The organism is Saccharothrix mutabilis subsp. mutabilis, from assembly GCF_039521145.1.
In the GTDB taxonomy this organism is placed as follows: Bacteria; Actinomycetota; Actinomycetes; order Mycobacteriales; family Pseudonocardiaceae; genus Actinosynnema; species Actinosynnema mutabilis.
In genome coordinates this window covers 1-229,614 of sequence record NZ_BAAABU010000003.1, presented here as the reverse complement: position 1 = coordinate 229,614, position 229,614 = coordinate 1, and the positions used below count along the sequence as shown (strand labels likewise).

Annotated in this window: 208 protein-coding genes, 1 tRNA gene and 1 pseudogene (1 of these 210 only partly in view); 80 read left to right on the top strand and 130 right to left on the bottom strand. The window is 72.8% G+C overall.

All coding sequences use genetic code 11. The features are described 5' to 3' along the window. Window positions 1-530: the 5' end (the start) of a GAF domain-containing sensor histidine kinase gene (locus tag ABD126_RS08770; protein WP_343933196.1), read on the bottom strand. The gene continues 1,036 nt to the left of window position 1, outside the view; only the first 530 of its 1,566 coding nucleotides appear in the window; its start codon is at window positions 528-530; the stop codon falls past the left edge of the window. A 50-nt stretch (window positions 531-580) separates the two neighbouring features. Further along, window positions 581-979 carry a pyridoxamine 5'-phosphate oxidase family protein gene (locus ABD126_RS08765; protein WP_343933195.1) on the bottom strand — a complete coding sequence of 133 codons (399 nt, stop codon included), beginning with the start codon at window positions 977-979 and terminating at the stop codon, window positions 581-583. A gap of 112 nt (window positions 980-1,091) precedes the next feature. Between ABD126_RS08765 and ABD126_RS08760 the strand changes: the two genes are divergently transcribed. Further along, complete coding sequence (locus ABD126_RS08760) at window positions 1,092-1,925, top strand: arylamine N-acetyltransferase family protein (RefSeq protein WP_343933194.1); 834 nt, start codon at window positions 1,092-1,094, stop codon at window positions 1,923-1,925. A 50-nt stretch (window positions 1,926-1,975) separates the two neighbouring features. On the opposite strand, the gene meaB is transcribed toward ABD126_RS08760, so the two are convergent. Then, the gene (gene meaB, locus ABD126_RS08755; protein WP_343933193.1) at window positions 1,976-2,941 is read right to left on the bottom strand and encodes a methylmalonyl Co-A mutase-associated GTPase MeaB; all 966 of its coding nucleotides are present in this window, start codon (window positions 2,939-2,941) and stop codon (window positions 1,976-1,978) included. Window positions 2,942-2,945: 4 nt separating this feature from the next. Beyond that, window positions 2,946-4,133, bottom strand: a complete 1,188-nt coding sequence (locus tag ABD126_RS08750) for an acetyl-CoA C-acetyltransferase (RefSeq protein ID WP_343933192.1) — start codon at window positions 4,131-4,133, stop codon at window positions 2,946-2,948. Between the two features lie 125 nt (window positions 4,134-4,258). On the opposite strand from ABD126_RS08750, the gene mce reads away from it, so the two are divergent. Then, window positions 4,259-4,705 (top strand): methylmalonyl-CoA epimerase, encoded by a 447-nt coding sequence (gene mce / locus ABD126_RS08745; RefSeq protein ID WP_343933191.1) that lies wholly within the window; start codon window positions 4,259-4,261, stop codon window positions 4,703-4,705. On the opposite strand, the gene ABD126_RS08740 is transcribed toward mce, so the two are convergent. After that, complete coding sequence (locus ABD126_RS08740; RefSeq protein ID WP_343933190.1) at window positions 4,699-5,250, bottom strand: TetR/AcrR family transcriptional regulator; 552 nt, start codon at window positions 5,248-5,250, stop codon at window positions 4,699-4,701. The two genes, mce and ABD126_RS08740, sit on opposite strands and share 7 nt — an antisense overlap. Before the next feature lie 67 nt (window positions 5,251-5,317). After that, on the bottom strand, window positions 5,318-5,677 hold the full coding sequence (locus tag ABD126_RS08735; protein ID WP_343933189.1) for an SPW repeat domain-containing protein: 360 nt from the start codon (window positions 5,675-5,677) through the stop codon (window positions 5,318-5,320). A 209-nt stretch (window positions 5,678-5,886) separates the two neighbouring features. Here ABD126_RS08735 and ccrA point away from each other — a divergent pair, with 209 nt between their 5' ends. Further along, window positions 5,887-7,218 (top strand): crotonyl-CoA carboxylase/reductase, encoded by a 1,332-nt coding sequence (ccrA, locus tag ABD126_RS08730; RefSeq protein WP_343933188.1) that lies wholly within the window; start codon window positions 5,887-5,889, stop codon window positions 7,216-7,218. Window positions 7,219-7,286: 68 nt separating this feature from the next. Continuing rightward, window positions 7,287-8,621, top strand: a complete 1,335-nt coding sequence (locus ABD126_RS08725; RefSeq protein WP_343933187.1) for a chromosome segregation protein — start codon at window positions 7,287-7,289, stop codon at window positions 8,619-8,621. Window positions 8,622-8,634: 13 nt separating this feature from the next. On the opposite strand, the gene ABD126_RS08720 is transcribed toward ABD126_RS08725, so the two are convergent. After that, complete coding sequence (locus ABD126_RS08720; RefSeq protein WP_343933186.1) at window positions 8,635-9,345, bottom strand: alpha/beta fold hydrolase; 711 nt, start codon at window positions 9,343-9,345, stop codon at window positions 8,635-8,637. A gap of 37 nt (window positions 9,346-9,382) precedes the next feature. On the opposite strand from ABD126_RS08720, the gene ABD126_RS08715 reads away from it, so the two are divergent. Then, window positions 9,383-9,916 carry a GNAT family N-acetyltransferase gene (locus ABD126_RS08715; RefSeq protein WP_343933185.1) on the top strand — a complete coding sequence of 178 codons (534 nt, stop codon included), beginning with the start codon at window positions 9,383-9,385 and terminating at the stop codon, window positions 9,914-9,916. Here ABD126_RS08715 and ABD126_RS08710 read toward each other — a convergent pair. Continuing rightward, complete coding sequence (locus ABD126_RS08710) at window positions 9,889-10,644, bottom strand: alpha/beta hydrolase (RefSeq protein WP_343933184.1); 756 nt, start codon at window positions 10,642-10,644, stop codon at window positions 9,889-9,891. The two genes, ABD126_RS08715 and ABD126_RS08710, sit on opposite strands and share 28 nt — an antisense overlap. A gap of 363 nt (window positions 10,645-11,007) precedes the next feature. Then, the gene (locus ABD126_RS08705) at window positions 11,008-11,301 is read right to left on the bottom strand and encodes a hypothetical protein (protein ID WP_343933183.1); all 294 of its coding nucleotides are present in this window, start codon (window positions 11,299-11,301) and stop codon (window positions 11,008-11,010) included. Window positions 11,302-11,352: 51 nt separating this feature from the next. Between ABD126_RS08705 and ABD126_RS08700 the strand changes: the two genes are divergently transcribed. Together ABD126_RS08700 and ABD126_RS08695 are read left to right on the top strand one after the other, a co-directional pair. Next, window positions 11,353-11,718 carry a hypothetical protein gene (locus ABD126_RS08700; RefSeq protein WP_343933182.1) on the top strand — a complete coding sequence of 122 codons (366 nt, stop codon included), beginning with the start codon at window positions 11,353-11,355 and terminating at the stop codon, window positions 11,716-11,718. A gap of 4 nt (window positions 11,719-11,722) precedes the next feature. Next, on the top strand, window positions 11,723-11,926 hold the full coding sequence (locus ABD126_RS08695; protein ID WP_343933181.1) for an FmdB family zinc ribbon protein: 204 nt from the start codon (window positions 11,723-11,725) through the stop codon (window positions 11,924-11,926). Between the two features lie 328 nt (window positions 11,927-12,254). Here ABD126_RS08695 and ABD126_RS08690 read toward each other — a convergent pair whose 3' ends face one another. The 7 genes from ABD126_RS08690 to ABD126_RS08660 form a co-directional block, all read right to left on the bottom strand. Beyond that, window positions 12,255-12,836 carry a DUF3558 family protein gene (locus tag ABD126_RS08690; protein WP_343933180.1) on the bottom strand — a complete coding sequence of 194 codons (582 nt, stop codon included), beginning with the start codon at window positions 12,834-12,836 and terminating at the stop codon, window positions 12,255-12,257. 38 nt (window positions 12,837-12,874) lie between these two features. Beyond that, window positions 12,875-14,650 carry a 3-hydroxyacyl-CoA dehydrogenase family protein gene (locus ABD126_RS08685; RefSeq protein WP_343933179.1) on the bottom strand — a complete coding sequence of 592 codons (1,776 nt, stop codon included), beginning with the start codon at window positions 14,648-14,650 and terminating at the stop codon, window positions 12,875-12,877. A gap of 136 nt (window positions 14,651-14,786) precedes the next feature. Next, window positions 14,787-15,491, bottom strand: a complete 705-nt coding sequence (gene dhaM / locus ABD126_RS08680) for a dihydroxyacetone kinase phosphoryl donor subunit DhaM (RefSeq protein WP_343933178.1) — start codon at window positions 15,489-15,491, stop codon at window positions 14,787-14,789. Next, the gene (gene dhaL / locus ABD126_RS08675) at window positions 15,488-16,120 is read right to left on the bottom strand and encodes a dihydroxyacetone kinase subunit DhaL (protein ID WP_343933177.1); all 633 of its coding nucleotides are present in this window, start codon (window positions 16,118-16,120) and stop codon (window positions 15,488-15,490) included. The genes dhaM and dhaL overlap by 4 nt, the downstream gene beginning before the upstream one ends. After that, complete coding sequence (gene dhaK / locus ABD126_RS08670) at window positions 16,120-17,121, bottom strand: dihydroxyacetone kinase subunit DhaK (protein WP_343933176.1); 1,002 nt, start codon at window positions 17,119-17,121, stop codon at window positions 16,120-16,122. Before dhaK ends, dhaL begins: the two co-directional genes overlap by 1 nt. Window positions 17,122-17,190: 69 nt before the next feature. Next, entirely contained in the window at window positions 17,191-18,696 is a 1,506-nt protein-coding gene (locus tag ABD126_RS08665) for an aldehyde dehydrogenase family protein (protein WP_343933175.1), read from the bottom strand. Window positions 18,697-18,781: 85 nt separating this feature from the next. Then, entirely contained in the window at window positions 18,782-19,774 is a 993-nt protein-coding gene (locus tag ABD126_RS08660; RefSeq protein ID WP_343933174.1) for a DUF3558 domain-containing protein, read from the bottom strand. A 132-nt stretch (window positions 19,775-19,906) separates the two neighbouring features. Here ABD126_RS08660 and ABD126_RS08655 point away from each other — a divergent pair, with 132 nt between their 5' ends. Then, complete coding sequence (locus ABD126_RS08655) at window positions 19,907-20,050, top strand: hypothetical protein (RefSeq protein WP_343933173.1); 144 nt, start codon at window positions 19,907-19,909, stop codon at window positions 20,048-20,050. On the opposite strand, the gene ABD126_RS08650 is transcribed toward ABD126_RS08655, so the two are convergent. Then, window positions 20,051-20,311 carry a hypothetical protein gene (locus ABD126_RS08650; protein WP_343933172.1) on the bottom strand — a complete coding sequence of 87 codons (261 nt, stop codon included), beginning with the start codon at window positions 20,309-20,311 and terminating at the stop codon, window positions 20,051-20,053. Window positions 20,312-20,332: 21 nt separating this feature from the next. Further along, entirely contained in the window at window positions 20,333-22,018 is a 1,686-nt protein-coding gene (locus ABD126_RS08645) for a sodium:solute symporter family protein (protein ID WP_343933170.1), read from the bottom strand. A 133-nt stretch (window positions 22,019-22,151) separates the two neighbouring features. Between ABD126_RS08645 and ABD126_RS08640 the strand changes: the two genes are divergently transcribed. After that, the gene (locus ABD126_RS08640) at window positions 22,152-22,796 is read left to right on the top strand and encodes a hypothetical protein (protein WP_343933169.1); all 645 of its coding nucleotides are present in this window, start codon (window positions 22,152-22,154) and stop codon (window positions 22,794-22,796) included. Here ABD126_RS08640 and ABD126_RS08635 read toward each other — a convergent pair. The 3 genes from ABD126_RS08635 to nucS form a co-directional block, all read right to left on the bottom strand. Continuing rightward, window positions 22,763-23,128, bottom strand: a complete 366-nt coding sequence (locus tag ABD126_RS08635; protein ID WP_343933168.1) for a hypothetical protein — start codon at window positions 23,126-23,128, stop codon at window positions 22,763-22,765. The two genes, ABD126_RS08640 and ABD126_RS08635, sit on opposite strands and share 34 nt — an antisense overlap. Before the next feature lie 168 nt (window positions 23,129-23,296). Continuing rightward, window positions 23,297-26,761, bottom strand: coding sequence for an NB-ARC domain-containing protein (locus ABD126_RS08630; RefSeq protein WP_343933167.1), 3,465 nt, complete (start codon window positions 26,759-26,761; stop codon window positions 23,297-23,299). Window positions 26,762-26,799: 38 nt separating this feature from the next. Next, window positions 26,800-27,459: an endonuclease NucS gene (gene nucS, locus ABD126_RS08625; protein ID WP_343933166.1), complete on the bottom strand. Its 660-nt coding sequence runs from the start codon at window positions 27,457-27,459 to the stop codon at window positions 26,800-26,802. A 117-nt stretch (window positions 27,460-27,576) separates the two neighbouring features. Between nucS and ABD126_RS08620 the strand changes: the two genes are divergently transcribed. The 3 genes from ABD126_RS08620 to ABD126_RS08610 are packed head-to-tail and all read left to right on the top strand — an operon-like array spanning window position 27,577 to window position 29,926. Further along, window positions 27,577-28,875: an amino acid permease gene (locus ABD126_RS08620; protein WP_343933617.1), complete on the top strand. Its 1,299-nt coding sequence runs from the start codon at window positions 27,577-27,579 to the stop codon at window positions 28,873-28,875. A gap of 2 nt (window positions 28,876-28,877) precedes the next feature. Next, complete coding sequence (locus tag ABD126_RS08615) at window positions 28,878-29,414, top strand: NUDIX domain-containing protein (protein WP_343933165.1); 537 nt, start codon at window positions 28,878-28,880, stop codon at window positions 29,412-29,414. Next, window positions 29,411-29,926, top strand: coding sequence for a GNAT family N-acetyltransferase (locus ABD126_RS08610; RefSeq protein WP_343933164.1), 516 nt, complete (start codon window positions 29,411-29,413; stop codon window positions 29,924-29,926). Before ABD126_RS08615 ends, ABD126_RS08610 begins: the two co-directional genes overlap by 4 nt. Before the next feature lie 6 nt (window positions 29,927-29,932). Here the strand turns inward: ABD126_RS08610 and ABD126_RS08605 are convergent, their stop codons facing one another. Further along, window positions 29,933-30,706 carry an enoyl-CoA hydratase-related protein gene (locus ABD126_RS08605; protein WP_343933163.1) on the bottom strand — a complete coding sequence of 258 codons (774 nt, stop codon included), beginning with the start codon at window positions 30,704-30,706 and terminating at the stop codon, window positions 29,933-29,935. A gap of 56 nt (window positions 30,707-30,762) precedes the next feature. Between ABD126_RS08605 and ABD126_RS08600 the strand changes: the two genes are divergently transcribed. After that, window positions 30,763-31,569, top strand: a complete 807-nt coding sequence (locus tag ABD126_RS08600) for a hypothetical protein (RefSeq protein WP_343933162.1) — start codon at window positions 30,763-30,765, stop codon at window positions 31,567-31,569. Here ABD126_RS08600 and ABD126_RS08595 read toward each other — a convergent pair. Beyond that, complete coding sequence (locus tag ABD126_RS08595; protein ID WP_343933161.1) at window positions 31,556-32,506, bottom strand: GlxA family transcriptional regulator; 951 nt, start codon at window positions 32,504-32,506, stop codon at window positions 31,556-31,558. The genes ABD126_RS08600 and ABD126_RS08595 overlap by 14 nt on opposite strands. Before the next feature lie 72 nt (window positions 32,507-32,578). Here ABD126_RS08595 and ABD126_RS08590 point away from each other — a divergent pair, with 72 nt between their 5' ends. Next, window positions 32,579-33,106, top strand: a complete 528-nt coding sequence (locus ABD126_RS08590; protein ID WP_343933160.1) for a cysteine hydrolase family protein — start codon at window positions 32,579-32,581, stop codon at window positions 33,104-33,106. 52 nt (window positions 33,107-33,158) lie between these two features. On the opposite strand, the gene ABD126_RS08585 is transcribed toward ABD126_RS08590, so the two are convergent. Continuing rightward, window positions 33,159-35,150: a protein meaA gene (locus ABD126_RS08585; protein WP_343933159.1), complete on the bottom strand. Its 1,992-nt coding sequence runs from the start codon at window positions 35,148-35,150 to the stop codon at window positions 33,159-33,161. A gap of 91 nt (window positions 35,151-35,241) precedes the next feature. On the opposite strand from ABD126_RS08585, the gene ABD126_RS08580 reads away from it, so the two are divergent. After that, on the top strand, window positions 35,242-35,541 hold the full coding sequence (locus ABD126_RS08580) for a hypothetical protein (protein WP_343933158.1): 300 nt from the start codon (window positions 35,242-35,244) through the stop codon (window positions 35,539-35,541). Here ABD126_RS08580 and murA read toward each other — a convergent pair. After that, window positions 35,531-36,790: a UDP-N-acetylglucosamine 1-carboxyvinyltransferase gene (murA, locus tag ABD126_RS08575; protein ID WP_343933157.1), complete on the bottom strand. Its 1,260-nt coding sequence runs from the start codon at window positions 36,788-36,790 to the stop codon at window positions 35,531-35,533. The genes ABD126_RS08580 and murA overlap by 11 nt on opposite strands. 91 nt (window positions 36,791-36,881) lie before the next feature. Here murA and ABD126_RS08570 point away from each other — a divergent pair, with 91 nt between their 5' ends. After that, complete coding sequence (locus tag ABD126_RS08570) at window positions 36,882-37,454, top strand: cob(I)yrinic acid a,c-diamide adenosyltransferase (protein ID WP_343933156.1); 573 nt, start codon at window positions 36,882-36,884, stop codon at window positions 37,452-37,454. A 270-nt stretch (window positions 37,455-37,724) separates the two neighbouring features. Here ABD126_RS08570 and ABD126_RS08565 read toward each other — a convergent pair whose 3' ends face one another. Both ABD126_RS08565 and ABD126_RS08560 read right to left on the bottom strand, forming a co-directional pair. After that, a complete protein-coding gene (locus ABD126_RS08565; protein WP_343933155.1) occupies window positions 37,725-38,159 on the bottom strand; it encodes a DUF2550 domain-containing protein in 435 nt (144 codons plus the stop codon). Between the two features lie 22 nt (window positions 38,160-38,181). Beyond that, a complete protein-coding gene (locus tag ABD126_RS08560) occupies window positions 38,182-38,547 on the bottom strand; it encodes a F0F1 ATP synthase subunit epsilon (RefSeq protein ID WP_343933154.1) in 366 nt (121 codons plus the stop codon). Between the two features lie 383 nt (window positions 38,548-38,930). Between ABD126_RS08560 and ABD126_RS08555 the strand changes: the two genes are divergently transcribed. Continuing rightward, on the top strand, window positions 38,931-39,662 hold the full coding sequence (locus tag ABD126_RS08555) for an IclR family transcriptional regulator (RefSeq protein WP_343933153.1): 732 nt from the start codon (window positions 38,931-38,933) through the stop codon (window positions 39,660-39,662). Window positions 39,663-39,730: 68 nt separating this feature from the next. Here ABD126_RS08555 and ABD126_RS08550 read toward each other — a convergent pair whose 3' ends face one another. The 16 genes from ABD126_RS08550 to rpmE form a co-directional block, all read right to left on the bottom strand. After that, the gene (locus ABD126_RS08550) at window positions 39,731-40,216 is read right to left on the bottom strand and encodes a YcxB family protein (RefSeq protein WP_343933152.1); all 486 of its coding nucleotides are present in this window, start codon (window positions 40,214-40,216) and stop codon (window positions 39,731-39,733) included. 278 nt (window positions 40,217-40,494) lie between these two features. Further along, the gene (atpD, locus tag ABD126_RS08545) at window positions 40,495-41,931 is read right to left on the bottom strand and encodes a F0F1 ATP synthase subunit beta (protein WP_343933151.1); all 1,437 of its coding nucleotides are present in this window, start codon (window positions 41,929-41,931) and stop codon (window positions 40,495-40,497) included. Next, a complete protein-coding gene (locus ABD126_RS08540) occupies window positions 41,924-42,832 on the bottom strand; it encodes a F0F1 ATP synthase subunit gamma (RefSeq protein WP_343933150.1) in 909 nt (302 codons plus the stop codon). Before ABD126_RS08540 ends, atpD begins: the two co-directional genes overlap by 8 nt. 7 nt (window positions 42,833-42,839) lie before the next feature. After that, window positions 42,840-44,486 (bottom strand): F0F1 ATP synthase subunit alpha, encoded by a 1,647-nt coding sequence (atpA, locus tag ABD126_RS08535; protein WP_343933149.1) that lies wholly within the window; start codon window positions 44,484-44,486, stop codon window positions 42,840-42,842. Between the two features lie 62 nt (window positions 44,487-44,548). Then, on the bottom strand, window positions 44,549-45,376 hold the full coding sequence (locus tag ABD126_RS08530; RefSeq protein WP_343933148.1) for a F0F1 ATP synthase subunit delta: 828 nt from the start codon (window positions 45,374-45,376) through the stop codon (window positions 44,549-44,551). A gap of 10 nt (window positions 45,377-45,386) precedes the next feature. Beyond that, window positions 45,387-45,938, bottom strand: coding sequence for a F0F1 ATP synthase subunit B (locus ABD126_RS08525; RefSeq protein ID WP_343933147.1), 552 nt, complete (start codon window positions 45,936-45,938; stop codon window positions 45,387-45,389). Window positions 45,939-45,969: 31 nt separating this feature from the next. Continuing rightward, window positions 45,970-46,215 carry an ATP synthase subunit c family protein gene (locus ABD126_RS08520; protein WP_121231937.1) on the bottom strand — a complete coding sequence of 82 codons (246 nt, stop codon included), beginning with the start codon at window positions 46,213-46,215 and terminating at the stop codon, window positions 45,970-45,972. Between the two features lie 76 nt (window positions 46,216-46,291). Next, on the bottom strand, window positions 46,292-47,071 hold the full coding sequence (gene atpB / locus ABD126_RS08515) for a F0F1 ATP synthase subunit A (RefSeq protein WP_343933146.1): 780 nt from the start codon (window positions 47,069-47,071) through the stop codon (window positions 46,292-46,294). A 151-nt stretch (window positions 47,072-47,222) separates the two neighbouring features. Continuing rightward, window positions 47,223-47,672 carry a Cg1360 family ATP-synthase-associated protein gene (locus tag ABD126_RS08510; RefSeq protein ID WP_343933144.1) on the bottom strand — a complete coding sequence of 150 codons (450 nt, stop codon included), beginning with the start codon at window positions 47,670-47,672 and terminating at the stop codon, window positions 47,223-47,225. 392 nt (window positions 47,673-48,064) lie between these two features. Beyond that, the gene (locus ABD126_RS08505) at window positions 48,065-49,219 is read right to left on the bottom strand and encodes a glycosyltransferase family 4 protein (protein WP_343933143.1); all 1,155 of its coding nucleotides are present in this window, start codon (window positions 49,217-49,219) and stop codon (window positions 48,065-48,067) included. Window positions 49,220-49,290: 71 nt separating this feature from the next. Next, window positions 49,291-49,941 carry an L-threonylcarbamoyladenylate synthase gene (locus tag ABD126_RS08500; RefSeq protein ID WP_343933142.1) on the bottom strand — a complete coding sequence of 217 codons (651 nt, stop codon included), beginning with the start codon at window positions 49,939-49,941 and terminating at the stop codon, window positions 49,291-49,293. 203 nt (window positions 49,942-50,144) lie between these two features. Beyond that, the gene (gene prmC, locus ABD126_RS08495; protein WP_343933141.1) at window positions 50,145-51,002 is read right to left on the bottom strand and encodes a peptide chain release factor N(5)-glutamine methyltransferase; all 858 of its coding nucleotides are present in this window, start codon (window positions 51,000-51,002) and stop codon (window positions 50,145-50,147) included. A gap of 17 nt (window positions 51,003-51,019) precedes the next feature. Further along, window positions 51,020-52,405: a dihydrolipoyl dehydrogenase gene (gene lpdA / locus ABD126_RS08490; protein ID WP_343933140.1), complete on the bottom strand. Its 1,386-nt coding sequence runs from the start codon at window positions 52,403-52,405 to the stop codon at window positions 51,020-51,022. A 10-nt stretch (window positions 52,406-52,415) separates the two neighbouring features. Continuing rightward, complete coding sequence (locus ABD126_RS08485; protein ID WP_343933139.1) at window positions 52,416-53,615, bottom strand: acyl-CoA thioester hydrolase/BAAT C-terminal domain-containing protein; 1,200 nt, start codon at window positions 53,613-53,615, stop codon at window positions 52,416-52,418. A gap of 18 nt (window positions 53,616-53,633) precedes the next feature. Then, window positions 53,634-54,689, bottom strand: a complete 1,056-nt coding sequence (gene prfA / locus ABD126_RS08480) for a peptide chain release factor 1 (RefSeq protein ID WP_343933138.1) — start codon at window positions 54,687-54,689, stop codon at window positions 53,634-53,636. A 73-nt stretch (window positions 54,690-54,762) separates the two neighbouring features. Continuing rightward, window positions 54,763-54,975: a 50S ribosomal protein L31 gene (gene rpmE / locus ABD126_RS08475; protein ID WP_121225998.1), complete on the bottom strand. Its 213-nt coding sequence runs from the start codon at window positions 54,973-54,975 to the stop codon at window positions 54,763-54,765. A 247-nt stretch (window positions 54,976-55,222) separates the two neighbouring features. Between rpmE and ABD126_RS08470 the strand changes: the two genes are divergently transcribed. After that, window positions 55,223-55,636, top strand: a complete 414-nt coding sequence (locus tag ABD126_RS08470) for a hypothetical protein (RefSeq protein ID WP_343933137.1) — start codon at window positions 55,223-55,225, stop codon at window positions 55,634-55,636. Window positions 55,637-55,741: 105 nt separating this feature from the next. Here the strand turns inward: ABD126_RS08470 and ABD126_RS08465 are convergent, their stop codons facing one another. From ABD126_RS08465 to argS, 7 genes are all read right to left on the bottom strand, one after another. After that, window positions 55,742-58,072, bottom strand: coding sequence for an ATP-binding protein (locus ABD126_RS08465; protein ID WP_343933136.1), 2,331 nt, complete (start codon window positions 58,070-58,072; stop codon window positions 55,742-55,744). Between the two features lie 355 nt (window positions 58,073-58,427). Next, a complete protein-coding gene (gene rho / locus ABD126_RS08460; RefSeq protein WP_343933135.1) occupies window positions 58,428-60,500 on the bottom strand; it encodes a transcription termination factor Rho in 2,073 nt (690 codons plus the stop codon). Window positions 60,501-60,835: 335 nt separating this feature from the next. After that, window positions 60,836-61,711 (bottom strand): homoserine kinase, encoded by an 876-nt coding sequence (gene thrB / locus ABD126_RS08455; protein WP_343933134.1) that lies wholly within the window; start codon window positions 61,709-61,711, stop codon window positions 60,836-60,838. Further along, window positions 61,708-62,811 carry a threonine synthase gene (thrC, locus tag ABD126_RS08450; protein WP_343933133.1) on the bottom strand — a complete coding sequence of 368 codons (1,104 nt, stop codon included), beginning with the start codon at window positions 62,809-62,811 and terminating at the stop codon, window positions 61,708-61,710. The genes thrB and thrC overlap by 4 nt, the downstream gene beginning before the upstream one ends. Then, complete coding sequence (locus ABD126_RS08445; RefSeq protein ID WP_343933132.1) at window positions 62,808-64,133, bottom strand: homoserine dehydrogenase; 1,326 nt, start codon at window positions 64,131-64,133, stop codon at window positions 62,808-62,810. Before ABD126_RS08445 ends, thrC begins: the two co-directional genes overlap by 4 nt. Window position 64,134: 1 nt before the next feature. Further along, complete coding sequence (gene lysA, locus ABD126_RS08440; RefSeq protein ID WP_343933130.1) at window positions 64,135-65,559, bottom strand: diaminopimelate decarboxylase; 1,425 nt, start codon at window positions 65,557-65,559, stop codon at window positions 64,135-64,137. Next, complete coding sequence (gene argS / locus ABD126_RS08435; protein WP_343933128.1) at window positions 65,559-67,202, bottom strand: arginine--tRNA ligase; 1,644 nt, start codon at window positions 67,200-67,202, stop codon at window positions 65,559-65,561. Before argS ends, lysA begins: the two co-directional genes overlap by 1 nt. A 184-nt stretch (window positions 67,203-67,386) precedes the next feature. Between argS and ABD126_RS08430 the strand changes: the two genes are divergently transcribed. The 4 genes from ABD126_RS08430 (at window position 67,387) to ABD126_RS08415 (ending at window position 72,778) form a co-directional block, all read left to right on the top strand. Further along, window positions 67,387-68,187 carry a thioredoxin-like domain-containing protein gene (locus tag ABD126_RS08430; protein WP_343933127.1) on the top strand — a complete coding sequence of 267 codons (801 nt, stop codon included), beginning with the start codon at window positions 67,387-67,389 and terminating at the stop codon, window positions 68,185-68,187. A 2-nt stretch (window positions 68,188-68,189) separates the two neighbouring features. Next, window positions 68,190-68,867 (top strand): DUF305 domain-containing protein, encoded by a 678-nt coding sequence (locus ABD126_RS08425; RefSeq protein ID WP_343933126.1) that lies wholly within the window; start codon window positions 68,190-68,192, stop codon window positions 68,865-68,867. Window positions 68,868-69,175: 308 nt separating this feature from the next. Next, window positions 69,176-71,284 carry a putative bifunctional diguanylate cyclase/phosphodiesterase gene (locus ABD126_RS08420; protein ID WP_343933125.1) on the top strand — a complete coding sequence of 703 codons (2,109 nt, stop codon included), beginning with the start codon at window positions 69,176-69,178 and terminating at the stop codon, window positions 71,282-71,284. A gap of 282 nt (window positions 71,285-71,566) precedes the next feature. Beyond that, window positions 71,567-72,778, top strand: a complete 1,212-nt coding sequence (locus ABD126_RS08415) for a hypothetical protein (RefSeq protein ID WP_343933124.1) — start codon at window positions 71,567-71,569, stop codon at window positions 72,776-72,778. Here the strand turns inward: ABD126_RS08415 and ABD126_RS08410 are convergent. Then, the gene (locus tag ABD126_RS08410; RefSeq protein ID WP_343933122.1) at window positions 72,756-72,959 is read right to left on the bottom strand and encodes a hypothetical protein; all 204 of its coding nucleotides are present in this window, start codon (window positions 72,957-72,959) and stop codon (window positions 72,756-72,758) included. The genes ABD126_RS08415 and ABD126_RS08410 overlap by 23 nt on opposite strands. A gap of 79 nt (window positions 72,960-73,038) precedes the next feature. Here ABD126_RS08410 and ABD126_RS08405 point away from each other — a divergent pair, with 79 nt between their 5' ends. After that, the gene (locus ABD126_RS08405; RefSeq protein ID WP_343933121.1) at window positions 73,039-73,518 is read left to right on the top strand and encodes a GAF domain-containing protein; all 480 of its coding nucleotides are present in this window, start codon (window positions 73,039-73,041) and stop codon (window positions 73,516-73,518) included. Between the two features lie 213 nt (window positions 73,519-73,731). On the opposite strand, the gene ABD126_RS08400 is transcribed toward ABD126_RS08405, so the two are convergent. After that, a complete protein-coding gene (locus ABD126_RS08400; protein WP_343933120.1) occupies window positions 73,732-76,656 on the bottom strand; it encodes an AfsR/SARP family transcriptional regulator in 2,925 nt (974 codons plus the stop codon). A gap of 169 nt (window positions 76,657-76,825) precedes the next feature. Between ABD126_RS08400 and ABD126_RS08395 the strand changes: the two genes are divergently transcribed. Both ABD126_RS08395 and ABD126_RS08390 read left to right on the top strand, forming a co-directional pair. Continuing rightward, complete coding sequence (locus ABD126_RS08395; protein ID WP_343933119.1) at window positions 76,826-77,266, top strand: hypothetical protein; 441 nt, start codon at window positions 76,826-76,828, stop codon at window positions 77,264-77,266. 38 nt (window positions 77,267-77,304) lie between these two features. Further along, a complete protein-coding gene (locus tag ABD126_RS08390; RefSeq protein ID WP_343933118.1) occupies window positions 77,305-77,799 on the top strand; it encodes a hypothetical protein in 495 nt (164 codons plus the stop codon). On the opposite strand, the gene ABD126_RS08385 is transcribed toward ABD126_RS08390, so the two are convergent. Together ABD126_RS08385 and ABD126_RS08380 are read right to left on the bottom strand one after the other, a co-directional pair. Then, window positions 77,774-78,175: a DUF1304 domain-containing protein gene (locus ABD126_RS08385; RefSeq protein WP_343933117.1), complete on the bottom strand. Its 402-nt coding sequence runs from the start codon at window positions 78,173-78,175 to the stop codon at window positions 77,774-77,776. The genes ABD126_RS08390 and ABD126_RS08385 overlap by 26 nt on opposite strands. After that, window positions 78,172-78,621: a cupin domain-containing protein gene (locus tag ABD126_RS08380; protein ID WP_343933116.1), complete on the bottom strand. Its 450-nt coding sequence runs from the start codon at window positions 78,619-78,621 to the stop codon at window positions 78,172-78,174. Before ABD126_RS08380 ends, ABD126_RS08385 begins: the two co-directional genes overlap by 4 nt. Window positions 78,622-78,709: 88 nt before the next feature. Here ABD126_RS08380 and ABD126_RS08375 point away from each other — a divergent pair, with 88 nt between their 5' ends. From ABD126_RS08375 to ABD126_RS08355, 5 genes are all read left to right on the top strand, one after another. Further along, the gene (locus ABD126_RS08375) at window positions 78,710-79,747 is read left to right on the top strand and encodes a helix-turn-helix transcriptional regulator (RefSeq protein ID WP_343933115.1); all 1,038 of its coding nucleotides are present in this window, start codon (window positions 78,710-78,712) and stop codon (window positions 79,745-79,747) included. Between the two features lie 91 nt (window positions 79,748-79,838). After that, a complete protein-coding gene (locus ABD126_RS08370; RefSeq protein WP_343933114.1) occupies window positions 79,839-80,798 on the top strand; it encodes a zinc metalloprotease in 960 nt (319 codons plus the stop codon). A gap of 680 nt (window positions 80,799-81,478) precedes the next feature. Then, on the top strand, window positions 81,479-84,664 hold the full coding sequence (locus ABD126_RS08365; protein ID WP_343933113.1) for an AfsR/SARP family transcriptional regulator: 3,186 nt from the start codon (window positions 81,479-81,481) through the stop codon (window positions 84,662-84,664). A gap of 38 nt (window positions 84,665-84,702) precedes the next feature. Next, entirely contained in the window at window positions 84,703-85,932 is a 1,230-nt protein-coding gene (locus ABD126_RS08360; RefSeq protein WP_343933112.1) for a cytochrome P450 family protein, read from the top strand. Next, window positions 85,929-86,552 (top strand): LUD domain-containing protein, encoded by a 624-nt coding sequence (locus tag ABD126_RS08355; RefSeq protein WP_343933111.1) that lies wholly within the window; start codon window positions 85,929-85,931, stop codon window positions 86,550-86,552. The genes ABD126_RS08360 and ABD126_RS08355 overlap by 4 nt, the downstream gene beginning before the upstream one ends. 339 nt (window positions 86,553-86,891) lie before the next feature. Here the strand turns inward: ABD126_RS08355 and ABD126_RS08350 are convergent, their stop codons facing one another. The 17 genes from ABD126_RS08350 to ABD126_RS08270 all read right to left on the bottom strand — a co-directional run bounded on the left by ABD126_RS08350 (window position 86,892) and on the right by ABD126_RS08270 (window position 103,244). Beyond that, the gene (locus ABD126_RS08350) at window positions 86,892-87,866 is read right to left on the bottom strand and encodes a glutathione S-transferase family protein (RefSeq protein ID WP_343933110.1); all 975 of its coding nucleotides are present in this window, start codon (window positions 87,864-87,866) and stop codon (window positions 86,892-86,894) included. Beyond that, window positions 87,863-89,452, bottom strand: a complete 1,590-nt coding sequence (locus ABD126_RS08345; protein WP_343933109.1) for a dipeptide ABC transporter ATP-binding protein — start codon at window positions 89,450-89,452, stop codon at window positions 87,863-87,865. Before ABD126_RS08345 ends, ABD126_RS08350 begins: the two co-directional genes overlap by 4 nt. Beyond that, window positions 89,449-90,234, bottom strand: a complete 786-nt coding sequence (locus ABD126_RS08340) for an ABC transporter permease (protein ID WP_343933108.1) — start codon at window positions 90,232-90,234, stop codon at window positions 89,449-89,451. Before ABD126_RS08340 ends, ABD126_RS08345 begins: the two co-directional genes overlap by 4 nt. A gap of 2 nt (window positions 90,235-90,236) precedes the next feature. Next, a complete protein-coding gene (locus ABD126_RS08335; RefSeq protein WP_343933107.1) occupies window positions 90,237-91,181 on the bottom strand; it encodes an ABC transporter permease in 945 nt (314 codons plus the stop codon). A 2-nt stretch (window positions 91,182-91,183) separates the two neighbouring features. Further along, window positions 91,184-92,779, bottom strand: a complete 1,596-nt coding sequence (locus ABD126_RS08330; protein ID WP_343933106.1) for an ABC transporter substrate-binding protein — start codon at window positions 92,777-92,779, stop codon at window positions 91,184-91,186. A gap of 99 nt (window positions 92,780-92,878) precedes the next feature. Continuing rightward, entirely contained in the window at window positions 92,879-94,231 is a 1,353-nt protein-coding gene (locus ABD126_RS08325; RefSeq protein ID WP_343933105.1) for an FAD-dependent oxidoreductase, read from the bottom strand. Beyond that, on the bottom strand, window positions 94,216-94,887 hold the full coding sequence (locus tag ABD126_RS08320) for a transmembrane-type terpene cyclase (RefSeq protein WP_343933104.1): 672 nt from the start codon (window positions 94,885-94,887) through the stop codon (window positions 94,216-94,218). The genes ABD126_RS08325 and ABD126_RS08320 overlap by 16 nt, the downstream gene beginning before the upstream one ends. Continuing rightward, window positions 94,884-95,921 (bottom strand): prenyltransferase, encoded by a 1,038-nt coding sequence (locus ABD126_RS08315; protein ID WP_343933103.1) that lies wholly within the window; start codon window positions 95,919-95,921, stop codon window positions 94,884-94,886. The genes ABD126_RS08320 and ABD126_RS08315 overlap by 4 nt, the downstream gene beginning before the upstream one ends. Before the next feature lie 6 nt (window positions 95,922-95,927). Next, a complete protein-coding gene (locus ABD126_RS08310) occupies window positions 95,928-96,464 on the bottom strand; it encodes a VOC family protein (RefSeq protein ID WP_343933102.1) in 537 nt (178 codons plus the stop codon). Continuing rightward, window positions 96,464-97,246 (bottom strand): SDR family oxidoreductase, encoded by a 783-nt coding sequence (locus ABD126_RS08305; RefSeq protein ID WP_343933101.1) that lies wholly within the window; start codon window positions 97,244-97,246, stop codon window positions 96,464-96,466. The genes ABD126_RS08310 and ABD126_RS08305 overlap by 1 nt, the downstream gene beginning before the upstream one ends. Next, on the bottom strand, window positions 97,246-97,989 hold the full coding sequence (locus ABD126_RS08300) for a cupin domain-containing protein (protein WP_343933100.1): 744 nt from the start codon (window positions 97,987-97,989) through the stop codon (window positions 97,246-97,248). The genes ABD126_RS08305 and ABD126_RS08300 overlap by 1 nt, the downstream gene beginning before the upstream one ends. Further along, the gene (locus ABD126_RS08295) at window positions 97,986-99,035 is read right to left on the bottom strand and encodes a zinc-dependent alcohol dehydrogenase (protein ID WP_343933099.1); all 1,050 of its coding nucleotides are present in this window, start codon (window positions 99,033-99,035) and stop codon (window positions 97,986-97,988) included. Before ABD126_RS08295 ends, ABD126_RS08300 begins: the two co-directional genes overlap by 4 nt. Further along, window positions 99,032-99,439, bottom strand: a complete 408-nt coding sequence (locus tag ABD126_RS08290) for a hypothetical protein (protein ID WP_343933098.1) — start codon at window positions 99,437-99,439, stop codon at window positions 99,032-99,034. The genes ABD126_RS08295 and ABD126_RS08290 overlap by 4 nt, the downstream gene beginning before the upstream one ends. Next, a complete protein-coding gene (locus tag ABD126_RS08285; protein WP_343933097.1) occupies window positions 99,436-99,753 on the bottom strand; it encodes a cupin domain-containing protein in 318 nt (105 codons plus the stop codon). The genes ABD126_RS08290 and ABD126_RS08285 overlap by 4 nt, the downstream gene beginning before the upstream one ends. Continuing rightward, window positions 99,750-100,142, bottom strand: coding sequence for a cupin domain-containing protein (locus tag ABD126_RS08280; protein WP_343933096.1), 393 nt, complete (start codon window positions 100,140-100,142; stop codon window positions 99,750-99,752). Before ABD126_RS08280 ends, ABD126_RS08285 begins: the two co-directional genes overlap by 4 nt. Next, on the bottom strand, window positions 100,139-101,215 hold the full coding sequence (locus ABD126_RS08275; RefSeq protein ID WP_343933095.1) for a sedoheptulose 7-phosphate cyclase: 1,077 nt from the start codon (window positions 101,213-101,215) through the stop codon (window positions 100,139-100,141). The genes ABD126_RS08280 and ABD126_RS08275 overlap by 4 nt, the downstream gene beginning before the upstream one ends. 718 nt (window positions 101,216-101,933) lie before the next feature. Beyond that, window positions 101,934-103,244: a CoA transferase gene (locus ABD126_RS08270; protein WP_425542766.1), complete on the bottom strand. Its 1,311-nt coding sequence runs from the start codon at window positions 103,242-103,244 to the stop codon at window positions 101,934-101,936. Window positions 103,245-103,319: 75 nt separating this feature from the next. On the opposite strand from ABD126_RS08270, the gene ABD126_RS08265 reads away from it, so the two are divergent. Beyond that, window positions 103,320-103,487, top strand: coding sequence for a hypothetical protein (locus ABD126_RS08265; protein WP_343933094.1), 168 nt, complete (start codon window positions 103,320-103,322; stop codon window positions 103,485-103,487). On the opposite strand, the gene ABD126_RS08260 is transcribed toward ABD126_RS08265, so the two are convergent. Next, on the bottom strand, window positions 103,484-106,717 hold the full coding sequence (locus ABD126_RS08260; RefSeq protein WP_343933093.1) for a BTAD domain-containing putative transcriptional regulator: 3,234 nt from the start codon (window positions 106,715-106,717) through the stop codon (window positions 103,484-103,486). The two genes, ABD126_RS08265 and ABD126_RS08260, sit on opposite strands and share 4 nt — an antisense overlap. Before the next feature lie 95 nt (window positions 106,718-106,812). Here ABD126_RS08260 and ABD126_RS08255 point away from each other — a divergent pair, with 95 nt between their 5' ends. After that, window positions 106,813-107,268: an NAD(P)H-dependent oxidoreductase gene (locus ABD126_RS08255; protein WP_343933092.1), complete on the top strand. Its 456-nt coding sequence runs from the start codon at window positions 106,813-106,815 to the stop codon at window positions 107,266-107,268. A gap of 8 nt (window positions 107,269-107,276) precedes the next feature. Continuing rightward, the gene (locus ABD126_RS08250; protein WP_343933091.1) at window positions 107,277-108,773 is read left to right on the top strand and encodes an MFS transporter; all 1,497 of its coding nucleotides are present in this window, start codon (window positions 107,277-107,279) and stop codon (window positions 108,771-108,773) included. 66 nt (window positions 108,774-108,839) lie between these two features. On the opposite strand, the gene ABD126_RS08245 is transcribed toward ABD126_RS08250, so the two are convergent. The 4 genes from ABD126_RS08245 to ABD126_RS08230 all read right to left on the bottom strand — a co-directional run bounded on the left by ABD126_RS08245 (window position 108,840) and on the right by ABD126_RS08230 (window position 114,511). Next, entirely contained in the window at window positions 108,840-111,734 is a 2,895-nt protein-coding gene (locus ABD126_RS08245) for an AfsR/SARP family transcriptional regulator (RefSeq protein ID WP_343933090.1), read from the bottom strand. Window positions 111,735-111,917: 183 nt separating this feature from the next. After that, entirely contained in the window at window positions 111,918-112,517 is a 600-nt protein-coding gene (locus ABD126_RS08240; RefSeq protein WP_343933089.1) for an NlpC/P60 family protein, read from the bottom strand. 191 nt (window positions 112,518-112,708) lie between these two features. Then, window positions 112,709-113,590, bottom strand: a complete 882-nt coding sequence (locus ABD126_RS08235) for a Vgb family protein (RefSeq protein ID WP_343933088.1) — start codon at window positions 113,588-113,590, stop codon at window positions 112,709-112,711. A 36-nt stretch (window positions 113,591-113,626) separates the two neighbouring features. Beyond that, window positions 113,627-114,511: a sigma-70 family RNA polymerase sigma factor gene (locus tag ABD126_RS08230; protein WP_343933087.1), complete on the bottom strand. Its 885-nt coding sequence runs from the start codon at window positions 114,509-114,511 to the stop codon at window positions 113,627-113,629. 100 nt (window positions 114,512-114,611) lie between these two features. On the opposite strand from ABD126_RS08230, the gene ABD126_RS08225 reads away from it, so the two are divergent. Then, the gene (locus ABD126_RS08225; protein ID WP_343933086.1) at window positions 114,612-115,250 is read left to right on the top strand and encodes a TetR/AcrR family transcriptional regulator; all 639 of its coding nucleotides are present in this window, start codon (window positions 114,612-114,614) and stop codon (window positions 115,248-115,250) included. Window positions 115,251-115,259: 9 nt separating this feature from the next. Here ABD126_RS08225 and ABD126_RS08220 read toward each other — a convergent pair whose 3' ends face one another. Beyond that, the gene (locus ABD126_RS08220; RefSeq protein ID WP_343933085.1) at window positions 115,260-115,742 is read right to left on the bottom strand and encodes a MarR family winged helix-turn-helix transcriptional regulator; all 483 of its coding nucleotides are present in this window, start codon (window positions 115,740-115,742) and stop codon (window positions 115,260-115,262) included. A gap of 59 nt (window positions 115,743-115,801) precedes the next feature. On the opposite strand from ABD126_RS08220, the gene ABD126_RS08215 reads away from it, so the two are divergent. Together ABD126_RS08215 and ABD126_RS08210 are read left to right on the top strand one after the other, a co-directional pair. Continuing rightward, window positions 115,802-116,371, top strand: coding sequence for an NADPH-dependent FMN reductase (locus tag ABD126_RS08215; protein WP_343933084.1), 570 nt, complete (start codon window positions 115,802-115,804; stop codon window positions 116,369-116,371). Between the two features lie 350 nt (window positions 116,372-116,721). Then, window positions 116,722-117,402: a GntR family transcriptional regulator gene (locus tag ABD126_RS08210; protein ID WP_343933083.1), complete on the top strand. Its 681-nt coding sequence runs from the start codon at window positions 116,722-116,724 to the stop codon at window positions 117,400-117,402. On the opposite strand, the gene ABD126_RS08205 is transcribed toward ABD126_RS08210, so the two are convergent. Genes ABD126_RS08205 through ABD126_RS08190 form a run of 4 tightly spaced genes read right to left on the bottom strand, consistent with a single transcriptional unit; the run spans window position 117,386 to window position 120,496 of the window. Next, window positions 117,386-118,033, bottom strand: coding sequence for a response regulator (locus ABD126_RS08205; protein WP_343933082.1), 648 nt, complete (start codon window positions 118,031-118,033; stop codon window positions 117,386-117,388). The two genes, ABD126_RS08210 and ABD126_RS08205, sit on opposite strands and share 17 nt — an antisense overlap. Next, window positions 118,030-119,082, bottom strand: coding sequence for a sensor histidine kinase (locus tag ABD126_RS08200; protein ID WP_343933081.1), 1,053 nt, complete (start codon window positions 119,080-119,082; stop codon window positions 118,030-118,032). The genes ABD126_RS08205 and ABD126_RS08200 overlap by 4 nt, the downstream gene beginning before the upstream one ends. Before the next feature lie 11 nt (window positions 119,083-119,093). Next, window positions 119,094-119,645, bottom strand: a complete 552-nt coding sequence (locus ABD126_RS08195) for a hypothetical protein (RefSeq protein WP_343933080.1) — start codon at window positions 119,643-119,645, stop codon at window positions 119,094-119,096. A gap of 35 nt (window positions 119,646-119,680) precedes the next feature. Continuing rightward, complete coding sequence (locus ABD126_RS08190) at window positions 119,681-120,496, bottom strand: helix-turn-helix transcriptional regulator (RefSeq protein WP_343933079.1); 816 nt, start codon at window positions 120,494-120,496, stop codon at window positions 119,681-119,683. Between the two features lie 82 nt (window positions 120,497-120,578). Between ABD126_RS08190 and ABD126_RS08185 the strand changes: the two genes are divergently transcribed. After that, window positions 120,579-121,547, top strand: a complete 969-nt coding sequence (locus ABD126_RS08185; RefSeq protein WP_343933078.1) for an aldo/keto reductase — start codon at window positions 120,579-120,581, stop codon at window positions 121,545-121,547. Here ABD126_RS08185 and ABD126_RS08180 read toward each other — a convergent pair. Next, window positions 121,544-123,040, bottom strand: coding sequence for a substrate-binding and VWA domain-containing protein (locus tag ABD126_RS08180; RefSeq protein WP_343933077.1), 1,497 nt, complete (start codon window positions 123,038-123,040; stop codon window positions 121,544-121,546). The two genes, ABD126_RS08185 and ABD126_RS08180, sit on opposite strands and share 4 nt — an antisense overlap. 148 nt (window positions 123,041-123,188) lie before the next feature. On the opposite strand from ABD126_RS08180, the gene ABD126_RS08175 reads away from it, so the two are divergent. Together ABD126_RS08175 and ABD126_RS08170 are read left to right on the top strand one after the other, a co-directional pair. After that, complete coding sequence (locus ABD126_RS08175; protein ID WP_343933076.1) at window positions 123,189-123,935, top strand: class I SAM-dependent methyltransferase; 747 nt, start codon at window positions 123,189-123,191, stop codon at window positions 123,933-123,935. Window positions 123,936-123,960: 25 nt separating this feature from the next. Continuing rightward, the gene (locus ABD126_RS08170; RefSeq protein ID WP_343933075.1) at window positions 123,961-127,929 is read left to right on the top strand and encodes an alpha-(1->3)-arabinofuranosyltransferase domain-containing protein; all 3,969 of its coding nucleotides are present in this window, start codon (window positions 123,961-123,963) and stop codon (window positions 127,927-127,929) included. Here ABD126_RS08170 and ABD126_RS08165 read toward each other — a convergent pair. Continuing rightward, window positions 127,904-129,112 (bottom strand): polysaccharide biosynthesis protein, encoded by a 1,209-nt coding sequence (locus tag ABD126_RS08165; RefSeq protein WP_343933074.1) that lies wholly within the window; start codon window positions 129,110-129,112, stop codon window positions 127,904-127,906. The genes ABD126_RS08170 and ABD126_RS08165 overlap by 26 nt on opposite strands. 71 nt (window positions 129,113-129,183) lie before the next feature. Here ABD126_RS08165 and ABD126_RS38940 point away from each other — a divergent pair, with 71 nt between their 5' ends. The 3 genes from ABD126_RS38940 to ABD126_RS08150 are packed head-to-tail and all read left to right on the top strand — an operon-like array spanning window position 129,184 to window position 131,718. Beyond that, a complete protein-coding gene (locus ABD126_RS38940) occupies window positions 129,184-130,815 on the top strand; it encodes an MmpA family trehalose lipid delivery protein (RefSeq protein WP_486374851.1) in 1,632 nt (543 codons plus the stop codon). Between the two features lie 3 nt (window positions 130,816-130,818). Continuing rightward, window positions 130,819-130,992, top strand: a complete 174-nt coding sequence (locus ABD126_RS08155; protein ID WP_343933072.1) for a hypothetical protein — start codon at window positions 130,819-130,821, stop codon at window positions 130,990-130,992. Window positions 130,993-130,995: 3 nt separating this feature from the next. Next, window positions 130,996-131,718 (top strand): class I SAM-dependent methyltransferase, encoded by a 723-nt coding sequence (locus ABD126_RS08150; protein ID WP_343933071.1) that lies wholly within the window; start codon window positions 130,996-130,998, stop codon window positions 131,716-131,718. A 683-nt stretch (window positions 131,719-132,401) separates the two neighbouring features. On the opposite strand, the gene pgfA is transcribed toward ABD126_RS08150, so the two are convergent. The 6 genes from pgfA to ABD126_RS08120 form a co-directional block, all read right to left on the bottom strand. Continuing rightward, complete coding sequence (pgfA, locus tag ABD126_RS08145; RefSeq protein ID WP_343933070.1) at window positions 132,402-133,427, bottom strand: cell envelope lipid trafficking protein PgfA; 1,026 nt, start codon at window positions 133,425-133,427, stop codon at window positions 132,402-132,404. A 26-nt stretch (window positions 133,428-133,453) separates the two neighbouring features. After that, window positions 133,454-134,869: a glycosyltransferase family 4 protein gene (locus ABD126_RS08140; protein ID WP_343933068.1), complete on the bottom strand. Its 1,416-nt coding sequence runs from the start codon at window positions 134,867-134,869 to the stop codon at window positions 133,454-133,456. Then, a complete protein-coding gene (locus ABD126_RS08135; protein ID WP_343933066.1) occupies window positions 134,870-135,625 on the bottom strand; it encodes a dolichyl-phosphate beta-glucosyltransferase in 756 nt (251 codons plus the stop codon). It lies immediately after the preceding gene. A 243-nt stretch (window positions 135,626-135,868) separates the two neighbouring features. Next, window positions 135,869-137,056, bottom strand: coding sequence for a PucR family transcriptional regulator (locus ABD126_RS08130; protein WP_343933064.1), 1,188 nt, complete (start codon window positions 137,054-137,056; stop codon window positions 135,869-135,871). A gap of 127 nt (window positions 137,057-137,183) precedes the next feature. Then, window positions 137,184-138,917: a hypothetical protein gene (locus ABD126_RS08125; protein WP_343933063.1), complete on the bottom strand. Its 1,734-nt coding sequence runs from the start codon at window positions 138,915-138,917 to the stop codon at window positions 137,184-137,186. A gap of 84 nt (window positions 138,918-139,001) precedes the next feature. After that, window positions 139,002-139,817, bottom strand: coding sequence for a S8 family peptidase (locus tag ABD126_RS08120; RefSeq protein WP_343933061.1), 816 nt, complete (start codon window positions 139,815-139,817; stop codon window positions 139,002-139,004). A gap of 176 nt (window positions 139,818-139,993) precedes the next feature. Here ABD126_RS08120 and ABD126_RS08115 point away from each other — a divergent pair, with 176 nt between their 5' ends. Then, window positions 139,994-140,608 (top strand): TetR/AcrR family transcriptional regulator, encoded by a 615-nt coding sequence (locus ABD126_RS08115; protein WP_343933059.1) that lies wholly within the window; start codon window positions 139,994-139,996, stop codon window positions 140,606-140,608. A gap of 1 nt (window position 140,609) precedes the next feature. On the opposite strand, the gene eccB is transcribed toward ABD126_RS08115, so the two are convergent. Both eccB and eccD read right to left on the bottom strand, forming a co-directional pair. Beyond that, entirely contained in the window at window positions 140,610-142,025 is a 1,416-nt protein-coding gene (gene eccB, locus ABD126_RS08110) for a type VII secretion protein EccB (RefSeq protein WP_343933057.1), read from the bottom strand. Window positions 142,026-142,028: 3 nt separating this feature from the next. Then, a complete protein-coding gene (gene eccD / locus ABD126_RS08105; protein WP_343933055.1) occupies window positions 142,029-143,393 on the bottom strand; it encodes a type VII secretion integral membrane protein EccD in 1,365 nt (454 codons plus the stop codon). 123 nt (window positions 143,394-143,516) lie between these two features. On the opposite strand from eccD, the gene ABD126_RS08100 reads away from it, so the two are divergent. Next, window positions 143,517-144,974, top strand: coding sequence for a serine/threonine protein kinase (locus ABD126_RS08100; protein ID WP_343933053.1), 1,458 nt, complete (start codon window positions 143,517-143,519; stop codon window positions 144,972-144,974). Here ABD126_RS08100 and ABD126_RS08095 read toward each other — a convergent pair. The 4 genes from ABD126_RS08095 to ABD126_RS08080 form a co-directional block, all read right to left on the bottom strand. After that, window positions 144,926-147,046, bottom strand: a complete 2,121-nt coding sequence (locus ABD126_RS08095; protein WP_343933051.1) for a transglutaminase TgpA family protein — start codon at window positions 147,044-147,046, stop codon at window positions 144,926-144,928. The two genes, ABD126_RS08100 and ABD126_RS08095, sit on opposite strands and share 49 nt — an antisense overlap. A 23-nt stretch (window positions 147,047-147,069) precedes the next feature. After that, a complete protein-coding gene (locus tag ABD126_RS08090) occupies window positions 147,070-148,176 on the bottom strand; it encodes a DUF58 domain-containing protein (RefSeq protein ID WP_343933049.1) in 1,107 nt (368 codons plus the stop codon). A gap of 4 nt (window positions 148,177-148,180) precedes the next feature. Then, window positions 148,181-149,134, bottom strand: coding sequence for an AAA family ATPase (locus tag ABD126_RS08085; protein ID WP_343933047.1), 954 nt, complete (start codon window positions 149,132-149,134; stop codon window positions 148,181-148,183). A 224-nt stretch (window positions 149,135-149,358) separates the two neighbouring features. Next, complete coding sequence (locus ABD126_RS08080; RefSeq protein ID WP_343933045.1) at window positions 149,359-151,473, bottom strand: fibronectin type III domain-containing protein; 2,115 nt, start codon at window positions 151,471-151,473, stop codon at window positions 149,359-149,361. A gap of 329 nt (window positions 151,474-151,802) precedes the next feature. On the opposite strand from ABD126_RS08080, the gene ABD126_RS08075 reads away from it, so the two are divergent. Further along, window positions 151,803-152,867, top strand: coding sequence for a type VII secretion protein EccE (locus ABD126_RS08075; protein WP_343933043.1), 1,065 nt, complete (start codon window positions 151,803-151,805; stop codon window positions 152,865-152,867). On the opposite strand, the gene ABD126_RS08070 is transcribed toward ABD126_RS08075, so the two are convergent. Both ABD126_RS08070 and ABD126_RS08065 read right to left on the bottom strand, forming a co-directional pair. Next, window positions 152,857-153,519, bottom strand: coding sequence for a winged helix-turn-helix domain-containing protein (locus ABD126_RS08070; protein WP_343933041.1), 663 nt, complete (start codon window positions 153,517-153,519; stop codon window positions 152,857-152,859). The genes ABD126_RS08075 and ABD126_RS08070 overlap by 11 nt on opposite strands. Before the next feature lie 68 nt (window positions 153,520-153,587). Continuing rightward, the gene (locus tag ABD126_RS08065; protein WP_343933039.1) at window positions 153,588-154,214 is read right to left on the bottom strand and encodes a helix-turn-helix transcriptional regulator; all 627 of its coding nucleotides are present in this window, start codon (window positions 154,212-154,214) and stop codon (window positions 153,588-153,590) included. 189 nt (window positions 154,215-154,403) lie between these two features. On the opposite strand from ABD126_RS08065, the gene ABD126_RS08060 reads away from it, so the two are divergent. Further along, window positions 154,404-155,066 (top strand): response regulator transcription factor, encoded by a 663-nt coding sequence (locus ABD126_RS08060; RefSeq protein ID WP_343933037.1) that lies wholly within the window; start codon window positions 154,404-154,406, stop codon window positions 155,064-155,066. Then, the gene (locus tag ABD126_RS08055; protein WP_343933035.1) at window positions 155,063-156,313 is read left to right on the top strand and encodes a sensor histidine kinase; all 1,251 of its coding nucleotides are present in this window, start codon (window positions 155,063-155,065) and stop codon (window positions 156,311-156,313) included. The genes ABD126_RS08060 and ABD126_RS08055 overlap by 4 nt, the downstream gene beginning before the upstream one ends. On the opposite strand, the gene ABD126_RS08050 is transcribed toward ABD126_RS08055, so the two are convergent. After that, complete coding sequence (locus ABD126_RS08050; protein ID WP_343933033.1) at window positions 156,300-156,728, bottom strand: hypothetical protein; 429 nt, start codon at window positions 156,726-156,728, stop codon at window positions 156,300-156,302. The two genes, ABD126_RS08055 and ABD126_RS08050, sit on opposite strands and share 14 nt — an antisense overlap. 74 nt (window positions 156,729-156,802) lie before the next feature. Here ABD126_RS08050 and mycP point away from each other — a divergent pair, with 74 nt between their 5' ends. After that, window positions 156,803-158,080 carry a type VII secretion-associated serine protease mycosin gene (gene mycP / locus ABD126_RS08045; protein ID WP_343933031.1) on the top strand — a complete coding sequence of 426 codons (1,278 nt, stop codon included), beginning with the start codon at window positions 156,803-156,805 and terminating at the stop codon, window positions 158,078-158,080. Here mycP and ABD126_RS08040 read toward each other — a convergent pair. From ABD126_RS08040 to ABD126_RS08030, 3 genes are all read right to left on the bottom strand, one after another. After that, window positions 158,063-158,605 carry a DUF1062 domain-containing protein gene (locus ABD126_RS08040; RefSeq protein ID WP_343933029.1) on the bottom strand — a complete coding sequence of 181 codons (543 nt, stop codon included), beginning with the start codon at window positions 158,603-158,605 and terminating at the stop codon, window positions 158,063-158,065. The two genes, mycP and ABD126_RS08040, sit on opposite strands and share 18 nt — an antisense overlap. Before the next feature lie 880 nt (window positions 158,606-159,485). Further along, window positions 159,486-159,779: a hypothetical protein gene (locus ABD126_RS08035; protein WP_343933027.1), complete on the bottom strand. Its 294-nt coding sequence runs from the start codon at window positions 159,777-159,779 to the stop codon at window positions 159,486-159,488. A gap of 17 nt (window positions 159,780-159,796) precedes the next feature. Beyond that, complete coding sequence (locus ABD126_RS08030; protein ID WP_343933026.1) at window positions 159,797-160,129, bottom strand: WXG100 family type VII secretion target; 333 nt, start codon at window positions 160,127-160,129, stop codon at window positions 159,797-159,799. Between the two features lie 145 nt (window positions 160,130-160,274). Here ABD126_RS08030 and eccCa point away from each other — a divergent pair, with 145 nt between their 5' ends. The 3 genes from eccCa (at window position 160,275) to ABD126_RS08015 (ending at window position 165,968) form a co-directional block, all read left to right on the top strand. After that, window positions 160,275-164,225, top strand: coding sequence for a type VII secretion protein EccCa (gene eccCa, locus ABD126_RS08025; protein WP_343933025.1), 3,951 nt, complete (start codon window positions 160,275-160,277; stop codon window positions 164,223-164,225). A 104-nt stretch (window positions 164,226-164,329) separates the two neighbouring features. Next, window positions 164,330-164,854, top strand: a complete 525-nt coding sequence (locus tag ABD126_RS08020) for a hypothetical protein (protein ID WP_343933024.1) — start codon at window positions 164,330-164,332, stop codon at window positions 164,852-164,854. Window positions 164,855-164,864: 10 nt separating this feature from the next. After that, window positions 164,865-165,968, top strand: coding sequence for a hypothetical protein (locus tag ABD126_RS08015; RefSeq protein ID WP_343933023.1), 1,104 nt, complete (start codon window positions 164,865-164,867; stop codon window positions 165,966-165,968). A 34-nt stretch (window positions 165,969-166,002) separates the two neighbouring features. On the opposite strand, the gene ABD126_RS08010 is transcribed toward ABD126_RS08015, so the two are convergent. After that, window positions 166,003-166,086, bottom strand: a complete 84-nt coding sequence (locus ABD126_RS08010; RefSeq protein ID WP_343933615.1) for a hypothetical protein — start codon at window positions 166,084-166,086, stop codon at window positions 166,003-166,005. On the opposite strand from ABD126_RS08010, the gene ABD126_RS08005 reads away from it, so the two are divergent. Then, window positions 166,060-166,233 (top strand): hypothetical protein, encoded by a 174-nt coding sequence (locus tag ABD126_RS08005; RefSeq protein WP_343933638.1) that lies wholly within the window; start codon window positions 166,060-166,062, stop codon window positions 166,231-166,233. The genes ABD126_RS08010 and ABD126_RS08005 overlap by 27 nt on opposite strands. 95 nt (window positions 166,234-166,328) lie before the next feature. On the opposite strand, the gene ABD126_RS08000 is transcribed toward ABD126_RS08005, so the two are convergent. Beyond that, window positions 166,329-166,562, bottom strand: coding sequence for a hypothetical protein (locus tag ABD126_RS08000; protein ID WP_343933022.1), 234 nt, complete (start codon window positions 166,560-166,562; stop codon window positions 166,329-166,331). 116 nt (window positions 166,563-166,678) lie between these two features. On the opposite strand from ABD126_RS08000, the gene ABD126_RS07995 reads away from it, so the two are divergent. Both ABD126_RS07995 and ABD126_RS07990 read left to right on the top strand, forming a co-directional pair. Beyond that, a complete protein-coding gene (locus ABD126_RS07995) occupies window positions 166,679-166,975 on the top strand; it encodes a hypothetical protein (RefSeq protein WP_343933021.1) in 297 nt (98 codons plus the stop codon). Between the two features lie 210 nt (window positions 166,976-167,185). Further along, window positions 167,186-170,413 (top strand): DEAD/DEAH box helicase, encoded by a 3,228-nt coding sequence (locus ABD126_RS07990; protein WP_343933020.1) that lies wholly within the window; start codon window positions 167,186-167,188, stop codon window positions 170,411-170,413. Between the two features lie 415 nt (window positions 170,414-170,828). Here ABD126_RS07990 and ABD126_RS07985 read toward each other — a convergent pair. Next, window positions 170,829-170,903 (bottom strand) — tRNA-Arg (locus ABD126_RS07985). A gap of 64 nt (window positions 170,904-170,967) precedes the next feature. Here ABD126_RS07985 and ABD126_RS07980 point away from each other — a divergent pair. Next, complete coding sequence (locus ABD126_RS07980; protein ID WP_343933019.1) at window positions 170,968-172,542, top strand: SDR family oxidoreductase; 1,575 nt, start codon at window positions 170,968-170,970, stop codon at window positions 172,540-172,542. A gap of 42 nt (window positions 172,543-172,584) precedes the next feature. Continuing rightward, the gene (locus tag ABD126_RS07975; protein WP_343933018.1) at window positions 172,585-173,487 is read left to right on the top strand and encodes a cation diffusion facilitator family transporter; all 903 of its coding nucleotides are present in this window, start codon (window positions 172,585-172,587) and stop codon (window positions 173,485-173,487) included. Between the two features lie 10 nt (window positions 173,488-173,497). Here the strand turns inward: ABD126_RS07975 and ABD126_RS07970 are convergent, their stop codons facing one another. Next, entirely contained in the window at window positions 173,498-177,760 is a 4,263-nt protein-coding gene (locus ABD126_RS07970) for a GH92 family glycosyl hydrolase (protein ID WP_343933017.1), read from the bottom strand. Window positions 177,761-177,909: 149 nt separating this feature from the next. Between ABD126_RS07970 and ABD126_RS07965 the strand changes: the two genes are divergently transcribed. Beyond that, the gene (locus ABD126_RS07965; RefSeq protein WP_343933016.1) at window positions 177,910-179,088 is read left to right on the top strand and encodes an ROK family transcriptional regulator; all 1,179 of its coding nucleotides are present in this window, start codon (window positions 177,910-177,912) and stop codon (window positions 179,086-179,088) included. Window positions 179,089-179,471: 383 nt separating this feature from the next. Here the strand turns inward: ABD126_RS07965 and ABD126_RS07960 are convergent, their stop codons facing one another. The 3 genes from ABD126_RS07960 to ABD126_RS38780 all read right to left on the bottom strand — a co-directional run bounded on the left by ABD126_RS07960 (window position 179,472) and on the right by ABD126_RS38780 (window position 183,836). Further along, complete coding sequence (locus ABD126_RS07960; RefSeq protein ID WP_343933015.1) at window positions 179,472-181,364, bottom strand: acyl-CoA dehydrogenase family protein; 1,893 nt, start codon at window positions 181,362-181,364, stop codon at window positions 179,472-179,474. A gap of 87 nt (window positions 181,365-181,451) precedes the next feature. Further along, complete coding sequence (locus ABD126_RS07955; protein WP_343933014.1) at window positions 181,452-182,567, bottom strand: serine hydrolase domain-containing protein; 1,116 nt, start codon at window positions 182,565-182,567, stop codon at window positions 181,452-181,454. Between the two features lie 102 nt (window positions 182,568-182,669). Further along, window positions 182,670-183,836 carry an endonuclease gene (locus ABD126_RS38780; protein ID WP_425542764.1) on the bottom strand — a complete coding sequence of 389 codons (1,167 nt, stop codon included), beginning with the start codon at window positions 183,834-183,836 and terminating at the stop codon, window positions 182,670-182,672. Window positions 183,837-184,036: 200 nt separating this feature from the next. On the opposite strand from ABD126_RS38780, the gene ABD126_RS07940 reads away from it, so the two are divergent. Genes ABD126_RS07940 through ABD126_RS07930 form a run of 3 tightly spaced genes read left to right on the top strand, consistent with a single transcriptional unit; the run spans window position 184,037 to window position 185,285 of the window. Then, window positions 184,037-184,489, top strand: coding sequence for a hypothetical protein (locus ABD126_RS07940; RefSeq protein ID WP_343933013.1), 453 nt, complete (start codon window positions 184,037-184,039; stop codon window positions 184,487-184,489). Between the two features lie 27 nt (window positions 184,490-184,516). Further along, complete coding sequence (locus ABD126_RS07935) at window positions 184,517-184,897, top strand: hypothetical protein (protein ID WP_343933012.1); 381 nt, start codon at window positions 184,517-184,519, stop codon at window positions 184,895-184,897. Then, a complete protein-coding gene (locus ABD126_RS07930; protein ID WP_343933011.1) occupies window positions 184,890-185,285 on the top strand; it encodes a hypothetical protein in 396 nt (131 codons plus the stop codon). The genes ABD126_RS07935 and ABD126_RS07930 overlap by 8 nt, the downstream gene beginning before the upstream one ends. Window positions 185,286-185,297: 12 nt before the next feature. On the opposite strand, the gene ABD126_RS07925 is transcribed toward ABD126_RS07930, so the two are convergent. Further along, window positions 185,298-185,783, bottom strand: a complete 486-nt coding sequence (locus tag ABD126_RS07925; protein WP_343933010.1) for a MarR family winged helix-turn-helix transcriptional regulator — start codon at window positions 185,781-185,783, stop codon at window positions 185,298-185,300. A 65-nt stretch (window positions 185,784-185,848) separates the two neighbouring features. Here ABD126_RS07925 and ABD126_RS07920 point away from each other — a divergent pair, with 65 nt between their 5' ends. Together ABD126_RS07920 and ABD126_RS07915 are read left to right on the top strand one after the other, a co-directional pair. Beyond that, complete coding sequence (locus tag ABD126_RS07920; RefSeq protein ID WP_343933009.1) at window positions 185,849-186,769, top strand: EamA family transporter; 921 nt, start codon at window positions 185,849-185,851, stop codon at window positions 186,767-186,769. Next, window positions 186,741-187,301, top strand: coding sequence for an NAD(P)-dependent oxidoreductase (locus tag ABD126_RS07915; RefSeq protein ID WP_343933008.1), 561 nt, complete (start codon window positions 186,741-186,743; stop codon window positions 187,299-187,301). Before ABD126_RS07920 ends, ABD126_RS07915 begins: the two co-directional genes overlap by 29 nt. Here ABD126_RS07915 and ABD126_RS07910 read toward each other — a convergent pair. From ABD126_RS07910 to ABD126_RS07900, 3 genes are all read right to left on the bottom strand, one after another. Next, window positions 187,298-189,835 (bottom strand): alpha-N-acetylglucosaminidase, encoded by a 2,538-nt coding sequence (locus ABD126_RS07910; protein WP_343933007.1) that lies wholly within the window; start codon window positions 189,833-189,835, stop codon window positions 187,298-187,300. The two genes, ABD126_RS07915 and ABD126_RS07910, sit on opposite strands and share 4 nt — an antisense overlap. 162 nt (window positions 189,836-189,997) lie before the next feature. Then, complete coding sequence (locus ABD126_RS07905; protein WP_343933006.1) at window positions 189,998-192,616, bottom strand: glycoside hydrolase family 3 N-terminal domain-containing protein; 2,619 nt, start codon at window positions 192,614-192,616, stop codon at window positions 189,998-190,000. Window positions 192,617-192,809: 193 nt separating this feature from the next. Continuing rightward, window positions 192,810-193,388, bottom strand: a complete 579-nt coding sequence (locus ABD126_RS07900; RefSeq protein ID WP_343933005.1) for a DUF6891 domain-containing protein — start codon at window positions 193,386-193,388, stop codon at window positions 192,810-192,812. 72 nt (window positions 193,389-193,460) lie between these two features. Here ABD126_RS07900 and ABD126_RS07895 point away from each other — a divergent pair, with 72 nt between their 5' ends. Beyond that, the gene (locus ABD126_RS07895; protein WP_343933004.1) at window positions 193,461-194,060 is read left to right on the top strand and encodes an RNA polymerase sigma factor; all 600 of its coding nucleotides are present in this window, start codon (window positions 193,461-193,463) and stop codon (window positions 194,058-194,060) included. Beyond that, on the top strand, window positions 194,057-194,932 hold the full coding sequence (locus ABD126_RS07890; protein WP_343933003.1) for a hypothetical protein: 876 nt from the start codon (window positions 194,057-194,059) through the stop codon (window positions 194,930-194,932). Before ABD126_RS07895 ends, ABD126_RS07890 begins: the two co-directional genes overlap by 4 nt. 13 nt (window positions 194,933-194,945) lie before the next feature. Here ABD126_RS07890 and ABD126_RS07885 read toward each other — a convergent pair whose 3' ends face one another. Then, entirely contained in the window at window positions 194,946-195,395 is a 450-nt protein-coding gene (locus ABD126_RS07885; RefSeq protein ID WP_343933002.1) for an Lrp/AsnC family transcriptional regulator, read from the bottom strand. Window positions 195,396-195,488: 93 nt separating this feature from the next. Here ABD126_RS07885 and ABD126_RS07880 point away from each other — a divergent pair, with 93 nt between their 5' ends. From ABD126_RS07880 to ABD126_RS07870, 3 genes are all read left to right on the top strand, one after another. Continuing rightward, window positions 195,489-196,286, top strand: a complete 798-nt coding sequence (locus ABD126_RS07880) for an LLM class flavin-dependent oxidoreductase (protein ID WP_343933001.1) — start codon at window positions 195,489-195,491, stop codon at window positions 196,284-196,286. Continuing rightward, window positions 196,283-196,699 carry a nucleoside deaminase gene (locus ABD126_RS07875; protein WP_343933000.1) on the top strand — a complete coding sequence of 139 codons (417 nt, stop codon included), beginning with the start codon at window positions 196,283-196,285 and terminating at the stop codon, window positions 196,697-196,699. The genes ABD126_RS07880 and ABD126_RS07875 overlap by 4 nt, the downstream gene beginning before the upstream one ends. A gap of 749 nt (window positions 196,700-197,448) precedes the next feature. After that, window positions 197,449-198,114: a lytic polysaccharide monooxygenase auxiliary activity family 9 protein gene (locus ABD126_RS07870; RefSeq protein ID WP_343932999.1), complete on the top strand. Its 666-nt coding sequence runs from the start codon at window positions 197,449-197,451 to the stop codon at window positions 198,112-198,114. Window positions 198,115-198,215: 101 nt separating this feature from the next. Here ABD126_RS07870 and manA read toward each other — a convergent pair whose 3' ends face one another. The 5 genes from manA to ABD126_RS07845 all read right to left on the bottom strand — a co-directional run bounded on the left by manA (window position 198,216) and on the right by ABD126_RS07845 (window position 204,555). Beyond that, window positions 198,216-199,274 (bottom strand): mannose-6-phosphate isomerase, class I, encoded by a 1,059-nt coding sequence (gene manA, locus ABD126_RS07865; protein WP_343932998.1) that lies wholly within the window; start codon window positions 199,272-199,274, stop codon window positions 198,216-198,218. Window position 199,275: 1 nt separating this feature from the next. After that, window positions 199,276-200,211 carry an ROK family protein gene (locus ABD126_RS07860; protein WP_343932997.1) on the bottom strand — a complete coding sequence of 312 codons (936 nt, stop codon included), beginning with the start codon at window positions 200,209-200,211 and terminating at the stop codon, window positions 199,276-199,278. 74 nt (window positions 200,212-200,285) lie between these two features. Continuing rightward, window positions 200,286-201,272: an L-glyceraldehyde 3-phosphate reductase gene (gene mgrA / locus ABD126_RS07855; RefSeq protein WP_343932996.1), complete on the bottom strand. Its 987-nt coding sequence runs from the start codon at window positions 201,270-201,272 to the stop codon at window positions 200,286-200,288. Window positions 201,273-201,280: 8 nt separating this feature from the next. Then, window positions 201,281-202,117, bottom strand: coding sequence for a LacI family DNA-binding transcriptional regulator (locus ABD126_RS07850; protein WP_343932995.1), 837 nt, complete (start codon window positions 202,115-202,117; stop codon window positions 201,281-201,283). Beyond that, window positions 202,114-204,555, bottom strand: coding sequence for a glycoside hydrolase family 2 protein (locus ABD126_RS07845; protein WP_343932994.1), 2,442 nt, complete (start codon window positions 204,553-204,555; stop codon window positions 202,114-202,116). Before ABD126_RS07845 ends, ABD126_RS07850 begins: the two co-directional genes overlap by 4 nt. A 65-nt stretch (window positions 204,556-204,620) precedes the next feature. Here ABD126_RS07845 and ABD126_RS07840 point away from each other — a divergent pair, with 65 nt between their 5' ends. After that, on the top strand, window positions 204,621-206,783 hold the full coding sequence (locus tag ABD126_RS07840) for an alpha-galactosidase (RefSeq protein WP_343932993.1): 2,163 nt from the start codon (window positions 204,621-204,623) through the stop codon (window positions 206,781-206,783). On the opposite strand, the gene ABD126_RS07835 is transcribed toward ABD126_RS07840, so the two are convergent. From ABD126_RS07835 to ABD126_RS07820, 4 genes are read right to left on the bottom strand one after another with little or no spacing between them, the layout of a single operon-like run. Beyond that, window positions 206,773-207,621 carry an ABC transporter ATP-binding protein gene (locus ABD126_RS07835; protein ID WP_343932992.1) on the bottom strand — a complete coding sequence of 283 codons (849 nt, stop codon included), beginning with the start codon at window positions 207,619-207,621 and terminating at the stop codon, window positions 206,773-206,775. The genes ABD126_RS07840 and ABD126_RS07835 overlap by 11 nt on opposite strands. Next, window positions 207,618-209,390, bottom strand: a complete 1,773-nt coding sequence (locus ABD126_RS07830; RefSeq protein WP_343932991.1) for a dipeptide/oligopeptide/nickel ABC transporter permease/ATP-binding protein — start codon at window positions 209,388-209,390, stop codon at window positions 207,618-207,620. Before ABD126_RS07830 ends, ABD126_RS07835 begins: the two co-directional genes overlap by 4 nt. A gap of 15 nt (window positions 209,391-209,405) precedes the next feature. Continuing rightward, entirely contained in the window at window positions 209,406-210,395 is a 990-nt protein-coding gene (locus tag ABD126_RS07825; RefSeq protein ID WP_343932989.1) for an ABC transporter permease, read from the bottom strand. A gap of 1 nt (window position 210,396) precedes the next feature. Then, window positions 210,397-212,070: an ABC transporter substrate-binding protein gene (locus ABD126_RS07820; RefSeq protein ID WP_343932987.1), complete on the bottom strand. Its 1,674-nt coding sequence runs from the start codon at window positions 212,068-212,070 to the stop codon at window positions 210,397-210,399. A 155-nt stretch (window positions 212,071-212,225) separates the two neighbouring features. Here ABD126_RS07820 and ABD126_RS07815 point away from each other — a divergent pair, with 155 nt between their 5' ends. Continuing rightward, window positions 212,226-213,479, top strand: coding sequence for an ROK family transcriptional regulator (locus ABD126_RS07815; protein ID WP_343932986.1), 1,254 nt, complete (start codon window positions 212,226-212,228; stop codon window positions 213,477-213,479). Here the strand turns inward: ABD126_RS07815 and ABD126_RS07810 are convergent. Continuing rightward, the gene (locus ABD126_RS07810; RefSeq protein WP_343932985.1) at window positions 213,476-214,111 is read right to left on the bottom strand and encodes a ThuA domain-containing protein; all 636 of its coding nucleotides are present in this window, start codon (window positions 214,109-214,111) and stop codon (window positions 213,476-213,478) included. The two genes, ABD126_RS07815 and ABD126_RS07810, sit on opposite strands and share 4 nt — an antisense overlap. Before the next feature lie 119 nt (window positions 214,112-214,230). On the opposite strand from ABD126_RS07810, the gene ABD126_RS07805 reads away from it, so the two are divergent. From ABD126_RS07805 to ABD126_RS07785, 5 genes are all read left to right on the top strand, one after another. Next, window positions 214,231-214,671, top strand: coding sequence for a DoxX family protein (locus tag ABD126_RS07805; protein ID WP_343932984.1), 441 nt, complete (start codon window positions 214,231-214,233; stop codon window positions 214,669-214,671). A gap of 112 nt (window positions 214,672-214,783) precedes the next feature. Further along, entirely contained in the window at window positions 214,784-215,212 is a 429-nt protein-coding gene (locus ABD126_RS07800; protein WP_343932983.1) for a YciI family protein, read from the top strand. Window positions 215,213-215,262: 50 nt separating this feature from the next. Next, a complete protein-coding gene (locus ABD126_RS07795) occupies window positions 215,263-216,495 on the top strand; it encodes an RNA polymerase sigma factor (RefSeq protein WP_343932982.1) in 1,233 nt (410 codons plus the stop codon). Window positions 216,496-216,531: 36 nt separating this feature from the next. Beyond that, window positions 216,532-217,110 (top strand): DinB family protein, encoded by a 579-nt coding sequence (locus ABD126_RS07790; RefSeq protein WP_425542763.1) that lies wholly within the window; start codon window positions 216,532-216,534, stop codon window positions 217,108-217,110. Beyond that, window positions 217,107-217,619 carry a GNAT family N-acetyltransferase gene (locus ABD126_RS07785; RefSeq protein ID WP_343932981.1) on the top strand — a complete coding sequence of 171 codons (513 nt, stop codon included), beginning with the start codon at window positions 217,107-217,109 and terminating at the stop codon, window positions 217,617-217,619. The genes ABD126_RS07790 and ABD126_RS07785 overlap by 4 nt, the downstream gene beginning before the upstream one ends. On the opposite strand, the gene ABD126_RS07780 is transcribed toward ABD126_RS07785, so the two are convergent. Next, the gene (locus ABD126_RS07780) at window positions 217,598-218,272 is read right to left on the bottom strand and encodes a helix-turn-helix domain-containing protein (protein ID WP_343932980.1); all 675 of its coding nucleotides are present in this window, start codon (window positions 218,270-218,272) and stop codon (window positions 217,598-217,600) included. The two genes, ABD126_RS07785 and ABD126_RS07780, sit on opposite strands and share 22 nt — an antisense overlap. Window positions 218,273-218,356: 84 nt before the next feature. Here ABD126_RS07780 and ABD126_RS07775 point away from each other — a divergent pair, with 84 nt between their 5' ends. After that, window positions 218,357-218,893, top strand: coding sequence for a DUF6328 family protein (locus tag ABD126_RS07775; RefSeq protein ID WP_343932979.1), 537 nt, complete (start codon window positions 218,357-218,359; stop codon window positions 218,891-218,893). Here ABD126_RS07775 and ABD126_RS38775 read toward each other — a convergent pair. Together ABD126_RS38775 and ABD126_RS07765 are read right to left on the bottom strand one after the other, a co-directional pair. Continuing rightward, complete coding sequence (locus ABD126_RS38775; protein ID WP_425542781.1) at window positions 218,810-219,199, bottom strand: helix-turn-helix transcriptional regulator; 390 nt, start codon at window positions 219,197-219,199, stop codon at window positions 218,810-218,812. The two genes, ABD126_RS07775 and ABD126_RS38775, sit on opposite strands and share 84 nt — an antisense overlap. A gap of 24 nt (window positions 219,200-219,223) precedes the next feature. Further along, window positions 219,224-219,406 (bottom strand): annotated as a pseudogene (locus ABD126_RS07765) (FAD-dependent monooxygenase); the annotation flags it as partial. A gap of 202 nt (window positions 219,407-219,608) precedes the next feature. Between ABD126_RS07765 and ABD126_RS07760 the strand changes: the two are divergent. After that, window positions 219,609-220,757 (top strand): MFS transporter, encoded by a 1,149-nt coding sequence (locus ABD126_RS07760; protein ID WP_343932978.1) that lies wholly within the window; start codon window positions 219,609-219,611, stop codon window positions 220,755-220,757. A 48-nt stretch (window positions 220,758-220,805) separates the two neighbouring features. Here ABD126_RS07760 and ABD126_RS07755 read toward each other — a convergent pair whose 3' ends face one another. Then, window positions 220,806-222,110, bottom strand: a complete 1,305-nt coding sequence (locus tag ABD126_RS07755) for an isocitrate lyase/PEP mutase family protein (protein WP_343932977.1) — start codon at window positions 222,108-222,110, stop codon at window positions 220,806-220,808. Window positions 222,111-222,175: 65 nt separating this feature from the next. On the opposite strand from ABD126_RS07755, the gene ABD126_RS07750 reads away from it, so the two are divergent. Then, on the top strand, window positions 222,176-222,850 hold the full coding sequence (locus ABD126_RS07750) for an ArsR/SmtB family transcription factor (RefSeq protein ID WP_343932976.1): 675 nt from the start codon (window positions 222,176-222,178) through the stop codon (window positions 222,848-222,850). On the opposite strand, the gene ABD126_RS07745 is transcribed toward ABD126_RS07750, so the two are convergent. Together ABD126_RS07745 and ABD126_RS07740 are read right to left on the bottom strand one after the other, a co-directional pair. Continuing rightward, window positions 222,830-223,588 (bottom strand): PP2C family protein-serine/threonine phosphatase, encoded by a 759-nt coding sequence (locus ABD126_RS07745; RefSeq protein ID WP_343932975.1) that lies wholly within the window; start codon window positions 223,586-223,588, stop codon window positions 222,830-222,832. The genes ABD126_RS07750 and ABD126_RS07745 overlap by 21 nt on opposite strands. 75 nt (window positions 223,589-223,663) lie before the next feature. Continuing rightward, window positions 223,664-224,704: an ROK family protein gene (locus tag ABD126_RS07740; RefSeq protein WP_343932974.1), complete on the bottom strand. Its 1,041-nt coding sequence runs from the start codon at window positions 224,702-224,704 to the stop codon at window positions 223,664-223,666. A gap of 55 nt (window positions 224,705-224,759) precedes the next feature. Here ABD126_RS07740 and ABD126_RS07735 point away from each other — a divergent pair, with 55 nt between their 5' ends. Continuing rightward, window positions 224,760-225,773 (top strand): Gfo/Idh/MocA family protein, encoded by a 1,014-nt coding sequence (locus ABD126_RS07735; protein WP_343932973.1) that lies wholly within the window; start codon window positions 224,760-224,762, stop codon window positions 225,771-225,773. Beyond that, window positions 225,770-226,231: a heme-degrading domain-containing protein gene (locus tag ABD126_RS07730; protein WP_343932972.1), complete on the top strand. Its 462-nt coding sequence runs from the start codon at window positions 225,770-225,772 to the stop codon at window positions 226,229-226,231. Before ABD126_RS07735 ends, ABD126_RS07730 begins: the two co-directional genes overlap by 4 nt. 95 nt (window positions 226,232-226,326) lie before the next feature. Here ABD126_RS07730 and ABD126_RS07725 read toward each other — a convergent pair whose 3' ends face one another. Next, window positions 226,327-227,427, bottom strand: a complete 1,101-nt coding sequence (locus ABD126_RS07725; RefSeq protein ID WP_343932971.1) for a serine hydrolase domain-containing protein — start codon at window positions 227,425-227,427, stop codon at window positions 226,327-226,329. A gap of 265 nt (window positions 227,428-227,692) precedes the next feature. On the opposite strand from ABD126_RS07725, the gene ABD126_RS07720 reads away from it, so the two are divergent. After that, window positions 227,693-229,333, top strand: coding sequence for a glycosyl hydrolase family 18 protein (locus ABD126_RS07720; protein WP_343932970.1), 1,641 nt, complete (start codon window positions 227,693-227,695; stop codon window positions 229,331-229,333). Window positions 229,334-229,614 lie beyond the last annotated feature (281 nt).

Genomic DNA, 229,614 nt, shown 5'->3' with positions numbered 1-229,614 from the left:
AGGGCGTTGGTGACCTCGTTGGACGCGCGCAGCCACACCTCGCGCTGCTTGGACCGCTCGTAGAGGCGGGCGTTCTCGATGGCGATGCCGGCCGCCGCGGCGATCGCCTCCACCACCTCGTGGTCGCCGCGGGTGAAGTCCGCGCCGCCGACCTTGTCGGTGAGGTAGAGGTTGCCGAACACCTCGCCGCGCACGTGCACGGGCACGCCCAGGAACCGGGCCGAGGCCGGGTCGAACGCGGTGCCGTCGAACTCGGCGTGGTGCGGCTCGTCGCCGTGGGTGAACTCCAGCAGCTGCCGGTTCGGCCCGACCACGGCCAGCGCGCCGTAGCGGGCGTCGACCAGGCTGCACGACGACTCCACGATGCGGCGCAGCACGTCGGGCAGCGACAGGTCGCTCGCGAGCGACACCACCGCGTCCAGCAGCCGGTGCATGCGCTCCTGGGAGACGAGCACCTCGGCCGTCCGGTCGGTGAGCTGGCGCAGCAGGCCGTCCAGTCGCGCCGCGTTCGCGTCCGGGGATCCAGGCAAGGGAGAACCCACCCCTCAAGCAGGGAGGATTCCGAGGTTAGCGCCTCCGCTCAGGGGATGCGACGGCCCGACACGACCTCCAGTTCGACGGCCAGGTAGTGGTCGTGCGCCCCGTGCCCGCGGGAGGCCAGCGGCAGCCGGCGGACCCGGTCCAGGCGCTGCTCGTCCACGACCTCGCTGATGTGGCCGACCGCCATCACGGTCCAGCCCTTCGACAGGTCCGGCTCCACCTCGTCGATCTCGAAGGCCACGATGGTGTCGCGGGCGGCCAGCGTCGCGCTGCCCTCGGGCACGCGCAGCACCACGGCGTCGCCGTCGAGCGCGTAGACCACCGGGTGGACGACCGGGAGCGCCCGGTCGGTGTAGACCAGCCTCCCGATCGACGCGGTGCTCAACAACCGCAGGCACTCCTCGCGAGGGAGCACCTGGAGCCCAGCGGAGTCGTACATCGCACCTCTTCATTCCCCCAGTTGCCGGAGTAAATCGTTCTTCCTCGTGATCGTCGTTGCCTAGAGTCGGAAGTCCCGGCTTCGACGTCCGACCCGGATGGGGGATTTTTCCATGCGCACGCTCGACGTACCCGCCCTGCTCCGCCGCATCGGCGCCGAGGCCGAGCCGCCGAGCCCGGCCGCGCTGACGCGGTTGCACCAGGCCTTCGTGGAGCGCGTGCCCTACGAGGCCGTAGAGGTCCAACTCGGACGGGTGACGTCGTTGGACCCCGTGGACTCGCTGGACCGGGTCCTGGCCGGCCGGGGCGGCTACTGCTTTCACCTGAACGGGGTGTTCGGCGCGGCCCTGGAGGCGCTCGGTTACCGGGTGACCAGGCACCGGGCGGGCGTGCAGATGCGGCCCGAGGACGAGCCGGTGATCAACCGCAACCACGTGGGCCTGTTCGTGCACGACCTGGACGACTGCCCGTGGCTGGTCGACGTGGGCCTGGGCGACGGCCTGCACGCGCCCCTGCCGCTGCGCGCCGGCGCCTACGCGCAGGGCCCGTTCACCATCGGGCTGCGGCCCTCGGAACTCGCGCCCGGCGGCTGGCGGCTGGACCACGACCCGCGGGGCAGCCTGCACGGGGTGGACTTCGACCCGCAGCCGGTGGAGCTGTCGACGTTCGCCGACCGGCACCTGCACCTGTCCACGTCGCCGGAGTCGGGGTTCGTGCGGACGTTCTGCGCCCAGCGCACCGACGGCTCCGGCTGGGACTCGATGCGCGCGCTGACCCTGTCCCGGGTCGAGGAGACGACGAAGAAGACCGTGCTGGAGACGCCCGGCGACTGGTTCGCGGCGCTGGCCGACGTGTTCGGGCTGGTGTTCACCGCGCGGGAGCGGGACGTGCTGTGGACCAAGGCGCTGGCGCAGCACGAGGCGCACGTCAGCTCAAGCCGACCGTGAACCACGGCACCCGCCGGGGGTGGCGGGCGGCGATGTCGATGACGACCGAATCACCCGCCCACCCCCTCGACCAGGCGGTCGGCCGCGGCGTAGGGGTCCAGCTCACCCGCCACGACCCGCTTGGCCAACGTGGTCAGGGCGCTGCCGCCGTGCAGGTCGCCGATGCGCGAGCGCAGGTCGTCCAGGGCGATGGCCTCGATCTCGGCCTCGGCCCGCCGGGCGCGCCGCCGGTCCAGCTCGCCCTTCTCGTGCAGCCAGGCGCGGTGGGAGTCGATGGCGTCCACGACGTCCTGCACGCCCTCGCCGCGCGCGGCCACCGTCTTGACCACCGGGGGCCGCCACAGGGCCTCGGCGCGTTCGCGGCGGCCGAGCGAGATCATGTGCTTGAGGTCGCGGGCGGTCTGGTCGGCGCCGTCGCGGTCGGCCTTGTTGACCACGAACACGTCCGCGATCTCCAGGATGCCCGCCTTGGCGGCCTGGATGCCGTCGCCCATGCCGGGCGCGAGCAGCACGACCGTGGTGTCGGCCAGCGACACCACCTCGACCTCGGACTGGCCCACGCCGACCGTCTCGACCAGCACGACGTCGCAGCCGGCGGCGTCCAGGACGCGCAGCGCCTGCGGGGTCGCCCAGGACAGCCCGCCCAGGTGGCCGCGCGTGGCCATCGAGCGGATGAAGACACCCGGGTCGGTGGCGTGTTCACCCATCCGGACCCGGTCGCCGAGCAGCGCGCCGCCGGAGAACGGGGACGACGGGTCCACCGCCAGCACACCGACCCGCTTACCGCGCTCGCGGTAGGCCCGCACCAGCGCGGAGGTGGACGTGGACTTGCCCACGCCCGGAGCACCGGTCAGGCCGATGACCTGGGCGTTGCCGGTGAACGGGGACAGCGCGGCGGCGACCTCGCGCAGGTGCGGACTGGCGTCCTCGACCAGCGAGATCAGCCTGGCGACCGCGCGCGGTTGGCCCTCACGCGCGCGGTCGACCAGCTCTGCCACGTCGACGGTGCGGGTCACACCTTCAGACCTTGGGCACGCGCACGATCAGGGCGTCGCCCTGACCGCCGCCGCCGCACAGGGCCGCCGCGCCCACGCCGCCGCCGCGGCGCTTGAGCTCCAGCGCGAGGTGCAGCGCGATCCGGGCGCCCGACATGCCGATCGGGTGGCCCAGCGCGATGGCGCCGCCGTTGACGTTGACCTTGTCCTCGGAGATCCCGAGCTGCCGGGTGGAGACCAGGCCGACCGCGGCGAAGGCCTCGTTGATCTCGACCAGGTCCAGGTCGGCCGGGTCGATGCCCTCCTTGGCGCACGCGGCCTTGATGGCGTTCGCGGGCTGCTCGTGCAGGCTCGCGTCCGGGCCCGCGACGACGCCGTGCGCGCCGATCTCGGCCAGCCAGGTCAGGCCCAGCTCCTCGGCCTTGGCCTTGCTCATCACGACCACGGCCGCCGCGCCGTCGGAGATCTGCGACGCCGAGCCCGCGGTGATGGTGCCGTCGGAGGCGAACGCCGGGCGCAACTTGGCCAGCGTCTCCGCGGTGGTGTCGCCGCGCACGCCCTCGTCGGTGCTGAACAGGACCGGGTCGCCCTTGCGCTGCGGGATGGAGACCGGGGCGATCTCCTCGGCGAAGGTGCCGTCGGCGATGGCCTTGGCGGCGAGCTGGTGCGAGCGCGCGGAGAACGCGTCCTGCTCCTCGCGGGTCAGGCCGTAGCGGGAGTTGTACTTCTCGGTCGAGGCGCCCATCGCGACCTGGTCGAACGCGCAGAACAGGCCGTCGTGGGCCATGTGGTCCTGGACGGTGACGTCGCCGAACTTGAAGCCGCCGCGGGACTTGGGCAGCAGGTGCGGGGCCTGGGTCATGGACTCCTGGCCGCCCGCGACCACGATGTCGAACTCGCCGGCGCGGATGAGCTGGTCGGCCAGCGCGATGGCGTCGATGCCGGACAGGCACACCTTGTTGATGGTGAGCGCGGGCACCGACATCGGGATGCCGGCCTCGACCGCGGCCTGGCGGGCGGGGATCTGGCCGGCGCCCGCGGTGAGCACCTGGCCCATGATCACGTACTGGACCTGCTCGGGCGCGACGCCGGCCCGCTCCAGCGCCGCCTTGATCGCGACGCCGCCGAGCTGGGCGCCGGAGAAGTCCTTCAACGATCCGAGCAGTCGCCCCATCGGGGTACGGGCCCCGGCGACGATGACGGAACCGGACACATCGGCCTCCACGAGCATGTGTAAGCGGTTGTTAACTCGTCACGATACCCAGGGTTACCCGAGGGTAAGTCTGTGAGACGAGGCACAGCCCACCCTGCACCGATTCCGGTCCTACCCTCGTTGCCATGCAAGAACAACTCCGCGGTTTCGTCACCGCCATCGACCACGTCGGGATCGCCGTGCCGGACCTCGACGCCGCGATCGCGTTCCACCGCGAGAACCTCGGCCTGGAGGTGGCGCACGAGGAGGTCAACGAGGAGCAGGGCGTGCGCGAGGCCATGCTCCGCGCGCCGGGCGACACCGGCTCGGGGACGGCCGTCCAGCTCCTGGCCCCGCTCACGCCGGAATCCACGATCGCCAAGTTCATCGACCGCTCGGGCCCGGGCCTACAGCAGCTGGCCTACCGGGTGTCCGATGTGGACGCCGCCGCGGCGGCCCTGCGCGCGAAGGGCCTGCGGTTGCTGTACGAGACGGCCAAGCGCGGCACGTCCAACTCCCGGGTGAACTTCATCCACCCGAAGGACGCGGGCGGCGTGCTGGTCGAACTGGTCGAACCGGCGGAATCTCACTGAAGGGCGGTGGCCACGAAGGCGAGTTCCTGGTCCATCCGGTCGTCCTCCGGCGTGTGCCGGGCGACCGAGTGCCGGTAGCTGACGGCGAGCGCGACCAGCGCGGACGCGCTGTCCACGTCCTTCTTGGCCACCGCCGCCCCACCGGCGGCGAGGATCACCTGCCGGATCTGCGCGGCGACCAGCTGGTACCGGGCGTGCAGGGCGTCCCGCACGTCCTGGTGCGTGTCCGCCTCGCGCCACAACAGGTGGCTGAGCAGCGGAGACGCGTTCAACCGGGCGTCCAGCGCGGCGACGAGCCGCCGGAGGCTCTCCGCGATGTCGCCCACGACCACGACCCGCCGTTGGTCCACGGCGCCGTCGGGCAGTCGCTGCACGAGCGCGGCCAGCAGGTCTTTCTTGCGGCGGAAGTAGTAGTGCACGAGGCCCTTGGGGACCCCGGCGCGTTCGGCGATGCGGGAGGTCGGCGTGGCGTCGAAGCCCGACTCGGCGAACAACTCCTCGGCCGCGTCCAAGATCCTCTCCCTGGCCGACGAGTCCTCTGCCAACGCGTGCCGCCTTTCACGGATCGAGCGTGCGAGGCCGCCCGGGCGGACGACCTCGCTCGTTGCCAACCTAGTGCGAACCCGCCAGGCCCGAGTGGGCCGCGTTCGCCGCCGGCACCGCCATCGCACCCATCGCGACGGTCAGCACACCACCGACCCAGGACACCCACGACGCCGCCATCAGGTCGCTGTAGCCCATCACCCACGGGGAGATGAACAGCAGCGCACCGAGCAGCATCTGGAACCACTCGCCGTACACCATGGCGGGCATCGCGAGCGACGCGAGGCCGTCGATGGCGATGAGCGCGCCGAGCACGATCATCGTCCACATGGCCGCCGTGGACGTCTCCACCACGAGCGGCGACAGCAGCACCAGCGCGCCGATTGCGACTTCGGCCCAGTCCTGCCACCTGGTCCACGCCTTGGTCATGACCTGCACCTCCGTCCTGTGAAGCGGACACCACCGATGCTCCGCTTGGTTGGCCGCCCGGTCAAGGTGGACCGATCGGGTGCAACACCAGTGCAATGCCTCACAGGTCCGGTTCTGAATCGGTTACCGGTGGGTAACCTCCGGCAACCTGCGTGGACCTGCGTCCAACGCCACAATCCCGGAGCATCACCCATTGGGAGGCACACGCCGTGCAGAAGATCCTCGACGCGATCCTCGCCGACGAACTGGACGCGGTCGGATCGCTTGACGTACCGGAGACCTACCGCGGCGTCACCGTGCACGCCGACGAGGTCGAGATGTTCCAGGGCCTGGCGACCAAGGACAAGGACCCCCGCAAGTCGCTGCACGTCGACGAGGTCCCCGTCCCGGAGCTGGGCCCGGGCGAGGCCCTGGTCGCCGTCATGGCGTCCGCGATCAACTACAACACCGTGTGGACCTCGATCTTCGAGCCGCTGTCCACGTTCGGGTTCCTCAAGCGCTACGGCAAGAGCTCGCCCGAGGCCGCCAAGCACGACCTGCCCTACCACGTGGTGGGCTCCGACCTGGCGGGCGTCGTGCTGCGCACCGGCCCCGGCGTCAACGCGTGGAAGGCCGGCGACCGGGTCGTCGCGCACTGCCTGGACGTCCAGCTGGAGCACCCGGACGGCCACAGCGACACCATGCTCGACCCCGAGCAGCGCATCTGGGGCTTCGAGACCAACTTCGGCGGCCTCGCCGAGATCGCCCTGGTCAAGGCCAACCAGCTGATGCCGATGCCCGACCACCTGTCCTGGGAGGAGGCCGCCTCCCCGGGCCTGGTCAACTCCACCGCCTACCGCCAGCTCGTGTCGGTCAACGGCGCGAACATGAAGCAGGGCGACACGGTCCTGATCTGGGGCGCGTCGGGCGGCCTGGGCTCCTACGCCACCCAGTTCGCGCTCAACGGCGGCGCCACCCCGATCTGCGTGGTGTCCTCGCCGGAGAAGGCCGAGATCTGCCGCAAGATGGGCGCGGAGCTGATCATCGACCGGTCCGCCGAGGGCTACCGGTTCTGGAAGGACGAGCACGAGCAGGACCCGAAGGAGTGGAAGCGCCTCGGGGCCAAGATCCGCGAGCTGACCGGCGGCGAGGACCCGGACATCGTGTTCGAGCACCCCGGCCGCGAGACGTTCGGCGCGTCGGTGTTCGTGACCAAGAAGGGCGGCACGATCGTCACCTGCGCGTCCACCAGCGGGTACATGCACCAGTACGACAACCGCTACCTGTGGATGAGCCTGAAGCGGATCATCGGCTCGCACTTCGCGAACTACCGCGAGGCGTGGGAGGCCAACCGCTTGATCGCCAAGGGGAAGATCCACCCGACACTGTCCAAGGTGTACTCGTTGGACCAGGTCGGCCAGGCGGCCTACGACGTCCACCGCAACGCCCACCAGGGCAAGGTCGGCGTCCTGACGCTGGCGCCCGAGGAGGGCCTGGGTGTGCGCAACCACGAGAAGCGCGCGCAGCACCTCGACGCGATCAACCGTTTCCGGGGCGTCTAAAGGGAAAAGTCCGGCCGTGCGGGTGGCGGGGTGCCACTCGCGCGGCTGGAACGGGTAGCGTGCACGTCATGGGCCTCGCCGACGACCGTGACCTCGTCCCCCTGGGATCCGGCTTCGACATCGTCAAACGCGGCTACGACCGCGCGCAGGTCGAGGACCACCTGGAGCGCCTCGACGCGGACCTGCGGCTGCTCGCGGCCGACCGGGACGCGGCGGTGTCGCAGACCAACGACCTGTCCCGCCAGCTCGAAGCGGCCCGCTCGGAGATCGCCGAGCTGCGCGGGCAGGTCGAACGCCTGTCCCTGCCGCCCACCACGCTGGAGGGCCTGAGCGAGCGGCTGCAGCGCATGCTGCGCCTCGCGCAGGACGAGGCCAACGAGATCAAGGCGCGCGCCGAGGCCGAGGGCGGGCACATCCGCGCCAAGGCCGAGGCCGACGCGGCCGTGCTGCGCACGAGGTACGAGAAGCTGATCGCCGAGCTGGACCAGCGGCGCACCGAGATGGAGGCCGAGCACCGGGGAGTGCTGGAGAAGGCGCGCGCCGAGGCCGACCGGATCGTGGGCGAGGCGCGCGACGCCGCCGCCAAGCTCGACGAGGAGTCCCTGCAGCGGCGGACCACCGTCGAGGAGGACTTCGAGATCGCGATGGCCGCCCGGCGCGTCGAGTCGATGAAGCTGCTCGCCGAGCAGGAGGCGGCGTCGAAGGGCGAGGCGGACCGGCGGGTGCGCGAGGCGGCCGAGGAGGCCGCGCGGGTGCGCGCCCAGATCGCCCAGGAGCAGGCGGCGTCCAACGCCGAGGCCCAGCGCCTGGTCCGCGAGGCCACCGAAGAGGCGAACCGCCGCCGGCACGACTCGATCAGCGAGGCGACCGCGCGCGTGCAGGAGGCCACCGACGAGGCCAACCGCCGGGTGCGGGAGGCGACGGAGGAGTCCAACCGCCGGGTCACGCAGGCGACGCAGAAGGTCGAGGCCCTGCGCCAGCTGCGCAACCGCCTGTCCCAGCAGCTCCACTCGGTCCGCACGGCCCTGCACGAGGTCGTCCCCCTGCTGGACCCGCTGGAGGAGGAGAAGCCCCAGCCGGCCCAGGTCACCCAGCCGGTGGCTTCCGAGGCCCCCACGCAACCCGAGGACGCCCCACCGGCCGCCGCTGCCGCTCAGCCGACCGCCGGCCAGCCCGCCGCCCAGCCGGCCGCCGCTCCAGCCCCCGCGGGTCAGCCCGCCGCCCAGCCGCCGGCAGCCCAGCCCGCGCAGGCAGCTCAGCCCAAGCCCCAGTCGCAGCCCCAGTCCCAGCCCCAGTCCCAGTCGCAGTCCCAGTCGCAGCCCCAGTCGCCGCAGAGCCCGGACGGTCCGACCCAGAAGATCGCCCGCCCGACCCCGCCCAAGGCCCGCTCCGGCAAGCGCTAGGAAGCGGCCCCGCCTACACCCCGACCCGCCGCCGCCAGTCGTCCACCGCACGCGCAAACGCTTGCGGCACCTCGACCGGCGTCAAGTGCCCCGCGTCGGCTAGCTCCACGTAGGTCGACGCGGGCAGCACGTCGGCCAACTCCCGCGCGGCGGTCGGCGGCGTCAGCGTGTCCTGGGCCCCCACCAGCACCAACGCCGGCATGTCCACCCCCGCCAGCACGTCCCGGGAGTCCGGCCGCGCCGCCATGGCCCGCTGCGCCCACGCCACCTCCGCCGGTTCCCGCGCCAGGATCAGCTCCCGCACCCGCTCGACCACGCCGTCCGCCGGCGCGGCCCCGACCAGCCCGCCGAGCACGGTGTCCGGCACCCACTCGACGCCCTCCTCCTCGACCCGCCGCGCCATCGTCAACCGGTTGGCCCGCGCCTCCTCGCCGTCCGCCGTGAACCGCGTGTCCGCGAGCACCAGCCCGGCCACCCGCGACGGGTCGCGCCGCAGCAGCGCCATCGCGACGTACCCGCCCATCGAGCACCCACCCAGCACCACCCGCTCCAGCCCGCGGGCGTCCAACTCCCCCAGCACGTCGTCCGCGAGGACCCCCAGATCGGCCTCCCGGCCGCGCCCGCGCAGCTCCGGGGTGATCGGGTGGAGCACCTCGCGCACCCCGTCCCACATGCGCGGATCCAGCGGGAACGCGTGCAGCAGCACCAGCGGCAAGTGATCCATGCCCGAAATTGTCGGTCCCCCTCGCTACCTTCGTCACATGACCTCGAACCCGGAAGAGATCCGCACCGAACGCCTGGTCCTCAGGCGCGTCGGGCCGGGTGACCTGCGTGCCGCGATCGCCGTCCTGTCCGACCCGGAGACCAGCCACCACGACCAGTCCGGTAAGCCGTCCGCCGCGGAGACGGCCGACCTGCTGGCGCGGTGGCGGGCGCACTGGGTGCACGAGGGCGTCGGGTACTGGGCGGTGGTGCTGCCGGAGACCGGGGAGGTCATCGGCTTCGGCGGGCTGCACCACCACGAGCTGGACGGTGAGCGGACGCTCAACCTGTCCTACCGCCTGCGGCCCCGCCACCGGGGCCGGGGCTACGCGCCCGAGATGGCCCGCGCGGCCGTCGAGTGGGCGCGGCGCGAGCGTCCGCACCGTCCGGTGGTGATCATCACCGACCCCGGTGACAAGCCCTCCCAGCGCGTCGCGGAGAAGCTGGGCTTCGCGCACGTGGGCGCCGGTGTCACGGCCGAGGGGCCGGTGTTGGTCCACCGGCGTCAGGGGGTGGTGGCGATGACAGCCTGACGCTTCTCGCAGGGGCCGGACCAGGTGCGCGGCAGCGGTGTGGGCACCTCGGGCAGGGCCGTGGACACGATCGCGTCGAGCACTTCGTCGGACTGCCCGACGAAGAGGTGCTTGGCGCCGGGGAAGTCGATCACGTCCGCGGTCGGCAGGTCCACACCGAACCGCCGCCTGGCCTCGGTCGGGGGCAGGTAGTCGTCGTGCTCCGGCACGAGGCACACCACCCGCTTGTCCACCCAACGCACCAGGTGTTCCGGCGTGCTCCAACGCAATGGAGGTGAGATCAGGATCGCTCCCACAACCCGCGGGTCACACCCGTGCATCAAAGCGAGATCCGTGCCGAAGGACCACCCGACCAGCCAGACGTCGGGCAGTCCGCGGTCGGCGACGAACGCCAGCGCGGCGGCGACATCCAGTCGCTCGCCCCTGGCGTTGTCGAAGCTGCCCTCACTACGGCCGGCCTCGCTGGCAGTGCCACGCGTGTTGAACCGCAACACCGCCGCCCCCGCCAACGCGGGCAACCGCCATGCCGCCTTGCGCAGCAGGTGGGAATCCATCATGCCCCCGTGCGTGGGCAACGGGTGCAGCATCACCAGGGTGGCCCGCGGCGCACGGTCCGCCGGCATGGCCAACTCCCCGACCAGCCGCAACCCGTCCGAGGTGACCAACGTGACACCCTCCCGCCGAGCAGGGAGGACGGTGTTCCCGGTGATCCGCACACCCTCACTCACAGCAACAACCCCAATCACCCCATCGTGCGACATACAGGATCCGCGACCAAACCCCACCTCGCGCGTCCCGTAAACAAGGAGCGCGGGCAACGGCAGACCTGAACCCCGCCCACCGGCCAAGCCACCGCTCACCCCGGCCCGCCGCCAACCCAAGCCCACCACCGGCCCGCCCGCCTGCCGCCAGCCCGCCCACCACCGGCCCGCCTGCGCGCTGGCCCGCCTGCCGCCAGCCCGCCCGTGCGCTGGCCCGCCTGCCGCCGGCCCGCCCACCACCGGCCCGGCCACCGCCGGCTCGCCTGCCGCCGCAGCCCGCGCGGTCACCCGGCACCCACCACCCGCGGCCCTCTGCGTGCTGCGCGCGGGTCACCATCGCCGCGACGTGGGCCCGCGCCTCCCCCGCGACGCCCAACAGCCCTGGTGCCAGTGCCGCCGGTCCTCGATCGACCCGTAGTCGCCCGCCGGCCACGCCACCACGTGCGGCGTGCCCGGTCGGATCTCGTGGTCGCACCCCGGGCACCGGTAGGTCTTCGTGGTCGCCGCGCCGGACACGTTGCGCACCAGCCACTCGCCGTCCGCCGCGCTCTCCGCACGCGCCCAAGCGCCGCCTCCGGGCGGGCTCGGCTCTGCGGGGCGGTGGGGGCGGTTGCGGCGCGGCACGAGGTCCCAGGGTAATCAAGGTGTTGACTGTGATCCCTTACGGTCCATGGCGTGAACAAGTGGCAGCAGGGTGTCGTGACCACCGTCCTCCTCGCCGAGATGGCGGTGTTGGCGATGCCCGCCATCCGCGCCGGCGGCGGTTCGGGTTCGGGCGCGGGGCAGGGGCTGGCGCTCGGCGGACGCCCCGGCATCCTGATGGCCGCCAGCACGATCCTGCTCGTCACCGCCGGCGCGGCGCTGGTCACGGCGTGGCTCCGCCCGCAGGCCCGCACCTGGCTGGCCACCTTCTCCGGCGCGCACGCCGCCGCGGCCGGCATCGGCTGGGCCCACGGCCTGCCGCTGCTCACCCTCGTCTCGGGCCTGGCGGCGGCCCTGGTACCCGCAGTGGTGCTGCTGCCCGCGAAGCGGTCACAATAGGGCCGTGCCGACCTACGAGTTCCGTTGCAAGGCGTGTGGAGCCACGTTCGACGTCAAGCGCTCGATGAGCGAGGCGTCCGACCCCGCCCCGTGCCCGCAGGGGCACGAAGACACCGTCAAGCTCCTGTCCATGGTTGGGCTGGCGGGCAAAGCCTCCCAACCGGCTCCCCAGGGCGGAGGGTGCTGCGGCGGCGGTTGCTGCGGCTGACCTGGCCGGCGAACGACCAGCGGGCCGGCGAACGTGACCAACGGGCCGGCGAGCGCGACCAACGGGCCGGCGAACGACCAGCGGGCTGGCGAAGGCGGCCAGCGGGTGAGCGAATGACCTGCGGGCTGGCTAGCGGACGGGCCGGCTAGCGGATCGCTGCCGGGGCGGAACGGGCGAATCGCCCGAACCGGGCGCGACGCGAGCAGCCAAGCGGGCGAGCAGCCAAGCGAGCCAGCAGCCAAGCGAGCCAGGAGCAAGCGGGCGGATGGCCCGCAGCCTGCCGGTTGCGGCGGGTGCGGGCCGTCCGGTCGCAGTCGCGTGGCGGTGGTCAGCCCTTGGGTTCCTTCGCCAGCAGGACTTCGGCGACCTTCTTGCCCTGGTCGCAGATCGCGCCGAACCTCGCCGAGCCGTCGATCACGATGATGCCGATGCCGCCGCCCGCGTAGTCCATCACCAGCACGCACGACGGCTGCACCGACGTGTCCGTCGTCCGGTCGAAGTAGGTCAGCTTCCGGCCGCCCACGTCGAACGAGCCGTTGCTGGTGTCCAGGGAGATGGGACGCCCGCCGCGGAAGCGCAGGGTCACGCCGACGTCCAGCTTGTCGACGCTGGTCTGCCACTTGCACGACTGGTCGAACGACGGGTCGTAGCCGGTTTCCGTTGGGGGCGCCGCCTTGTCCCGGACGTCGTACGGCAGGTCGCGCCAGGTCAACAGCTTGCAGATGTCGCCGACGTTCCGGTCCGGCTTCGGGTTCGACGCCGACGTCGGGTTCGACGTCGGCGTCGGCGGAGCGGACGAGAAGGGCGGGTCGACGTCCAGCACGCCGGCCACCGGCGTGCCGTTCACCTTGTAGGCGCAGCCGGACACGCCGAGCGCCGCAACCAGGAGCGAGAGAACCAGACGCCGCATGGGCACCACGATGCCAAACGCGCGCAACCGCCCGGAACTCAGGTGTAGTCCCGGAACCCCTTGCCCGTCTTGCGACCCAGTCGCCCGGCCGTCACCAGGTGCTCCAGCAGCGGCGCGGGGGCGAAGCCGGCCTCGCGGAACTCCAGGTACAGGGTGCGTTCGATCGCCAGCGACACGTCCAGGCCCACGACGTCCAGCAGTTCGAACGGGCCCATCGGCAGGGAGCAGCCGACCTTCATCGCGTTGTCGATGTCGTCGGCGTCCGCGTAGTGCGCCTCCAGCATCTTCACCGCGTCGTTGAGGTACGGGAACAGCAGCGCGTTGACGATGAAGCCGGCCCGGTCGCCGCAGTGCACCGGGACCTTGCCCAGGTCCAGGCAGACGCGGCGGGCGGTGGCGACGACGTCGGCGGAGGTGGCGATGGTCTCCACGATCTCCACCAGCTTCATCACCTGCGCCGGGTTGAAGAAGTGCAGGCCCACCACGTCGCCGGGGCGCGAGGTCGCCGCCGCGCACTCGATCACCGGCAGCGAGGACGTCGTGGTCGCGAGCACCGCACCGGGCTTGCAGACCTCGTCCAGCGCCTGGAAGACCGCCTTCTTGATCTCCAACTCCTCCGCCACGGCCTCGACCACCAGGTCGCAGTCGGCGAGGTCGGCGAACTCGACGGCGGGGGTGATGCGGGCCAGCGTGGCGTCGCGGTCGGCCTCGGACAGCTTGCCGCGCGACACGGCCTTGTCCAGCGACTTGCGCACCTTGCCGACCGCGCCCTCGGCCTTGTCCTGCGACCGGGCGCGCAGCACGACGTCGTGGCCGCGCTTGGCGAACACCTCGACGATGCCGGTGGCCATGGTGCCGGTGCCGATGACGCCCACCCGCTGCACCTCGCGCGTCGGAACGTCCGAGGACGCGGCGGCGGGGGTGAGCGCGTCGGGCACGACGTTGGGCGAGTCGGGGCCGTCGTAGGTGTAGAAGCCGCGCCCGCTCTTGCGGCCCAGCAGACCTGCGGTGATCATCTGCTTGAGCAGCGGCGCCGGGGCGTGCAGGCGGTTGCGGGACTGGTGGTACATCGTGTCGAGGATCTCGTACGCGGTGTCCAGGCCGATCAGGTCGAGCAGCGCCAGCGGGCCCATCGGGTAGCCGCAGCCGTAGCGCATCGCCGCGTCGAGGTCTTCCCTTGTGGCGTAACGGGATTCGTACATGCGCACGGCGTGGTTGAGGTAGCCGAACAGCAGCGCGTTGGCGATGAACCCGGCGCGGTCGCCGATGACGACCGGGGACTTGCCCAGGCTCTCGGCGAACGCGACGACGTCGGTCACCACGTCCGGCTCGGTGACGACCGTGCGCACCACCTCGACCAGCTTGAGCACCGGCGCCGGGTTGAAGAAGTGCATGCCGACGACCTTGCCGGGCCGCCCGGTGTGGACGCCGATCTCGGTGATCGACAGCGACGACGTGTTGGACGCGAACACCACCTCGGGGCGGCAGATGCGGTCCAACTCGGCGAACACCCGCGCCTTGAGGTCCATGCGCTCGGGGACGGCTTCGATGACCAGGTCCACGTCGGCGAGCGCGTCGAGGGACGTGGCGTAGCTGATGCGGCCGAGGAGTCCGGTGCGGGCGGCCTCGTCGAGCTTGCCCTTGGCCACCGCGCGGCTGGTCGAGTGGTCGAGGTGACCGCGACCGCGGGTCAGGCCCTCCTCGTCCACGTCCACCGCGACGACAGTGAGGCCGGTCCGGGCGAGTACTTCGGCGATGCCGGCGCCCATCGTGCCGAGGCCGACGACTCCCACCGTGCTGAACTGGCGCGTCACTGCGATACCTCCCACTCTGCGGAGTGGCTACCGGACGGTAACTTGCGCCCGACTATCCCACGGCGGTCACGCTTCGTTCGCGTGAGCTTCACCATCGGTATCGAGCAAGAAACCGGTCAAGACCCGTCTCAACAGCTCATTCGTCGAAGCCGCGAGCGGCGAGGTCCTCCACTCTCCGCACCGCTTCGGCGGCGTCGGCGCCGGACGCGACGACCTCGACGGACGCCCCGCCGGGCGCGCTGAGACCCATGAGGGCGAGCACGCTGGCGGCATCGGCTTCCGCGTCGCCGAACCGCACCACGACCCGCGCGTCCAGCCCTGTCAGGGACCGCGCGACGAGTGCGGCGGGCCGCGCGTGCAGGCCGACCTCGTTGGTCAACACGACCCGCGCCCGAACCTCGCCGGTCCCGCCGGTTCCGGAGCCGGTTCCGGATTCGGAGCCGGTTCCGGAGCCGTTGGCGGAGCTGGTCCAGCCCGCTTCCGCGGCGGCACGCGTGGCGGCCGTGGCCACCGCGTCCAGGGTCGCGTTCCCTTGGGCCGCAACGGCTGCCGCCACCGCCCCCTCCACCAGCGGGGCGTCCACCACGCGGACCTCGGTCCCGGCCTCCTCCGCCGCCATGTCGGCGACCATGCGGGCGCTGCCCAGGTCGTACAGGACCACCACGCCCGCCGCGCCGGCCCGCGCGACGGCCTCCGACACGGCCAGGAAGTCCGTGCCCAACCCGCCGGCGCCGTCACCGCCCGCCGGCACGATCGTCACGTCCGGGGCCATCTGACCGGCCAACTCCGCCACGCCCTCGGCCAACCGCCGGCTGTGCGACACGACCACCAGGCCGATCACCGCGCGCTCCCCGCGAACGTCCTCAGCAACAACGCCGTCGAGCGCGCGCCGGGGTCCAGGTGGCCGGCGCTGCGTTCGCCCAGGTAGGACGCGCGGCCCTTCCGCGCCACCAGCGGCACGGTCGACTCCGCGCCCTGTTCGGCCGCTTCCGCCGCCGCCGACAGGACGGCGGCCACGTCACCACCCGTCACGGCCACCGACTCCGCCGCCGCCACGGCCGGGGTCAACGCGTCGACCATGGTCTTGTCGCCCACGACCGCCTTGCCGCGCGCGACCACGCCCTCCAACGCCGCCTGCAAAGCCGCTGCCGCCAAAGGAGGATCGAGTTCGGCAGCGTCACCCACGGCGGCAGCCGCGCGGAGGAAAGCCGTGCCGTACAACGGTCCCGCCGCGCCGCCCACCGTGGAGATGAGCGTCGAGGCGACCAACTTCAATACAGCGCCCGGGGACGCCGCCTCGACAGTGTCCAGTTTGGACACCAGAGCGGTGAAGCCGCGGGTCATGTTCTCGCCGTGGTCGCCGTCGCCGATCTCGCGGTCCAGCCGGTTCAGCTCGTCGCGGTGTTCGGCGATGACGCGCGCGGCGGCGCGCAGGGCGGTGGCCACGCCCTCTGCGGTGCACGTCGCCATCACAGCCCCCAGCGCAGGGCGGGCGTGTGGACGGGGGCGTCCCACAGGTCGATCAGCTCGTCGTCCAGCCTCAGCAGCGTGAGGCTCATGCCCTGCATCTCCAGGCTGGTGATGTACGGGCCGACCAGCCGCCGCTCCACGACGATCCCGCGCTCGGCCAGCAGCCGTTCCGCGATGCCGTGCGCCAGGTACAGCTCGATCAGCGGCGTGCCGCCCATGCCGTTGGTGAACAGCAGCACCCGGTCGCCCTCGGCGAACGGCAGGTCCTCCAGGATCGGGTCCAGCAGCGCGGGCACCAGCTCCGACGCCGGCCCCACGGGCACCCGCTGCCGGCCCGGCTCGCCGTGGATGCCGATGCCCAGCTCCATCTCGTCGTCGGCCAGCGTGAAGCTCGGCTCGCCCGCGTGCGGCACGGTGCACGCCGACAGCGCCAGGCCCATCGACCGCACCTGGCCGATCACCTTGCGCGCCAACGCCTCGCAGCCGTCGAGGTCCACGCCGCGCTCGGCCGCCGCGCCGACGAGCTTCTCCAGCAGGACGGTCCCGCCGACGCCACGCCGACCCGCCGTGTAGAGGGAGTCCTTCACGGCCACGTCGTCGTCGATCACCACCGACCGGACCTCGACGCCGTCCAGCGCGGCCAGTTCGGCGGCGGTCTCGAAGTTCAGCACGTCACCGGTGTAGTTCTTGACGATCAGCAGCGCCCCCGCGCCGCCGTCCGTGCGCGCGATGGCCGCCTGCACCTGGTCCGGTGTGGGTGAGGTGAACACCGCGCCGGGGCAGGCGGCGTCGAGCATGCCGCGGCCGACGAACCCGCCGTGCAGCGGCTCGTGGCCCGACCCGCCGCCGGAGATGATCGCGACCTTGCGCGGCACCGGCGCGTCCGCCCGCACGACGACGGCGGGGTCGTACTGGACGTCCAGCAGGTCCGGGTGCGCGGCGGCCATGCCGCGCAGCGCGTCCGCCACCACGGTCGCCGGATCGTTGATGATCTTCTTCATGGTGACCTCCCTCGCCGATGGTCACCCCATTCCTACCCCACCCGAGGGGGAACGGCCCGGCCGGAACCCTCAGCGCCCGTAGAGGAGCCGCACCAACCGCAGCACGTGGCGCATGGTGCGCGAGCCGCGGTCGTAGGTCATCGGGTTGAGCAGCCCGCCGAACTTCTTGCGGGTCACCGAGTGCGCGTAGGTGAACTCGCGCAGCCCGTCCTCGCCGTGGATGCGCCCGAACCCGGACTCCCCCACCCCGCCGAAGGGCAGCCCCGGCACGGACGCGTACGCGAGCACCGAGTTGATCGACACCATGCCGCAGCGCAGCTTCGCCGCGATCTCCTCGCCCCGGTTGCGCGAGAACACCGTCGCGCCCAGCCCGTAGGCCAGGGAGTTCGCCTTGCGCACGGCCTCGTCGGCGTCGGCCACGCGGGTCACCACCAGCGTCGGCCCGAACGTCTCGTCGGTGACGGCGGTCGAGTCGTCCGGCACGTCCACCAGCACCACGGGCTCGACGTACGGCGGCCGGATCGACTCCAGCCCGCCGACGACCGCCTTGCCGCCCTTGTCCAGCGCGTCGGCGACGTGCGACTGGATGACGTCCACCTGCTTGGGCATGGTGATCGGCCCGAAGTGCGCGTCGGGCTCGCCGCCGGGCCGCAGCTTCTTCGCCTTCTCCACCACCAGCTTGACGAACTCGTCGTACACCGCGCCGGCCACGTAGACCCGCTCGACGCCGGCGCACGTCTGCCCGGAGTTGAAGATCCCGCCCCACACCGCGCCGTCGGCGGCGGCCACCACGTCCGCGTCCTCGGCGACGATCAGCGGGTCCTTGCCGCCGCACTCGACCAGCACCGGCGTCAACGTCGCCGCGCACGCCGCCATGACCTTCTTGCCGGTGGGCGTGGACCCGGTGAACGCGAGCTTGTCCACGCCGGACCCGCACAGCGCCGCGCCGGTCGCGCCGAACCCGGTCACCACCTGCAGCACCGGGTACTCCGGGACCACCTCGGCGAACGTGTCCTCCAGGAACACCCCGACCCCGGGGGTGAACTCGCTGGGCTTGAACACCACCGCGTTGCCCGCCGCGAGCGCGTAGGCGATCGACCCCATGGGCGTGAACGCCGGGTAGTTCCACGGCCCGATCACGCCGACCACGCCCAGCGGCCGGTACTCCAGCGACGCCGAGTGGTTGTACATCAGCATGCCCGGCGACACGCGCCGCTTGCCCAGCACCTTGGGCGCCTGTTTCGCCGCCCAGTGCAGGTGGTCGATCACCAGGGCCAGCTCGGTCCGCGCGTCGTCGGCGGACTTGCCGGTCTCCGCGCAGATCAGCCCCTGGAACTCGTCCAGCCGCTTGACCAGCACCTTCCGCCACGCGTCCAGCCGCGCCTTGCGCCCGTCGAAGCCCAGCTCGGCCCAGAACGACGCCGCCGTCCGCGCGCGCTCCACCGCCGCCCGCACCTCCTGCTCGCCGTGCACGGGGTGGTGGGCGATCACCTCCCCGGTGCGCGGGTCGAGCGAGGCGAACCGCTTCTGCTCGTCCTCGGCCCGCAGCGGCGTGGTGGGAGCGGTCTGCGTCATGGGGAGCCCTCCAAGGTGCGCGAAGGTGTTACTGGAGAGTAACGGGTAATCGGCGATCCCGTCAGCCCCCGTTCAGACTCCCCGATCAGGCCTTGGGCAGCTTGGGCAGGACGCCCTTGGCGAACGCGACGGCCGCCGCGCACCGGTCGAACTCCGACTTCTTCGGGCCCGCCGACTTGACCTCCACGACCTCGCCGTCGTCGCCCGAGTCCAGCCGGTGCACCCACTTGACCGTGCACGACGGGAAGGCGCCGGTGTTGTCGAGCTGGTAGCCCTTGACCCCGCCGAGGTCCACGTCGGTCTGCTTGTCGTCGAACTTCCGGTCGTCGGGCACGTAGGTCGAGCGCAGGTCGAAGGTCAGCTCGCGGTCGTCGCCCACCCACGAGCAGCTGTGCAGGCCGTACGGGTACTGCCGGTGGGACGCGGTCGCCGCCGCGTCGACCACCGCCTTGTCGGGCAGCGTGCACGGATCCAGCGTCACCAGCGAGTCCTTGGCCGGGTTCCGGACCGCGCCGCGCTCGCGGATGGTCTTCAGGGCGCCTTCCATGACCTTGCGGCCAGGGGCGCACGCGTCGCCGTCCTTGTAGCCGATCTGGACGGTGATGCCCAGCGCCGGCTTCTCCTGGGTGATGACCGAGACGAAGCAGGCGTCGTTGTCGAGGGTCTGCTCGTAGCTCTTGAGCCCGGCCAGCGTCTTGTCGGCGTTCTTGGCCTCGCTGGTCATCGTCTGGCCGACCTCGATGGTCACGGCCAGGTCCTTGCCCGCCTGGTCCTCCATGAAGTTGGAGCAACGGCTGAACCCGGTCGCCGACACCTGCCCCGGCTTGCCGACCTGCTCCAGCAGCTCGCGGTCCAGCAGCTCGCACGGGTTGACCAGGCGCAGCTTGTCCGGGGCGAACGCCGCGTCCACCGGCTTGCCGTCGGCGGGGGTGGTCGGCTGGGTGCCCGACTCGGACACCGCCTCCGCGTTCGCCTTCACGGTCGAGCGCGGGTACGGCTTGTGCTTGGCGAGGTCGCCGCCGGCGGCGCAGCCGGCGACGACGAGGAGCGCGCACAGGACGGCGACGAGTCGATGCACGAAGTGCACGGTAGCGATCGGCTGCGCCATCCGTGGCGGGAACCCTGTGTTCGACCTCACCACGGCCTTCGGAAACGATCCAGATGATCGACTCGCTGTAACAGGTGGAAGCCACAGAGAGAGGAGCACCGAGTGCGCGAGCGCATCCGACGCGCGGTCCGCCGGTTCGACGCCTGGACGGTCGAGGCCTTCAACCCCGTCGCCTTCAACCCCGTCGCCTTCAACCCCGTCGCCTTCAACCCCGTCGCCCACGCCCCGGCCCGCCGCCGGCGGTGACTACACCCGGTCGCCCGGTTCGGGGTCAGCGTCGACCTCGTCGGGGACGACCACCGGCCGCAGGAACCCCCACAGGGCGAACGCCGCGGCCAGCGCCACCATCCCGATCCCGGTCCACAGGTTGATGTTCAGCCCGTCCGCGCGGGCCAGGTCGGCGTCGTCGGTGAAGCCCACCCCGACCACCGCCAGGACCACCCCGTAGACCGCGAACAGCGTCGCGATCACCAGCCGCAGGTCGAACAGACCGGCTTTGCGCACCATGACGAACCCTCCCGGTCGACGTCAGCCGAAGACGATGTTGAGCACGACGGTCAGCACCAGCACCCCGACGCCCAGCAGCGCCGGCGAGCGGTACCAGCCGGCGTCCTCGCCGGTCGCGGAGTGCCGGCGGTCCTCCTTGGGCGTCATGCTCCAGACCAGCCCGACCAGCCGTTCCCGCGGCACCGGCCGCGTGAACAGGGTGACCGCGACGCTGACCACGATGTCCACCACGAACGCCGCGCCCGCGCCGACGAAGCTCGCGCCCTGGCCCGGCAGGTCCACCACGCCGGTCTCGGCGAGCACGAACACCACGACGGCGGCCAGCGTGCCCGCGACCAGGCCGGCCCAGCCCGCCGCCGCGGACATCCGCTTCCAGAACATGCCCAGGATGAACGTGGCGAACAGCGGCGCGTTGAAGAACGAGAACAGCGCCTGGATGTAGTCCATGATGTTGCCGTAGCCGGCGGCCAGGAACGCGGTGCCGATGGCGACCAGCGTGCCGCCGATGGTGGCCAGCCGGCCGATCCGCAGGTAGTACTCGTCGGGCCGGTCCTTGCGGACGTAGTCCTGCCACAGGTCGTAGGTGAAGACCGTGTTGAACGAGGACACGTTGGCCGCGACGCCGGCCATGAACGACGCCAGCAGGCCGGTGATGGCGATGCCGAGCATGCCGTTGGGCAGCAGTTCGCCGATCAGCGCGGGCAGGGCGTTGTTGTAGACGATGCCGGAGCTGCCGTCGCCGGCCTTGAGCGCCGCGAGTTCGGGCACCACGACGGCGGCGATGATGCCCGGGATGATGATCACGAACGGGATCAGCGCCTTGGGGTAGGCGCCGATGATCGGCGTGCGCCGGGCGGCGGACATGCTCTTGGCCGACAGCGCGCGCTGCACCTCGGCGAAGTTGGTCGTCCAGTAGCCGAACGAGAGCACGAAGCCCAGGCCGAACACGATGCCGATGACGCTGAGCACCGGGTTCTGGATGCCGGTCAGCTCGGTCGCGGGCCACGCCGAGAGCTGCTCGGACCCGCCCGGCCCGGCGGTCACCTTGTCCACCAGGCCCTGCCAGCCGCCGACCTTGTGCAGGCCGACGATCGTCAGCGGCAGCAGCGCGGCGACGATGACGAAGAACTGGAGCACCTCGTTGTAGATCGCCGCGGACAGGCCGCCGAGGGTGGTGTAGGTGAGCACGATCGCCGCCGCGATGACCACCGACAGCGGGATCGGCCAGCCGAGCATGAGGTTGAGCAGGAACGCCAGCGCGTACAGGTTGACGCCCGCGATCAGCACCTGGGCGGCGGCGAAGCTCAGCGCGTTGACCAGGTGCGCGCCCTTGCCGAAGCGGCGGCGCAGGAACTCGGGGACGCTGCGGACCTTCGAGCCGTAGTAGAACGGCATCATCACCAGGCCGAGGAACACCATGGCCGGGATCGCGCCGATCCAGTAGTAGTGCACGGTCGCCATGCCGTACTGCGCGCCGTTGGCCGCCATGCCGAGCAGCTCGATCGCGCCGAGGTTGGCGGAGATGAAGGCCAGGCCGGTGACCCACGCGGGCAGCGAGCGGCCGGACAGCAGGAAGTCCAGGCTGGAGGACACCGAGCGGCGGGCCAGGAAGCCGATGCCCAGCACGAACGCGAAGTAGATCGCGAGCAGCGCGTAGTCCAGCGGCCCGGCGTCGAGCCGGAGGTCTGCCTGAGCGAGCACGGGCACCGTCGCCCACCTCCCCAATCAACAAGGTCGAACAACACCGGACACTACCGCACACCCGATCAGCCGACCGTAGTGCACCGCAGTGGATCTCGCCGATCTGAACTACCCACGCCCAAACCCCGTAGTCCCGGGCGTGACCCCAACAGGTGAAGCGACGGCGTACGGCGTCGACTACACGGCCCGAGAGCTGATGCCGTGGGAGCTGTCCGAGTACACCCGGACCGGCGGCTACGACCTGCGGTTCCTGTTCAGACCCATCGGCTACCCGACCAACCCGGGCTGCGTCAGCCACCAGCCGGGCGCGCTCGCGCGGCACCGCGCCGCCGGGCGGTTGGTGCTGCTCTACCACCGACTGGGTGATGCCGACGGGCGCGGCGGGAAGGACGCGGGGTACGGGCACGCGCTGGCCGCCGTGACCGACGCGGCGACCGAGGGCTACCCCGACCACCTGCCGCTGGTGTTCGTGCTGGCGGCGGTGCCGGGCGTGCCCTGGTCACTGGCCGCGCAATACCTGGAGGGGGCGGCGGCGGTGGCCGGGTTCGAGCGCACGTGGTGCGCGGGGCCGCCGGACCTGGTGCACGCGTTGCAGGCGCGGTCGGCGGCGGCGGGGTACGTGCTGCACGGCCCGGCCGGCGCCATGCGCGAGGGCATCGCGTTCCGCCGGTGGACCGACCGCCGGGTGTACCCGGGCCGCATCGACGCGGGACTGGTCACCGCGCACGTGGACCTGGCCGGGTTCGAGCGCTACCGGGTGAGCACGAACGGCGTCTCGGCGTAGAACGGGCCGGCGGTGGCGCCGATGAAGAATTGGGCGCCGGGCGGGGAACCGCCGAACGACTCGGGCACCTTCACCGCGATGTCGACGAACCGGCCGGCGGCGTCGGTGGTGGCGTCACCGACCCGTTCCCCGTGGAACGTGAACACCACTCGGGTGTGCGCGGGATACCCCTCACCACTGAGCCGCACCTCGCCACCGGCCTTGCCGGCCAACGGCTGCGCCGCGAGGTGGGCGGGCGCGACGGCCGCGGAACTGGACCTCTGCGCGAGCGGCGGGAGCGGGTCCTCGGCGGCACAGCCGGACGCGAGGAGGACTCCGGGAAAGATCAACACGACCCAACCGGATCTTCGTCTTCGTCTTCGCACGGCGGACGCTCCAGGGGGATTTCACCGGGGGATGTGCAGCGTATATCGCACGATTCCCCGTGCCACGCGCCCGAACGGCCGATGTGCGCGCGAGCGACGAGCCGGTGTCGCAAAGATGCGGACACCGCGCGACCGTCAGGACGCCGGCGACCCGGCCGAGTAGGCGAACCAGTACACCCCGCGCCCGCCGACGACGACCAGCCGGTCCGGACCCACCCACCGGACGGCCTTCAACTCCCCGTCGAGCCGGAACTCGGCGACCACGCGCCCGTCCCGGCTGTCGTGGACCCGCAGCACCCGGTCCTCCGACGAGGTCGCCAGCATCGTGCCGTCCGGCGACCAGGCCAGGTCCTCCGACGACCACGGCCACTCAAGCCCGCCGAACCCCCGGTCCACCTTCCAGGTGGCCGTGTCCACCATGTGAAGGGTTGGTCCCGACCTGACCAGCAACCGGCCGCCGTCGGGCGACACGAGCACCCCCTGCACCTCGCCGGGCAGGCGGCAGGACGCGATCGGCGCCCAGGTCCGCGGGTCCGCGACGCGCAGCCGGTCACCGCGGCTGAGCGCGACCCACGAACCGTCGGGCGCCAACTCCCCGTAGATGCTCGTCCGCGACCGTTTCCCGCGCTTGCGGGCGAGGGCCCTGCGCAGCTTGCCCGGTTCGGCGGGCGGCCCCGCCACCGGCCGCAACTCCTCGCCGACCTCGACGAAGGTGGGCGGCGCCCAGGTCGAGACGTCCCACAGGCCGGCGGTGTCCGTGGTCGAGTCGGTGGCCAGCACCAGGTTGGCCCGCGACGCGGCGGCGTCGAGCGACCACGTCGAGGGCAGCGCCAGCGAGCGCGACGCCTGCCAGTTGTCCGAGCGGCAGACGATCATCCCCGACAACTTGTCGATCACCAGCGTGTCCGACCCCAGCGCGGTCATCGCCCACACCACACCGGTGTAGCGCAGCTCCGCCACGACGGCCGCCGTGGCGGGGTCGTAGACCACCACCGACACGTCGTCGGACACCGCGAGCCACGACCCGTCCGCCGCCGCGGCGCACAGGTCCGGCTGGGCCGTGCCGCGGGTGGGCGCGTCGCCACCGCCGGCGTGGTCGGGGTTCCACAGCCGCACCGTCGCGTCACCGCCGAGGGAGACCAGCACCCCGTTCGGGGTCACGGCGAGATCCTGGACCGAGCCCGCGTGCGCGGCGATCCAGGCCGTCGGCTGCCAGCCGGCCGTGTCCCACAACACGATCAGGCCGGTCTCGTCACCCGTGGCCAGCGTGCGCCCGTCGGGGAGGAACACGGCCGCGGACAGGTTCGGGTGGTAGTGCAGGACCACCGGGGGTCGGGCGGGCTCCGCCAGGTCCCACACCAGGAGCCCGTCACCGGTCGGGACGGCGACGCACCGGCCGTCCAGCCCCACCACCGGCGTCCCCGTGGCCCGCTGCGGGTCGCAGCGGGCCACGGGGACGCCGGCGTCGAGGTTCCAGACCTTCAGGCCCTCGTCGTCGGCCGTGAGCACCTGCCCGTCGTCGAGGCTGACGCAGTGCTCGGTCCCGGGAGGCGTCTTGAAGGTCCGGACCGCCCGGCCCGTCCCGACGTCCCACACGACCAGCTTGTCGTCGCCGATCGTGACGAGCGTCTTGTTGTCCGCCGTGAAGCAGCGCAGGTCCGGCCCGTGGGCGCCGTGGCGGAGCACGGTGGTCGAGGGTTCCCACGTCGTGGTGTCCAGCAGGAGCGTCGTGTTGGCGCGGCCGTCGACGGCCAACGTCCGCCCGTCCCGCGACAGGGCGCAGGTGTCCCCGGAGAACGGGCTCACGGTGCGCGGCACGACCCGCAGGAGCCGACCGGTCCCGGGGTGCCAGACCCGGACGCCGTCACCGCCCGCGGTCGCAAGCCACGTCCCGTCGGGGGCGCAGAAGACGCGTTCGGTGTAGTCGTCGTGGCCGACCAGGACCCGGTTGAGCGCCGGGTCGGGGAGGTCGGGCAGCGGGCGCCACGGGGTGAGGCGGGGGTGGCCGGCCACCTCGGCGAGGGCCGCCGCGCGCAGCTCGTGGAAGGCAGGCAGGTCGGGCAAGCGGTGGGCCAGGGCGTTGACCACCGCGTGGTCCAGGTCGCCGGGGACCAGGAGGTGGCCGATCCGGTCCAGGACGCGGGCCAGTTCGCCGGCCAGGGGTGTGGCGACCAGGGCCAGGTCCTCCGCGACGGCGACCGGGCCCAGTCGCCGGAGCTTCCCGGTCACCCAGCCCGGTGTCGTGGCCAGCTCCGCCAGTTCGGTGCCCCGGCCGGCGCCGTTGAGGTGGTAGCCCAGCCACCGCCACAGGTACTCCGCCGACGTGGGCAGCGCCCACCACGAGCCGGGATCGGGCAGGGCCGCGGCGGCGCGGTCCAGCAGGTCGCGGTGCAGCGCGGTCAGGCGGTCGGGGCCGCACTCGTGGCGCAGGTAGGTCCGGATCACGTCGTGCAGGCGGATCCTGGTGCCGCCGCGCTCGACCAGGGACAGCTCCACCAGTTCCTGGCACAGCCGTTCGCTGTCGTCGGCGGACAGGCCGGCGGTGGAGTGCCACAGCAGCGCCACGACGTCGGGCGGGACCTCGGTGTCCTCGGGGAAGATCGCCAGCTCGATGGCCCGGTCGCGCCGGTCGCCCAGCACGCCCAGCGAGGACTCCAGCGTGGCGGCGACCGTGCGCTCCCGGCCCGCCGGATCGGCGACGTCCAGCGCGGTGGGTCCGACGTCGCCGAGGCGGCGCACCAGGCGTTCGGCCGCCTGCGCGATGTCACCGCCGTCGCGGGCGGTCCGGCGCAGCGCGGAGTTGGCCAGCCGCAGCGCGAGCGGCCAGCGGCCGGTGCGGTCCAGCAGCCGCTCCCGCAGGTCGTCGGGCAGCTCCCCGAGCCCGCCGACCAACAGGTCGCGGGCCTGCGCCGGGTTCATCTGGTCGACCCTGATCGTCTGCGCCTCGGCGGCGGCGAGCAGGTCGGGCACGCGGGTGGTCACCAGCAGCGTGCAGGTGCGGGCGGCGTCCAGGAACGGCCGGAGCTGCTCGCTGGTCCACACGTCGTCCACGACCAGCAGCGGCGGCGGCTTGCGCGCGGCGAGCGCGCCGCCCAGGTGCAGACCGGCCTGCTCGGGGCTGGTGAAACCCGGCCGGCGGCCGGTCACCTGCCCGATGACGTCGTTGACCGCGTCGGCGAGCGCGGCACCCCGCATCTCCTGGCCCACGGTCACCCAGTACTGGTCGGGGAACAGCTCCCGCACCTCGGGCAGCCGCAACACCCACGCGGCGAGGGTCGTCTTGCCGAACCCGCCCGCCCCGGCCAGCGTCGTGGTGATGCCCACCCGTCCCCGGCCGCCGGAGGACAACGCCCGCACGATCTGGTCGGTCAGCTCGGGCCGGGGCACGAACCCGTCCACCCGGGCGGGCACGACCGCGCCGCCGGGCCGCTCCCGCCGCGGCGAACTGCGCCAGACCTCCAGGGCCACCCAGACCGCGGCGAGCACCGCGAGGACGGCGAACACCACCCAGCTCCACCCGGACGTCAGCAGGTTGACCGTGACCGCCACGCCGATGCTGACCACGGTCACCGCGCCGGCCGCCCACGTCTGCCGCTGCACGCGCCCTCCCCTCCCCGAGCCGGCCGCCCGAGGCGGGGTCAGAACAAGCGGAACTCGTCGGGTTCGATGCCGCGCAGCGCGTCGTAGTCCAGGACGACGCAGCGGATGCCCCGGTCCTCCGCCAGCGTGCGCGCCTGGGGCTTGATCTGCTGCGCCGCGAAGACGCCGCGGACCGGGGCCAGGAGCGGGTCGCGGTTGAGCAGGTCCAGGTAGCGGGTCAGTTGTTCGACGCCGTCGATCTCGCCCCGGCGCTTGATCTCCACCGCCACCGACGCGCCGGTCTCGTCGCGGCACATCAGGTCGACCGGGCCGATCGGGGTGGGGAACTCGCGGCGGACCAGGGTCCAGCCCTCGCCGAGGGTGGTCACGTGTTCGGCCAGGAGTTTTTGCAGGTCGGCTTCCACGCCGTCCTTCACCAGGCCGGGCTCGGGGCCCAGTTCGTGCTTGGAGTCGTGGTGGACCTCGGCGAGGGTGATGATCAGCTTCTCGCCCGCCTTGTTCTGCACGACCCACATGTCCGGGTCCTCGATGAGCCAGCACGGCGGGCTCATCCAGTTCAGCGGCTTGAACGCCCGGTCGTCGGAGTGGATCGACACCGAGCCGTCGGCCTTGATCAGCAGCAGGCGCTGGGCCATCGGCAGATGGGCCGTGAGGCGTCCGACGTAGTCGACCTGGCAGCGAGCGATGACTAGGCGCACGGTCGGACAGGCTACGGGGTGCGAGGGGCGCAGCACCGGCAGGTACCGTCGGGCGTCGTGTCGCTGCTTCGCACCAAACCCGTCGAACTCACCCGCGAGACCGGTCTGCGCCGCACCATGGGGCTGGTCCCGCTGGTCGCGCTGTCGGTCGGCGCGACGCTGGGCACCGGCATCTTCGTGGTGCTCGGGCAGGCCGCGCCGGTCGCCGGGCCGGCGGTCGCCGTGTCGTTCGTCGTGGCCGCGTTGGCCGCCCTGTTCTCCGCCCTGTCCTACGCCGAGCTGGCCGGCGCGGTCCCGTTGTCCGGGTCGGCGTACTCGTACGCCTACGCGACGCTGGGCGAGCTGGTGGCGTGGGTGTGCGGCTGGTGCCTGCTGCTGGAGTACGGCGTGTCGGTGGCGGCGGTCGCGGTGGGGTGGAGCGGGTACCTCAACGCTTTCCTCCAAGCCACGGTCGGGTTCGAGCTGCCGGCCGCGGTGTCCGGGGACGTGGTGAACCTGCCGGCCGCTGTCGTGGTGTTGCTGGCCACGGCCGTGCTGCTCGGCGGGGCGAGGGAAAGCGCGCTGGTCACGACGGTGACGACCGTGTTGAAGGTCGCCGTGCTGCTGTTCTTCGTGGCCGTGGCGGTGTTCGGGTTCCACCAGGAGAACCTCACGCCGTTCGCGCCCGCCGGCGTCGCGGGTGTCACCGGGGCCGCCTCGCTGGTGTTCTTCTCCTTCATCGGGTTCGACGCCGCCTCCACCGCCGGTGAGGAGGCCCGCGACCCGCAACGCGACCTGCCCCGGGCCATCGTGATCTCGCTGGCGGTCGTGACCCTGGTCTACGTGCTGGTCGCGCTGACCGCCGTCGGCGCGGTGGGGGTCGGCGTGCTGGAGGGGTCGGACGCGTCGCTGGCGACCGTGCTGGAGCGCGTGACCGGGGCGTCGTGGCCGTCGGTGGTGCTCTCGGCCGGCGCGGTGGTGGCGATCGCGTCCGTCGTGCTGACCGTCCTGTATGGACAGACCCGGGTGCTGGTGGCGATGTCCCGCGACGGCCTGGTGCCGCCGGTGTTCGCCCGCGTCGGGCCGCGCCGGGTGCCCACGGCGAACACGCTCATCGTCGGCTGCGTGGTCGCGGTGCTGGCCGCGCTGGTGCCGCTCGGGCAGCTCGCCGAGGCCACCAGCATCGGCACGCTCGTCGCGTTCGCCCTGGTCAACGTGGGTGTCATCGTGCTGCGGCGGACCCGGCCGGACCTGCCGCGCGGCTTCCGCACGCCGTGGGTGCCGGTGGTGCCGCTGCTGGGCGTGGCGCTGTGCGTGCTGCTGGTCGCGGGGCTCGCGCCGGTGACCTGGTTGGCGTTCGGGATCTGGTCCGTGGTGGGGTTGGTGGTGTACTTCGCCTACGGGCGCAGGCGCTCGCAGCTGGCACAGGGAGAGTGATCGTGGAGACCCTCGGATCGCGTGAGGTGTACGCGAACCCGTGGATGACGGTCCGGGAGGACCCGATCCGGCGGGCCGACGGCACGACCGGGATCTACGGCGTGGTGGACAAGCCGGACTACGCGCTGGTCATCCCGCTGGACGGGGAACGGCTGCGGCTGGTCGAGCAGTACCGCTACCCGCTGGGGATGCGGCGCTGGGAGTTCCCCCAGGGCACCGCGCCGGAGGGCGCCGACCCCACCCCGCGCGCGCTGGCCGAGCGCGAGCTGCGCGAGGAGACCGGGCTGCGCGCCGGGAAGCTGGTGGAGCTGGGCCTGCTCGACGTCGCGCCGGGCATGTCCAGCCAGCGCGGCCGGGTGTTCCTGGCCACCGACCTGATCGAGGGCTTCCACGAGCGCGAGCACGAGGAGCAGGACATGCGCTCGGCGTGGTTCCCGCGCGCGGAGTTCGAGGCGATGGTGGCGCGCGGCGAGATCACCGACGCCCAGTCGATCGCCGCCTACACCCTGCTCCTGCTGCACGAGCACGCCCAGCCGTGACCGGGGTCGAGGAGTTGCTGTCCGCCGACGTCCTGGCGTTCGCCGACGATCTGGCGGACGTGCTGTGCGACGCCGTGGACGGGGGCGCGTCCGTGGGCTTCCTGGCGCCGCTGCCGCACGCGCGGGCCGCCGCGTGGTGGAAGTCGCGGGCGGCGGCCGTGGCGAACGGGGTCCTGTCGGTGTGGGTCGCGCGGGTCGGGGACCGGATCGCCGGCACCGTGCAGGTCGCGGCGACCACGACCCCCAACGGCACGCACCGCGCCGAGGTGCTGAAACTGCTGGTGCACCGGGACTTCCGGGGCCGGGGCCTGGGCCGCGCCCTGCTGGCGGAGGCGGAGAAGGGCGCGGCGGCGCGAGGGGCGTCCCTGCTGGTGCTGGACACCCAGACCGGCTCGGCCGCCGAACGGCTGTACCGGGCGGCGGGGTGGACGGAGGCGGGCGTGATCCCGGACTTCGCCGCCGACCCCGGTGGCGTGCTGCGGCCGACGACGTTGTTCTACAAGAAGGTCTGACCGGGGTCAGTCCGTCCAGTCCGGCTTGCGCTTCTCCAGGAACGACGACATGCCCTCCTTGGCCGCCGGGGTCTGCGACGCCGCCGCCATCACCTCCACCGCGATGGCGTAGGCGTCGGCCTCCGGCCGGTCGAGCTGGGCGTAGACGGTCTGCTTGCCCAGGGCTTTGCTCGCCCGGCTGCCGCGCGTGGCCCGGCGCATCAGCTCGTCCACGGCCTCGTCCAGCTCGGCCAGCGGCACGACGCGGTTGACCAGGCCCCACTGCTCGGCGGTGCGGGCGTCCACCACGTCACCGGTCAGCGCCATCTCCATCAGGCGCTTGCGGCCGATCGCGCGGGCCACCGGCACGGCGGGCGTGTGGCAGAACCAGCCGCCCTTGCCGCCGGGCAGCGCGAACCCGGCCTCCTCGGCGGCCACCGCCAGGTCGCAGGACGCCACCAGCTGGCACCCCGCCGCCGTCGCCAGGGCGTGCACCCGGGCGATCACCACCTGCGGGACGGACTCGATGGTGCGCATCAGGTCCGTGCACAGGGTCAGCAGCTCGCGCACGCCCTCAAGGTCGCGGGACGCCACGTCGGCGAAGTCATGGCCCGCCGAGAACACCGGCCCCTCACCGGCCAGCACGACCCCCACGGCGTCGGTGCCGGCCACCGCGCGAAACGCCGCCAGCAGCTCGGCGAGGTGGTCGTGGGACAGCGAGTTGCGCCTGCTCGCCCGGTCCATCGTGATCCGGACGACGTGGTCCGCCTCTTCGACGCGAATGTGCTGGTATCCGGCCATGTCCCGACCGTAGTCGGCCGTGCAACCGCCCGCGCGCGGCACTCCGTCCTCCAGGCATGAGACGACTGCTCGTGCTCGCGGTGACCGCCGTCCTGGCCGGGTGCGGCGCCACCCACGACGCCGCCTCCCCCGCCCCGCTGGTCACCGGCCCCGCGCCGGTCGACTTCCCGGTCACGGCCAAGCCCCGGCCGATCGTGCTGCTCGGGTCGCGGGTGGAGGTCGTGGACGGGTACCGGTCCGGGGAGGAGAAGCTGGGCGCGTCCGAGAGCGGTTTCGAGTTCGTCGGCACGCCGCCCGCCACGCCGGAGCCCGCCACCGTGACGCTGCCCGACGGCCCGGCGCAACTGGCGTTCGTCCCGGCGGCCGACGCGTTGCAGGCGGTCGGCGCGCCACCGCGCGGCAAGGGGCAGCAGAACGCGCCGGTGCGGCTGGTGAGCGCCGAGTTCGGCACGGCGGAGTTCACCACGGACCGGGGCCGGTGGCCGCTGCCGGCGTGGCGGTTCACCACCGAGGCGGGCAGCGTCGTGGCCACGCCCGCGCTGTCGCCGGACCTGTTCTGGCGGTTGGGCGAGGTGCAGCCGGCCGTGACCGCGAACGCCACCGGCGACGGAACCGACCTCACCGTGTCGATGCCCGCGCCACCCGAGCCGTGCCCCGGCGACGAACCCGCGCGCAACGAGCCCGTGGTGAGCGAGTCGGAGACGTCGGTGACGGTGACCGTGCGGACCATCGGGAAGGTCGGCGACTGCCCGCGCACGCTGGCGCTGAAGCTCGACCCCTACCCGGTGAGACTGGCCAAGCCGCTGGGCAACCGGTTGCTGGTGGACGCGCAGGGCGGGGTCGTGGCGGTCACGACGCGGTAGGGACGCGGAACGTGCGGCGGTAGGCGTCCGGCGCGACCCCGAGTTCGGCGCGCAGCCGCCGCCGCAGGTTCGCGGCCGTGCCCAGCCCGGACCGCTCGGCGACGCGGTCCACGGGCAGGTCCGTGGTCTCCAGGAGCCGTTGGGCGAGCAGCACCCGCTGCCGCTGGAGCCACCGGCCCGGGGTGCTGCCGGTGGCGGCGAGGAACACGCGGTGGAACGTGCGTTCGCTCAGGCCCGCGTGCTCGGCGAGGTCGCCGACGCCGACGGGGTCGGCGAGCCGGTCCACCGCCCAGTCCACCGTGGACGCGATGCCGTCGCGGTCCGGCCTGGGCGGCAGGGGCGGGTCGACGTACTGGCGTTGACCACCCTCCCGGGTCGGCGGCATGACCAGGCGGCGGGCCAGCGCGGCGGCGACCTCCGCGCCGTGCGCCCGGCGGACCAGGTGCAGGCACAGGTCCAGCCCGCCGACGACCCCCGCGGAGGTCAGCACGCGGCCTTCGTCGGTGAACAGGACGTCCCGCAGGACGGTGGCGCTGGGCGCGGCGCGTTCGAGGGTGTCCAGGAGCCGCCAGTGCGTGGTCGCCCCACGGCCGTCCAACAGCCCCGCGGCGGCCAGCGTGAACGCTCCCGAGCACAGCGCGGCCACCGTGCCGTCGAACGCCCTCAGCGCCCGGACGACCGACCGCGGCACCTCCGCCAGCGGGTCCACCCGCCCCGGCACCACCACCAGGTCGCAGCCCGCGAGCCCGGACAGCCCGTGCGTGGCCTGGAGGTGCCCGACCGGGTGCAGCGGCGTGGCGCGGCGGCCCGGCGCGCACAGGCGCAGCTCGAACGGCCCGATCCCGGCGTCGGACCGGTCCACGCCCCACACCTCGCCGACCACGGAGACGTCGAACGTCCGGCTGCCGGGCAGCACCAGCACCCCCACCACGCGCATGGCAGGAAAGTACCGGATCGCGCCGCTCCTGCCACTCGTCCGCCTCGGGCCGGCGCGCGCAGACTGGCCGCCATGACGAACACCGCGCTCATCATCGTGGACGTGCAGCAGGGCTTCGACGACCCGGTGTGGGGCCGCCGCAACAACCCCGACGCCGAGGCCAACATCGCCGCCCTGCTGGACTCCTGGGACGGCCCGCTGGTCCTGGTGCGGCACGACTCGACCAAGCCCGGCTCGACCCTGCACCCCGACTCGCCCGGCAACCGCTTCAAGCCCGAACTCGACCGCGCCGACCCGGACCTGGTGTTCGGCAAGAAGGTCAACTCCGCGTTCCACGGCGAGGTGGACCTGCACGCGTGGCTGACCAACCGCGGCATCACCGACATCGTGCTGGCCGGCATCCAGACCAACATGTGCGTCGAGACCACCGCCCGGGTCGGCGGCAACCTCGGCTACCGGGTCAAGCTGGTCCTCGACGCCACCTTCACGTTCGACCTCGAAGACCTGACCGCGGAACAGCTCTACGCGGCGACGGCGACCAACCTGCGCGGCGGCGGGTTCGCCGAGATCGTGTCCACCAAGGACGTCACCGGCCGTTGACCCGCGCGGACGCCCACCCGGCCCGACGCGGTGGGCGTCCGAAACCCGCCGACTACAGGCCGCGGGCCTGCCGGACCACGGAGACGATCTCGTCCATGATCTGGGTCAGCTCGTAGTCCTTGGGCGTGAAGACCCGCGCGATGCCGCGGTCCACGAGCTTGGCCGCGTCGTCGGGCGGCACGATCCCGCCCACGATCACCGGCACGTCGCCCGCCCCAGCCGCGCGCAGGCCGTCGACCACCGCGGGCACGACCTCCAGGTGCGAGCCGGACAGGATGGACAGGCCCACCACGTGCACGTCCTCCTGCACGGCGGCCGCCACGATCTGCGCCGGGGTCAGGCGGATGCCCTGGTAGACCACCTCGAAGCCGACGTCGCGCGCCCGCACCGCCACCTGCTCGGCGCCGTTGGAGTGCCCGTCCAAGCCGGGCTTGCCGACCAGGATGCGCAGCCGCTCCCCGAGTTCCTCACCGGTCGCCCGCACCCGTTCGCGCACGCGGGCGATCTCCGCACCGGCCTCACCGGACGCCGACGCGGCGGAAACCCCGGTGGGAGCGCGGTACTCGCCGAACGTCTCGCGCAGCGCGGACGCCCACTCGCCCGTCGTCACGCCGGCCTTGGCGCACGCGATGGTCGCCTCGACCAGGTTCTGGTCGGTCTTCGCCGCCGCGCGCAGGGCGTCCAAAGTGGACGACACGAGGCCGTTGTCCCGCGCCGAACGCCAAGCCCGGATCGCCTCGACCGCGTGCTGCTCCACGATCGGGTCGATGGTCTCGATCGCGTTCGCGCCCTCGGCCTGCAACGGCGACGGCTCGGTGGTGGCGAACTTGTTGACGCCGACCACGACGTCCTCACCGGCCTCGATCCGCCGCCGGCGCTCGGCCAGCGACGACACGAGCTGCGACTTCATGTACCCGGACTCGACGGCCGCCACCGCGCCGCCCATCGCCTGCACGCGGTCGATCTCCTCGCGCGCGCCGGCCACGATCTCGGCGACCTTGGCCTCGATGACGTGCGACCCGGCGAAGATGTCCTCGTACTCCAACAGGTCCGTCTCGTAGGCCAGCACCTGCTGCATGCGCAGCGCCCACTGCTGGTCCCACGGCCGCGGCAGGCCCAGGGCCTCGTTCCACGCGGGCAGCTGGATCGCGCGGGCGCGGGCGTCGCGGGACAGCGTCACCGCGAGCATCTCCAGCACGATCCGCTGGACGTTGTTCTCCGGCTGCGCCTCGGTCAGCCCCAGCGAGTTGACCTGCACGCCGTAGCGGAACCGGCGGTGCTTGGGGTTCTCGATGCCGTACCGGTCGCGGGTGATCTCGTCCCACAGCTGGACGAACGCCCGCATCTTGGCCATCTCCTCGACGAACCGCACACCGGCGTTCACGAAGAACGAGATGCGCGCGACGACCTCGCCGCGCCGCTCCTCGGGCACCTGGCCGGAGTCGAACACCGAGTCCAGCACGGCGATCGCGGTGGACATCGAGTACGCGATCTCCTGCGCCGGCGTCGCGCCGACCTCTTGCAGGTGGTACGAGCAGATGTTGATCGGGTTCCACTTCGGCACGTTCGCGACGGTCCACGCCACCATGTCGGTGATCAGCCGCAGGCTCGGGCCGGGCGGGAACACGTACGTGCCGCGGGACAGGTACTCCTTGATGATGTCGTTCTGCGTCGTGCCGGCCAGGGCCGCGCGGTCCGCGCCCTGCTCCTCGGCGACGCTGACGTACAGCGCGAGCAGCCACATGGCGGTCGCGTTGATGGTCATCGAGGTGTTCGCCTCGCCCAGCGGGATCTGGTCGAACAGCGCCCGCATGTCCCCGATGTGGCTGATCGGCACGCCGACCTTGCCGACCTCGCCCTTGGCGAGCTCGTCGTCGGGGTCGTACCCGGTCTGCGTGGGCAGGTCGAAGGCCACGGACAGGCCCGTCTGACCCTTGGCCAGGTTGCGGCGGTAGAGCGCGTTGGACGCGGTCGCGCTGGAGTGCCCCGCGTAAGTCCGCATCACCCACGGGCGGTCGCGCTCACGGTCGGCCGGATACGGCACGGCAACCTCCTACGACGTTGTTCCCCGTAGCGTACTGACGAGTAACTCACGCCGCGCGTGGCGTTGCCCACTGAATCGAGCACGGAGGAGCATGGGGGCCGTGACCGCGCTCACCCAGACGTTGCTGCTGCTCGTGGTCCTCGCCGCGCTCGCCCTCGTGCTGCGGTGGGCGTTCGGGAACGACCGGCACGGCGTGCCCGACCACACCGGCGAGGACTTCGGGCTGCTGGTCGAGGTGGCCGTGCTGCCGACCGCGGAGGCGGCCGAGGTGCTGGCCAAGCGGTTGCGGGACGCGGGCATCAGGGTGACCGTGGCGCGCCGCGGCGCCGGGCACCGCCTGCTGGTCTTCCCCGCGGACGTGCCCGACGCCAAGCTCCTGCTCAGGCCGTGACCCGCTCCACGGTCGCGCCGAGCTTGCGCAGGTTCTCCACGAACCCGGGGTAGCCGCGCTCGATGTGGAAGATCTCGTACACCTCGGTCACGCCGTCCGCGCACAGCCCGGCCAGCACCAGCCCCGCGCCCGCGCGGATGTCGGAGGCCCACACCGGCGCGCTGGACAGCCTCTCCACACCGCGCACGACCGCGTGGTGGCCGTCGGTGCGCGCGTCGGCCCCGAGCCGCACCATCTCCTCGATGAACCGGAACCGCGCCTCGAACAGGTTCTCGGTGATCATCGACGTGCCCTCGGACACGCTGGACAGCGCGATCGCGAAGGGCTGGAGGTCGGTCGCGAACCCCGGGTAGGGCAGCGTCACGAAGTCCACCGACTGCGGCCGGCCCTGCTGCACCACGCGGAACCCGTCGGAGTCGAACGTCGTGACCTCCGCGCCCGCCATCCGCAGCTTCTCCAGCACCAGGTCGAGGTGGTGCGGGTTCACGCCGCGCACGGTGATGTCACCCCGCGTCATCGCCGCCGCGAACGCCCAGGTCGCGCCGACGATCCGGTCACCGATGACCCGGTGCTCGGTCGGCCGCAGCGACTCGACGCCGTGCACGGTCAGCGTCGAGGTGCCCGCGCCCTCGATCTTCGCGCCCATCTGCTGGAGCATCACGCAGATGTCGACGATCTCCGGCTCGCGGGCCGCGTTGTCGATGACCGTCGTGCCGTTCGCCAGCACCGCCGCCATCAGGATGTTCTCGGTCGCGCCGACGCTGGGGAAGTCCAACCAGATCTGCGCCCCGTGCAGCCCCTCGGCCTCGGCGACCACGCACCCGTGCTCGATCTCGCTGTGCGCCCCGAGCTTGCGCAGCCCGCTCTGGTGCATGTCCAACGGCCGCGACCCGATCGCGTCCCCACCGGGCAACGCGACCACCGCGCGCCTGCACCGCCCCACCAGCGGCCCGAGCACGCACACGGAGGCGCGGAGCTTGCCCATCGCCTCGGAGTCGGCCCGGTGGTTGAGCTCCTTGGGCGTGGTGATGGTGGCGACGTCACCGGACAGCGTCACCTCACAACCGAGGCTGCGCAGGACGTCGGCCATCAGCGGCACGTCCAGGATCTCGGGGCAGTTGGTGATGGTGGTCGTGCCCTCGGCCAGCAGGGCCGCCGCCATCAGCTTCAACACGCTGTTCTTGGCGCCGACGACGTCGACCTCGCCGACCAGCCGCGCACCGCCCTGGACCCGGAAGTGTTCGCTCACCAAGGAAACTCCTCATCCGGTTGTGGTTGCGCCGCAATCGTACGGATCCACTGAATCAAGCCAGTGCCCGGAGCCCCTTACAGTGCAGGGCATGGCGGTTCACCTCACCAAGATCTACACCCGCGTGGGCGACGACGGCACCACGGGCCTGGGCGACTTCACCCGGGTCCCCAAGACCTCGCCCCGCATCACGGCCTACGCGGACTGCGACGAGACCAACGCGGCCCTGGGCGTGGCACTGGCCCTGGGCGCGCTGGACGAGGACGTCGCAGGCGTGGTGCGAAAGGTCCAGAACGACCTGTTCGACGTGGGCGCGGACCTGTGCACCCCCATCGTCGAAGACCCGGAATACCCACCACTGCGCATCACCCAGCCCTACGTGGACCGCCTGGAGGCGTGGTGTGACGAGTACAACAGCCGAGTGGGCAAACTGGAGTCGTTCATCCTCAACGGCGGCACGCCAGGCGCGGCCCTGCTCCACCAGGCCCGCACGATCGCGCGCCGAGCAGAACGGTCCACCTGGGCACTGGTCGAAGCCGAACCGGACACGACGAACGCACTGGCCGCGAAGTACCTCAACCGCCTGAGCGACCTGCTCTTCATCCTCGCCCGAGTAGCCAACCCGGACGGCGACGTCCTCTGGCAGCCGGGCGGCAACGCCTGACAAGCCCGAAGCGCCACGGGCTGCCAAGCCACAGGAAGGGCCTCGGTTCGTTCCCCGTACGGCCTGGGCGAAGCCCAACCGCGCTTCAGCCTTCTCCGCAACCACGCTTCACCGGTTGCGGAGAAGGCTGAAGGGTGGTTGCCTCCGGCAGGTCGTGCGGGGAACGAACCGACGCCCTTCCACCCCCGGGGGCCTGCCGCGCGGCGAGCGCCGCTTTTCGCTTTTGGCTTTGAGCGCGTCGGACTCTTCTTTGGCTTTGAGCGCTCGGACTCAAGAAGCCCAAGGAATAGAACGCCCGGGAGGAGCGGACTCCAACCAGGACAGGAACCCGGTGAGGGCATCAGGCCCCATGGCGATCTCCACCGCCTCCCCCTTGGCCCCGCTGCAACGCAACACGACCGCGCCCTGAGGCATGGCGTACGCCTCGGACGCGGTCGGTTCACGTCGGTCGTCGATCTCGAACCCGTCCCGGTAGATGACCCGGTCCGGCCCGGTGCGCAGGCTCAGCGCGCGGGACCACACGAACTCGTCACCCCGGTAGTGCCCCACGCCCAGGTGCCAGCCCCGGCCACCGCCGTCCAGGCGGGTCCTCAGGGCCACGTGCACGCCACCGGCGCGCAGCAGGCGGATGCGGCGCCACGCGAGGTACGCGAGGACCACCACCGCGACGAACAGGACCACCCCGACGACTTCGGCGATCCCCACGGCGCTTGTCCGCTCGTCCGCGTCAGGCCGAGTGACCCGCGGCGCGCAGCCGCGCGAGTGCCCTGGCCCGCTCCACGTCGTCCGCGTTCCCCAGCGCCGACCGGGCCTCGTCCACGTCGATCTCGTGGGCGAGCTCCGCGGCCTCGGCGAGGATGCTCACGCCGTCACCGGTCACGGACAGGAAGCCGCCGTGCACGGCCGCGGTGACCAGCTCGTTCTCGACGGTCCGGATGCGCACCACGCCGCCCTCGACCAACTGGCCCAGGACGGGCTCGTGACCGGGCAGGATGCCGATCTCGCCCTCGGTCGTCTGCGCGACCACCGAGGTGGCCGTCCCGGACCACAGGCGGCGTTCCACGGCGACCAACTGGACGGTCATCTCGGCCACGGGCATCTCCCTTGTCTGGCACTGGAGTCGTGTGCAGTCTAAACGGTCGCCAGAAGAGCCTGCCGCCCCAGCCACCCTCAGCGCTGCTCCACGTGTGGTACCACCCGGCCGGAGGTCACTCCGACTGCGGTCACCGCTATTGCGCCCAGGGCCGCGACCAAGGCGAACACGGGTGGGCGACACCCGCAGTGAGCACCCGCGCCACCACCAGTGGCCCGCACACGAACCCCGCCGGCCACAGCGTGAGGTCCGTCACCGGAGCCGAAACGCCCCAGCCCCCTTCCGGTGAGTGGAAGACTGGACCCGTGTCGGTCCCAGCCCAGGGCCCAACCCAGGACCCAGCCCCCGCCCCTGCCCCCGGCCCAGCCACCCCCCAGCCACCCGTGTCGCTGCTGGGCCGGGCGTTCGCGCTGCTCGCCGTGTTCACCGCCGACCGGCCCTCGGCGACGCTGTCCGAGCTGAGCCGCCACTCCGGCCTGCCGCTGAGCACCACGCACCGCCTGGTCCGCGAACTCCTGGCGCACCGGGCGCTGGAACGCGACCCCGACGGTCGCTTCTGGATCGGCCTGCGGCTCTACGAGCTGGGTGCCCTGTCCCCCGGCGCGCTGGACCTGCGGGAGCGGGCGCTGCCGTACCTGGAGGACCTGGTCGAGGTCACGCGGCACAACGTGCAACTGGCCGTGCGGGACGGCCTGGAGGTCGTCTACGTGGAACGGCTGTCCGCTGTGGACGCCGTGAGCATCCTGACCCGCATGGGCTCACGCATGCCCCTGCACGCCACGGGCGTCGGCCTGGTCCTGCTCGCGCACTCCCCGCACGACGTCCAGGAGGACGCCCTGGCGGCACCGCTGAAGCGCTTCACCACCCACACCATCAGCACGCCGAAGGCCCTGCGCTCGGCGCTCGCGGCCGTCCGCCGCGACGGCTACGCCATCTCCGACCGGCAGATCGAGCCCATCACGCACTCGGTCGCGGCCCCGGTCCGGAACGCCTCGGGCGACGTCGTGGCGGCCGTGTCCGTCGTCGTGCCGGTCAAGACGCGCACCGACACCGTCCTCCCGGCCGTACGGGCTTGTGGCCGCGCCATCTCCCGCACGATGGGCTGGCGCTCCTAAACCGCCACCGGCCTGCGCTCCTGAACCGCCACCGGCCTGCGCTCCTAAGCTGCCACCGACGGGCGCTCCTAAGCCGCCACGGGCGGGCGACGACGCGCCAACAGGGCGGTGAACTCGGCCAACTGCTCGGGGTTCATCGCGCTCTTGGCCACAGTCATCACCTGGATCTTGCCGAGCACCAGCATCCACGCGTCGGGCGTCTCCACGACCTTCTCCATCGCCTCCCACCGGATGCGCGACTGGAACGCCGGGTAGGAGAACGACACCCACTCCTCGTCCGCGTCCAACCGGAAGTCGGCCTTGATGCCGGACCACTGCTGCTTGACGGTTGAACCGATCATCATCGGCTTGACCACGAACGCGCAGAAGACGCCCGCCACCACCATGGGTGCCCACAGGACGTACCGCGAGACGTCGAGCGCCGCCATCAGCACGCCCAGCACCAGCAACGCGATCCCCAAGGGCCGGAACCGCTTCACGTGCGGCTGGAGGATGTACTCGATGGTCCGCCGCAGGAGGGTCTCGTCGTAGGGCACGAGGACGTGCGAGTTCATGCCCGAAGCCTAGCGACGCGCGCGCACCCGTTGGGCGAACTCGACAAACCCCGAGCACCAGGACGCCAAGTCCCTCCCGGACACAACGCCGCACCCCCAACCCGACAAGGCCCGCTGGCACAACGGCAAGGCCCGCCGGCACAACGGAAAGGCCCGCCGGCACAACGGAAAGGCCCGCCGGCACAACGGCAAGGCCCGCCGGCACAACGGAAAGGCCCGCCCCCACCAGGGGACGGGCCTCACCGCAGACGGGCCTCACCGGCGAACAGCCGGGGAACTTACTTGCCGGCCAGCTTCTTCGCGTTCTCCTCGACGTCGTTCAGACCACCGCAGGAGAAGAAGGCCTGCTCCGGGTAGTGGTCGAACTCGCCCTTGCAGACGCGGTCGAAGGCCTCGACGGTCTCCTTGATCGGCACGAAGGAGCCCGGCTGGGAGGTGAACTTCTCCGCGACGAAGAAGTTCTGGCCCAGGAAGCGCTCCAGGCGACGGGCGCGGCCGACGAGGACCTTGTCCTCCTCGGACAGCTCGTCCATGCCGAGGATCGCGATGATGTCCTGCAGCTCCTTGTACTTCTGCAGGATCCGCTTGACCTCCTGCGCGACCCGGTAGTGCTCCTCGCCGACGATCGACGGCTCCAGGATCCGGGACGAGGACGACAGCGGGTCCACCGCCGGGTAGATGCCCTTCTGGGAGATCGGACGGGAAAGCTCCGTCGTCGCGTCCAGGTGGGCGAAGGTGGTCGCCGGGGCGGGGTCGGTGTAGTCGTCCGCGGGCACGTAGATGGCCTGCAGCGAGGTGATCGACTTGCCGCGCGTCGAGGTGATGCGCTCCTGGAGCTCACCCATCTCGTCGGCCAGCGTCGGCTGGTAACCCACGGCCGAAGGCATGCGGCCCAGCAGGGTCGAGACCTCGGAACCGGCCTGGGTGAACCGGAAGATGTTGTCGATGAACAGCAGCACGTCCTGGTTCTGGACGTCGCGGAAGTACTCGGCCATGGTCAGCGCCGACAGGGCCACGCGCATACGCGTGCCCGGCGGCTCGTCCATCTGACCGAACACCAGCGCGGTGTCCCCGAGGACCTCCATCTCCTCCATCTCCAGGAGGAGGTCGGTGCCCTCACGGGTGCGCTCGCCGACGCCGGCGAACACCGACGTGCCGGAGAACTCGCGGGCGATCCGGGTGATCATCTCCTGGATGAGCACCGTCTTGCCCACGCCCGCGCCGCCGAACAGGCCGATCTTGCCGCCCTTGACGTACGGGGTCAGCAGGTCGATGACCTTGATGCCCGTCTCCAGGATCTCGGTCTTGCCTTCGAGCTGGTCGAACGACGGGGCCTTGCGGTGGATCTCCCACTGCTCGCCGTCGCGGCCGAGGCCCGGCGAGTCGAGGCAGTCGCCCAGCGCGTTGAACACGTGGCCCTTGACGACGTCGCCGACGGGCACCTTGATGGCGCTGCCGGTGTCGGACACGGTCGCGCCGCGGACCAGGCCGTCGGTCGGCTGCATCGAGATGGTGCGGACCAGGTTGTCACCCAGGTGCTGGGCGACCTCCAGGGTCAGCGTCTTGGCGACGGCCTCGTACGTGATCTCCACGTGGAGGGCGTTGAACAGCTCGGGAACCGCGCCGCGCGGGAACTCCACGTCGACGACGGCGCCAATCACCCGGACCACACGGCCGGTGCGGGTGGTGGTGGCAGTAGCACTCATGTCACTCATCACTTCCTGCGCCACCGGTAAGCGCGGAGGCGCCACCGACGATCTCGCTGATCTCCTGGGTGATCTGGGCCTGGCGGGCCGCGTTGGCCTGGCGGCTCAGGGTGCGCACCAGCTCGGTGGCGTTGTCCGTCGCCGCCTTCATCGCGGTCCGCCGGGCCGCCGACTCGGACGCCGCCGCGTCGAGCAGTGCCGAGAACAGCCGGGTCTTCACGTACTTGGGGAGCAGCGCGCCGAGCAGCGTCTCCGCGTTCGGCTCGAACGAGTACACCGACTGCAGCTTGGCCGGGGTCGGGTCGTACTCGACCTCCATCGGCGCGATGCGCTTGGCGACCGGCTGCTGGCTGAGCATCGACTTGAACTCGGTGTAGACGACGTGCAGCTCGTCCAGGCCACCGGGCTCGTCACCGCCCGCGACGAAGGCCTTCACCAGCTCGTCGCCCGCCTCGGAGGCGTTGACGTAGTGCGGGAGCTGGGAGAACCCGGTCCACTCGTCGACGATCTCGCGGCGGCGGAACCGGTAGTAGCCCACGCCCTTGCGGCCGATGACGTAGAGCACCGGCTCCTTGCCCTCGCTGCGCAGCAGCGAGAACAGCTCCTCGGCCGCCTTCAGCACGTTGGCGTTGTAGCCGCCGCACATGCCCTTGTCGCTGGTCACGACCAGGACGCCGGCCTTCTTCGGGGCCTTGCGCTCGGTCAACAGCGGGTGGTCGAGGTTCGCCGACGCGGTGGCCAGCGCGGACAGCACGCCGGTGATCTCCTCCGCGTACGGCCTCGACGCCGCCACCCGCGCCTGGGCCTTGGCCAGGCGCGAGGTGGCGATCAGCTCGTACGCCTTGGTGATCTTCTTGGTCGAGTTGACCGTGCGGATCCGCTGGCGCAGCTCTCGAATCTGGGCCGCCATGCCTACGTCACTTCTCGGCCGGGGCGGGTCGGTTCACCTTGACCGACTCGTGCCCGACCTTGTCGGCGTCCATCGCCTCAGCCGGGGCCTCGTTGACCACCGGGGCGCCGTTCGAGGCGGTGAACTGCTGCTTGAACGCGTTGACAGCGTCCACGATGCCCTTTTCGGTGTCCTCGGACAACGTCTTGGACTCACGGATGCTGGAGAGGACCACGTCGTGGTTGCGGCGGACGTGCTCCAGGAACTCGGCCTCGAAGCGGCGGACGTCGCCCACCGGGACGGAGTCGAGGTGGCCCTTGGTGCCCAGGTAGATGGACACGACCTGCTCCTCGACCGGCACCGGCGAGTACTGGCCCTGCTTGAGCAGCTCGACCAGGCGCGCGCCGCGCTCCAGCTGGGCGCGGGAGGCCGCGTCCAGGTCGGAGGCGAAGGCGGAGAACGCCTCCAGCTCGCGGAACTGCGACAGGTCGAGGCGCAGCGAGCCGGAGACCGTCTTCATGGCCTTGATCTGCGCGGCGCCACCGACGCGGGAGACCGAGATACCCACGTTGACGGCCGGGCGGACACCGGCGTTGAACAGGTCCGACTCCAGGAAGCACTGGCCGTCGGTGATCGAGATGACGTTGGTCGGGATGTACGCCGACACGTCGTTGGCCTTGGTCTCGATGATCGGCAGACCGGTCATCGAGCCGCCGCCCATGTCGTCGGACAGCTTCGCGCAGCGCTCCAGCAGGCGCGAGTGCAAGTAGAAGACGTCACCCGGGTACGCCTCGCGGCCCGGCGGGCGGCGCAGCAGCAGCGAGATGGCGCGGTACGCCTCGGCCTGCTTGGTCAGGTCGTCGAAGATGATCAGGACGTGCTTGCCCTGGTACATCCAGTGCTGGCCGATGGCCGAGCCGGTGTAGGGGGCGAGCCACTTGAAGCCGGCCGAGTCGGACGCCGGGGCCGCCACGATCGTGGTGTACTCCAGCGCGCCGGCCTCCTCCAGCGCGGCCTTGACGCCCGCGATGGTGGAGCCCTTCTGGCCGATGGCGACGTAGACGCAGCGGACCTGCTGCTTCGGGTCGCCCGACTCCCAGGCCTTCTTCTGGTTGATGATCGTGTCGATGCAGACCGCGGTCTTGCCGGTCTTGCGGTCGCCGATGATCAGCTGGCGCTGGCCGCGGCCGATCGGGGTCATCGAGTCGATGGCCTTGATGCCGGTCTGCATCGGCTCGCCGACGGGCTGGCGCTGCAGCACCGTCGCGGCCTGCAGCTCCAGGGCGCGGGTGTCGTCGGCGACGATGTCGCCGAGGCCGTCGATCGGCTGGCCGAGGGGGTTGACCACGCGGCCGAGGAAGCCGTCGCCGACCGGCACGGAGAGCACCTGGCCGGTCCGCTTGACCTCCTGGCCCTCTTCGATCTTGTCGAAGTCACCCAGGATGACGGCGCCGATCTCGCGCACGTCCAGGTTCAGGGCGACACCGAGCACGCCGCCGGGGAACTCCAGCAGCTCGTTGGTCATGGTGCCGGGCAGACCCTCGACGATGGCGATGCCGTCGTAGGTCTCCGCGACGACGCCGACCTCTTCCCGGCTGACTTCCGGGGAGTAGGTCGAGACGTACTTCTCGATCGCACTGCGGATCTCGTCCGACGAGATCGTCAGCTCCGCCATGTCGTTCCTGCTCTCACTTCGTTAAAGGAAAGGGGCTTGTGGGCCGCGGTTCCGGTGTTCGGTCAGCTCGCGAGGTCGCGGCGCAGAGCCGCGAGCCGACCCGCCACGCTTCCGTCGATGATCTCGTCGCCGATCTTGATCAGCAGTCCGCCGCGCAGCGAGGGGTCGACCTCCACGTGCAGCGCGATGGGCCGCGAGTAGATCCGGGTCAGCGTGGCTTCCAGGCGGTCCTGCTGCGCCGCGTCCAGCTCGACCGCGGAACGGACGTGGGCGACGGACCGTTCCCGGCGCTTGGCCGCGAGGGCCGCCAGGTCCGACAGACCGTTGACGATGCCGAGTCCGCGGGGCTCGCGGACCAGCTGGTCGACCAGGGTCTTGGTGGTCTCGTCCACCTTGCCCGCCACGAGGCTGTCCACCAGCGCGACCTTGCCCGCGGAGTCGCCCGCCGGGTCGGACAGCGCCAGCTCCAGGTCGTGGTTGCCCGCGATGATGCGGCCGAGGCGGAACAGCTCGTCCTCGACGGTGTCGAGCCGGCCGTCCCGCTCGGCCCGCACCAGCAGCGTGGTGCGGGCCAGCGACTCGACGCCGTCGACCAGCTCACGCGGGTTGGACCAGCGCACCGTGACGACCGTGGCCAGCACCTGGAGCGCCTCGTCGGAGACCTTGCCCGCGAGCAGGCCGCGGAGCAGGCCCTCGCGGCCGGTGGGCTCGGTCGAGGCGTCGGCCAGCGCCCGGCGCAGCGAGGGCTGCCCGGACAGCAGGCCGACGACCGCGAACAGCTCCTCGCCCAGCTTGCCGAGGGCCGCGCTGTCCTTGGCGCCGTCGACGATCTCCAGCAACCGCAGTTCAGCGGCGGCCAGCGCGTCGCGGCTGGCGGCGTGCAGCGTCATCGGCGTTCCCTCACTTGACGGCCGGAGCCGAGGTGTTGTCCAGCTCGTCGAGGAACCGGTCGACGGTGCCCCGGCGGCGCACCTCGTCCTCCAGCGACTCGCCCACGACCCGGTCGGCCAGGTCGACGGCCAGGCGGCCCAGCTCGCCGCGCAGCTCCGCGACGATCTGCGCGCGCTGGGTCTCCAGCTGGGTCTGGCCCGCCGCGACGATCCGGGCGGACTCTTCCTGCGCCTTGGCGCGCAGCTCGCTGATGATCTGCTCGCCCTCGATGCGGGCGTCGTCCCGGATGCGAGCGGCTTCCGCCCGCGCCTCGGCGAGCTGCGCCTTGTACTGCTCAAGCGTGCGCTGGGCCTCGGCCTGCGCCTGCTCGGCCTTCTCGATCCCGCCCTCGATCTTGGCGGCACGTTCCGCGTAGACCGCCTCGAACTTCGGCGAGACGAACTTCTTGATGACGAAGAAGAGCAGCAGGAACGCGATCAGGCCGATGATGATCTCGGAGGTGTGCGGGAGAACCGGGTTGATCGGCTCCCCCTCCGCCGCCGCCACGATGAGGGTTTTCATCACAAACCTTTCTTATGCGATGAACGGGTGCTCAGGCTGCCGACGCGAGGAAGTACACGACGAAGCCGAGCAGCGCGAGGACCTCGACGATGGCGAAGGTCGTCCAGGCGAGGCTCAGCAGCACGCCGCGGGCCTCGGGCTGGCGGGCGGTGCCGCTGATGACCGAGGAGAAGATCAGACCCACGCCGATGCCCGGGCCGATGGCCGCGAGGCCGTAGCCGATCGCGGCAAGACCCGCGTTGGTCACACCGGAGGCGGCTTCCTGAGCAAGAACGATGGATGCGCTCACTTGTGCTGTTCCCTTTCCAACTCGGTCCGCGAAAGGCTTCGCGGATCGGAGGCTTGAGTGTTTTTCAGTGCTCTTCCGCCAGCGCGGCGCCGATGTAGTTGGCGCTCAGCAGGGCGAAGATGTAGGCCTGAAGGACCATGATCAGCGCTTCCAGGAACGTCAGCGCGATGGCGAAGATGAAGGCGATCGGGGCCACCACGACCGTGATGCCGCCGTTGAGCAGCAGGAACTCACCCGCGAGGGTGAAGACCAGCAGCAGGAGGTGACCCGCGAACATCGCCGCGAAGACTCGGATGGCGAGCGTGAGCGGGTTCAGGACGAACTTCTGGAAGAACTCGATCGGGATCAGCAGGATGAGCACGAACCAGGGCGCGCCGGGCGGCATGGTGGCGTGCTTCAGGTAGCCCACGAAACCGTGGCGCTTGAAGCCCACGAAGTGGTAGACCGGGTAGATGACCAGGACCGAGACCGCGAGCGGGAAGCCGATGTGCGCCATCGTGGGGAACTGGATGAACGGGATGAGCCCGAACAGGTTGTTCACCAGGATGAACGTGAAGACGGTGAGGATCAGCGGAACGAAGGGCTTGAAGTCCTTGCCGCCGATCTGCTCGCGGGCGATCGAGTTGCGACCGATGTCGTAGGCCGACTCGGCGAGGAACTGGAACTTGCCCGGGACGAGCTTCATGTTGCGGGTCGCCGCGATGAAGAACGCCCCGATGATGAGGACCGACAGGACCAACAGCACCATCGGCTTGTCGACCGAGCCGAAGATCGCCGGGGGGAAGAAGTCCTTCACACCGGGTGCGACGAACTCGTCACCCGAGGCCAGCACCAACGTGGTCACTGTGTTCCTTCCGGTTCTCCCGGCCGGCGTTCACTCCGCCGGGGGAATCGTCACGATCGGGACAAACGTACCGTATGCACCGCACGCGCCCTTGAGGGGCACCCCTACCAGCCAGGGCGTCCCGTCTGCGCGCACCGTACCAGCCGGTAGCTCAGGGGTTGCCGGGGGTGGGGATGATCACCTGACTGCGACTGCGCTTGGAAGCGCGGACCTCCATGAAGGTCGCCACGACGATGGTCGCGGCCATGGTCAGCGCGAGGGCGTTCTGGTGGACGCTGTCGGCGATGGCGGGCACCTTGCGCAACAGCACCATCACCACGACCAGCAGGATCAGCTTGCCGAGGAAGCCGCCGAACGCGGCGATCATGATGAACTGCACGGGCAGGTTGGCGGTGCGGTGCATCAGCCACAGCGTGATCAGTGAGCACGCGATGGCGAGCGCGCCGCCGACGAGCGCCGAGACCAGGCCGGGGACACCGGCCACGACGGTCCAGACGACCGCACCGATCGCGACGGTGGCGAGAGCGGCCCAGATCGCGCCGCGGAACATCTCCCCGGCCAGCTTCTGGACGACCTTCTCGTGAGTCCACTCCTGGCTCATGTGTCACCCCTTCCCACTGGTCGGGACCGAGTGTATGTGGGGTCCTCGCACCACTCGGACGGCGGGGGTCGAGAACCCCTGGCTCCGGTGTGTCACGGAGGTTCGCGGGCTGGGGCGGTGGCTCGGCGGGGTTGGCCGGGCGGGCTCGGTTGGGCGGGCTTCGCGGTCTCGGTGGGTTGAGCGGGCTCGACGGGCTGCGCGGGCTCGACGGGCTGCGCGGGCTCGACGGGCTGCGCGGGCTCGGCGGGCTCGGCGGGCTGGGCGGGCTCGGCGGGCTGCGCGGCCGGGAGCGGGTCGGTTGGGGCGGGTCGGTGAGGGCGGGTGTTGGTCTTGGCCTCCGGCCCCCGGTCACCATTTTGCCGGCGGGGTACGACAGTGCCGGGCGTGTGGCGTCAGGAGCGCTTGACTTCGCGGAGCCTCGGGATGGCCGAGATCAGCAGGGCCACGAGCAGGCCGATGGCCAGGCACCACGCCACCACCGCCACGTCGAACAGGGTCAGCGCCACCGCGCCGAACGCCAGCACGCCCGCCCACAGGTAGATCAGCAGCACGGCCCGCCGCTGCGAGTGCCCGATCTCCAGCAACCGGTGGTGCAGGTGCATCTTGTCCGCCGAGAACGGGCTCTCGCCCCTCCTCGTCCGCCGCACCACGGCCATGAGCAGGTCCAGCAGCGGCACGAAGAGCACCGCCGCCACGACCACCAGCGGCGACAGCAGGCCGAGCAGGTCCTTCGTCACGACCGTGGACGAGTAGTTCAGCTTGCCGGACGCGCTGGTCGTCGCCGCCGCGAGCATCAGGCCGATGAGCATGGAGCCCGAGTCGCCCATGAAGATGCGGGCCGGGTTGAAGTTGTGCGGCAGGAAGCCCAGGCACGCGCCGGCCAGGGTGGCGGCGATCAGGGCGGGCGGGTACGAGCCCACGTCGCCGCCGTTGCGGGCCAGGACGCCGATGCTGAAAGTGCAGGTCGCGGCGGCGGCGATGAGGCCGATGCCCGCCGCCAGGCCGTCCAGGCCGTCGACGAAGTTCATCGCGTTGACCATGGTGACCGCCAGCAGCACCGTCAGCAGCGCGCCCTGGTTCTGGTCCAGCACCAGCAGCGAACCGGTGCCCGCGCCGTCGTCGCCCCACGGCACCCAGAACAGCAGCCACTGCAGGCCGAACAGCACCAGGATGCCCGCGGAGGTGACCTGGCCCGCGAGTTTCGTCAGCGAGTCCAGTTCGAAGCGGTCGTCCAGCACGCCCACCAGGACGATCACGCCGCCGCCGACGATCACCGCCCACGGGTCGTCGGAGAAGTCGAACGCGGCGCGCAGCACCGGCAGCTGGTGGGCCAGCAGCATGCCGCCGAGGACGCCGCCGTACATGGCGAGGCCGCCCATGCGCGGCATGGGCTTGGTGTGCACGTCGCGCTGCCGCGGGTACGCGACGGCGCCGATGCGGAAGGCGAGCTTGCGGACCAGGCCGACGAGCAGGAAGGTCACGACGGCGGAGGTCAGCGCGACGAGCAGGTACTCCCGCGCGGGGAGGACGTTCGAGGCTTCGGGCACGTGGTGCTAGCCCCTCGGGGATGCGGACACGGTGGGGAGGGTGCCCACGCTACTCCGATCGGGAAGATCCACTAGCGGGCGACCTCGACTTCGACACCCAGCACCTCGCGCACCTCGCGGACCGGAACCGCGCCCTCGCGCAGCACGACCGGGTCCGGCCCGGTCAGGTCCACGATGGTGGAGGCGGTGCTCTCCTCCGACGGCCCGCCGTCGAGGTACACGCCGACGTCCTCGCCGAGCTGGTCCCACGCCTCCTGCGCGGTCGCGGCGGGCGGGAAGCCGGACTTGTTGGCGCTGGACACGGCCATCGGGCCGACGTCGCGCAGCAGTTCGAGGGCGACCGGGTGCAGCGGCATCCGCAGCATGACCGTGCCGCGCGTCCTGCCGAGGTCCCAGGCCAGCGACGGCGCGTGCTGGAGGACCAGGCTGAGGCCACCGGGCCAGAACGCCTCGATGAGCGCGCGCGCCTGCCGCGGGACGGACAGCACGAGCCCGTCGACGGTCGTCCAGGAGCCGACGAGCACGGGCACCGGCATGTCCGGCCCGCGCCCCTTGGCCTCCAGGAGGTACCGGACGGCCTTCGCGTCGAAGGCGTCGCAGCCGATCCCGTAGAGGGTGTCGGTGGGCAGCACGACCAGCCGCCCGGAGCGCACCGCGCCCGCGGCGGCGGCGAGGCCGGCGGCGCGGTCGGACTGGACGCTGCAGTCGTAGAGCGTGCTCACGGTGTGATCCTGGCACAACGCCTTCGGGGGTCACGCACTGTCCCCGGTCGTGCACGCGGACGGCGGACGACCACGCCCCGGAGTGGGCCGCTGAGGCGCGAAGGGCGGACGCGGGCACGTGGGCGGACACGGGCGGGTCTGAGGACGCCAGCGGGTGCGAAGGTGAGGCGCGGCCGGCGGGCGCGGGCGCGAGCGGGTGGTGGTCAGGCGCGGCGGGCGGTGGCGAAGCGGGGGCGGCCGGTCAGGTCCTTGTGGTCTTCCACGTCGGTCAGCACGCGGCGGGCCGAGAGCAGGGCCGGGACCGCCTCGCCGTGCGTGTCGTCGTGTTCGATGGCCACGTGGCCGCCCGGCTTGAGCAGGCGCGCCGCCAGGGCCACCACCGGGCGGATCACGTCCAGGCCGTCGTCACCGCCGAAGACGGCCGCGTGCGGGTCGTGGTCGGCGACCTCCGGCTGGACCGGGGTGCCCTCGGGGACGTAGGGCGGGTTGCAGACCACCAGGTCCACCGTCCCGTCCAGATCGGACAGCACGTCCGGCGCCGTCACGTCGCCCGCGTGCAGCACGATCGGGGTGTCGCCGGCCTCGTGGCGCGCGTCGGCGTTGCGGCGGGCCCAGGCCAGCGCGGCCGGGTCGCGTTCGACCGCGTGCACGGTCGCGCCCGGCAGGTGGTGCGCCAACGCCAGGGCCAGCGCGCCCGAACCGGTGCAGAGGTCGACCACCAGCGGCGTCTTGTCCACTTTGGACAGGCACCAGACCAGCACCAGCTCGGTCTCCGGGCGCGGGATGAACACGCCGGGACCGACGTCCAGGTCCAGGCCGCCCAGGTGCGCCCACCCGGTCAGGTGCTGCAACGGGATGCGCTTCACCCGCTTGCGCACCAACTGGTGCAGCGCCTCGACCACCGGCGGGTCCACCAGCGGGATCAGCGGCAGCCGGGAGCGGTCCACGCCCAGGACGTGGGCCGCCAGGAGTTCCGCGTCCACGCGCGGGCTGTCGACCCCCGCCGCGGCCAGCATTCGTTCTGCTTCCAGCACGGCCAGCCGCAGCGGGTGTCGGGTCATGGGACCAGAGCCTAGAACTAGAAGTTGATCATGTGACCGGCCAGGCCGTGGATCGCCTCCTTGACGGCCTCGCCCAGCGTCGGGTGCGCGTGGACGTTGCGGGCCACCTCGTGCACGGTCAGGTCCCACTGCTGGGCCAACGTCAGCTCCGGCAGCAGCTCCGTCACGTCCGGCCCGATCAGGTGACCACCGAGCAGCTCGCCGTACTTGGCGTCGCTGATCAGCTTCACGAACCCGGCCGAGTCGCCGATGCCGTGCGCCTTGCCGTTCGCGGTGAACGGGAACTTCGCCACCTGCACGTCGAAGCCCTTCTCGCGGGCCTGCGCCTCGGTGTAGCCGAAGCTCGCGATCTGCGGCTGGCAGTAGGTCGCGCGCGGGATCATCACGAAGTCCAGCTCCTGGGTCTCCGCGCCGGCGATGGTCTCCGCCGCGATGACGCCCATGGACTCGGCCGCGTGCGCCAGCATCAGCTTCGCGGTGACGTCGCCGATGGCGTAGATGTGCGGCACGTTCGTCCTACCGCGACCGTCCACGGCGATCGCGCCGCGCTCGGTGAGCCGCACACCCGTGTTCTCCAGGCCGTAGCCCTCGACCCGCGGCTGGAAGCCGATGGCCTGCATGACCTTGTCGGCCTCCAGGACCTCGCTGGAGCCGGCCTTCGACACGGTGACGCGGACCTTGTCGCCGGAGTCGTCGATGCCCTCGACCTTGGTGCCGACGCGGACGTCGATGCCCAGCCGCTTGTACCGCTTGGCCAGCTCCGTGGACACCTCCACGTCCTCCAGCGGCACCATGCGGTCGAGGAACTCGACGATCGTGACCTTGACGCCGTAGTTGTGCAGCACGTACGCGAACTCGACGCCGATGGCGCCCGCGCCCGCGATGATGATGCTCCCCGGCAGGTCCGACGACATGATCTGCTCTTCGTAGGTCACGACGCGCTCGGACAGCCTGGTGCCCGGCAGCAACCGGGTCTGCGCGCCGGCGGCGATGATCGCGTGGCTGAAGGTGACGGTCTCGTCACCCACCTTGATGGTGTTGGCGTCCACGAACGTGCCACGGCCGTTGTACTCCGTGATGCCGTTCTTCTTCATGAGGAAGTGCACGCCCTTGACGCGCCCGTCCGCGACCTTGCGCGAGCGGTCGAACGCCGCGCCGTAGTCGAACTTCACGGTGCCGTCGACCTGGATGCCGTAGGTCTTCTGCTCGTGGGTGAACAGGTGCGCCAGCTCGGCGTTGCGCAGCAGCGCCTTCGACGGGATGCAGCCCACGTTCAGGCAGACCCCGCCCCAGTAACGCTCCTCGATGACCGCGGTCTTCAACCCGAGCTGGGCCGCGCGGATCGCGGCGACGTACCCGCCTGGCCCAGCACCGAGGACCACGACGTCAAAGTGTGCGCTCATGAGCGACACATTAGGTGCCCAGTTGGCCCGACAAGAACTCGATGGCGCGACGCCACGCGTCGGCGCGGGCGGCGGCCGTGGCGCCCGGTGAGCCGCCCATCTCGAACAGCACGCCGGGCCCCGGGACCAGCAGGTCGGTGGTCGGCCGGTGCGGCGGGCCCGCGATCAGGTGTCCTGCCTCGGGGTACACCACGTGCTCGTACGGGAACGGGTGGTCGTGCTCGGCGAGGCGGCGTTCGGCGACGGCGCTCAGCTCCACGCACGGCCAGCTCTGGTCGCGCCCGGATGAGAGGAGCAACACACCCCCGTTGACGCGCTCGACGGGGATCTCGGCGTCCTCGGGGATGCCGTCGGTCAGGTCGAAGGCGAGCTTGAGCGGCACCGGGTCGCCGTCCACGATCCGGCGGCGCAGCGCGTCCGGGATCGTGTACGGCAGGTACGGCAGCGGGCGACCCTCGCGCGTCCAGGACGCGGCTTCGAAGCCCAGCTTCTCCAACAGCCTGGTCCCGGGTCCGATGCCCTGCGTCACCACCCCGCTGCCCACGACGCTGACCACCGCGTTGACCTGCGGGAAGGTGGCGCCGACGAGCAGCGCCAGCTCACCGCCGCGCGACCCGCCGACAACACCGATCCGGCGGTCGCCCAGGTAGGTGATGGCCGTGCCGAAGTACTCCAGCGGGATGTCGACCAGGTCGTCCGGCACGCCGTCGACGCCGAAGTAGGCCAGCGCGAGGGCCGCGAAGCCGTAGCGGGCCAGCAGCGCCGCGTCGTCCTCGTGCAGCCCGCCCTCGGAGCCGCCCAGGACGATGACGCCGGGGTGCACCTCGCCGTCGTCGGGCTCGAACAGGACGCCGACCAGGCCGTTCTCGGTGACCTCGGTGCGCCGCAGCCCCCGGGGCACGCGCAGGCGCTCCACCTCGACCTTCCCGACGCCGTCGACCTCGACCAGCGCGGGACCGGGCTCGTCACCCGTCGGGGTCATGGACCAGAACAACCCCATCGGGTCAACGCCGTCGTAGTCGCCCTCGACGGGCGCGTGCCGGGTCAGGTCCACCACGCCGCGCTCGTCCGCGCGGAACACCGCCTCCGAGGCCCGGTCGCCGGTGGTGGCGCGCACGGTCGTCACGGCGTCGGGTTCCAGCCCGACGACCTTGATCTCCAGCGAGGTGTCGAGGGGGGCGCTCTGCGGGGTCACCAGGATTTCCGCCATCGTGCGCCTCCCGTCGCGTCACCCGCCGGCGAGCCGTTCCGCCCGATCGGCCGCCGCCAGCGCGTCCAGCACCGCGTCGAGGTCGCCGTCGAGCACTTGATCCAGGTTATGCGCTTTGTACCCGACGCGGTGGTCGGAGATGCGGGATTCGGGGAAGTTGTAGGTCCGGACCCGTTCGGAGCGGTCCACCGTGCGGATCTGGGCGCGGCGCGAGTCCGACGCCTCCTGCTGCGCCTTCTCCTCGGCCAGCGCCTGGAGGCGGGCCTGGAGGACCTGCATCGCGCGGGCCTTGTTCTGCAGCTGGCTGCGCTCGTTCTGGCAGGACACGACGATGCCGGTCGGGAGGTGCGTGATCCGCACCGCCGAGTCGGTCGTGTTGACGCTCTGCCCGCCCTTGCCCGACGAGCGGAACACGTCCACGCGCAGGTCGTTCTCGTCGATCTCGATCTCGACGTCCTCGGTCTCCGGGAAGACCAGGACGCCTGCGGCGCTGGTGTGGATGCGGCCCTGGCTCTCGGTGACCGGCACGCGCTGCACGCGGTGCACGCCGCCCTCGTACTTCAGCCGCGACCACACGCCGTCCGGCGAGTCGCCGCGGGACTTGATGGCGACCGTGACGTCCTTGAAACCGCCCAGGTCGGAGTCGGTGCCGTCGAGCACCTCGGCCTTCCAGCCGTGGCGCTCGGCGTAGCGCAGGTACATGCGCAGCAGGTCGCCCGCGAACAGCGCGGACTCCTCGCCGCCCTCGCCGGACTTGATCTCCATGACCACGTCGGCGGAGTCGTGCGGGTCGCGCGGGAGCAGCAGCTCGGTGAGGCGCTCCTCCAGCTGGGGGACGCGCGCGGCCAGCTCGTCCACCTCGTCGGCGAACGCCGGGTCCTCGGCGGCCAGCTCCCTGGCGGCCTCCAGGTCGCTGCGGACCTGCTCCAGCTCGCGGGCGGTGCGCACGACGGGGGTCAGCTCGGCGTAGCGCTTGCCGAGCTTGCGGGCGCCGGCCTGGTCGGCGTGCACCGAGGGGTCGGCGAGCTTCGCCTCCAGCTCGGCGTGCTCGGCGAGCAGGGCTTCCAGGGTCACGACGCGTCCTTAGAGGTGGTGTGGATACGACAACGGCGCCCACCCGCGGCACGGGTGGACGCCGTTGTGGTTGCTACTTGGCGCGCTTGCCGTAGCGGGCCTCGAAGCGCGCGACCCGGCCACCGGTGTCGAGGATCTTCTGCTTGCCGGTGTAGAACGGGTGGCAGTTCGAGCAGACCTCGACGTGGATGGCACCGGAGGTCTTGGTGCTGCGGGTGGTGAACGTGTTGCCACAGCCGCAGGTGACCTCGGTCGTCACGTACTCGGGGTGGATGCCGGTCTTCAACGTCTTGTCCCTCTCTTCGGTGGCCGCCGGGTCCTCGCTGGTCTTGAGTGAGGTGAACCGGAGCCGGACTCGACCTGACAGTCTGCCAGATGCCGTCTGCGGTCGTTGCAACGCGTTCCGGACCCGGGATGTTCCCGTGTCCGACGTCACTACCGCTTGCCGACCGTGGTCGACCATTCGGCGCAGGGGGTAACCGTTTGACCACTCGGGTGGCACCTGGCCGTGTTGCGCGCTCCACACTGTGCGCGTGTTCTGCGCAACCGGACGCCCGTTGGGTGTGGCCACCTGGATGGCCATGCCGTTCCTCTTCGTCAGCGCCGTCCTGGGGCTGACAGGCGTGGCCGGTCTCGTCTCGGGAGCGACCCCGGACGTCGGGCTGTCCGTGGCGCTCTTCGGCGCCGCGGTGGCGGTCCTGGTGGCCGGTGGCGGGCTGGTCGCGTGGCGCAGCCGCCGGCAGCGGCTCGTGCTGCGCTGGGGCTACCCGGCCGCCGTGCTGGCCGTGGGGATCGGTGTGGACGGGGTCCGGGTGCCTGTGGTGGCGGTGGTCGCCGTGGGCGTGCCGGTGCTGTTGCTCCTGGTCGGGCGGTACGTGGTGGAGCGCCGCCGCACCGCAGCCGCCGCCGACGAGTCGTTCGCCTCCTCCGGCTACGGGTGCCGCTGACACCGGTCACGGATGCCGCCGGCCGGCGGTCACGGGTGCGGATGGCTGGCGGTCACGGGCAGCGGCCGGCGGTCACGGTGCGGCCGACTCGGCAGCGGCCGGCGGTCACGGGTGCGGCCGGTCGGCGTCGGGCAGCCACTGGCGGCCGTAGCGGGCCAGGTCGTAGCGGTCGGTGATGCCGGTCTTGCGGCGGACCTCCTGCAGGTAGGTCTCGAAGGTCCGCTTCCCGCACGCCATCCGGGCGGCCATCGCCTCGTTCGTGGCCGGGAAGTCGGCCGCCAGCCGCAGCAGCGCCTCGAACTCGCGGCGGGTCAGGCCCGCGGGGAACTCCCGCCGGTGCACCGCGCCGCCCCGCTCGGGCAGCGCGAGGGCCAGTTCCACCAGGTCGTCCAGGGGTGACTTCCCGCCCGCCGCGGTCCGCTGCTCCCAGGCGTCCCGGCCCAGGCCGGAGACGCAGAGGTCCACCACGCCCTGTTGCAGCCGCAGGTTCGGGGTCAGGCCGGTCACGAAGGTCGAGATCGCCCGCTGGTGCGCCCACGCGCCGCCGAGCAGGTGGGCGGCGGTCGCGTGCTCGCCGCGGGTGCCGGCGGCCAGGGCCATCAGCCACAGCGTCCACGGCGGCCCCCACCGGTCGCCCATGTCGTGCTGCGCCCGCAGCGTGGTCTTGAGCAGGACCAGCGCGCCGTCGGGGTCGTCGTCGCAGGCGAAGGTGACCAGGGCCAGCAGCCAGCGGGCCCAGGACGCCGCCCACGGCGCGCCGGCGGCCAGGGTGTCCGCCAGGTGGTCCTGCGCCAGCCGGCGGGCGTCGGGGTGGCGGTAGTAGGCGGCGGCGAACCCGGCGAACAGGTTGCGCATGTGGCGGCGGCCCGGGTGCGGTTCGGCGGCGGCCAGGCGGCGCAGCAGGTCGATCGAGCCGGCGGCCACGGCCGGGTCCGGCTCGGCGATCCACAGGGCGGTCGCCTCGGCCCAGTCCACGGCCTGCGCGGCGCGGGCCGTGCCCCCGTCCCCCGGCGGCAGCCGGCGCAGCAGCTCGTGGCACCGGTCCAGGACCGGGCGGGCGGTGGCGAGGCCGTCGCCCTGGATGAGCGCGGCGAACGCGCCGCCCGCCATGCACTCGACCACGCCGGGCAGCAGCTGGTCGCCCAGCGCGTCCAGGCACATCGTCATCAGCCGGCGCAGCTCGCCCAACGTGCCCATGAGCGTGTTCGCGCGGCTGTCGGACAGGTCCACCAGCAGCCGCAGCGCCCGCTCCCCCTGCCCGCCGGCGACCAGGGTCGTCACGGCGGTGCGGATGTTCGGCATCGCGGCGTCCACGGCGCGCAGCAGCGGGACCTCGTCGGGCCCGTAGCAGCGGTCCGCGACCCGGGCCACCAGCGCGGCGTGGTGGTCGGCGTGCGCGACCCGCGCCCGCGCGGCCAGCTCCGGGTCCGCGTGCAGGCCGAACGCCCGGACGGTGGGCAGCATCCGCCACCGGCTGCGCCCGTCCAGCTCGGTGTGGATGAGCACCGAGTGGTCCACCAGCGTCTCCAGCACGGCCTCCACCCCGTGGGGGTCGCCGACCAGCTCGGCCATGTGCCGCACGGCGTCCAGGTCGGCCGCGCCGGTGAACACGCTCAGCACCACCCACAGCCGCCGGGCCGGCTGGTCGAGCAGCTGGTGGGTGAGCTGCATGGACGCCCGGAGCGTGCGGTGGTGCCACTGGTCGACCTCCGGCAGCCGGCCCTGCGCCAGCAGCGCCAGGTCCGCCCGCAGGCCGTGCAGCAGCTCCGCCCACGTCTTGTGCCGGCGCAGCGCCGCCACCATCTCGATCGCGTGCGGCACGCCCTCCAGCAGCGCGCACACCTCCCGCGCGGACGGCTCCTGCTCGGGCAGCAGCGGCTTGCCCTTGGCGGCCAGGCGGTCGCGCAGCAGGACCAGGGCGTCGGGCTCCTCGCCGCCGACGGACACGTGCGGCAGCGGCTCCAGGTCCACCACCTGCTCGCCGCCGACGCCCAGCGGCAACCGGCTCGTGGCCAGCACCCGCACGCCCTCCGCCGCCCGCAGCAGCAGGCGGACCAGCTGCGGCAGCGGGCCGGGCCGCTCCGGGTCCTCGTGCTCCACCAGGTGCTCGCAGTTGTCGAGCACCAGGAGCAGGCGCTTGTCCCGCAGGTGGTCGGTGAGCAGGGTCGTGACGGGGCTGCCGCCGTTGTCCACCAGGTCCAGCGCGCGGGCCAGCTCCCCGGCCACCCCGGCGCCGCGCACGTCGACCAGGGGCACCGGGACGGCACCGTCGGCGAAGTCGCCCTCCACCACGCCGGCGACGTGCTCGGCGAACCGGGTCTTGCCGATGCCGGCCGCGCCCTTGACGGTGACCAGCCGGCGCGTCCGGAGCAGGTCGCGCACCGCGGCCGTCTCGACCCCGCGGCCGACGAAGGTGCTGAGCCCGGCGGTTGACACGCTCGCCTCCACGTCAGGGTCACGATCCGAGCACGGACAGTACAAGGCGGGGACCGGCCGACCACGGGAGGGATCACGGAGCCGCGCGTTGGGCCGAACCGAGCAATCCTCCGTAGCGCTACGGAGTCGCCGCACGGTCGGGCGTGCCGAACGGCGCGGTGCAACGGTGCTGCGGGCGGTCACCGGCCGGCTACGGTCGAACGCGGGGGGCAACCGGCCATGCGGGGGGCAGGCCGAGTCGCGGCGGGAGGCCCGGACCCCCAGTGCGGGCCTCCCGTCGCGGCACCTCAGCCGCCAGAACGCCGAACGGCCCGCCCCTCGCGCGAGGGGCGGGCCGTTCGGGTTCGGGCTCGGGTCAGTCGTTGTCCGCGCCCGGGGTGGTCTTGGCGACCTGCATCAGGAACTCGATGTTCGTCCGGCTCTTGCGCAGCCGGTCGAGCAGGAGGTCGATCGCCTGCTGGCCGTCGAGGGCGTGCAGCACCCGGCGGAGCTTGTGCATGACCGCCATCTCGTCCGGCGAGAGCAGCAGCTCCTCCTTGCGGGTGCCGGAGGCGTCCACGTCCACGGCCGGGAAGGTCCGCTTGTCGGCGATCTTCCGGTCCAGCTTCAGCTCGGCGTTGCCGGTGCCCTTGAACTCCTCGAAGATCACGCTGTCACCGGCCGAACCGGTCTCCACCAGCGCGGTCGCGATGACGGTCAGCGAGCCGCCGCCCTCGATGTTGCGGGCCGCGCCGAGGAACCGCTTCGGCGGGTACAGCGCCGTCGAGTCGACACCACCGGACAGGATCCGGCCGGACGCCGGGGCCGCCAGGTTGTAGGCGCGACCCAGGCGGGTGATCGAGTCGAGCAGCACGACCACGTCGTGGCCCATCTCGACCAGGCGCTTGGCCCGCTCGATGGCCAGCTCCGAGATCGTCGTGTGGTCCGACGGCGGGCGGTCGAAGGTCGAGGCGATGACCTCGCCCTTCACCGACCGCTGCATGTCGGTGACCTCTTCCGGGCGCTCGTCCACGAGGACCACCATCAGGTGGCACTCGGGGTTGTTCTTCGTGATCGCGTTGGCGATCGACTGGAGCACCGAGGTCTTGCCGGCCTTCGGCGGGGACACGATGAGCGCGCGCTGGCCCTTGCCGATCGGCATCACCAGGTCGATGACGCGGGTCGTCAGGATGTGCGGCTCGGTCTCCAGCCGCAGGCGCTCGTTCGGGTACAGCGGCGTGAGCTTGGTGAAGTCGGGGCGGTTGCGCGACTCCTCCGGGTCCAAGCCGTTGATCTTGTCCACGCGCACCAGCGGGTTGAACTTCTGCCGCTGCTGCTCGCCGTCGCGCGGCTGGCGGACGGCGCCGATGATCGCGTCACCGCGGCGCAGGCCGTACTTGCGCACCAGCGACAGCGACACGTAGACGTCGTTCGGCCCGGCCAGGTAGCCCGACGTGCGGACGAACGCGTAGTTCTCCAGCACGTCGAGGATGCCCGCGACGGGGAGCAGGACGTCGTCCTCGCGCACCTCGGTGTCGGTGCCGCCGCCCGCGCCGTCACCGCGGCCACCGCGCCGGCGGCGGTCGCGGAAGCGCCGGCCGCGCCGACCGCCTTCCTCGTCACCGTCGTCCTCGACGGCGTTGCCGCCGCCCTGCCGGTTGCGGTCCCGGTCGCGGTTGTCGCCCCGGTCCCGGTCACGGTCCCGGTCGCGGTCCCGGCGGTTGCCGCGGTCACCACGCTCACCGCGGTCACCACGCTCACCGCGCTCACCGCGGTCGCCGCGCTCGGACCGGTCGCCGCGCTCGGACCGGTCGCCGCGCTCGCCGCGGTCGCCACGCTCCTGGCGCTGCTCACGGGGCTGCTCGGCGCGGTCGGCCTGGGGGCGCTGTTCCTGCTGCGGGCGCTCCTGGGTCTGCGCCGGGGCCTCCGCGGCGGGAGCGGCGGCGGGCTGCTGCTGCGCCTCCGGGCTGCCCGCCGGGCGGTTGGCGGACCGGCGGCGGCGGTTGCCGCGGCGGTTGCCCTCCTCCTCGGCCGGGCGGTCGGCGACGTCGAGCTGCTGCTGCGTCGGCCGGTCGACCGGCTGCTCGGCGGCGGGCTTCTCGGCGGCGGGCTTCTCGGGCGCGGGAGCGGAAGCCGCGGCCTTCGGGGCCGAAGCCTTCTTCTCGGCCTTCGGCGGCGTCGCGGCACTGCCCCGACCGGAGGTGCCGCCCTGACGCTCCTTGATGGCCGCGATGAGGTCGCCCTTGCGGAGACCGGCCGTGCCGGTGATGCCGAGCTGACCGGCGAGCTCACGCAGCTCGGCGAGCACCATGCCGGACAGGCCCGCCCGCTTGCGCGGCGGGGCGCTGCCGTTCGAAGGGGTGGTCAGAGCGTTCTCCTCGGCTCCGGAACTGGCAGCGGCGTTGGGAGCAGCAGGAGCTTCGCTGCTCAGCACATCAGTGTTGCTCACACATGTCCTTCCTGACCGGACCGCGCCTCCTACGCGGCCCAGCGGACCTGCCGTCCGACGGAATGCGGATCGACAGTAACGCCTGCGTGCAGGCGGACCTCGGAGCGCACGAATGCGGAGTCCACCGGTACGAGGCGTTCTCGGTCACACGGCGAGCGGGTGCCTTCCAGCGCCAACCCCGCCCGTACGGCACAGGGCCAAGTCACTGGAGGAATGCGATCCGGAGCGAATGTCCGGGCACCACACCGGCGCCCGTGCGCGCGGTGACTGATGGCCCCGAGGGTAGACGCCGGTCCGGCCAGGTGCAACAACCGGGGCGCGGCGCGTCGCATCACTCAACCGAGTGGCGCAACGCGGACTCCCCCGGCGTCGACCGGGACGTGCAGCGGGGTGAAGCCCGCGAGGTCGATCGGGTCGGGCAGCTTGCCGCCCTCGGGCAGGGCCAGCACGGTCGGCCCGGCCCCGGACACCGCCGCCGGCACTCCGGCTTCCCGAAGCGCCCTGACCAGCGCGAACGTGGCCGGCCAGGCCGGTTCGCGGTACGGCTCGTGCAGCCGGTCGTCCAGGGCGTCCAGCAGCAGGGAGGGGTCGGTGGTGAGGGCGTGGACGGCCAGCGCGGACCGCCCGGCGGCGAACGCGGCGTCGGCGTGCGGCACCGTCGCGGGCAGCAGGCCGCGGGTCGTCTTGGTGGACGACTCGACCGCCGGCACCAGCACCACGGGCCGCAGCGCGGGGTGCGCTTCGAGACGCACCGCGCGGAACCGGTCACCGTGCGTCCACGCCACGGCGACGCCGCCGAACATCGCCGCCGCCGCGTTGTCGGCGTGGCCCTCGAACTCGGCGGCGAGTTGCAACGCGGTTGTGTCCAACTCGTGCCCGGCCAGCGCGTATCCGGCCGCGATGCCCGCGACGACGGCCGCCGACGACGAGCCGAGGCCGCGCGCGTGCGGGATGGCGTTCCGGCACCGCAGCACCAGCCCCGGAACGTTCACCGACCGCAGTGAACAGGCGGCGCGGAAGGCCTGGACCACCAGGTGCGACTCGTCACGGGGGACGCTGCCCGCGCCCTCGCCGGTCACCTCGACCGCCAGCCCGGCCGGCACGACCTCGAACTCCACCTCGTCGTGGAGGCCGAGGGCCATGCCGAGCGCGTCGAACCCCGACCCGAGGTTCGCCGTGGACGCGGGGACGGTGACGCGGACGCCGGTCACGACAGTTCCAGCGCGGTGGCGACCGCGCCGGGGTCCACCGGGACCGGCTCGACCTCGGCCATGCCGAGCAGCGCCGTGTCCGGGTCCTTCAGGCCGTGGCCGGTGACCGTGCACACCACCAGCGAGCCCCGGGGCAGGCGGCCGTCGGCGGCGGTGGCCAGCAGGCCCGCCACGCTGGTCGCCGACGCCGGCTCCACGAAGATGCCGTCGCGGGAGGCCAGCAGCCGGTAGGCCTCCAGGATCTTCTCGTCGGTCACGGCCTCGAACAGGCCGCCGGACTGATCCTTGGCGGTGACCGCGCCGGTCCAGGACGCGGGGCTGCCCACGCGGATGGCCGTGGCGATGGTCTCCGGGTCGGCGACCGGCCGCCCCAGCACCAGCGGGGCCGCGCCGGCGGCCTGGAAGCCGAACATGCGCGGGGTCGAGCCCACCACGCCGTCGGCCGCGTAGTCGGAGTAGCCGCGCCAGTACGCGGTGATGTTGCCGGCGTTGCCGACCGGCAGGCAGTGCACGTCCGGGGCGCGGCCCAGGACGTCGCAGATCTCCCAGGCGGCGGTCTTCTGGCCGATCAGCCGGACCGGGTTGACCGAGTTGACCAGGGTGATCGGGTACTCGGCGGAGGTCTTCGCGGCCAGTTCGAGGCAGTCGTCGAAGTTGCCGTCGATCTGGAGGATGCGCGCGCCGTGCGCGACCGCCTGGGCGAGCTTGCCCAGCGCGATCTTGCCGCGCGGCACCAGGACCGCCGCGGTGAGCCCGGCCTTGGCGGCGTAGGCGGCGGCGCTGGCGGAGGTGTTGCCGGTCGAGGCGCAGATCACGGCCTTGGTGCCGCTCGCGAGGGCGTGCGTCATGGCCACGGTCATGCCGCGGTCCTTGAACGAGCCGGTCGGGTTCGCGCCCTCGACCTTGATGTGGACCTCGCAGCCGGTCACGTCCGACAGGTGCTCCGAGTGCACCAGCGGCGTGCCGCCTTCGTGGAGGGTGACGACCTTGGCGCCCTCCGGGAGCTGGATCCGGTCCGCGTAGGCGTGGATGATGCCCGGCCACCCGGGCCGCGCCGCTGTCCGATTGTCGGCTCCGCCGACGGTCGCCTGGGCTGTCACGATTCTTCGCCTTCCACCCGCATCACGCTCACAACATCCCGAACCACGGGCAGTCCGCCGATTTTGTCCACGGTCGACCGCAGTGCCGCGTCGGTCGCGGCGTGGGTCACGATCACCAGGCTGGCGTCGTCGACCCGCCCCTCCTGCCGCACCGCCGCGATGCTCACGTCGTGCTCCGCGAACACCGCCGCCACCTGCGACAACACACCTGGCCGGTCGGCCACGTCGAGGCTGATGTGGTACCTGGTGGGCGTCTGGCCCATCGGCCGCACGGGCAGCGCCGCGTAGGCCGACTCGCGCGGGCCGCGCCCGCTGACCACGCGGTTGCGGGCCACCGCGACCAGGTCGCCGAGCACCGCGCTGGCCGTGGGCGCGCCGCCCGCGCCCTTGCCGTAGAACATCATCTCGCCCGCCGCGTCGGCCTCCACGAAGACCGCGTTGAACGCGCCGTTCACGCCGGCGAGCGGGTGGGTCCTCGGGATCATGGCCGGGTGGACGCGCACGGAGATGAATTCGGAAGCGTTCGCGGTGTCGTTCCGGTCGGCCCCGCCTCCGGAAACGCGCTCGCAGATCGCGAGCAGCTTCACCGTCCGGCCCAGGCCCTTGGCGGCGGCGATGTCGGCCGCGCTGACCTGCGCGATGCCCTCGCGGTGCACGTCGGCGGCGGTGACCCGGGTGTGGAAGGCCAGCGACGCGAGGATCGCGGCCTTGGACGCGGCGTCGAAGCCGTCCACGTCGGCGGTCGGGTCGGCCTCCGCGTAACCCAGCCGGGTGGCCTCCTCCAGCGTCTCGCCGTAGCTCGCCCCGGTGGAGTCCATGCCCGACAGGATGAAGTTCGTGGTGCCGTTGACGATGCCCATCACGCGCGTGATGCGGTCGCCGGCCAGCGACTCGCGCAGCGGCCGGATCAGCGGGATCGCGCCCGCGACGGCCGCCTCGAAGTACAGGTCCGCGCCGGTCGAGTCGGCGGCCTCGAACAGCTCGCCGGAGTGCTCGGCGAGCAGCGCCTTGTTGGCGGTGACCACGGACTTGCCCGACCGCAGCGCCTGGAGCAGCAGGGTCCGCGTCGGCTCGATGCCGCCGATGACCTCGACCACGACGTCCACGTCGGACTCGACCAGCGCCTGCGCGTCGGTGGTCAGCAGCTCGGCGGGCACCTCGCGGTGCTTGTTGGGCCGGCGCACCGCGATGCCCGCGAGTTCGACCGGCGCGCCGACCCGCGCGGTCAGGTCCGCCGCGTGGTCGGTCAGGAGCCGGACCACCTCGGTGCCGACCGTGCCGCAGCCCAACAGCGCGACTTTGATCGGTTTCTGGCCAGGCACGTCATACCTCCAGGCGGAACAGGTCTTCCTCGGTCTCCCGGCGCAGCAGCAGCCGCGAGGCGCCGTCGGCCACCGCGACGAGCGCGGGCCGGGGCAGGCGGTTGTAGCCGCTGGCCATCGAGTAGCAGTAGGCCCCGGTCGCCGCGACCGCGATGAGGTCGCCGGGCGCCAGGTCGTCGGGCAGCCAGCAGTCGCGCACCACGACGTCGCCGGACTCGCAGTGCTTGCCCACCACGCGGCACAGCACGGCCTTCGCGTCGGGCTCGGCCTTGCGCGACACCAGCTTGCAGTCGTACACGGCGTCGTACAGGGCGGTGCGGATGTTGTCGCTCATGCCGCCGTCGACGCTGACGTACCGGCGGATCGCGCCGGCGTCGAGCTGGACGTCCTTGATGGTGCCGACCTCGTACACGGTGACCGTGCCGGGGCCGACGATCGCGCGGCCGGGTTCGACGGCGATCTTGGGCGCGGGCAGGCCGGCGTGCGCGCACTCCTTGCCCACGATGTCCTGCAGCTGGCGGGCCAGCTCGGCGGGCGGCGGCGGGTCGTCGTCCGCCGTGTAGGCGATGCCCAGGCCGCCACCGAGGTCCACGGTGGACACCCGGTCGAGGATGCCGTCGCCGTGCTCGTCGCGCAGCTCCGCGAGCAGGCCGATCACGCGGCGGGCCGCGACCTCGAAGCCGCTGGCGTCGAAGATCTGCGAGCCGATGTGGCTGTGCAGGCCGACCAGCCGGAGGCCCTCGGCCTTGAACACGCGCCGCGCGGCCTCGGCGGCGTCGCCGGAGGACAGCGAGAAGCCGAACTTCTGGTCCTCGTGGGCGGTCGCGATGAACTCGTGGGTGTGCGCCTCGACGCCGACCGTCACGCGGATCATCACCGGCTGCACGACGCCGCGCTCGCGCGCGACCTGGTCGAGCCGGGCGATCTCGTGGTAGGAGTCGAGCACCACCGCGCCGACGCCCGCCTCGACCGCGGCGGTCAGCTCGGCGACGGACTTGTTGTTGCCGTGCAACGCGATCCGCTCGGCCGGGAAGTCGGCGCGCAGCGCGATGGCCAGTTCGCCGCCGCTGCACACGTCGATGCTCAGGCCCTCCTCGGCGACCCACCGGGCCACCGCGACGGACAGGAACGCCTTGGACGCGTAGTGCACCTGCGTCGGGTCGCCGAACGCCTCGGCGTGGTCGCGGCAGCGGGACCGGAAGTCCCGCTCGTCCATCACGAACAGCGGCGTGCCGTGCTCCTGCGCCAGGGCGCGCACGTCCACGCCGCCGAACCGGACCGCGCCGTCCTCGCCGCGTTCGGCGTTGCGCGGCCACACGTGCGGGTGGAGCAGGTCGAGCTCCTCCGGGGTCGCCGGCCGGTTGCCGGCGGTGTTGGACGGGACCAGGACGTCGGCGTGCCGGGGACCGGCGGGGTGCGCCCTCATCACATCTGCTCCGGGGCGCTCACGCCCAGCAGGCCGAGGCCGTTGCGGAACACCTGGCGGGTGGCCGCGCACAGCGACAGCCGCGCCCGGTGCAGGTCGGTGGTCTCCTCGTCGCCGCGCGGCAGCACCCGGCAGTGCTCGTAGAACCGGTGGTAGGTGCCCGCGAGCTCCTCCAGGTAGCGCGCGACCCGGTGCGGCTCGCGCAGCTCGCCGGCCGTGGCCACGACCCGCGGGAACTCGCCGATCGTGCGGATCAGGTCGCCCTCGCGGTCGTGCTGGAGCAGCTCGTACTGGTCGCTCTGCGTGACACCGAGGTCGGCGGCGTTGCGCAGCAGCGAGGACAGGCGCGCGTGCGCGTACTGGACGTAGAACACGGGGTTCTCGTTCGTCCGCTTGCGCAGCAGGTCGAGGTCGATGTCCAGGGACGAGTCCACCGAGGACCGGGACATGGCGTAGCGGGCGGCGTCCACGCCCACCGCGTCCACCAGGTCCTGCATGGTGATGACGGTGCCCGCGCGCTTGCTCATCCGCACCGGCTTGCCGTCGCTGACCAGGTTCACCATCTGGCCGATGAGGACCTCGACGGTCTTCGGGTCGTCGCCCAGCGCCGCCGCGGCGGCCTTCAGGCGGCCGATGTAGCCGTGGTGGTCCGCGCCGAGCATGTAGATGCACAGGTCGAAGCCGCGCGACCGCTTGTCCAGGAAGTACGCGATGTCGCCGGCGATGTAGGCCGGGTCGCCGTCGCGCTTGATGACCACGCGGTCCTTGTCGTCGCCGTACTCGGTGGACCGCAGCCACCAGGCGCCGTCCTCGAAGTACAGGCCGCCGGAGGTCTTGAGCTGCTCGATCGCCTTGGCGACCGCGCCCGACTCGTGCAGCGAGTTCTCGTGGAAGAACACGTCGAAGTCGGTGCCGAAGTCGTGCAGGTCGCGCTTGATCTCGTCGAACATCAGGTTCACGCCGACGCGCCGGAAGACCTCGTGCGAGTCCTCGGCGGTGAGCGCGGTGGGCTCCCGCTTGAGCACCTCGGCGGCGATGTCGGAGATGTACCCGCCCGCGTACCCGTCCTCGGGGGCCGGCTCGCCCTTGGCGGCGGCGATCAGGGACCGCACGAACCGGTCGATCTGCGCGCCGGCGTCGTTGAAGTAGTACTCGCGGGTCACGTCGCCGCCGTTGGCCGCGAGGATGCGGCCCAGCGCGTCGCCGACCGCCGCCCACCGGGTCCCGCCCAGGTGGATCGGGCCGGTCGGGTTCGCGGACACGAACTCCAGGTTGATCTTGACCCCGGCCAGCCGGTCGCCCCGGCCGTAGGCGTCACCGGCCGTGAGCACGTCGCGCACGATGCCGCCCTGGGCGTCGGCGGCGAGGCGGAGGTTGAGGAAGCCGGGGCCGGCGACCTCCGCCGACGCGACGGCGTCGGTGCCCGCGAGCGCCTCGGCGAGCCATCCGGCCAGGTCACGGGGCTGCACCCCGGCCTTCTTGCCGATCACCAGGGCGAGGTTGGTGGCGTAGTCGCCGTGCTCGGGGTTGCGGGGTCGCTCGATGGTCACCGCGGCGGGGAGGACGGCGGGGTCGAGGCCGCGGGTGGACAGCACGTCCACGGCCGTCGCACGGACCAGGTCAGCGAGCGCAGCGGGAGTCACCCGTCAAGTCTAGGGAAACGTTCGCGCAGGTCTCGACCGGGATACGCGTCCCGAGGAATGGGAGTGACGCAGGTCCCGCAAGTGTTAACGAACACCCCTGGTGACCGGCAGTTGACGGTGATCCGACACGGTGTCCCTACACTGGCCCGCGGCATGGGCGTAAGACGACGGACCTGAGGCGGACATGACCAGCGGCAAGAAGACTAAGGCCGCGCGCTCCAGCGTGGCGGCGGCGCGGTCCTCGGTGGTGGCGAAGAAGCCGAAGCCGTGGGGCACCATCATCGCGGTGATCGCCGTGCTGGCGCTGGCGGGCACCGTGTTCGGGTATGCCTATTCGCAGATCTCCGAGAAGAACCGGCAGGAAGCCGCGCTGGCCAAGTGGCAGCCCTCGGAGGAGAACAAGGACCCGTCCGACCAGATCCAGGGCGTGGTCAAGAAGGAGTACCCGGCCGGCAAGCACGTGCAGCCGACGCAGCGGGTCGCCTACGACCAGTCCCCGCCCTTCGGCGGGCCGCACGACGGCGCGTGGGCGAACTGCACCGGTGTCGTCTACGCCAAGCCGGTGCGCACGGAGAACATGGTCCACTCGCTGGAGCACGGCGCCGTGTGGATCGCCTACAACCCGGACCAGGTCTCCGGTGAGGCGCTGGACAAGCTGAAGGTCAAGGCCGACGGCCAGCAGTACACGATGCTGTCGCCGTACCCGGGCCTGGACAAGCCGGTGTCGCTGCAGTCGTGGGGCCACCAGCTCAAGGTCGAGAGCGTGGACGACGAGCGCATCGACCAGTTCATCAAGTCCCTGCGCCGCAACCAGTACGCCTACCCGGAGATCGGCGCGGCGTGCGACTCGCCGACCTTCGACATCGACAACCCGCCGCCGTTCGTGGCGGAGAAGCCGGGCGCGGACGCGGTCCCGATGGACGGCGGCACCACCGACCCGACCGAGAACCCGACCGCCGCGCCCACGACCCAGCCGAGCAGCTGACGTTGACCGCGGCCGAGCAGTCCCGTCCCGGCACCGCCACCAGGGCCCTCGTGGCCGCGGTGGCGGTGCTGGCGGTGCTCCTGCTGGGGGCGGCGGTGGGCCTGCTCATCCGGTTGCCGGGGTCGGACAACGCGTCGGTCCCGGCGAAGGACTCGGTGGACGTGGGCTTCTCGCAGGACATGGCCGTGCACCACGTCCAGGGCATCACCATGGCCAACACGGCCCGGGACAAGACCACCAACCAGGCGATCCGCCAGCTGGCGTTCGACATCGAGTCGACCCAGCTGGAGCAGGTCGGGCGGATGAAGGGCTGGCTGACCCTGTGGGGGATGCCGGAGCAGAGCCCCGACGGGACGCACATGAAGTGGATGGCCACGGCGTCCCACCACTCCGCCGGTACGACGTCGTCGGCCGGCAAGGCGGGGCTCATGCCCGGCATGGCTTCGTCGGAGGAGCTGGCCAGGCTGCGGTCGCTGTCGGGGACCGAGTTCGACGTGTACTTCCTGCAGCTCATGCTGCGCCACCACCAGGGTGGGGCGCCCATGGCCGAATACGCGGCCACCCACGCCGGGCAGAACGTCGTGCGGACTCTCGCGGACAACATGCTGAAGTCGCAGTCCAGTGAGAGCGAGTACATGAAGCAGCTGCTGACCGAGCGGGGCGCTGCTCCTTTGCAGTAGTGCGGCGGCGCGAGGCTCGCCGTGGCTGGGTCGGCACGCGGCCCGGTCGGCACGCGGCCCGGTCGGCACGCGGCCCGGTCGGCGCGCGCTTGGCTTGTGCGGCTGTCGTGTCCCCTCACCCCCACCACCCAGGTCCGGTCCGCCACAGCCCGGGCAATGGTGAGGATTCCGCATATTGTCACGTTGCGTGACCGCAACAATCGTAAAAAATCCATCGAACGACATTCCTTCACCCCACTGGTCGAGCGATTGCGCGCCCGAAGTGGGTAAACTGCCGCGCAACCTGGAATCAAAGCTGGGCAACGGGAATGCCGCTACCGGACCGCAGACCCCACCACGACGCCGCGCCGCACCCCTCGACGCCGGATCCCACCCCCGATCCGTCGCGCGCACGGGACCTGCTGGCGCGCAAGTGGGCGTACCTGCTCAGCACCGCGGTCGTCGTGCAGCACACCAAGTCCGAGCTGGACACCGAGCTGGCGGGCCGCCTCGACGCCATCTGCTCCGGCCTGCTCGCCGAACCGTTCGACCCGGCCCCGCTGGAGGCGCTCGGCGAGGAGTTCGTCTCGCTCGGGCACATGACCGAGGACGGGTTGCGGTGCACCACCGACGTCCTCGGGCACGGGCTGCTCAAACTCCCCGACTTCCAGCCCCTCGACCGCTACGCCGACCGGGTGGCGGTCGGTCTCGGGGCATTCGCCACCGGATTCCTCGCGGCCAGTCGGCGGGCCGTGTTCGACCAGCAGGAAGCATTGCGGCTTTCCCTGCTCAAAGCCGTTCGGGACGCCAAGTGGCGACTCCAGGAAAGCGAAGCGCGATTCGACGAGGTCGTCACGTCGTCCTCCAGCGGCGTGCTCATCGTCGGCCTCGACGGCACCCTGCTGCGCGCCAACGCGGCGGTCGGCGAGATCCTCGGCTACACGCCCGCCGAACTGGCCGACCTGACGCTGTTCGACCTGGTCGACGCCGACTCCGCGGACGCCCTGCGGGAGACCATGGACGAGCTGCTGCTGGGCGGTCCGGACCGGATCCGGCAGTCCCACCGGCTGCTGCGCAAGGACGGCGACGTCGCCCGGATCACCCTCACCACGTCCCTGCTGCCCGGCGCGGAACCCGGTGGCGGCCACTTCGTGACCGTGGTCGAGGACGGCACCGAGCTGATGCTCCTGCAGGGCGAGCTGAACCGGCAGGCGCTGCACGACGTCCTGACCGGGCTCCCCAACCGCCAGTACTTCACCACCCACCTCGAAGCGGCGCTGCGGCGCGCCGACCCCGTGCACGGCGTCACGCTGCTGCACCTGGACCTCGACGCGTTCGGCATGATCTGCAACAGCCTCGGCGGACGCACCGGCGAACGGCTGCTCGTGCACGTCGCCCAGCGGCTCAAGAGCGTGCTCGCGCGGGAGAAGGTGATGATCGCGCGGTTCGAGGGTGACGAGTTCGGCATCCTCGTCGAGAACACCGCGAGCACGCCCGAGGTGGCGCGGATCGTCGCCGACATCAACGCCGAGCTGGCCGAGCCGCTGTTCGTGGACGGGCACGGCATCGCGGTGTCCGCCAGCACCGGCGTGGTGTTCCGGCCGCCGCACGACACCGAGGCCGCGGAGCTGCTGCGGTCCGCCGACCAGGCGCTGCGGCGGGCCAAGGCGGGTCGGCGCGGGCAGTGGGAGCTGTTCCACCCGGCGCGCGACCTCGCCGACCGGCGGGCGCAGGCGCTGGCCGCGGGCATGCCGGGCGCGTGGGAGCAGGGCGAGGTGTCCGTGCGGTACCGGCCGGTGGTGGCGCTGTCCGGCGGGGTCGTCGGGCTGGACGCCGTGCTGCGCTGGGACCGCGAGCAGCCGCTGGAGCACGACGCGTGCGTGGAGCTGGCCGAGCAGACCGGCCTGGTGCTGCCGCTGGGCGAGTGGCTGCTGCGCACGGCCGCCGACCAGGCCCGGTGGTGGCGGGACGCGTCGCTGACCGTGGGCCTGAGCGCCGTGCAGTCCGGGGACGCGGAGCTGGAGGCGCGGGTCGTGCGGGTGCTGGAGGGCACCGGGCTGCGGCCGGACCGGCTGGTGGTCGGGATGCCGGTGGGCGTGCTGTCGGTGTCGGACGCGGCGGAGAACCTCACCGTGCTCGCGGACATGGGCGTCGGCACGGCGCTGTACGACTTCGGCCTCGGGCCGGACGACCTCGCGGCGGCGGAGGCGTTGCGGGTGCGGCGGGTCCGGGTGGCGCGGCGGCTGGTGGACCGGCGGGTGCCGTACGTGGCGGCGCTGGTCGCGGCGGCGCGGGAGACCGGCGCGGCCGTGGAGGTGGACGGCGTGCGCACGGCCGAGCAGGCGCGGTGGTGGCGGGAGGCGGGCGCGTTCGCGGCGTGCGGCCCGCACTTCGGTGACGCCGTGCCGGCGGCGGACGCGGTGTCGTACTTCCGGTGATCGCGGTCGCCGCGGCGGGTGCGGCGGCGCGCTTGCGGTGATGCGGTTGCGGCGGCGCACTTCCGGTGAATGCGGTTGCGGTGGCTTGGTAGCGTGGCGGCGTGAACTTCTTCTTCCGAGGCTGACCCGACCGTCGACGGGTCGAGGGCACTTCCCCCTCGTCGACGATGCGGGGCGGCAACGACACCGCCCCGGGTCGTGACGCGGAAGATGATCTGTGGTGATCTCTCCTTTTCCGGCTTCGGCCGGTGCTGACGCGCGTCCTGGCACCTCTTCGCCGACGTGAGGGCCGTGCGCCTGCTGGCGCGCACGGTGCGGGGTCTGGAAGCGGTTGCCGCGCGGGAAGTCGCGGGGGTCGGGGTCGTGGAGTCGTCGGGGCACCGCGAGGTGTGGTTCTCGGCGGTGCCCGGTCCTGCGGTGCTGGGGCTGCGGTGCGTGGACGACGTGTTCCTGGTGGCGGCCGTCGTGGACGGGGTCGGGCGGGCGCGGGCCGATCTGCGGTTGCTGGCCGAGGCGATGGCTTCGGTGGACGTGTGGGAGGTGGTGCGCACGTTGGCCGACTTCGGCGCGGAACGCGTCTGGTCCACTGTGGACGCTTCGGGTTCCTTCCTGGGGCGGCGGAACTTCACGCGGTACGACGTGGAGGACGCCGTCGGGGAGCCGGTGGCGGCGGCGCTCGGGGTGCCGTACCGCGGGCGACGTGGTGGGCGGGTGCCGCCGGCGGGTGGGTTGTCGTGGCGGGTGGCGGTGGCCGGGGACCGGGCGGTGGTCGGGTTGCGGATCGCCGCGCAGCCCTTGCACCGCAGGGGTTATCGGCAGGTGTCGCGGCCGGGGGCGCTGCACCCGCCGGTGGCGGCGGCGATGCTGCGCCTGGCGGGCCTTCCCGCGCCGGCCGGTGCGGGTTGGCGGGTGGTGGACCCGTTCTGCGGGACGGGCACCATCGCGATCGAGGCCGCCCACCTGCACGCCGCCGCGCTCGGGGTGGACATCGACCCAGCCGCCATCGCCGCCGCCACCACCAACACGCCAGCCGCCACACCACCCGCCGCCGCGCCGCCAGCCGTCACACCACCGGCCGCCACACCAGGGGTCGCCGCGCCGCCCACCGCACCGCCGGCCGCCGCGCCGCCCACCGCCGCACTTCCCACCGCGCCACCAGCCGCCACACCACCCACCACCCCACCACCCGCTGCCACGTCGGCGGCCGGCCGGTTCGCTCGGGTCGGGTGGGTCGTCGGGGATGCCGGGCGGTTGCCGGTGGCCAGCGGGTCGGTCGACCTGGTCGTCGGCAACCCGCCCTGGGGGCGGCAGGTGGCGGTGCGGGGGGCGGCTGATCGGTTCTGGCGGGAGGTTCAGCGGGTGCTCGTGCCCGGTGGGCGGGCCGTGCTGCTCGTGCACGACGCCGACCTGCGCGGGGTGCCCGTCGTGGACCGGCGGCCGGTGAGCCTGTTCGGGGCCTGGCCGGAGATCGTCACCATCGCAGCACGAGGGTGACCGCCACGACCGCCGCCGACACCGCGACCAGCCAGGGCGTCCACCGCAGCGCCCGGGCACGGCGCCGGGTGTCGGCGGCGGTCCGCGGCTCGGCCGCCGACACCGCGCAGGCGAGCACGTAGACGAGTTGCCCCACGACCACCACCACGGCCAGCACGGCCGGCACCCATCCCGCGTCCACCCGGTCCATCCTGCCAATCACTTGCAACAAAGCCACGGAGGTGGTGGTCACAACGCCCGCGCGGGGCTACCGTTGCCCCATGACGGACCCTGCGCTGGACCTGCAGCGCGCCGAAACGCTGGAGGACGTGCACCGGGTCCTCCGCACCGCGGCGCGAAGACTCACCCGCGCGGACGGCGCGACCTTCGTCCTCCTCGACGGCGACCGCTGCTACTACGCCGACGAGGACTCCATGAGCCCCCTGTGGAAGGGCCAGCGGTTCCCGGCGGCCACGTGCATCAGCGGGTGGGCGATGCACCACCGGGAGACCGTGGCCATCCGCGACATCACCCTCGACCCGCGCGTGCCGCAGGAGGCGTACCGGCCGACGTTCGTGCGCAGCCTCCTGGTCACCCCGATCCTGGACCCGGAACCGATCGGCGCGCTCGGCGCTTACTGGGCCACCCTGCACTCGGCCACCGAGACCGAGGTGGCCGCCCTCCAGGCCCTCGCCACCGCCGCCGCCCCGGCCCTGGCCCGCTTCCCGGACGGCATCCCGTCCCGCGACTTCACCGCCTGACCCACCGCCCGCTGTCGGTCCCCCGTGCGACGATGGAACCGGGGGCCGGAGGCCGGCCCACCCCACGCTGAGCGCACCGGGGCCGGAGGCCGGCCCACACAGCGCTGAGCGCGCCGGGGACCGGCTCACCCCGCGCTGAGCGCGTTGGGGGCCGGCTCACCCCGCGCTGAGCGCGGCCAGCACGGCGTGGGCGCGCCGGGGCCGGAGGCCGGCTCACACAGCGCTGAGCGCGGCCAGCCCGGCGTGGGCGCGACGCCGCTCGTGCCGCTCGCCGATCTCGGTGGCCACGTGCAGGGCGAGCGTGAAGTGGCGGACCGCGCCGTCCCGGTCGCCCGTCGCCGACCACGCCTCACCCAGCCCGTTGTGCGCCTGCGCCACCAACCGCCGGTCCCCGGCCAGTTCGGCCCGCTCACACGCCTTGCGGTGGAACAGGAACGCGTCCTCCACCCGGCCCATCCGCAGGCTCACCACCCCCTGGTGGTAGCGGACCTCGGCGGTGACCATCGGGCTCCGCGACGACCGCGCCAACGCCAACGCCCGCTCCAACTCCACCAACGCCGCCGCCTGCCGCCCGAGGTCGCTGAGCAGGGCGGCCCGGTGGCAGGCGATGAACGACTCCGCGACCCCGTCACCCGACTCCCGCGCCGACCGCAGCGCCTCCTCCAGCACCTCCTCCGCCCGCGCGAGGTCCCCCACCCGCCGGCACGCCTCACCCAGGTTGGCCAGCACGTGGTGCGACCGCGTCCGGCTCGCCGACTGCTCCAGCAGGTCCACCGCCTCGGCGAACCGGCCGCTGTAGGAGTGCAGCAGCGCGAGGTTGTTCAGCACGGACGGCAGGGCCGGGTGGTCGGGCGGGCACAGCGCGCGGGCGCGGGTCAGGTGGTCCAGGGCGGATTCGTTGCGCCACAGGCGGAACAGGGCCGTGCCGACCCGGTTCAGCACCTCGACGCCCTCACCGGCGGCCAGGGCGCGCTGGTGCAGGGCGAGGGCGTCCTCGCGGTGGCCGCCGTCGTCCAGGTACCGCCACAGGACTCCCGCGACCGGCACCGCGTACGCCGGGTCGTCCACGGTGGCGGCGAGGATGCCGGCGCGTTCGGCGTCCAGCCACGCGTGCGCGGCGGCCCGGTCGGGGAAGTCGACCACCGGGCCGGGCGCGGCGGGCACCTCGGGCCGCCGGGCCTTCTCGAACGGCGCCAGCACGTCCACGGCGCGGGCGGCCGTGTGCAGGTACCAGGCGCGCAGGGGTGCCAGGGGCGCGGGTTCGGCCAGTTCGGCGGCGTAGGCGCGGAGCAGGTCGTGCAGCCGGTAGCGGCCGGTGGCGGTGTCCTCCACCAGGTGCGCGCGGACCAGGACGTCCAGCAGCCGCCGGGTCTCCCGCTCCGGCAGCCCGCCCAGCGCCGCCACGGCCCGCGCGTCCACGTCGGGCCCCGGCGGCCGGCCGACCAGCCGGAACACCCGGGCCGCCGCCGCGGGCAACCGCCGGTAGGACCACGAGAACACCGCCCGCACGGACGTCACCGGGTCGCCGCCCGCGTCCAACGCGTCCAGGCCCGAGGCCCGCCCCGGATCCGCGACCGACGCGTCCGAGCCGGAGGCCGGCCCCAGGCCCGCGGCCCGCGCGTCCAGCCCGACGACCGATCCCAGGCCCGCGGCCCGCGCGTCCAGCCCGACGACCGATCCCAGGCCCGCGGCCCGCGCGTCCAGCCCGGCGACCGATCCCAGGTTCGCGGCCGGCGCGTCCCGGCCCCGGGCCGGCCCCAGGTCCGCGACCAGCCCGGCCACCGTCCCGCCCCGGCGCGCCCGGACCGACTCGGCGGCCACCCGCAGCGCCAGCGGCAGCCGGGCGCACCGCTCCACCAGGGCGGCGGTGGCGGCGGGGTCCGCGTCCACCCGGTCGCCGAGGGTCGCGCGCAGCAGCCCGACCGCGTCGGCCGGGGGCAGGCGGTCCACGTCCACGCGGTGCGCGCCCTCCCGCGCCACCAGGCCGGCCAGCGAGTCCCGGCTGGTCACCAGCACGCGGCAGGTCGGCGACCCCGGCAGCAACGGCCGGACGTGGGCCGCGTCGCGGGCGTTGTCCAGCACGAACAGCACCCGCCGGCCGTCCACGACGCTGCGCAGCCGCGCCGCGCGGGCCACCGGGTCCAGCGGGACGCCGTCGGACCGCACCCCGAACGCCCGCAGCAGCACGGCCAACGCCTCCTGCGCCGGCAGCGGCGGCTCGGGACCGAACCCGCGCAGGTCGAGGTAGAGCCGCCCGTCGGGGAACCGGTCGCGGGCCGCGTGCGCCCACCGCACGGCCAACGCCGTCTTCCCCACGCCCGCCGTGCCGACGATCGCGGTCACCGGTGCCGGACCGTCCAGTTCGGACAGTTCGGCCACCCGGCCGGTGAACCCCCGCACGTCCAACGGCAGCTGGGACGGCACCTCCGCGGGTTCCGCGGCGAGCACCCGTTGTTCCAGCCGGCGCAGCTCCGCCCCCGGTTCCAGGCCCAGCTCGGCCACCAGCACCCGCCGCGCGGCGCGGTAGGCCGACAGGGCTTCCGCCCGCCGCCCGGCCCGGTGCAGAGCGGTCATCAGCAGCACGTGCAGCCGTTCGCGCAACGGGTGTTCGGCCACGACGTCGGCCAGTTCGGCGACCACCGCCGCGTTCCGGCCGCGGGCCAGTTCCGCCTCGCACAGCACTTCCACGGCGGTGAGCCGGCGGTCGTGCAGCCGGCGCGCCTCGGCGGCGGGCGTGTCCAGCCCGTCGTAGGGCTCGCCGCGCCACAGGTCCAGCGCCTTGCGCGCCAGGTCGGCGGCCCGCTCCGGGTCGCCCGCCGCCTCCTGCGCCCGCGCGACCAGCGCCTCGAACCGCTCGGCGTCCAGCTCGCCGGGCCGCACGACCAGCCGGTAGCCCGTGCCGCCGAACACCAGCCGGTCCGGTTCGCCCAGCGCCCGCCGCAGCTTGTGGACGTGCAGGTGGAGCTTCTGCGGCGCGCGCGGGTCGCGGCGGCCGGCCCACAGCGCATCGGCCAGCGCGTCCGCGGACACCTCGTGGTTGGCCCGCGCGAGCAGCACCGCGAGCAGGACCCGTTGCAGCCGCCCCGCGGGCGCGCCACCGGGACGCACCTCCAGCGGGCCGAGGACCGCGAACTCCACCCGACCACCCCCCGCCGGCCAGTCTGGCCGTGCCGCGCCCGGCGGACGGCGGAAACCGGTGCGGAAGCGTCCGGATGGCGGACACATCGCGGGGAAAGCGGCAGGAAAGCGGCGTTCCCGAGCATTGCGGCACGCCGGGGGAACCGCCCCGGGATCGTGAGGAGGAACCATGACGAAGCTCCGGCAGCGCCTGCTGCTCCCGCTGCTCGCGGCACTGAGCGGCCTGCTGCTGACGGCCGCGCCCCAAGCGGCCCAGGCCGCTACCGCGGCGGCCGGGTTCGGCGTGCTCGGCGTCGTCGACTACCCGCCGACGTGCTGGAACAAGGTCTGGTCACCCGACGGCGGCGCGATGACCTGCTTCAACCCGACCGGCGAGCACATGTACGTCTGCGACATCAAGGCCGACGGCCACCACGCCGCCGCCTGGTACAAGGGCAGCTACGACACCTACGGCGGCTACCGGCACAACTACGAGGGCAACGGCACCTGCCTCGACGTGAACTTCGACATGCCGGAGAACACGTCCATCAAGTACGACTCCCGCAACATGGAGGGCGACATCCTGCTCAGCGTGAGCGCCCCCACCGGTTGGATCAGCGCCAACGGCTGAGCCGGGTTGGATCCGTCCGCACCGGGTAGTTCCCCGGTGTGGACGGATTCCTCGGCATCTACCTCAGGGACCAGCTCGCGCTCGGCGTCGGGTGGCGGGAGCTGGCCCGCCGGGCGCGGCGCAACAACCGGGGCACCCCGCTGGGCGAGGCGCTGGCGGAGGTCGCGGAGCAGATCGCGCAGGACGTCGAGGTGTTCCGGTCGATCATGGGGCGGCTGGGCGTGCGCACCGACCCGGTGCGGACCGCGCTCGCGACCGCCGGCGAGCGGCTCGGGCGGTTCAAGCGCAACGGCCGGCTGGTGGGCTACTCGCCGCTGAGCCGGTTCGTGGAGCTGGAGGCCCTGACCATGGGCATCGACCGCAAGAAGCAGCTCTGGCACACCCTGGGCGACCTCGCCGACCTGCGCACCCGCCTGCCGGACGTGGACTTCGACGAGCTGGCCGCCCGCGCGGAACGGCAGCGGCGGCGCCTGGAGCCGTTCCGGCGGCGGGTCGGGTCGGAGGTGTTCACAGGAGGGCCGCCACGAGCGTGACCGCCGGCGGCAGGAACTGGCCCACCGCACCGGTCAAACCGGTGCCGCGCGGCCGGCCCAGGGCGAGGGCGTCGGACACCGCCAGCACGATGCCGGCCAACGCCATGAACCCGCACGTGTAGAGCACGAGGGTGCGGCCGGCGGTCTCGGCCCCGGTGTTGAGCAGGACCAGGCCGAGGACCGTGCCGCCGCCCAGGAACAGGTTGTAGAAGCCGACGTTGAACGACCACAGCCGGATCGCCGGCAGGTCCTTCGCGGCGAGCTTGAACACGCCCCGGTGGACCGCGGGCCGGTCCATCAGGAACGACTCGAACACCCACACCACCACGTGGATCAGCGCGGCCACGCCGGCCGCGACCTGCGCGACGGCGTTCACGACGGCCAGTCCCCGACCGTGACGCCGTGCCGGGCGGCGATCTCGCCGAGCGCGCCCGCGGCCTCGGCGACCGGGGTGCCCGGTGGGACGGCGGCGTCCACGTCGACGAAGAAGCGGCGCATCCGGTCGGTGGGGCTGATGGCGAGCAGCTGCACGGTCGGGGTGTGGACGGTGAGGGTGTGGTGGGCGCCCGGCGGGATGGTGAGGGTGCTGCCCGGGCCGAGGTCGTGGACCTCGCCGTCGACCAGGACGGCCGTGCGGCCGTGCAGGACGTAGAAGGTCACGCCCCACGGGGTGGCGTGCGGCGGCACGGTGGGTCCGCGCGGGATGTCCACCTCGAACAGGTCGAAGCCGCCGGTCTGCCCCTCGTGGGCTTTCACGGTGAAGGTCGCGTCCGGCGAGACGAGTTCGACGCCCTCGCCGGCGGCGTTGAGCACAGTGGTCATGCGCCCAGGGTGGGCACCGGCCCGCGCGCCCTCCATCCCGGAAAAGTGGGATGCCCGCACCGCCGTTCCCGGGCGCATACTCCGAGGCGTGTGGGAAGGTCGGGCACGCTCCGCGCGGCGCGACGTCGCCGCCCTCGCCTCGGCGGGCCTCGGGGTCGCCGAGCTGCACGCCGCCGCCATCGAGCTGGTCGAGCGGGTGGTGCCGACCGACCTGACCTGTTGGGCGTCGCTGGACCCGGACACCGTCGTGATCAGCAGCATGACCAGCGGCGCGGCCCGCGTCCCGGCGCGCTTCGAGCCGTTGCTGGCGACCTTGGAGTACGGCGGGGGCGAACCGCACACGTTCGCCGAGCTGGCCCGGCGGCCGGCGGCGGTGGCGCGGCTGTCCGAGCTGCCCGACCGCGACCGGGCGCGCTGCGGCCGGCTCAACGAGGTGTGGCGGCCGTTGGGGCTCGCGCACGAGCTGCGGGTGGTGTTCCGGGTGGACGGTGCGTGCTGGGGCGCGGCGGGCCTGGTGCGGCGCGGCGAGTTCAGCGACCGGGAGGTCGAGTTCGTCGAGTCGGTCGCGCCGGCGCTCGCGGCGGCGACCCGGCTGGCGGCGCGGTTCGGCGGCGCGGGTGGCGAGGAACCGCCGGGGATCGTCGTGGTGGGGCCGGACGGGGTGGTGCGGGCGGCGACCGGCGCGGCGCGGGCCTGGGAGCGGGAGCTGGACGAGATCGCGCCCGGCCGGTTCGCGGTGCTGGTGCGGGCGGCGGCGACGGGGGCGCGGGCGTCGGCGGTGGGGACGTTCCGGGCGCGGGTGCGGGACGCGGCCGGCGGCTGGGTGCGGTTGTGCGGCGACCGGTTGGTGGGTGGCGCGGAGGACGACGACGTGGCGGTGACCGTCGCGCGGGCGTCCGGTGCGGACCTGATGGCGTTGCGGTGCGCGGCCTACGGGTTGACCGCGCGGGAGCGCGAGGTGTGCGACCAGGTGGTCGCCGGTCTGTCTACTGTGGACATCGCGGACCGGCTCGCGATCTCCGCGCACACCGTGCAGGACCACCTGAAGTCGGTGTTCGCCAAGCTGGACGTGCGCAGCCGCGGCGGCCTTGTTGCCACCCTGCGGCGGGAACAGGCCGCCGGCTGAAGGTCAAGCGACGATCGACGGGGTCCCTCGGGCCGCCCCTTGGGTCATCATGGCGCGGGCCTTGTCCCCTTCCCTGCACGGAGGACTCCGCATGTTCCACAACGACAAGGCGGGGCGCAGCCGCGGCGCCCTGCTCACCGGCGCGCTCGCCCTGGGCGCGCTGACCGTCCTCGGGCCGTCCGCCGACGGCAGCACCGCCGTCGCCGAGCGCTCCGCCGACTGCGCCGTCGAGACCCACTCGGCCGCGCGCGGCAAGCCGGGCAGCACCGGCCAGGACCGCAACGAGATCAGCCAGGCCGAGGCCGAGCGCATGAACCGCGACCTGCGCGAGCGCGTGGCGCGGGCGTCCGGCGACCTGAGCATGGCCGCGGGCGGCACCATCCCCGTCGTGTTCCACGTGGTGACCGGAACCGGCGGCGTCGGCAACGTCACCGACGCCACGATCGCCGAGCAGATGAAGGTGCTGAACGCGGGCTTCGCGGGCGCCGAGGCCCCGGGCGTCGCGGCGAACACCGGTTTCACGTTCGTGCTCCAGGAGACCAAGCGCTGGTCGAACAACACGTGGTTCACCGGCGCGGACCGGTCGCGGGTGGAGAAGCAGATGAAGTCCGCGACCCGCGTCGGCGGCGCGGCCACGCTCAACGTGTGGTCGGTGGACATCGACGGCCTGGGCTACGCGACGTTCCCGAGCTGGTACGAGCGCAGCCCGCAGCTGGACGGCGTGGTGATCGACTGGACGAGCGTGCCCGGCGGCAGCGCGACCAACTTCGACCTGGGCAAGACCCTGACCCACGAGGTCGGCCACTGGATGGGCCTGTGGCACACCTTCCAGGGCGGCTGCACGACGACCAACGACGAGGTCGCCGACACGCCGGCGCAGTCCAGCTCGACGTCGGGCTGCCCGGACGGCCGGGACTCGTGCGACCTGCCGGGCCTGGACCCGATCCACAACTACATGGACTACTCGTACGACAGTTGCTACAACCAGTTCACGCCGGGCCAGAACACCCGCATGCAGCAGGCCTGGACCGCGTACCGCAGCGGCAGGTAGCCCGGTCGGACGGGTCCCCCGTGGTTGCGGGGACCCGTCCGGCTCGTGCCGCGGCCCGGCGGGTTGATGGATAACCGAGACGGGCTGTCGACGGTTGCTCGTGCGCGCGGCTTGCCCGGCGCGGCTTGCCCGGCGCGGCTTGCCCGGCGCGGCTTGCCCGGCGCGGCCGGGGCTCATGCGGCGGGGCTTGCCCAGCGCAGCCGGGCTCCCGCGGCGCAGCCGGGCTCCCGCGGCGCAGCCGGCGGGCGGCGCGGCCGGGCTCGCGCGGCGCAGGCGCGGCTTGCCCAGCGCAGCCGGGGCTCTTGCGGCGCAGCCGCTCCCGTCGGCGCAGCCGGCGGGCGGCGCAGCCGGGGCTCGTGCGGGGTCGGCGGCGGGGGCGGGTGGGTGGGCTGCTCACGACCACAGAACCGCAGATCGGACACAACGCACCACTCCAACCGCAGGCCAGCCGAGCCCGACCACGCGCCCCCGAACCGACTCGTCGCCGACCCACCCCGACACACCGGCGAAAAGATCACCCGATGAGCGGAAGGCGGCCCGTCCGCGCAGCACAGCGACCTTCGAGATGTGCCGAACCATGACGACTCCTCACCGACTCCGTGTAGTTTTGGAAATGACCGTGCGCCCGAGGCAAGCGAGCGGGCCCGCGGGCGGGCGGACCCGGAATGCCAGGAGCCAGGGTGGAGTTTCGGATTCTCGGGCCTTTCGAGGTGCACGGCACGACCGGCAGGGCGCGGCTGGGTGGGGCCAAACAGACCGCGCTGCTCGCCACGCTCACCGCCCAGGCCAACCGCCTGACCACGGTGGACCACCTCGTCGAGTCCACGTGGGCGGACGCGCCCCCGGCCGGGGTGACCGCGGCCGTCCACACGTACGTCTCCCGGCTGCGCCGGGCCTTCGACGCGGTCGAACCGGACGGTGGCGCGCGCATCGTCACCCGGCCCACCGGGTACCTGCTCCGGCTCGCACCGCACGAACTCGACCTCGAACTGTTCCGCGGCCACGTCGCGCGGGGCCGGGAGGCCGCCGCCGCGGGTCGGTTCGCCGAAGCCTCCGCCGAACTCAACGCGGGGCTCAAGCTCTGGCGCGGACCGGCCCTCGTGGACGTCCTCTCCGACCTGTTGCACCGCACCGAGGTGCCGCGGCTGACCGAGGAGCGGCTGGGCGCGCTGGGCCGGCGCATCGACGCCGACCTCGAACTGGGCCGTCACGCGGACCTGGTCGGCGAGCTGCGGGCGTTGACCGTGGAGCACCCGCTGCGCGAGCAGTTCTGGGGCCAGCTCATGCTCGCGCTCTACCGCGACGGCCGCCAGGCCGAGGCCCTCCAGACCTACCAGGAGGTCCGCACGCTGCGGATCGACCAGCTCGGCATCGACCCCGGCCCGGAACTCCAGCAGCTGCACCAGGCGATCCTGTCCAACGAACCGGCGCTGAACGAGCCCGCGTCCGCGCCGCCGCCGCGCACGATGCCGCCGCCCATGCAGCTGCCCGCCGACATCGTCGGCCTGGTGGGCCGCGACCGCGTCGCCGACGAGGTGGCCGACGTCCTCGGCTCGGGCCACGACGCGCTGCCCATCGCGGTGCTGTCCGGCCTGCCCGGCGTGGGCAAGACCGCGCTGGCCACGCACATCGCGCACCGCCTGCGCAAGCGCTTCCCCGACGGCCAGCTCTACATGAACCTGCGCGGCTACGCCCAGACCGAGCCGGTGGCGCCGGCCCGCGTGCTGGCGCGGTTCCTGCGCTCGCTGGGCCTGTCCCCCGACCTCGTGCCGCTGGACGTGGACGAGCAGGCCGCGGTCTACCGGTCGCTGCTGGCCGACAAGCAGGTCCTGGTGGTGCTGGACAACGCCAACGCCGCCGAGCAGGTCCGGCCGCTGCTGCCCGCCGACCCGGGCTGCGCGGTGCTGGTGACCAGCCGCGACCCGCTGGCGGGGCTGGCGGTGCGGGAGGGCGCGATCCGGTTCGACCTGGACGTGCTGACCCCGCCGGACGCCTACGCGCTGCTGGTGTCCCTGCTCGGCCCCGGCCTGGCCGCCGACCCGGAGGCGCTGGACGAGCTGGCCGCGCTGTGCGGGTACCTGCCGCTGGCGCTGCGCATCGCCGCCGCGAACCTGACCGCCCGCGTGCCGAGCACGTCGGTGCGCGAGTACGTGGACCGGCTGCGCGACGGCAACCGGCTGGCCGCGCTGGCCGTGGAGAACGACGAGCAGACCGGCGTGCGGGCCGCGTTCGACCTGTCCTACGAGTCGCTGCGGCCGGCGGCGGCGCGCCTGTTCCGGATGACGGCCCTGGTGCCGGGCCCGGATTTCACGCCGCACGCGGCGGCGGCGCTGGTGGGCACCGACCCGGGCCGCGCGCGGGAACTGCTGGGCGTGCTCGCGACCGCCGCCCTGGTGCAGGAGGCCGGGCCGGACCGGTTCCAGCTGCACGACCTGGTCCGCGACTACGCGCGCCAGCGCGGCCTGGCCGAGGACGACGAGCCGACCCGCACCGCGGCGTTCGAACGCCTGCTGTCGCACTACTTCCGCGCCACCCGCACCGCGTCCGGCCTGATCGAGCCGATCCGCAAGCCCCCGGAGGAACCGCCCGGCCTGCGCGACACGGTCGTGCCGGAGCTGAAGGACCGGGCGACCGCGACGGCGTGGTTCGAGCAGGAGTACCCGAACCTGCACGCCGCCGTCGACCACACCGCCGAGCACGGCCCGCACCGGTTCGCGTGGCACCTGGCGGACGCGATGTCCTCGCCGCTGGCGCTCGCGCCCCGGTTCGGCGAGTGGGTGACGGTCACCCGGACCGCGTTGCGCGCCGCCACCGAGGCGGGCGACAAGGCCGGTGAGGCGATCACGCTGGTCAGCCTGGGCCACGCCTACAACACGACCGGCCGCATGGCCGACGCGATCCAGACGCTGGAACGGGCGCTGGACCTCTACGTCGAACTGGACCGGCCGGTGTACCAGTTGCCGTGCCACCACACGCTGGGCATGTCGCTGATGTGGACCGGGCGGCTGGCGGAGGCGTGCGCGCACTTCAAGCGGACGATCGAGCTGACCGAGACGGTGGACGTCGGCTACTACCGGGCGGGCGCGGTGCACGGCCTGGGCGTGGCCTACCGATACCAGGGGCTGCTGCCCGAGGCGCTGGAGCAACTGCTCACCTCGGTGACGCCGGAACCCGCGCCGGACGAGTCGTACGTGCAGGTGTCGTGGCGGTTCAGCCTCGGGCTGACCTACCGGGACCTGGGCCGCTTCGACGAGGCCGTGCACCAGCTGAAGGCGACGCTGGCCGCCTACGAGCGGATGGGCAACGCGTTCGGCACCAGCCGGTGCCTGGTGGCGCTGGCGGGCATCCACGCGTGGCGCGGGCGCGCCGCCGAGGCGCTGGTCGCCGCGCAGCGCGGCCTGGACCTGAGCCGGCAGGTCAAGCACCGGCGGACCGAGGTGGACGCGTTGAACGCCCTGGGCGCGGTGCACGCCGTCCAGGGGCAGCCCGATCGGGCGCGGACCCGCCACGCCGAGGCGCGGGCGATCGCCGGCACGATGGGGCCGTACCTGTTCGGGCTCCTGGAGGCGGAGATCGGGCTGGCGTCGACGACCACCGCGCTGGGCGACCTGCGCGCGGCGCGGCGGCACGCCGACAACGCCCTGACCCGCGTCCGGGAGAGCGGTTTCCGACTGCACGAGCCCGCCGCGCACCTCGCGGCGGGCCGGGTCGAACTCGCGGCGGGCGACCTCGTCGCCGCCGCCCGGCACGCCGAGGGAGCGCTGTCCTCGGCCCGGGAGACGACGAGACCGGCCTGGGAGGAACGCGCGCGGGCGCTGCTGGACCGCGTCCACGTGCCGGCGGCCAACCGGTCGTCGGAGCACTGACACGACAAGTCGACTCATCGACGAGAAGATCGGGGATCATGAGCGCGCCTGACGCGTCGCCGATCGCGCTGGACGACGACTTCATCCAGCGACGGCACAACTTCTACCAGCGGTTGCGGGAGGACAGCCCGGTCCGCCGGGCCACTTTGCCCAACGGTCTGCCGGTGTGGCTGGTGACCCGGCACGCCGACGCCCGGGAGGCGCTGGCCAGCCCGCTGCTCAGCAAGGACTCCCAGCGCGCCGCGCCGCTGCACGACGAGCAGGAGGAGCGCGGCGTCCAGGTCACCCGGCTGGCCAAGATCCTCCAGTCCCACATGCTCAACCTCGACCCGCCCGACCACACCCGGCTCCGCAAGCTGGTGACCAGCGCGTTCACCCAGCGCCGCGTCGAACTGCTGCGCACCCGGGTGGAGGAGGTCACCGACCGCCTGCTCGACGGCCTCGCGGGTCGCGCCGAAGTGGACCTGCTGGGCGAGTTCGCCTTCCCCCTGACCGTGACCGTGATCGGCGAGCTGTTCGGCGTGCCGGCCGACGAGCGGGACTCGTTCCGCGCCCTGTCCGACGGCATCGCGTTCGGCCGCACGCCCGAGGAGATGGGCGCGGCGTCCGCTGGGATGGCGGACTACCTGGCCGATTTGGTGGCCCGCAAGCGCGACAGCGCCGACGACGACCTGCTGGCCGGCCTGATCCGCGCCCGCGACCTGGACGACCGGTTGGACGAGGACGAGCTGGTGGCGTCGGCGTTCCTGATGCTGACGGCGGGCTACGAGTCCACCGCGCAGTTCATCGGCAACGGCGTGCTGACCCTGCTCGGCCACCCCGACCAGCTGGCGCTGTTCAAGTCCGACCCCTCGCACGTCGTCGGCGCGGTCGAGGAGCTGCTGCGGTACGAGGGTCCGGGCAGCATGACCACCCTGCGGTTCACCACGGCCCCGCTGACGCTGGGCGGCGTGGAGATCCCGGCCGGCGAGTTCGTGGTCGTGCTGGTGGGGGTCGTGAACCGCGACCCGGACCAGTTCCCCGACCCGGACCGGTTCGACATCACGCGGACCGACCAGCGGCACCTGGCGTTCGGCCACGGCGTCCACCGCTGCCTCGGTGCGCCGCTGGCCAGGCTGGAGGGGCGGATCGCGCTGGGCGGGCTGTTCGACCGGTTCCCGGACCTGGCCCTGGCCGTGGCGCCGGAGACCCTGCGGTGGAAGGACAGCGTCCTGTTCCACGGTCTCGACGCCCTTCCCGTCGTCCCCCAACCGAAGGAGGAGCAGTGACCACGCCGGACGAGCGGTTCGCGAACGCCGCCGAGCCCGAGCGGTTGACCCGCGCGGCGGAAGCCGCCCGGGCCAACGGCCTCACCGTCGAGGTCGTGGACACCGTCGCCGAAGCGCGGAAGCTGGTCACCGACCAGCTCCCCACCGACAAGACCGTCTTCACCTCCGCGAGCGAGACCCTGCGCCTGTCGGGGATCGCGGAGGACATCGACAGGTCGGGCCGGTTCACGTCGGTCCGGGCCCAGCTGGAGCTGGACGGCGTGGACCGCGACCCCGACCAGGTCCGGCTCCGCACGGCGACACCCGATGTGGTCGTGGGCAGCGTCCACGCGGTGACCGAGCAGGGCCACCTGGTGGCGGCGTCGGCCACCGGGAGCCAGTTCGTCCCTTACGCTTTCGGCGCCGGTCAGACCATTTGGGTGGTCGGGGCGCAGAAGGTCGTGCCGGACCTGGAAACCGCGTTGACCCGCATCCGGACTTATTCGCTGCCCAAGGAGAACGAGCGCTGCCTGGCTGCTTACGGGCAGCCCAGCGTGCTGTCGAAGATCCTGATCATCGAGCGTGAGATCTTCCCGGGGCGCGCCACGCTGGTGCTGGTTCGGGAGCCGATCGGGTTTTGAGGGTGGTGGGCGGTTCGCTGGGGCTCTGGAGGACCGCCTGCCGGCGCGGGTTTCAAGCGGACGCGCTGGCGCGCTCTCAAGATCAAAAGCTTAAAAGCGGCTGGGGAGGCCTCCAGTGGGGGAAGGGCCTGCGTGTTCCCCACCGCATGACCTGGCGGAGCCAACCACACTTTCCCGGGGTCGGTCGAAAAACTTCGCTCGTTCCTCGCGAACTTTTTGGCCCGACCCCGGGAAAGTGCGGTAGCCCTTCGGGCAGGTCATACGGTGGGGAACACGAAGACCCCTTGTGGCTGGTAGCTCAGCCGCCGCTGCGCGGCCAAGGCCGCGCTGGGCGTGTGGTTAGAGGTTGTGGCGGTCGGTTGGGGCTGTCCAGTCTGCTTCCGGGCCCAAGGGGACCAGGCCTGACGGGTTGATCCACGTGTGGGTCAGGAAGTAGTGGCGTTTGGTTTGCTCGAAGTCGGTGGTCGAGCTGAACGCGTCCAGGCTGTAGAGGTCGCGGGCGTACGCCCACAGGTTCGGGTAGTCGACCAGCCGCCGCAGGTTCGCCTTGAAGTGCGTGACGTACACCGAGTCGAACCGCGCCAGCGTCACGAACAGCCGCACGTCCGAGTCCGTCAACCGGTCGCCGAACAGGTACCTCCGGGTCGCCAGGCGCTCTTCCAACCGGTCCAAGGCGTCGAACAGTGACAGGACCTCGCGCTCGTAGTCCTCCTGCGTCTTGGCGAACCCGCACCGGTACGGTCCGTTGTGGACCCTCTCGTACAGGAACTCGTTCAGGTCGTCGATCTCCGACCGCAACGGTTCCGGGTACAGGTCGACGTCGTTGGTCGCCCACTCGTCGAACGCCGTCGCCACGTCGATGCTCAAGTGGCGGAAGTCGTTGCTGGCTATGCGCTTCTCCACCTTGTCCCACAGCACCGGCACGGACACGTGGCCGTCGTGGTCGGGGTCGGTGGCCGTGTAGGCCTCGCTCAGCAGCGAGAAACCGTTCAGGTGGTCCAGGTCGTGGCCCTCGCCCTCGCGGAAGGCCCAGCCCCGGCCGTCGCGCATCGGGTCCACGGCGGACACCGAGATCACGTCCTCCAGGCCCTTCAGCTTCCGGGTGATGGTCACCCGTTGGCAGAACGGGCAGGACTGGGCGACGTAGAGGTGGTACCTGCCGGGTTCGGCCCGGTGGCCGCTGGAGCCGTCGGCGGTGATGCGGTTCGGGAAGGCGGGTCCGGGGCGGGCCGACGCGCCCGGTTTCGGTTTGGGGGCGTAGGGACCGTAGGTCGCGAAGTCCACCGGGCTCGCGGCCTTGGGTGGCGTGGTCATGCCGGTTCCCTTCTGGGTGTGTGGGGGACAGCGGAGATCAGCGCCCGGGTGTGCGGGTGCCGCGGATCGGCGAAGACCTCGTCCACGGGGCCGGTCTCCACCACCCGACCGGCCTTGAGCACGGCCACGCGGTCGGCGACCTGGCGCACCACGGCCAGGTCGTGCGAGATGAACACCACGCTCAGGCCCAGCGCGGCCTGGAGGTCCACCAGCAGCCGCAGCACCTGCGCCTGCACCGAGATGTCCAGCGACGACGCCGGCTCGTCGCACACCAGCAGGTCGGGGCCGGGTGCGACGGCCCGCGCGATGGCCACCCGCTGGCACTGCCCGCCGGACAGCTCGCCCGGCCGCCGCGCCAGCAGCCCGACCGGCAGGGCCACCTGCTGGGCCAGCTCGTGGACGCGGGCCGGGGAGGCGTCCAGGCCGAAGGCGCGCAACGGTTCGGCGATCAGGTCGAACGCGGTGTAGCGGGGGTCGAGGCAGGTGAACGGGTCCTGGAAGACCAGCTGGACGCGCCGCCGGAACCGGCGCAGCTCCGCGCCGCGCAGCGCCGCCAGGTCCGCGCCGTCGAACAGGATGCGGCCCGCCGTGGCGTCCTCCAGCCGCACCAGCAGCCGCGCCACGGTCGACTTCCCCGCCCCGGACTCCCCGACCAGCGCCAGGGTCTCGCCGCGCGCGACGGTGAACGCCACGTCGTCCACGGCGGTGGTCCTCCTGCGCCCCGCGCCGAACCGGGAGCCGGTGAACACCTTGGTCAGCCCCCGGACGTCGAGCAGGGTCTCGTCGGTCGCCGACGACGGCCGCAGGCGGGTCGAGTTCAGGCTGGGCGCGTCGGCCACGAGTTGCCGGGTGCGCGGGTGGTCGGGGGCGTCGAGGACCCTCGCCGGCGGGCCCTCCTCCACCACCTCGCCGTCGGCCATCACCACGACGTGCTCGGCGCGTTCGGCCGCGATGCCCAGGTCGTGCGTGATCAGGACCAGCGCGGTGCCGGAGGACCGGGTCAGCGCGGTGAGGTGGTCGAGCACCTGCCGCTGCACGGTCGGGTCCAGCGCGGACGTCGGCTCGTCGGCCACGATCAGGTCCGGCTCGCCCGCCAGGGCCGCCGCGATGAGGACCCGCTGCCGCATCCCGCCGGACAGCTCGTGCGGGTACTGCCGCGCCCGCGCCGCCGCGTCCGGGAACCCGGCGACCTCCAGCAGCTCCACCGCGCGCCGACGCGCGTCCCGGCGCGAGGCCAGCCCGTGCACCCGCAGCACCTCGGCGACCTGCGCCCCCACCGGCACGACCGGGTTCAGCGCGGCCGTCGGGTCCTGCGGCACCAGCGAGATCGACCGCCCGCGCACCGCCCGCATACCGCGTTCGCCCAGCTCCAGCAGGTCCCGCCCGCCGAACCCGATCGACCCGCCCAGCACCCGCGCCGACGGCGGCAGCAGGCCCAGGAGCGCGCGTGCCAACGTCGTCTTGCCCGACCCGGACTCGCCGACGATCGCCACGGTCTGGCCGTGCGCCACGGTGAGGTCGACGCCGGCCAGCGCCGGCGTCCCGCCGTAGGACACGCGCAGCCCCCGCACCGCGAGCAGGCTCACCGCCGTCCCACCGCCCGGTGCAGCGCGGTCACGGCCAGGGTCGTGCACACCACCATCGCTCCGGGGAACGCCGTGAGCCACCACGCCGTTCCCACGTAGTCGCGCCCGGAGGACGCCAGGGAGCCCCAGTCGGCGTCCGGCGGTCGCGGCCCGAACCCCAGGAAGCTCAGCGACGACGACGCCAGCAGCGCGACGCCGAGGCTCATCAGCGCCAACGTCAGCACGGGCCCGGCGGCGTTGGGGATGATGTGCCGCACCAGCACGGCGGCCGGCCGCACCCCGCTCACCGTCGCCGCGGCCACGTACGGCCGCGTCCGCACGTGGAGCACCTGCGCCCGCACGACCCGGCAGAACGGGGCGATCCCGGCCGCCGCGACCGCCACCGCCACGTTCACGACCGAACTGCCCAGGATGCCGATCACGGCCAACGCCGACAGCAGCGCCGGGAACGCCAGCAGCACGTCCACCGCCCGCATCAGCAGCGCGTCCAGCCAGCCGCCGAGCATGCCCGACACGAGCCCGACCAGCGCCCCCACCACCAGCGACGCCGTCGCCGCCGCCAACGCGACCAGCACCGACACCCGCGAGCCGTGCACGACCCGGCTGAACAGGTCCCGGCCCAGCTGGTCGGTGCCGAACGGGTGGGCGAAGCTCGGCGGCTCCAGCATCGCGAGCGGGTCGATGCGGTCCGGCGCGGTCGGCGCGAGCAGGCCCGGCGCCGCCACGCACGCCACGACGAACGCCAGCACCAGCAACGACAGCACGACACCCGGGCGTTTCACGGTCAGTCCCTGATCCGGTCGGCGGTGACCCGGGGGTCGACCAGCACGTAACAGAGGTCCACCAGCAGGTTCACCACCACGTACAGCACGCCCAGCAGCGCCACCACCCCCTGGAGCACGGGGATGTCGTGGTTGGTGATGGCCTGCAACGTCAACCGCCCCAGGCCGGGCCGCGCGAACACGGTCTCCGCGATCACCGCCGCCGCCAGCAGGTTGCCGACCGTCGTGCCGACCAGCGTGATGGTCGGGATGGACGCGTTGCGCAGCGCGTGCCGCAGCAGCACCCGCCACCGCCCGGCGCCCTTGGCGCGGGCCGTCGCCACGTACGCCTCCGCGTCCACCGCCGCCAGCGACGTCCCCAGCACCTGCGCGATCACGCCGACGGCGGGCAGGGCCAGGGTCACCGCGGGCAGGACCAGCGCCGCGAAGCCGTCGTCGCCGGTCGCGGGGAACAGCGTGAGCCGGAACGAGAACACCTCGATCAGCAGCAACGCCACCCAGTAACCCGGCGTGGACATGAACACCACCGGCACGCCGTTGCACAGCGACCGCACCGGGCCGGTCGCCACCCGCCCCAGCACCGCGATGCCCACGCCGAACACCAGCGACAGCACCAGCGCGAACAGCGCCAGCTCCGCGCTGGCCGGGGCCACCGCCGAGATCGCCGACACGACCGGTTCCCCGGTCTGCACCGACCGGCCGAAGTCGCCGCGCACCGCGTCCGCGAGGAACCCGAAGTACTGCTCGTGCAGCGGCCGGTCGAGGCCGAGCCGCGCCCGCAGCGCCTGCTCCTGCTCGGGCGTGGGCACGGGCCCCGCGCCGGACAGCATCATCTGCACGGGGTCGCCCGGCACGAGCTGCATCATCACGAACGACAGCGTCAGCACCGCCACCAGCACCGGCACCGCCGAGGCGAGCCGGCGGAGCACGAACCCGGCGCGGCGCACGGTCAGCGCGACACCCAGGCCTCGTGGAACGACGGCAGGCCCTGCGGGTCGAACACGATGCCGTGCGCGGCCTTGCCGACGCCCAACAGGTAGGTCGGGTCGTAGACGGGGATGGCGGTGGCGTTCTCGACCAGCGACCGCTGCACCTTGGCGTAGTTCTCGTCGCGGACCGCGTCGTCCACGGTCGCCGCCGCGGCCGACAGCAGGCCCGGGACCTCGGGCGCGACCACCGCGGGCGTCCCGCCGCGCGGCGCGGTCAGCACGGTCCGCAGCACGTCGCCGTCCGCCCGCACGAAGCTGATGTCGCCCATCTGGAGTTCACCGCGCGCGGTCTTGGCGATCGCCTCGCCCATCGCCAGCGGCACGAGCTCGACGTCCACCCCGATCGCCTTGAGCTGCTGCTGCACGATCTGCGCCAACAGGTCCCGCTGCTCGCGGGTGGGCGAGATGAACGTCCACTCGACGCTCAGCGGCTTGCCGTTCTTGGCCCGCGTGCCGTCGTCCTGCTTCTTCCACCCGGCCTCGTCGAGCAGCCGCTCGGCGGCGGCGGCGTCGAACTGGCTGGTGCCCAGGATCGAGGCGTAGCCGGGGGTCGCGCCGGTCAGCACGCTGGTCGCCCGCGGGTACTTGCCCTGGTAGAGGCTGTTCACCAGGGCCTCGGTGTCGATGCCCTTGGCGATCGCCTGCCGCACCTTCACGTCGGTCAGCGGCTCGCGGGCGGCGTTGAGGTTGAGCGTGTAGGCGATGCCGGGCTGGGCCTTGGCGAGCACCTCGAACCCGGCGCCCTTCAGCCCGTCGACCTCCTTGGGCGGGACGTTGGCGATGGCGTCCACCTGGTTGGTGCGCAGGCTGCCCATGCGCACGCCGTTCTCGGGGACGATGTTGATGGTCACCAGGTCCAGGTAGGGCGCACCGCGGTGCGTGGCGGTCTCGGGGCCCCAGGCGTAGTCGGCCCGCCGGGACAGCGTGATGCTGGCCTGCGGCTGCCGCTCGGCGGCGACGAACGGCCCGCTGCCCACCGGCTTGCGGCACACGGCCTCGGGCCCGGCCTCGAACGCGTTCGGCGACTGCATGCCGAGGAACGCGGTGCTGGCGGCCTGCGGGAACGACGCGTTCGGGGCCTTGAACTTGACGGTCACCGTGCGCGGGTCGTCCACGGTCGTGCCGTCGTACCCGGCGAGCAGGCTCGCCGCGAGCAGCGACTTGGTGGCCGGGTTCACGATCCGGTCGAAGTTCGCCTTCACCGCCGCCGCGTCGAGCGGCGCGCCGTCGCTGAAGGTCACGCCGGTGCGCAGGGTGAAGGTGAAGGAGGTGGCGTCGGGCGAGGCCGTCCAGGACTCGGCGAGCCAGGGCTTGAGCTCCAGCGTCTTGGGGTCCTGCGCGACCAGCGAGTCCACCACGCCGCGCGTCACCAGCTGGGACGCGGCGGTGGGCGACTGGTGCGGGTCCAGGCAGCCGGGGTCGGCGTCGGTGGCGAACGTCAGCGTCCCGCCGGCCTTCGGCTGCGCCGGTGGCGCGGTGGTGTCCGGGGTGCCGGCGCTGCACCCGGCGGCGGCCACGGCCACCGCGGCGATCAGGACGGCTCGTCTTCCGGTCATCGTCTCCCCCGTTGAGGTCCCGCCAAGCCTTTCGAACCTATCCGTCCCAAGGGGAGTGATCGCCGGCCTCATCACCCGATCGGCGGTACGACCGCCGGGTCACGGTGTGAGGAGGGCGCGCTCCTCCGGGGTGAGCGGGGGTTCGGGGCTCGGCCGGTCGAGCTTGCGCAACACCTTCCGGGCCACCGCCGGCCGCGTGAGCCGCGACAACGGCTCGGACAACGTATAGGAGTCCAGCAGGGCGGCGGCGACCCCGGTGTCCACGGCCGCCGCCGCGCCGACCCGGTCGGCGTACCAGCCGGCCACCCGATCGGGCACTTTCCGCGCCGGCGCGAAAGTCCGCTCGTACCGCGTGTCCTGGCCGACCGCCAAGGCCCACGCGTCGGCGGTCGCACGCACTACGGCTTTCCGCACCGATCTCGCCAGACCACCGCCCAACCCGTGCTCGGCCACCCCGTCCCGCAGGGCGAGAGCGTCCACAGCGGCCACTGTCATCCCGTGCCCGTACAACGGGTTGTAGTTGGCGACCGCGTCGCCGACCGCCACGAACCCCGCCACGTCGGGGAAGCTCCGCAGCCGCCCGGGCGGCGCGCCGTAGGCCCGGATGGGCCCGACCGGCTCGGCGGACCCGAGCAGCCGCCCCAGCAGCGGGTGCCGCAAGCCCTTCGCGTAGGCCAGGAAGCCGGCCGCGTCGGTCGGCGGCACGGTCCCGCGCAGCCCGGCCAGGCTGACGATCCACCAGCCCTCCTCGACCGGCAGCAGCACCCCGCCGTGCCCCTCGTCCGGCGGACCGGGTTGGACGCACACGGCCGGGAACCCCGCGAGCCGCTGGGCGGGCCGGAACAGGGCGGTCGCGTACCGGATGCCGGGGTCCACCACGACGTCCCGCACGGACCTGCCCAGGTCGCGCAGCCACCGGTCGGCCTTGGAGGAAGCGCCGGTGGCGTCCACCACCAGGTCGGCGGCGACCTCGCGGGCCACCCCGTCCTCCCGGGACCGCACCACCGCGCCGGTCACCCGGCCGCCGGAGCCCACCAGGCCGACCGCCTCCGCGTCCTGGACGACCTCGACGTCCACCAGGTCCCGGAGCACCGACTCCAGCAACGGCCGCCGGCAGCTCATCAGGAACTGCCCGTGCGGGAACCGGGGCGTCCACCCGAACGGCGTGTAGGTCAACAGGTCCTGCGGCATCCGCACCCGCCGCGCGCCGGCCGCGCCCAAGGCGGCCTCGAACCCGGGCGCCAGGCTCTCCATCGCCCGCACACCCCGGGCCAGCAGCAGGTGCGCGTGCCGGCCCTGCGGGACGCCCCGCCGGGGTCGGGCCCCGTCGTACCGGTCGCGCTCCACGACGGTCACCCGCTCGACGTGCCCCTTCAGGGCGGCGGCGGCCAGGAGCCCGGCCACCCCGCCGCCGAGCACCAACGCCTGCGTCTGCGTCAGAACTTCCGCCACGGACTCACACCCTCGGCCTTGAACCGCCGGTACAGCAGCACGGCGTACACGACGTCCAGCACGACCTCCGCGACGATCATCTGGTGCAGCAGCCAGCGGTTCGGGTACCACGCGATGAGCCCGACCGCGCCGGACACGTCGATCACCGTCTTGAGCAGCGCGATGTACATGGTCTGCCCGACCGTGGACCCGCGCACCCGGAGCATCTGGATGAACAGCGCTTCCATCAGCACCACCACGAACACCGTGGTGTACGCGCCGACCCGGTCGTCGAACTCGCGCGTCGCCAGCACCATGAACGACAGCGAGAACAGGGACCACCCGGCCACCATCCAGGCGAACCCGGCGCGGGACATGCCCGGGAAGTCCTGCCGGCCCCACCTCAGCGCCTGCCACAGCAGCACGAGGTTCAGCGGCAGCCAGAAGTACAGGATGACCCGCATCTCCGGGTACACCGGGTAGATGAACGCGTAGGTGAACTCCCACGACACGTTGGCGCAGGCCGCGAACACGGGCAGCGTGGTCCGCTTGTCCAGGAACCCGCGCCGGATCGCCAGCAGGTAGATCGCGAACGTGCACACGCCGACCACCGCGAACGCGATGCCGGGCACGGCCTCCGGCACGGGTGCCTGTTGGTCCAGGACGGGCGGTGTCATGCGGCGCCCACCGCCCCGGCACGCCCGCGCTTGAAGGCGTCCAGCACCTGCACGCCGACCGCCGGCGTCACGTACAGCGCGAACAGCACCGCGCACGCCACCACCGAGGCGGTCACGCCGTCGTCGATCGCCGTGGCCACGGTGAAGCCCACCACGGAGACGACACCGGTGGCGGCGGCGTGCGCCGTGGCCAGGTGCGCGGTGGACGTGGCCTGCTCGGGCGCGTCGGGCGACGGCGGTTCGCGCAACAGCCTGCGGCTCAACAGGACCGCGCCCGGCGCGGTCAGCAGCAGCCCGACGCCCACCGCCAGGGGCAGCACGCCGGCCACCGTGGTCGCCAGCACGATCGCGCAGGCCGCGACCTGGAGCCCGGCGAACAGCAGGGCGGCCCGCCGCGCGCCCAGCGTGTTCGGCAGGGTGTGCTTGCCCACCAGCAGGTCCGAGTCGCGGTCCACGAAGTTCATCACCATCATCCGCGCGGTCATCACCAGCAGCAGCGGCACGCACACCGCGACCAGTTCCGCCGGGAACCCGCCGGTCAGCGAGTAGACCATCAGGAACGGGCAGAACAGGGTGAGCGACGCGGCCGTGGTGACCTCGCCGACGGCCCGGTAGTTCAGCCGCACCGGCGGCGCGGTGTAGAACCAGGCCAGGGCGATCGCGGCCAGCGAGATCAGCCGCTGCACGGGGTCGGGCATCAGCACGGTCAGGGTGAGCACCACGAACAGCAGCACGAACGCCGCCGCCAGGCTGACCTCGGGCCGCAGCGCGCCCTTCACCAGCACCTGGCTGCCGCCGGTCCACCGGTTGGGCGCGGTGTGGGCGCTGTCGGCGGCCAGGTCGAAGTACTCGTTGCAGTAGTGGGTCATCAGGTGCGTGAGCACGACCGTGGACTGGATCAGCAGCCACGTGCCCAGTGCGAACGGGTGTCCGCTGTAGACGGAGACGGCGACGCCGAGCGTCACCGTCAGCTGGCTCTCGACGAGGAACCGCAGCCTGCTCAGCCGGATGAACGCGGCGAATCGCCCACCCACGGCCGGCTACCGGTTCCGCCAGGGCACGCCCGGTGTGTAGAGCCGCGCCTCGGTCTCCAGCTCGAAGGGCGCGCCCGGCGGCAGGTTGATCAGCTCCAGCTGCATGCCCCACGGCGTGGTGAAGTACACCCAGCGGTCGCCTGCGATGGGGCCGTCCTCGATGGTCTCCGGCTCGCCCTGGACCGTGACGCCGGGCTGGTCGCGCAGGTACGCGACCGCCGCGTCCACGTCGTCCACGTGGATGGCGAGGTGGTGGCCGCCCCAGTCGCTGTTGCGGGGCAGCTCGCGGCGCTGGTCGGGCGCGGTGTACTCGAACAGTTCGAGGTTGGTCACCGGGCCCAGCCGCAGCATCGCGATGTTCGTGGACGCCTTCGGGTCGACGCCGAGCTTGCGCGTCATCCAGTCGCCGTCCGGGTCCTCCACCGGCCCGAGCCGGTAGACCAGTTCCGCGCCGACGACGTCGACGAAGAACCGCACCGCCTGGTCGAGGTCCGGCACCGTGTACGCGACGTGGTGCACGGCCCGCGCGCCCGGAATCGCCATCAGATCCTCCCCGCGTAAGCCTGGTTGGGAATCGCGCCCATCAGCGCCAGCCCGCCGTCGATGTGCAGCGTCGAGCCGGTGATGTAGGCCGCCGCGTCGCTCGCCAGGTGGGCGATCAGCGCGGCGACCTCCTCGGCGCGGCCGGGACGGCCGACCGGGATCATCGGCCGGTCGATGTCGGCCGCGTCCACGTGGTCGGGGACGCCGTTCATGGGGGTGGCGGTCTCGCCGGGGGCCACCGCGTTGACGGTGATGCCGTGCTCGGCGAGTTCGAGGGCCATCACCCGGGTGAGCATCAGCAGGCCGCCCTTGGCGGCGCAGTAGGCGGAGCCGCCGTCGATGGGGATCAGCTCGTGCACGGAGGTGACGTTGACGATCCGGCCGCCGGCGCCCTGCTCGACCATCCGCCGGGCGACCGCCTGGGCGCACGCGAACGGGCCGGTGAGGTCGACGGCGAGCAGGCGCTGCCAGTCGGCGAGGGACTCGTCGAGGAACCTGCCGCGGTGGTTGACGCCCGCGTTGTTGACGAACACGTCCACGCCGCCGAGGTCGCTGACGGCCCGGTCGACGGCCGCGGCGGCCCGCTCGGGCTCGGTGTGGTCGAGGCGGAAGGTGATGGCCTTGCCGCCTTCCTCCTCCACCGCGGCCCTGACCCGGTTCGCGCCGTCCACATCGGACCGGTAGCCGATGGCGACGTCGTGGTCGGCGCGCGCCAAGAGGACGGCCGCGGCCTTGCCGATCCCGGAGCTGGCCCCGGTCACCACCGCCCTGCGTCTGGCCATCAGCGCGCACCGCCTTCGACTTCGTAACCGGCCTGGTCGAGACTGCCCGCGCCGAGGTAGCCGTAGAGCGCGGTGGTGACGGTGCCCGGGTCGGTGCGGAAGCCGTGCGGCTCCCCGGCGGGCACGTGGACGAGGTCGCCGGGGTCGAGCCGGATGGGCCCGTCCGACGCGTGGTGGTACCCGCCGCCGCGCAGGACGAGGAAGAACTCGTCGGCGTGCGGGTGGCGGTGCGGCTCGTGGTGGCCGCCGGGGGCGAAGGTGGAGGTGGCGACGACGAGCCCGGCGGTGCCGAGGGTGTCGGCGGTCGCGAGCCACCGCACCCCCATGTCGGTGAACCCGCCCCCGTCCGCCAGCAGGTGGTCCGCGGCCGTCGCGCCGGCGTGCTCGGCGGCGGTGCGGCCGGCGTGCTGCGCGGCGGTGCGGCCGGCGGGCGCGAAGCGCCAGGTCTTCGCCTCGCCGGGCGCGGGGTGGCGGGAGGTCAGCACCAGGAGGCGGGCGGTGCCGCCGAGCCGCGCCGGGCCGTGCACGCCGTCCCCGACACCAAGGCCGTCCGCGCCACCGCGCCCGCCACCGCTCGGGTCGCCCTGCGCCGCCTCGCGCAGGTGCGCCTCCCCCGCGATCACCAGGGCGGCCGTCTCGGCGTCGCCCTCCAGCGCGAAGTCGCCGGTGTGCAGGGCGATCGTGCCAAGGGCCGTCCCGACCACCACACCGTCCACTTCGGACGTCCGCACCAGCGTCGTCACCAGTCCGCTCCGATGATCACCTTGGGCGGTCCGGATCGGCCGCGGGCCAGCAGTTCGAACGCCCGTTCCGGGGTGCGGGCCGGCACGACGGCGGCGACCAGGCGCGCGCCGTCGAGGACGCCGTCGGCGAACATCCGGACCGTCTCCGCGTAGTGGTCGACGCCGTGCTGGATGCCGAGCACGTCCACCCCGCGCAACGCGAAGTCCCCCGGCACCAAGCCCTCCTCGGGCTCGTTCGACACCCCGACCAGCGCGATCCGGCCACCCCGCTCGACCAGCCGCAGCGCCGTCGCCAACGCCCCCGCCCCGCCGGACGCCTCCACCACCAGCGAGTGCTCGCCGGGCGGCGCGTCGGGGACCAGGTGCGCCGGGCAGCCCGCGAGCGCCAGCCCGGCCGGGTCGATGCCGACCGCGATCACCTGTTCGGACCACCTGGCCGCGAGCTGCACCGACAGCAACCCGATCGTGCCGGTGCCGACGACGGCGACCCGGTCGTCCGGACGGACCCGGGCCCGGCGGAACGCCTCCACCACCGTCACGGCGGGCTCGACGAACACCGCCCACGGCACGGCCATCGAGTCGGGCAGCACGGTGAGCGCGTGCGCGGGCATCCTGATGAACTCCGCCGCCGCGCCCTGCTGCCCGTAGAGGCCGACTTCGGTCATGCGGGCGCACTGCTGCCGAGCGCCGTGGCGGCAGCGGGCGCACCGGCCGCAGGTGATCATGGTGTGGCCGACGACGGGATCGCCGGGGGTGAAGCCGGGCGCGCCGTCCGCGGCGACCACCTCACCCCACCACTCGTGGCCGAAGACGTGGGGGTGGCGGGCGCGGCCGTCGCGCAGGTAGGAGGCGGTGCCGTGGTACAGCTCCAGGTCGGTGCCGCACAGGCCGAGGTAGTGGGTGCGGACCAGGACGTGCCCGGCGCGCCGCTCGGGGATGGGGAGGGCGCCCACCTCGACCCGCTCGCGCCCGGTGATCAGCGCGGCGGGCATGGTCCCGGTCGGCCAGGTGCCGACCAGCCGGCGGGTGTGCTGGGGCGCGCTCACGGGGCCACCGGGGACCGCGGCGGCAGGGCCCGCGAGACGGCGGCGGGCAACACGGCGACCCACAGGAACTCGACGCCCTCGGGACCGGCGGTCAGCCGCGCCCCGCCGGCCGGGACGAGCACGACATCGCCTGCTGCGACCGCGGCGGGGCCGGCGGCGGTTACCGGATTGGCGGCGGGAGGGGTGGGGTGGGGGGTGAGTGTCGCGGAGCCGTCGAGGAGGAGCCAGGCCGACTCGATGCCCTCGGTGCCCGGCGGGGCGAACACCCCACCTGCCGGCAGCCGCACGACGTCCACCGACTCGGTCTCCGAGTGCAGCATCCCGCGCCGCACCAGGCACCGCCACGTCACCGACCCGCCGCCACCGAACGTCCGGGACGGCGCGGCCGGCGGGGTCACGATCACGACCCGCCCCTGTCCGGCACGTCGAGCTGCACCAGGAAGTACTCCAGACCCTCCGCGCCTGCCGCCAGGGTCACGACCGTGCCCAGCGGCGCGGTCACCGACACCCCGGCCCGCAGGTCCACCGAGGTCGCCGCCGTCACGGCCGTCCCCTCGCCCGCCAGGACGAAGAAGCTGAACTCCACCCCGTCCGCCGCCAGCTCGACCGACTCGCCCGCCGCGACCCGCACCCGCCGGATCGCGCTCAACGGACCGGTCAACACGGTCCGGGGGTCGATCTCGCCCGGCGAACCGAGGTGGAACACGCCCGCGTTCACGACGCCGCCCCGCGCAGCACCGCCGCCGTCCGGGGGCCGAGCACCTCGACCACCAGCCACGTCACGCCCTCGTCACCCAGGGCGCGCAGGCCGTGCCTGGTGCCCAGCCCGGTCAGCACGACGTCCCCGGGACCGACCTCGGTGGCCACGCCGTCGAGCAGGATCTCGCCGCGCCCGGACAGGATGAAGTAGACCTCCTCCGTCCGGCTGTGCACGTGCTCGCCGCTCACCCCGCCCGGCGGGATGCGCGCCCACTCCACGGCCTCCCAGTCGCCGCGCAGCCACGTCCGCCGCGCGAAGCACTTCCACTCCGACGCCCCGGCCGCGCCGTGCACGTCCCGCACGGCCGACGCCGACGACGTGTCGCCGACGACCAGCTCACCGGTCACCGCAGTTCCCCGAGTTCCTTGGCGGCCACGGCCAGCTCCCCTTCCGTCACGTCGTCGCAGAACACCGCGGACCCGATGCCGGTCGGCAGCGGCAGGCGCTGGCGGCCACCGCGGTGCCGCGTCGTCGCCGCGAGACCTTCCCGCAACAGTGCGGGCCCGAGGAGTTCATGCGAGACGGGTAGACCGGTGGCGCGCAGGACGTCCAGTATTCGGTCGCGGTCCGCCGGTTCGAGCAGCCCGCGCCGGGCCGCCACGACCGTGAACAATGCCATGTCCACGGCCACCGCCTCGCCGTGCAGCAATTCCGGGAGGGCTTTCATCTCCAGCACCGGGCTGATCGAGTGGCCGAAATCCACGAGCCGGTCCAGGCGGTGCTCCCACAGATTGTCCGCCAACTCGCTCAACATTCCGTCCACCGCGCGGTCGAGCACCTCCGCGCCACCGGTGCGGAACCGATCGCGGACGAGGTCGGGGCCGTGTTGTGCAATCAGCTCGAACAGTTCCCGGTCGCGCACCAGCGCGATCTTCAGCACCTCGGCGAGGCCGTTGACGACGTGCCGCTCGTCGAGGGTGGCCAGCAGCGTGCGGTCCAGCAGCGCGGCCAGCGGCGGGTGGTACGCGCCGAACAGGTTCTTGTGGTCGCCGTGGTTGACGCCGGTCTTCGCGCCGACGCCGGCGTCGACCAGGCCGACCAGGGTCGTGGGCACCCGGATGTGGGGCGTGCCGCGCCGGTACAGGCTCGCGACCACGCCCACCACGTCGAGCAGCACGCCACCGCCGACGGCGATGATCGGCTGGTGGCGATCGATTCCGAAGGCGCCGAGCGCGTCCGCGACGACCCCGACGGTCGCCATCGTCTTCAGCTCCTCCGACACCGGCAGCACCATCGGCTCGTCGGTGATGCCGTGGTGGTCCAGGTAGTCCCGGATGCGCGTGCCGTGCAGGCGGTCCACGTTCGCGTCGAGCACGACGAACCGGCGGCTCGTGGCCGGGTAGGCGGCGGCGGACACCTCGGCCAGCGCGGTGTTCGCGCGGTCGAAGACGTCGTCCACGACCACGACGTCGTATCGCACCTCGGCCTCGGCGGAAATTGTCCACCCGGGACGGCTACGCCCATGGTTCACACGCAACCCGCGCCCCCCATGGTGGTCGCACCGGTCCGTCCCTGTTTGCGTCGCCGAGTGTAGCCGGCGCGGTTACCGCGCAATACGGCCGAAAGGGTGGCGAGGCCGAGAACACCGCCCACCGGGTGGTCGAGCACTGCTCCGGGGTGTTCCGCGAACGCAATACCGACCGGTTTCCTGGAATATTCCACGAGTCGCCCGGAGCCGGTTCCGCCGCATTCACAAGAAACAGTGCGTGAATTCCCGCCGGATGCGCGCCGGGCCACCGCCGACTGGGCCGGCGCACAGCCGCCCCGGCCGGGCCGTGCGGCGGCGTCCGCGCACCCCACGGCGGCGCGGCGGCTTGTCAGCCGCTTGTAAGCGCCTGGTGCGAAGCTGGAACAGCGAGAAGTCCGAGAGGACTTCGAAAGGCCGGGCCAGACGTCGCCAGGAGGCACGCCGCCACCCGGAAAGATCCGACCAGGGGGCTTGTGGAGGTCGGATTTTTCGCGGCGTGAACCCCTGACGATGGCGGTCGCAGCAGGGGGGCGCTTGCCGGTCGCAAGACCGGGTGAACAGGCGCAGGAGCTGCGACCGCCGGGCCCGCCTCGCACACCGACGGTCACCGTGATGCCGTAAGCGTTCGCTCGTTCGGCCCAGTCTCGGGCGTCTCATTTCGCCCGATTTGTCACTCTCCGTTCCACTCGGCGCGAGCGTCACCCCATCGGGTGGGCGGTTGGGACCACGTGCGCGGCGCGCCTTCGTAGTGCACGGGCGGCCGGACGTGACGCAGTTCACCGTAGGGCGAGTCGATCGTGGCCACCCAGTCCGCCGCGTCGTGGCCGGCACGACCTCCGACCTCAGCCGGCTCCAGGTCGTGCAGCAGCCACGACGCCGTGCCCGCCAGCGACAGCCGGACGTGCCGCCCGCCGCCGTCCGCCAACGCCCGCAGCACGGCGGCGGCGACCAGGTACCCGGTGCCGTGGTCCAGCGCCTGCGCGGGCAGCACCCCGGGCCGCTCGCCGTCCGACTCGACGGCGGCGATCCCGCTGCCGGCCTGCACCAGGCTGTCGAACCCGCGCCGCCCCGCCCACGGCCCGGACCAGCCCCACGCGTCGAGCTGGGCCACCACCAACCCGGGCCGGCGCTCCAGCAGGGCGTCGGCCCCCAGCCCGAAGCGGTCCAGCGCCCCGGGCCGGTACCCGGTGACCACGACGTCCGCCCGTTCCAGCAGGTCGTCCAGGCCCTGCGCCCGCAGGTCCAGCAGCGCCGACCGCTTGCCGAACCCGGTGTCCCACAGGTCGTCCTCGGGCAACCCGGGCGAGTCGACGCGCAGCACGTCCGCCCCGAGCAGCCCCAACGTCCGCGTCGCCACCGGCCCGGCGATGACCCGGGTCAGGTCCAGCACCCGGACCCCCTCGGCGGGCAACCCGGCGGCGCCCAGCCGACGCCCCCGCCCCCCGGTGTCCCGCGCCTCGACCAACGGCAGCGGCCCCACCGGCCGCTCGGCTACCGCGACCGCCAACCCGCCCGCCGCGTACACCTCCTCCTGCACGGCGACCGCGGCGAGCCCGGCCAGCACGTCCTCGACGCGTGACACGACGTCGGGCCCGTCGTCCACCCCGAGCACGCGCAGCAGCCGCTCCCGGTGGTGCGGGTAGTTGGCGTGCGTGCGCACCCACCCGTCGGCCGCCCGCCAGAACCGCGACAGGGGCGCGAACACCGTCGGCTCCCGCCCGTCGATCCGGACCAGCCGCTCGCTCACGAACGCCGCCGCCACCGCGCCTTCGTGCACCCGAACCGCGGGCCGGGGCCGCCCGTCCCGCCGGGCCAGCAGGTCGGCGGCGGCCAGCGAGCAGACCCCGACCGTCGCCCGCGCCAGCTCGCGCACCGGCAACCGGGCGGGCAGCACCCCGGCCACGTGCTCGTACTCCACCGCACCCGCGGCCTCGGCGTCCCCGCCGAGCAGGGTCCAAGCGTGCTTCGTCGCAGCGTCCACACCGATCATGGTGGGCCGGTTCCCGGCCACGGCCGCTGAGAGTTTGCCCACCCGGCCACGGGCAACCCTGGCCGCATGGAGAAGGAAGTGCCCGAGGTTCGGACCCCGCGCGAGGACCGGCAGCTCGCCGAGAACCAGAAGCTGATCGACGACGCCAAGTCGACCGCCGCCGACCTCCGCAAGACGACGCCGGACCCGTTCCCGGACTCCGAGCCGCCCGAGGAGAGCCGACCGGGCAGCTAACCCGGGTCGCCGCTCGGGAAGGGTTCCGCCGGCTCGTGGCTGCCAGGCTCGGGCGTCTCGTGGCTGCCAGGCTCGGGCGTCTCGCGGCTGCCAGGCTCGGGCGTCTCGCGGCTGCCGGGCTCGGGCGTCTCACGGCTGCCGGGCTGCTCGTGGCCGTCGGCGGGCTCCCGGGTCTCGTGCCCCCGGGCGAATTCGGCCGCGAAGGTCTCGGCCCCCAGTGCGGCGCGGGCGCGGTCGGTGATGCGGGTGACGTCGCCCCGCTCGCCCTCGGCCAGCGGCGCGCCCACCGACTCCCGCAGGGCCGCCGCCCGGCCCAGCAACCGCGCCGCCTCGACCGGTTCCGCCACCCCGGCCAACCCCTCGAACGCCAGCGCCACGGCACGCGGGTCGGCGGCCCGGCGCGCGGCGGCCAGCCCGTCCAGGTGCAGGGCCCGCGCGGCGTCCGCGTCACCGCGCTGCTCGGCCGTGAACCCGAGTTCGGCCAGGATGATCGACTGGGCGATGTCGGACCCCAGCGACCGGTCCCAGGCCAGCCACTTGCGCAGGCTCGCCTCGGCCTCGTCGAACCGGCCCCGCCGCCGCGCGCTGAGCGCCAGGCCCAGTTCCGCGAACTCCTCGCCCACCGGGTACCCCTGCTCGACGGCGACCCGCCGGGCCCGCTCGTGCAGGTCGTCCGCGCGGTCCAGGTCGCCGGTCAGCAGCGCGATCCGGCCCAGCGCGCCGAGCTTGTCCGACACGTCGGTCCACAGCCCGAGGTCCTCGGCCATCCGCAGCCCGGACCGGTGCACGTGCGCGGCCCGGTCGTAGTCGCCGACGATCTCCGCGTGCCAGCCCAACGCGTAGGTGGCGTGCAGGCGGCCCCACCGGTCGCCCAGGGCGGTGAACAGCTCCATCGCCCGGGTGCCCGCCTCGGTCAACGTCTCCAGATCACTGCGCAGCAACGCGTGCCGCGACCGCACGACCAGTGAAGCCGCGATGCCCCACTGGTCGCCCAGCCCCTGGAAGACCTCCAGCGCCGACGCCAGCTGGTCCTCGCCGGTGCGCACCTCGCCGATCCCGACGCCCGCGATCGCCAGGAACACCTCGGCCCGCGCCCGCGCGGCCAGGGCGTCCACGTCGTGCGGCCGGGGTGCGGCCGTGACGTCCGCGTCCGGGTTCTCGCCCATGCGCAGCAGGAAGGCGGCCAGCCAGATCCGGGCGGTCGCCGCGTCGTCCTCGGCCCCGCCGGCGGCCAGCGCCGCGGCCAGCGCCCGCCTGCCCTCGCCCAGCCGCCCGCGCAGGACCCAGTACCAGGCGAGGGCGTTCACCAGCGGCAGCGCGGTCCCCTCCCGCACCGCGCCGTCCAGCGCGGCACGCAGGTTCGCGGCCTCCACGTCCAGGTGGCGCAACCACTCCCGCTGCTCCGGCCCGCGCAGCCGCGCGTCCGCCCGCAGCGCCAGACCCGTGTAGTACTCGCGGTGCCGCCGCTCGACCTCGGCCCGCTCGCCCGACTCGGCCAGCTTCGCCGCGCTGTACTCGGCCACCGACTCCAGCAGCCGGTACCGGTAACCGTCCACAGTGGACACCGTCACCAGCGAGCGGTCGACCAGGCGGGCCAACAGGTCCAGCACGTCCAGGTCGTCCCCGCACACGGCTTCGGCGGCGGCGAGCGTCCACCCGTCGGCGTGCACGGACAACCGCCGCAGCACCGCCCGTTCGGCCTCGCCGAGCAGCTCCCAGCTCCAGTCGATGACCGCGCGCAACGTCCGCTGGCGGGCCGGCGCGTCGGCGTGCCCGGCGGACAGGACCCGGAACCGGTCGTCCAGGCGGGCCAGCAGCTCGTGCACGCCCAGCGCCCGCACGCGGGTCGCGGCCAGCTCCAGCGCGAGCGGGACGCCGTCCAGGCGGCGGCAGATGGCGGCCACGGCGTCGGCGTTGTCGGGGGTGAGCGTGAACCCGGGGCTGCCCGCGGCGGCGCGGGCCACGAACAGGTCCACCGCGCTCGGCTCGGCCAGCGGCGGCACCGCGTACAGCACCTCGCCCGCGACGCCCAACGGCCGCTGGCTGGTCGCGAGGACCCGCACGTCCGGCGCGGTGCGCAGGAGCACGCCGACCACCTCGGCCACCGCCGGCGCGACGTGCTCGCAGTTGTCCAGCACGACCATCAACCGCTTGCCGCGCAACGCGTCCGCCAGGTGCCCGAGCAGCCCGGACGAGGTCTCGTCGCGCACCCCGACCACGGCCGCGACCAGCTCCGCCACGGCGTCGGCCCCGGCCCCGGCGGGCAGGCCGGCCAGCTCGACCAGCCACACGCCGTCCGGGAAGTCCTCCACCGCCCGCCACGCCGCCGCCAGCGCCAGCCGGGTCTTGCCCACCCCGCCGGGACCGGTCAACGTGACCAGCCGGTCCGGCAGCGCCCGCACCGCGCCGACCGCGTCCTCCCGGCCGACCAGCTCGCCCAGCACGTGCGGCAGGTTCGACGCGGACACCGGCCGCGTCCCGCCCAGCGCCGGGTCCTGGGCCAGGATCGCCCGGTGCAGCGCGGCCAGCTCCGGCCCCGGCTCCACGCCCAGCTCGTCGGCCAGCCGCGACCGGAAGTCCCGGTACCCGGCCAGCGCCTCGCCCTGCCGCCCCGCCCGGTACAGCGCCCGCAGGTGGGCGGCGCGCAGGCGTTCCCGCAGCGGGTGCCGCTCGACCAGGTCGCCCAGCTCGTCGGCGAGCACGCCCTGCTCGCCCAGCTCCAGCCGGGCCTCGGCGCGCTGCTCCACGGCCGTCAGCCACAGCTCGGCCAGCCGGGCCGCCGCGACCCGCGCGAACTCCTCGTCGGCGAAGTCGGCCAGCGCCGGACCCCGCCACAGCGCGAGCGCGTCGCCCAGCAGCGCCACCCGGTCCCGCGCCGACCCGACCGCCGCGGCCTGCGCGACCAGGGCCTCGAACCGCCGCACGTCCACGTCGTCGGCCGGCACGTCGAGCAGGTAGCCGGGCGGGCGGGACACGACCAGCGCGCGTGACCCGGGCTCGGCGTTGTCCAGCGCGCCGCGCAGCTGCGACACCCGGGTCTGCAACGCGCCCGCCGGGTTGGCCGGCAGCCGCTGCCCCCACAGGTGGTCCACGAGCCGGTCGGCGGGCACCACCCGGCCCGCCTCCAGCACCAGCTCGGCGAGCAGCGCGCGGACCTTCAGCTCGGGGATGCGCACCGGACGGGCGTCCGACGTCCACACGGCCAACGGCCCCAGCACCCCGAAACGCACGGCGCAGAACCTACCCGAAGGACGTCCGAAGTGGATCTGGACGGCGTCTGGAGCGCCCCGGACCACGGTGGGCCCCATGAGAGAGGAGCCGACCGGTGGACGAGCTGCCCCACCTGGCGATCATCGTCGAGGGCGAACCGGACCGGGCCGTCGCGCGGTGGCTGGCCGAGGCCGCCCGCCGCCGGGGTGACCTGGAGGTCGACCTGCTCGACCTGTCGCTGCTGCACCTCGTGGACGCCTGCGAGGTCGCGTGCGAGCGCACCCCGCCCGCCGTGGACGACCTCGCGCCGTGGCTGGCCGTGGCCGCCGGGTTCGTCGTCGTGGTGCCGCGCCGGTTCCCGGTGGCGCTCGCGCACACCGTCGGCTGGTGCCCGGACCCGTGGTCGGGCAAGCCGGTCGCGTTCGCCTGCGACACCGCCGAACCGGCCGCGCTCCCCGGACTCCGCGTCGTCTTCGCGGCCGTGCGCGCGGTGCTCGTGCGCGAGGTCGCCGTCCACCCCGATCCCCGGCGCGCCGACCGCGTGCTCGCCGCCCTCACCCACCACCTGTGAAGGAAGACATGTCTGCCAAAGCCGGGCCCCGCGAATGGCTGGGCCTGTTCGTGCTCCTGCTCCCCACGACCCTGCTGTTCCTGGCCATGACCGTGCTGTTCCTGGCCACCCCGCAGATCGCCGCCGACCTGCGCCCCACCGGCAACGAGCTGCTGTGGGTCAACGACGTCTACGGCTTCATGATGGCCGGCCTGCTGGTGGCGATGGGCACGGTCGGCGACCGGATAGGCCGCCGCAGGGTGCTGCTGTTCGGCGCGGCCCTGTTCGGCGCGGCGTCCGTGCTCGCCGCGTTCGCGCCCGACGCCGCGCTGCTGATCGGGGCGCGCGCCCTGATGGGCATCGGCGCGGCGGCCGTGATGCCGTCCACGTTGTCGCTGATCAGCGCCATGTTCGCGGATGCCGGGCAGCGCGCCACGGCGATCGGCATGTGGGCGGCGTCGGTGTCGGTCGGCGTGGCGGTCGGCCCGCTGGTCGGCGGGCTGCTGCTGGAGTCGTTCTGGTGGGGCGCGGCCCTGCTGATCGGCGTGCCGGTGATGGCGCTGGTCGTGATCGCCGCGCCGCTGCTGGTGCCGGAGTACAGGGCGCCCGGGACGGGGCTGCCGGACGGGTTGTCCGTGCTGCTGTCCATGGCCACCCTGCTGCCGCTGGTGTACGGGGTGAAGGAGTTCTCCAAGTCCGGGCTGACGCTGACCGCCGTGCTGACCGCGGTGGCCGGGCTGGCGTTCGGCGTGTGGTTCGTGCGGCGGCAGTTGCGCTTGGAGGTGCCGCTGCTGGACGTGCGGCTGTTCGCGAACCGGACGTTCAGCGGGGCGTTGGGCGTGTTCCTGCTGTCGGCGATCGCGCTCGGCGGCGTGTACCTGCTGTTCACGCAGTACCTGCAACTGGTGGCCGGGTTGTCGCCGCTGGAGTCGGGGCTGTGGATTCTGCCCGCGGCCCTGGCGCTGGTGGCGGTGTCCACGCTGTCGCCGGTGCTGGCCCGCCGGGTGCGGCCCGCGTACGTGGTGGCCGTCGGGTCGCTGCTGTCGCTGGTCGGGTACGTGGTGCTGACCCAGGTGGAGAGCGTGGCCGGGCTGCCGGTGCTGATCACCGGGTTCTACGTCCTCTACCCCGGCATCGCGCCGACGATGGCCCTGACCACCGGCATGGTGATCGGCGCGGCCCCGCCGGAGAAGGCCGGCGCGGCGTCGGCGGTGAACACCACGGCGAGCGACCTGGGCGTGTCGCTGGGCATCGCGCTGATGGGCAGCATCGGCACCGCCGTGTACCAGGCGGGCATGGGTCACGCGCCCGCCGAGGCCGCCGACTCGCTGTCCGGCGCGCTGGCCGGCGGGGCCTTCGTCGACGACGCTCGGGCGGCGTTCACCAGTGGGCTCAACGCGGCCGCGGTGGTCGCGGCGGTGCTGGTGGCGGGGGCGGCCGTGCTGGCGGTGACGCTGCTGCGACGCGTGCCGGCGGCCGGGACGGCGGCTCCGGCGTCGTCGGAGGAGGTGCCGGTCTCGGTGTGAGACGAGGAAGAGCCCGGGGGTTGGCGCCCCCGGGCTCTTCGCCGTGCCGCCTGATCCAGGTCGGCTTCAGCGCGGCTCCAGCCCGGCCAGGCGGGCTTCGACGCGGGCGACCTGCGGCAGGTGGCGCAGCACGGTGAAGATGGCCAGGGCCGCGCGCCAGGACGCCTCCGCCTCGACGTGCCGGCCCGCCTCGAACTGGCACGCGGCGATGCCGTCCAGCGCCTTCGCCTCCTGGAGCGGCTCGCCGATCCGGCGGGCGATGGCCAGCGCCTCGCGGTGCTGGGTGAGCGCCTCGGCCGGTCGGCCGCAGTGCCGCAGGGTGGCGCCCAGGCCGTTAAACGCGGCCGTGCGCAAGCTGTGGCTGCCGATCTCGCCGATCAGCTCCACCGCCTTGTGGTGGTGCTTGAGCGCCTCGTCGGATTGGCCCAGCCGGCCGTGCGCCTCGCCCAGGCTGGTCAGCGTGCGGGCCTCGCCGTGCCGGTCGCCCAGTTCCTGGCACAGCGCGAGCGCCCGGCCCAGGTGGTCCAGGGCGTCGTCCGCGCGGCCGGTCTCCAGGTGCACCTGGCCGAGGTTGCCCAGGGTGACCGTCTCGCCGACCCGGTCGCCCGCCTCGCGCATCGCGTCCAGCGTCCGGACCAGGTAGGACACGCCCTCCTCGTACCGGGCGATGTCGATGTGGAACGCGCCGAGGTTGCCCAGCGCCACCGCCTCGCCGTGCCGGTTGCCCGCCGCCCGGCACAGCTCCAGGTCGCGGTGGAAGCAGGCCAGGGCCTCCTCGAACCGGCCGAGCTTCTTGGCCGCGTTGCCCAGCGCCGCCAGCGCCTGGTTGCGGCACCGCGGGCGGTCGAGGTCGACGGCCTCGCGCAGCCGGGCGTGCGCGGCGGTGAAGTCGCCCTGCCGGTACAGGGCGAGGCCGAGGTTGGTGCGCACCACGGCCCGGCCGTCGGGGTCGCCGGCGCGGTCGGCGGCCTCCAGCGCGATCTCGTGGACGTGCCGCAGGTCGGCGGTGTGGCCGCGGATGTGCAGGTAGCGGAACAGGGCGGCGGCCAGCCGCCAGCACCGGTCGGGCTCGTCGGCGTGCCCGCACCACTCGACCACCGCGACCAGGTTGGCGTGCTCGGCGGTGAGCCGGCGGAGGGCCTCGTCCCGCGAGGTGAAGTGCCTGGTGACCGGCTCGTCGCGGCGGCGGCCCTTGGGTGTCAGCGCGCGGTCGGCCGCGGTGGTGGTGGCCAGGTAGTGGTCGACCAGGCGGGACACCGGTGCGGCGAGGTCGGGTTCGGTGTCCGCGGCGGTCTTGCGGGCGTGGTCGCGCAGCAGGTCGTGGAAGCGGTAGCGGCCGGGCACGGGTTCCTGGAGGAGGTGGACGTCCACCAGGTCCTCCAGCAGCGGCTCGACGTCACCGGGGTCGGCGTCGGCGAGCGCGGCGGCGGCCTCGACGTCCACGTCCGCGCCGGGGTGCAGGCCCAGCAGGCGGAACAGGCGTCGGCGGTCCTCGGTCAGGGCGGCGTAGGACAGTTCGAACGCGGAGGCCACCCCGAGGTCGCCCGCGGCCAGCTCGGTCAGCCGCCGGTTGTCCCGCAGCCGCCCCGCCAGGTGCTCGACGGTCCATTGTGGACGGCTGCGCAGGCGGGCGGCGGCGAGCCGGATGGCCAGCGGCAGGTTCTCGCACAGCCGCACGACCTCGGCGGCGGCGTCGGGCTGCCGCTCGGGCCGGCCGTCCCCGACGACGCCGGCGAACAGCGCCGCCGCGTCCGGGAAGGGCAGCACGTCCAGGGACAGCGACCACGCGGGCAGGTCGAGCAGGCGTCTTCGACTGGTCACGACGGCCAGCGACCCGGCCGCGCCGGGCAGCAGCGGCCGGACCTGGGCGGCGCTCTCGGCGTTGTCCAGCACCAGCAGGACGCGGTGGCCTGCGAGGGTGGCGCGCAGCAGCGCGGACCGCTCGTCCACGCCGTCGGGCACGTCCTGCTTGGGCACGCCCAGCGCGCGCAGCAGCGCTTCCAGGGCGGCGGCGGTCGGGGTGGGGCCGCGCCCGGCGGTGTGGGCGTGCAGGTCGAGGAACAGGCGGGCGTCGGGGTAGCGGTCGGCCAGGTGGTGGGCGACGTGGACGGCGAAGGTCGTCTTGCCGACGCCCGCCATGCCGTCGATCGCGACGACGTTGCGCTTCTGGTCCGCCACGGCCGCCAGGACGCTCTTGACCTCGTGGTCGCGGCCGGTGAAGTCGGCGGCGTCGGCGGGCAGGTCGTTGCGGCCGGCGGGGCGGGGCGGCGCGTCGGCGGTGCCGCGCAGGATCTCCTCGTGGGCGCGGCGCAGCGGCGGGCTCGGGTCCGCGCCCAGTTCGTCGGCGAGCCGGCGGCGGAGCAGTTCGTAGTGGTCCAGCGCGTCGGCCTGGCGGCCGGCCCGGTAGAGGGCCCGCATGTGCAGGCGGGCGATGCGCTCGTCCAGCGGGTGCGCGGCGGCCAGCGCGGGCAGGTCGGGTGTGGGGAGATCGCGGGCCAGGCGCTGCTCGGTGCGCTCGACCTCGGCGGGGAGCCGTTCGACGGCGAGGGCTTCCCGGACGGAGTCGGCCCACGGCGTGTCGAGGCGGTCCAGCGGGGTGCCGCGCCACAGGTCGAGGGCCTCGTCGAAGGCCTGCTCGGCGACGAGTCGGCGGAAGCGGTGCAGGTCGATCGACAGCGGGTCGGTCTCGATGACGTACCCGCCGGAGCGGCGCGTGATCCCGATGTCCGGGTCGGCCGCCAGGACCTGTCTCAGGCGCGAGACGTAGCTGTAGAGCACGTCGTTGGCCTTGCGCGGGGCCCGGTCGTGCCAGACGCGCTCGACCAGGGCGTCCACCGGCACCAGCCGGTTGACGTCCACCAGCAGCACCGCGAGCACGCCCTGCCGCCGCGGTGGCCCCACGTCCACCCGTCGCCCCCCGACGGTGAACCCGACCTCCCCGAACAGGCGGAATTCCGCCACAGCCCCTCCCCTGGCTCCCCCGGTTGGACAGGGATAGCGACGGGGCGCAGTGGGCGGCAACCGACTCGGCCGAGCACCGCTCGAATGGACGATGCGTTCACAGAACGCGCGGCCGGGCCGGTCGCCTGGTGATCGGACGACCGGCCCGGTGCGCGTCGGCGTTGCTCGACCTGCGCGTCGGCGTTACTTGATCTTCTTGTAGGCGCGGGGCTTGTAGCCGCCGTTCTTCAGGGTCGAGACGGAGACCTTCTCGTGGTCCATGTCGGTCCTGGTGCTGCCCTGCTCGTAGATCCACATGACGGTCTTGTCGGCGTTGGCCCACTTCTCGAAGAGCTTGACGTGGCCCTTGCTGAGGACGATGTCACCGGGCTTGAGGGCCGACCAGGAGATCGGCTTGGACACCTCGGGCAGGGTGTAGGTGGTGCGGCTGCTGGTGAGCTTCCAGGCCATGGAGACGAAGCCGGAGCAGTCGGTCCGGTACTTCTTGCCGCCGTTGATGTCCCGGTAGTACCCCTTCATGTTGTAGGGCACCTTCTTGTCCCACCAGTACTTGGCCCGCTTGAGCACCTCGGCGCGGGTGATCGCGCCGCCGTAGCCGGCAGCCGCGGCCTCGGCGCTGTTGTCCGGCGCGTCCTCGACCCCCTGGTCGGCGGCGATCTCGACCAACCCGGTCTGATCGACGTCGTCCGCCGCCGCGACCCCCAGCGACCCGAAGAGCAGGGCACCGGCGACGACCGGTGCGACGGCCAGTCTGGCGAGCTTGTTCAACACGTTGAACTGCACTTTTCCCCCTTGCAGTGTGGTGTTGCGGTGTTACGTGCCGAACTCTGCCGGTGGCACCTTGCGACAACCTTGTGCTCGCCGTGCGCCCCGGCCTCGCAGACAGCGGCGCGGCCGGGCGATGGCGGCGCGGTGGTGGTGTGTGGTGGAAAGGGAAAGCGGGTGGCGGTTGGGGGCCGCCACCCGCCGAGTGGTCAGGTGGTCGCCGGGGCGATCCTGGCCAGGGCGCCGATCTCCAGGGCGACCCACAGAGCGCCGTCCGGGCCGAGCGTGATGCCGTGCGGCTCCGAGCGCGGGGTCGGCAAGTCGTGCAGGTCGACCGTCCCGTCCGGCGCGAGTCGGCCCACGCGGTTGCCGCCCCACTCCGTGAACCACAGCGCACCGTCCGGCCCGGCCGTGATCGCGTGCGGTCGGCCCAACGGGTCCGGTAGCGGGAACTCCTCCACCACCCCGTCCACGTCGATCCGCCCGACCCTCCCGGCCGTGATCTCGACGAACCACAGCCGCCCGTCCGGGCCCGCCGCCAGCCCCACCGGTCCGGCGGCATCCGTCGGCAGCGTGTGCACCGAAACCTCACCCGCCACGGTGATCCGCCCGATCGCGTCCGCCTGGTTCAACGTGAACCACAGCGCCCCGTCGCCCCCGGCCGCGATCGCCGACGGCAGTCCGCCCGGGATCGGCAGCGCGAACTCCGTCACCTCCCCCGCCACCGAGATCCGCCCGATCCGGTCCGCCGTCGTCTCGGTGAACCACAGCGCCCCGTCCGGGCCCGCCACGATCCCGAACGGCCCGCACTCCGCCAAGGGGAACTCCGTCACCTCCCCCGCCACCGTGATCCGCCCGATCCGGTTCGCCCGGTACTCGGTGAACCACAGCGCGCCGTCCGGGCCGGCCGTGATTACGGTCGGCCCGCAGTCCGGCTCCAGGGCGTGGTTCACCGGCACGCCACCGGGTTCCAACCTACCGATGTGTCCACTGTGGACCAGCGTGTACCACAACGCACCGTCGGGCCCGGTGGTGATGGCGTAGGGACCGCCACCGGGCACGGCGTGCTCTTCGATCGTCAGGTGAGTCATGCAGGGTGCTCCCCGTCGTCGGTCAAAGCGAGTCGGTCAAGCGATGAGTTCGGCGAGGACGCGGGTACGGGTGCCCTGGCGCAGCTTGCCCATGCCCTTGGCCTCGATCTGGCGGATCCGCTCGCGGGTCAGGCCGTACCGGCGACCGATCTCTTCCAGGCTCATCGGGGTGTCGTCGGACAAGCCGTACCGCAGTGAGATCACCTCCGCCTCGCGTTCGGTCAACGTCTTGAGCACCTTGTCCAGCGCCGGCCGCACGGACGCCTCCGCCACCACCGCGCCCGGGTCGGGCGCGTCGTCCGGGAGCAGGTCGCCGAACTCGGCGTCGTCGCCGAGCCGGGCGTGCAGGGAAACCGGCTCCCGGGCGTACCGCGACACCAGCACGACCTTGTCCACGGTCACGTCCGCCTCGGCGGCCAACTCCTCGGGCGTGGGCCGGCGACCACTGTCCGCCAACGCCCGTTGGGCCTTCGTGACCCGGTGCAGCACGTCCGCCATGTGCGAGGGCAGGCGGATGGTGCGGCTCTGGTCCGCGTGCGCGCGGCCGACGGCCTGCTTGATCCACCACGTCGCGTACGTGGAGAACTTCAGGCCGCGTCGGTGGTCGAATTTGTCCACAGCGTGCATCATGCCGATCGTCCCCTCCTGCACCAGGTCGGCCAGCGGCATGCCTTCGCTCGTGGCGTACCGCTTGGCGATCGACACGACCAGCCGCAGGTTCGCCCGGACCATGTGGTCCTTGGCCCTGCGACCGTCCTCGACCAGCCGTTCCAGGTCCGCCCGCTCGCCCGCGGTCAGACCTTCGGCGCCGTCGAGCCGTTCCCGCGCCAGGACGCCCGCCTCGATGCGTTCGCCGAGCGCGACCTCCTGCTCCGCGGTCAGAAGCGGAGTGCGGCCGATCTGGTTGAGGAAGTCCCTCACGCGGCTCCTTCCGGTCGGTGTGCCTGCGCGACACAAACTTAGGTCGAACCTAAACAGGTGTCAAGAAGATTTTTGTAACCAACCTATGTATAGTCGTCGCATGACCACGCCGCTCACGGGCCTGCGCGCCCGCAAGAAGCAGCAGACCAGGGAGAACATCTCCAACCAGGCCACCCGCCTGTTCCTGGAACGCGGGTTCGACAAGGTGACGATCGCCGACGTGGCCGAGGCCGCCGACGTCGCGAAGATGACCGTCACCAACTACTTCCCGCGCAAGGAGGACCTGGCCCTGGACCTGGGCGCGGTGTTCGTCGACATGCTCGCCCGGACCGTCCGCGAGCGCGCCCCCGGCGAGTCCGCCCTGACCGCGCTGCACCGCGCCTACGCGGACGCGGTCGCCCGGCAGGACCCGGTCATCGGGTTCTCCGGCCCGGAGTTCGCCCGGATGATCGCCGACAGCCCGGCGCTGGTGTCCCGGCTGCGCGAGTTCCACGACGACCGGGAGACCGCCCTCGCGGAGGCGTTGGCCGAACAGACCGCCTCACACCCGGACGACCTCCGCCCGCGCGTGGCCGCCGCGTTGCTGGGCGGCGTGCACCGGCTGCTGTTCGACGAGACCCTGCGCCGCACGGTCGCGGGCGAGCCGAACGACCGGATCGCGGCGGCGCTGGCCGAGCACGTGGACACCGCGTTCGGCATGCTCGAACCGACGCTGGGCGACTACGCGGTCCGGGCCTGACAAGGTGGTCTAGCGGGGTGGGGAGGTCGCCGCGCCGGTCTCGGTCAGGTGGTCCACGACCCGGCGGGACAGGGCGGCCAGGACCTCGACCTCCTCGTCGGTGAGCAGGTCGACCAGGTGCGTGCGCACGGACGCCACGTGGTGGGGCGCGGCGGACCGGATCGCCGCCCAGCCCCCGTCGGTCAGGACGACCTCGGAGCCCCGGCCGTCGTCGGCCACGTCCTCCCGGCGCACCAGGTCCCTGGCCTGCATCCGGGTGACGTGGTGGGACAGTCGGCTGGGCGACCAGAGCAGGTGGGCGGCCAGGTCGCGCAGGCGCAGCCGGCCGCCGGGCGACTCGGACAGCGTGGACAGCACGTCGTAGTCCGGTTCGGACAGCCCCGTCCGCTCGGCGAGGTCCCGGGCGAGGGCAAGGTCCAGCAGGGTGCGCATGCGGCGGTACCCGCGCCACGCCCGGTCTTCGGCCGGGGTCAGCCACCTCGGTTCGTCCACGAGAGGCAGGCTAACAGAAGTTGTTGACATGTCATCGGAATGCGGCCTAGGTTGATGACATGTCAAACAAACCTCGCCTCGCCGTCGTCGTCGCCAGCACCCGTCCCGGGCGGATCGGTCCGCAGGTCGGGCAGTGGTTCGGGGCGTTGGCCGCGGAGGCGTTCGAGGTGGTGCCGGTGGACCTGGCCGAGGTGGGCCTGCCGCTGCTGGACGAGCCCGAGCACCCGTCGTCGGGCGTCTACACCCACGAGCACACGCGGCGGTGGAGCGCGCTGGTCGACTCGATGGACGCCTTCGCCTTCGTGACGCCCGAGTACAACCACAGCTTCCCGGCCACCCTGAAGAACGCGCTGGACTACCTGTCGCGGGAGTGGCGGCACAAGCCGGCCGGGTTGGTCGGGTACGGGATGAGTTCGGCGGGGCTGCGCGCCACCCAGATGCTGACGCCGGTCGTCCGGGCGCTGGGCATGGTGCCGGTGGCGGAAACCGTCGCGATCCCGCTCCGCCAGCGCGTGGACGACGACGGCCGACTGGTCCCGGACGACACCATGAACGCCACCGCGACGGCCCTGATCACCTCGCTGTCCCGCTACACGACCGCACTCAGCTCCCTCCGCACCGCCGCCTGAGGGATCAGCCCGGGCAAGCGGGAGGGCGGAGGGTTGGAGGCGGCCCGGACTCGCGCGGATGGACAGGCGGCGGGCGGCACGGTGTTGGCGGCGGGTGGCGCGGCGGCGGTGCGGCGGGCGGGCGGCGGCGGTGCGGCGGGCGGCACGGTGTTGGCGGCGGGCGGCGGGCGGGGCGACGGCGGCGGGCAGTGCGGCGGGCGGGGCGGCGGGCTGCGGCGGGTTGTCGTACCTCGGTGGGAGAATGGTGTCGGGGGCCGGAGGCCGCGGCTGCCACCAGCGCATGTCGGCCCGATCAAGACCCCACCGACGGCTATAGTGGCCGGGTTTCGAGCCGCGAGAACGGAGAGCCGATGTCGGTGTCGGGTGGCGACCCCGCGGACCAGGTGCCGCCGCACCGCCTGAACACCGCCGACCAGGTGGCCGCCGTCCTGCGCAAGCGGATCACCGACGGGCTGCTCGAACCCGGTCGCCAGCTGCGCGAGGAGCAGTTGTCCGCCGCGCTCGGCATCTCCCGCAACACCATCCGCGAAGCCTTCCGCGTCCTCATCCAGGACGAGCTGATCGTCCGCGAGCCCTACCGCGGGGTGTTCGTCCGCGTCGTCACCGCCGAGGACGTCGCCGACATCTTCCGCACCCGCAAGCTGCTCGAACCGCTCGGCCTCGACGCCCTCGTCGCCGACCGGGCCGCCGCCGCGCGCCTGCTCCGGATCGCCGACACCGCCGAGGCCGCCGCCCGCGCCGGGGACTGGCGCGGCGTCGGCACCGCGAACCTCGACCTGCACCGGGCGCTGGTCGAACCGTGCCGCAGCCAGCGCCTCGACCGGCTGTTCACCCAGCTGTTCGCCGAACTGCGCCTGGCGTTCCTGCTCACCGGCGACCCCGAGCCGCTGCACGAGCCCTACCTCGCCTGGAACCGGACCCTCGCCGAGCTGATCGTCGCCGGTGACGCCGACGCCGCCCGCGCCGAACTCCTGCGCTACCTCGACGACGCCGAACGCCGCATCACCGAGGCCGTCAAGGCGAAGAGCTGACCCCGGGCACCGCCAGCCCCGACTCGTAGGCCGCGATCACCGCCTGCACCCGGTCACGCAGCCCGAGCTTCGCCAGCACGTTGCTCACGTGCGTCTTGACCGTGTGCTCGGTGACCACCATCGCCGCCGCGATCTCCGCGTTGGTCAACCCCTTCGCGATCAGCGCCAGCGTCTCCTGCTCGCGCGCGGTCAGCGCGGGCAGCCGCACGGTCGGCGACGGCGCGGTGAAGCGGGCGATCAGCTTGCGCGTCACCGAAGGCGCGAGCAGCGCCTCACCGGCGGCCACCACGCGCACCGCGTGCACCAGGTCGTCCCGCCGCACGTCCTTGAGCAGGAACCCGCTCGCCCCCGCCTTCAACGCCTCGAACACGTACTCGTCCACGTCGAACGTGGTCAGCATGAGCACCTTCGCCGCCCCGCTGACCGCCCGCGCCGCCTCGATGCCGTCCACGCCGGGCATCCGGACGTCCAGCAGCACCACGTCCGGCCGCAGCTCCCGCACCGCCGCGACCGCCGCCGCCCCGTCCCCCACCTCGGCGACGACCTCGACGTCCGGCTGGGCGTCGAGGATCATGGCGAACCCGGCGCGCACCAGCTCCTGGTCGTCGGCCACCACCACCCGGATGCTCATGCCGGCAACCGCGCCGACACGCGGAACCCGGCGCCGTCGCCGCGCGGACCGGCCTCCGCCGTCCCGCCGCACGCCGCCGCCCGCTCCCGGATGCCGATCAACCCCCGGCCACCGCCGGTCGCGACCGCGCCGCGCCCGTCGTCCACCACGCTGATCACCAGCTCACCGGCCTTCCACTCCAGTCGCACGTCCGCCCGCGCCGCACCCGCGTGCCGCACCACGTTGGTCAACGCCTCCTGCGTGATCCGGTACGCGGCGACCTCCACGTCCGGCCGCAGCGGCACCGGCACGCCGGTCACCGCGAAGTCCACCTCGACCCCCGCCCGCCGCACCCGCTCGGCCAACCCCGGCACGTCGTCCAGCGTCGGCTGCGGCGCGCGCGGTCCGCCGTCGTCGTCCAGCACCGCCAGGATCCGCCGCAGCTGGGCCATCGCGTCCCGCCCCGCCGACGCGATCGCGTCGAACGCCGCCTCCGCCCGCGCCGGGTCCGCGCGCAGCACCACCGGCCCCGCCTCGGCCTGCACGACCATCACGCTGACCGCGTGGGACAGGATGTCGTGCATGTCCCGGGCGATGCGGGCCCGTTCCCGCTCGGCCGCGCGCTCCGCCTCCACCACGCGTTCCCGCTCCAACCGCTCGGCCCGCTCCACCGCCGCCGCGTTCACCCGCCCGACGGCGTAGGCGGCGACCAGCAACGCGATCGTCCGCAACGCCGTCACCGGGCCGACCGCGACCACCGTGCCCCCGATTGACAGCACCAGGGCGGCGATCCGGGCCGGCGGGGCCGAGTGGGCGGCCACCGCGTGCATCGCGACGATCGCGCCGTACCAGACCGGCTGCCCGGGGACCTCGCCGACGTGGTCGTAGGAGGCGGCGACGAGCAGCACCGCCAGCAGCACCACCACGGGCGCCCGCCGCCGCCAGAACAACGGCACCGCCGAGGCCAGCACGACGGCGTACGCCGGCCACCCGTACGACTCGTCCCCGATCGCGAACGGCCACAGCTGGGCCGCGGCGACCAGCACGGGAAGCCCCCAGCGGATCAGCACGCCGGTCATCCTCACACAAGCGCCGGCGCACGCCGCCGCGCCAGCGGCAGGAACGACACCAGCAGCAGCACGGCCCCGACGGGGATCAGGTCCTTGGACACGATCGGCATCACCAGGTCGGCGAACACCAGCACCGGCGTCCACACCCGGACCTCCTTGCGCAGCGCCAACATCACCACGAGCGCGAGCTGTCCGACCGAGAACACGTAAGGCGCGAGGTCGTAGCAGAACAGCGAGACCCCCGGGACTTCCTTGACCTGGCGGGACATCGCCGCCATCCCGGCGTGGTCGTCGGCCAGCAACCCCACCACGACGTCCACCCCGAACTGCCCGATGAACCCGACCGCCCCGACCGTCGCGACGGCGGCCACCACCCGGGCGCGCGGCCCGATCCGCGCGGCCATGTCCCAGAAGATCCGGATGAACAACAGCAGCGCGGCGAGGAAAGCGATGTGCCCCGACGTCCAGGCGGGTCCCGGCCCGCGCTCGCCGTCGAACCCGTCGATGATGCGGGCGACGCCGTAGAACAGGACCAGGAGCGGTGCGGCGATGTATGCGTTCATGCAGCACATCCTGCGGACGCGGAGCGTCCGGCTGATCACCCGCGAGAGCGGTCTTCGACATCCCTCTCAAGAGTGAGAAGCGCCTTCGCCGTCACGTCGTCGTCGGGCAGCAGCACGACCAGCCGGTGCTCGTCGCCACCGGCCACCACGAGCCCTTCGACCGCCAGCCGCAACTCCCCCACCTCGGGGTGCACCCACCGCTCGACCCCGGTCCACCGCGGCAGCGCCCCACCGACCCGCCCGGTGAACTCGCGCCCGGCGACGATCGTCAACTCCTCCACCAGCGAGGCCGCGGCGTGGTCGAGCAGGTCCGCCGCCGCCCGCACCGCGGCGGCCCGGTCGTCGGCGACCCGCTCCCAGTCGGGGAACACCGCCCGCGCCCGGGGGTCGGTGAACACGAACCGCGCCAGGTTGGGCGGGTCGCCGTCGAGCAGGGGCCCGGCGAGCGCCGGGAACCCCGAGGACCAGGCGAGCACGTCCAGGGCGGGGTCCACCACGAACGCGAAGTCCAACCGGTCGAGCAACGCCAGCAAGGTGGGCCGGACCGGCTTCGGCACCGGCACGTGCGGGCAGTTGCCGCCCACCTTCACCAGCCGGTGCAGGTGCGCCCGCTCCTCCGGCAGCAGCCCGAACACGTCGGCCAACGCCCCCAACACGGCGGCCGACGGCTGCCGGTCGCTGCCCCGCTCCAGCCGGATGAGGTACTCGACGCTGATCCCGGCCAGCTCCGCCACCTCGCCGCGCCGCAGCCCCGGCGTGCGCCGCCGCGCCCCCGCCGGCAGGCCCACCCGCTCGGGACCGGTCGCCTCCCGCCGAGCCCGCAGGAACCTGCCCAACGCGGAGTCAGCCATGCCCCGATCCTAGGCGGGCGCCGCTCAGGGGGTCCCTGACACGGCCTCCCTCCCGCCGCCGGCAGGAGGCAGGGTCGGGGGCATGGAGTACCGACTGTTCGGCCAGACCGGCTTGCGCGTGTCCGAGTTGCTGCTCGGCGCGATGGTGTTCCGGGACCGCGACGAAGCGCGGCGGATCGTCACCGCGTACGCCGACGCCGGCGGCAACGTCATCGACACCGCCTCCGCCTACGGGGACAGCGAGAGCATCCTCGGCGAGGTCCTCACCGACCGCGACCGCTTCGTCCTGGCCACCAAGTACACGCTGGCCCGCGACGCCGCCGACCCCAACGGCGCCGGCAACCACCGCAAGAACCTCCGGCTGTCGCTGGAACGCAGCCTCCGGCGGCTGCGGACCGACCACGTCGACGTCTACTGGGTGCACATCTGGGACCGGCACACGCCCGTCGAGGAGACCATGCGGGCGCTGGACGACGCCGTCCGCGCGGGCAAGGTGCTCTACGTGGGCATCTCCGACGCGCCCGCCTGGGTGGTCGCGCACGCCAACACCCTCGCCCAGTTCCGCGGCTGGTCGCCGTTCGCCGGCATCCAGGTGCCCTACAACCTGCTCAACCGGGACGTCGAGCGCGAGTTGCTGCCCCTGGCGGAGGCGTTCGGGCTCAGCGTCGCCGCGTGGGCGCCGCTGGCCTCCGGCAAGCTGGTCGGCGGGTCGCGGGTGACGCCCGAGGCGCACGAGCTGCCGGTGGTCGAGGCGGTGCGCGCGGTCGCCGACGAGCTGGGGGTCACGCCCGCGGGGGTGGCGTTGGCGTGGACCCGGGCCAAGTCGCCGGTGGTGCTGCCGTTGGTCGGCGTCAGCAAGGCCGCCCAACTCGCGGACAACGTCGGCGCGCTGGACCTGGCGCTGCCGCCGGAGGCCGTCGCCCGACTGGAAGCCGCGTCCGGGTTCAAGAACGGCTTCCCGGGCGACTTCATCGCCCAGGCCGAGCCGACCGCGTTCGTGTTCGGCGACCACGCCACCAGGGTCGGGCCACGCCTGCCCCGGCACGTCTAGGGCTTGCACTGCGGCGGCTGGCACAGCATCCCGCTCAACGCGGTGTGGAAGATGCCGGAGATCGCGGCCGGGTCGGGTGTGGTGAACGCCCGACCGCCGGTCGCCGCGGCGATCTGGGTCAGCTCCTCCAGGTCCGCGTCGCCGCCGATGCCCAGGGCCACCACGGGCAGCGGGCGGCGCGGGTCCTGGAGGGCGGCCAGCTCCGCCAGCAGCGCCTCCCGGCTGATCCCGGCCGGGTCCTCGTTGCGCCCGTCGGTCATCACGACGACCACGTTGAGCCGCCCGGACTCCCAGTTCTCGCGCGCGGACCGGTAGCTCGCCAGGACGCTGTCGTAGAGGCCGGTCGCGCCGCCCTCGATGGCCCGCACCGAGCGCAGCTTCTCCGGCGACCCGGCCGCCAGGTGCTCGGCGACGGTCTTCACCGGCAGCAGCTCGCGGTGGTCGCGCTCGCCGTCCAGGTTGGTCGAGAACAGCCACACGCCGACCTTCGTGGTCGACTTGACGATGCCGAACCCGGCTTCGGTGGCCGCGACGGTCACCGCCATGCGGTTCTTGCCCGTCCCCGGCACCGCCTGGGCCATCGAGCCGGACACGTCGAGCAGGATGTGCAGCCGCCCGCTGAGGTTGATGACCGCCCACTGGTTGAGCGCCTCGTCCACGGCGTCGGCCTCGGGCACCGGGACCGGCTCGACCTGCTCGGGAGCCCACGACGCGCGCCCGTCCGGGGCACGCAGGTCCGCGGGCAGCGGCGTCTCCAGCAACGCCGACAGCAGCCGCTGGGCGGCGTCGCGGTCGCGGGCCTGCGGCAGCACCGCGAACGGGTAGTCCAGCGCGGGCACCGGCACGTCCGGGTACACCGCCACCAGCCGCTTCCCGGCCCCGTCGCGGTTGTGCTTGAGCAACGCCCGCTCCGACAACGCCACCGCCGCGCCGTCGGACGTGCCCACCCCGGCGGACAGCTTGCGCAGCGACGCGGTCAGCTCCGCCGAGCCGGCCGCGAGCTGCCGCGCGCCCCACACCGTGGACAGCCCCACGGGGTCGCGCGCCGGGTCCGGCAGACCCACGGCCAGGTCGGCCAGCACCCGGTTCCACGACGTCGGCAGGCCCAGGGTCGCCGCGCCCTCCTCGGTCACGCCGAGGACGACCGGGGACATCGCCACGGACGTCCCGCGCACCGGCAGGTCCCACGACTTCCCGGCCTGCGCGCGGCGCAACCAGGTCGTGGAGGACGGGATCCACACGTCCACGCCCGACAGGTTCTCCGCCACCAACGCGGAATCGCGCGCGGACACCGAGACCTCGGCGCACGTCAGCTTCGCGGCGGCCTGCTCGACCGCGGGCGCCAACTCGGGCGCGACGCTCACCGACAGCGCGCTCACGCCGGCGCAGTCGCCGGCCCCGAAGCGCAGGTGCGGCACGCCGACCCACGCCGCCACCGCGAGCACGAGCAGCACCCCGAACACCACGGCGGGAGCACGCCGAGCGCCACGCATGTCCACTCCCGTCGGCCAGACGTCATCGCACGTTAACCCACCCCTTCCCGTTACCGGTTGTCCCGGCGCACAACGTGCTCTGTCGCCGGGACCAACGCCCCGGTGGCTATCTTCCGGACACCAGCCCACGGCTCCCGGGAGAGATCGGGTGGACTTCGACCAGGTTCGTCAGGACTGGACCACGCTCGGCGCGCAGGACCCGCTGTGGGCGGTGAGCGTGGCGCCGGACAAGCGCGGCGGCCGGTGGGACGTCGACGAGTTCCTCGCCCAGGGCCGCGCGGACGTGGCGCGGGCCCGCGCGTGGCTGACCCGGCTGGGGCTGCCCGCCCGGTGGGACCGGGTGCTCGACTTCGGCTGCGGCGCGGGCCGGCTGTCGCAGGCGCTGGCCGAGCACGCCGAGGAGGTCGTCGGCGTCGACGTGTCGGTGCCGATGCTGGAGACCGCGCGGGCGTTGGACCGCAGCGGCGGGCGCTGCCGGTTCGTGCTCAACGAGTCGCCCGACCTGCACGTGTTCCCCAGCGGCAGCTTCGACCTGGTGTTCTCCGAACTCGTGCTGCAACACCTGCCCAAGCGGGTCATCACCGAGTACCTCGCCGAGTTCGTGCGCGTGCTGCGGCCGGGCGCGCCGGCCCTGGTCCAGTGCACGACCCGTCCACTGTGGACGCTCAAGGGCATCGGCTGGCGGATCGCGCCCAACCCGGTGGTCCGGTTCGCGCAGCGGGCGGTGCTCGGCTACCCGGCGCCGATGCGCATGACGGCGCTGCCCGAGGCGAGGGTGCGGGCGGTGGTGGCCGCGCACGGCGGCGAGGTCGTGGACACCGCGACCACGCCGGAGCCCGCGACGCACTGGGTGTCCACCCGGTACGTGATCCGCAAGCTCGGTGGGGGGCGCTGACATCCGCACGAGAGCAACCCCCTGGGTGCTGGCGGGGCTGACGCTCCTGTCGTTCCTCCAACTCCCGGGGCGCACCACCTTCGACACCAAGCTCGACCTGGTCGTGGACCCGGCCGCGTTCCTCGGCCGCGCGCTGCACCTGTGGAACCCCATGGCCAGCGGCGGGGAACTCCAGAACCAGGCGTACGGCTACCTGTTCCCGATGGGGCCGTTCTTCCTGCTCGGCGACCTCGCCGGGCTGCCGCCGTGGGTCACGCAACGCCTGTGGTGCGCGCTGCTGCTGTGCCTGGCGTACGCGGGCGCGCTGCTGCTGGCGCGGGCGTTGGGCATCGGCAGCGAACCCGCCCGCCACGTCGGCGCGCTGGCGTACGCGCTGGCCCCGCGCATGTTGACCGAGATCGGTCCGCTGACCGCGGAGGTGCTCGCGGCGGTGATGCTGCCGTGGGTGCTGCTGCCGCTGGTGAAGGCGGACCGGCTGGGGCCGCGCCGGGCGGCGGGGCTGTCCGGGTTGGCCGTGCTGGGCATGGGCGGGGTCAACGGCGCGGTCGTGGTGATGGCGCTGGTGCTGCCCGGGTTGTGGCTGCTGACCCGCAGGTGGTCGTGGCCGCACGTGAAGCTCGTCCTGTGGTGGGTCGGCTCGGTGACGGCCGCGGTGCTGTGGTGGTTCCTGCCGCTGGTGCTGCTGGGCCAGTACAGCCTGCCGTTCGTGGACTACGTCGAGTCGGCGACCAACACCACCTCGCCGACCTCGCTGTTCCAGGTGCTGCGCGGCACGAACCAGTGGGTGGCCTACGTCGTGCAGGGCACGCCGTGGTGGCCGGCCGGGTTCCTGCTGGTGGACAACCCGGCGCTGATGGCCGCCACCGGCGTGCTCGCGGCGGTCGCGCTGGCCGGCCTCGCCCGCACCAGCCTGCCCGAGCGGCTGTTCCTGACGTTGGGCGTGGTCACCGGGGCCACCCTGCTGACCATCGGGTACGTCGGCGCGCTGGACAGCCCGCTGTCGGAGACCGTCCGGGGCCTGCTGGACGGCCCGCTCGCGCCGCTGCGCAACGTGCACAAGCTCGAACCCGGTCTGCGGCTGCCGCTGGCGCTGGCCCTGGCGCACGCGCTGACCGGGCGGCTGCCGCTGCTGCGGCGCGTGGTGTCCCCGGTCCTGGCCCGGCGGGCGCGGGTCGTCGCGGGCGCGCTGGTGGTGCTCGTCGCCGCCGCCCCCGCGTGGCTGCTCACCCTGCGGCCGGGCCCCGGCTGGGACGAGATCCCCGGCCACTGGGAGGACGCCACCGCGTGGCTGGAGCGGGCCGACCCCGACGCGCGGGCGCTGGTCGTGCCCGGCACGGGGTTCGCCGAGTACACCTGGGGCCGGCCGATCGACGAGCCGGTGCAGGCGCTGGCGCGGTCGCCGTGGGCGCTGCGCAGCCAGATCCCGCTGGGCTCCGAGGGCAACACCCGGCTGATGGACGCCGTGGAGGACGCGCTGGCCGACGGTCGCGGCGCGCCCGGCCTGGCCGACTTCCTCGCCCGGTCCGGGCACCGGTTCCTGTTGCTGCGCAACGACGTCTCCCGCGCGGAGACCGACGTGCCGCCGATCGCGGTGCTGCGCACGGCGCTGGAGCGGTCGCCGGGGATCAAGCGGGTGGCCGGCTTCGGCGAGGCCGCGCCGTCGCCGGTGAAGGTGGACGCGACGCTGCCCGCCGTGCCGGCGCTGGAGGTCTACGAGGTCGAACGGGACGTGCGGCGCGCGGTCGCCGTGGCGGCGCGGGACGTGGCCACGGTCAGCGGCGGCCCGGAATCGCTGCTGCCGCTGCTGGACTCGGGCTTGCTCGCCCCCGACCAGCCGACCGTGCTGGCCGGTGACGGCGGCGCGCCGGAGGGCACGGACCGGCTGGTCACCGACGGTCTGCGCAACCGCGAGCGCAACGTCGGCCGGATGCGGGACAACCTGGGCCAGACGCTGACCGTCGAGGAGCAGCCGAGGCAGGTGCGGCCCGCGCTGGACGTGCTGCCGTTCGACGGGCTGGAGCACCGGACGGTGGCCGTGCACCGGGGCATCCGCGCGATCACGGCCTCGACGTCGGCCGGGTTCGCCGACTCGGTGCGCGGCTCCGACCAGTCCTCGATGCCGTTCGCGGCCGTGGACGGCGACCCCTACACGGCCTGGCAGTCCTCCACGGTGGACGGCGCGATCGGGCAGTGGCTGGAGGTCGCGCTGGACACGCCCCGCGTCGTGACCGAGGTCGGGCTGCGCGTGGTGGACGACCGGCGCGTGGGCTGGCCGGTGACCCGCATCCGGATCACCACCGACGCGGGCGAGGTCGAGCACGAGGTGGAACGCGGGTCCGGTGAGCAGCGGTTCGCCGTCGCCGCCGGGCTGACCGGGCGGGTGCGGGTGACGGTGCTGGCCCTGGCGGCGGGGCGGACGACCGGCAACGCGGGCATCGCGGAGCTGTCCGTGCCCGGGGTCGAGCCCGAGCGGGCGTTGCGGGTGCCGGCCGACGCGCCGCCGGCGGAGGGGCAGCGGACCGGGTTCGCGTTCAGCCGCGGGGCGCAGCCGAGGTTCGCGTGCCTGCGGGTGGCCGGCGTGGTGCGCTGCGACGCGGGCCTGACCCGGTTCGGGGAGGAGCCCTCGGGCGTCCACCGGTTGTTCCGCACCGACGCCAAGGCCACCTACACCGTCGACGGGACCGTGCTGCCCGCCGGTGGGGCCACGCCGCCGGTGCGGTTGCCCGGGGTGGCGGTGTCGGGGTCCACCCAGCTGGCCGGCGACCCGGCCGCCGCGCCGTCGGCGGCGGTCGACGGCGACCCGACGACCACGTGGATCGCCGACCACACGGACGAGCGGCCGACCCTGCGGTTCTCCTTCGACGAGCCGCGCGAGGTGCGCGGGTTGAGGATCTCCGTGGACCCCGCCTCCGGCGCGAGCGCCCCGATCGAGGTGGACGTCACCACGCCGGCGGGGACCGTGCGGCGGCCGGTGACCGACGGCGGATCGGTCGAGTTCTCCGCAACGACCGACCGGCTGGAGCTCTCCGTGGTCCGCCGGGACAGCTTCGACGGGCCGCCCGGGATCACCGAGCTGACGCTGGACGGGGTCGAGCTGCCCGCCTCGCCGCCGGACGCGCCGGTCGTCGCGCCGTGCGGGCAGGGGCCTCCGTTGCGCGTCGACGGGGTCGAGTACGACACGTCGGTGTCCGGGACCGTCGCGGACCTGGTGGAGCACCGGCCGTTGCGGCTGACCACGTGCCCGGACCTGGCCGAGGGGTTGACGCTGGGCGCCGGTGACCACGAGTTGCGCGGCGGTCGGTCGGCGGACTTCGTGGTGCAGGACGTGTGGCTCAAGCCGACCACCCCGGCCGCGGCGCCGCGGCACCGCGCGGTGCAGGTGGTGTCGTGGGAGGCCGCCGACCGCGAGGTGCGGGTCGAGGCCGGGCCCGCCGCCGTGCTCGCCGTGCCGGAGAACGCCAACGACGGCTGGGTGGCCGCGGTGGACGGCACGCCGTTGAAGCGGACCCGGGTCGACGGGTGGCAGCAGGCGTGGCGGTTGCCCGCGGCCGGTGGTCCCGTGACGGTGACGATGGAGTTCGTGCCGGACAACTCCTACCGGTCGCGGTTGCTGGCAGGTGCGGTGGCCGTGGTCCTGTTGGTGCTGCTGGCTTTCCTGCCGGGACGGCGGTCGAAGGTGTCCGTGGCGTCCGGCGGGGACCGGTGGGTGCCGTGGGCGTTGGTGGCGCTGCTGGCGTTGCTGGGTGGCATGGCGGGTGTGGTGGCGTTGCTGTCGTGCCTGTTCCTGCGCAGTCTCGTGCCGGACTACCGGCGTGCGGTGTCGATGGCGTTGGCGCTCGGCGGGATGCTGGTGGCGACGGCCGTCAGCGTGACCGGGCGGGTGCTCGGGCACGGCCAGGAGTGGGCGTACGGGACGGTCGCGCAGGCGGCGGTGCTGGTGGCGCTGGCGGCCGTGGTGTCGGCGCGGATCAGGTGGTTCGACCGTGCCGCCTAGCGCGTGCCTCCACGACCGCGCCGGACGCCACCAGGAGGCCGGTGGCGGCGACGGCGGCCGAGACGGTCTGCGCCGGGGAGTCGTTGAGCCACAGCATGACCAGCGCGGTCTCGCCCGCGACGGCCAGCCACACCAGCAGGGTCGCCTTGCGGTCGCGGCCGGCGATGCGGGCGTAGAGCAGGAGCTGCGCGAGCGCGAGCAGCGTGCCGACGAGCGCGAACGCCCACAGCGGGAGCGCGGTGTCGGCGTAGGACGGTCCGCCGATGAGCCGCGTGGCGGTGGGGCCGAACAGCGCCGCGCCGAGCACCACCACGCCGTCCAGGGCCGCGCAGACGGCGAGCGCCGAGGCCAGCGCCCGGCCGCTGCCCTCCGGGCGGGCCAGGCGGGGCAGCAGGATCACGGCGATCGCGTGTGGGAGCCAGTAGGCGATCTTGGTCAGGACCGCGCCCACGGCGTACTCGCCGGACGCGGCGGCCGGGAGGACGTGGCGGGCCAGCAGCAGGTCCAGGTTGACCAGGACGACCACGGCGAGCAGCGCCTGACCGGCGTGCAGCACCTCCCGCACGTCGTTCGTCCGGAACCTCCCCGGGCGTGGCCGCCGGCAGGCCAGCCAGCCGACCGCGGTGGAGGCCGTGGCGCCGAGGGCCGCGCCGGCGAGCGTGCCGGTGGTGGTCCCGGTCCAGGCGAGGCCGACCAGCGCGCCACCCGCGCGGGCCCCGGCTTCCAGCGCGACCAGCGCGCCGAACAACGCGTAGCGGCGGTCGCCTTGGAGCAGGCCGTGCCACAGGCCGTTGAGGGTGAGCGGCCCCACGCACAGCGCGAGCCAGATGACCGCGCCGACGTCGGCCACGCGCAGCAACGGCGCCGCGACGGGGACGGCGAGGGCGGCCAGCGCCGTCGTCGTGGCGGCCACCGCGAGCCCGAGGCCCACCACCGGGCGGCGCGACTTGTCGGGATCGGCCGCCACCTTGAGCGCCACGTGCGTTTGCAGGGCCATCGCCGGGACCGCGCCGACGAGGAGCACCGCCAGCAGCGCGCCGAGTTCGCCGAACGCGGCCGGGGCCAGCAGCCGTGCCGCGACCACCGTCAGCACGTAGCCGGAGGCGTTGGCGAGCATCACGCCGGCGGTGACCGCGAGCGCTTGGCCGGGTTGCCGGGTGGGGCTCTTCGAGCTGACGGCCACGGCGGACCTCCGGGGTCAGCGAACGGTGTGGTTCGCACTGTAGCCGGGTGCGGGTGTGGTGAGAACCCTTGATGAGAAAGGTGATTCTTCCCGCTTGGTGCGGCCTGCTGGCGCTGGTCGTGCTGTTTCCGTTGCTGGGTCGTGGGTTTGTGCTGTCCTACGACATGGTGTTCGTGCCTTCGCAGTCGTTGTTGCCGGAGAGCGTGGGGGCGGGGAGCACTCCTGCGCGTTCTGTGCCTGCCGATGCCGTGGTGGCTCTCGTCACCGGTTTGTTGCCCGGCGATGTGGTGCAGAAGGTGTTGTTGGCGGCGGCATTGTTCCTCGGGCCTTGGGGTGCTGGGCGTTTGGTGCCCACGGAGTCCGTTGGGACGCGGTTGATTGCGGCTACCGCTTACGGGTGGACGCCTTACGTTGCCGAGCGGTTGTTCATGGGGCACTGGCCGTACTTGCTGGCTTATGCCTGTCTGCCGTGGATCGCGGCGGCCGGGTTGGCGGTGCGGGCTGGTGAGCCGAAGTCCTTGGCCCGGCTGGTGTTGTGGATGGCTCCTGCCGTGCTCACGCCCACGGGTGGGTTGCTCGCGGCGGGGACCGCGTTGGCTGCTTGTGGGCGGCGCGGGGCTGTGCGGGTTTTCGCTGTTGCGTTGGGCGTGAACCTGCCTTGGCTGGTTCCTTCCGTGCTCCGGTCGGGTGCTGTGTTGTCCGCGCCCCAGGCGGTGGAGTTGTTCGCCGCCAAGGGTGAGAACTGGGCCGGGGTCTTCGTTTCCGTGCTGGGGTTGGGCGGGTATTGGAACGCCGACGTGGTGCCGGCCAGTCGCGGGTTGCCGCTGGTGCCGGTGTTGACGGTCGCCGTGGTGGCTGTCGCGTTGGTCGCTTTTCCGCGCCTGGTGCGGAGTTGGGGCTTCGGGTTGGTCGCCCTGGGCGGGGTGGGGTTGGTCTTCGCGCTGCTCGCGCACCTGCCGTTCGGGCGAGTGGTGCTGGAGTGGGCGGTGGCTTCGGTTCCCGGCGCGGCCTTGTTGCGGGATGCGCAGAAGTGGGTCGCGTGGTGGGCGCTTCCGCTGGCTGTCGGGTTCGCTTTGGGCGTCGAGGCCTTGGCGCGGGCGCACAAGGCCGTGGTCGCGGTGGCCGTCGCGTTGCCGGTGGTGGCGATGCCGGACTTGGCTTGGGGCGGGTGGGGGCGGCTCGACACCGTTCAGTACCCGGCCGACTGGGCGCGGGTGCGGGAGGTGTTGGCCGCCGATCCGCGTGGCGGGGACGTGCTCGCCTTGCCGTTGGGGGCGTTCCGGCGGTTCGGGTGGAACGGCGACCGGACGCAGTTGGACCCCGCGCCGAGGGTGTTGCCGCGCACGGTCGTCGTCGATGACACCGTGAACGTCAGCGGCGTTCCGGTGCCGGGCGAGGACACCCGGATGCCCGGTGTCCGGGCGGCCCTGCGGGACGGGTCGTTGGGGGCGGTGGGTGTCGGGTGGGTCCTGGTGGAGCACGGGACGCCCGGTGACGTGCCGGACTTGAGCGGGTTGGACGAGGTGTTCGCCGGGTCTTGGCTGACGCTGTACCGGGTTCCCGGGGCGGTGGTCACCCGCGCGCCGGAGGACTTGGGCTGGATCGTGGCGGGCGATGTCGTCGCGGTGCTGATTTTGGCTGGTTTTCTGTTGTGGCAACGGTTACCGACCGGTAGATTGTTGTTCCACCGACGCGAGGAGTGACCCGTGGGCAAGATCGTCGCAGCAGTCGTCGTGGTTCTGGCGGGCGCCGCCCTGGCGACCGGCGGCACCGTGGCGCTGGTGAGCGCCAACAGCCCGGACCGCACGGTCGAACTGGACAACGCGCCCGCCGCCAACGGCGCGGGTGGCGTGGTCGACTACGGCACCGTCAAGCGCTGACCCGTGCACGCGGCGACGCTGGGCCGTTCCGTCAAGCTGTTCCGCGCGTTCCGCAACGAACAGACCGACCGGGACGCGTTCTACCGCACGCTGGCGCAGGACTCGGCCGACCAGGTCGAGTCCTTCACGCCGTTGGCCGGTCGGGTGTTGCTGGACGTGGGCGGCGGACCGGGCTACTTCTCCGATGCCTTCCGCGCCAAGGGCGCCCGGTACGTCGGCTTGGACCCGGACGTCGGCGAGCTGTCGGCGCGCGGCGCTCCCGGCCAGGACATGATCCGGGCCAGCGGGACGAACCTGCCGGTGCGCACGGGCGCCGTGGACGTGTGCTACTCGTCCAACGTGCTGGAACACGTGTCCGAGCCGCACAAGATGTTGACCGAGATGGTCCGGGTGACCAAGCCGGGCGGGACGGTGTTCCTGTCGTTCACGCCGTGGCTGTCGCCGTGGGGCGGACACGAGACTTCCCCTTGGCACTACCTGGGCGGCCACTACGCCGCGCGGCGGTACGAGGCGAAGACCGGCGCCGAGCCCAAGAACCGCTTCGGCACCAGCCTGTTCGCTTTCTCTTTCGGCGCCGCCCTGGCTTGGGTGCGCGCCCAGGACAACGCCCGTTTGGTTCGCGCTTTCCCCAGGTACCACCCTTCTTGGGCTTCTTGGGTCGCCAATGTTCCCGGTTTGCGCGAGGTCGCCAGCTGGAACGCCGTTCTCGTTCTGACTCGACTCTGATCTCTCCGCTACTTCACGCTGCGCTGGCTTCACGCTGCGCTGGCTTCGACGCGCTGACGCGCTCTCAGGACTTACGCGCTGCGCGCTCTCAAGATCAAAAGCGCCTCGCCGGCGGGCAGGCCCCCGGGGAGGAAGAGCGTCGGTCTTCCCCCCGCACGGCCTGCCAGAGGCAACCACCCTTTGGTCTTGTCCGCAACCGGAAAAGCTGGTTGCGGACAAGACCAAAGCGCGGTTGGGCTGCGCCCAGGCCGTACGGGGGAAAGACCGAGGCCCTTCCTGTGGCTAGATAGCCCGAAGAAGAGCCCGCGCTGCGCGCGGAGGCCGGGCGCGCCACCGGTGATGAGCGGACCGACCCGACTCCTGGCGCCGAAGGCGCCACCGTTTTGGCTATCAGCCACAGGAAGGGCCTCGGTTCGTTCCCCGTACGGCCTGGGCGAAGCCCAACCGCGCTTCGCTGTTCTTGGCAACCACGCTCTACCGGTTGCCAAGAACAGCGAAGGGTGGTTGCCTCCGGCAGGTCGTGCGGGGAACGAACCGACGCCCTTCCACCCCCGGGGGCCTGCCCGCCGGCGAGGCGCTTTTGATCTTGAGAGCGCGTCAGCGCGTCAGGCCCGAGAGCGCGCCAGCGCGTCAGGCCCGAGAGCGCGAAGCGCATCCAAAGAAGCGAAGCGAGCTTGAAGAGATCAAGCGTTGACGGGGAGCTGAACGCGAGTGGGAGAACCACCAGAGCGCTGGTGCCGTCCACGGCGATCAGTCAGCAAGAGAACGAGAGCGACGGCAGTGAGGACACCACCGACGACATACAAGATCGTCGGCAACCCGGTGATCAAGAACAACCTGCCCAAGTTCGCCTCGGTCTCCTTGACGTTGGCGCTCACCGTCTCCTCGGTCATCTTCAACGTACCCTCGAAAACCGTGGTCGCCGGGCCGCTGGTGTCGCGCAGTTCCTGCTTCACCTGCTCGGAACCGTTGATGACCTTGCCGGTCACCGGCTCCACCCAGAACGTGCGCACGACCTCGTAGTGCAGAGCGACCTTGACCGTGGGGACGCCGGGCTTGCCCACCAACGATCCCGGGACCTCGCGGTCCTCGACCTTGGTGCTCGGGATCTCCTGCACGAACTTGTACACCGGCAGGTCCTTGACGGTCTCCTCGCCGACGAACCGCGCGTCGCGCGCCTGCCGCACGGTGCCGTCGTACCACGGGTAGGTCTTCTTCTCCGTGTTGAACGGGAACTTGAAGCTCAACCCCGGTTGCTGCGCCTCGCCCCGATCGGCCTTGACGCGCTTCCCCGTCTCCTTCTCGTAGTACTGGTTCTCGCACGGCGTCACCATCTCGCCGCTGTGCCGGTCCAGGCACACGGACCGCACGCCGGCGGTCACCGTGAGACCGTCCCTGTCGGACACCAGCTTGGACGCCTCGACCCACACGGTCACGTCGCCGTCCCGGGTGACCTCCTCCGCCTTCCGGTCCCCGGTGACCTTCTTGGTCGACGTCAGGCTCAGGTCTCGGCGGATCTCGGGGACGGCCCGGTCCCCCTGGGGCACGTAGACCAGCGCGGTGATGCGGTCGCCCTTGGCCACCGACATGGTGTCGATGTCGTGCGGGACCTTGGCGAGCTTCGGGTAGGCGTACTGGCTCAGCATCAAGCCGGCGGCCACGGCGAACACCCCCAGGCCCAGCAGGGCGAAGGTGACGTAGCGACGCAACTGTCCTCCTCCAACGTTCACGGCCGTCACGACGGCCGGGGTTCTGTGCCGGCCGCGTGGTCCGCCACGACGCCGTGCGGTCGTTCGGCGTGGTCCACCACGACGCCGTGCAGTCGTTCCGCCGCGCTGGCCGCGCGCACGGTGACGTCCCGTGCTCCCGCGGCGCGCAGGGCCACCAACAGGTCCGCGGGCCGGCACTGCTCGACCAACGCCCAGCCGTCGCCCACGCGGGCGCCCGGCCAGCGCAGGACCGGTCGGGCTCCCGGGGCGAAGCGGGCGACGGTCGCCTCGGGCATGCCGGGGAGCCAGTCGCCGGAGTCCGCCCCGGTCAGCAGGTCGGCGGCCAGGGCGGTGAAGCGCGCACCCGAGTCGGTCCAGGTGAAGCGGGACGCCCAAGCGCGGCAGCGGTCCGCCGTCTCCGCCGCGTAGGCGGGGTCCACCAGCTCCTTGAGGACCCGGTGCAGCGCCTCCGTCACGTCCTCGCCGACCGGGACCAGCCAGCCCGTCTCGCCGTGCCGGACGGAGTCGCGCAGGCCGTCCACGTCGTGGCACAGGGTCGGGACGCCGTGGCCGGCCGCCTCGACCACGGCCAACCCCCACCCCTCGCCGTCGGACAGGGTGACGTTGACCCAGGACTCGGCCAGCAGCGCGGACTTCTCAGCCTCCGACACGTGCCCGTGGACCGACACGGCGCCGTCGGAGCCGGCCGCCCGTGCGCGCAGGGCCGGTTCTTCCGGGCCACCGCCCACGACGTGCAGCCGCAGGCCGGGGACGCGGGAGCGCAGCGCGTCCACCGCGTCGATCAGGCGGTCCACGCGCTTCTGGGGGACCAGCCGGCCCAGGCAGACGACCGTCGGCTCGGCCGCGCGGCCCGGGAGGTCGCGCGGGACAGGGGGTGAGCCGTTCGGGACGACGTGGACCGGGCCCCGCCACGCCAGCCGGGCGCGCATCGCGTCCACTGTGGACGTCGACACGGCGACCGTCACCGCGCGGCGGTACACGCGTCGGGCCGCCGGGCCCTCCAGCCACTGGCCGACGGCGGCCAGCCACGGCGGGAAGTGGACCTTGAACTGGGCGTCGTGGACGTGGTGCAGCACCTGGACGACCCTGGCCCGCCGCCCCACCGCCAACGGGCTGAAGAACGGGATGCCGTTCTGGCAGTCCACGACCAGGTCGACGCGGAAGCGGTGGACCAGCAGCCACAGCAGGGCCAGCGGGTACACGGTCCACCTGCCGCCGCGCCGGACGACGCGGATGCCGTCCTGCCGGTCGGTCGCGGACTGCCCCCGGTCCCGGGCGGTCAGGAAGGTGACCTTCGCGCCGGCCGCGACGAACGCCCCGGCGATGCGCATCGCGTAGACCTCGGCGCCACCGGCGTGCCGGTGGCCGAGGTCGCGCCAGTTCACCACGACGACGTTCGCGCCGCGCAGCTCCGCGCCCATCTACGCGGCCTCGGCGATCGGCGTCGGGCGCCACGCGGGACGCGGTTCGCCGGCCAGGACCGCGCGGACGCGGCGCAGGTCGGTGAAGCTGCGCAGGCCGTGGCGCAGCGGGGCGAACGTGGAGCCCGGCACGTCGATCCAGCGGACCGGGACCTCCTCGATGACCGCGCCCAGGCGCTGGGCGCGGGCCAGGACCTCCACGTCGAAGCTGAAGCCGGCGGTGCGCAGGGGTTCGAACACGGCCCGCGCCACGTCGGCGGTGAAGAACTTGAAGCCGCACTGGGTGTCGCCGATGCCCGGCACGATCGGGGACACCGCGCGCCGGAACGCCCACGCGCCGACGTGCCGCAGGACGCTGTGCCGGGCCCGGACGTCGGAGCGCGGGTGCGCCCGCGACCCCACCACCACGTCCACGCCCCGCCGCAACCGGCGCAGCACGCCCGGCACGGCGTCCACGCCCGCCGCCAGGTCGGCGTCGCAGAACCCCACGTACCGGCCCCGCGCGGCCAGCACACCGGCCCGGACCGCCGCGCCCTTGCCGCGGTCCGGGCAGTGCACGAGCCGCACGGGGACCGCCACCCGGGAGCTCTCCCGGACGACGTCCACGGTCCCGTCCGTGCTCGCGTTGTCGACCACGACGATCTCCGCCGCCGTCCCGTTCAGCGCCATGGCCAGGCCGAGCAGGCTCGCGCCGAGCCGACGCTCCTCGTTGTAGACGGGCACCACCACGGACAGTTCGAGGCCCACATGGCGCATCGGCTCGCTCCTCAACACTGAGACGCAGGTCACACCGTCCGAAAGTTACTCAACGGTAAAACCCGTGAGTCACTTCTTAGAATGTGATCGGGGTCACAGCGTGGTCGAGGCACCCCCTGCGAGGCACGTCACAGGCCGTTCAGGGGCTTGCGGGTGCGTACGAACGGTCCAGCGGGACAACCAACATTGTCCCCGGGGATAACCGGCGCTCCCGGCTTTGTGCGCGGGGACAGAGGTCCGCGGTCAGCTCTCCAGCCGGACGCTCTCCACCGCGAGGTACAGCTCCGAGATACCGCGCGGATCGGTGAGGTCACGCCCGGTGAGCTCCTGCACCCGCCGGATGCGGTACCGGACGGTGTTCGGGTGCACGAAGAGGCGCTCCGCCGCGTCCCGCGCCGACCCGTGCTCGGCGAACCACACCTGCATGGTGCGCAGCAGCGGTTCACGCTCGGCCTCGGGCAGCGCGAGGAGGTCCTTGAGCACCTCCTTGGCCAGCTCGCGGGCCAGCTTGGGCGCGCCGGCGACCATCGTGGTGACCGGCCGGTCGCCGAAGCCCACGGCCCCGGTCTCCCCCGGCGCGAGGCACGCCCGCGCGATGCGGGCCCGGCGCAGCGCCGCCGGCAGCAGCCGCAGCCCGGCCACGGCCGGGCTCACGCCCACCGGGAACGACGCGGCGTCCAACGCTTGGCGCAGCGCCCGCAGGTCCGCCGACCGCTCCACCGGCACCACGCCGACCTCGCCCTCGGCCGTGCGCCGCCACACCGCCCGCGACCGCGGGTCCACGAGCCCGGACAGGCCCCGGTCGTCCTCGGCCCGCGGCTCGGCGTACACGACGACGAACGGCCCCTCGGCCGGGAGCCGCAGCACGCGCGCCGCGTCCTCGAATTCCTCCGGCCGGGTGAACCGGCCGTCCAGCAGGCCGTCGATGAGCGCGAGGCGGGCCTTGTTGTCGTACCGGGCGGAGTCGGTCGCCACCTCCGTGTAAGCCTCGGCGATGACGTCGGAGAACGAGTCGATGATGTGCCAGACGGTCGCGCTGGCCGACAGCAGCTGCTCGGGCGTGAGCTGGCGCGGCCCGACGGCGTGCTCCAGCATCCCCTCGTAGGCGAACGTCCCCGCGATCCGGAACGCCCGCAGCGCCGCCGAGATGGGGATGCCCAGCCGCGCCTGCGCCCGCCCGGTCTTGCGCGCGGTCTCGACGTCCACCTCGCGCGCCTCCAGGAAGGCGCGGAAGGCCCGCCCCAGGTTCACCTCGCAGACCTTGCGCAGCTCCTGCGGCGAGCTGTGCTCCAGCCTCCGGTAGAACTCCTCTTTCTCGCTCAGCAGGCGGGCCAGCTCGTCCGCGAGCTGGGGCAGCCGGCCAAGCTGACCGCGCACGATCTCGTTCAGCTCGGGTGGCAGCGGCGACATCGTCGACGTCGTGGCGACCATCCGGACACCATAACGCCGCGCACGCCCGGCGAACCCCCTGGAAGTTTCACGGACACAGGGTGACCTCCCCCTCTGGACCGATCCGGTGGACGACCGGTTCCGGCCGGCCGCCCACCGGATTTTCCTGTTACTTCAAGTAATACGTACGCAGGACGGTCTGGCTGACGCTGCCGCCGTCGGCGTCCGTGGCGGTCGCCCGAAGGGACACCGTGCCCGCGTCCGCCGGGTGGTGCAGGACGGCTTCCCAGCCCCCTGGCGCGGGGAGCAGGTGGACCGGCCGCCACGTCCCGCCCTCGTCGTAGGAGGCGAACGCCGAGATGCCCATGACGGGCGCTCCGGTGCCCTGCACGGTGACCGGCACGCGGAACTCACGGCCGCGCGGGGCGCTGTTCTCGTCGTCCACCGGCGGGGCGAAGCGGATCACCCGCAGCGGCAGCGGGACCTGGTCGGTGGTGCGGGCCGAGTGGAAGACCCACTCGGCCGTGATCCGGCTGGACAGCGGCGTGGTCTCCTGGGTGGCGTCCACGACCAGGCGGTACCGGCCGGGCTCGGGCGGGGCCTGCGCCCACGCGCTGACGTTGCCGTAGGGCAGGGAGCCGGGCGAGAGCAGGTCGTGGTCGCGGTAGAGGCCGACGGTTCCGGTCATGCCCGGCATGAAGCCCGCGTGGTCGGGGTTCTGGTCGCCGTAGAGCGGGATCTGGAAGAACATCGTGTCGTGGTAGCGGTGGGCCGCGCTGTCCACCGGGGCCAGGCTCGGGCCGAAGACGGCGGCGTTCCAGCGTTCCGTGGTGCGGCCGGGCTTCTCGTGGGTGGTGTGGGCGAGTTGCTGGGACAGGAACGTGTCGCCGCTGAACGTGTTGGCGTAGGTGTACCAGGTCCACGGGCCGGGTGAGCGGAACTCGGTGCGCGTGCCGGGTTGCGGGAGGGTGGTGGTGTTGTACGGGACGGCGAACCAGCCGTCCACGATCGGGGCGGTGCTCTTCACCACCTTCTGCGGTCGCCCGCCCTGGACCGCGTGGCGGGCCCGGACGGCGGCCAGGTCCGCGTCCTTCGGCCGCCAGGTCGGGTCGGGGATGCCGCCGGACTGGTGGAAGACCAGGTGGTAGCTGTCCAGTTCGGACTGGTGGACCGTGCCGAAGGTGCTGCGGCACTGCGGCGTGCCGGCGGCCGGAGTGATGTGCAGCTCCGGGGTGCGCGCGGTGGTCGCGCCGAACATCGCCTTGCCGGCCGGGGTGTCGCAGGCCACGGTGAGCATCGCGCCCTGGTCGTCGACCGGCCGTTCCAGCGTGACCGAGGACTGCTTGGCGGTGCGGGCGTCCAGGGTGACGGTGGTGTCCTCGCGGATCTCCAGGCCGGGGTGCACGACGGCCGACACGCGGTCCTGTTCGAAGACGTTGGTGGCCACCAGGTAACGGCCCACCGGGACTCGCGTGCGCAGCGTGCCGTCCTCGCGGTAGGCGAACGGGCAGCGTTCGCCGGTGTCGAGGTTGACGCACAGCGGGTATGCGGTGAACGGGTTTCCGTTGCTGTCCAAGGCGTTGATCGTCACGTTGCGGTGCGGGACGGCCTCTTTGGTGAGCGCGATCGGCAGGCTCACCCGCCAACCGTCCACAGAGGACGCGGTGAGCCGACCGCTGTAGGGGCCGGGTCGCACGGACGCGTTGATGTCCGCGCGCACGCGAGTGGTGACGGTCGACCGGGGCGGGACGGCGATCTCCGGATCGACGGTGAAGAGGCCCGGCGGGTCGAGAGCGGTCTTGAGGGTGACCGGGTTCGGCCCGGTGTTGTGGAAAGTCAGGTCCCGGGTGGTGCTCGCCTCGTGGATCGGGCCGAAGTTCAACGCGCCGGGGCTCACGTGCACGGGTTGGCGCACCGCTCGCGCCGCGTCCGGCCAGCGACATCACGTCGTCGCCCGCGCTGGGCGCGTTGACGCCGAGGCTCAGGTTCACCACCCGGGCGCCCCGCGCGGTCGCCCACTCCATGCCCGCGACGACAGGTAGCCGCTGCCGCCGTCGTCCAGCACCTTGCCCGACAGCAGGGTCGAACCGGGCGCGCCGCCCCGGTAGCGGGTGTCGCCGGCGCCCCGGATGGTCGAGGCGACGTGCGTGCCGTGGCCGTGGCGGTCCTCGGTGCCGCTGCCGGTGAAGTCCCGCGCTTCGGCCACGGCTCCCGCGAGGTCGGGGTGGTCGCCGTCGACACCGGTGTCCAGCACGGCCACCTCGACGCCCTGGCCGGTGTGGCCGCCGGCCAGGGCGTCGGGCGCGCCGATCCGGGGCATGGTGCGGTCCAGCGCGACCTCGACCCGGCGGTCCAGCCACACCTTCTGCCCCGGCGACCGCCGCGCCCACACGCGGGCCGCGCCTTCCCGGTCGACGCGCAGCGCCGCGCCGGACAGGCTGCGCAGCGTGCGGCCGGACGTCGTCCCCTGGACGATCAGCGCCAGCTCACGGCCGTTGCGCGCGAGGGCGTCCACGTCGAACAGGGCTTCGTCCACGGTGCCCGCGGCGACGGCCGCCGCCGCGTCGGACGGGACGACGAAGTGGCGGCCGGGCAGCTCGTACCGGGCGAACCTGATGTGCTCGCGGCCCTTGCCGGCGCGGGGCACGTACACGTCCCGGCCGGCGACCTCGTGCACCACGACCTCGTCGCCCGTGACGAGTGGGATGGTGCTGTCCGGAGTGGAGGGTCCGGGGTGGGCCCCGGCCGCGGTGGTCGACGCGCCGAGCAGGCAGGCGGCCACCGCGAGGGTGATTGGTCTCATCTCGTTGCGCTCCAACGTCTGTGCGTGGTCCCTGATTGGTCTACGCCAATTCGGGAGCGGGCACAGGGGCCGGTCGGGGCGGGACTTTCACACCGCGGTCTCGACCACCACCACATGGGCTATCGTGGAGCCGTTGTTCACATTGCAGTCGCAATCCGGATGAGGAACGTAATGCGGTGACCCAGAACCGACAGTCCCGCGCCGAGCGCGCCGCGCGGACCCGCGTGGAGCTGCTGGAGGCGGCGGCCCGGGTGTTCGCGCGCAAGGGCTACTCCGGCGCGTCGGTGGGGGACATCGCCGAGGAGGCCGGGTACACGCACGGGGCGGTCTACTCGCAGTTCCGGAACAAGCAGGACCTGTTCTTCGCGCTCTACGAGCAGACCACGACGAAGCGGGCCGAGGCGCTGGCGCAGGTCTTCCTGGCCGCCGAGGGCTCGCTGCGCGAGCGGATGCGGGTCGCCACCGACTGGTCCATGGCCGACCTGAAGGCGAACCCGGACTGGTTCCTGCTGCACATGGAGTTCCTGTTCGCCGCCGCCCGCGACCCCGAGGTGCGGGCGCGGTTCTCCGAGGGCGGGCGGACGATCCGGAACATGATGGGCGCGTTGATCCAGCACGAGGTGGACAGCGGGACCCTCAAGTCGGACATGACGGCCACCGACCTGGCGATGGGCATGAACGGCCTGTTCCTCGGGCTGGCGTTGCAGGAGGTCATCGAGCCGGGCGTGGTCCGCAACGGGCTGTACGGCGACGTGGTCACCCTGATCATGGACGCCATGTCGCCCGAGTGACTCACGGTTGCCGCGCCGCCGCGCCGGGGTCCAGGCCCGGCCCCTCGGGCAGGCGGGCGACCAGGGTCGCGGGCAGCCGGACCGGCTTGGCCGACGCGTACCCCAGCACCCCCAGCACGTCCGGCGTCGCCAGCGGGTAGCGGCGGCCGAGGTCGGTCACGACGGTCAGGGTGCCCGCGGGCGCGCCCGGCGCGGGCATCGCCTCCACCACCGCGGCCCAGCCCGGCGGCACGTGCACCCGGTCGGCCAACGGGGTGCCCTTCGGGTCGCGGCGGGTGGTCGCGGTCATCGGGTCGGCCGGGGGCAGCACGGGTTCGACGCGCAGGCGCGGTGCGGGGTCGTCCGGGGCGAAGGTCGCGCACACCGCGGCTTCCCCGTTCCGCAACGGCATGAAGTCCGGGCGTGCGGTGGGGGCGTCGGCGGTGGCGGGTTCGAGCTTGCGCGCCGACGCGGCCAGGGCCGGCGCCAGCGGGACGGCTTTCGGCTCCTCGCCGGGATAAGCGGCCAGCACGGGCGCGTACGCGCGCTGGATGTCGTACTGGAGTTCGGTGATCGGCTGCAACGCGTCACGGCCCGCGAGGTAGTGCTGCGTCCCGCCGCCGGACGTCCGCACCACCAGCAGCGTGCCCACCCGCAGGTCCGCGCGGCCGGGCACGGCGCTCGACGGCTCACCCGCGCCGGGCACCGCGATCGGGCCGATGGCCGCGCCCTCGGGCAGCACGTCCAGCCACGACCGGCCCACCCGCGCCCACGGCTGCGCGCTCAACGCCAACCCCGTGCCCACGGCCGGGTAGTCGTCGATGCGGTGCCGCTTCCCGCGCCACACCAGGAACCGCTCCCCGGTCGGCGCCAGCTCGGCCAGCAGCGCCCGGTCCCCCGGTTCACCGCCGCCGTCCGGCGCGGCGCCCACCAGCAGCACGGACTCCTCCACCCGGGCCCCCGCCGCGTCACCGGCCGGCACCGAGCACAGCGACCACGACCCGGTCAGCAGGCGGTCGGGGCCGGGCAGCGCGTCCGGCGCGTCGGCGATGCCGAGCCGGGGGCCGCGCGGCACGCCGACCAGCGAGTCCCGCGACACCCGTTCCGTGGGGCCGTGGCTGCCGACCAGCAGCAGCGCGGAGGCGTAGTTGGCGACCGGGTGCAGCCGGCCGTCCAGGTAGACGTACCGGGTGCCGGTCTCCTTCTCCACGATCACCGCGTCGTCCTTGCGCCACGCGCCGTTCCCGCCCGGCACGACCATCCCGTACACGCCGACGCACGCCAGCGCCACGATCGCCAGCGCGATGCCCGCGAACGTCGCCCCGACCGGGCGGCGAAACGGCGGCTGCTCCGGGTCGGTCTCCCCGGTGACCAGCGCGGACGTGGCCCGCTGCACCAGGAACTGGTAGGCCTGCAACTGGTCCCGCTTGGACGCCACCGCTCAGCCCCCCAGCCCGCGCACGTACCCGAACAGGCCCAGCACCGAGCACACCAGCGGCACCACCGCGACCACCACCAGGATCTCGGCGTACTCGGCGAACCGTCCCACGTACGGGTTGGGCACGCGCGTGCTGAACACCATCCCCGCCGCCACCACCAGGGCCGCGACCAGGGCCTGCACCGCGCCGGCGAGCGCCACGTCGGTCATCAGCGGGCCGACCGCCAGGCACCCGGCCCCGGTCACCCCGGCCGCCAGCAGCGGAACCCGTTGGCGCACCACGGGGTAGAGCCGCGCGCGCAACAACAGCCCCACGGCCACCACGCCCACCAGCACCAGGGCGGAGGTGTCGTCCCCGCGCACCAGCACCACCTGGCAGCCCGCGACCACCAGCGCGGACCCGGCCAGCATCCCGGTGAGCAGCGCGTCGGCCCGCACCACCGCCAGGTGCACCAGCGGCAGCGGCGGCTGGGGGTCGTCGCGGACCAGGTCGGCGGTCGTGCGCGGCAGCACGGGCATGGGCACCCGGCCCAGGCGCAGCGCCAGCGGCGCGAACCCGGGCGACAGCGCGAGCACACCGCCGGCCACGACCGCCGCGCACTCGTGCGGCGACCAGCCCGCGGTGCCCAGCCACCCGGCCACCACGCACAGCGCGCCCACCGTGACCGCGCCCGCGAACAGCGCCGGGGCCGCCGGCACGCCCAGGTGGGCGGCCAGGGCGAACAGCAGCAGCGCCGATCCGGCGAGCAGCAGGTGCCCGGCGGCGAGGTCGGTCAGCGGCCGGTCGCCCGCGAGCAGGAGACCACCGCCGGTGAACGCGAACGGCAGCGCGACGGCCGCGACCACGGCGCCCGCGGCGGCGTCCCCGACCGCTCGGGCCAGCACAACCCCGGCGCCCACCAGCAGGACCGCCGCGCCCAGCGACCACAAGGCGGGCGTCGTCCACGACGGGCCGGCGCGGACCACCGCGACCAGCGCGAGCAGGACCGCCGCGGCCCCGACCGCCAGCCCGGCGTGGCGGGTGTGCCGGGGACCCCACGCGCGGTCGCGGCCGGAACCGGTGGCGATGGCGTCCACCAGGTCGTCGTACTCCAGCTCGGGCCACTCCAGGCGGCGCGGCGCGAGGTGCAGGACCTCGCCGTCGCGGACCCGGTGCGCCGCGAGCGTCCGGTCCGGGTCGAACGCCGTCCCGTCCGCGCGGCGCAGCACCCAGCCGCCGCCGGCTACCCCGTCGTCGGCGAGCCCCTCGCCCGCGCGGGCGAGCAGGCCGGGCAGCACCTCGGCGACCGCCGCGTGTTCGGGCAGCGCCAGGTCGATGCGCCGGCGCGGAGCGGCGACCGTGACCCTGACCAGGCCGGTAGTCTGCATGGGGAGCAGCTTCGCGCCGCCGGGCGCGGCGCGGGCGGGCGAGGCATGAAGCGGCCACCGCGCGTCGGGCGCGCGGGCGCGTTCCTACGCTCGGCGCGTGTCGTGGACGAGGGGTGTGGGCTCGTGGAGACGGTGATCGCGCCGAGGCTGCTCGCGTCCGGTCCGGTGGCGACCGTGTACGCGGCGCGGCTCGCCGACACCGGGGCCGAGGTGGCGGTGAAGGTGTACGCGGAGAAGTTCGACCGCGACACCGCCGACTGGCTCGACCGCGAGCGCAAGGCCCTGTCCGCGGCGGGTGTCCCGCAGGTGCTGCCGGTGGACGGGGTGCTGGACCTGCCGGACGGGCGGTCGGGCGTGCGGATGCGCCTGTGCCACGGGTCGTTGGCGGCCCTGTTGTCGTCCGGGGTCGGGTCGCCGGGTGTGCGCGACGCCCTGGGTGTGGGGTTGGCCGTGGCGCGCGCGCTCGCGGCGGCGCACTCGGTGGGTGTCGTGCACGGGGGCGTGACGCCGCACAACGTGCTGTGGCACGGGTCCGGCGAGTTCGTGGTGTCGGACTTCGGGCTGTCGCTGCGCGAGCGCTTCCCGCGCGATCCCACGCACGCCTTGGAGTTCACCGCGCCGGAGACGCTGCGGGACGACACCCGGACCCCCGCGTCGGACCTGTACGGCCTCGGTGCCGTGCTCCACACGATGCTGACGGGCGCGCCGCCGTTCCCGCGCCGGACCGGTGAGCCGCCGGGCGAACGCATCCTGCGCGTCCTGCGCGAACAGGTTCCGCCCGTGCGCGGCGAGGGTTTGCCGCACGAGCTGTCCGACGCGATCAGCCGCCTGCTGGCGAAGGACCCGGCCGCCCGCCCCGCGGACGCGGGCCACCTGGCCCACCTCTTCGAACACCTGCTGACCACCCCGCCCTCGCCCGCAGTGCTCCCGACGACACCGGCCCCGCCCGCACCACCGGTCCCGCCCACGACACCGGTGCCGCCCGCGCCGCCGGTCCCGCCGGTGCCGCCCGCGCCACCGGTCCCGCCCGCGCCACCGGTCCCGCGGCCAGACCTCGGTTTCGACGACTTCGCCACCCCGCCCACACCGTCCACTGTGGACACGCCGCGCCCATCCGGCCGCACCCTCGTCCACACCACCGACGGCACCGCGCCCGCCACCCGCACCCGCGCCTGGCGCACCCCCGCCCTGGTCGGCGTCGGCCTGGTGGTCGCCTCGCTGATCGCCGTCCCCCTGCTCCTCCCCGGCGACGAGCCCGCCACACCACCGATTGCGGCGAGCGAACCCCCCAGGACCGCCCAGACCACCGAAGCAGCCCAGGTCACCCTGGTCCTCGACCCGCCCGCCGACCAGGGCGACCACGTCGAGCTGACCTGGAGCGCCAACGGCGAGCTGGACTTCGCCGTCGTCGTCGCGGGCGAGGGCATCCAGACCATGGTGCTCGTCGCGCACCGCAAACACGGCCTGCGCGTCCCCGTGGACCCGGGCCGCCGCTACTGCTTCCAGGTCCGCGGCACCGACAGCAAAGCCGTCTACACCAGCGAACCGGTCGCCGTGCGCGGCGCGCGCTGCACGCTCTGACCGAACAGCGGACGCGGGTCCAGCGCCGCCCGCAGCCGGGCCCCGCGCGGCCGGGCGGCCAGCACCCCGCGCACCAGCCGCTCCTCCTGCCACGCCTTGCGCACCGACCCGTCGCTGACCGGGACCCCCGACCACAGCGCCATGTCCAGCACCCGCCCCAGCCGTGTGATCGGGCCGGCCGTCGCCTCGCCCGCCGCCGACGCCAGGTCGCGCGGAGTCATGCCGATCCGGAACGGCACGCCGTGCGCCCGCAGCCGGTCGCACACCTCGGCCCACGCCGCGACCACGCCGTCCGCCCCGGTCCGCCGCCGACGCCGCCGCCTGCGCACGGCCTTCGCCAGCGGCACCCCGACCAGCCAGCACAGGGCGAACCCGACCGCGACCGCCCCGGCCACGAGCGTCACCACCCCGACGTCGAACGCCGTCGCGGGCACCTCGACGTCCTCGCGCGGCTGCTCCGGCGGGCGCAACTCGTCCTCGGGCGGCAACTGCTCGCGCGCCTGCGCGGCGGCCTTCGCCAGCCCCGTCGACTCCGCCTCGACCACCCCGCCGGCGACGGCCGTCGCGGTCGGGTCCAGCGGCACCCAGCCGACACCGGTCACGGCGATCTCGGGCCAGGCCAACACGTCCTTGTTGCGCACCACGTAGGAACCGCCGCCGTCGCGCGCCCCGCCCCGGTAGCCGACGACCAGCCGGGCCGGGATGCCGTTGAGCCGGGCCAGCGCGACGTACGCGGCGGCGAACTGCTCGCTGGTGCCACGCCTGGTCTCGGTGAGGAAGCGGCGCAGGTGCGGCCACCCGCTGCCGGTCGGCAGGTCCCGGCCGTCCGCGACCCGGTAGTTCGTGGCGAGGAACCGTTCGAGCTGCAAGGCCGACTGGACCGTGGGCCGCAGGCCGCGCACCGACTCCTGCGCGAGCCGCCCGACCTCCGGCGGCACCGCGCCGACCCCGCCCAGGCCGCCGTCCGCGCGCGGGTCCACGGTGCCCGCGCCCAGCGCGTCGCCGTCCACGCCCGGTTCGGACCAGGTCAGGGTGTAGCGGCGGGGGCCGGCGGCCCGGTCGAGCAGGAGCGTGCCGGCGGACTCGTCCACCAGCGGGGCCAGGCCGTCCACGACCAGCGGGGTGGGCTGGGAGGGCAGCCACGGCCCGGTGAGGTCCTCGACGGTCACCTCGGCGGTGCGGGTGCCGGCGCCCTCGCGACGCGCGCCCAGGCGGCGCAGGTCGGGGTCGGCGGTCCAGTTCGCGCCGTCGAACCCGTCCAGCACGACCAGGCTCCACCGGTCGACCCGCGCGTCCGCCCGGTACCGGAACACCTCGCGCTCGGGTTCCGCGAGCCGCCGCGCGACCTCGTTGAGCGGGTTGCCGACCCGGTGCTGGCGCAACGCGACCGCGTCACCCTCCAGCCGCACGGGCGTGCGCCCCAACGGGTCGAACCCGCCCAACGCCACCGCGCCGACCGCGACCGCGACCACCAGCACCGCCGCCCGCCGGACCCGCGCCCCGCTCACGGTGGTGCGCCGCACCAGGACCAGCCCCGCGGGCAGCGCGAACGCCACCCCCGCGCCGACCGCCGCGACGCCGCTCACCGGCCGGTAGAGCTGCGCCAACCCGGCCACCGCGAGCACCGGCAGCAACGCCGCGCCCGGAACCCGGGACCGCAGCAGGACTTCCGTCCCCAGCACCACCGCGAGCAACACGGCCAACGGCACGAACAGCAGCAACTCCGGCTCCGGCCGCGCGGGCCACGTCGACTGCAACGTCAGCAGCCAGCCCTGGGTCCCGCCACGCCACAACGCGCTCATCGAGGCGCCGGTCGGCAACCCCGCCACGGTCGTCGGGAACAACACCGACTCCACCAGGCCGAGCAAACCCAGCACCAGCACCAGAACCGGTCGCACCGGCACGAGCCCCGGCCACCGCAAGCACACCTCGACCGCCGCGAAGGCCGCCACCAGCACGACGGAAACGGGCAGCAGCAAGGAGAACAGCCCGAACACCGGCGAGAACAGCAACCCCGCCACACCCGCCGCGCCCAGCAGCCCGGCGACCGCGACCCGTCCCGGCGCGGTCACGGCCCCACCACGGCGATCCGCGTTCACGAGCCCACCAGGGCGTTCCACGACGCCACCGCCTCCGCCGCCGACCCCGCCCCGATCACGCCGGCCGCCGCGCCGCGCGGCGCGCCCAACCGGATCACCGCGTCCGGCCGCCACCGCGCCACCGGCCCCAGGTCCGCGTCGCCCCCGGTCACCACGACCACCGCTCCCCCCGGCCGCACCGCCGCCGCCCGCACCAGCGCGGCGCCGGCCGGCGCGTCCTGCGCCACCACGCACAACCGGTCCAGCAACGCCCGTGCCGCCCGCAACCCGCTCTCCACCGCGAACTCCGCGCCGCACGTCACCAAGCCGCACGGCTGCCCCGCCGACGCCGCCGCCGACACCAGCGACGCCGCCACCTCCACGGCCTCCTCGAACAGCGCCGCGGTCATCGACGTCGGCCGCGTGTCCAAAACGACCGTGCAGCGCGTCCGCGCCGGGTCCACGTGCTCGCGCACCATCAGCCGCCCGGCCCGCGCCGACGCCTTCCAGTGCAGCAACCGCACCTCGTCGCCGGGCACGTACTCGCGCACCACCCGCAGGTCCGCCGACCCGCGCAGCGGCGGGTCGGTCACCGGCCCGTCGTGGTGGTGGCGCGGGTGCGCGACCCGCGGCGGCCGGGCCGCGTGGACCCGCGGGTGCACCCACAGGCTCGCCGCGCCGCCCACCGCCGGGTGGCCGCGGACCAGGTCGAACGGGTCGAACCGGTGCACCTGGAACGGCCCCACCCGCAGCAGCCCGCGGGACGCGGTGGGCACCTCGTGGTGGTAGGTCGCCTCCGCGCCGGGGGCCAGCGGCCGGACGCGGATCTCGTGCGCCGACGACCCCACGCGGTCGCCGCCGGTGAACCCGCCCAACCGGCGCGGGGTCGGGTTGCGCACGACGAGCGTGGCCAGCGCGGGCGTGCCGCGCTCCACCCGCTCCGGGTGGACGGTCCGCGCCACCTCGACCTTCGGCCGCACCATCGTCGTGGCCACGGCCGCCAGCAACCCGCCGACCGCCACCCCGGCCAGGGCGCGGAAGAACGCGTGCCCGGCGACCGTGCCGAGCGCGAAGAACCCGACCGCCGCCACCAGGACGACGACACCGCGGCGGGTGAGCCGCACGACCTCAGCCCCCGATCGCGGCCGTGGGCGCGGCGGTGTCGGCCAGCAGCTCGTCCACGACCTGCTCGGGCAGCCGCCGGCTCAGCTCCGCGTCCGGGGTGAGCACCAGCCGGTGGCACATCACCGGGTGCGCCACGTCCTTCACGTCGTCGGGCACCACGTAGTCCCGGCCGTGCGTGGCCGCCAACGCCTGCGCGGCCCGGATCAACGCGACGCTGCCGCGCGGGCTGACGCCGAACCGGACCGCCGGGTGGTTGCGGCTCGCGGCGGCCAGGCGCACCGCGTAGGACACGATCTCCCGCGCCACCCGGCACCGCCGCACCTCGGCGATCACCTGTTGCAGCCCGGCGAGGTCCAGCACCGGCCGCAGGTCGTCGGGGCTGACGCCGGCCCGGTCGCCGAGCACCACCATCACCTCGGCGTCGTGGTCGGGGTAGCCCACCGACAGCCGCATCAGGAACCGGTCGAGCTGGGCCTCCGGCAACCGGTAGGTGCCCTCCATCTCGATGGGGTTCTGGGTGGCCACCACGAGGAACGGCCGCGGCACGTCGTGGCGGACCGAGTCGACGGTGACCCGCCGCTCCTCCATGACCTCCAGCAGCGCGGCCTGCGTCTTGGGCGTGCCCCGGTTGATCTCGTCGGCGAGGACCACGTTGGCGAAGATGCCGCCGGGGTGGAAGCGGAAGCCCTCGTCGCCCTGGTGGTAGACCATGACGCCGGTGATGTCGCCGGGCAGCAGGTCCGGGGTGAACTGGATGCGCTGCCACGAGCCGCCGATGCTGCCCGCGAGGCACCGCGCGAGGGTGGTCTTGCCGACGCCGGGCACGTCCTCCAGCAGCAGGTGGCCCTCCGCGAACAACGCCGCCACGGCGAGCCGAACGACCTCGGGCTTGCCGCGCACGACCAGCTGCACGTTGGCCGCGATCAGGTCGTACGCGGCACCGGGGGTGGGTGTCATTCCTCGCCTTTCCGAAATCTGGTCAGCCGACGTCGCTCATGCGGTCTCTTCCACCACCTGACGGCCGGCGGTCACGCCCGCTCGCGGCCGGCCACACGTTTCGCGCCACCGCCGGCTCAGCGGGCAGCCATGCCGCTCACGCCACCGCCGGCTCAGCAGGCAGCCATGCCGCTCGTGCCGCTGCCCGGTCACCGCGCGGCCGTGCCGCTCGTGCCGCCGCCCGGTCACCGCGCGGCCATGCCGCCGGACGTGCCGGACCGCCGCGCGCCGCCCCCGCCGCCGGCCGCCGGGACGCCGCGCCACGTGGCCGGCTGCGCGTTGCCGTTGGCGTTGCTCGCGTTCAGCGTCAGGTCCACCGCGCGGCCCGGGTCGACGCCGGGGACGTCGATGGCGATCTCCTGCACCCCGCCGCACGCCACCTCCACCGGCGGGCGGCCCTCCAGGTTGAACGTGCTCAGCTTGCACGTCGTGGGGAACCCGCTGTTGTTGACGTCCACGGTCGCGATGGCGCGGCCGGCCCCGGACCAGCGCACGCCGACGAACTTCACCACCGGCAACCCCATCAGCGTCGGCACGACGGCGGTGCCGGGGTGGCCCGTGCTGGTCGGCGACCCGGGCGGGCCGTAGCGGGTGATCGCGCGGACGGTGACCAGGCTGCCCAGCGCGCCGGTGAAGCTGGTGTAGTCGGTGGTGGTGCCGGTGACCTGGCGGTCGGGCTGACCGGGCAGCTGCACCAGGTAGTGCACGAGGGTGCCGCCGCGCAGGTCCGGTTGGGTCCAGGTGACCGTCGAGCCGCCGAAAGTCGTCGTCGCGGTGACGTCCGGCGCGCTCGCCACGCCCAGCGGCACGACGCTGCCGGAACTGGCGCCCGGCCCGCGCCCGGCCTCGTTCTCGGCCACGACGGTGAACACGTGCGCCACGCCGTTGGCCAGGCCTTCGAGGCGGGCGCTGTGCGTGCCGCCGCCGACCGTGGTGCCGCCGCCGTTCCACGACACGTGGTACGCGGTGACCGGCGCGCCGTTGGGCGGGGCCGGGTCCCAGCGGACCGTGGCGCTCGCGTCGCCGGCTTCCGCGCCGACGTCACCGGGCGCGCCGGGCGCGGTGGCCCGGGCGACCGGCGGGGTGAGCCGGGAGGTGACCTTCCGGTCGTCGACGGGCGGCGTCGTGGTGGTGGTCGGGGCCGGCTCGGTGGTGGACGGGGTGGTGGTCGTGGACCCGGTGGGGCGTTCGCCGGACCGGTCGTCGGCGGCCTTGCCGACGTCCACGGTGACCACCGAGCCCTTCTCGCCGTCGACCACCAGGACCTGCGAGCCGTCCTGGTTCTCCACGTAGACGCGGTCGTCCTCGCCGCGCGCGAGGCGGGGCGCGCCGGCCTTGCCGGGCACCTTCGTGACGCTCTTGCGGGCGCCCTTGCTGTCGTAGGTGAGGACTTCGTTGCGGGCTTGGTCGACCAGGGTGATCACGCGCGCGGTCGCCACCGGGCCGGAGTAGCGGCCGTTGCCGGGCAGCTCCACCTCGACCGGTTCGGCGACCGGGCGCTGGTCCAGGCCGGCGGTGTCGATCAGGTGCAGGCGGGCGCGGTCCGGGTCCACCACGGCCAGCCGCCCGTCGGCGGTGCTGCTCGCGACCTGGGCGGTGGCGGGCAGGTCCACGCCCAGCGGCACGGACGGGCCGAAGCCGTCCCGGTCGAAGGTGCGCAGCGCGTCCGCGGTGGTGTCCACCAGCACGGGGCGGTCGTCCACGACGGTCAGCGCGCCGGTGTGCCCCGGCTCGACCTGCGCGGGGCAGGTCAGCACGGCGGCCCCGCGGGGCAGTTCGCACAACGCGCCGGAGTCCACGCGGTGCAGCCACACGCTGCCGTCCCCGGTCACCGCCGGCTCGGACACCGGACCGCCCGCGGGCACCGTCGCGGCCGGGTCGCCCAGCCGCACGACCTGGCCCGCGTTGCGGTAGACCAGGTACGGGCCGCCGGCGACCTCCAGCACCACGGGCACCTCGGCCGCGGGCGGGGTCTGGGCGTTCTCGACGCTGAGCGTGGACTTGTCGAACACGGTGATGCGGGAGCGCTCGACGACGTAACCGGAGCGCTCGCCCTGCGCCACCTGCGCGCCCGGCTCGACCCCGGGCAGCGCGACCCGCGCGTCGACCTGGTTGGTGGAGCCGTCTACGTGGAACGCGGTCTGGAACGCGGCGTTGTAGACCCAGTGGCCCACCTGGAAGAACTGGAGGCCGGGCGCGACGGGGGGCTGGCCGGCCGCGGCGACGCCGACGATCCCGACACAGGCCGCCACCAGCACGGCGATCATCGCGCGGGTGCGCGTCACGCTGGAGGTCTTCATGTCACGCGGCGCCTCTCCGAACCTCTCCCCGAACGGTTGGGATTACGACCGTCATCCGAATGGGGATCATAATCCGGGACGGTAGCACCAGGTGGGTGAACGATCGGACCGGATGACCGGAACCGGCCGAACCCCCGCCCTGTCATCGAAACCTCATGCGGTGGCGCGGACAGTGCGGACCTGTGACGAGACCCGGCGGGCCCCAACCCGCGCCACCCCTTGTTGACGGACCGGTCGTCGTGCACGTCGACGGCGTGAGCCCACCGCCCTGGTCACCCGCGTGGGCGCCACCGGCTCCACCCCCGTCCCGGTCGCGGGGGACGTTCTCGGTGGGGCTGCCGCCGGTCACGCCGGTTCCCCCGCCCCCGCGCTCCCGCCGTGCGCTGGGCCCGCTGCGCCCGCCCCAACTGCTCTGCTGGCAACTGGCCGTCGTCGCGGTGATGGCGGTGCTCGACCAGCCGTGGCCCGTGTTCACCGCGGTCGTGGTCGCGGCGTTGGCCGTCGTCGTGCTGACCGCCGTCCGCCGCCGTGGCCGCTGGCTGTGGGAGTGGGCCGTGCTGGGCCTGGCGTTCCTGCGCCGCCACCGCTCACCGCACCGGGAGCCCGAGCACCCACAACCGGGTCGGGCGTTGATCGAACTGCTCGTCCCCGGCGCGACCGGCGTCGAGACCGACCTCGGCGACGAGCGGGTGTTCCTGATCAGCGCCGCCCCCGGCGTCACGGCGGTGCTCCGGCCGGCGGCGCGGCGCGACCTGACCAGGGCCGTCCCGAGCCCCGAAGCCCTGCTCCCGGACACCGGCGAGGAGTTCGCGGTCCGGTTCGTCCACCACGCCGGCACCGACCGCTCCCGGCCGCCGCGGGTGTGGGTCGCGTTGCAGGCCCTGCGCACGGTCGAGGCGCACCGCGAGGACGACGTCCGCCGGGCGCTGGGCAACGCCGTCCGCCGGGTCCGCCGCAAGCTGCGCCGCGACGGCGTGGAGGTGGACGCCCTGACCGAGGTCGAGACGGTCGCGACGGTGTCCGCGCTGGCGCACCTCACCGGCGGTCGCACGCGGGTGCGGGAGCAGTGGCGGCTGTGGTGGAGCGGGCCGGTGGCGCAGGCCGCGTTCCGGCTGGACGGGTGGGACCGCCTGCCGCCGTCCGTCGCGCCGCAGTTGCTGCGGTGGCTGTTGACGGCGGTGCCGCAGGCGGCGGTGACGGTGTCCGTGACGGCCCGGACGGGTCAGGGCCCGGAGGCCGTGGTCCGGGTGGCCGCCGCCGACCCGCGCGCCCTCGACGGCGCGGCCGGCCAGGTGGCGCGGCTGGCCAGGGAGCGCGGCATCGTCCTGGAACGCCTCGACGGCCGGCACCGCGACGGTCTCGCCGCGACCCTGCCGCTGGGCGTCACCCGCTGATCAGGTACCCGACGCCGCGCACAGTGTGGATCAGCGGCGGCTCGTGCAGCTTGCGGCGCAGGGCGGCGATCACGACGTCGAGGACGTTCGACGCGGGGTCGGCCGCCTCGTCCCAGGCCCCCGCCGACAGCAGGTCCTGCCGCGCCACCGCCACGCCCGGCGTGGCCATCAACCGCTGCAACACGAGGAACTCCTTGCGCGCCAGCGTCAACAACACCCCACCCCGGGTCACGCGGTGCCGCCCGGGGTCCAGCTCGACGTCCGCGCACCGCAACACCGACGGCGGCCCGACGAGCCCCACCCGGCACAGGTTCCGCACGCGCGCGACCAGTTCGGGCATGGCGAACGGCTTGACCAGGTAGTCCCCGCCGCCGACCCGCAACCCGGCGACCCGGTCGGCCTCGGTGTCCCGAGCGGTGAGGAACAACACCGGCACCGACCACCCCCGAGCCCGCCGCGCCCGCACGTACGGCAGGCTGTCACCGGAGGGCAGCATCCGGTCGAACACCACGCAGTCGTAGGAGTTGACGAACAACGCCTCGTCGGCGAACGGCAGGTCGGCAGCGGTGTCCACCGCGAACCCGGCGCCCCGCAAGGCCCCTTCCAACGCCACCCTGAGGTTCTCGTCGTCCTCGGTGATCAGCACCCGCACCGCACGCACGTTAGTGCGCACGCCAAGCGGCGGACCCCGCGGGCGACACCACCCCGGGGTCCGACGAGTCAGCTCGCCCGGTCCATCAGCCAGCCCCGGTCGGCGGCCTTGGCGCCGGCCTGGAACCGGCTGCGCGCCCCCAGCCGGTTCATGATGTCCGACACCATCCGCCGCACCGTCCGCACGGAGATCCCCAGCCGCGCCGCCGCCGAGTCGTCGGTCGCCCCCGACCACAGCAGCGCCAGCAGGTCGCGCTCGCGCGGGCTCAGCGCCTCGCGGTGCTCCACCGCCTCCACCGGCGCCAGCGGCACCGCCGCCGGCCACATCCGGTCGAACAACGCGGTCGTCGCCGCCACCACGCTCGGCAGCCGGAACGCCGCCATCCCCGCCCGCGGCCCCGGCAGCAACGCCGTCGTCCCGTCCACGACCAGCGCGTCCATCGGCACCGCCGTCTCCGTGCGCACCTCCGCGCCCGCCGCCGCCAGGCCCGCGACCCCGCCCGACAGCCGCGCCGAGTCCGGCACCAGCACCCGGTACCGCACGCCGCGCCGCAGGTTGTCCCGGTCCACCCGACCGAACAGGCCCACCGACCCGTCGGTGCTCAGCACCAGCACCTCACGGGTCGCCGACGCCAGGACCGCGTCCACGCCGACGTCCCGCGCCGTGCCCCCGACCAGGCTCAACCGGGTGTTCATGACAGCCACCTCCGCACTCCTCCCCCTGCCAACCGTCCACTGTGGACGTGCCACCGGCCGCGTCCGGTTCCTGCCAGATCCGGCCGACCCCGTGGTTTATGCTCGCCGGCGCACTAGCGTTCGAGCCGGCGGCTACGTCGTGAACGCCGAACCACGCGCCAACCATGCACCGGCACACATGAGGTTTCGATGACACGGGTGATGGTCGTCGAGGACGACGAGGACCTGCGGGTGGCGGTGTCGGCGGCGCTGCGCGCCGAGGGGTTGCGCGTGGACGCCGCCCCGGACATCGCCGCCGCCGACCGGGTGCTGCGCGCCGCCGACTTCGCCTGCGTCGTGTTCGACCGGATGCTGCCCGACGGCGACTCCCTCGACTACGTCCGCGCCCGCCGGCTCGCCGGGTGGAGCGTGCCCGTGCTGTTCCTCACCGCCCGCGACGCCCTGGCCGACCGGGTCGCCGGGTTCGAGCACGGCGGTGACGACTACCTGGTCAAACCGTTCTCCGTGGCGGAACTGGCGGCGCGCGTGGGCAACCTGTGCCGCCGGTCGGGCGCGCGGCCGTCGGTGCTGCGGCACGCCGACCTGGAGATGGACTGCGCGCGGCGCGAGGTGCGGCGCGGCGGGGTGCTGCTGACCCTGTCGGACAAGGAGTTCGCCGTGCTGGAGTACCTGCTGACCCGCGCCGGGCTGGCGGTGGAGCGGGCGGAGCTGATCGAGCACTGCTGGGACTCCGCGACCGACCCGATGTCGAACGTGGTCGACGTCGTGGTGAAACGGCTGCGGCGCAAGCTCCAGGAGCCCGAGCTGATCCACACCGTGCGCGGGCGCGGTTACCTGCTGGGGACGTCGTGACCGGGTCGGCGGCCGACCGGCTGCGCAGGCTGCGCTGGGTGCTGACCGCCGTGTTCACCGTGACCAACACGATCGCGCTGGTCGCGTTCGCCTGGTGGGTGGTGCGCGACGACGCCGAGCAGGGCGAGGCCGACCTCGACGCCGAGCTGGCCCGGGTGACCACGGCGGTGAGCCGACTCGTGGTGTTCGACCGGGCGGTCAACTTCCACCTGGTCAACGTGGACGAGCTGAACGGGTCGTGCCCGCAGTTCGCGATCCTGCCCGGCGGCGCGCCGGCGTTCCAGGCGCACGTGTCCAAGCGGGTGTGCGTGCCGGTGGACAACGCCGTGCTCAGCTCGTTGGCGACCAGCGCCGTGCGCGGCGGCGGGGTCGTCGCGGGCTACCAGCGCGGCAGCGGCGGCGAACTGGTCCGGGTGCGGGCGGAACCGCTGCTCAACACCGACCGCGAGTACATCGGCGCGGTGGTCGCGGTCGTGGACACCCGGCCGCGCCAGGCCGAGCACAACCGGCTGCTGCTGCTCGTCGTCGGCGGGTGTCTGGTCCTGGTCGGCGGGCTGGGCGTGGCCGGGCACGTGCTGTCCGGCCGGGCCATCCGCCCCGCCGCCGCCGCGCTGCAACAGCAAGAGGTCCTGCTCGCCGAGACCGCCCACGACCTGCGCACCCCCGTCGCGGCCCTGCGCGCGCTGGCCGAGACCGCCCTGGACAACCCGACCCAACGCGCCGACCTGCTGCCCCGCACGGTCCGGCTGGCCGCGCGCATGGGCGGCATCATCGACGGCCTGCTGGTCCGCGCCCGCCTGGCCGCCGGGGTCGAGCAGCTCGCCATCCAGCCGGTGTGGCTGGACCAGCTGGTCGTCGGCGTGGTCGAGGAGACCCCGACCGAGGGCGCGCAGGTCACCGTCACCGCCGCGCCGACCAAGGTCGACGCCGACCCCGCGCTGCTGCAACGGGCGATCGGGAACCTCCTGGACAACGCCATGCGCTACGGGCGGCGGCCGGGTGAGGAGGCGATCGTGCACATCACCGTCGCCGGCGGCACCGTCACCGTGGCCGACCACGGGCCGGGCATCGACGCGGCGCTGGCGGAGGACGCGTTCGACCGGTTCTCCAGCACCGGCGGGTCGTCCGGGCTGGGGTTGTCGATCGTGCGGTGGGTCGCGCAGGCGCACGGCGGCCGGCTGGCGGTCTACAACGCGGACGAGGGCGGCGCGATCTTCGAACTGAGCCTGCCGGTCAGCGCACCGTGAACTGCCGCCACGGCGGGAGGCTGACCCACGCGCCGTCCCGCTCGTAGGCCAGGTAGTAGGTGAAGGTGCCGCGGGAGGCGAACCGGCGCTGCGCCTCGACCGTGCGGGGCGTGGTGTCCAGCCGGACGTCCTCCAGCGCGGGGAAGTCCCGGGCCGTGCCCTTGTCGTCCTTCACCCGCACGACGACCTTGGCCAGCGTCACCGCCCGGTCCGCGCTGATGGTGGCCTTGACGACCACCGTGTTCCCCAGGAGCGGTTCGGCGGGCTCGACGGCCAGCGACCCGACGATCGTCACCTCCCCCGACACCACGTCGACGGGGATCAACTCCGACTCGGACAGCCGCACCCCGACCAGCACGGCCGCCACGAGCGCCACCACCGCGACCGAGACCCCCACCCACACCCGTGTCGGCATGCGACCACCGTACGGGCTGTCCTCTTGCGGACAGCCGGCGCTCCCGCCGCGCCCCGCGCCCGACCATGGGCGGGATGAGACGACACCGGACCCCCGCGCTCACGGCCGTGCTGGCCGTGGTGGCGCTGCACGTCATCGGCGGCTCCGCGACCGCGGCGCCACCCGCCGGCGCGTGCCACAACGCCGAGCCGGCGCACCAGCGGGTGCGCGAACAGCCGTGGGCGCAACAGGTCCTCGACCCCCGGCGGGTGTGGCCGCGCAGCCGGGGCGCGGGAGTGCTGGTCGCCGTCGTGGACTCCGGCGTCGACTCCGACCACCCCCAGCTGGCCCGTCCCGGCAAGGTGCGGGAGGGCCGCGACTTCGTGCGCGGCGAGCGGTCGGGGGCGTTCGACTGCGTGTCCCACGGCACCGGCGTGGCGGGCGTCATCGCCGCGGACCCGTTGCCGGGCATCGGGTTCCACGGCATCGCGCCGGACGCGGAGATCCTGCCGGTCCGGGTCAGCGAACGCGACGTCGGCGACCGGGGCGAGTCCCTGCGCATCGACCCGCGCGTGCTGGCCGACGGCATCCGGTACGCAGCGGACATGGGCGCGAAGGTCGTGAACCTGTCGTTGGCGGGGTTCGACGACAACGCCGTGGTGCGCGAGGCCGTGGCGTACGCGGTGGGCAAGGACGCCTTGGTGGTCGCCGCCGTCGGCAACGGCCAGCGTGACGAGACGACCGAACTGCCGTCTTTCCCGGCCGGCTACGACGGTGTCCTGGGCGTCGGCGCGGTCGACATCGACGGCGCGCGGTTCACCGGCTCGCAGGTCGGCCCGTACGTGGACCTGGTGGCCCCGGGAAGTCAGGTGGTGGCTCCCACCCGAGTCGATGGACATTCCTATGTGGACGGCACGAGCTTCGCCGTCCCGTTCGTCTCGGCCACCGCCGCGTTGGTCCGCTCCGCGTGGCCGGACTTGACTGCCGCGCAAGTGGCACAACGACTCCTGGCCACGGCGAACCCGGCCCGTGGTGGTCGCGGCAGCTCCGCTTACGGCGCGGGCCTGGTGGACCCGTACCGCGCCGTCACCGACGGCCTGGACCCGGCCCGTCCCGCCGCCCTGCCACCCCACGTGCCCGCGCCCCCAGACCAGGCGGCCCTGGACCAGGCGGCGTGGCTGGCGACCACGGGCGACGCGGCGAGGTTGGGCGCCGCGACCGCCCTGGCCGCCGTGGTGGTCGTGGTCTTGCTGGTGGTGGTCCGCCGGCGGGGCCGGCGCAGGAGGTGGCAACCGGCCTGGGCCGCTCCCCTGCCGGCCCGCCCCGCCGTGGCGGAACCGCCCGAGCAGACCTTCCTAGTGACGAGCGAGTGAGTCGGGGAGCACGAAGAAGCTGAAGTCCGCGCGGACCTTCGCGTCCACCGCCGAGGGCAGCCGGATGCGCCCGGCCCGAACCATCCCGCGCACGGCCGACCGGCTGAGCTTGAGCCCGGCGGTGAGCAGGTTCTCCACCCGAACGGGCGCCGGAACCTCGAACCGGACCAGGACCTCCAACGGCGGCGCGTCCTTCCGTTCGACCTCGTAGAACGGCATGTCGGTGTCAAGCTCCCACGTGCCGGTCCAGTCGAGCCGGTAACCGGGCCCGCCTGCGGGCGCCTCGTGGAGGAGCCGCCGCACCATGGCGGGGTCGTTGTTCTCGTAGGCGACCAGCCGGTCGTGCGCCAACGCCTGCACGTGGATCCGTTCGTGCAACGGGATCTTCGTCGTCCGGTCGCACTTCTCGCAGCCGACCAGCATCCAGACGTCGAGCAACTTGCCGCTGGCGTTGACGCGGAACTTGTCGGTGGGATGGTGCCGCGTGCACCGACACGTCATGCACGTCTTGACGATGGTGGGCAACCGCAACTCCCGAACCACCCACAGGGCCTTGCGATCGACGCTGTGAGCTTCTGAGGGCGCGCGAAATTCAGACATGCTGAGGCGAACTCCAAGGATGCGCAGGAGGACGCGACGGAACACCTCACGTCGCGTTGTGGGAACTGGTGATCGGTCACCGTTCCGCTGGTCGGCACGCTGAGCAGGACAGGCTCTCGTCCCGTCCGCTTCCGTGCTCTCCTTCTCACTGCTGCACGTTCGCCATCTTCTTTGCTTCTCTTCTTCCCGGCAACTTGGTTTTCTTGACGCTTCGCTTCCTTGGACGCGCTTCGCGCTCTCAAGCTTGACGCGCTGCGCGCTCTCAAGATCAAAAGCGCCTCGCCGGCGGGCAGGCCCCCGGGGGTGGGAAGGGCGTCGGTTCGTTCCCCGCACGACCTGCCGGAGGCAACCACCCTTCAGTCTTCTCCGCAACCGGTGAAGCGTGGTTGCGGAGAAGACTGAAGCGCGGTTGGGCTTCGCCCAGGCCGTACGGGGAACGAACCGAGGCCCTTCCTGTGGCTGATAGCCAAAACGGCGGCGCCTTCGGCGCCAAGGGCCAGGCTGGTTCGTCCGCCACCGGCAGTGCGCCCGGCCGCCCCACCCCGGCCTCCACCGCCAGCAACGCGCTCGGTCGCCACCTCGTGCCGCCAGCCCTGCGCGCCCACACCCCTCACCTGGGCGCTCCGCGCGTAGCGCGGCCCTTCTTTGGGCTGTTCAGCCCAAAGAAGGGCCTCGGTCCTTCCCACCCCCGGGGGCCTGCCCGCCGGCGAGGCGCTTTTGATCTTGAGAGCGCGTCAGCGCGTCAGGTCAGAGAGCGCGAAGCGCGTCCAAGCCAGCGCAGCGTCAAGCCAGCGCAGCGAAAAGTCTAAGAAGAGACGGTCCGCCGAGCCTGCTCCAAAGCGTCGCGCATCAACTCCTTGGCGGTATCAGTGGCCCGAGCCTGCTGAAGAACGGCCTGGTCGTGCTGGTCGGCATGCTTGGACCAGATCCCCTGCGTGACGTCCAACTCGGACCCGGCCGCGTCGGTGAAGTACGACCCGACGGCGTCCTGCACGTAGCGGAACTGCTGGGCCGCCGCGTCGATGTTCTGGCTCGCGGTGTTCTGCATCTGGCTCACCGCGCCGGCGATGGTGTCGAAGACCATCCTGATCTCGGTCATGTCCGCTCCCCTCCCGCTCAGCCGTTGATGACCGAGGCGACGCCGTAGCTCACGCCGGCGACCACCTGGTTGCTGTCGGCGTCGACCGACTCGTACAGGTTCGCCACGACGCGCGTGCTGTCGGCCTGCTGCTGCAACATGTTCGTCAGCCGCTGGCTGTCACCCAGCCGCGCCTCCTCCACCGAGGCGAACGCGGTGTGCGACGTGCCGGTCCAGCTGGACCCGGCCAGCTGTGCGTTGTGGTTGCCCAACGCGACGCTGTTGTTGCCGATCTCCTCGGCGTGCGCGCCGGTGTTGTTCGACAGACCGAGCAGGCCCTCGGTCTCGCCGTGGAGAAAGTGTCCGGTCATCGGCACTCCCCTCTCGCTCCAGGTTCCGGGAACCGGATCAGGCCCCGCCACGAAAGCTAGGCAGCCCGCCCCACCGCCGACACCGCGTGACCCGTTCCTGCCACCGCCCCCACGCGCACCCGGCGCCACCCGACCATCCACAACCATGGCGACTGTCGTGGTGAAGAGGCCGGCCCGGGTGCCCGCGCCGGAGATGCCGGCGGGCGAGCTGGTCCTCCAGGCGCCGCCGGAGATCCCGCCCCCACCGGGCCGGCAGTGGCTGCAACTGTTCACCGTCCTGCCGATGGTGGCCATGATGGGCGCGACGATGCTGCTGTTCTCCGGCGGCATGACCGGTCAGATCCGGTTCGTCGTCTACGGCCTGATGGGCGTGGGCATGCTGGGCATGGTCGTCATGGGCCTCCTGCAAGGCGGCGGTCCCAGCAAGCGCGAGATGGGGCACGCGCGGCGCAAGTACCTGCGCCACCTCGCGCAGCACCGCCTGCGCCTGCGCCGGGCCGTACGGCGGCAGCGCACGGTCATGGAGTACCTGCACCCCGACCCGTCCTCCCTCTGGTCGCTGGTCGCGAGCCACCGCCTGTGGGAACGCCGCAAGGACGACCCGGACTTCGGCGTCGCCCGCATCGGCCGGGGCGCGCAGAGCCCGACCACCACGGTCGTCGCGCCGGACACGAAACCGCTGGAAGAGCTGGAACCGTTGTCCGCACTGGCGTTGCGGCGGTTCATCACCACCTACGCGACCGTGGACCGGCTCCCGGTCGCCATCGCGGTCAACGGGTTCAGCCGCGTCCACCTGCGCGGTGACCGCACGGCCGCGACGGGCCTCGCCCGCGCGCTGCTCGCCCAGCTCGCCACCCTCCAGTCGCCGGAGGACCTGCGGATCGCGGTGTGCGCGGACGACGAGCGCCGCCCCGACTGGGAGTGGCTGAAGTGGCTCCCCCACGCGCTGCACCCGGAGCGCACGGACGCCCTCGGCCCGCTGCGGCTGGTCGCGCCGACCGTGCCCGCGCTGGAGTCCCTGTTGGAGGAAGAACTGGCCAAGCGGCCCCGGTTCGACCCCGAGGTGGACGCCCGCTCACCCGGTCCGCACCTGGTCGTCGTGCTGGACGGCGGGTCCGTCGCGGGGTCCGGGCACCTGATGACCGGCGGCGGGGTCGAGGGCGTGACGGTCCTCGACCTGACCACCACCCCGCCGCGCGCGCTCGACCGCACCACCGTCGTGCTGGACGTCGCCGCCGACGGCGAGCTGACCGCCGAGACCACCGACGGCGCGAGCCCGCTCGGTGTCGCCGACGCGTTCGGCCCGCACGCCGCCGAGGGCCTCGCCCGCCAGCTCGCGCCGCTGCGCCTGACCGCGGGCGTGCAGGGCGACGCCCCCATGACGACCGAACTCGGCCTGGCCGACCTGCTGGAACTGGGCGACCCGTACGCGTTCGACCCGGACGACACGTGGGTGACGCGCCCCAACCGCGACCGGCTGCGCGTGAAGTACGGCATCCGCGGCGACGGCACGCCGATCGAACTGGACCTCAAGGAGCCCGCGCAGGACGGCATGGGCCCGCACGGCCTGCTGATCGGCGCGACCGGCTCGGGCAAGTCGGAGCTGCTGCGCACCCTGGTCCTCGCGCTCGCCGTCACCCACCCGCCCAGTTCGCTCAACTTCGCGCTGGTGGACTTCAAGGGCGGCGCGACCTTCACCCGGCTGGACGCGTTGCCGCACACCAGCGCCGTGATCACCAACCTGGCCGACGAGCTGCACCTGGTCGACCGGATGACCGACGCGATCAACGGCGAGCTGATCCGCCGCCAGGAACTGCTGCGCGCGGCGGGCAACTTCTCCTCCCTGCGCGACTACGAGAAGGCGCGTGCGGCCGGCGCGCCCCTCCCCGAGGTGCCCACGCTGCTGGTCATCTGCGACGAGTTCTCCGAGCTGCTGTCCGCCAAGCCGGACTTCATCGACATGTTCGTCCAGATCGGGCGGGTCGGCCGGTCCCTGGGGGTCCACCTCCTCCTCGCGTCGCAACGGTTGGAGGAGGGCCGGTTGCGCGGTCTGGAGACCCACCTGTCCTACCGGATCGGCCTGCGGACGTTCTCCGAGCTGGAGAGCCGCGCGGTGCTGGGCGTGTCGGACGCCTTCCAGTTGCCGCGCGCCCCCGGCCACGGCTTCCTCAAGGTCGGCATGGACCCGATGGAACGGTTCCGCGCCGCCTACGTGTCCGGCGTGCACCAGAAGCACAGCGGCGCGAATCCGCAGGCCACGGCGGCGGAACGCCTGGTGCTGCACGAGTTCACCACCGCCTACGCGGCCCCGGACGTCGCGGTGGAGGAGGCCGCGCCGGAACCCGACCAGGACGCCGTGGGCGAGACCCTGCTGGACATCCTGGTCGACCGCCTGGCCGGCCGGGGCACGCCCGCCCACCAGGTGTGGCTGCCGCCGCTGGACCGGTCGCCCACCCTGGACGCCCTGCTCCCGCCGATCGCGGTCACGCCCGAGCGCGGCCTGACCACCGGCGCCAACGACCTCAAGCCCGTGCTGGGCGTCGTGGACCGGCCGTTCGAGCAACGCCGCGACCCGCTCGTGCTGGACCTCTCCGGCGCGGCCGGGCACGTCCTGGTCCTCGGTGCCCCGCAGGCCGGCAAGAGCACGACCCTGCGCACGCTCATCACCGCGCTGGCCCTCACCCACACCCCGCGCGAAGTCCAGTTCTACTGCCTGGACTTCGGCGGCGGCGCGCTGGCCGCGCTCACCGACCTGCCGCACGTCAGCGGCGTGTCCGGGCGCCTGGCCACCGGCGCGGTCCGCCGCACGGTCGCGGAGGTGGCGACCGTCCTCGCGCACCGCGAGCGCCTGTTCGCCGAGCACGGCATCGACGGCATGGCCACCTACCGCAGGCTGCGCGCCGAGGGCCGGTTCGCCGACCACCCGCACGGCGACGTGTTCCTGGTCATCGACGGCTGGCAGACGCTGCGCGGCGAGTTCGCCGACCTGGAGGAGACCGTGGGCGACATCGCCGCCCGCGGCCTGTCCTACGGCGTGCACGTGGTGGCGAGCGCGGCGAGGTCGTTCGACCTGCGCATGAACATCCGGGACATGTTCGGCAGCAAGCTGGAACTGCGCATCGGCGACCCGATCGACTCGGTCGTGGACCGCCGCGCGGCGATGAGCGTGCCCGCCGACTCGCCGGGCCGCGGCATCTCGATGTCGGCGCACCAGATGCTGATCGCCCTGCCCAGGGTGGACGGCAAGCCCACGTCCCACGACGCCACCGACGCGCTGCGCTCCCTGGTGACGACGATCTCGCAGGCGTGGCCGGGTGACCGCGCCCCGTCAGTCCGCCTGCTCCCCGGCGTCCTGCCGCTGGCCGAACTCCCCGCGGAGGACCGCCTGACCGGCCCGGACGCGGGCCTCGCGGTCGGCATCCACGAGAGGGACCTGTCGCCCCTGCGGCTGGACTTCGCGACCGACCCGCACTTCTTCCTGCTGGCCGACACGCAGTCCGGCAAGACGTCGTTCCTGCGCGTCCTGGCCCGCCGGATCACCGCGGCCCACCCCCCGGACCGGGCGCGGATCATCCTGGTGGACCACCGGCGCGGCCTGCTGGACGAGGTGCCGAAGGAGCACCTGCTCGGCTACGGCACCAACGACAACAACAGCCGCGGCCTGCTCGCCGAGGTGGCGGAGGCCCTGACCCACCGGCTGCCGGGCCCGGACGTGACCGCGGACCAGCTGCGGGCCCGCAACTGGTGGAAGGGCCCGGAGATCTTCGTGCTGGTGGACGACTACGACATGGTCGCCACCCACCAGGAACACCCGTTGATGCCCTTGCTCCCGCTGGTGGCGCAAGGCTCGGACATCGGCCTGCACGTGGTCCTGGCCCGCCGCAGCGGTGGCGCGGGGCGGGGCCTGTTCGAGCCCTTCCTGGCGCGGCTGCGCGAGGTGGGCACGCCGGGCCTGATGATGTCCGGCGACCGCGACGAAGGCCCGCTCCTGGGCGGTATGCGGGCCCAGGTGCTCCCGCCCGGACGCGGCTGGCTGGTGGACCGCCGGGGGCACAAGGGCCTGGTCCAGATCGCTTGGCACCCGCCCCGCGACTGAGCGCCGGCCGGTTCCTGCCGAGCGCCTCTCGCGCCAGGCCGGAAGTGCTTGTCTGGTAGGGGAAAACCCGGATGGAGCGAGCATGTCCGACGAGGAGGGGCAGTATGACCACCGACCGCATCGAGGGTGACACCTCCGCGATGAGCCTGTTCGCGCAACGGCTCACCGCGCCCCCGCTGCCACCGTCCCTGGGACGCCTGGGCGCCCCGCCCAACCTGAGCGGGCTGTTCGAGGGCATCGCGATGTCCGTGCTGGACAAGGCCGCCACGGCCGCCGCGGCGCAGTTCCTGGCCAAGACGACGGAGGAGTTCGCGACGTTCGGCGTGAAGGCCTCAACGGCGGCGGCCACCTACACGGCGGCGGACGTGACGTCCATGGCCGGCCTGGTGAGCGCGGGCGCGGAGTTCGCCCAGAAGGGCATCGAAACCCTGCAACAGCTCTCCGCCACCCACCTGGGCGGCACCCAACCGGAGACCCCCCAGCCCGGCACCCCCCAGCCCGGCACCAGCCAGCCCGGCACCACCCAACCCGCCGCGGGCCAACCCGGCACGGCCCAACCCACCGCCGCCGACCAGCCCGGCAGCGCCGCACCCGCCCAGCCCGCCGCCGCCCCGCGGCCCGCCCCCTGAGGAGCGCCCAGTGGCCGTCCCCTACAACGCGCTGCCCATCGAGGCGCACGTCGCGATGATCACCGCCGAACAGGCCAACGTCCCCGTCCTCGCCGACGCCGCCCGCATGTGGACCGAGGTCCGCACGTGGATCGAGTCCGCCCGGGTCGAGCTGCACACCCGCGCCCAGGACCTCGCGCCCCACTGGACCGACGAGGCGGGCCGGGCGATGGAGGAGAAGTTCCAGCGCTCCGACGCCGAGCTGAAGATGTGGGGCGAGCGCATCGACGCCTCCCGCGTGACCGAGACCCTGACCACCCTGGCCGCCGCGATCCCGGAGACGCTCCAGACCGTCACCGCGCTGTACGAGGGTTACCTGGCCGCCCTCTCCAACCCGTTCACCGCCGGTCTGGCGGTCGCGTTCCAGCAGGCCGCCGGGACGCGCATGACCGCGTTGGGCGGCCAGTTCGACATGTCCATGCTGACCGTTTGCGCGGCGTCGGGCATCAAGTCCCCCGGTGACGTGCTCCCCGAACTCCCCCAGGTCTCCAAGGAGGACCTCGAAGCCGCCACGGCCGTCCTCGGCGCGGCGACGTCGTTGCAGGGCTTGGCGTCCTCGGCCGTGGGTTCCTCCGGATCGTTGCCGGACGTGTCCCTGCCGGAACTGCCGAGCACGGACTTCTCCCTGGCCGGCGTCACCACACCACCCGCGCCGACCGCCCCGACCGGCCTGCCCACCGGCGGCGGGGGCGGCGCGCCGGCCCTGTCCGGTGGACCGCTCCTGGGCGTCCCGGCGACGTCCGCCACCGGTCTCCCCCTGGCCCGCCCGACCGGCAAACGCCCCGAGCCGACCACCACCGGCATCAAGGCCGGCACCGCGTCCGGCACCCCCATGATGCCGCCGATGATGCCCCCGCACGCCGGGCAGCAGAACGGCGCCCTCAAACCGTCCACAAGCGACGGTCGAACCGCCCGGTCCCGCACCACCCGCCGCACGGCGGAGGCCACGGACGGCGTCCCCCAGACCCTGCGCGGCCGGTCCGGCGACACCCCGCCCCCGGCCGCGCCCACGTACTCCGGCCAACCGCTGGACGAGGAGCTGTGGCAACTCATCCGCAACCACGCGTCCCGCTGACCGCAGGAAAGGAGCGCCGAGGCGCTCCTCTTCCTCATGCCAGGGCCAGCACCGCGACCGCGGAAGCCATGTAGATCAGCGGGAACGCCACGTGCCCGTACAACTTCGCCCGCAGCACAGCGACGACCGCCCCGGTGAAGTAGAGGACGAGCCCGACCGCCGCCGCGCCCCCATCGCCGGCACGAACAAGCCCACCACAAGACCGATCGCGCCCAACGCCTTCGCGATCCCCGGCCAGGTCCACCACGAGCGCGGCACGCCGTAGTCGGCGAGTTCACTTGGTCCTTACCTCCTCGACCCCGCCCGTGGCGCGAATGTGACGACTGGGCGGCGTCAACCCTGTGACGCCGCCCACACCCGTCACGCCGCGACCGGCACCTCCTCCGGCACCGCCGCCGGCTTGCGGTCGCGAATCATCACCAGCGACAGCACCGCGCCGGCGAGAGCCCCCACGGCCGCCGCGACGAAGCGCGCCGTACTACACGCCCGCCGAGCTCGCAACATCCCCCACATCCCCGCAACCACCCCCTCGCCAATGATCAAGTATTCCTCTCCACACCGCATCAGCAACTCCCGCACGGCGTCGAAATCCACGACATCCGCCCGCGCGCGTACACCCCACACCCCCGCACCGCAATGATTTTCAATCACCCCTTCAGGCGACCGTCCTCCACAACCACCGTCCGCCGCGCCGAACTAACATCACGCCCATGGACGACCCCGATCCACCCCCCACAGCGAAGGACCACGGCTACGCCACGCACCCCCGCCCGTTAGCCGTCCTGCACGCGCACTCCCTGAACGACATCCGCACCATCGCCCACTTCACGACCAAACACACCCCACCGCCCGACGGCCAGCCACAGGCGTGGAAGGGGATCGTCCTGGAGTTCAGGACCCTCACCCCGATCATCGACCCCGGCGACTACCTCGCCCCAGTGAACGCCCGGACCCGTTGGAGTGAAGTCCTGACTCCGCTGCTCGAATCAAAGCCCGTCACCAACTGACACGCCGGCATCGTCACGCAACGACCTGGCCCGTCCTTCGACGCCCCAGCAGAAGCACCGAAGGACGGGACCCGGGGCAGACCGGTGCGGAGAAGCGTGGCCACACAACTGGACGAAAGCGGTGCCCACGACAGGAGCACCGGAAAGAGCGGCGTCCCGGTGTCTCGACCGGCCCCGGGCACAGCCCGCCGCGGCTGATAGGTTCCCGCCGTGCGGGTGACCAGCTTCCAGATCCATCTGGAGGAAATCGAGAACGCGGTCGGCAGCACCACCTTCAGCAGGGGACTCGACTACGCGCTTCGCGGCGCGGTGCTCAGCACGTCCTACGACCACGCCGAGGCAGCGCTGCATGGAACGGTGCGCGGGCGTGGGGATGTCTATGAGACGTCCGCGTATTTCGACATGGTCGATGACGTTGTCGCCGAGTTCGCTCATGGTGAGTGCACCTGCCCTGTGGGGCTCAACTGCAAACACGTGGTGGCGGTGCTGGTCGCGGCCAGGCGGCGCGCGCCGAGCAGTCGCAAGACGCCGGAACCCACTTGGGACCGGTCTTTTCAGGAGTTGCTCGGCACCGGGCAGGATGTCGGCGCGGCCACGCCGTTGGCGGTCGAGTTGACGTTGGCGCAGGGCAGGTACGGCGGACCGGCCACCGCCGTGCACGCTCGGATCGTGCGGCAGGGCAAGACCGGATGGGTCCGGAGTGGGCTGAGCTGGAACCGGCTCGGCCGGTACCACGTCAGCGGATACCGCGCGGTGCACGTGGAGTTGCTGCGCGAGTTGTGCGCGCTGCACATGGCGGGCGCTGGAGCCGACCACAACTCCTACTACGACGCCACGACCATCGACCTCGCGTCGATCGAGTCGGCCAAGCTCTGGGCTTTGCTGGACGAGGCGCGGGAGATCGGCCTGCGGCTGGTGCACGGGCGGAAGGCGTGGGGGGAGTTGGCCGTTCCCGGTCTCGCGCGGATCGCGCTGGACGTCACCGCCGAGGGGGCGGCGCACGTGGTGGGCCCGGTGCTCGACGTGGACGGGGTGTCGGCGGAGGTCGAGCCGATCCGATTCGTCGGCTCCGGCGGCCACGGCCTGGTCTACGTGGACCGAGCCGAGCGGGAAAGCGACGCCGACCACCGCATCCGGCGCTTCCGGTTGGCCAGGTTCGCCAAGCCCGTCCCACGCGAACTGCAACGGCTGGTGCTGGAGAAGCAACGGCTCGTCGTTCCCGAGTCCGGACGAACCCGGTTCCGGGACGAGTTCTACCCGCGATTGCGCCACCTCGCCCCCGTGACCTCCTCCGACGGCGCCTTCACACCGCCGGAGATCTCCGGACCGACCCTGGTCGTGCGGACCGAGTTCGGCCCGGGGCACGCTCTCGACGTCGGCTGGGAGTGGTCGTACGAGATCGGCGAGTCCCGGCTGCGCGTGCCGCTGGACGCGCCAGAGGCGGAGGGCGGGTACCGGGACCTCGACGCGGAGCGTGCCACGCTGGCGTCGGTCGAGCAGTTCGAACCGGGACCGGGCCGGGTGAGCTTGGCCGGCGTCGACACGATGCGGTTCGTCACCCAGGTGCTGCCGCTGCTCACGGGGCAACCGGGGGTGCTGATCGAGACCAGCGGCGTGCCGGTCGACTACCGGGAGGCGAGCGACGCGGTGTCGATCGGCGTGTCCGTGACCGAACTGGCCGGGGAAACGGACTGGTTCGACCTCGGCGTCACGATCAGCGTCGAGGGCACGCGGATTCCCTTCGCCGAAGTCTTCTCCGCGCTGAGCCTGGGCCGATCACACGTCCTGCTCGCCAACGGCACGTACTTCTCCCTGGACAAACCCGAACTGCGCACGCTGGCCAGGCTGATCGAGGAAGCGCGCGCTCTCCAGGACGCGCCGGGCACCGAGCTGCGTCTCAGCCGTTTCCAAGTCGGTCTGTGGGCGGAACTGGCCGAGCTGGGCGTGGTGGAACACCAGGCACAGGTGTGGCAGCGCCAGGTCGAGGGGCTGCTGTCCGGCGACGCCCCGCGCGCGGTCGAGGTGCCGACGTCCCTCGACGCCCGGCTGCGCCCGTACCAGGTGGACGGTTTCGGCTGGCTCGCCTTCCTGTGGGAAGCCGGACTGGGCGGAATCCTCGCCGACGACATGGGACTGGGCAAGACGATCCAGTCGCTTGCGCTGATCTGCCACGCGAAAACCGAGGCTCCCGACGGGCCGCCGTTCCTCATCGTCGCGCCCACGAGCGTCCTGTCGAACTGGGCCGCCGAGTCCGCGCGGTTCGCGCCCGGGCTCGACGTCGTCGTGGTGCCGGAGACCTCCCGGCGACGCGGTCAGCCGCTGCACGAGGTCATCGTGAACGCGGACGTGGTGGTCACCTCGTACGCCGTGTTCCGGATCGACTTCGACGAATACTCGACGGCTTCTTGGTCGGGGTTGGTGCTGGACGAGGCCCAGTTCGCCAAGAACCACCAGTCGAAGATCCACCAGTGCGCGCGCCTGCTGCCCGCCCGGGTCAAGCTGGCGATCACCGGCACGCCGATGGAGAACAACCTGATGGACCTGTGGTCGCTGCTGGCGATCACCGCGCCGGGGCTGTTCCCCAGCCCGACCAAGTTCCGCGAGTACTACGCCCTGCCGATCGAGAAGCACGGCGACACCGAGCGCCTGGCCCAGCTCCGGCGGCGGATCAAACCCCTGGTGAAGCGGCGCACCAAGGAACAGGTGGTCGCCGACCTGCCCGCGAAGCAGGAACAGGTGCTGGAGGTGGAACTGCACCCCCGTCACCGGAAGATCTACCAGGCGCAGTTGCAGCGTGAACGGCAGAAGGTGCTCGGCCTGATCGACGACATGAACCGGAACAGGTTCACCATCCTGCAGTCACTCACCCTGCTGCGGCAGCTCAGCCTGCACGCGGCCCTGGTGGACGAGACGCACCACGACGTGCCGTGCGCCAAGGTCGACGCGTTGACCGAACAGCTCCACGACGTCATCGCCGGCGGGCACCGGGCCTTGGTGTTCAGCCAGTTCACGGGATTCCTGGACAAGGTGCGCACCGCGCTCGACGCGGCCGGCGTCGAGCACTGCCACCTGGACGGCAAGACCCGCGACCGGGCCGCGGTGCTCAAGCGGTTCAAGGAAGGGAAGGCACCCGTCTTCCTGATCAGCCTCAAAGCGGGCGGGTTCGGGCTCAACCTGACCGAGGCGGACTACTGCTTCCTGCTCGACCCGTGGTGGAACCCGGCAACCGAAGCACAGGCCGTGGACCGGACTCATCGCATCGGCCAGACCCGCAACGTGATGGTGTACCGCCTCGTCGCCAAGGACACCATCGAGGAGAAGGTGACGGCCCTCAAGACGAAGAAGGCCGAACTGTTCACCAGCGTCATGGACGACGGCAACGCCTTCGGCACCAACCTCGACGCGGACGACATCCAGGACCTGTTCGCTCTGTCGTGATCACGATCGTCCAACGAGGGGCTCGCTGAGCACCTACACACGGCTGCGCACCGTCAGCCATCCGTTCCTGGACGAGACTCATGTCACCGGAGCCCGTACGGATGTTCGACGAAGCCGCCATGTGCCTCCTGACCATCCCGAACAGAACCAGCCGCCCTCGCGCCGAACGACTGGCTCGATGGCCGACATGGCCGAGACCCTGATCCCCTGCGCGAGCGAATCGACGGTTTTGTAACCGGCACACCGTCACCTGCCGCATCACCCTGACCGGCACCACCATCACGCCGCCGGCAACGCAGCCCACAACGCCGTCGTCATCACACTGGAACAGCCACGGCGGCGGCGTGACCAGCAGAAACAAAGAAAAGGGACCAGGGGTCGTCCGCAGCGGGTGACGAACCTGGTCCCATCCTCGTGGTGCCCCCGGCAGGATTCGAACCTGCGCACCCGCCTCCGGAGGGCGGTGCTCTATCCCCTGAGCTACGGGGGCCGTAGCTACGGGAGAAGCTTAGCAGGGGTTTGGGGGTGGGTTCGCACCCCCTACCCTCCGGGGCGTGGAGCGAGTCGTTGAGCGGTTCGTGGAGCGGGGTGACCTGCGGGTTCGGGTTGTTGAGGGTGGGGTGTCGGGTGGGGTTGTCCTGTTGCTCGTGCATGGGTATCCCGATCACGCCGGCGTTTGGGACGGGGTGGCCGCTCGGCTTCAGCGGCGGTTCTGGGTGGTTCGGGTTGATGTTCGGGGGGCCGGTGGGTCGGGGGCGCCGCGTGGGCGGGGTGGGTATCGGGTTGAGGAGGTCGTTGAAGACCTGGTGGCGGTGGGGCGCGGGTACTCCGGGGTTCATCTCGTCGGGCACGACTGGGGGGCCGTGATCGGGTGGGCTGCCGTGGCTCGGTATCCCGAGGTGTTCCGGTCGTTCGTCTCGATCTCCGGGCCTGATCTGGGGCATGTTCGGGACTGGGTTCGCCGGAACTGGTGGCGGCGGCCGGCTCGGGTGGTGGGGACGTTGGCCCGGTCCTGGTACATCGCGGGGTTGCTGGTGCCGGGGGTCGCCGAGGGGGTGTGGCGGGTTGTCGGGCGATGGGTCGGGGGCCGGCGCGAGCTGGTCAACGGGTTGGAGTTGTACCGGGCGAACCTGGGGGCGGGGGCCGAGGCCCGGAGGGTGCGCGTGCCGGTTCACCAGGTCGAGCTGGTGAAGGACCCGTTCGTCGGGCCCGGGCACCTTGAGGCCGCCGATCGGTGGACGGATGAGCTGTCGCGGTCTCGGCTGGTCGCGGGGCACTGGGCGCCCCGGACGCATCCCGAGCAGGTCGCGCGGGCGATCGAGGACTTCGTGGAAGGGCGGCGGTCGAAGGAGGTCGTGGTCGTCACCGGGGGCGGCAGTGGGATCGGGCGGGCCACCGCCCTGCGGTTCGCTCGGGATGGCGCGTTCGTCGTGGTGCTGGACGTCGACCTCGAAGGGGCGGAGCGGACGGCCGCGGAGGTCGGCGGGTTCGGGTATCGGCTGGACGTGGCCGATGGTGCGGCCACGCACGCCCTTGCGCGGGAGATTGTCCAACGACACGGGGTGCCGGACGTGGTCATGGCCAACGCCGGGATCGCGGTCGCAGGGCCGTTCCTGGACACGTCCGAGGAGGACTGGCGGCGGGTCGTGGACGTGAACCTGTGGGGTGTCGTGCACACGTTGCGGGCGTTCACGCCCTACCTCGTCGAGCGCGGGCAAGGCGGGAACCTCGTGGTCACGGCCTCGGCCGCCGGGTACTTCCCCATGGCCACCCTCCCGGCCTACTCGACCACCAAAGCGGCCGTGCTGATGCTGGCCCAGTGCCTGGACGCCGAACTGCGCGAGCACCGCATCCGCGTGAGCGCCATCTGCCCCGGAGTGGTGGACACGAACATCGCGGCGACCACCCGGTTCGCCGGCGCGGACGACGCCGAGCAGGAGCGGAAGAGGAAGAAGGCGGCGAGGGTCTACCGGTTGCGCGGGTACACCGCGGACCGGGTGGCCGACGAGGTCGTGCGGGCGGTCCGGGCGGGGCGGGTGGTGGTCCCGGTCACGCCGGAGGCCAGGTTCGTGCAGGTCGCGAACCGGATCGCGCCGTCGCTGGTCCGGCTGCTGGGAAGGTTCACCTGAGTCCGGTTGCACTCATGCGCATGTGACTATATGTTCCGAAGCATGGGTCACGGTCACGGCCATGGGTCAGCGAGCGCGCAGCACCTCGGGAAGCTGTGGGTCGCGTTCGGCATCGGCGCGGCGTTCATGCTGGTCGAGTTCGTCGTCGGGTTCGCCACGCAATCGCTTGCGGTCATCTCCGACGCCGCGCACATGCTCACCGACGTCCTCGGCGTCGGCATGGCGCTCACCGCGATCCTGCTCGCCCGCCGCGCGAGAGCCGCGGGCAGCCGCACGTTCGGCATGTACCGGGCCGAAGTGCTGGCGGCGCTGGCCAACGCCGTGCTGCTGTTCGGGGTCGCCGGTTATGTGGTCTTCGAGGCCGTCGGACGGTTCGGCGACCCGCCCGAGGTGCCCGGCCTGCCCGTGATGCTGGTGGCGGTGGGCGGGTTGCTGGCCAACTTCGTCTCGTTCCTCCTGCTGCGCGACGGCGCCAAGGACAGCATCAACGTCCGCGGGGCCTACCTGGAGGTGCTGGCCGACCTCATCGGCTCGGTCGGCGTGCTCATCAGCGGCGCGGTCACGCTGCTCTTCGGTTGGCGTTACGCCGACCCGATCATGGGTGTCGCGATCGGCCTGTTCGTCCTCCCTCGCACCTGGAAGCTCGCGGCGAGCGCGCTGCGGATCCTGTTCCAGCACGCCCCCGAGCGGGTCGACGTCGCCGCCATGCAGGCCGACCTGAACGAGCTGCCCGGGGTCGAGGAAGCGCACGACCTGCACGTCTGGACGCTCACCTCGGGCATGGAAGTCGCCTCCGCGCACCTCACGACGTGCCGCGACGCCGACCCGGCGCAGGTGCTCGCGGCGGCCCAGACGCTGCTGGCCGACCGGTACCACATCGAGCACGCCACGCTCCAGGTCGAACCAGGAGACTCCGCGCGGCGCTGCCGCGAAATCTCCTGGTGACCGCCACTCCTCAGAACGCCGAGCACTGGCCGGACTTCGGCCCCCGCACGTCGTTGACCCACCCGTTGTCCACCGGCGGCGGGCTGCTCGTCCCGCAGGACAGCGGCCCGCTGACGGTGTTGCCCGCGACCACCGTGCCGCCGCGGTTGCCCGCCAGGTTGACCGGCCCGCCGACCGCGGCCCGCTCCAGCGACACCTCGCCGGACGCGCCGGTCACCGTCACCGGCCCGCCCACCGAGGTCTCCACCAGCACCACGGCCGCCGCGCCGGCCGCCGACACGGGACCCTGCAACCGCGCGCCGAACGCGTACAGCGACGCGCCCTCGGCCACGGTCACCGGCCCGGTCACCGACCCGCCGTCCACGCACACCACGCCCTCGACCCGCAACGGCCCGGCGTGCTCACCGGTGATGGTGGACGTGCAGGTGACGAACGGTTTGGCGAGCAGCTCGACCTCCGCCACCGCCACCGTGCCCGGGAACTCCAGCCGGTAGAACTGGTAGTGCCCGGCGCGGGCGATCTTGAACGCGCGGGTCTGCTGCCGGTGCGCGAACGTCACGCCGGAACGCTCGTCCACCGTGGACCAGTTCTTGCCGTCGTACGAGCCCTTCAGCACCCACGACGACGGGTCACCGGACCCCTTGCCCGACGTCAGCGTGTAGAACTCGGCCTTCTCCTTCTTGTCCTCCAGGTCCACCTGCAACCAGGACAGGCTGCCGGACGTCTGGGACGTGTTGTCCAGCACCGAGGCCGGAGCGCCCGTGACGACCGACGCGGAAGTCACGTCCCGCAGCGGCTTGGGCGGCTCGTTCCCGCTGGTCAGCGACGGCGGCGCGGCGTCCGCACCGGTGGCCCAGGACGAAGGCGCGGGGCCCATCTCGAAGTCCAGCGTGCCGCCGGACGCGATGGCGGAGTGCGGCAGGTACGCCTTGTCCCACGCCTTCCCGTTCACCTTCAACGACTGCACGTAGATGTCGCGCGCGCTGTTGTTCGGCGCGTTCACCACCAGGGTGGAGCCGTTCTCCAGGCGCACGGTCGCCTTCTTGAACAGCGGCGACCCGATCGCGTACGTCGAGTTGCCCATCTGCAACGGGTAGAAGCCCAGCGCGCTGAACAGCCACCACGCCGACTGCTCGCCGTTGTCCTCGTCACCGGGGTAGCCCTGCCCGATGTCGCTGCCGATGTAGAGCCGCGACAGGATCTCGCGCACCTTCTCCTGCGTCTTCCACGGCTGCCCGGCGTAGTCGTACATGTAGGTGATGTGGTGCGACACCTGGTTGCTGTGCCCCAACTGCCCCATCCGCACGTCCCGCGCCTCGGTCATCTCGTGGATGACACCGCCGTAGGAACCGGGGAACTTCGCGGTCTCGGGCGTCGCGAAGAACTCGTCCAGCTTCGACGCCAGCCCTTCGCGACCGCCGTACAGGTTCGCCAGGCCCTGACCGTCGTGCGGCACCGAGAACGCCATGTTCCAGCCGTCGGTCTCGGTGTAGTCGTGGCCCCACTCGCGCGGGTCGTAGTGCTCGGGCGACTCGCGCCACGTGCCGTCGGGGTTGCGGCCCTGGAAGAACTTCGTGCCCGGGTCGAACATGTGGATGTAGTTCTGGGCCCGGTTGGCGAAGTACTCGCTCTGCGCCAGGTATTCGGGGTCCCCGGTCTGCTTGTGCAGCTCGCGCGCCATGTTCGCGATGCCGTAGTCGTTGACGTAACCCTCGATCGCCCACGACATGCCCTCGCCGGTGGCGGTGGAGGTGTAGCCGGTGAAGATCGAGGTGTCCAGACCCTTGCGGCCCACGCCCGCGTTGGGCGGCGCGACGGTCGCGTTCTTCACCGCCGCCTCGAACGCCGCCTTGACGTCGAAGTCCTTGACGCCCTTGACGTACGCGTCCGCGAAGGCCACGTCGGAGCTGGTGCCGGTCATCAGGTTGGCGTAGCCGGGCGAGGACCAGCGGGAGATCCAGCCGCCGTCGCGGTACTGCTGCACGAAACCGTCGGCCAGCTCGCCCGCCCTCTTCGGCGTGAAGAACGTGTAGGCGGGCCAGGTCGTGCGGTAGGTGTCCCAGAACCCGTTGTTGACGTAGATCTTGCCGTCCACGACCTTCGCGCCGGTCTGGGTGGGCGTGGACGGGCCGGCGGGCTGCACCGGCGAGGCGTACCGGTACTTCGGGTTCTCGGCGGTGCCGACGTTCTCGTGGCCCGAGTTCGGGTACAGGTAGAGCCGGTAGAGGTTGGAGTACAGGGTGGTGAGCTGGTCCTCGGTGGCGCCCTCGACCTCGATCATGCCGAGCACCTCGTCCCACGCCTGCTGGGCGCGGTCGCGCACCGACTCGAAGGTGTCCGAAGTGGACACTTCCAGTTCGAGGTTGCGGCGCGCCTGGTCGACGCTGAGCAGCGAGGTGGCGATGCGCAGTTCGACGGTCTTGTCCGAGGAGGTGTCGAACTGGAGGTAGCCCGCCACGTTGTCCCGGCCGACACCGGTCAGGCGACCGCTCGCGGTCACCGGCCGGTTCACCTTGCCGTAGACGAACAGGCGCGTGGCGCCGGTGGACAGGCCGCTCTTGACATCCGAGAAGCCGGTCACCACGCCGGAAGCCGCGTCCAGGGTCAGGCCGCCGCTGTTGTTGACGTTGTCGAACACCAGGTTCGACGTGTCGCCGGTGAAGGTGAACCGGAACACGGCGGCGTGGTCGGTCGGCGCGATCTCGGTGCGCATGCCGTTCTCGAACTTCACGCCGTAGTAGTGCGCCTGCGCGGTCTCGTTCTCGTGCCGGAACGGCAGCGCCCGCATCGCGCGGTCGGCGGTGGGCGTGCCGGTGGACGGCATGACCTGGAACGTCTGCCGGTCGCCCATCCACGGGCTGGGCTCGTGGCTCGCCGTGAACGCCTGCAACGTCGGCAGGTTGTCCCGGTTGTTGGCCTTGGCGTACTCGTAGAGCCAGCTGATCGAGCCCGCGTTGGTCATCGGGGACCAGAAGTTGAACCCGTGCGGCACGGCGGTGGCCGGGAAGTTGTTGCCGCGCGAGAAGCTGCCGCTGGAGTTGGTGCCGCGGGTGGTCAGGACGTGGTCGGACGGGCGCGGCTTGGCGACCGTCGCCGGCGCGGACTTCACCGCGATGTCGTCGATCCAGCCGTTGAAGGAGGCCGGTCCCTTCGGGTTGTCGTAGGCGACGAGGACGCGCTTGATCGTCTTGCCCGCCGCGACCTTCCCGATCACCGACGCGACCCGGTTCCACTGGTTGGTGTAGAGCGACTTCGCCGCGCCCTGGCCGCGCGGGGACAGCTCGAACCCGTGCTGGTCGCGCGCCCCGAGGTCGGACAGGTAGGTGCCGTCGGAGAACGCGAGGTCGATGGCGACGTGCGTGCTCGGGTAGTTCAGGTCGTCGGTGATGAACGACGGGAACACCAGGTAGGACAGCTCGGTCGTGTCGGTGACCGGGATGTCCGCCTCGAAGACCTTGTTGTAGGAGTAGCCGCGCTCGGCGGCGACGTGGGTGCCCTGGTAGCGCAGGGCCCTCAGGCCGGTGAAGCCCGCGCCGGCCTTCGCGTTGTAGCCGCCGTTGGCGCCCTTGCCGACGGTGGTGCGCATGTTCTGCGCGGGCGGGGTGGTGGAGCCGTCGGAGAACTGGACCTCGGCGAGCTGGATCAGGCCGACGCCGCCCTGGTTGGCGCTGATGTCGAGCTGGTAGAGGCGGAACGCCTCGGCGTTGGAGGTGTCGTAGGTCTTGGTCTGGAAGCGCTCGGTGAACGCCTCGCCGGCGCGCGTGTCGAGCGTGGTCCACGTCGAGCCGTCGTTGGACCCGCGCAGCGTCCAGTCCTTCGGGTCGCGCTCGGGGGCGTCGTTGGCGGAGGTCAGCGCGTACCGCTTGACCGCCACCGGTTCCGGGAAGGTGAACCGGACCCAGCCGGTGCGGGTGAAGGTCAGCCACTTGGACGCGGTGTTGCCGTCGACCAGGTTCTCCTTGACCTCACCGGCTTCCGCGTACTCGGAGTTGGCCGCGACGTCGGTGATCCGGTCGGTGACGTTGCCGGGGATGCCGGTCGAGTCGGACCCGTTGACGCCCGCGGTCCTCGGGGTCCCGTCGGGACCGGTCTCCACGGTGCTGGCCCACTTCGGCTGCGGCTGCCCGTCCTCGAACGACGTGGCGAACAGGGTCTCGCTCACGGCTGGCTCCCCCGGTGCGGCGGTCGCTGGCGACCAGCCTCCCACGGACCCCGCGGCCAGCGCAGCGGTCATCAGGATGACCAGGGATCTCCGACTTCGCATGTGCCTCATCGCGCACGCCTCTCGCCTTGACTCGCCTTGACGCCGGCCGAACTCGCCGGTCAGGGAAACGGGCGGCTGACATCGTTGTCAAGACTGATCACCCGGCTTGTCCACAAGCCTGTCCGGTTGTTGCTCCACCCGATCTAGACTCACTCGCTGTGACGGTCCGGAAGTCGCCCCAGGTGGGCACCCCCGCGGGCATGCGCGTGCTGAACCAGCGGGCGGTGCTGGACCGGCTGCGCCGCGGCGGTCCCGCGACCCGGCCGCAGATCGCGAAGGACACGGGACTGTCCAAACCGACCGTGGGCCAGGCGCTGCTGGACCTGGAGCAGCACCGGCTGGTGCGCCCCATCGGCCGGACGACGGCCGGGCCGGGGCGGTCGGCGATGGTGTACGAGGTGAACCCGGCGGCCGGGCACGTGCTGGGCGTGGACATCGGGCGGCAGCGCATCCGGGTCGCGGTGGCGGACCTGGCGGGGTCGGTGATCGCGCGGGTGGACGAGCGCAACCGGTGCCGGACGGCCGGGGCGCTGGTGCGGACGGTGCGGGACCTGGCGGTGCGGACGGTGTCCGACGCGGGGTTGTCGTTGGCCGAGATGGTGGTCAAGGTCGTGGGGACGCCGGGCGTGCCGCGGGACCGGACGCTGCTGCACGCGCCGAACCTGCCAGGGTGGGAGCGGCCGGGGTTGCTGGACGAGCTGGAGACGCTGCTCGGGCCCGACCTGGTGGTGGAGAACGACGCGAACCTGGCGGCCGTGGGCGAGCGCGCGTACGGGGCGGCGCGGGGCGTGGACGTGTTCGTGTGCGTGACGGTCGGGACCGGGATCGGCATGGGGATCGTGGTGGACGGCCGGTTGTTCCGCGGGGCGAACGGCGCTGCGGGCGAAGTCGGGTACCTGCCCTATCCGTCCGATGTGGACGGTGCTGCCCGGGGGCGGCTGGAGTCCGCGGTGGCGGCGGAGTCCGTGGTGGCGTTGGCGCGGTCGCGCGGGTTGGGGTCGGTGAAGTCGGCGCGGGACGTGTTCGCGTTGGCGCGGGGCGGGGACGCGCGGGCGTTGGACGTGGTGCGGGACGAGGCCGAGCGGTTGGCGTTCGTGGTCGCGTCGGTGGCGGCGGTGATCGACCCCGAACTGGTGGTGCTGGGCGGCGGGATCGGCAGCAACACCGACCTGCTGGGGCCGCCGCTGGCGGAGGCGCTGGCGCGGTTGACGCCGTTGGCGCCCCGGATCGTGGCCGGCGAGCTGGGCGACGGGGCGGTGCTCAGCGGTGCGGTCGCGATCGGGCTGGCGGCGGCCCGCGATCTCGTGTTCGACCGGCGCGGGGAAGTTACTCTCTGAGAGTAGTCGAGTGCCCCTCACCTGGTAATTCACTCAATTGTCGTAGGTGTTAACTGGCCAGTAGTGGCATAGCGTTACCACACCTCCTCCTGGAGGGTGTGTGTCCTTCCGTTGTTGCAAAGGGGAGTCGGACGGGGAGTACGGGGGACGTGGTCCCCATCCGGCCGTCACACGGGGCAGGTGCCGCGCCCGCAAACACCTGCCCCGTGTGCCAACGGACCGCGCACCACCCCGCCCTGAGCCGCCGCCCCAACGGCTCAGGGCCGGCGCTCGTCGAGGGGTCGAAAGGCGGCGATGCCAGCCGGGAACCCCCCCGCCGGGGAGCACCCCGCCGGGCGATCACCGAGCCCGCGTCGCCATCGCGCTTGACCTGCGCCAACCCGTCACGGCCGGGGCGTGCGCCGGTGCACGTTCTCCACCGTGGACGCCCGATGCGTCGAGTCCGCGATCCACGGCCCCGGAGTGGACGGATCGAGCACCCCCTCCTCCAGCCACGTGAACCGCCCCTCCATCACGTGCCGCGCCAACACGACGTCCGACTCGTCGGCGTTCGTCCACAAGCGCTCGAACAGCTCGTCCACCCGAACGCGAGCCTGCTTCGCGAACGCGTCCGCCAGCTCGACCGCCCGGTCCCCGTCCGCCGCCGCCTTCACGCACGACGCGCTGATCGCGAACAGCTCCGCCCCGATGTCCACCACCCGCGCCAGGAACCGCTGCTTGCGCTCCATCCGCCCCTGCCACCGGGACATCGCGTAGAACGTGTGCCGGGCCAGCTTCCGGCTCGACCGCTCCACGAACCGCAGGTGCGTCGCAAGAGGACCAAACTCTCCGTAGGCCCTGGGCACCTGCCCGCGCCCGACGACCAGGGTCGGCAACCACTTGGCGTAGAACCCGCCCGCCCGAGCCACCGCCCGCGCCTTCGCCCGACCGTCCGCCTCGGGGTCGATGATGTCCCCCGCCACCGCCAGGTGCGCGTCCACGGCCTCCCGCGCGATGAGCAGGTGCATGATCTCCGTGGACCCCTCGAAGATCCGGTTGATCCTCAAGTCCCGCAACAACTGCTCCGCCGGCACACCGCGCTCACCCCGCCGGGCCATCGACTCGGCCGTCTCGTAGCCCCGGCCGCCGCGCAGCTGCACCAGCTCGTCCGCGACCAGCCACGCCATCTCCGACCCGTACAGCTTGGCCAGCGCCGCCTCGATCCGGATGTCGTGACCGCCCGCGTCGGCCAGCTCGCTGGACAGGTCCAGCACCGCCTCCAACGCGTACGCGGTCGCCGCGATGAACGCCACCTTGCCCGCGATGGCCTCGTGCTTCCCGACCGGCAACCCCCACTGCACCCGCTCGGTCGACCACTCGCGAGCGATCTTGAGGCACCACTTCGCCGCTCCCGCGCACAGCGCCGGCAGCGACAGCCGCCCGGTGTTCAACGTGGTGAGGGCGATCTTGAGGCCGGCGCCCTCCTTGCCGATCCGGTTCGCCTCGGGCACGTGGACCTCGTGGAACCGCGTGACACCGTTCTCCAAGCCGCGCAGGCCCAGGAACTCGTTGCGGTTCTCCACGGTGATGCCCGGCGAGTCGCCCTCGACCACGAACGCCGTGATGCCCTTGCCCGGCACCTGCGCCATCACGACCAGCAGGTCCGCGACCACGCCGTTCGTCGTCCACAGCTTCACGCCGTTGAGCACGTACCCGCCGTCCACGGGCGTCGCGGTGGTGCCCAGGCGGGCCGGGTCGCTGCCCACGTCCGGCTCGGTCAGCAGGAACGCGCTGATCTCGCCCGCCGCGCACCGCGGCAGGTAGGCGGCCTTCTGCTCGTCCGTGCCGAACATCGCCAACGGCTGCGGCACGCCGATCGACTGGTGCGCGGACAGCATCGCGCTCAGCGCCGGGTTCACCGAGCCGACCAGCATCAGGGCGCGGTTGTAGTACACCTGGGACAGGCCCAGGCCGCCGTACTCGGGTTTGATCTTCATCCCGAACGCGCCGAGCCGCTTGAGGCCGACCAGCACCTCGTCGGGGATGAGGGCGTCGCGCTCGATCCGCGCGCCGTCGACGGTCTCGCAGTACTCGCGCAGCTCGGCGAGGAACTCCTCACCGCGTTCGCGGTCCTCGGCGGAACCGGAGGGGTGGGGGTGGATCAGGTCGAGCCGGAAGTGCCCGAGGAACAGCTCCTTGCCGAAGCTCGGGTGCTTCCACCTCGTCTCGCGCGCCTGCTCGGCGACCTTGCGCGCGACGCGCTCGTCCACGTGCCGGTCGGGGTCCACCGCGGTCATCACGGACCTCCCTGGAGCCGGGCTTCCCACGTTACTACCGGCGGGTAGCCCCATCCGGGTGACAGGAAGCCCGGCTCCTGCCCGGGATCAGGCGCAGAGGGCCGCGTCGATCACCTGGATGCGGGTGGTGGCGGGCTCGGTGAGGACGATCGTGTTGGTCACCAGCGCGGCCACGCGGCCGTCGTCGGTGGCGAACGTGCCCGACGAGTGGCCGGTGGACAGGTCACCGAAGTGGCCCCACGCCTCGCCGCCGCACGTCAGCGCCAGCCGCCACAGGCCCAGGCCGTAGCGGGAGTCGGCGGGCACGCCCGGCATGGGGACCGTGGTGCGCATCTGCCGGAGGGTGCTCGGCGACAGCAGGCGGCCGTCGAGGAGGGCGCGCTGGAAGGTCGAAAGGTCGCGCTGCGACGAGACGATCGCGCCCGCCGACGCGATGAACGACGGCTCCACCGAGTCGGTCCGGTCCAGCCAGAAGAAGAACGGGCCCAAGCGCCCGCCCTGGTAGCCGGGGACGAACGGGGCCGCCATCGACCGGCTGCGCGGGTACTCCGTGCGGGTCAGGCCGAGCGGGGCGATGATCCGCGCGGTGATGACGTCGCCGATCGACCGGCCGGTGACCTGTTCGACCAGCAGGCCGGCCAGGGCGAAGTTGGTGTTGGAGTACTCGAACGCGGTGCCGGGCGCGGTGCGCGGCGGGGTGGTGAGGCCGGCGCGGACCAGTTCGCGCAGGGTGTAGGTGCCGTCCGGCTGGGGCTGCGGGTCGCTGGTGCTCGACGTGATGCCGCTGGTGTTCTGGAGGACCTGGCGGACGGTGATCTTCGTGCCGTCGTGGCCGTTGCCGGTGACGACGCCGGGCAGGTAGCGCTCCACGGTGGCGTCGAGGTCCACCGAGCCGTCGTCCACGAGCTGCAACACTGCGACGGCGGTGAACGTCTTGGTCTGGCTGGCGGCGCGGAACCGGTCGTCCGGCGTGATGGGCCGGTTCTCGGTGATGCTCGCCGACCCGCTGTGCAGCGTGCGGGAGTGCGTGTGGAGCGCGGCTCCGGGGCCGCCGGCGGTGGTGCGATAGGAGTCGAGCGCTACTTGCGGGTCGACGGCCGGCTGCGCGTGGGCGACCGCCGGCTGCGCGTGGGCGACGGCCGGGGTGACGGCCGGGGTCACGGATAAAGCGGCGACCAGCGCCACCAAGGACAGGCGTTTCACGAGTGCTCCCCTCATCGTGTCGGGACGTCCCCGAGCTTCGCGAGGGGCGCATGAGGAACTGATGACAGGCGGCGTGGGGGCGGACCCCCACGCCGCCGGCGGTCAGCTCCAGATCGCCGCGACCCACTCCGGGTGGTCGATGAACGGGTTGCGGTTGCGCTGGTAGGAGTCGTAGATGACCTGGTTGCGACGCTTCTCGAACGCGTCCGGCGGGTCCTGCTGGTGCCACTGGAGAAGCACCGACAGGCGGCCGTGGTACGGCGCGGTGCCGTTGCTGACGTTGTTGTTCAGCTCCAGGTTGGCGAAGCCGTCGGTGCCCTCGTAGCGGACGGCCATGTAGAAGAGCATCCGCGCGACGTCGCCCTTGACGGCGTTGCGGGGCTCCCACGAGTCGCTGTCGGTGTAGTTGCCGGGCGCCTCGGCCGCGGCGGTGCCGCCGTTGTCGAAGTCCTTGTTGCCGCGGTCGGCGTTGACCGTCACGTCCTCCGGGCGGAGGTGGTGCAGGTCGGTGCCGGGGCCGGTGGCGGTGCCGAAGTCGCCGTGGGACTTCGCCCAGACGTGCTCGCGGTTCCAGTCGTCCACGTCGCCGCCGTTGAGCGTCTTGCTCTGCGACCGGCCGCTGTAGAGCAGGATGACGTTGGCCGCGTTGTTCGGGTCCTGGTCGGTGACCTTGAGGGCGTTCCACACCTGGTCGTAGGACAGCTTGGTGCCGGTGCGGATGATCTGGTGCAGGGCGGTCTTGAGCGCAGCACCGGTTTTACCGGTGGCGTCCCGGTAGTAGTCGTCGGTCGGCGGGGCGCTGGTCGTCGTGGTCGTGCTCGTGGTGGTGGTGCTCGGTGTGGTGGTGGCGCCGGCGAAGGCGAAGGCCGTGGCGGACGTCAGCCCGGGGTGGGCGAAGTAGGCGGAGAGCGTGCCGGTGACGTCGATGCGCTTGCCGAGCAGGCCGGGGTTGGTGCGCAGGCCCCAGGCCGAGCGGAAGGCGGAGGGGATCTGGACGTAGACCATCTGGCTGGTGCTGGTCTGCGTCGCGGTGTCGGCCAGGGCGAGGGCGTAGTCGTTCGGGAAGTTCGACCGGACCACGGTGGTGGTGGCGGTCGGCTGGCCGACGACGTACCCGCGGACGGTGGCGGTCGAGCCGTTCTGCTGGCTGATGGCCTGGGTGACGGTGATGGGCGTGGCCGCGTTCGAGGCGGCCGGGACGAGCAGGGTGGTGACGATCGTGGCGGCGGCGGTGAGTGCGCCGGCCAGTCGCCAGGGGAACTTTCGCACGGTTGGGTGTCCTCTCCCCGATAGCGGCGTCGCAGGGTGACAGCACGCGTCAGAGGTCCTGACTGTGCGTGATCACGTGCGCATGATCACTCCGGCAGCATCGCACGGAAGTGACCACGATCGAGTGATGAGCGGCTCACGGTGAAGTGGCCGGGACATGACCGGTTGGTGGGCGGTTGCTCCGAGCGGACCATGGCCACATGCGCGCGCTGCTGCTGGTGCTTGCCCTGGTGTCGCCACCCGCCTCCGCCACGACCACGACAGCCACCGCCGCGCCGGCCGCCGCACTCGCCACCGCCACACCCGCCGCCGCCGCGCCGGCCGCCGCACTCGCCACCCCGACCACCGGCGCGACATCCGGCACCCCGACCACCGGCGCGACCACCGGCACCCCCGCCTCCGAACGGCTCGGGTACACGTTCGACCGGGACACCACCCAGCGCATCCACGACGTCGTGGTGGCGGGTGGCGAGCCCGCCCTGGCCGCGTTGTGCGTCCGGGTCGCGCCGGGGTGGCTCAAGCTCGCCTGTCCCACGTTCGCCGAGGTCGTGGCGGAGTACGTGGCGGATCGGCCGCCGCTGGGCCGCTGCCTCCGGGTCGACGCGCGGTTCGAGGTGCCGCCGCTGACCGCCGCCTACGTGGAGTGCCCTTAGAGTGCTCCCCGTGGAGGACCTGGTTCGATGATCGACTTCCTGGCCGTGGCGCTGATCGTGCTCTCGCTGGTCTGCGCCGCCTGGGCGCTGCTGCTCGTGGCCCTGAACAAGCCCCTGACGCTGGACACCAAGCTGACCCTCGGCATCGCGGGCGCGGTGGTGCTGCTGGAGTTCGGGCTGCTCGTCCAGGCCGTGATCGGCGTCGTCAAGCTGATCGGGCTGGACCGCGACATCGCGTCCGCCACCTTCGTCGGCTACCTGATCGGGCCGGTGGTCGTGCTGCCGCTGGCCGGGTTCTGGGCCATCGCCGAACGGTCCCGCTGGGGCGCGTCGGTGCTGGTCGTGGGGTGTCTGAGCGTTCCCGTGATGGTCGTGCGGCTGCAACAGATCTGGGCGGGCCATGCCTGACACGCGGTCCGGGCCGGGGCGGTTGTTGATCGCCGTGTACGGGTTGTTCGCGGTGGCCGCGTCGGCGCGGTCGGGGGTGCAGATCGCGACGCGGTTCGCCGAGGCTCCGGTGGCCTACCTGCTGTCCGCGTTCGCGGCGGTGGTGTACGTGGTGGCGACCGTGACGCTGGCGGTGGGCAGCCGGGCGTCCCGGCGGGTCGCGTGGGTGTCGTGCGCGGTCGAGCTGGTCGGCGTCGTCGTGGTCGGCGCGGTCAGCTACCTGGCGCCGGCGTGGTTCCCGCAGGCGACGGTGTGGTCCCACTTCGGCAGCGGCTACCTCTTCATCCCGCTGGTGCTCCCGGTCCTGGGCCTGCTCTGGCTGCGCCGCACGGCCGTCCCGGCGGCGTAGGACGCCCCCGTTCTACTCGGCCGACTCCAGAAGCGTCCGGAGGACGTCGGCCAGCGCGTCCCGGCCGGCCGGGTCGAGGGCCGCGAGCAGGCGGTGGCCGGTGGCCAGGTGGTCGGGGAGGGCCGCGTCCACCAGGCGCTGCCCCTCCTCGGTGAGCGAGACGACCACGCCCCGGCCGTCCACCTCGCTCGGCTTGCGCGTCACCAGGCCCCGCGCCTCCAGGCGGTCCAGGCGCTGGGTGATCGCGCCCGACGTGACCATGGACGAGCGCATCAGCTCCGTCGGCGTCAGGCAGTGCGGCGGGTCGCTGCGGCGCAGGGTGGCGAGGACGTCGAACGACGCCCGGTCCAGCCCGTGCCTTGCGAACGTCTCGCGCTGGGCTGCCTCGACCACGCGTGCGAAGCGGTTCAACCGGCCCAGCACGGCCATCGGGGACACGTCCAGGTCGGGCCGCCGCGCGTGCCACTGGCTCAGGACGAGGTCGACGTGGTCTGCCACGCATCTACCTTAGCGGTGAGACACATCACTGGCCAGGTACCTTAGCGATGAGCTAGTTTGACTTAGTGCTAAGCAACCGCCTCGTCACCGCGCTGGGTCCCGCCATCTGGGGCACGACCTACTACGTCACCACCGAGTACCTGCCGGCCGACCGCCCGCTGCTGGCCGGCCTGCTGCGCGCCCTGCCCGCCGGCGTGCTGCTCGTCCTGATCACGCGCCGATTGCCCCAAGGCGACTGGTGGTGGCGGTCGCTGATATTGGGCGCGCTGAACATCGGCGCGTTCCTGCCCCTGCTGTTCCTGGCCGCCTACCGGCTGCCGGGCGGGGTGGCGGCGACCGTCGGCGCGGTCCAGCCGCTGATCGTCGCGGGGCTGGCCGCGGCGCTGCTGGGGCAGCGGATGACCCTGCGCGTGGCCCTGGCGGCGGTCGCCGGTGTCGCGGGCGTGAGCCTGCTGGTGCTGCGGGCCAACGCGGCCCTGGACTGGCTGGGTGTCGCCGCGGCCCTGGGCGGCGCGGCGGTGATGGCGGCGGGTGTCGTGCTGAGCAAGCGCTGGCCCTCGCCGGCGCCGCTGCTGGCGTCGACCGGGTGGCAGCTGGTGTGGGGCGGGCTGCTGCTGGTGCCGGTGACGCTGCTGGTCGAGGGCCTGCCGGACACGATCACCGCCCGCAACTGGGCCGGGTACGCCTACCTCGGCCTGATCGGGGCGGCCCTGTCCTACAGCCTGTGGTTCCGCGGGATCAAGCTGCTCAAGGCCACCGAGGTCACGTTCCTGGGCCTGCTCAGCCCGGTCGTGGCCACGCTGGTCGGGTGGCTCGCGCTGGGCCAGGACCTGACGGTGCTCCAGGTGCTGGGGGCCGTCGTCGTGCTCGCTTCTTTGGTCGTCGCACAGAAACAGGGAGGTAAGACGGATGCGGATCACCGTGTTCGGGGCGGCGGGAGCCGTCGGGAGTCGAGTGGTGACCGAAGCGCGCCGGCGCGGGCATGACGTCACGCCGGTGACCAGGTCGGAACGGCCGGGGTTCGTGGTGGCCGACGCGACGGACGTGGACCAGGTCGCGGGGCTGGCACGGGAAAGCGACGTGGTGCTCAGCGCCACCCGGCCGGCGCCGGGGTCCGAGCCGGACCTGGTGGTCACGGCCAAGGCGCTGCTGGAGGGCGTGCGGCGCAGCACGGCACGGCTGATCGTCGTGGGCGGGGCGGCGACCCTGCGCACGCCCGACGGCGTGCTGGTGCACGAGGTGGAGGGGTTCCCGGCGGACATCCTCCCCATCGCACGGGCGTGCGCCGAGCAGCACGGGGTGTTCACGGAAGAGTCCGAAGTGGACTGGACGTACGCCAGCCCGCCCGCGGTGATCGAACCGGGCGTGCGGACCGGCCGCTACCGGCTGGGCCGCGACGACCTGGTGGTGGACGACCACGGCGAGTCCACCATCTCCCTGGAGGACTTCGCCGTGGCCCTGCTCGACGAGGTGGACCACCCGCGGCACCGCCGGACCCGCTTCACCGCCGCCTACTAGGCCGGCAGCCGCCAGACCTGGTTGGCGCCGCCGTGGCAGGTCCACAGGATGAGGCCGGTGCCGTTGGCGGACGAGCCGCCGGTCGCGTCCAGGCACAGGCCGGACTTGGCGTTGCGCAGCGAACCGTCCGACTGGTGGGTCCAGGACTGCGCCGGCGTGCCGTTGCAGCTGTGGAGCTGCACCGCGGTGCCCGGCGCGGTGCCGCCGTTCCGGGCGTCCATGCACTTGCCCAACGCCTGAAGGGTCCCGCCGCTCGCGGTCCAGGTCTGGGCCGGAGTGCCGTTGCACGTGTAGAGCTGCAACGGCGTTCCGTCCGCCGAACCGCCGTTGGTCACGTCCACGCACTTGCCGCCCACGCCGGTGATCGGGCCGGATTTCGCCAGTGGCGGCAGGGCGGCCACCTCGCCGGCCAACGCCACCGGGTCGCCGGACGGGCTGGTCGGGAGCGGGTCGGTCCGGCGGGCCCACGCGTCCTCCAGCGCGAACCAGTCCACCGCGGCGGGAGCGGCGCCGGTGGCCAGGGCCGTGTCCAAAACCCCGAAGAACTTCGACCAGCGCTGCGCGTACAGGCCGGCGACCAGGCCCGACCACTCGCGGTTGGCGTAGTCGTGCAGGCCGCCGCCCTCGCTGCCCGCGCGGTGGCCCCACGTGGACAGGATCGAGCGCTGGTCGTACTCCAGCCGGTCCTGCTCGGCCGGCGTCGCTCCCCAGGCCCGGGCGCTCGCGGTCCACCGGCCGAGCAGGAACCGGGGGTCGCTGCCCACCAGGCGGTCCAGGAGGGCGATCTCGCGGTTCCACTGGTCGGCCAACTCCCGGAACCGCGCCGGGTCCTTCGCCGTGTAGGCGGCGTTGACCAGCGGCAACAGGGCCCGGCTGCGGTTGGCGAGGGTCTGGCGGGCCAGGTCGACCACGTCGTACCGGTAGGCGTCGCTCGCGCGCAGGGCCGGGGCGACGGCGAGCAGCCTGGTCAGGGCCGTCCGGACGGTCTCCGGGTCGTACCGCATCGCCTCCGGGCTCCACGTCGCGGCGGTGCGGACGGTCAGGGCCGGCCGCGCGGCGAAGAGGCTGTCCTGCGACTCGCTCCACGTCCCCGACGGGGTGCTGTACGGGCCGCGGCGCAACGAGTCCCAGGCGGCCGTGGCGTTGTCGTCCCGGCCGCCGTAGCGGCGGGTGGCGTAGTCGGCGAACCAGCTCGCGTGGTCGAGGGTCGTGGTCCAGGCCAGGTCGGAGAACAGGGCGAACGCCGCCGGGTCCACGGTCGCGGACTCGGGCAGGTAGGCGATGCCGCGCAACGCGCCGGCCGGCTTGGCCAGCCACTGGCGGAACCGCGAGGTCCAGACCGCCGTGTTCGCGCCGATCGTGGTGTGACCGCCGAAGTTCGGGATGGCGCCGAACGCGTACGGCGTGCCGCCCCAGGACGTTTCGCGGTCCAGGTCGTCGTAGCGGTCGGACAGGCCGTCCACGATGAGCATGCCGGACTTGTCCACACCGGACAGGAGAGTGCTCGACGGGTTGCCCTGCCAACCGAGGATCGCCCAGATGGCACCGGGATGCGCGGCACGAAGAGCGTCCTGGACCGCTCGCGCGGCGCGCGGGACGTCGACCGTGCCGGCGTTGCCGCCTTCGTGGAGCAGGTCCATCTTGTAGATCGCGCTGGAGCCGAAACGGGCCTTCTGCGCCGCGTAGTACGCCGACGCCACGCGTGCGAACAGCGCGTTCGTGGGGTCCAGCCACGCCGGCCGCTGGAATCCGACCCACGTGCCCTGCTGGACCACGCTCGCGCCCGGGTTGCGCGCGGCGAAGTCCGTCGGCACGGTGCCGAAGTAGCCGGGCAGCACCGGCGTCATGCCCAGTCCCCGCAGGTAACCGGTCAGGCGTGCGCCGAGGTCCGCGCGAGCCGTGATCAGCTGCTCCGACACCGGCCCGCCGAAGCCGCTCAGGTTCTGGAGCAGCCACCACGGCTGGTGCGCGGGCGCGGGGATCCACGCCCGCAGCTCGGCGGCGGTGTACCCGAACCGCTGGAACGCCTGGTAGTACGGGAACTCCGCCCCGACCTGGACGTAGACCTCGTTGTAGCCGTTGAGGGCCAGGACGTCCACCTCGCGCTGGAGCGCGGCGAAGTCCCGGTACGCGCCCGCGTAACCGTCCTGGGTGTCGTTGAGCGCGTAGCGGTGCGGGACGACGGCCGTGCGGGTGGTGGCGGTGACCGCCGGGAGGGTCGCGGGCAAGCGGTTCAGGCTGTCGCCGACCAGCCCGATGTCCACTCCGGCAACGGTCCGCAGGTACCAGCCGACGCCGGCGAGCAGCGTGGCCGGGGACGTGCCGCGCACGGTGATCGCACCGGAGGTCCCGGACACCGCGTACTCGTCGCGGCCCGTGGTGGCCTGGAGGGTGAACTGGCTCGCGTGGGCCGGCAGGAGCCGGCTGAGCACCGCCGCGGCGGGCGCGGTGTCGAAAGCGGCGGGCTGGGCGGTGGCTGGCGGGGTGCTGAGCAGGCCGGCGACCAGCGCCGACACCACGAACGTCCTGAACACGGCGGCTCCCGAGGTGGCCGGAAGTGGTCCAGACCAGAGTGGGGCAATGCCACCGCAGATGTCAATTACTGTTTGAAGTACTGGACCTTTGCGCAGGATTGTGCACCGGTACGAGACCGCGAAAAGGGGCGGCCACCGCGGTGACCGCCCCTTCCCCCAGCGCTAGCCCAGTTCAGCGCACGTTCGCGCGTCCGGGTCGAGGGCCGCCTTCGGCACCCACCGCACGTTCGCGAACGACGCCTGGAACGCCCCGTCCGTGTAGACCAGGAACGGCGTGTTGACGTTCTCCAGGTCCAACCCGCCCTGCGCGAAGCACGACACCGGGATCTTGACCGTCGCCTTCGCCCCGCCCGCCAGGGCGGTGAACAGGCCCGTCGCGTTGACCTCCGCGAAGCACGGGTACTGGCAGTGCGCGCTCACCACGGTCCGGTTGGTCGGGGCCTGGTGCACGACCACGTCGAACACCAGGGCCGCGTCCGCGTTCAGGTACCCGCGCAAGTCCGTGCCACCGGCCGGGTTCTGCGCGTAGACCTGGCCGGGACCGGTGCCCGTCCACGTCGTCTTCAGGGCGTCGCCCTGCACGTTGACGTCCGCCATCACGGTGTTGATGGAGGCGTGCGCCGCCTCGCCGTCGGGGCCGATCTCGGTGCCGCCCCAGTTGTCCGGCGAGCCGATGTAGCTCTTGTACGGGGCGATGTCCTGGCGCACGAAGACTTCCAGGTCCTCGGTCGCCGTGCCGCCGCCACCGTCGCCCGAGCAGCCGAACTGCGGCGACGACTCGTCCAGCACGCCCACGTTGCCGGTCTGCCAGGAGCGCAGGCCGTACCCCGGCTTGAACAGCGGGTCGTAGCCCTCCGCGCCGGGGTTGAGCGGCGTCTGGCACGCGCTGCGCGGCCAGGAGTAGGACAGCGTGCCGGTGTAGCCGGGGAACGTATGCCGCCCGCGCACCAGCAGGTCCGCCACGCCGCCGCCCTCGGTGCCGGGCAGGAACGCCGCGACGAACGCGTCCGAGCGGTTCAGCTCCTTGTTGACGTGCAGCGGACGGCCGGAGATGTAGACGGTGACGACCGGCGTGCCCTTGCCTCTGACCTTGTCCAGCACAGCCAGGTCCTGCGGGTAGAGCTTGGCCGCCTCCAGCGAGCGCTTGCCGATGTCGCCCACGCCCTCGGCGTACGGGGTCTCGCCGATCACCGCGACCACCGCGTCGAAGCCCGCCGGGTCCACGTCGCCGGTCTCCGAGAAGACCACGTTCTCCGCGCCCAGCGCCTCGCGCAGCCCGCCCAGCACCGTGGTGCCGTTGGGGAAGTCCGCGTTGGTGTTGCCGGTGCCCTGCCACGACAGCGTCCAGCCGCCGGTCTGGTTCTGCATGCTGTCGGCGCTCTTGCCGACCACCAGGACCTTGGCGCGCGAGGACAGCGGCAGCACGCGGTTGTTGTTCTTCAGCAGCACCTGCGACCGGCGGACCGCCTCGCGGGCGAGCCGCTTGGCCTCCAACGCCTCCTGCTCGCCGGCGTGCTCGCGCTCCGACGGCTTGACCCCGTCCAGCACGCCGCTGCGCAGCTTGACGCGCAGGATGCGGGTCACGGCGTCGTCGATGCGGGACATGGGGATCTGGCCCGACTCGACCTGCGCGATGGTGTTGGCGATGAACGCCTTCCAGTCGTTGGGCACCATGAAGACGTCGATGCCGGCGTTGACCGCCTGCGGGCAGCTGGCGTTGGTGCAACCGGCGACCTGGCCGTGGCCGTTCCAGTCGGAGACGACCAGGCCGTCGAACCCGATCTTGCCCTTGAGGATGTCGTTGACGGCGAGCTTGGAGCCGTGCAGCTTGCCCTCGTCGATGCCCAGGTCGGTGTTGGTCCAGCTGTTGAACGACACCATGACGGTCTGGGCGCCGGCCGCGAGCGCGCCGTAGTAGCCCTGGCCGTGCACGTTGATCATCTCGGCCTCGGACGACGGGTTCACGCCCTGGTCTTTGCCGCCGATCGTGCCGCCGTCGCCGATGAAGTGCTTGGCGGTGGCCAGCACGTCCACCCGACGGCGGCTGTCGCCCTGTAGACCCTTCACGGCCTCGTAGCCGTAGGCGCGGGTGATCCGCGGGTCCTCGGAGTAGCCCTCGTAGGTGCGGCCCCAGCGGTCGTCGCGGACCACGGCCAGGGTCGGCGCGAACGCCCAGTCCTGGCCGGTGGCGCGGACCTGGTCGGCGGTCGCCTTCGAGATGTCGCGGATCAGGCACGGGTCGTGCGCCGCGCCCAGGCCGATGTTGTGCGGGAAGAGCGTGGCCCCGTACACGTTGTTGTTGCCGTGCACGGCGTCGATGCCCCAGATCACCGGGATGCCGGTGCGGGTGGACTTCGAGGCCGTCCAGTAGGCGTCGGCGAGGTCCAGCCACGCCTGCGGGGTGGCGTGCTTGTCCCGGTTGGGCCACGAGCCGCCGCCGTTGAGGACCGACCCGATGTGGTGCTCGCGCACCTCGTCCGGGGTGATCGCGCCGATCTCCGGCTGGGTCATCTGGCCGACCTTCTCGGCCAGCGTCATGCCCTCGACGAGCTGCCGGATGCGGCGCTCGTCGCCCGGCGAGGACTTGACGCGGCTGGTCACCTTCGGCCAGTCGGACAGCGTGGGCAGGGTCTTCTCGACGCGGGCGCAGCCGTGCTCGGTGCGGGGCTCGCCGACCACGGGCTGCTGCGGCGCCGCGGTCGCGCTCCCGGTGACCACCGTTGCGGAGGCCAGGACCACGGCGAGCAGGGCGCTCAGGTGTCTGCGACGTGTGCGGGACATCGGTTCGTCCGTTCCTCGACGGCTTTGTCGCGCCCGATCCTCATCGGCGCAACTGTCTCGGTCAAGACTTCCGTGGGAGCGTTTCCGCGCAGGTCAGGGTTCCGGTACTCCGGGCCGGGTACCGGGACTGGGCCGGTCAGCCGACGCGGGGTGGGCGGCGCGAGCGGGCGGGCGGCGTGGATGTCTGCGGCGGTCAGCCGACGGGCAGGCGCAACCGCCAGTCCAGCGGTTCGACGAGGATGCGCGTGTCGGGCGAGCCGTCCCACTCCACCGGCAGGCCCGCGGCCCGCAGCGCCCCGGCCACCTCCCGGCCCACGGCGGCCGTGTCGTCCGGCGAGCCCGGCAGCGACCCGTAGGCCAGGAACAGCCCGCCGCCGGCGACCGCCCGGACGGTGTCCTGCTGGTGGAAGAAGACGAACCCGCGCGCGCCCGGCCCGGCCTCGTCCCCGATCTCGGCGATCCCGCACGACCGGCAGCACGCGAAGTCCGCCCGCGCCACGACGCCCCGCACGTCCAACTCCTCGAAGGCCGCCAGCAGCCGGTCCACGTCGGTGGTCGCCGGCCACTCCGCCTGCTCGGCCACCCGCGCCGCCCACAGCCGGTCCACCAGCGCCGTCACCTCCGACTCCGGCAGCGCCTCCTCGACGTGGTCCAGCACGTCGCCCACGACCTCCTCGCGCGAGCGGAACCCGCCGTGGACCAGTTCCAGGGCGAACTCCACCGCCTCGGCGCGGACGTCCTCGGGCAACGGCTTGTCGTTCGTGTTCTGCACCCGCCGCATCCTGCCGGCGACCACCGACAAGACTGGCGGCAACACTTCCGCACCGGGTGGACACGAACAGGCATGACGACCGAAGACCCCGACGACCGCGCGCTGTGGGCGCAGGCCGCGGCGGGCAGCGGGCACGCCTTCGGGGTGCTGTTCGACCGGCACGCCAAGGCGGTCTACAACCACTGCTTCCGGCTCACCGCGTCCTGGGCCGCCGCCGAGGACCACCTCCAGGCCACGTTCCTGCTGGCCTGGCGCAAGCGGGACCGGCTGCGGCTGGAGCGCGACTCGGCCCTGCCCTGGCTGCTGGCCGTGGCCACCAACGTGGTGCGCAGCGACCGCCGCTCGACCGCGCGCCGGCTGCGGCTGTTCCACCGCGTGCCGGTGGAGCAACCGGTGCCCGACCACGCCGACCTGGTCGCCGAACGGGTGGACGACCAGCGCCGGATGCGGGAACTGCTGGCGGCGGTGGACCGGCTGCCCCGCGGCGAGCGCGAGGCGCTGGCCCTGTGCGTGTGGTCGGGCGTGTCCTACGCCGACGCCGCCGCCGTGCTGGGCGTCGCCGAGGTCAGCGTCCGGTCCCGGGTCAGCAAGGCCAAGGCCCGGCTGGGCCGGCTGCTCGCCCGGCACCCCGAGGTCGTCCCGCTCGCCGCACTCACCGTGGAGGACCGATGAACACCACGCTCCCCCCGGCCCGCGACCTGCCCCCCGGTCGCCAGGCCGAGATCCGCGCCCGGGTCGAGCGCGCTGTGACCGCGCGCCGGCCGTTCCGCTTCGCGCCCCTGGTCACGGCCGTCACCGCGGTGGGCGCGGTGGTCGCCGTCGTGGCGTTCCTCCAGCCCTGGCAGCGCAACGACGCCGTGGACCCGGCCCAGTCCGCCGCGACGGCGCCGGTCACGACGACGAGCCCCACGCCGACCACGCCCGTGATCGCCGGGCTGACCTCCCAGCGGATCGCCGAGATCGAGGAAGGCTGCGTCAAGATCTCCACCGGCTCGGGCAAGGGCACGCTCTACCAGTACGGCGAGGACGAGGCCGGCAAGTGGGCCCTGGTCTACACCGAGAGCGCCGCGCTGATCTGCACCATCGACGGGCCGTCCATGCCTTACAACGCGGGCTTCAGCACCGTCCGGGACCTGGCGTGGATGACCGACCCCGTCGCCATCGACGCCAACGGCGGCAGCGCGGGCGGCGACGTCCTGGGCAACAAGGAGATCTACCGGGGCCTGCACGGCACCGCCTCGGCAGCCGGCCGCGTCACGCCCGAGGTCGGCCGGGTCACGTTCACCTACGACGGCCAGACGGTCGATGCGACCATCGCCAACGGCACCTTCGTCGCCCGCAACATCTTCCCCGCCGACTGGTCGATCCCGGCGGAGGACGGCTTCGAGGTCCGCGCGTACGACAAGGCCGGCAAGCTGCTGGCGTCCAGCGTGGACCTGGGGAAGAAGTGCTTCGCCACGCCGGACGGCCGGGTGGTCCACGGCGCGTGGAACATGGCGGACCAGGACGTGACGAAGTGCTCGAAGGCCGTGCGGTGGAAGTGAGCCCGGCGGCGGGTCACTCCGGTTCGGCGACCCCGCGGTAGGGCAGGGTCTGCCGGTAGACGATGTTGGTCGTGGTGCTGCCGAACGCGGTCAGCTCGTTGACCACCCGCTCCAGGTGGGGCATGGAGGTGGCGGCGACCTTGAGCGTGTAGCAGTCCTCCCCGGTGGTGCGCAGGCACTCCAGGACCTCGGTGCGTTCGGCGAGCAGCCGGTGCAGGGGTTCGTGCCGGTTGCCGGGGTACTTCAGGCGCACCACGGCCAGCACCGGGTAGCCGACCTTGTCCAGGTCCACGGTGGCCCGGTACCCGGTGACGACCCCGGCCGCCTCCAGGCGCTTGACCCGCTCGGTGGTGGCGGAGGGGCTGAGGTTGACCCGGCGGCCCAGCTCGGTGAGGGCGATCCGGCCGTCGGTCTGCAACTCCGCGAGGATCGCCCAGTCGGTCGGGTCGAGGGTCTCGGTCATCAGCGGAATCTACCGTGGATCTTGCGGCTCGGGCCGCGATCTGCCGTGGGTTCTCTGTTCAGGTCGCGATCTTCCGGCCCTAGGGTTGGGCCTGTGCGAATCGGTGTGAACGTCCCGAACTTCGGACCCGGGACCACTCCCCCGGTGCTGCGCGACTGGGCGCGGACGGTGGAGGGGTTGGGGTTCGACCTGCTCATGGTGTCCGACCACGTGGTGGTCACCCCCGACGTGGCGGAGCAGTACCCGGAGCCGTTCTACGAGCCGTTCACGACGTTGTCGTGGCTGGCCGGCGTGACGGAGCGGATCACGCTGGGCACGACCGTGCTGATCGCGCCGTACCGGCACCCGCTGCTGGTGGCCCGCATGGCGGCGAACCTGAAGGCGCTGAGCGGTGACCGCCTGGTGGTCGGCGTCGGCGTCGGGTGGGCGCGCCAGGAGTTCGCGGCGCTCGGCGTGCCGTTCGAGGCGCGCGGGCGGTTGACGGACGAGGTGGTGCGGGCGTTGCGCGGCGTGGACGTTCCCGTGTGGGTCGGCGGGCACAGCGACGGCGCGCTGCGGCGGACCGTGCGGTTGGGCGACGCGTGGCACCCGTTGCGGCTGACGCCGGCGGGGTGGCGGGACGGCGTGCGCCGGTTGGCCGCCGTCGCCGAGGCCGAGGGCCGGCCGATGCCCGCGCTGGCGCCAAGGATCCTGTTGCGGCTGACCGACGGTGTCGAGGACCGGCGCATGGGCGAGGGCACGGTCGAGCAGGTGGTGGCGGACTTGGAGACACTGCGGTCGGACGGCGCCGAGGCCGTGGTCCTGGACCCGTTCGTCGGCGACCCGGCCGAGACGCTGCACCCGGAGGTGGCCTGGCAGGCGCTGGCCACGGTGAGGAAGGAGTTCCGGTGAAGGAAGAGCACCTGCGGCGGGCGATCGCGCTGGCGGCGGAGGCGCGGGAGAGCGGCAACCCGCCGTTCGGTTCCCTGCTGGTCGGACCGGACGGGACGGTGCTCGCGGAGGAACGCAACACCACCACGACCGACGCCGACATCACCGCCCACCCGGAGCTGAAGCTGGCCCGATGGGCGGCACGGGAGTTGGACCCGGAGACGGCCGCCGGGACGACCATGTACACCAGTTGCGAGCCTTGCGGGATGTGCGCCGGGGCGTTGGCGCGGTCGGGGATCGGCCAGGTGGTGTTCGCCCTTTCCACCGAACAGCTCAACGGCTTAAGGCCTTCCGGTGGGTTCCCCGTCGTTCCTTCTGATGGTCCTCACCTTTACGATGAGGCTTCTTCTCCCGTTTCTGGTTTTTATTCTTAGCGCTTCGCTTTTTTGGACGCGCTTCGCGCTCTCGGGATTTGTCGCGCTGGCGCGCTCTCAAGATTAAAAGCGCCTCGCCGGCGGGCAGGCCCCCGGGGAGGAAGAGCGTCGGTCTTCCCCCCGCACGGCCTGCCAGAGGCAACCACCCTTTGGTCTTCTGTGCAACCGGTGAAGCGTGGTTGCACAGAAGACCAAAGCGCGGTTGGGCTGCGCCCAGGCCGTACGGGGGAAAGACCGAGGCCCTTCCTTGGCTAAATAGCCCGAAGAAGAGCCCGCGCTGCGCGCGGAGGCCGGGCGCACCACCGGTGACGAGCGGACCGACCCGACTCCTGGCGCCGAAGGCGCCACCGTTTTGGCTATCAGCCACAGGAAGGGCCTCGGTTCGTTCCCCGTACGGCCTGGGCGAAGCCCAACCGCGCTTTGGTCTTTTGTGCAACCACGCTTCACCGGTTGCACAAAAGACCAAAGGGTGGTTGCCTCTGGCAGGCCGTGCGGGGAACGAACCGACGCCCTTCCCACCCCCGGGGGCCTGCCCGCCGGCGAGGCGCTTTTGATCTTGAGAGCGCGCAGCGCGTCAGACTTGGGAGCGCGCCAGCGCGTCAGGCCCGAGAGCGCGAAGCGCGACCAAGAAAGCGAAGAGCAGAAGCGTCTCGACAGGCAACGAGGGTTCACAGCAGGTGACCAGTCCGCTACCTTGAGGAACTGGGAGCGCTCCCAGTCATCGAACATCCTCATCGTGGAGGACACACATGACCTTCAGACGCGGTTTCCGGGGCCTCGGCGTCGTCTCGGCGGTGCTGGCGGTGTTCGCCGCCGGGCTGGTCGCGTTGATCACGCCCGGCGTGGCCGGCGCGCACGGGTCCGTCACCGACCCGCCCTCGCGCAACTACGGCTGCTGGCAGCGCTGGGGCAGCGACCACCTGAACCCGAACATGGGTCAGACCGACCCGATGTGCGCCCAGGCCTGGAAGACCGACCCGAACGCCATGTGGAACTGGAACGGCCTGTACCGCAACGGCGTCGGCGGCAACCACCAGGGCGCGCTGCCCAACGGCCAGCTGTGCAGCGGCGGCCTCACCGAGGCCGGCCGGTACCGGGCGCTGGACGCCGTCGGCGCCTGGCAGGCCGCGACCAAGCCGCGCCAGTTCACGCTCACCATCACCGACCAGGCCCGGCACGGCGCGGACTACCTGCGCGTCTACATCACGCGCCAGGGGTTCGACCCGACCACCCAGCCGCTGAGCTGGAGCAACCTGGAACTGGTCACCTCGACCGGCCGCTACCCCACCACGGGCCTCTACCAGGCCCAGGTCAACGCGGGCAGCCGGACCGGACGGCACGTGGTGTTCACGATCTGGCAGGCCAGCCACATGGACCAGGCCTACTACCTGTGCAGTGACGTCATCTTCCAGTAGGGGGTGACCGGGTGCGGCGGCCGACCAGCCGCCGCACCCGCCGTCGGCCACCCGGCCGCCGCGCCCGCCGTCGGCTACCCGGCCGCCGCGCCCGCCGTCGGCTACCCGGCCGCCGCGCCCGTCGTCGCCCAGTAAGCCCGCCCGTCCCCGGCCACGCTCGTCTTGTGCCCGTGCGGCAGGAAAGCCGCCTCCCCGGCCGACAGCACCAACCGGTCACCGCCGCGCGCCAACTCCACAGAACCCCTGACGCACAACAAGAGTTGCGGACCCCGATCGTGCAGAACTGCACCAGGCGACACCGCGTGCAGCCTGAACTCGGGTTCCGGCGTCGGATAAGTCCTCAAAGGACCGTCCTCTTCGCCGTCCAGGACAAGACCGGGCGTCGACTCGACCAGGTCGAGCACCATCCGCACGTCCACCGGCTTGGACGTCAACCCGGCCCGCACGACGTTGTCGGAGTCCGCCATCAACTCCACACCCGTCCCACGCAAGTGGGCATGCGGCACACCCGCCGCCACGTACACACCCTGACCCGGCCGAAGCGCGACGTGGTTCAACAGGAGCGCGGCGACCACACCGGGATCACCCGGGTAAGTCGCGGCCACCGAACCCAACCAAGCAGGCGGGTCCACCAGGTCGACCGGCTCGTGCAGCGCCCAACGCAACGCGCCACGCAAGTCCCCCGCAGCCACCAAGTCCCGCAAAGGCCCGAAAGCCGCCCCCAAAGAGTCCAGCAGGACCACGGTCTCCGCCGGGTCGCGAAAGCCGGCCAGGGTCTCGAACTCGGTCAACGCCACCAAGATCTCCGGCTTGGGCCGGTCGTCCCCGAAGACGCCCGCCGCGTGCCCCGACCTGGCCTGCTCACGGTCGGGGTGCACCTGGAGCGACAACGGCGTCTCCACCGCCAACACCTTGAGCAAGAACGGCAACCGAGGACCGAAGGCGGCCAAAGCCTCCCGCCCCAACGTCCCCACCGGGTTGGCGGCGACATACCGGTCCAACGGGGTCCCGGCGCCCCTCAGGAGTGAAGGCGCGGACGGGTGGGCACCCACCCACAGCTCGGCCTCCGGCGACGAACTCGGCGGCGCGCCCCGCAATGCAGCCAGCGCCGTGCGCGAACCCCAGTGGTAGTTGCGGATGGTCGTGTCCAGGGCGCGCATGTCAGAGCACCACCGGGGTGCGGTCACCCACCAAAGCCGCCGCGCCGATCAGACCGGCGTCCACGCCCAGGGTGGCCGGCCGGACCTCCACCGCCCGCATGAACTCCAACCCGGGCCACGCCGCCAGCGGACCGGTCACGGCCGGCTCCAGCAGGTCCCAGGCCTGGGCCACGCCGCCGCCGATCACCACCCGGTCGATCTCGCACAACGCGGCGGCCACCGTGATCACGTGGGCGACCGCCGCGCCGGACCGGTCGAACGCCGCCCGCGCCACCTCGTCACCCGCCCGCGCCGCCGCCGCCAGGGCCACGCCGTCCGCCCGCCCGCCCGGACGCCACCCCTGGTCCACCGCCCACCGGACCATCGACGGGCCGCTGGCGATGGCCTCCGCGCAACCCCTTGCGCCGCAACGGCATTCCGGACCGGCCGGGTCCACGACGAAGTGGCCGACGTGGCCCGCGTTGCCGGACGTGCCGAAGTGGGCCTTGCCGTCGAACACGAAACCGCCGCCGATCCCGGTGGACACGACCATGCCGAGCAGGCACCGGCTACCCCGGCCGGTGCCGTGGTGGTACTCGGCCAGCGCCATGCACTGCGCGTCGCCGCCCAGCCGCACCGGGAGGCCGGGGACCAGCCCACCCACCCGCTCCACGATCGGGAACCCGCGCCAGCCGCCGATGTTGACCGGGCTGACCGTGCCGGTGCGCAGGTCCATCGGCGCGGCGGACGCGATGCCCGCGCCCACCAGCACCGGGTCCCCGGCGAGCAGGTCGCGGACGATGTCGGCCAACGCCTGCCACACGACCTCGCCGGCGCCGGCGGGCGTCGGGGTGGTGCGGCGGGCGGTGATCGTGCCGTCCGGGGCTACCAGCGCCGCGGCGAGCTTCGTGCCGCCCACGTCGATGGCGAGCGCGAGCGGGTCGTGTGCTGAGGCCATGAGTCGAGTTAACCGGTTAAGTGAAGTCGGGGCAAGATGACAAACAGGACAGAAAACGGTGTGGCGCAAGCGGTTCAGCCACGGAGCACCCGTTCGATGTCGGACAGCTCCGCGGTGCTGAAGTCGAGGTTCGCGGTCGCGGCGACGTTGTCCTCCAGCTGGCGCACGCTCGACGCGCCGACCAGCGCGGAGGTCACGCTGCGCAACACCCACGCGATCGCCATCTGCGCCAGCGTCTGGCCGCGTCGGGCCGCGATGTCGTTGAGCGCCTTGACCTTGCCCAGGGTCGCCTCGTCCAGGTTGGCGCTGCCCAGGAACGGGCTGGGACCGGCCGCGCGCGAGCCCTCGGGGATGCCGCCCAGGTAGCGGTCGGTCAGCACGCCCTGCGCCAGCGGCGAGAACGCGATGCTGCCCGCCCCCACCTCGTCCAGCGCGGCCAGCAGGCCGTCCTCGATCCACCGGTTGACCATCGAGTACGACGGCTGGTGGATCAGCAGCGGGGTGCCCAGGTCGCGCAGGATCGCGGCGGCGGCGCGGGTCTGGTCGGCCGAGTAGTTCGAGACGCCCACGTAGAGCGCCTTGCCCTGCCGCACGACGTGGTCCAGCGCGGCCATCGTCTCTTCCAGCGGCGTGTCCGGGTCGGGGCGGTGGTGGTAGAAGATGTCCACGTGGTCCAGACCCAGGCGGCGCAGCGACCGGTCCAAAGAGGACACCAGGTGCTTGCGCGAGCCCCACTCGCCGTAGGGGCCCTCCCACATGTGGTACCCGGCCTTGGTGGAGATCAGGATCTCGTCCCGGTGGGGCGCGAGGTCCTCGGCGAACAGCCGCCCGAAGTTCTCCTCCGCCGACCCCGGCGGCGGGCCGTAGTTGTTGGCCAGGTCGAAGTGGGTCACCCCGAGGTCGAACGCGCGGCGCAGGATCGCCCGCTGGGTGTCCAACGCCTTGTCGTGGCCGAAGTTGTGCCACAGGCCCAGCGACACCGCCGGCAGCTTGAGGCCGCTGCGGCCGGACCGGCGGTAGGGCATGGCGTCGTACCGCGTCGGCGCGGCGGTGTGGCTCATGGTTCTCCTCAGGCGGGAGGTGGGGCGGTGCTCTCGCGCGGCACCAGGGTCGCGGTCGGCGACCAGCGCTCGGTGACCGGCGAGCCGTCGATCAGTTCCAGCACGGACTCGGCGACCGACACGCCGAACTGGTGCACGTCCACGCTCATGGTGGTGAGCGCGGGCGAGGCCAGCCGGCACAGCGTGGAGTCGTCCCAGGCGACCAGGCTCAGCCGCTCGGGCACGGCGACGCCCCTGGCCTTGGCCGCGCCCAGGCCGGCGACCGCCATGACGTCGTTGTCGTACAGGATCGCGGTGGGCGGCTCGACGGCGTCCAGCAGTTCGGCGGTGAGCTTCGCGCCGGACTCCTCGGAGTAGTCGCCCTCGACGACCACCGGTTCGACGCCCGCCTCCGCGCACCCGGCGAGCAGCGCGGCGGTGCGCGCCCGGGTGTGCAGGAGGTTCTCCGGGCCGCTCACCCGGGCGATCCGGCGGTGGCCCAACTCCAGCAGGTGGGCCAGGGCCTCGCGGACCGGCCCGGCGTCGTCGGTGCGCACGGCGGGCACGGCCAGCTCGTCCGGCTCCCCCACGTACACGGCGGGCAGGCCCAGTTCGCGCAGCACGGCCGGGCGGTGGTCGGCCGCGGTCCGGTTGACCACGACCACCGCGTCCACCACGCCGCCCGCGGCCCAGCGCCGGTAGGCGGCGATCTCCGCGTCCTCCGCGCCGACGATGTGCAGCAGCACCGACTGGTCGCGCTCGGCCAGCCGCTCCTCGATGCCCGCGATGAACTCCATGAAGAACGGCTCGGCGCCCAGCAGCCGCGCGGGGCGGGCCAGGACCAGGCCGACGGACCCGGTGCTCATGCCCGCACCGCGCACAGGCTGTTCGCCGACCTCAGCACCAGCGGGCCGGTCAGGGCGGCCGGGTCCAGGCGCTCGGCGGTGCGCACGAGGAACGAGTGCTCCTCGCCGGCGACCAGCGTCACCAGGGCGTCGTCCACCTCGGCGTCCGGCGCGACGCGGTCGGCCAGCAGCGCGACGTCGCGCGCGAACGACGTGGCCGCCACGTCCACCCGGTACCCGCCGGGCACCGGCACGGCGGTCGCGGTCAGCGGCGACGGGTCGTAGGCGAGTTCGACGTCCTCGCGGAACAGGTGCACGGCACGCGCGTCGGCCGTGGTCGCCACCAGCACCTCCCGCTCCGCGTCGGCCGGGGTCAGCAGCTCCGGCGCCAGGTCCAGGACGGCCACCGACCGGGCGGGCACGTCCAGCACGAGCTTAGCCGCCGCGCGCTCCTCACCGGCGAACGTCCGCCGCGCCGCGACGACCTCGCCGGTCCAGACCTCGTCGGTGTCGTTGACGGCGACCAGCGCGTCCCGCCCGTCCCGCGGCTGCACGGTCAGCAGGCGCGGCGCGAAGGCGTGCCGCAGCGCGTAGTACAGCGGTTTGGGCCGCTCCTCGCCGTCCACCGCCGCCCAGGACGTGACCGGCCAGCAGTCGTTGAGCTGCCACACCAGCGCGCCGGCCGTGCGCGGCCAGTGCGACCGGAAGTGCTCGACGCCGAACGCCACCGCGCGGGCCTGGTTGAGCTGGGTCGCCCAGTGCCAGTCCTCGAACGCCTCGGGCACCGGCAGGTGCGGCGCCAGGCCGCGTTCCAGCTTGCCGTTGCCGTCCTCGGCCTTCTGGTGCAGCAGGAACGCCGGGCTCGTCGGCGACAGCGGCTCGTCGTGGATCCACGCCGTGAGCGTCGCCCACGTCGGCGGGCCCTGGAAGCCGAACTCGGAGCAGAACCGGGGCGCGAAGTCGCGGTAGCGGGTGTAGTCGACCCGGTTCCAGACCTCCCACTCGTGGCGCGTGCCGTGGGTGTCGAGGTTGGGGTGCAGGTCGCCGGGGCTGTAGGGGCTGCCCGGGGCGTACGGCCGGGTCGGGTCGAGTTCGGCGACGATCGCGGGCAGCAGTTCCCGGTAGTACTTCAGGCCCCACGTGCGGCCCTGGAGCTGTTCGGGCCAGCCCCAGTCGGCGAAGCCCCACAGGTTCTCGTTGTTGCCGTTCCACAGGGCCAGCGAGGCGTGCGGGGTCAGCCGGGCGACGTGCTCGCGGGCCTCGGCCTCGACCTCCTCCCACAGCGGGGACTCCTCGGCGTAGGCGGCGCAGGCGAACGGGAAGTCCTGCCAGACCAGGACGCCGCGCTCGTCGCACACGTCGTAGAAGTCCTCGGACTCGTAGAGCCCGCCGCCCCAGATCCGCAGCATGTTCATGTTCGCCGCCACGGCCTGGTCGACGCGGCGGGCGAGGCGGTCGCGGGTGATCCGGGTGACGAAGTGGTCGTCGGGGATCCAGTTCGCGCCCTTGGCGAAGATCGGCTTGCCGTTGACCACGAAGGTGAACGGGGTGCCGATGTCGTCCGGGGTGGTGTCCACGGTGATCGTGCGGAAGCCGATGCGGCGGTGCCACCGGTCGGCCGGTCCCCCGGCGTGGAGGGTGAGGTCGAGGTCGTAGAGGGGGTGGTCGCCGTGGCCGACGGGCCACCACAGGTCGGCGTTGGGCACCAGGACGGTGAGCACGGCCTTGTCGCCGTCGACGGTCGCGGTCTCCGAACGACCGTCCACAGTGGCCTCGACGGTCAACGGGCCGTCGGACGCGCGGTCGACGGTGACGTGCACCTCGACGCGGCCGGCGCCGTCGTCGTCCACGGTGACCAGCGGGCGGACCTCGGCGAGGCGCGCGGTGTCCCAGCGCTCCAGCCGGACCGGCCGCCAGATGCCGGCGGTTTGCAGGTCGGGACCCCAGTCCCAGCCGAACGAGCAGGCCATCTTGCGGATCGCGTTGAACGGGTGCGCGTAGGCGCGGTCGCGCCAGCCCAGCGCCTCTTCCTGCTCTTCGGCGTAGGCCAGCGCCGACCGCAGGGTCACGACGAGCTGGTTCCCGCCGTCGCGCAGGTGGTCGCGGACGTCGAACCGGTAGGACCGGTGCATGTTGGCCGTGCTGCCCAGGACCGCGCCGTTCAGCTCGACGGTGGCCACGGTGTCCAGGCCGTCGAAGGCGAGGTCCACGCGCTCGCCCGGCCGGGCGGCCTCGGCGGTGAAGTCGAGGGTGAAGCGCCAGTCGGCGCGGTGCGCCCAGGCCAGGTCGGCTTCGTTGCGGTCCAGGTACGGGTCACCGATCAGGCCCGCGGCGAGGAGGTCGAGGTGCGCGCTGCCGGGTATCCGGGCCGGGACCTCGACGTTCGCGATGTGCTCGGGGATCGGGCCGCCCACCGCGCGGAGCCGCCAACCGTCGTGCAACAGGGTCCTCCGGATCATAGCCCGATTCTTACGCCAGCAACTAAAGTAAGTCAACGAAGTATCCCCTGCCGAGAGGAACAGACGTGGCCGACGTGACACACCTGCGCGCTGCGGGCGTCAGCCTGGTGCTCGACCACCGCGGGGGCACGCTGCCCCGCGTCCTGCACTGGGGAGCCGACCTGGGACCGGTGGACCTCGACGCCCTGGCCCTGGCCGCCGCGCCGCAGCCGCACGGGTACGCCGTGGACGGGCCGGTCGAGGTGGCCGTGGTGCCCGAGCAGTCCGCCGGGTGGCTGGGGACGCCCGGCGTCGTGGGCAACCGGGGCGGCCGGCACTTCTCCACCGCGTTCCGGGTGGTGGCGGTCGAGGGCGCGCCGGCGGAAGCCGCCGCGGTCGGGGGCGCGCCGGCGGAGGGCCGGGGCGGGGCCGTCGCGTTCCGGGCGGTGGATGCCGAGGCGGAGCTGGAGCTGTTGTTGGAGGTCGAGTTGACCGGCTCCGGGCTCGTTCGGCAGCGGGCGGCGCTGACCAACACCGGGGACTCCGACTTCGCGGTGGACGCGCTGTCGGTGACCCTCCCGGTGCCGCCGGAGGCCGTCGAGATCCTCGACTTCACCGGCCGGTGGACGCGGGAGCGCAGCCCCCAGCGGACCCGGTTCACCCAGGGCCTGCGGGTGCGGGAGAACCGGACCGGGCGCACCGGGTACGACTCGGCCTTCCTGATGGCCGCCGGCACCGCGGGCTTCGGCAACCGGTCCGGCGAGGTCTGGGCCGTGCACACGGCCTGGTCGGGCAACCACCGGACGTTCGCCGAGCGCACCCGCCAGGCCGTGGCGCTGCTCGGGTCGGGCGAGCTGCTGCTGTCCGGCGAGGTCGTGCTGGCGCCCGGCGAGACCTACCGGTCGCCCTGGCAGTTCGGGTCCTACGGCGTGGGCCTGGACGCCGTCTCCGCGCGGTTCCACGAGTGGCTGCGCGCCCGACCCACCCACCCGCGCTCGCCCCGGCCGGTCGTGGTGAACACATGGGAAGCGGTCTACTTCGACCACGACCTGGCGCGGCTGAAGGCGTTGGCGGACAGGGCGGCCGAGGTCGGCGCCGAGCGGTTCGTGCTGGACGACGGCTGGTTCGGCTCCCGCCGCGACGACACGCGCGGGCTGGGCGACTGGCACGTGTCCGACGAGGTGTGGCCGGACGGGCTGGGCCCGCTGGTGGACCACGTCGCCGGCCTGGGCCTCCAGTTCGGCCTGTGGGTCGAGCCGGAGATGGTCAACGAGGACTCCGACCTGGCCCGCGCCCACCCGGACTGGATCTTGCGCGCCGGCGACCGCCTGCCCCGGCGGGCGCGTCACCAGCAGGTGCTGGACCTGGCCCGCCCCGAGGCCTACCAGCACATCCTGGACCGCCTGGACGACCTGCTCACCACGTACCCGATCGCCTACCTGAAGTGGGACCACAACCGCGACCTCGTGGAGGCGGGCCACCACGGCCGCGCGGGCGTGCACGGCCAGACCGTCGCGGTGTACCGGCTGTTGGACGAGCTGCGCCGCCGGCACCCGACCGTGGAGATCGAGTCGTGCTCCTCGGGCGGCGCGCGGGTGGACCTGGAGGTCCTGCAACGCACCGACCGCGTGTGGGCGTCGGACTGCATCGACGCCCTGGAGCGGCAGTCCATCCAACGCTGGACGAACGTGCTCGTGCCGCTGGAGCTGATCGGCTCCCACGTCGGCTCCGACACCTCCCACACCACCCACCGGCGGCACCCGTTGGACTTCCGGGCGGGGACGGCCCTGTTCGGCCACTTCGGCATCGAATGGGACCTGACCGCCGCGACCCCGGAGGAACTGGACCGCCTGACCGCCTGGGTCGCCCTCTACAAGGAGGTCCGGGGCCTCCTGCACACCGGTGTCGCCGTGCACGGCGACCACCCCGACCCGGCCGTGGCCGTGCACGGGGTGGTCGCCCGGGACGGGGCGGACGCGGTCTTCGCGGTCGTCTCGACGGCGACGTCGGACGTGTGCCCGACCGGCGCCGTGCGGCTGCCCGGCCTCGACCCGGACCGCTCCTACCGCGTCCGCCCCCTGCCGCCCGGCGACGTGCCGGACGGGAACCCGCACCACTGGGGCATCGCGCTGCCCTGGTGGGACCGCGACCTGGTGCTGCCCGGCCGCGTGCTCGCCGCGGCCGGCGTCCAGGCCCCGGTCCTGTACCCGGAGCGGTTGGTGCTGCTCCGGGCGACCGCTACCGGCTGAGCCCGGCGGTGTAGTGGTCGTACGGGGGCGCGGCCCCCGCCTCCTCGACGTCGGACGGGTCGATGTCGAGGAGGCGGCCCCGGGCGTCCGGGTCGGGCGCGGCCGAGGCGAGGATCTTCGTGTACGGGTGCCGCGGGTTCAGGATCACGTCGTCCGCCGGTCCACGCTCGACCACGCGCCCCTTGTAGAGCACCAGGATGTCGTCGGAGAAGTGCCGCGCGGTGGCCAGGTCGTGCGTGATGTAGAGGACCGCGAGCTGTTCCTCGCGCTGCAAGCGCGCCAGCAGGTTCAGCACGCCCAACCGGATCGAGACGTCCAGCATCGACACCGGCTCGTCGGCCACCACGACCTTCGCCCCCGGCGCGAGGGCGCGGGCGATCGCCACCCGCTGGCGCTGCCCGCCGGACAGCTCGTGCGGACGCCGGTGCGCCATGTCCGCCGGCAGGGACACCCGTTCGAGCAGCCGCCGGACCTCCGCCTCGCCGTGCGGGCGGCCGTGCAGCTTCAACGGCCGCTCCAGGTGGTGGGCGATGGTGTGGAACGGGTTGAGCGAGGCGAACGGGTCCTGGAAGACCATCTGCACGTGGTCCCGGTAGCGCCTGCCCGGCACGGCGGCCCCGTCCGCGGTCACCGTGATCGACCCGCCGCTGGGCTTCTCCAGCCGGGCGATCATGCGGGCGATGGTGGACTTGCCCGACCCCGACTCCCCGACCAGCGCGACCGTCCGGCCCGGGGTGAGGGTGAACGACACCCCGGCCACCGCGCGCAACCGGACGCGCTTGAGGCCGACCCGGACGTGGAAGTCCTTGACCAGGTCCTTCGCCGCCAAGTCGGTCACAGCGCACTCCCGGAGGTCTCGCGGACGAACGCGCCGCGCTCGCCGGTCAGGCTGGGGAAGGAGTCGAGCAGCTTGCGCGTGTACGGGTGCGCCGGCCGGGCGTGGACCTCCTCGGCGGTGGCGTACTCGACCACCTCGCCGTCCTTCATCACGGCGATCCGGTCGGCCAGCTCCAGCAGCAGCGGCAGGTCGTGGGTGATGAACAGGACCGCGAACCCGATCTCGTCGCGCAACCGGAGGATCTCCCGCAGGATGCCCCGCTGCACCACCACGTCCAGCGCGGTGGTCGGCTCGTCCATGATCATCACCTGCGGGTCGAGCAGCAGCGCCATCGCGATCATCACGCGCTGCCGCATGCCGCCGGACAGCTCGTGCGGGTAGGACGACAGCCGCCGCACGTCCACGCCGACCAGCCGCAGCACCTCCGCGCACTTCGCCCGCCGCTCGGCCTTGCCCAGCTCCGGGCGGTGGGTGGTGAGGACGTCGTCGAGCTGCGCCCGCACGGTGGTGACCGGGTTGAGGGCGTTCATCGCGCCCTGGAACACCATCGACAGCTTGGACCAGCGGAACGCCCGCAGCTCCTCCGGGCCCAGGGCCAGCACGTCGACGTCCGTGCCGTCCCGGTCGTGGAAGGTGACCGACCCGGTGGTGACCTCGGCCGGCGGGCGGTGCAGCCGGTTGACGGCGTAGGCCAGGGTCGTCTTGCCGCACCCCGACTCGCCGGCCAGGCCCAGGATCTCCCCGCGCCGCAGGGTGATCGAGACGTCCTTCACCGCGTGCACCGGCGTGCCGACCCGGTAGACCACCGACAGCCCGGCCACGGTGAGCACCACGTCGTCGGACGGGCGGGGAACCGGTTGCGCGACCCGCTCGACCTCCTTGCCGCGCTTGGGGACGTCCCGCAGCTTGGGGTTGATGATCTCGTCGATGCTGAAGTTCACCAGCGCCAGGCCGCACCCGAACAACGCGATGATCAGGCCCGGCGGCACGAACCACCACCAGGCGTCGCGCTGCAACGCGAACCCGTTCTGCGCGTAGTACAGCATCGTGCCCAGCGTGGACGAGTTGGACGCGCCCAGCCCGAGGAACGACAGCCCGGCCTCGCTGAGGATCGCGTACACCACGGAGAACACGAACTGGGAAGCCAGCAGCGGCAACAGGTTCGGCAGGATCTCCACGGTGATCACCCGCCACGCGGGCTCACCGGACACCCGGGCCGCCGCCACGTAGTCGCGGTTGCGCAGCGACAACGTCTGCGCCCGCAGCACGCGCGCGGACGCGGCCCACCCGGTGACGGCGAGCACCACCGCGATGGTCCACGACCCGCGCTGGTCGGCCGGCACGAACGCGGAGATGACGATCACCAGCGGCAGGCCGGGGATCACCAGCATCACGTTGGAGAACAGGGAGAACGCCTCGTCCACGTACCCGCCGGCGTAGCTGCCGACGATGCCGAACAACGCGGACAGGACCGTCGCCATCAGCCCGACCAGCAGGCCGATGTAGAGCGAGCCCCGGGTGGCGTGGGCGAGCTGGGCCAGGATGTCCTGGCCGGTCAACGTCGTGCCCAGCGGGAAGTCGCCGCCGGGCGGGGTCAGGCCGAGGTCGCGGATCGTCGTCGGGTCGCCCGCGAACAGCGGCCCGAGCACGCCGAACAGGGTGATCACGGCGATCAGGCCGAAGCCGACGAGCAGCTTGGGCGACCGGCGCGGCAGCATCGACCGCCACCCGCGCGGGGCGGCGGCCGGCACGGTACTGGGGTTGGTCACGGTGGCGCTCCTGGCTCAGCCGCTGACGCGGGTGCGCGGGTCGATGACGGCGTACAGCAGGTCGACCACGAGGTTCGCGCCGAGCACGGCGACCGTGATCACCAGGAAGATGCCCTGCATCAGGGCGTAGTCGTTGTTCTGCACCGCCTGCAACAGCTTCGAGCCGATGCCCGGGTAGGAGAACACCTGCTCGGTGATGATCGACCCGGCCACCACGAAGCCCAGCGAGATCGCGAACCCCGCCACGGACGGCAGCACGGCGTTGCGCGCCGCGTACCGGACCATGATGCGGGAGTCGCGCAGCCCCTTGGCCTTCGCGGTGAGCACGTAGTCCTCGGACGTGGTGGACACCATCATGTTGCGCATCCCCAGCAGCCAGCCGCCGACCGACGACAGCACGATCGTCAGCGCCGGCAGCGTTCCGTGGTAGATCGCCGACCCGAGGAACTCCGGGTCCCAGCCCGGCGACAGCACCACGTCGTAGCCGCCCAGCAGCGGGAACCACCCGAGCCCGGAGGCCAGCAGCGCCACCAGGATCAGCGCCAGCCAGAAGTACGGCACCGCGGCGAGGACGGTGGTGGCGGGCACCAGGCTGTCCAGCCAGGTGCCGCGCCGCCAGCCGACCAGCGTGCCCAGGACGACGCCGAGGACGAAGGACAGGAACGTCGCGATCCCGACCAGCACCAGCGTCCACGGCAGCGCCTCCGCGATGATGTCGGCCACCGGCGTCGGGAACGAGCTGACCGACACGCCGAGGTCGCCGCGGAACATGTTGCCCAGGTAGGAGAAGTACTGCGAGAGCAGCGACTCGTCCGACCCGGAGCCGAGCAGCAGCTCGTACGCCCGGCGGGCCGACGGGTCCACCGTGCCGCCGCGCTGGGCCAGCTTCGCCATGAGGATGTCCACCGGGTTGCCCGGCATGAGCCTCGGGATGAAGAAGTTCAACGTCAGCGCGGCCCAGAAGGCGACCAGGTAGAACGCGAGCTTGCGGGCGTAGTAGCGCATGTCAGCTCGCCGGCTTGAGCTTCAGGAAGATCTCGGAGTGCTCCGGGCGCGCCCACACGGCCGGGAACGCGTACAGGTCGTCCTTGGTGGGCCAGCCGGTGAACTTCTTGGCGTTGTACTCGCTGGTGGTGCCGGCGGTCAGGATCGGGATGTAGGGCACCAGCTCCTCGATGCGGGTCTGGATGACGTCGAAGTGCGGCTGCCGCTTGGCGTCGTCCTTCGGGTCGATGCCCTTGAGGGCGGCCAGGGCGCCGTCGATGGCCGGGTCGCTGACGCGGGCGAAGTTCGGGTTGGCGATCTCGCCGACCTTGGCGGTGGTGGCGGTGCTGTAGAAGTAGGAGGCGTTGTAGAACGGGTCGGGCGCGGGGCCCTGGTGCAGGGCGTCGATGAGCAGCTCGTACTGGCCGCGGCCACGCGCGTCGGACCACTCGTTCCACGACACCTGCTGCGGGGTGATCTTGATGCCGACCTTCTGCAGCTGCTGGCTCATCGTCTCGACGGCGGTGATGTAGTCGGTCCAGCCGGCGACGACCTTGAGCGTCAGCGCGAGCGGCTTGCCGTCCTTCTGGTAGATGCCGTCGCCGCCCTTGGTGTAGCCGGCGCCCTCCAGCAGGGCGGTGGCCTTGGCCTCGTCGGCCTGCATCGGGGCGGTGCGCTCCTTGAGCTTGGCGGAGACCTGGTCGCTGTCGCGTTCGAGCAGGGCCGCGCCGGGGGAGATCTCGCTCGCGGTGTTCTCGAAGGCGAGCTGGTTCACCTGGGTGCGGTTGATGCCGTGGTAGATGGCCTTGCGGACGGCCACGTCGGTCTGCGGGCCCTGGCAGCCCAGGGCGGCGTTGGAGCAGGTGAACAGGGCGGCCTGGTTCATCGGGATGGTGATCGCCTTGTACCCGGGGTAGTTCTTCTCGACGTTCTTGATGTCGGGCACGGGACCGGTCTGCCAGTCGATCTGGCCGGCCTTCAGGGCGGCCTCACCGGACTGGTTGCCCGACAGCGCCAGGTAGCGGACCTTCTTCAGCGCGGGCTCGCCGGCGTAGTAGGTCGGGTTGGCCTTGAGCGTGAACGCCTGCGGCTTGAACTCGTCGAGCTGGAACGGGCCGGTGCCGACCGGTTCCTTCACGACGTCGGTGGCGGGGGTGGCCAGGCCGGACCACTTGTGCTTGGGCACCATCCAGATGCGGCCGAGGATCTGCGGACCCTCCATGAAGGACGGTTCGGCGAACTTGATCGACACGTGCGTCGAGTCGACGGCGGTGGCGGCGCCCTTGTAGCCGGTGCCGTTCATCGCGGCGTTCTTGGTGATCATGTCGAGGGTGAAGACGACGTCGTCGGCGGTGAACGCCTGCCCGTCGGTCCACTTGGCGTCGTCGCGCAGCTCGATGTCGAGCTGGGTGCCGTCGGCGTTCCACGTGAACGCCTTGCCCAGGCGCGGGCGCGGCTCGACGTCGCGGATGTTGTTGTAGAAGAACAACGGCTCGAAGATCGTGCCGGGGCCCTCCAGGGCGGTCGGGGAGAACGGGTTGAAGTTGAGCTGCCAGTCGCCGGACTGGCCGGTGTAGACGACGAGCGTGCCGTCCCCTCCGGCCGACGTGCTCGACCCGCCGCACGCCGTGGCCAGCATGGCCAGCGCGGCGAGCCCCGCCGCCACCGCCCGTGAACGCTTCGCCTTCAGGAACATCGTCGATTCCTCTCGTGGCCGGTCCCGCGTTGAGCCAGATTGTTAAGTCAACGAAGAAACGAAGTCAACACCTCGCCGTCATCTGGCGGCCAAGTTGCTACCCTTCGACCGACGAACGAACTAAGACGCTCGCGACCGATCCCGGGGGAGCCGCGATGAGCCAGCACGCCAGCAGCAAGGCGGCGGTGCTGGACGTCATCCGGGCGGCGGGCACCATCAGCCGCGTCGGGCTGATCAGCGCGACCGGGTTCACCGGCGCGACCATCTCGACCGTGGTCCGCAGGCTCATCGACGAAGGCCTGGTCGTGGAGACCGGGCGCGCGGAGTCCACCGGCGGCAAGCGGCGCGTGCTGCTCCAGCTCAACCACGCCTCCCGCTACGCCGTCGGCGTGCACCTCGACCACGCCGGCATCACCTACGTGCTGACCAATCTGGGCGGCGCGGTCGTGGCCCGCATCTCGCGCGCGGGAGCCGGCGCGGCCGAGCCCGCGACGGTGGTCAACCGGATGTCCGCCGAGGTGACGGCGTTGATCGAGGGCGTGGGCGTCGAGCGCGAGCGGGTCCTGGGCGTGGGGCTGGTGTCCCCCGGACCGCTGAGCGCGGCCACCGGGATGGGCCTCACCCCGCCCGCGATGCGCAAGTGGGAGGACTACCCCCTCGGTCAGGCCCTGGAGCGCGCCACCGGCCTGCCGGTGGTGCTGGACAACGACGCCACCGCCGCCGCGCTGGGCGAGCACTGGTCGGGCGGCATCGGCGGCACGGCCATCTCCGCGGCCCTCTACATGGGCACCGGCATCGGCGCGGGCCTGGTCATCAACGGCGTCACCTACCGCGGGGCCAGCGGCAACGCCGGCGAGATCGGCCACACCTGCGTGGACGCCAACGGCCCGGACTGCTGGTGCGGCGCACGCGGGTGCGTCGAGGTCCTGGCCGGGCCGGCGGCCGTGGTCGCGGCGGCGCGGGCGGACCCGGCGCTGTCCCGGTCGGCCGGCCTGACCGGCCGCGCCCGCTCGGTGTCGACGGACTTCGCGGCGGTGAGCCGCGCGGCCCGGCGGGGCGAGCCGTCGGCGCTGGCGATCCTGGAGCGCTCGGCCCGCTACATCGCGGCGGCGGCCCGGAGCCTGGCCAACGTCATGGACCTGGAGGTCCTGGTGCTGACCGGCCCGAGCTTCGCCATCGCGGGGTCGGTGTACCTGCCGATCGTGCGCGAAGAGCTGGACCGGGCCTTCTTCTCCCGGGCCGCGCACGCGGTGGACGTCCGGCTGTCCCGGCACGCGGCGACGGCGTCGGCGATCGGCGCGGCGGCCCTGGTCCTCCAGTCCGAACTGGTGCCGCTGTCGGAGGGCCTGAAACTCCCCGACAACCTGGCCGCCGCCGAACCCGCGCCGCTCCCGGTCACCGGGGCCTAGCCGCGGCGGGCCGCCCAGAGCAGGCCGCGTTCGACGATCGTCCGCACCTGCGGCACGTCCAGGTCCTCGGGCGCGTGGCCCGGCGTGCACACGAACACCCGGCCGGCGCCCCACCGCCGCGTCCACACCGCCGGCACCGTCACCGGCCGGTCCCACGCGCCCGCGGGCTGGAACGTCGTGGTCGCCAGCACGTCGTTGAGCCCGTCGGCCAGCACCCAGTACTGCTCGGTGCGCAGCGCGAACCCGTCGAGCCCCGCCACCACCGGGTGGTCCGCCACGACCTCCACCCGGTGGTCCGCGAAGTCGCCGGGGTGCGCGACGAACTGCCCGCCCACCAGCCACATGTACTCGCGCGTCCCCCGGAACGAGTCCACGATCCCGCCGTGCCACCCGGCGAACCCGGTCCCGCCGCGCACCGCCGACTCCAGGCCGGCGAACTGCTCGGCGGTCAGCACGCCGTCGCTCCAGCACTGCACGACCAGGTCGTAGCCGGCGACCCCGGCCGCGTAGACCTCAAGCGACCCGGACACGTCCACGGCGAACCCGGCGTCCCGCAGGAACGGGATGAACCGCTCGGTCGCCTCGACGGGCCGATGCCCGTCCCACCCACCGCGCACCACCAGAGCCTTCACCGGCCCCAACCTACCTGACCTGCGGAAACAAAAAACTTCAAAAAAGTTCGGCGGACGTGTCGATCCGACGGGGGTCCCGTTCGACGCGTAGGCGAGACCACCGAGAAGGAGTTGACGAGATGACCACCGCGACCACCCGCACCGAGTCCGCCACCGCCGACCGCACCGCCGCGTCGCCCCAGCGCAACGACCTCGTGCTCGGGGCGTTCCGGGTCGTGGTGTCCTTCCTGTTCGCCTGCCACGGCCTGCAGGGCTTCGGCCTCCTCGGCGGCATCGACGGGCAGGGCGCCGCCGTCCCGGTCGGGTCCTTCCCGGGCTGGTGGGGCAGCGTGCTGGAGGTCGGCTGCTCGGTGCTCGTGCTGCTCGGCGTGGCGGCCCGGCCGGCCGCCGTGCTGGCGTCGGGCGCGATGGCCTTCGCCTACTTCGTCTACCACCAGCCGACCGCGCTGCTGCCGCTGCACAACCTGGGCGAGCCGGCCGCGCTGTTCTGCTGGTCCTTCCTGCTGATCGCCGTCCTCGGCCCGGGCCGCTACACCCTGACCCGCCTGTTCCGCCGCTGACCGGCCCGTCGACCGGCCTGGTTCACGGCACCACCGCTCGTACCCGAACCACCAGCACCGCCCCACCGACTCCGCGAAGATGAGCGGGTCGCACTCCGAAAGGGACAAGAAGATGCGTTTCATGGTGATCGTCAAGGCGACCGCGGACTCCGAGGCAGGCGTCATGCCGAGCGAGGAGATGATCAGCGAGATGACCGCCTTCAACGAGGAGCTGGTGAAGTCCGGCGTCATGCTCGCCGGCGAGGGCCTGCACCCCAGCTCCAAGGGCGCCCGCGTGTACTTCGACGGCGACCAGCGGACCGTCGTGGACGGGCCGTTCGCGGAGACCAAGGAGCTGATCGCCGGGTTCTGGCTGCTGGAGGTCAAGTCGTTGGAGGAGGCGGTCGAGTGGGTCAAGCGCGTGCCCAACCCCACCGGCGAGCAGTCCCAGATCGAGATCCGCCAGGTCTTCTCCCCCGAGGACTTCGAGATGTCCGACGAGCTGAAGGACCGCGAGGCCGCGCTGGCCGAGCAGATCAAGGCGCAGCAGGCCGCGAAGTAACCACCACCCGCCTTGCCGACGCGCGTCGGGAGCTGGTCTGATCCCGGACCGTGACAGCTTCCGATGCGCGTCGCGCCGTCGAGGCGGTGTGGCGGATCGAGTCGGCGCGGCTCATCGCGGGCCTCGCCCGGATGGTGCGCGACGTGGGCCTGGCCGAGGAACTGGCCCAGGACGCCCTGGTCAGCGCCCTGGAGCAGTGGCCCGAGACCGGCATCCCGCGCAACCCCGGCGCGTGGCTGATGGCCGCGGCGAAGAACCGGGCGATCGACCAGATCCGGCGGCAGCGGAACTACGAGCGCAAGCTGGCGGAGATCGGCCGCGACGAGGAGCAGCGCACCGCGCCCGACGCGGGCGCCCGCGTCGGCGACATCGACGACGACCTGCTCCGCCTGGTGTTCACCGCGTGCCACCCGGTCCTGTCGGTCGAGGCGCAGGTCGCGCTGACGTTGAAGATGCTCGGCGGGCTGACCACGGAGGAGATCGCGCGGGCGTTCCTGGCGTCCGAGTCGACCGTGGCGCAGCGGATCGTGCGGGCGAAGAAGACGCTGGCCAAGGCGAACGTGCCGTTCGAGGTGCCGGCGGAGGACGAGCGGGACGCGCGGCTCGCGTCCGTGCTCGGCGTGATCTACCTGATCTTCAACGAGGGCTACTCGGCGACCGCGGGCGACGACTGGCTGCGCCCCGAGCTGTGCGCGGACGCGTTGCGGCTGGCCCGCGTCCTGGCCGGCCTGATGCCGAAGGAGCCCGAGGTGCACGGCCTGGTGGCGTTGCTGGAGATCCAGGCGTCCCGGTCGCGGGCGCGGGTGGGGCCGGGCGGCGAGCCGGTCCTGCTGCTGGAGCAGAACCGGGCGCGGTGGGACCAGTTGCTGATCAGGCGCGGGCTGGAGTCGTTGCGGAAGGCGGGCAGCGGGCCGTACTCGGTGCAGGCGCGGATCGCGGCGTGCCACGCCGTCGCCCGGACGCCGGAGGACACGGACTGGCGGCGGATCGCGGGCCTGTACGAGGCGCTGGCGTTGATCGCGCCGTCGCCGATCGTGGCGCTGAACCACGCGGTGGCGATCGGTTTCGCGTTCGGGCCGGAGGTCGCGCTGGAGCTGGTCGACGAGCTGGTGGACGAGCCGGCCCTGAAGGGGTACCACCTGTTGCCCAGCGTGCGCGGTGACCTGCTGGTCAAGCTGGGCCGGCCGGCGGAGGCCAAGGTGGAGTTCGAGCACGCGGCGGGCATGACGCGCAACGAACGCGAACGCGCCCTCCTCCTGTCGCGGGCCGCGGCCTGTTCCTGACGGATCGGCCGGCGGGGCGCTGGAAGACTGTCCCGCATGGATCAGAAGTCGACCCTGCGCCACTACCTCCAGTCCGCGCGCGACGCCGTCGTCTGGAAGCTGGACGGCCTCCCCGAGTACGACGCCCGCCGACCGCTCACCCCGACCGGCACGAACCTGCTCGGCCTGGTCAAGCACCTGGCGGGCGTGGAGCTGGGCTACTTCGGCGACTGCTTCGACCGCCCGTTCCCCGAGCCGTTCCCGTGGCTGCGGGAGGACGCCGAGCCGAACGCGGACATGTGGGCGACGGCCGCGGAGTCCCGTGAGGACGTCATCGCGCTGTACCGCCGCGCGTGCGCCCACTCGGACACCACGATCGAGACCCTCGACCTCGACTCCCCCGGCCGCGTGCCGTGGTGGCCGGCCGACCGCGCCCCGGTCACGCTGCACTTCGTGCTGGTCCACGTGATCGCCGAGACGAACCGCCACGCCGGCCACGCGGACATCGTGCGCGAGACCATCGACGGCGCCGCGGGTCTCCGCTCGGGCGTCTCGAACCTGCCCGACGGCGACCCGGCGTGGTGGGACACCTACCGCGCCAAGCTGGAACGAGTGGCCCGGGAAGCCTCGGCGTGACCGTGGACGTCTCCTACCGCCCGATCCGGCCCGGCGACGACCTGTCCCTCGACGACTCCTTCACCACCGCCACGGTCTTCGCAGTCCACCAAGACCCGCACGGCTTCACGCTCCACGAAGTCCCCGTGGACCCGCCGCTGACCAAGGTCTTCCCGCCGGACGAAGGCGACGACCTGCCCGAGGACGGCTTCGTCGCCGAGCACGACGGCCTCAAGGGTTTCGTGTCCGTCGAGCACCAGACCTGGAACCGGCGACTGGTCATCCGCCAACTCACCGTCGCCCCCACCCACCGCGGCCGGGGCATCGGCACGAGGCTCATGGAACTCGCCCTGGCCGAAGGCCGCCGACACGGAGCCCGCACCGCCTGGCTCGAAACGTCCAGCGTCAACGTCCCCGCCGTGCGCGCTTACCAACGGATGGGCTTCGCCCTCTGCGGCCTGGACACGACGCTCTACACCGGAACCCCGGCCGAAGGCGAGACCGCGCTTTACTTCGCCAAACCCCTCTGACAAGGCGTGCTCGCCGGGTACCGCCCGGCGGCGAACGCGCCGGGAGCCACGCCCATCGTCGCCCGGAACTCCGCGTTCAGGTGGGACTGGTCGTAGTACCCCAGCTCGGCGGCCACCCGGGTCCAGCCGCCGGCCCCGCCCGTCGCCACCGCCCGCCGGACCCGGTCCACCTTGGCGTACCGCTTCGGCGGCAGCCCCACGGCCGCGGTGAACAGGGTGCGCAGGTGCCGCTCGCTGACGTTCAAGCGCGACGCGGCGCCGGCGACCCCCACCGACGGCACCAGGCGGGCGGCGGACGCCACGAGCGCGTCGTGGCGGGGGTCGAGGGAGGCCAGGCGGGCCGCCAGGGCGGTGCGCAGGCTCGACGGGTCGCCGACGGGCACGCCCCACAGCTCGCGCAGCGGCACCACCCGGTCCACCAGCTCCCGCACCCCCACGCCGAGCACGGCCCGCGCCATGCCCGGCCGCAACCGCACCCGCAACCGGTGCGCGTCCACCCCGGCGAAGTACCGCCCCCGCGTGCGCGGCCCCAGCACGTACGCCTCCTCCGACCGCGAGCAGAACACCAGCGCGGTGGCGGGGTCGGGGCCCACCGCCTGCGTTTCGACGTCCTCGAACCGCTCGACGGCGATGTCCGACACCCACGTGCTCATGTCCACACCGAAGACCAACCCGACGACCAACCTCCGTATGCCGACCGATGTCTCCGCACCACCGCGGAGAGCACGGTGAGTCCCATGAACGAACGCAACGAGACCCCCGCCGAGCGCATGGACCGCAACTACGCCGAGATCCTGCAGGAGATGCGGGTCGCCCAGACCGGCGTCCAACTGCTGCTGGCGTTCCTGCTGACCCTCGCCTTCACCCCGCGCTTCGGCACGCTGGACGCGTTCCAGCTCCAGGTGTACGTGTCGAGCCTGGTCCTGGGCGCGACCTCGACCGCGCTGCTCATCGCGCCCGCGCCGTTCCACCGGCTGGTGTTCCGCCGCCGGCTCAAGCACGAGCTGGTCCGCGCGTCGAGCCGCCTGCTGCTCGCGGGTCTGGTGCTGCTCAAGCTCGCCCTGACCACGGCCCTGCTGCTGATCCTGGACGTGGTGCTGGGGTTGTGGCCCGCGGTGTGGGTCACGTCCGGGCTGGTGGCCTGGTTCGGGTTCTGGTGGTTCGTGCTGCCCCTGCGCTACCGGGCGCGCTCACCCCGACGCGACGCGGTGTCGTACGGCCTCCCGCGCGATGTCGGTGCGCGACCGGACACCGAGCTTCGCCAGCACATGTGACACGTGCGTGGCCACGGTCCGGCTCGACAGGACGAGGCGTTCGGCGATCTGCGGGTTGGACAGGCCCGCCACCACCAGCTCGGTGACCTTGCGCTCCATCGGGGTCAGGCTGTCCCAGCCGTGCGCGGCCCGCCGGTGCTTGGCGTGCGGGCCGCGCCGGACGCCCAGCTCCCGCATCCGCGCCAGGAGCACGTTCAGGTCCCACTCCGCGCCCAGCCGTTCCAGCACGTCCACGGCGTGGCTCGACGCGGCCCGCGCGGACGTGCGGTCGCCGGACCCCGCGAACGCCACCGCCGCCGCGCCCAACGCCTTCGCCCGGAGCAACGGCCGCTCGTAAGCCTCGAACGCCTCGCGCGGTGCCGGCAGGTCGCGCAGGCACCTCGCGAGGGTGACGCTGTCCTCCAGCGCCATCGACGCGCCCTGACCCGCTGCCGGGGACGCCGCGTGCGCCGCGTCCCCGACCAGCACCACCCGGTCGGTGTGCCACACGGGGGTCGTGGGCACGTCGTAGGCGTTGCTCGCGTGGGACTCCCTCGGTGGTGGTGCCGTCCGCGCCCGTCGGGTAGGCCTCGAAGACCACCGAGTCGATGCCCGCCTTGCGCAACGCCAACGCGGTGACCGGTCCCGCGATCCGCCACCGATGACCAATGCCTTCACCACGTCCACGACGCCAACGGGCGGTCTACCCTGAACCATGCCCTTCGGTTGACACCCCGTGCCGCCCCCAGCCCGGCCGCTGGCCCGACTCGTCGTCGGGTGGGCGCTGGTGGCCGACGTCGTGCCCGTCTACCCGCTGTACGCGCTGCTGTTCGCGGACACCGGCCTGTCGGACGGGCAGATCTCGCTCCTCTTCGCGATCTGGTCCACGGTGGCGGTCGTCGCCGAGGTCCCGTTCGGCGCTTTGGCGGACCGGTTCTCCCGCCGTGGCGCTCTCGTCGCCGCGGGTGTCCTCCAGGCCTGCGGCTACGCCCTGTGGACCGCCGCGCCGGGCTTCTGGACGTTCGCCGCCGGCGTCGTGCTGTGGGGACTGGGCGGCGCCCTGGTGTCCGGCGCCCTGGAGGCGCTCCTGCACGACGGCCTGACGGCGATCGGCGCGGCCACCGTGTTCGGTCGGGTGCTGGGTCGGGTGACCGCCGCCGGCCTGCTGGCCCAGATCCCGGCCGCCCTGGCGGCGACCGTCCTGTTCACCGCCGGCGGGTTCACGCTGGTCGGCTGGGTGAGCGTGGCGACCTGCCTGGCCGCCGCGCTGCTCGCGTCCCGTCTCCCGGAGACGCCGCGCGGCGAGCCGGAGAGCTGGCTGGCCGCCCTTCGCGCGGGTCTGGCCGAGAGTTCGGCGGTGCCGGCCGTGCGCCGAGCCGTCATCGCCGTGGCCGCCCTGACCGGTCTGGACGCCCTGGAGGAGTACTTCCCCCTGATGGCCCAGGACTGGCACGTGCCCACGGCCGTGGTCCCGCTCGCCGTGCTGGCGATCCCGCTGGCGGGCGCGGCCGGCGCGACCCTGCGCGACCGCCACCGGTTGGCCCCGCTGCTGGTGGCCTCGGCGGTCCTGCTCGGCGTGGCGGGCTACCTCCGCCACCCCGCCGGGCTGGCCCTGGTGGCCGTCTCGTACGGCCTGTACCGCCACGCGCTGGTCATCGCGGAAACCCGTTTGCAGCAACGGATCACCGGTTCGGCGCGGGCCACCGTCACCTCTGTCGCCGGCCTGGGCAGCGAGGTCGCCGCCTACGCCGTCTACGCGGTGTGGACCGTCGGCGAGGTCCCGGCGGCGGCGGTGGCCGTCCTCGTCACCGCCCTGCTCGCCGCGCACGCGCTGAAAGACCGGGACCGGACCGAGGACCCGTCTCACCAGCGTGAGGTTCGTTGACCCAGGTGTCTGGACCACACATCGTCGGCGCTTTCCGGCTGACCGGGGTCATCCGCCGACCGGGGTCCCACCGCCGCCGGTCAGGTCCTGGATCTCGGCGTAGCTCGGGACCACGCCGACCTCCGCGCCGTCGCGCACGGCGACCGCCGTCGCGACGGTCGCGCCCACCGCCGCGCGGAACAACAGCGATCCGGTGCTGATCCGCTTCACCCCCAACCCCGTCAACGTCCGGACGTCGTGCTGGGCCAACACGTTGATCGGCACCGGAACCGCCGCCACCACCCGCTCGATCTCCCGCTCCACGGCCAAGCCGGGCACGAAGACGCCGTCCGCTCCCGCGTCCACGTACCGCAACGCCCGCTCGACCGTGCTGCCCTGATCGACGTCGAGCCAATGCGTGTCCACCCGGGCGTTGACGAAGAGGTGCGGCGCCACCGCCTTGAAGTCCTTGATCAGGGCCGCTTGCGTCGCGGGGTCCTCCAGGCCCGAGCCCCGGCCGTCCTCGATGTTGACGCCGCAGACACCCAGCACGGCCAGTTCCTCCGCCACACCTCGGACGTCACCGAACCCGGCCTCGATGTCGACCGTGACGGGCACGGGCAGCCGCACCAACTTCCGTGCCAGGGCCACCGTTTCCGCCCTGGCCAGCCCGGCGGCGTCCGGGATGCCGTGGGCCGCCGCGACGCCCAGGCTGGTGGTCCCGATCGCCGGGAAACCCGCCTGCACCAACGCCGCCGCCGACGCGAAGTCCCACGCGTTCGGCAGCACCAACGGCGAATCGCCGTGGTGCAAGCGGTGAAAGGTTCCCGAGGCCAGGGCCGTCGCGTGCGCCTGAGCGGGGCACCTGTGCCGTCCGTCGCCGAACGGCCGGTCCGCCAGGGACACCTCGACCACCTCCCCGGACGGCGCGACCCGCCGGGTGATCGGCACGGGCGGGTTCTTGCCGGCGATCAGCGCGTTGGTGGCGTCGCACGCCTGCACCAGCAGGCCGATCCGGGCGGCCGTCCGCTCGTCCCGGGTCCCGCACAGGGCGACCAGGCGCTCGACCGCTCGGTCCGCTTCGGGCGTCACGGCCGTGTGCGGCTGGTAGGACCTGGCGATCGCCGACACGTCGGCCACCACGTCGCGGGGCAGGCCCAGTTCGGCGGCCAGCTTCGCCACCGGGTTGCCGGGACGTTCCAGGGCGGCGGGATCCACAGTGGACAACAGGTCCTCGGCCAGGCGGCGGCGCCGGTCGTGGTCGGGGCCCTCGCTGAAGCGGGCCACGTGGGCACGCAGCCAAGCCACGCCGGTCGTGCCGAACGGCACGGCGGGGACGGTGTGCGCGAGGTCCAGCAGCACGTCGTGATCCATGCCGGTGACGCTAGAGGGCGAAAACTTCGGCGCGGGCCGAAGCGTCACGGTCGCACAATGGACCCATGCCCGCCGACAAGCTCGCCGACCTGGCCGCGCTGCTCGCCGACCGCACCCGCGCCCGGTTCTGCCTGACCCTGATGGACGGTCGGGCGTGGACGTCGAGCGAACTGGCCACGGCCGCCGGGGTCACCGCCTCGACCGCGAGCGAGCACCTGACCCGGCTGGTCGCCGCGGGCTTCCTCACCGAGCGCCGCCAGGGCCGCCACCGGTACGTGCAGCTCGCCGGCCGGCGGCAGGCCGACCTGTTGGAGCACCTGCTCGCCTACGTGGGACCCGCACAGCCGGAGAAGACGCTCAGGGCCACCGCCGCCTCGGCCGCCCTCGCCCGCGGCCGGACCTGCTACGACCACCTGGCCGGTCGCCTCGGCGTGGCCATCACGGACGCCATGAGCGACCGCGACCTGCTCGACGACGACCTCACCCTCACCGACCGGGGCCTGGCCTGGCTCACCGACGCGCTGGACTTCACCCCGCCGCGGGGCCGCCGACCGGTCGCCAAGCCGTGCCTGGACTGGACCGAGCGTCGCTCGCACCTGGCCGGGGCGGCCGGCGCGCACATCTGCGCGCACCTGCGTGCACGGGGCTGGGTGAAGAACATCGGCACCGGTCGGGCCGTGAAGGTCACCCCGCTGGGCGAAGAGGCCCTGCGCGACCTGCTAGGCCTCGCCCCGCTGTAGCCACTTGGGCAGCCACGACGCGTTGCCCGCCGGCACCACGTCCACGATGACGCAGGTGATGTTGTCCGGTCCGCCCCGGGCGTTGGCCGCCGCGATCAGCGCCCGCACGGTCTGGTCCCGGTCGGGGTCGGCGGTCAGCAGCTCCGCGATCTCCGCCGACGACACCACGTCCGACAGCCCGTCCGAGCAGATCAGGTACCGGTCGCCCGCCTCGACCTCCTGGTAGAACAGGTCCGGGTCGTGCGCGGAGCCCGCCTGTAGCGCCCGCATCAGCATGGACCGGCCGGGGTGCTCGGCGGCCTGCTCGGCGGCCATCCGCCCGTCGTCCACCAGCGCCTGCACCATCGTGTGGTCGCGGGTGATCTGGGTCAGCTCGCCCTCGCGCACCAGGTAGCACCGGGAGTCCCCGATGTGCCCGACGGCGAACCTCGACCCGTCCCACAGCAGCGCGGTGAGCGTGGTGCCCATGCCGCGCATGTCGAAGTTCTCCTCGGCCAGGTCGGTCAGCCGGACGGCGATCTCGCGGGTCGCGTCGGACAGCAGCGACAGCGGGTCGTCGGAGTCCAGGTCCAGCTCGGCCAGCACGCCCACCGCGATCGAACTGGCCACCTCCCCGTACGCGTGGCCGCCCATGCCGTCGGCGACGGCGTACAGGCGCTCGCTGAAGTACACCGAGTCCTCGTTCGCCTCTCGGCGCAGGCCGGGGTCGGTCCCGACGGCGTGGCGGAGCGCATACATGACGAATAGTGAATCACCCGCACGGGTAGCGGTGACGAGCGCTCCGGCAAATCGGGCGGGGAAGGTTCCGGCGGCCTACCTGGGACGTCCGTAGAACTCGCTCAGCACGAGCATCGCCGCGCCCGCCGCGACGACGTCGTCGCCCAGCGGCGTCACCTCGACCTCGACCGGCAGCCACTCGTCGGTGGGCAGCTTCGCCCGCACCCCCGCCAGGTACGCCTCGGGCTCGGCGAGCACGGCCCGACCTGCGAGAACGACGTGGTCGACGTCGAGCAGCTGCACCAGGTCGGCCACGGCCAGGCCGACGATCGCGGTGGCCCCGGCGAGGTCGCCGGAACGCGCGGCCAGGTTGTGCACGGCCTCGACGCAGCCGGTCCGGCCGCACACGCACGGCGGCCCGTCGAGCTGGATGGTGGTGTGCCCGAACTCGCCGGCGTTGGTGCGCGCCCCGCGGTAGACCTGCCCGTCGAGCAGCAGCCCGACGCCCACGCCGGTGCCGACGAGCACGAGCACGGCGTCGCGCAGCCGCTCCCCGCGCCGCCACGCCTCGGCGACGATCGCGGTGTTGGTGTCCTTGTCCAGCACGACCGGCAGGCCCAGGCTGTCCTCGGCCAGCTCGCGCAGCGGCACGTCGTGCCACTTCACCAGGCCCGTGGCGTCGTGTATCACGCCGGTCCGGTGGTCCAGGGGGCCGACGAACCCGAGGCCGACGCCCAGCAGCTTGTCGTCGCGCATCCCGTTGACCAGGCGGGTCAGCTCGGCGACGAAGGTGGGCGGGTCGAAGTCCGGCGGCAGCGGGGCCACCGCCCGGTCCAGCACGTCGCCCGCGAGGTCGGTCAGCACCACCCGCAGCTCGTCCCGCTCGACCTGCGCGCCCAGCGCGAGGCGGCTGTCGGCGACCAGCCGGAGCAGGGTGCGCGGCTTGCCGACGCCGACGTTGCGGGTGCCGGACTCGACCAGCAGGCCCTCGTCGATCAACCGGCCGACGACCTTGGACACCGCCTGCGGCGTCAGGCCGCTGCGCTCCGCGAGTTCGACGCGGGTGACCGCGCCGGACCTGGCCAGGCCCAGCACGACGGCGTCGTTGTAGCCGCGCAGGAAGCGCAAGTTGGGCACCCTCGCATGATGGCACGGCCGGCATTTACTAAACAGTGTTGCTTTAATAGTGGACATGCCTCTCCGCACCGGACTGCTCGGCTACGGGATCGCCGGCCGGGTCTTCCACGCGCCGCTCATCGCGGCCACGCCCGGCCTGGACCTCGCGGCGGTCGTGACCACCGCCCACGACCGCCGCGCGGACGTCCTCGCCCGGTACCCGACCACGGCGGTCGTGCCGTCGGTGGAGGAACTGTTCGCGCTGGACCTGGACCTGGTCGTCGTCGCCACCCCGAACCGCACCCACGTGCCGCTCGCGCTGGCCGCCGTCGAGGCCGGGCTGCCGGTGGTGGTGGACAAGCCGCTGGCCGGTTCCACCGCCGACGCGCGCCGCGTGCTCAAGGCCGCCGAGTACCGGGACGTGCCGCTGACGGTGTTCCAGAACCGGCGGTGGGACAGCGACTTCCTGACCCTGCGCTCGGTGCTGCCGTCGCTGGGCGAGGTGACCCGGTTCGAGTCGCGCTTCGAGCGGTGGGTGCCGGAGGTGTGGGACAACTGGCGCGAGCACGGCGCGCCCGACGAGGCCGGCGGCCTGCTCTACGACCTGGGCGCGCACCTGGTCGACCAGGCGCTGCAACTGTTCGGGCCGGTGGCGTCGGTGTACTGCGAGCTGGACCGGCGGCGGCCCGGCGTCGAGGTGGACGACGACGTGTTCGTGGCCCTGACGCACGCCTCCGGGGTGCGGTCGCACCTGTGGGCGTCGGCGGTGGCGGCCCGACCCGGTCCCCGGCTGCGGGCGCTCGGCTCGCGCGGGACGTTCGTCAGCGAGGGGTTGGACGGCCAGGAGGACGCGCTGGCCGCCGGCCTGCCGTTCGACGATTTGTCGACAAATGCCACGCTCACGCTGGGGACGTCCACGGCGTCCGTGCCCGGTGTGCCCGGGGCGTACTCGGAGTTCTACCGCCTGCTCGTGGCGGCGCTGACCGAGGGCGGGCCGCTGCCCGTGGACCCGGAGTCGGCGGTCGCGGCGCTGGAGGTCATCGAGGCGGCCTTCACGTCGGCCCGGACCGGACAGGTGGTGGCCCCGTGAACCTGCTGGAGACGTTGGCCGAGCAGGAGTCCCGCCTGCTGTTCCGGTCGTTCACCAACGAGGACGCCCTGGCCCTGGGCCTGTTCCTGCTCGACGCGGCCCGCGAGGCGGGTCTGCCCGTGGTGGTGTCGGTGCGGCGGGGTCGGCAACGCCTCTTCCACGCCGCCCTGCCCGGGACGTCGGCGGACAACGACGGCTGGATCGACCGCAAGTCGCGCGTGGTGGACCGGTACGGGTGGAGCTCGTTCCGCGTCGGCGAGTCCTTCCGCGCGGCGGGCAAGACGTTCGAGGAGCACTCGCTGCTGGACCCGCGCGAGTACGCGGCCCACGGCGGCGTGTTCCCGGTGCTGGTCAAGGGCGTGGGCATGGTCGGCACGGTCGGGGTGTCCGGCCTGCCGCAGGCCGAGGACCACGCGTTCGTGGTGGCCCAACTGGAGAGGTTCCTGGCGACCCGCTGACGACCGCGGCCCTCGGCACCGGGTGGTGCCGAGGGCCGCTCACCCCGTTCGGCATCCGAAGTGGACGCCGAGGGCCGCTCACCCCTGCGGGTGGGTCAGCAGAACACCTCGTTGAGCAGTTCCTCCGTGCCCGCGCCGTTGCCGTCGGCCGGGGCCGACGTGAAGGAGCCCGCCAGGCGGGTCTTCGTGTCGCGGGTGCTGCCCAGGTAGCTGGAGTAGCCCGGGATGCCGCCGCCGTGGCCGTACACGGTCACGCCGCACGGCAGCTGCGACGCCTCGATGCCCAACCCGTACCCGCCGCTGACCGGAGTCGTCCTGGTGAGTTCGGCCATCTGCGCGGGCGCGAGCAGGCGGCCGTCGAGCAGGGCGTCGAGGAACCGGTCGAGGTCGGCGGTGGTCGAGATCATCTCACCGGCCGCGTACGCCACGGACGGGTTGAGGCGCGTGACGTCCACGTCCTTGCCGTCCACCCGGTAGTACCCGTGCGCGTGCGGGCCGGGGACGCCGACCCGGTCGCCCGGCACGGACGTCGAGCGCAGGCCCAGCGGGCGCAGGACGCGCCTCTCGACCGCCTCCGCGTACGGGCGGCCGGTCACCTCCTCGATCAGCAGGCCGGCGACGACGTAGTTGGTGTTGGAGTAGTTCCACGCCGTGCCGGGCGGGAAGTCCAGCGGCTTGGCCGTCGCGATGGCCACCAGCTCGCGCGGCTCCCAGCGCTTGTACCGGATCGTCTCGAAGCCGGCCGGGTCCAGCGGCAGGGACTGCGTGTAGTTGTGCAGCCCGCTGGTGTGCTGGAGCAGGTGCCGCACGGTGATGCCGTCCGGGACCAGGCCCGGCAGGTACGTGCCGACCGGCTCGTCCAGGCCCACCCGGCCCTCGCCGACCAGTTGCAGCACCACGGTCGAGACGAAGGTCTTGGTGATGCTGCCGATCCGGAACCGGCCGTCCAGCGGCACCGGCTTGTCCCCGCCGATCTCCGCGACGCCGCTGCGGGCGGTGAACCGGTCCCGCCCGTCGGTCACCCGGACCTGCGCGCCCGCCGCGCCGCCCTCGGTGGTGAGCTTGTCCAGCGCCGCCTGGACCACGCCGCGGTCGATCCGGCCGGCGGCCTCGACGGGTTCGGCGACGGCCGTCCCGCCGATGCCCAGCGCCGCCATCCCCACGACGGCGGCCAGGGCCATTCCCCTCTTGCGCATTGCCCCTCCTTGTCGGCCGTCCCCCTGACGGCCCGAGGGACCCGAGTCTGGTGGTCGGCGACCACCCGCCACGACCCTCCCTGGGCTGAACCGGACCGCTACTTCCGTCGTACCCACCCTTAGTGGTCGGTCCTGTCCGAAATCGATTCCACAGCCCGAACCACTACTCCGTTCGAGTGACACAAGTGGTCTAGACCTTGACCGTCAAGTGGTCTGAACCACATGTTCTTCTCAACCCTGCACTCCTTCCCTGACGAGGAGCACGATGTCCAAGACCCGATGGCATCTCACAGCGTTGGTCGTGGCGGTGGCCTCGACCGTGCTCGGCCTGGTCCTGGTGCCGGCGGCGAGCGGCGCGGGTGGCCTGGGCGCCACCTTCACCAAGGGCTCCGACTGGGGCACCGGCTACGAGGGCAAGTACACGATCACGAACAACAGCTCCGCGCCGATCTCGACGTGGACCGTCGAGTTCGACCTGCCGTCCGGCCACCGGGTCGGCTCCCTGTGGGACGGCAACTACACGGCCAGCGGCCAGCACGTGACGGTCAAGCCGACCTGGAACGGCGCGCTGGGCGTCGGCGCCTCCGCGAGCTTCGGCTTCAACATCACCTACTCGGGCGCGTACTCCGGCCCGCAGAACTGCAAGCTCAACGGCGCGTCCTGTGACGCCGGCGGTGGCACCACGACGACCACCACCACGACGACCACGACGACGACCACCACCACGAGCACGAGCACGACCACCACGACGCCGACGACCACCACGACCACCACGGTCCCGCCCACCGGTTACAAGAACCTGGGCTACTTCGTGCAGTGGGGCGTCTACGGCCGCAACTACCACGTCAAGAACATCCACACCTCCGGCTCGGCCGCGAAGCTGACGCACATCAACTACGCGTTCGGCAACGTCACCGGCGGCAAGTGCACCGCGAACGACGACACCTACGCCGACTACGACAAGTTCTACGGCGCGGACACCTCCGTCGACGGCACCTCGGACTCGTGGGACGCGGGCGCCCTGCGCGGCAACTTCAACCAGCTCCGCAAGCTGAAGAAGATGTACCCGCACATCAAGGTGCTGTGGTCGTTCGGCGGTTGGACCTGGTCCGGCGGCTTCGGCGCGGCGGCGCAGAACCCGGCCGCGTTCGCCGAGTCTTGCTACAAGCTGGTCGAGGACCCGCGCTGGGCGGACGTGTTCGACGGCATCGACATCGACTGGGAGTACCCGAACGCCTGCGGCCTGAGCTGCGACACCTCCGGCCCGGAGGCGTACAAGAACCTGATGCAGGCCCTGCGCGCCCGCTTCGGCTCGGGCAACCTGGTCACCGCGGCCATCCCGGCCGACGCCTCCACCGGCGGCAAGCTCGACGCGGCCAACTACGGCGGCGCGGCGCAGTACGTCGACTGGTACAACGTCATGACCTACGACTTCTTCGGCGCCTGGGCGGCCCAGGGCCCGACGGCCCCGCACTCGCCGCTGACGTCCTACGCGGGCATCCCGCAGCAGGGCTACCACAGCCAGGCGGCCATCGAAAAGCTGAAGGCCAAGGGCGTCCCGGCGGCCAAGCTCCTGCTCGGCATCGGCTTCTACGGCCGCGGCTGGACCGGCGTCACCCAGTCCACCCCGGGCGGCACGGCCACCGACGGCGCGCCCGGCACGTACGAGAAGGGCATCGAGGACTACAAGATCCTCAAGACCAAGTGCCCGGCCAACGGCACGGTCGCGGGCACGGCGTACGCGCACTGCGGCAACCAGTGGTGGAGCTACGACACCCCGGCCACCATCGGCGGCAAGATGGCGTGGACGAAGCAGCAGAACCTGGGCGGCGCCTTCTTCTGGGAACTGTCCGGCGACACGACCAACGGTGAACTGATCACGGCGATGGGCAACGGCCTCCGCTGACGCAGCACACCCCAGGAAGGCCCCCGCGGACGTCTCCCCCGCGGGGGCCTTCCCTTTCCACTACACGCCCTCCGCGCACCCTCCACACGCCCTCCGCACGCCTCTCCACGCCTCCCCACGCCTCCGCACGCCTCCGCACGCCTCCGCACGCCTTCCGCGCGAAGCGCGGCTCTTCTCCGGGCTATTGAGCCAAAGGAAGGGCTTCGGTTCGTCCCCCGTACGGCCTGGGCGCAGCCCAACCACAGATCGCCGGGGTCGGCCTGAAAAAGTTTCGCGAGGAA

What these genes read in the sequence shown, in the direction of transcription:
- ABD126_RS07825 (WP_343932989.1), bottom strand. Translation starts at nt 210,395, where the DNA reads ATGCGCTACTACGCCCGCAAGCTCGCGTTCTACCTGGTCGCCTTCTGG.
- ABD126_RS07995 (WP_343933021.1), top strand. Translation starts at nt 166,679, where the DNA reads ATGGACGACCCCGATCCACCCCCCACAGCGAAGGACCACGGCTACGCC.
- ABD126_RS08350 (WP_343933110.1), bottom strand. Translation starts at nt 87,866, where the DNA reads ATGACCACGCCACCCAAGGCCGCGAGCCCGGTGGACTTCGCGACCTAC.
- ABD126_RS08510 (WP_343933144.1), bottom strand. Translation starts at nt 47,672, where the DNA reads ATGAGCCAGGAGTGGACTCACGAGAAGGTCGTCCAGAAGCTGGCCGGG.
- ABD126_RS07905 (WP_343933006.1), bottom strand. Translation starts at nt 192,616, where the DNA reads ATGTCCCGCACACGTCGCAGACACCTGAGCGCCCTGCTCGCCGTGGTC.
- ABD126_RS08430 (WP_343933127.1), top strand. Translation starts at nt 67,387, where the DNA reads ATGACCAGCGGCAAGAAGACTAAGGCCGCGCGCTCCAGCGTGGCGGCG.
- ABD126_RS08065 (WP_343933039.1), bottom strand. Translation starts at nt 154,214, where the DNA reads ATGAACACCCGGTTGAGCCTGGTCGGGGGCACGGCGCGGGACGTCGGC.
- ABD126_RS08180 (WP_343933077.1), bottom strand. Translation starts at nt 123,040, where the DNA reads ATGCGTGGCGCTCGGCGTGCTCCCGCCGTGGTGTTCGGGGTGCTGCTC.
- ABD126_RS07805 (WP_343932984.1), top strand. Translation starts at nt 214,231, where the DNA reads ATGACCACCGCGACCACCCGCACCGAGTCCGCCACCGCCGACCGCACC.
- ABD126_RS07895 (WP_343933004.1), top strand. Translation starts at nt 193,461, where the DNA reads ATGACGACCGAAGACCCCGACGACCGCGCGCTGTGGGCGCAGGCCGCG.
- ABD126_RS07790 (WP_425542763.1), top strand. Translation starts at nt 216,532, where the DNA reads ATGGATCAGAAGTCGACCCTGCGCCACTACCTCCAGTCCGCGCGCGAC.
- ABD126_RS08530 (WP_343933148.1), bottom strand. Translation starts at nt 45,376, where the DNA reads ATGACGCTGCACGCCGCCAGCCGCGACGCGCTGGCCGCCGCTGAACTG.
- ABD126_RS08405 (WP_343933121.1), top strand. Translation starts at nt 73,039, where the DNA reads ATGACGGACCCTGCGCTGGACCTGCAGCGCGCCGAAACGCTGGAGGAC.
- ABD126_RS08030 (WP_343933026.1), bottom strand. Translation starts at nt 160,129, where the DNA reads ATGACCGGACACTTTCTCCACGGCGAGACCGAGGGCCTGCTCGGTCTG.
- ABD126_RS07820 (WP_343932987.1), bottom strand. Translation starts at nt 212,070, where the DNA reads ATGTTCCTGAAGGCGAAGCGTTCACGGGCGGTGGCGGCGGGGCTCGCC.
- ABD126_RS08605 (WP_343933163.1), bottom strand. Translation starts at nt 30,706, where the DNA reads ATGGCCGGATACCAGCACATTCGCGTCGAAGAGGCGGACCACGTCGTC.
- ABD126_RS08085 (WP_343933047.1), bottom strand. Translation starts at nt 149,134, where the DNA reads ATGACACCCACCCCCGGTGCCGCGTACGACCTGATCGCGGCCAACGTG.
- ABD126_RS07960 (WP_343933015.1), bottom strand. Translation starts at nt 181,364, where the DNA reads ATGACCGCGGTGGACCCCGACCGGCACGTGGACGAGCGCGTCGCGCGC.
- ABD126_RS08210 (WP_343933083.1), top strand. Translation starts at nt 116,722, where the DNA reads ATGTCGGTGTCGGGTGGCGACCCCGCGGACCAGGTGCCGCCGCACCGC.
- ABD126_RS07755 (WP_343932977.1), bottom strand. Translation starts at nt 222,110, where the DNA reads ATGGATCACGACGTGCTGCTGGACCTCGCGCACACCGTCCCCGCCGTG.
- ABD126_RS08595 (WP_343933161.1), bottom strand. Translation starts at nt 32,506, where the DNA reads ATGCGCGTGGTGGGGGTGCTGGTGCTGCCCGGCAGCCGGACGTTCGAC.
- ABD126_RS08690 (WP_343933180.1), bottom strand. Translation starts at nt 12,836, where the DNA reads ATGCGGCGTCTGGTTCTCTCGCTCCTGGTTGCGGCGCTCGGCGTGTCC.
- ABD126_RS07745 (WP_343932975.1), bottom strand. Translation starts at nt 223,588, where the DNA reads ATGTATGCGCTCCGCCACGCCGTCGGGACCGACCCCGGCCTGCGCCGA.
- ABD126_RS08205 (WP_343933082.1), bottom strand. Translation starts at nt 118,033, where the DNA reads ATGAGCATCCGGGTGGTGGTGGCCGACGACCAGGAGCTGGTGCGCGCC.
- dhaL (WP_343933177.1), bottom strand. Translation starts at nt 16,120, where the DNA reads ATGGCGACGTGCACCGCAGAGGGCGTGGCCACCGCCCTGCGCGCCGCC.
- ABD126_RS08050 (WP_343933033.1), bottom strand. Translation starts at nt 156,728, where the DNA reads ATGCCGACACGGGTGTGGGTGGGGGTCTCGGTCGCGGTGGTGGCGCTC.
- atpA (WP_343933149.1), bottom strand. Translation starts at nt 44,486, where the DNA reads ATGGCGGAGCTGACGATCTCGTCGGACGAGATCCGCAGTGCGATCGAG.
- ABD126_RS07850 (WP_343932995.1), bottom strand. Translation starts at nt 202,117, where the DNA reads ATGAGCACCGGGTCCGTCGGCCTGGTCCTGGCCCGCCCCGCGCGGCTG.
- ABD126_RS08580 (WP_343933158.1), top strand. Translation starts at nt 35,242, where the DNA reads ATGGGGGCCGTGACCGCGCTCACCCAGACGTTGCTGCTGCTCGTGGTC.
- ABD126_RS08715 (WP_343933185.1), top strand. Translation starts at nt 9,383, where the DNA reads ATGACCTCGAACCCGGAAGAGATCCGCACCGAACGCCTGGTCCTCAGG.
- mgrA (WP_343932996.1), bottom strand. Translation starts at nt 201,272, where the DNA reads ATGAGCCACACCGCCGCGCCGACGCGGTACGACGCCATGCCCTACCGC.
- manA (WP_343932998.1), bottom strand. Translation starts at nt 199,274, where the DNA reads ATGCGCGCCCTGGACACGACCATCCGCAACTACCACTGGGGTTCGCGC.
- ABD126_RS08720 (WP_343933186.1), bottom strand. Translation starts at nt 9,345, where the DNA reads ATGGATCACTTGCCGCTGGTGCTGCTGCACGCGTTCCCGCTGGATCCG.
- mce (WP_343933191.1), top strand. Translation starts at nt 4,259, where the DNA reads ATGCAAGAACAACTCCGCGGTTTCGTCACCGCCATCGACCACGTCGGG.
- ABD126_RS08305 (WP_343933101.1), bottom strand. Translation starts at nt 97,246, where the DNA reads ATGGCCAGACGCAGGGCGGTGGTGACCGGGGCCAGCTCCGGGATCGGC.
- ABD126_RS08215 (WP_343933084.1), top strand. Translation starts at nt 115,802, where the DNA reads ATGTCAAACAAACCTCGCCTCGCCGTCGTCGTCGCCAGCACCCGTCCC.
- ABD126_RS08735 (WP_343933189.1), bottom strand. Translation starts at nt 5,677, where the DNA reads ATGACCAAGGCGTGGACCAGGTGGCAGGACTGGGCCGAAGTCGCAATC.
- ABD126_RS08140 (WP_343933068.1), bottom strand. Translation starts at nt 134,869, where the DNA reads ATGGGCGCGGAGCTGCGCGGCGCGAACGTCGTCGTGGTGAACTGGCGC.
- ABD126_RS08250 (WP_343933091.1), top strand. Translation starts at nt 107,277, where the DNA reads ATGTCTGCCAAAGCCGGGCCCCGCGAATGGCTGGGCCTGTTCGTGCTC.
- ABD126_RS08760 (WP_343933194.1), top strand. Translation starts at nt 1,092, where the DNA reads ATGCGCACGCTCGACGTACCCGCCCTGCTCCGCCGCATCGGCGCCGAG.
- ABD126_RS08035 (WP_343933027.1), bottom strand. Translation starts at nt 159,779, where the DNA reads ATGACCGAGATCAGGATGGTCTTCGACACCATCGCCGGCGCGGTGAGC.
- ABD126_RS08330 (WP_343933106.1), bottom strand. Translation starts at nt 92,779, where the DNA reads ATGACCGGAAGACGAGCCGTCCTGATCGCCGCGGTGGCCGTGGCCGCC.
- ABD126_RS07970 (WP_343933017.1), bottom strand. Translation starts at nt 177,760, where the DNA reads ATGAGGCACATGCGAAGTCGGAGATCCCTGGTCATCCTGATGACCGCT.
- ABD126_RS07780 (WP_343932980.1), bottom strand. Translation starts at nt 218,272, where the DNA reads ATGAGCACGTGGGTGTCGGACATCGCCGTCGAGCGGTTCGAGGACGTC.
- ABD126_RS08590 (WP_343933160.1), top strand. Translation starts at nt 32,579, where the DNA reads ATGACGAACACCGCGCTCATCATCGTGGACGTGCAGCAGGGCTTCGAC.
- ABD126_RS08320 (WP_343933104.1), bottom strand. Translation starts at nt 94,887, where the DNA reads ATGACACCGCCCGTCCTGGACCAACAGGCACCCGTGCCGGAGGCCGTG.
- ABD126_RS07975 (WP_343933018.1), top strand. Translation starts at nt 172,585, where the DNA reads ATGGGTCACGGTCACGGCCATGGGTCAGCGAGCGCGCAGCACCTCGGG.
- ABD126_RS07775 (WP_343932979.1), top strand. Translation starts at nt 218,357, where the DNA reads ATGAACGAACGCAACGAGACCCCCGCCGAGCGCATGGACCGCAACTAC.
- ABD126_RS08370 (WP_343933114.1), top strand. Translation starts at nt 79,839, where the DNA reads ATGTTCCACAACGACAAGGCGGGGCGCAGCCGCGGCGCCCTGCTCACC.
- ABD126_RS07860 (WP_343932997.1), bottom strand. Translation starts at nt 200,211, where the DNA reads ATGGCCTCAGCACACGACCCGCTCGCGCTCGCCATCGACGTGGGCGGC.
- ABD126_RS08195 (WP_343933080.1), bottom strand. Translation starts at nt 119,645, where the DNA reads ATGAACGCATACATCGCCGCACCGCTCCTGGTCCTGTTCTACGGCGTC.
- ABD126_RS08190 (WP_343933079.1), bottom strand. Translation starts at nt 120,496, where the DNA reads ATGGCTGACTCCGCGTTGGGCAGGTTCCTGCGGGCTCGGCGGGAGGCG.
- prmC (WP_343933141.1), bottom strand. Translation starts at nt 51,002, where the DNA reads ATGACCCGACACCCGCTGCGGCTGGCCGTGCTGGAAGCAGAACGAATG.
- ABD126_RS07720 (WP_343932970.1), top strand. Translation starts at nt 227,693, where the DNA reads ATGTCCAAGACCCGATGGCATCTCACAGCGTTGGTCGTGGCGGTGGCC.
- ABD126_RS08650 (WP_343933172.1), bottom strand. Translation starts at nt 20,311, where the DNA reads ATGGTGCGCAAAGCCGGTCTGTTCGACCTGCGGCTGGTGATCGCGACG.
- ABD126_RS07870 (WP_343932999.1), top strand. Translation starts at nt 197,449, where the DNA reads ATGACCTTCAGACGCGGTTTCCGGGGCCTCGGCGTCGTCTCGGCGGTG.
- ABD126_RS08420 (WP_343933125.1), top strand. Translation starts at nt 69,176, where the DNA reads ATGCCGCTACCGGACCGCAGACCCCACCACGACGCCGCGCCGCACCCC.
- lysA (WP_343933130.1), bottom strand. Translation starts at nt 65,559, where the DNA reads ATGAGGGCGCACCCCGCCGGTCCCCGGCACGCCGACGTCCTGGTCCCG.
- ABD126_RS07800 (WP_343932983.1), top strand. Translation starts at nt 214,784, where the DNA reads ATGCGTTTCATGGTGATCGTCAAGGCGACCGCGGACTCCGAGGCAGGC.
- ABD126_RS07885 (WP_343933002.1), bottom strand. Translation starts at nt 195,395, where the DNA reads ATGACCGAGACCCTCGACCCGACCGACTGGGCGATCCTCGCGGAGTTG.
- ABD126_RS08135 (WP_343933066.1), bottom strand. Translation starts at nt 135,625, where the DNA reads ATGCGCCATGTGGGCCTCGAACTGTCCGTGGTGGTGCCCGTCTACAAC.
- ABD126_RS08620 (WP_343933617.1), top strand. Translation starts at nt 27,577, where the DNA reads ATGGGGCTGGTCCCGCTGGTCGCGCTGTCGGTCGGCGCGACGCTGGGC.
- ABD126_RS38940 (WP_486374851.1), top strand. Translation starts at nt 129,184, where the DNA reads ATGAGAAAGGTGATTCTTCCCGCTTGGTGCGGCCTGCTGGCGCTGGTC.
- ABD126_RS07930 (WP_343933011.1), top strand. Translation starts at nt 184,890, where the DNA reads ATGCCTGACACGCGGTCCGGGCCGGGGCGGTTGTTGATCGCCGTGTAC.
- ABD126_RS08265 (WP_343933094.1), top strand. Translation starts at nt 103,320, where the DNA reads ATGGAGAAGGAAGTGCCCGAGGTTCGGACCCCGCGCGAGGACCGGCAG.
- ABD126_RS08130 (WP_343933064.1), bottom strand. Translation starts at nt 137,056, where the DNA reads ATGGTCGCCACGACGTCGACGATGTCGCCGCTGCCACCCGAGCTGAAC.
- ABD126_RS08080 (WP_343933045.1), bottom strand. Translation starts at nt 151,473, where the DNA reads ATGAAGACCTCCAGCGTGACGCGCACCCGCGCGATGATCGCCGTGCTG.
- eccD (WP_343933055.1), bottom strand. Translation starts at nt 143,393, where the DNA reads ATGCAGACTACCGGCCTGGTCAGGGTCACGGTCGCCGCTCCGCGCCGG.
- ABD126_RS08485 (WP_343933139.1), bottom strand. Translation starts at nt 53,615, where the DNA reads ATGGCGGAAATCCTGGTGACCCCGCAGAGCGCCCCCCTCGACACCTCG.
- ABD126_RS08550 (WP_343933152.1), bottom strand. Translation starts at nt 40,216, where the DNA reads ATGAACTCGCACGTCCTCGTGCCCTACGACGAGACCCTCCTGCGGCGG.
- ABD126_RS08395 (WP_343933119.1), top strand. Translation starts at nt 76,826, where the DNA reads ATGACGAAGCTCCGGCAGCGCCTGCTGCTCCCGCTGCTCGCGGCACTG.
- ABD126_RS08060 (WP_343933037.1), top strand. Translation starts at nt 154,404, where the DNA reads ATGACACGGGTGATGGTCGTCGAGGACGACGAGGACCTGCGGGTGGCG.
- ABD126_RS08360 (WP_343933112.1), top strand. Translation starts at nt 84,703, where the DNA reads ATGAGCGCGCCTGACGCGTCGCCGATCGCGCTGGACGACGACTTCATC.
- atpD (WP_343933151.1), bottom strand. Translation starts at nt 41,931, where the DNA reads ATGAGTGACATGAGTGCTACTGCCACCACCACCCGCACCGGCCGTGTG.
- mycP (WP_343933031.1), top strand. Translation starts at nt 156,803, where the DNA reads ATGAGACGACACCGGACCCCCGCGCTCACGGCCGTGCTGGCCGTGGTG.
- ABD126_RS07845 (WP_343932994.1), bottom strand. Translation starts at nt 204,555, where the DNA reads ATGATCCGGAGGACCCTGTTGCACGACGGTTGGCGGCTCCGCGCGGTG.
- lpdA (WP_343933140.1), bottom strand. Translation starts at nt 52,405, where the DNA reads ATGAGCGCACACTTTGACGTCGTGGTCCTCGGTGCTGGGCCAGGCGGG.
- ABD126_RS07890 (WP_343933003.1), top strand. Translation starts at nt 194,057, where the DNA reads ATGAACACCACGCTCCCCCCGGCCCGCGACCTGCCCCCCGGTCGCCAG.
- ABD126_RS08235 (WP_343933088.1), bottom strand. Translation starts at nt 113,590, where the DNA reads ATGACTCACCTGACGATCGAAGAGCACGCCGTGCCCGGTGGCGGTCCC.
- ABD126_RS07815 (WP_343932986.1), top strand. Translation starts at nt 212,226, where the DNA reads ATGAGCCAGCACGCCAGCAGCAAGGCGGCGGTGCTGGACGTCATCCGG.
- ABD126_RS08540 (WP_343933150.1), bottom strand. Translation starts at nt 42,832, where the DNA reads ATGGCGGCCCAGATTCGAGAGCTGCGCCAGCGGATCCGCACGGTCAAC.
- dhaK (WP_343933176.1), bottom strand. Translation starts at nt 17,121, where the DNA reads ATGAAGAAGATCATCAACGATCCGGCGACCGTGGTGGCGGACGCGCTG.
- ABD126_RS08020 (WP_343933024.1), top strand. Translation starts at nt 164,330, where the DNA reads ATGACCACCGACCGCATCGAGGGTGACACCTCCGCGATGAGCCTGTTC.
- ABD126_RS08310 (WP_343933102.1), bottom strand. Translation starts at nt 96,464, where the DNA reads ATGGCGATTCCGGGCGCGCGGGCCGTGCACCACGTCGCGTACACGGTG.
- ABD126_RS08600 (WP_343933162.1), top strand. Translation starts at nt 30,763, where the DNA reads ATGAGACGACTGCTCGTGCTCGCGGTGACCGCCGTCCTGGCCGGGTGC.
- ABD126_RS08570 (WP_343933156.1), top strand. Translation starts at nt 36,882, where the DNA reads ATGGCGGTTCACCTCACCAAGATCTACACCCGCGTGGGCGACGACGGC.
- ABD126_RS08225 (WP_343933086.1), top strand. Translation starts at nt 114,612, where the DNA reads ATGACCACGCCGCTCACGGGCCTGCGCGCCCGCAAGAAGCAGCAGACC.
- ABD126_RS08765 (WP_343933195.1), bottom strand. Translation starts at nt 979, where the DNA reads ATGTACGACTCCGCTGGGCTCCAGGTGCTCCCTCGCGAGGAGTGCCTG.
- ABD126_RS08380 (WP_343933116.1), bottom strand. Translation starts at nt 78,621, where the DNA reads ATGACCACTGTGCTCAACGCCGCCGGCGAGGGCGTCGAACTCGTCTCG.
- ABD126_RS08525 (WP_343933147.1), bottom strand. Translation starts at nt 45,938, where the DNA reads ATGAAAACCCTCATCGTGGCGGCGGCGGAGGGGGAGCCGATCAACCCG.
- ABD126_RS07935 (WP_343933012.1), top strand. Translation starts at nt 184,517, where the DNA reads ATGATCGACTTCCTGGCCGTGGCGCTGATCGTGCTCTCGCTGGTCTGC.
- ABD126_RS08665 (WP_343933175.1), bottom strand. Translation starts at nt 18,696, where the DNA reads ATGACGCAGACCGCTCCCACCACGCCGCTGCGGGCCGAGGACGAGCAG.
- ABD126_RS07735 (WP_343932973.1), top strand. Translation starts at nt 224,760, where the DNA reads ATGCCTCTCCGCACCGGACTGCTCGGCTACGGGATCGCCGGCCGGGTC.
- ABD126_RS07725 (WP_343932971.1), bottom strand. Translation starts at nt 227,427, where the DNA reads ATGCGCAAGAGGGGAATGGCCCTGGCCGCCGTCGTGGGGATGGCGGCG.
- eccCa (WP_343933025.1), top strand. Translation starts at nt 160,275, where the DNA reads ATGGCGACTGTCGTGGTGAAGAGGCCGGCCCGGGTGCCCGCGCCGGAG.
- ABD126_RS07940 (WP_343933013.1), top strand. Translation starts at nt 184,037, where the DNA reads ATGCGCGCGCTGCTGCTGGTGCTTGCCCTGGTGTCGCCACCCGCCTCC.
- ABD126_RS08725 (WP_343933187.1), top strand. Translation starts at nt 7,287, where the DNA reads ATGGGCCTCGCCGACGACCGTGACCTCGTCCCCCTGGGATCCGGCTTC.
- ABD126_RS08185 (WP_343933078.1), top strand. Translation starts at nt 120,579, where the DNA reads ATGGAGTACCGACTGTTCGGCCAGACCGGCTTGCGCGTGTCCGAGTTG.
- ABD126_RS07750 (WP_343932976.1), top strand. Translation starts at nt 222,176, where the DNA reads ATGCCCGCCGACAAGCTCGCCGACCTGGCCGCGCTGCTCGCCGACCGC.
- ABD126_RS08120 (WP_343933061.1), bottom strand. Translation starts at nt 139,817, where the DNA reads ATGAGACCAATCACCCTCGCGGTGGCCGCCTGCCTGCTCGGCGCGTCG.